The following is a 230686-nucleotide window of genomic DNA, read 5'->3' as shown; positions in this document are numbered from 1 at the left end:
CCCACTCGTACTGCTGGGCCTGGGAGCAGGCGAAGATGAAGTCGTCGTACTCGTCGGCCAGGGACGTGACGTTGGAGAAGGTGCGGGACGTCTTGCGCTTGGTCTCGCGGATCGGCCAGAGCCAGGCGGAGTCGATGTGGGCGTGGCCGACGCCGGAGATCGTGTGCGCGCTGGCGTGCGCGGGCTTGGACAGCACCGGCTTCAGCGCCTCGCGGACGGCGGGCGCGGAGCCGGAGACGTCGTCCAGGTCCAGCAGGTCCATCGCCCGGTCGAGCGCGTGCGCGATCTCGTGCCGGCGCGGGTCGTGCTCGCCGAGCTCCAGCATCAGCTCGCGCAGCACCTGGACGTCGAGGTCGAGGTGCCAGACCTCCTCGTCGAGGATGGCGATGTCGGCGCTGCGGAAGGTGTAGAGCGGCTTGTCCCCGGCGGTGAGAATGTCGCCGAGCGGGGTGGTCCTCGAGAAGTTGTCGGCAAGGATGTCCGGGTTGGAGGCGGCCTCGACCAGGTACTCGACGGTCTCGCCGCCCGTCGCCGGGTCGGCGATCGCCACGTACTGGTTGAGCGGGTTGACGGCCTTCAGCGGGGTGCCGTCCGTGAGGTGCACGAGGGCCTCGGCCTGGTTGCCGGGCCAGTCGCCCACGAAACCGAGGTCGATGACGGCCTCGACGCGGCGGCCCGCCCACGCCTCGGGCACCTGTCCGCGCATGCGGAACCAGGTGGTGCCCCAGGGCGGGCCCCAGGGGGTGCCCATCGCGAAGGGCGCGTACGAGGCGGCGGCGGCCTCCTCGAACGGGACCGGTTCCCCCGGGGCCTGCCAGGCCTCTACCTCGAAGGGGACGGTGGCCGCGTAGACCGCGGTCTTGATGCGCTGGTCGTGAAGGCGCTGCACGCGCTCCTCGATGCGGCGGCTTTCGTCGTGCATGAGATGTCTCCAGGAAGCGGGAAGAGCGAGCAGGCGGGAAGCGACGGGGAAAGCGCTTACCGAGCGGCGTTCACCTAAGGTACGCCAGCCCGGGATGGACGTCGGTGTAGCCCTCGACCAGCCTGCGGGCCACGTTGACGGAGTCGACGAGCGGGTGCAGCGCGAAGGCCTTGACGGCGGTGGCGCGGGAGCCGGAGTCGGCGGCGGCCAGCACCTCGCGCTCGACGGCCTTGACCGCGCAGACCAGCCCGGTGGCGTGGCCGGGCAGCGGGTCGACGGTGACGGGGTGGGCGCCGTTGGCGTCGACGAGGCAGGGGACCTCGATGACGGCGTCCGTGTCCAGGACCGACAGGGTGCGCTGGTTGCGGACGTTGAGGATCAGGGTCGTGCGCTCGTCCCGGGCGATCGCCCGCATCAGGGCGAGGGCCACCTTCTCGTAGCCGCCGGACAGGTCGTCCTCGTCGCGTTCGCCGGCTCCGGCGGTCTCCCGGTTCTCGGCCATGTAGGTGGCCTCGCGCTCGGCGCGGGTCCGCTCCCAGACCTTCCACGCGGGGGCGTCCGGGTTGCTCATCTCGGCGTAGAAGCGGGCCTGCTGGTCGTGCAGGAACGCGCCGCGGGTCTTCTCGGCCTGCTGGTAGGCGCGGACGGCTTCCCGGTTGAAGTAGTAGTAGTGCAGGTATTCGTTGGGGATCGCGCCCAGGGACCGGAGCCAGTCGACGCCGAAGAGCTTGCCCTCCTCGAAGGAGCCGAGCAGGTCCGGGTCGGCGAGCAGGCGCGGGAGCTCGTCGCGGCCGGCGACGCGCAGGCCGCGCACCCAGCCGAGGTGGTTGAGGCCGACGTAGTCGATCCAGGCCTCTTTCGGGTTCGCGCCGAGCACCCGGGCGATGCGGCGGCCGAGGCCGACCGGGGAGTCGCAGATGCCGATGACGCGGTCGCCGAGGTGGCGGGACATGGCCTCGGTGACCAGGCCGGCCGGGTTGGTGAAGTTGATGACCCAGGCGTCCGGCGCCAGGTGGGCGACCCGGCGGGCGATGTCGACGGCGACCGGGACGGTGCGCAGCCCGTAGGCGATGCCGCCCGCGCCGACCGTCTCCTGGCCGAGAACGCCCTCGGCCAGGGCCACCCGCTCGTCGTGCGCGCGGCCCTCCAGGCCGCCGACGCGGATCGCGGAGAACACGAAGTCGGCGCCGCGCAGGGCCTCGTCCAGATCGGTGGTGGCGCTCACCTCGGGCGCGTCCGGGACTCCGGCCGCCTGCTCGGCGAGGACGCGCGTCACCGCGGACAGTCGCGCGGGATCCAGATCATGCAGGACGACGTGCGTCACCCGGCCCTCGGCGTGGTCCTGGAGGAGCGCCCCGTACACCAGCGGCACGCGGAATCCTCCGCCGCCCAGAATCGTCAGCTTCACGTCTGCACCCTTCCCGTCACGACGACCTCGACTCCTGCGTCCTGCAACGAGGACCGCGTCGCCGTGTCGACCGGCTCGTTCGTCACCACCACGTCCAGCTCCTCGGGACCGCAGACCTTCGCCATCCCGTGCCCGGGGAACTTCGCCGCGTCGGCGAGCAGCACGACCTTCTCGCCCGCCTTGATCATGGCGCGCTTGACCGGCACCTCCACGACCGTCGTGTCCATGACCTGCCCGCCGGGCCGCACACCGCTGGTGCCGAGGAAGAGCCAGTCGGCGTGCAGCTGGCGCAGGTTGTCCTCGGTGAGAAAGCCGACCAGGGAGCGGTACTCGCGGCGGACCATGCCGCCGAGCAGGACCAGCTCGATGCCCTCGTCGTCGGCGAGTTCCTCGTAGACCACCAGGTTGCTGGTGATCACGGTGAGCCGGCGGCCGTGCAGCTGCCGGGCCAGGCGGTAGGCCGTCGTCCCGATGTCCAGCAGCACCGACTGGCCGTCCCTGACCATGGCCGCCGCGCGCTCGGCTATGGCGTCCTTCTCGGCCACGCGCACCTCGGCGACCTCGGCGAAGGGCTGGTCGCCCTCCTCGACCACGGCGCCGCCGTGGACGCGCGTGAGCAGCCCGTCTTCTTCCAGTTTGACCAGGTCACGCCTGATGGTGGCGGGACTCACGCCGAGTTGCTCCGAGAGGTCGGTCACGGACGCGGGCCCGCCGGAGCGCAGGGCCCGCAGGATGAGTTGGTGTCGTCGTTCTGCCAGCACGGCGTGAACAGTACTCGTCATCTCCAATCATTTCCATGCTCACTTCTGCTCGGGTATTGACCAATCTCTCCGATCGGCGCACGATTCCGGTCACCGAAATGAAGAGTTTTGACGAGCTCGCGGGGTGGGCTCCTCGAACGCTTCCGAACGAGAGGACCCCTCCGTGGACGACGACCGGCCCGATGTGCTGCTGACCGGGCTGCTCTTCTACGACCTCGTCCTCACGGGACTCGGCAAGCCCCCGACCCCGGGCGAGGAGATCTGGACGACGGGCATGGGCTGCGGCCCGGGCGGCATCGCCAACCTGGCGGTGGCGGCCGCCCGCTTCGGCCTGCGCACCTCGCTGGCCACGGTGTTCGGCGACGACCTCTACGGCGAGTTCTGCCGGGACATCCTGTGCGACCAGGAGGACGTCGACCTCTCCCTCTCCCGTACGGCCGACGGCTGGCCCACCCCGGTCACCGTCGCCCTGGCGCACGGCACGGACCGTGCCCTGGTCACCCACGGCCAGGAGCCCCCGTACTCGCAGGACGCGCTGGTGGGCGACCCGCCCGCGGCGCGTACCGCCCTGGTGCACATCGAGGCGCAGCCCCGCGAGTGGCTCGCCAAGGCCGCCGCGGGCGGCACGCAGATCTACGCAGACGTCGGCTGGGACCCCAGCCAGGAGTGGTCGACGGCCCTCCTGGACCAGCTCGCCCTGTGCCACGCCTTCCTCCCGAACGAGACGGAGGCCATGGCCTACACCCGCACGGACAGCGCGGTGGCCGCGCTCGGCACGCTGTCCGAACTGGTGCCGGTCGCGGTCGTCACCCGGGGCGGGGACGGCGCGGTGGCCGTCGACCAGATGACCGGCGAGTACGCCGACGTGCCCGCCCTCGACGTCGAGGTGCTGGACGCGACGGGCGCCGGGGACGTCTTCGGCGCCGCGTTCGTCACCGCCTCGCTCGGCGGCTGGCCGCTCGCGGAGCGACTGCGGTTCGCGGTGCTCGCCGCCGGGCTGTCCGTCCGGCACCACGGCGGGGCGCTGGCCGCCCCCGGCTGGTACGGCGTCGACCGCTGGTGGCGCTCCCTGACCGACCCCGAACTGAAGCGGACCTACGGCTTCCTGGCGGACCGGCTCCCGGAGAACCCCGGGCCGCCGGTCGCGTACGCCCCCGTCACCCCTCCCGCACGGCAGCAGTGACCTTCACCCACCCCTCAGCACCACGAACAGGAAAATCAGGAGTGACCCGTGGACCTTTCTCGTAGAGGCTTCCTCCAGGCCGCCGCGCTGACCGCGGCCGCCTCCGGCCTGACCGTCGCATGCGGCGGCGGCTCGGGATCGGGCGGTACCAAGAACGGCAAGAGCCTCACCATGTGGTACTGGGGTGGCGCACTGAGCGACAAGGTGGTCGCGGAGGCCAAGGCGCACTTCGGCAGCCAGGTCAAGCTGACCGCTGCCTCCATCGGCGGCGACTTCAAGCAGAAGCTCACCACCACGCTCGCGGCGGGCAGCTCCGTGCCCGACATCACCGGCATCAAGGGCGAGGACATCGCGTCCTTCCTGCCCAACGCCGACCGCTTCCTCGACCTGAACGACCTGGGCTTCAAGAAGATCTCGTCCCAGTACCTGGACTGGAAGACCAAGCTCGCCCAGACCAAGGACGGCAAGCAGATCGGCTTCCCGATCGACATCGGCCCCACCGCGCTCTTCTACCGCGCGGACCTGTTCCGCAAGGCCGGGCTGCCCACCGACCCCGACAAGGTCGCCGCCGAGGCCGGGACCTGGGACGACTACTTCGCGCTCGGCTCCGAGCTGAAGAAGGCCGTGCCCGGCACCTACCTGATCAACAACATGGGCTCGGTGTTCAACATCGCGGTCGGCCAGGGCACCAAGCGGTTCATCGACGAGAGCAACCACTTCATCGGCGACCAGGACCACATCCGCGCCGCGTGGACCACGGCGGTCCGCCCCTACACGCTCGGCATCGACGCCAAAATCAACGACCAGACCTGGAACGCCGCCATCGGCAAGAACCTCGGCACCGAACTCGGCGCGGCCTGGCACGCGCTGGACATCGAGCAGGCCGCCCCTGGCACCAAGGGCAAGTGGCGGGTCTGTGCGACGCCCGGCGGGCCGGCCAACCAGGGCGGCTCCTACCTGGCGCTGCCCAAGCAGTGCCGTAACCCCGAAGAGGCATTCAAGATCCTCAGCTGGATCCTCAGCCCGGCCAACAACGCCCGCGGTTTCACCGACGCCGCCATCTTCCCCGCCTCCCCGGCCTCGTACGCCATGCCCGCCATGACGGGCCCGGACCCCTTCTTCGGCGGGCAGAAGATCATCGAGGTCTTCGGCCCGGCCGCCAAGGCCATCCCGGTCAGCTACGAGGCACCCGCCGACGCCGCGGTCATGGCCCCCTACTTCACCGAGCTGACCAACATCGAGGCCAAGGGCAAGAAGCCCGACGCCGCCTGGAAGGACGCCGTCAGCCAGGCCAAGCAGATCGCCCGGCGACAGGGGGTGAACTGAGGTGTCATCACCTCCGGTCACCGGTCCCGCCACGGTGCCCGAGCACCGCGGCGGGCCGGGCCCGGCCCGGTTCCGCCCGCGGCGCACGCCGCCCGCGGGCACGGTCCGGCCGAGCCGGCGCGGGGTGCTGTCGCACTGGCGGCAGTACCTGGCGATCTCGCCGTTCTACCTGATCTTCATCGGCTTCTCCTTCTTCCCCGTCCTCTACTCGCTGTATCTGGCCTTCCAGCGCTACGACGGCCTCGGCACCAAGCAGTTCGTGGGCCTCCAGCAGTTCGAGTTCCTCTGGAACGACCCGGTCTTCTGGCTGTCGATCCGCAACACCCTGGTGATCTGGGTGCTGTCCACCGTTCCCACGCTCTTCGGCGCCCTGGTCCTGGCGACGCTGCTGCATTCGGTGCGTCGCTTCAAGGGCTTCTACCGCATCGCCCTCTACGTACCGAACGTCACCTCGATCGTGGCCGTGGCGATCTTCTTCGGCGCGGTGTTCAGCAACAACTTCGGCCTGGTCAACGCCATCCTGGGCACGGTCGGCATCTCGCCCGTCCCGTGGCTGAGCAATCCGTGGCTGATCAAGCTGGTCATCGCGCTGCTGATGACCTGGATGTGGACCGGCTACAACATGATCATCTATCTGGCGGGTCTCCAGGCGATCCCGACCTCGATCTACGAGGCGGCGAAGATGGACGGTGCCGGCGCCGTCCGCACGTTCTTCCAGATCACCATTCCGATCATGCGGCCGATCATCCTGTTCACCGTCGTCATCTCGACCATCAACGGCCTGCAGAGCTTCAGCGAACCCCAGGTCCTCTTCGCCAGCAACGCCGCCAACCAGAACCTCGGCGGCCCGGGCCAGGCGGGCCTGACCACGCTGCTGTACTTCTACCAGTCGGCCTTCCTCAACAACGACTACGGCTACGGAGCGGCCATCGTGTGGGCCTTCTTCGTCCTGATCATGGTGCTCGTCGTCATCAACTGGCGCCTCGTGCAGCGCGGGAGGAAGTCATGACGACAGCGGACACGACGCCACCGGTCTCGGGCACGCGGCGGCTGCGCCGCCCCAGGGGCCTGACCGCGCACCTCTTCCTCATCCTGGCCGTCCTGGTCTCGGTCTTCCCGTTCGTGTGGACGATCGTGATGGCGACCAACACCACCGAGGACATCTACAAGAGCCCGCCGAAGCTGACCTTCGGCTCCCACCTGCTGGAGAACATCCGGCATGTGCTGAACACCATCGACTTCTTCGGGTCGATGCTCAACACGATCGTCGTCGCCTGCGTCACCACCGCCCTGGTGCTGTTCATCGACTCGCTGGCGGCCTTCGCCTTCGCCAAGTTCGACTTCCCCGGGCGCAAGCTGCTCTTCGGCACGTTGCTGGTGTTCATGATGCTGCCGCTCCAGCTGGCCGTCCTGCCGCAGTTCATCCTCATGTCCGAGATCGGCTGGGTCGGCATGCTCAAGGCGCTGGCCCTGCCCGCCCTCGCCAACGCCTTCGGCATCTTCTGGCTGCACCAGTACATACAGAACGGCGTGCCCGACGAACTGCTCGACGCCGCGCGCATCGACGGCGCCGGGTTCTTCCGCCAGTACTGGAACATCGCGCTGCCGATGATCAAGCCCGCGCTGTCCTTCCTCGCCATCTACGCCTTCGTCAACGCCTGGAACGACTACGTCTGGCCGCTCATCGTGCTCACCGACCCCAGCCACGTCACGCTCCAGGTCGAGCTCGCCCAGCTCCATGTAGGCCACACCACCGACTACAGCATGGTCATGGCCGGTGTCCTCATGGCGGCCCTGCCGCTGGTCGTGGTCTTCGCCGTCTTCGCGCGCGGCTTCATCGCGGGGGCGACGGAGGGAGCGGTGCAGGGCAGCTGACGCCCCCCGCAGGGGGGCGCCCCAAAGGGACGCGGGCTGTGTCGATGTGCGGCTCCGCCGCGTGGGCGCGACAAGCCCGACGGACGCGCGGTCGACAACCGGCAGGAGGCCCCGAGCTCGTGGTCGTCGGGCCGCAAGCGCGAGCGACGAGGGAGGCAAGCAGTGGCGGACAGCAGCGCACGCGCCAAGGTGCTCGTCGTCGGCATGGACGGGCTCCGCCACGACCGGCTGATCCGGTCCCACGCCACCGCACCCGTGCTGCACGGCCTGATGGCCGCCGGCGCCCACGGCAGCAGCCTGCTGCCCTACGGCGAGGCGGACGGCCAGGCCGAGCACGGGCCGTCGACCAGCATGGCCTACACCGACTCCGGCCCCGGCTGGTCGAGCGTGCTGACCGGGGTGTGGCCCGACCGTCACGGGGTGACCGGCAACGACTTCACCGGCGCCGACTACACCCGCTACCCCGACTTCCTCAGCCGCGCCGTCGCCGCGCGGCCCGCGCTGCGCACCGCGGCCGTGGTGTCCTGGCCGGAACTGGTCCACCGCGGCACCCTCGGCCCGGCCATCGGCCGGCGCGTGCATTACGACGGCGAGTCCGACGGTTACGGGACCGCGGACCGCCTCGTCGCCCGCACCGCCGCACAGTGGCTCACCGAGGACGACCCGGACGTCGTGTTCGTGTACTTCGGCGCCACCGACGAGGCCGGCCACGCCACGGGCCCCCTCAGCCCCGCCTACGACCGGGCCCTCCTCGCCCAGGACACCCACGTCGGGCGGCTGCTGGACGCGATCGGCTCCCGGCGCTCCGACCCCGCCCGTGCGGACGAGCAGTGGACGGTGCTGGTCACCACGGACCACGGACATCTGGACGCCGGCGGCCACGGCGGCGACACCCGGGCCGAGCGAGAGGTGTTCGTCGTCCTCGCCGGGCCGGGCGTGCCCGGCGGCACCCGGCTGGACACGCCCCGCCTCATCGACATCGCCCCCACCGTCCTGGACCGTCTCGGTATCCCCGTCGACCCCGCCTGGGGCCTGCGGGGCCGTGCCCTGCCCCGGCCCACCCCACCGACTTCGGAATGGTCATGAGCGACGCACTCCCCGATCCCCTGATCGCCCTGCGCCCCTGGGAGGCACCCGAGGTGACCTCCTGGCGGCGGCTTCCGATGAACGCCGTCGACCGGAGGGCCGGTGCCCTCTCCCTGGACGGCGACTGGCGTTTCCAGCTGCTGCCCGCGCCGGACGCCCCGCTCGGGGAGGTGTGGTCGTCGGCGTACGTCCCCGGTGTCTGGACCCTGCAGGGCACGGTCGACCTTCCGCAGTACCTGAACGTCCGCATGCCGTTCCCGGAGTTCCCGCCGGAGGTACCCGCCGCCAACCCGACGGGCGTGTACGAGCGGGCGGTGGACGTGCCGGCCGAGTGGGCCGGGCGGCGGATCGTGCTCCAGGTCGGGGCAGCGGAGAGCGTGCTGCTGGTGCACGTGGACGGGCGGCCCGTCGGCGTCTCCAAGGACTCCCACCTGGCCGCCGAGTTCGATCTGACTCCGGTGGTGCGCCCCGGGGAGCGGGCCACCCTGCGCCTGACCGTCGTGAAGTGGTCGGACGCCTCGCACATCGAGGACCAGGACCAGTGGTGGCACGGCGGCCTCACGCGCTCGGTGCTGCTGTACGCCACCGACCCGCTGTATCTGGCGGACGTGACCGTGCGGGCCCGGCACGACGGTGACCTGCGCGTCGACTGCCTGGTGCGGGACGCGGGCGGTGCCCTGCCCGAGGGCTGGTACGTCAGCGGGGAGCTGGACGGGCAGCTGCTCACGCAGGACGCGGAGTTCGACCGGGCCAACGCCGAGGACGAGCGCGTCTCCGCCTTCCTCGGCGAGGCCCGGCTGCGGGCCGCCGTGCCGGACGTGCGCACCTGGACCGCCGAGACGCCCGAGCTGTACGGCCTGACCGTCCGTCTGCACCGCGCCGACGGCACGGTCACCGACAGCTCGCACCACCGGACCGGCTTCCGTGACGTCGAGATCACCGGCCGGGACCTGCTGGTCAACGGCGAGCGCGTGTTCATCCGGGGCGTCAACCGGCACGACTTCCATCCGCTGACCGGCCGGACGGTGTCGTACGACGACATGCGCGCCGACCTCGTCCTGCTGAAGCGGTTCGGCTTCAACGCGATCCGCACCGCGCACTACCCGAACGACCCGGCCCTGTACGACCTGGCCGACGAGCTCGGCTTCTACGTCGTGGACGAGGCCGACATCGAGTCCCACGACCACGCGCACGAGATCGCCGACGACCCGTGCTATCTGGGGGCCTTCGTCGACCGGGTCGCGCGGATGGTGCTGCGGGACAAGAACCACCCGTCCGTCATCATCTGGTCGCTGGGCAACGAGTCCGACTACGGCGCGAACCACGACGCGGCCGCGGGCTGGGTACGCCGGCACGACCCGACCCGGCCGGTGCAGTACGAGGGCGCGGCCAGGCGCGGCTGGGCCGATCCGGGCCTGGCCTCCGACATCGCCTGCCCGATGTACACGCCGCTGGAGGAGTGCCTGGCGCACGCCATGTCCGGGAGGCAGACCAAGCCGCTCATCCAGTGCGAGTACTCGCACGCCATGGGCAACAGCAACGGCACGCTGGCGGACCATTGGGCGGCCATCGAGGCCACCCCGGGGCTTCAGGGCGGGTTCATCTGGGAGTTCTGGGACCACGGCATCCTCCAGCGTGTGAACGACGGCAGACCGGCCGGGCGTGGGGGCGCCGGGCTCCATGACAACGGTGTCGCCGCGCCCGGGCACCGCTGGGCGTACGGCGGCGACTTCGGGGAGACCGACCACGACGGCGCCTTCATCGCCGACGGGGTCGTCTTCCCCGACCGCACGCCCAAGCCCGTGATGTCCGAGCACCGGGAGATCGCCGCGCCGGTGCGCATCGAGTGCTTCCGGCACGAGGGTGTCGTCCTGGGCAACCACCAGCACTTCCGGGGCCTGGACTGGCTGTCCGGCGAGTGGGAGCTGTCCCTCGCCGACGGCGGCACCCGGACCGCCCCCGCCCGGCTGCCCGAGCTGCGGCCGGGCGAGACGGCCGCCGTACCGGTGCCGTTCGAACTGCCGGAGGACGGCGGCGAGGCGTGGCTGACGCTGCGCGTCACGACGGCCCGGGACGAGCCGTGGGCGCCGCGCGGCACGGTCGTGTGCCTGCCGCAGGTGCGGCTGCGGGCGGCACAGCCGGTGCGGCACGCCCCCGTCACGAACCGACCGGTCGAGGTCGACGAGGACGGGCTGCTGGTCCATCCGCTGCTGACGGCCGGGCCGACGCTGTCGCTGTGGCGGGCGCCCACCGACAACGACGAACTGGGCGGCATGGCGGCCCGCTGGCGGGGCTGGGGTCTCGACGCGCTCACCCGCGAGGTCGTCGCCGTTCGGCGTGACCCCGGGCGGGTGGGGGTGATCTGCGACTACCTCGGCCCGGGCGGGACCGTCCGGCACGAGCAGGTCTTCACGGCGGTCGAGGGCGGGCTGCTCGTGGAGGAGTGCGCCGAGCTGCCCGAGCCGCTGGACGACGTGGCCCGGGTAGGGTCGGTCTTCGAGACGGCCGCCGGGCTGAACCTGCTGGAGTGGTTCGGGCAGGGCCCCTGGGAGTCGTATCCGGACCGGGGCGCGGGGGCGCCCGTCGGTCACCACTCGCTGCCGGTGGACGAGCTGTTCACGCCGTATCTGCGGCCCCAGGAGAGCGGCGGGCGGCACGGCGTGCGGCGGTTCACGCTGTCCGCGCCGGACGCGACCGGGCTCGCGGTGCGGCTGGACCGGCCCCGCCAGGTCTGCGTGACCCGGCATCGCGCGGCCGACCTCGCCTCGTCCGCGCATCACGACGAACTGGTGCCGCGGGCGGGGTGCGTGGTGCACATCGACGCGGCGCACCGCGGTCTCGGCACGGCCTCCTGCGGGCCCGACACCTTCGCCACCTATCTCGTCCCGGCCGGCGTTCATCGCTGGAGCTGGACACTGCGCGTTCTCTGAGTTCTCCCCCTCTCACGTCACCTGGAGCACCCGTGTGCACTTCGCATGATCACGACCTGGGCGAGGCCCCCCAGGCCGGTGCCGGCAGACGCAGTTTCCTTCGCGCCACCGCGCTGCTCGGCGCGACCGCCACGGCGGTGGCCGCGCTGCCGGCCGTCACCGCCCGGGCGGCACCGTCGAGTTGGCGCCCCGACACCCGCAGCCGCCGCTTCACGCTCGCGGTGATGCCGGACACGCAGTACCTCTTCGACGGTCCGAGTATCGACAAGGCCCCGGTCGAGGCGTCGCTGCGCTATCTGCTGGAGCACGGCGAGGAGGAGAACCTCGTCTTCCTGTCCCACCTCGGCGACCTCACGCAGAACGGCGCGAAGGAGGAGTTCGCGGCGATCGGTGAGGCGTTCTCGCTGCTGGACCGGCGGGGCGTCGGCTACAGCGTCCTGGCCGGCAACCACGACGTGAAGTCGTCGACGACCGACCAGCGCGGTGCGACTCCGTATCTGGACGCCTTCGGGCCCGAGCGGTTCAAGGGGCAGCGGACGTTCGGCGGGGCCTCCCCGGACGGCTACAACACCTTCCACCTGTTCACCGCGGGCGGCCGGGAGTGGCTGGTGCTCGCGCTGGACTGGCGGCTGTCGCCGCAGGGCTACGCGTGGGCGAAGGAGGTCATGGCGCGGCACCCGAAGACGCCCGTGATCCTCACGACGCACGAACTGGTCGTCGAGGACGACTCGTTGTCGGACTACGGCCGGCAGCTGTGGGACCAGCTGGTCGAGGACCACGACCAGATCTTCCTCACCCTCAACGGGCACTACTGGCCCGCCGCCCGCGCTACCCGCAAGAACGCGGCCGGGCACGAGGTCCATCTGCATCTGACGAACTACCAGAACCGCTATTTCGGCGGCGCGGCGATGATCCGCCTCTACCGGTTCGACCTGGACCGGAACGTCATCGACGTGGAGACGGTCTCCCCGTGGATCCTGGGCCGGGCCGGGAAGGGGCTCAACGAGCTGGAGCGGCAGGAGATGGAGCTGAGCGGCGACGCCGACCGGTTCTCCGTCGAGATCGACTTCGAGAAGCGCTTCTCCGGCTTCGCGCCCGTGCCCGCCCGTCCGGCGCGGCCCGCCCCGACGATGCTGATCCAGGGCACCGCGGCGTACTGGCGATTCGAGAAACCCGTCGACGGCACGGCCGGCACGGTCCGGGACCTGTCCGGGCGCGGCAACGACCTCTCGCTCGTCACGGTGGGCGGCGGTGCGCTGGGCTGGTCGGCGGACCACCACCCCGACCAGCCGGGCCACGGCAGCCTGGAGTTCCAGGGCTTCAAGTCCCCGCTGAAGGGCGCCTACCTGCGCACGGTCGACGGCGCCCCGCTCAACTCGGCCACGTTCGCGGACGGTTACACCATCGAGGCGTTCTACCGGCTGCCCGCCGACTGGGACCCGGACCACAACGCCTGGTCGGGCCTGGTCGGCCGCACGGGCACGGGCGGTGCCGCCGGGAAGACCGCCGACGACCCCGACGAGCCGCTGGCCACACTGTCCCTGTCCAACGACCGCGAACCCCAGTGGGCGATGCGGCCGCTCAACCAGCAGGGCATCGCCACCAACTGGGGCCAGGAGACCCCGCTTCAGACCTGGTGGCACCTCGCGGTCGTCAACGACGGCAGGCACACCACGCTGTACGTCGAGGGCTGCCCGGTCGTCCGCAACCCCAAGGCACCCTCGGTCGGCATCACCTCCGTCGGCCTGCCGTGGCTGCTCGGCGGCTACGAGTACGCCGGCACGATCGACCAGATCTTCCACGGCCGGCTCGGCGACGTCCGGATCGTCGCCCGGGCGCTGCCGGTCACCTCCTTCATGAACCACTGACATCCCAGGGAACTCTCATGACAGAGCAGCAGCTGCCCGCCTGGGCCGACCCGTCCGTCTCCCCCGCCGCCCTCGACGCGCAGGGCGTCTCCCGCCGCGGACTCCTGCGCCGCGCGGGCCTGTTCGGCGCCGCGTTCGCACTGGGCTCAGCGGCGACCCCGGCCCTGGCCGCCGACGGCGACAGCGAACGGCTGGGCGGCGAGGACCCCCGCGTCGCCTACCTCGTCGGCGACCACCACATCCACTCCGTCTACAGCCACGACGCCAAGTACACCTTCTCCCAGCTGGCCGCCGCGGGCGCGAAGTACGGCCTGGACTGGATGGTGTTCACCGAGCACTCCAACTTCGGGCACGCCGACTTCGGGGCCGCGCTGGAGCACCAGGAGATCCTGGACGCCCGAGCGGACAACCCGCGTCAGCTGATCTTCCAGGGCCTGGAGTGGTACATCCCGGCGGCCGAGCACTGCACGGTCTTCAGTCCGCCCGGCGGGAACGAGGTGGATCTGCTCACCCGCTTCGAGCGCGCCTACGACGGCAAGCTCCTCGGCTACGACAAGGGCGGCCCGGCCGACGCGGACACCGCCCGCAACGAGGCGCACGCCGTCAAGGCCGTCAAGTGGCTGGCCGAGCAGCGCCGTTCGGGCTACGTCGACGACGTGCTGGTCATCGCCAACCACCCCATGCGGCTGGGCATCGACTCCCCGCACGAGATGCGCGCCTGGCGGGACGCGGCGCCCGGGATCGTGATCGGCATGGAGGGCGCGCCGGGCGCCCAGGGCGCCGCCCTCCCCGGCTGGCGGGGAGCCACCTCGATCCGCGGGGAGTACGAGAACAAGCCGTCCGCGCAGTCCTGGCCCGGCTACCCGGCGGACGCCTATGTGACGTACGGCGGCTTCGACTGGGCGACCGCCACGGTCGGCGGGCTGTGGGACTCGATGCTCGCCGAGGGGCGGCTGTTCTCGGTCACCACCAACTCCGACGCCCACCGGATCGTCTTCGACACCTGGCGGAACGGCGACTGGCAGCCCGGCCAGACCTTCGACTCCACCGGGAAGCTGCCCGACCCCATGAACACGGACACCCCGCAGCCGGGCAGCGACTTCTGGCCCGGCGAGTTCAGCCGTACGCACGTGGGCGTGACCCGCTACGGCTACCGCGCGGTCATGGCGGGCCTGCGGGCGGGCCGGGTCTGGCTCGACCACGGGCATCTGCTCGACGGGCTCGACGTCCGGCTGAAGCGGGACGTCGACCGGGGCCGGGGCGTGACGCTGGGCGGCCGGCTGCGGGTCCGCAAGGGCGAGAAGCTCACCCTGGACGTCACCGTGACGACCGCCTCCCGGCCCAACCCGCAGGGCATCCTGCCGGAGTTGGCGCACGTGGACGTCATCCGCGGCGCGGTGCGCGGCCCGGTCGCCGACCGCGACACCTGGAAGGCGCCCGACACCCGCGTCGTCCGCTCGCAGGACGTCACCGGCCGCACGGGCACCTACACCCTGCGCATCCCGCTGACCGCGGGCGAGGAGTCCTTCTACATCCGGCTGCGCGGCAGCGACGGCAACCGGAACGGCACCGGCTACCTCGGCGCCTCGGTCGACCCGCACGGGCCGGTTCCGCACGCGCCCGGGGACGGTGACCCGTGGACGGATACGTGGTTCTATGCGAACCCGGTATTCGTCGACGTGGAAGGTGCCTGACCTGATGAGACGTCAACTACTCGCCGCCACCGCGTTATTAGGTGCCTTCGCGCTGGGCACCGGCACGGCCTCGGCCGCCGGTGCCCCACGGTGGGCCGAGACCGGCACGGCGTACACCGACAGCCTCGGCGGCGGACAGGGCCTGGCCGCCCGCGCGGACGGCACCCTGCTCTACCGCGGGCTGGCCTCCATCCCGCTGGACCTGCGGGTCAAGGGCTGGAACCACATAGGCGACCCGGACATCGCGCGCGGCCATGTCTTCGACGCCTACCAGGGATCGGACACGGCCACGTCGAAGATGTTCGCGGTCACCACCCCGGCCGGGAAGCGCTACGAGTACGTCCACCCGCTGAACCCGGGCGAGAAGCTGAACAACTCCTTCGCCGCCGTCTCACCCGACGGTCAGTGGCTGGTCTCGGGCGAGTGGGGCACACAGAACCGGCTCCAGGTCTTCCCGGCCCCCCTGCTCAACCCATCGACCCCGCCCACCGGTGGCGAGCTGAAGGAGGCCGGGCAGATCACCCTGGACAAGCCGGTGCGCGACATCCAGGGCTGCGACTTCGTCACCGAGACCCGCCTGCTGTGCACCTCGAACGACGCCTCGGGCACCCTCTTCCCGGAGATCCGGCCGCTGCTCCGGGTCGACCTGCCCCGCAAGCCGGACGGGCAGCCGGTCACCGGCACGGTGACCAGCCTCTTCGCGCTGCCGCAGCGCAGCGTGTGCACGGGCACCTTCGAGACGGAGGGCGTCGACTACGACGCCAGCAGCGGCACCCTGCGGGCGCAGGTGATCCCGCCCGGCGTGTGCGCGGTGACGACGGCCGTCCACGCGTACCAGCAGGTCACGGACTGATCGAGCGGAGGTACGGTGGGCCGCGTGACCGGTGAAGAGTCGCTGCGGCCCCAGTCCCTCATGCTGACGTTCCTGGGCGACCAGGTGCTCGGGCGCGACGTGTGCGTGTACTCGGGCAGCGTCATCGACGTGTTCGCCCGCGCCGGGATCGGCGAGCAGGCGACCCGCTCGACGCTGACCCGGATGGTCAACCGTGACCTGCTGCGCCGCCAGCGGGAGGGCCGCCGGATGTACTTCGGGCTGACCGAGCGCTCGGAGGCCGTGCTGCGCGACGGCGAGCGGCGCATCTGGCAGACCGGCGCCGTCAACCGGCACTGGGACGGCACCTGGACCCTGCTCGGTTTCTCCCTGCCCGAGTCCTGGCAGCGCCAGCGCCACGACCTGCGCTCCCAGCTGACCTGGAGCGGCTTCGGCCCGCTGTTCAACGGCCTGTGGATCGCCCCGGGCGAGGTCGACGTGTCGGCGCTGGTCGCCGAGCTCGGCCTGTCCGCCCATGTGAAGGTCTTCCGGGCGCACGCCGACGCCGGGATGAACATCGGGCAGATGATCGAGGAGACGTGGGAGCTGTCCGACCTGGCCGGCCGCTACGAGGCGTTCGCGGGGCGCTGGCAGTCCTGGGAGGACCGGCTGCCGGACGCCGACGACGCTCTCGTGCTGCGGCTGCGGCTGCAGACCGAGTGGCTGCGGATCGTCCGGCGCGATCCGCGCCTGCCCGTCAAGCATCTGCCGGACGACTGGCCTGCGGAACAGGCCGAGAAGACGTTCCGGGCCGTGCACGACCGGCTCTCACCGCTCGCGCGCGATGCCTCGCAGCGCCTTCTCGACCTGGTGCCCGCGCGGCCTCAGGACTGAGGGGTGTCCTCAGGCGTAGAACCGCGACAGGCTCTGGAGCACCGCGGCCGGTTTGCCGCCGCCCTCGATCTCGATGGCGCCGTCGACCGTGATCTGCACGCCGCCCGGCACCTCCTCGACCTCGGCGAGCTTCGCCGTCAGCCGGATGCGGGAGCCGACCTTCACCGGCGAGGGGAAACGCACCTTGTTGAGGCCGTAGTTGACCTTCGTCGTCACGCCCTGGACGTCCAGCAGCTCGGTGAACAGCGGGATGAAGAGGGAGAGGGTCAGGTAGCCGTGCGCGATGGGGGCGCCGAACGGGCCCTCCTTGGCCTTCTCGGGGTCCACGTGGATCCACTGGTGGTCCCCGGTCGCGTCGGCGAAGGTGTCGATCCGCTCCTGCGTGACCTCGATCCACTCGCTGGTGCCGAGGTCGCTGCCCGCGAGCTTCTTCAGTTCGTCGAGGCCGTTGACGGTGATGCTCATGGAGCCGTCCTTCACTGGGAGTCGGTGCCGTAGCGCTTGCGCACACGGGATTTCAGGAGCTTCCCGGAGGCGGTGCGGGGCAGTTCGTCCGCCACCACGACCGACTTCGGGATCTTGTACTTGGCGAGGCGGCCGGCGAGCGACGCCAGCACCTCGTCGGGGTCGAGTGCGGCGCCTTCGCGGGGTACGACGACCGCGCGGGGCACCTCGCCCCACTTGTCGTCCGGCACCCCGATCACCGCGCACTCGACGATGTCCGGGTGGGCGAGGAGCTGGTCCTCGATCTCGGCGGGGTAGATGTTCTCGCCGCCGGAGATGATCATGTCCTTGATGCGGTCGACGATGTAGACGTAGCCGTCCTCGTCGACCTGGGCGGCGTCGCCGCTGCGGAACCAGCCGTCCGCGAAGGACGCGGCCGTCTCCTCGGGCAGCCCCCAGTAGCCGGGCATGACGTGCGGCCCGCGCACCACGACCTCGCCGACCTCGCCGACGCCGACCGGCGCGAGGTCCGGCCGTACGACGCGTACGTCGCTGAAGAAGTGCGGCACGCCCGCCGACCCCGCCTTGGTGACGGCGTGCTCGGCGTCCAGGAACAGCGTGCCGGGGGCGGCCTCGGTCATGCCGTAGCCCTGGAGGAAGGTCAGGCCGCGCCGCTGGTACGCCGCGATCAGCGGGGTCGGGACGGGGGAGCCGCCGCAGGTCAGGATGCGCAGCGACGACAGGTCGGCGTCCGGCCAGCGCCGGTGCCGGGCCACCTGGTCGAACATCGTGGGCACGCCGAACATGAAGGTGATCCGGTGCTGTTCGATCAGGTCGAAGGTGGCGTCCGGGTCGAAGGCCTCGACCAGGACACAGGTGCCGCCCTTGAGCAGGACCGGGAGGGTCAGCATGTTCAGCCCTGCGGTGTGGAACAGCGGGGCGGAGACCAGGGCGCGTTCGTCGGCGACCAGGTCGTGGTCGATGAGGACGTTGACCGCGTTCCAGGTGAGGTTGCCGTGGGTGAGCATCGCGCCCTTGGGACGGCCGGTCGTGCCCGAGGTGTACATGATGATGCAGGTGTCGTCCGGAGCGACCGGCGTGTCGATGGGCTCCCGGGCGGCCGAGGCCAGTTCCTCCTCGTACTCGGCGCCCACTTCGACGTACGTACGGACGTCCGTGCTGCCCGGCAGTCCCGCGACCAGGCCGGCGTGCGAGGGACCGTAGACGAGTGCCTTGGCGCCGGAGTCGGCGAGCTGGTAGGCGATCTCGGGGCCGGCCAGGCGGGTGTTGAGGGGGACGAAGACCGCGCCGAGCGTGCCGGCCGCGAACAGGGTCTCCAGGTAGGAGGGGTGGTTCGGGCCGAGGTAGGCGATCCGGTCGCCGCGGCGCACGCCCCGCTCGCGCAGGGCGTGCGCGAGGCGGGTGGTGCGGTCGTACAGGCCGGCGTAGGTGCGGGTGGTGTCGCCGTGGATCAGGGCGGTGCGGTGCGGGGTCTTGCGGGCCCGGCGTGCGGGCCATGACCCCAGTCCCTCGTTGCGCATGTCACGCCCCTTACGGTTTCGTCAGCCCGAGCAGACGGGCGGCGTTCTCCTTGAGGATCTTCGGCCGGACCTCTTCCTTGATCGTCAGCTTGTCGAAGTCGGCGAGCCAGCGGTCGGGGGTGAGGACGGGGAAGTCGGAGCCGAAGAGCACCTTGTCCTTCAGCAGCGTGTTGGCGTACTGCACGAGCTGCGGCGGGAAGTACTTCGGCGACCAGCCGGACAGGTCGATGTGCACGCCCGGCTTGTGCGTGGCGACGGCCAGGGCCTCGTCCTGCCAGGGGAACGACGGGTGCGCCAGGATGATCTTCAGGTGCGGGAAGTCGGCGGCGACGTCGTCGACGTGCAGCGGGTTGGAGTACTTGAGCCTGATGCCTCCCCCGCCGGGCACGCCGGCGCCGATGCCGGTCTGGCCGGTGTGGAACAGGGCGATCGTGCCGGTCTCCTCGATCACCTCGTAGAGGTCGTACGCCACCGACCGGTCGTTGGGGAAGAAGCCCTGGATGCTCGGGTGGAACTTGAAGCCCCGCACCCCGTACTCCTCGACCAGGCGGCGGGCCTGCTTGACCCCCGCCTTTCCCCGGAAGGGGTCGATGGAGGCGAAGGGGATGAGGACGTCGGCGTTGGCGGCGGCGGCCTCGGCGACCTCCTCGTTGGGGACGGGCGCCGTGCCGGTGGCGGACTCGGCGTCGACCGTGAAGATCACGGCGGCCATCTTCCGCTCGCGGTAGTACGCGGCGGTCTCCTCCAGGGTCGGCTTCCGCTTGCCCTCGACCTTGAAGTAGGCGGAGGAGGCGTCGTGCAGGTCGTCGTCCAGGGAGGAGTGGCCCTTGGAGGACACCTCCGCGTGGGTGTGGACGTCGATCGCGACGAGGTCGTTCAGGTCCATCACGCCTCCGGGAACTTCGGTGCCGGGATGCCGACCGACTGCGGTTCGGCACCGACCGAGGTGGGCCAGGCGTCCGCCAGGGCGCCGGGGGTCCAGCCGCCGTCGGCGTAGGCCGCCCTGATCTCCTGCGGATGCGACCAGAGTGCCACCTTGTCACCGCCGATGCCGATGCACTGGCCGGTCACGCCGCGCGCGGCCTCGGAGGCCAGGAACGGGACCAGCGCGGCGCAGTCCTCCGGGGTGCCGAAGCCCTCGCCCTTGCGCAGGAAGTCCGGCAGCGGCTCGCCGTTCCTCATCGCCTCGATGTAGGGGGCGAAGGCCGGGATCGTCTCGGTCATCGCGGTCGCGGCGACCGGCACGATCGCGTTGACGGTGATGTTCGCGCGGCCCAGCTCCATCGACCAGGTGCGGGCCATCGCCGCGATGCCGGCCTTGGCGGCGGCGTAGTTCGTCTGGCCGAAGTTGCCCCGCTGGCCGGCCGGGGAGCCGACCAGGATCAGCGAGCCGCCCTCGCCCTGCTCGCGCATCCGGACGGCGGCGGCGCGGGCGCAGGTGAAGGTGCCCTTGAGGTGGGTGGTGATCACCGCGTCGAAGTCGTCGTCGGTCATCTTCCACAGCACCTTGTCGCGGAGGATTCCGGCGTTGGTGACCAGGATGTCCAGCCGGCCGAACTCCTCGACCGCGCGGGCGACCAGCCGGTCCGCCGCCTCGGCCGTGCCGACCGGGACCACCTCCGCCACGGCCTTGCCGCCCGCCTCGGTGATGGACTTCACGGCCGCCTCGGCCACCGCCTCGTCGACGTCGTTGACGACCACGGACGCGCCGTGGGCGGCCAGGGCGTGGGCATAGGCGAGGCCGAGGCCCCGGCCGCTTCCGGTGACGACGGCGGCCTTGCCGGTGAGATCGATGCTGGGCACGGATGGGTCCCTTCACATGGAGTGCGATCACATGAGATGCGGCTACGAGATCGAAGCTAAGAGCAATAATTGTTGACGTCAATAGTTGTTGAGGACCTGCGGATGCGGGATGCTGGAATCTCCAGGACGCATCGAGCACAGGGAGCCCGCCATCGCACGCCAGCACGCCACCCCGAAGCCCATCGACGCGCACGAGCCGTGGATGCGCGGGCTGCACGCCGACACGGGCTACCTGCTGTACCGCCTGGGCCTGCGCTCGGGACAGCTCTTCAACGCCTGCCTCCAGGAGTCGGGCCTGCGCCTGCGCCACTACGCGGTGCTGCGCTTCCTCGCCACCTCCGAGGGCGCCCTCCAGCGCGAGCTGAGCACCCGGCTCGGCTACGACCCGAGCGCGATCGTCGGCCTGGTCGACGACCTGGAGAAGCAGGACTTCGCCGAGCGCCGCCCCTCCCCCGACGACCGCCGCAGCCGGATCGTCGCGCTGACCGAGAAGGGCCGCGCGTTCCTGCGCGACACCGACGAGGCCGGCCAGCGGGTGACGAACGAGCTCCTGGGCCCGCTGGACCCGGCCGAGCGGGACGCGCTGCACGCGCTGCTGCTGCGGATCGCCGAGGACGGACTCAACTGATGTTGTGCAAATGATTGACGGCTGCACGAGAGATGCATAACTTCATCGGCCAACCGAGACCCGTCCCCAGGGAGCTCCCGTGCAGCCATCCCCTTCTGCCGCTCAACCCGCCCCTGATTCCCGGCAGTTGCGCCGCGTGGCCGTCTCCGGCCTGCTCGGTACGGCCGTCGAGTTCTACGACTTCCTCGTCTACGGCACGGTCGCCGCGCTCGTCTTCGGCGAGCTGTTCTTCCCCCGGGCCGACCCGGCGGTCGGCACCATCGCCGCGTTCGGCACCTTCGCCGCGGGCTATCTCGCCCGCCCGCTCGGCGGCATCGTCTTCGGCCACTTCGGCGACCGGATCGGCCGCAAGTCGATGATGCTGCTGACCATGGTCCTGATGGGCTCGGGCAGCTTCCTCATCGGCCTGCTGCCCACGTACGACGCGATCGGCGTCTGGGCCCCGGTCCTGCTGGTCGCCCTGCGCGTGGTGCAGGGCATCGCGATCGGCGGCGAGTGGGGCGGCGCGATGCTGATGGTCGTCGAGCACGCCGAGCACGCGCAGGGTTCCCGGCGCGGCCTGTGGTCCAGCTTCACCCAGCTCGGCGCCCCGCTCGGTTCCGTGCTGTCGGCCGGTGTGGTCACGCTCGTCGCCGGCCTGCCCGACGACGAGTTCCGCTCCTGGGGCTGGCGGGTGCCGTTCCTGCTGAGCATCCTGCTGCTGGCCGTCGGACTGTTCGTGCGCCTCAAGGTCGCCGAGAGCCCGCTGTTCGCCCAGGTCAAGCGGCACCCGGTGGACAAGCCGCCGATCGTGGAGGTGCTGCGCCGCCCGAAGCCCGTACTGCTGGCCGCGTGCGTCGGCATCGGCGCCTTCACCGCGCAGTCACTGCTGACGAGCTTCATGATCTCCTACGCCGTCGACGAGGGGTACACCCGCCCGCAGGTGCTGACCGCGGTGACCGTCGCCTCCTGCGTGGCCCTCGTCGTCCTGCCCGCCGCGTCCGCGCTGTCGGACCGGGTCGGCCGCCGGCCCGTCGTGCTCGCCGGAGCGGTCGCCTCGGCAGCGCTCGCCTTCCCCGTGCTGGCGCTGGTCGACTCCGGCTCGCCCGGACTGCTGATCCTCGCCCTCGCCCTCGGTCATGGCGTCGCCCAGTCCACGATGTACGGGCCGCTGGGCGCCCTGCTCACCGAGATGTTCGGCACCCGCGTCCGCTACACCGGCGCCTCCCTCGGCTACCAGGCGGCCACCCTGGTCGGCGCCGGGTTCTCCCCGCTCATCGCCGGCAGCCTCCTCGCCTCGTACGGGGGCGGGAGCACGCCCGTCTCGCTGCTGCTGTGCGCGGGTGCGGCGATCACCGCCGTCACCGTGTGGCGGCTGCGCGAGACGCACACCGACGCCCTCGACTCCCCCGCCACCACCACCCCCACCCTGGAAGGGACCCCGCGTTGAGGATCCGCCTCGCTTTACTGACCGCCTGCCTGTCCCTCGCGACCGCGCTGCCGGCGCAGGCCGCCGGCAGCGCCGACGCCCACCTGGAGGGCGAGCTGTCTTCCGGCGCCGTGTACGTGATGGACGTGCCCGCGTCCTGGAACGGCACGGTGCTGCTGTACAGCCACGGCTACGCCCCGGCCGGATCCCCCAAGCGGGCCCAGAACACGCCGAGTGCTGCCGCCCGGGACAAGCTGCTGGCCGAGGGTTACGCCCTGATCGGCTCCTCGTACGCGACGAACGGCTGGGCCGTCACCGAGGCGGTGCCCGACCAGCTCGCCACGCTGGACCTGTTCACCGAGAAGTTCGGGGCGGCCCGGCGGACCCTGGCCTGGGGCACCTCGTACGGCGGTTTCGTCACCACGATGCTCGCCGAGCGGCACGCCGGCCGGTTCGACGGTTCGCTGTCGATGTGCGGGCTGGTGCAGGGCGGCGTCGCCAACTGGAACAGCACCCTGGACCCGGTGTTCGCGCTGCGCACGCTCCTCGCGCCGGACTCCGGGATCCGGCTCACGGGCTTCGCCGGCCAGACGGAGGCGGTCGCCGCCGGAAAAGCGCTCACGACGAAGGTCGACGCCGCCCAGAAGACCCCCGAGGGAAGGGCCCGGATCGCGCTCGCCGCCGCCCTGCACAACATCCCCGGCTACAACGACACGTCGCAGACCGAGCCGGGCCCCACAGACTGGCAGGCACAGCAGGCCAACCAGTACGGCGCCGTCCGGGGCCTGCTCCAGATGCCCGCGTTCAGCTGGCGGCAGGAGGCCGAGAGCCGGGCGGGCGGCAACCCGTCGTGGAACACCGGTGTCGACTACACCGCCATGCTCGCCCGCTCCCCGCTGTACAAAGAGGTGACGGAGCTCTACAAGGAGGCGGGAGTGTCCTTGCGTACCGACCTCTCGGCCCTGGGCCGGGCACCCCGGATCTCCGCCGATCAGCCGGCCGTGCGGTGGATGCGGAACACCAGCGTGCTCTCCGGCCGGCTCGCCGACCCGCAGCTGAACATCCACACGACCGGTGACGCGCTGATACCGGTGCAGTCGGAGAGCGCCTACCGGCGGGCGGCGACCGCGACCGGCTCCGCACCGCTGTTCCGCCAGGCCTACGTCGACGCCCCCGGCCACTGCACGTTCACCCCCGGCGAGACCCTGGCCGCCCTGCACACCCTGGAACACCGCCTGGACGCGGGCCGCTGGGACACCTCACCCGCCGCCCTCAATTCCCGTGCTACTACGGCAGATCCGGCAACGGCCCCCCGCTACGTCGGGTACCGGCCGACCGCCTACCCCCGCCCCTACGACCTCGCCCATCCGGGAGACACCCGGCCATGACCGCACTGCCCCGAGTCCTGGACTCCGCTCGTACCGGGGGCGCCCCCACCGCGACCGACCGGCTGCTGTCCGTCCTCGCGGCCTTCGACCACGAGCACCCGGCCCTGTGCCTGACGGACATCAGCCGGCGGGCCGGGCTGAGCCTGACCACCGCGCACCGGCTGGTGGGCGCGCTCACCGAGTGGGGAGCCCTGGAACGGGACGAGTCCGGCGTCTACCACGTCGGGCTCCGGCTGTGGGAGATCGCCGCACTGGCGCCGCGCGGCCTCGCCCTGCGGCAGATCGCGCTGCCGTACCTGGAGGACCTGTACGAGGCGACGCACGAGAACGTGCAGCTGGCGGTGCGGGACGGCTCGGACGTCGTCTACATCGAGTGGCTGTCGGGGCGTTCGGCGGTCGGCGTGCACATCCGCGTGGGCGCGCGCTGGCCGCTGCACGCCACCGGGGTCGGGCTCGCCCTGCTGGCCCACGGGGACCCGGAGTTCCAGGAGGAGTACTGCGCGGGCACGCTCGCGTCCTTCACGCCGTACACGATCACCGACCCGGCGCGGCTGCGGCGGGAGCTCGCCGGAGTGCGCCGGACCGGCGTGGCGGTGAGCGACCGTCAGGTCACGGAGGACGCCCTGTCGGTGGCCGCTCCGGTGCGCACGGCGGACGGCTCGGTGGCCGCCGCCGTGTCCATCGTGGTGCCGCACGCCGACGCCCAGGTACCGGTGCTGGTCCCGGCGGTCCGGGTGGCGGCACGCGGGATCTCCCGGGCTCTGGGGTGGCGGCCGGAGCGGGCCTGAACGGGTGGGTGCAGCACTTGCCGGGCATCGGCTCTCCGGCAGAGCGATCGGTGGCACTCAGCCCACGCAGAACTCATTGCCCTCCGGATCCCGCAGCACGACGCCGTAGTAGTCCATGTCCGGTTCGTCCATGACCCGCAGCACGGTCGCTCCGGCCGCGGTCAGCCGGTCCACCTTCGCCGTGACCCTCCGGGTGCGCTCCGGCAGGGGAACGCCTCTGCCGCCGCCGGCCTTCAGGTCGAGATGCACCCGGTTCTTGACGGTCTTGCCCTCCGGCACCTGCTGGAACCAGACGCGGGGCCCCTGCCCCTCCGGGTCGACGATCGACTCGGGGGTCTCCCCCGAACCCTCGGGCAGTTCCTCCGCGGGCACCCCCATGTCCTCCCAGTAGGCCCGCCAGGTGGGGTGCCCACCGGGGGGCGGTTCCGGCACGTATCCGAGGGCCTCGGCCCAGAAGGGCACGAGCTTCGCCGGGTCGGCGCAGTCGATGGTCAGCTGCAAGGTGACATCCATGCGGTGAGCATCGCAGCAGGGTCTGACAACGGCCCCCGACAACCTGGTCGGCAAAGCCCGTTCAGGACGTGCACTCATCGACCGCCCCGCACTTTTCCCGGCTTCACCTCTTGACGACCCGGGTGACGTGGAGCACATTGACGACACTCTGAGAGCGCTCTCACGTTCCCGCACCCGTACCCGTATCCGAGAGGCATCCCCACATGAGTGACACCTCCGGCAGACCCCGCGCACGGCGCCCGTTCCGGCGGGCGCTCGTCGCCGTCGTCAGTACGCTCGGCCTCGCCGCCGTCGCCGCCACCGCCGCGACGCCCTCCGCGAGCGCCTCCGCCCCGCCGCCCCCGTCGGGCTGGAACCAGGTCTTCCTCGACGACTTCAACGGCCCGGCCGGCAGCGGCGTCAACACCTCCAACTGGCAGTACGCCACCGGCAAGGGCTACCCGGGCGGCCCCGCCAACTGGGGCACCGGCGAGATCGAGACGATGACGAGCAGCACCGACAACGTCGCGCTCGACGGCAACGGCAACCTCCGCATCACCCCACGGCGGGACAGTGGCGGCAACTGGACCTCCGGCCGCATCGAGACCAACCGCACCGACTTCCAGCCCCCGGCCGGCGGCAAGCTCCGCGTGGAGTCGCGCATCCAGGTGCCGAACGTCACCGGGGCCGCGGCCAAGGGCTACTGGCCCGCGTTCTGGATGCTGGGCTCCCCCTACCGCGGCAACTACTGGAACTGGCCGGCCGTCGGCGAGCTGGACATCATGGAGAACACCCAGGGCCAGAACACGGTGTTCGCGACGATGCACTGCGGCACCTCGCCGGGCGGCCCCTGCAACGAGACCAGCGGCATCGGCAGTTCGACCACCTGCCAGGGCACCACCTGCCAGGCCGGCTTCCACACCTACCGGATGGAGTGGGACCGCTCGACGAGCGTCGAGGAGATCCGCTTCTACCTCGACGGCGTCAACTACCACACCGTGCGCGCCAACCAGGTCGACGCGACGACCTGGCGGAACGCCACGGACCACGGCTTCTTCATCATCCTGAACGTCGCGATGGGCGGCGGCTTCCCGGACGCGTTCGGCGGCGGCCCGGACGCGGGGACGCAGCCCGGTCACGCGATGGTCGTCGACTATGTCCAGGTCCTGTCGTCCGGCGGCGGCACCACGCCTCCTCCGACCGGCAACCGCGACGCCTACTCCACCATCCAGGCCGAGTCCTACGACGGCCAGTCCGGTGTGATGACCGAGACGACGTCCGACTCCGGCGGCGGTCAGAACGTCGGCGCGCTGGCCAATGGCGACTGGCTGCACTTCAAGGGCGTGAACTTCGGCTCCACCGCGGCCCGGCAGTTCAGCGCCCGGGTCGCGAGCGGTGCGGCCGGCGGCGTCAGCGGACTGGTCGAGGTGCGGCTGGACAGCCGGAGCAACGCGCCCGTCGGGAGCTTCGCCGTGGGCAACACCGGCGGCTGGCAGTCATGGCGGACCGTTCCGGCGAACATCGCCTCCGTGACGGGCACGCACGACGTGTATCTGACCTTCACGAGCGGGCAGCCGGCGGACTTCGTGAACGTCAACTGGTTCACCTTCGGGCACTGACGATCCCCGGCAGGGGGCTCCACGCGCGCGTGGAGCCCCTTTTCGCTGCCCGGCCTCCGTGTCCTCAGCTGTGTCCTCAGCGCAGTTCCGCCCGGAACGCCGCCGGCGTCTGGTCCGTGTGCTGATGGAAGAACTTGGAGAAGTTCGCGGCGTCGGGGAAGCCGACCGCCGCCCCGACCCGCCCGATCGGCAGGTCGGTGTGGGCCAGGAGCCGTTTGGCCTCCAGGACCACGCGCTTGTCGATGAAGGCCTTGGGGGTGTCCCCGGTCGCGCCGCGGACCGCGCGGACCAGGGTGCGGCGGGAGTAGCCGAGCGCGTCGGCGTAGGCGCTGACGCTGTGGTTGGTGGCGAAGTCCCGCTCCACCGCGTCCCGGAAGAGGGTGAACGTGGAGTCGGACGTCTGCCGTACCGACTCCGCCGTACTGGCGGCGAGATGGGCGAGCCGCAGCAGGAACGCCGTCAGCGTGTGGCGCAGGACGGCGGTGTGCAGGCTCAGCGGCAGCGTCTCCGTGTCCTCGTACTCGCGTCGCAGCTGCCCGAGCGCGTCGCGCAGACCGGCGAGTTGGGCCGCGTCGGGGCGCAGCAGCGGCGGCAGGTCGTAGCGGTACAGGCCGGTGGCCTCGACGGTCGCGCGGGGCAGGAAGCCCGGCTGCATGGTCAGCACGGTTCCGCGGTACTCGCTCGTGCGGGAGAAGCGGTGGACCTGCCCCGGGCGGATCCACAGCAGGTCCCCGGCCGTGGCCTCGTACTCGGTGAAGTCGACCATGTGCCGGACCGGGCCTTCGCCGAACAGCAGCACGACGTGGAAGTCGATGCGGTGCACGCGCTCCAGCGGCGCGTCGGCGTGCCAGGTGCGGCCGGTGCCCATCGGGCCGACCTGCATGCCGACGCCGCCGACACTCAGCTCGACCGGGAAGGGGAACGTTCTGATCCCGTCGCCGCCTTGGATGGTTCTGTCTGCCATATCCGCCATATCCGCCATGTCCGCCTCGTGCCGCCCCGTTCGCGCGCCGCGCTGCCTTCGGGTGTCCCACTTTCACCACAGGCTGGCACACGGCGACCTTCCGTCGAAAAAGTCAGACTTTTAGTTTTGAAGACGTCAGACCAGCCACTTCGCTCCTATCGAGGACTTCTTGAAGATGAGCACGCAGACAGCGGACAGCTTCGAATGGACCGAACTCGACCGGCGTGCCGTCGACACCGCCCGTGTGCTGGCGGCCGATGCCGTCCAGCGGGTCGGAAACGGCCATCCCGGCACCGCGATGAGCCTGGCGCCGGCCGCCTACACGATCTTTCAGAAGGTGATGCGGCACGACCCGGCCGATCCGGAGTGGACCGGCCGTGACCGCTTCGTCCTCTCCCCGGGTCACACGTCGCTGACCCTCTACACGCAGCTGTACCTGGCGGGCTACGAGCTGGAGCTGGACGACCTGAAGGCGTTCCGCACGCACGGCTCGAAGACGCCCGGCCACCCCGAGTACGGGCACACCGCGGGCGTGGAGACCACCACCGGCCCGCTCGGCCAGGGCGTCGCGAACGCGGTCGGCATGGCGATGGCCGCCCGCTACGAGCGCGGTCTGTTCGACCCCGAGGCGCCGGAGGGCGAGTCCCCCTTCGACCACACCGTCTGGGCCATCGTCTCCGACGGCGACCTCCAGGAGGGCGTCTCCGCCGAGGCCTCCTCGCTGGCCGGCCACCAGAAGCTCGGCAACCTGGTCTTCCTCTACGACGACAACCACATCTCCATCGAGGGCGACACCGCGACCGCGTTCTCCGAGGACGTGCTGAAGCGGTACGAGGCGTACGGCTGGCACGTCCAGCGGATCGAGCCGCGGGAGGACGGCGACGTCGACGTGCGCGCGCTGTACGCGGCGCTGAAGGAAGCTCAGGCCGAGACCGGGCGCCCCTCGATCATCGCGATGCGCACCGTCATCGCCTGGCCCGCCCCGAACGCGCGGAACACCGAGGCCTCCCACGGCTCGGCGCTCGGCGAGGACGAGGTCGCCGCCACGAAGCGTCTCCTCGGCTTCGACCCGGAGCAGAGCTTCGAGGTCGCCGACGAGGTGCTGGCGCACACCCGTGGGGCCCTGGACCGGGGCGCCGAGGCGCACGCCGCCTGGGACAAGCGGATCGCCGCCTGGCGCGGTGAGAACCCGGAGCGCGCCGCCACGTTCGACCGGGTCAGCAAGGGCGAGCTGCCCGCCGGCTGGGAGGACGCCCTGCCGGTGTTCGAGCCGGGCAAGGCGGTCGCCACCCGTGCCGCGTCCGGCAAGGTGCTCCAGTCCCTCGGCGCCGTCCTCCCCGAGCTGTGGGGCGGCTCGGCCGACCTGGCCGGTTCGAACAACACCACGATCGACAAGACGTCGTCCTTCCTGCCGGAGGGCAACCCGCTGCCGGAGGCCGACCCGTACGGCCGGACGATCCACTTCGGCATCCGCGAGTTCTCCATGGCCGCGGAGATGAACGGCATCGCGCTGCACGGCAACACGCGGATCTACGGCGGCACCTTCCTGGTGTTCTCCGACTACATGCGCAACGCCGTCCGGATGTCGGCCCTGATGCAGCTGCCGGTGACGTACGTGTGGACGCACGACTCCATCGGCCTGGGCGAGGACGGCCCGACCCACCAGCCGGTCGAGCACCTGGCCGCGCTGCGTGCCATCCCGGGCCTGAACGTCGTACGCCCGGCCGACGCCAACGAGACCGCGCTGGCCTGGGCCGAGATCCTGAAGCGGCACACCACCGACCCGGCCCCGCACGGCCTCGCGCTCACCCGCCAGGGCGTGCCCACCTACGAGCCGGACCCGGACGTGGCACGCGGCGGTTATGTGCGCGCCGAGGCGGAAGGCGGCGAGCCGCAGGTGATCCTGATCGCCACCGGTTCCGAGGTGCACCTCGCCGTCGAGGCCCGTGAGCGGCTCCAGGCGGCGGGCGTGCCCACGCGGGTCGTGTCCATGCCGTCCGTGGAGTGGTTCGAGGAGCAGCCCCGCGCGTACCGGGACAGCGTCCTGCCGCCGTCCGTGAAGGCCCGGGTCGCGGTCGAGGCCGGTATCGGCCTGACCTGGCACCGGTTCGTGGGGGACGCGGGACGCATCGTCTCCCTGGAGCACTTCGGTGCCTCCGCCGACGCGAAGACCCTGTTCGCCGAGTACGGCTTCACCCCCGAGAACGTCGTCGCCGCAGCCCGGGAATCCCTCGCCGCTGCGCGCGGTTGATCCGACCGCCCGAAAGAAGATGATCACTGTGACCGAAGCGACCGCGAGCGCGGGAGCACTCCAGCGCCTGTCCGACGAGGGCGTGTCGATCTGGCTGGACGACCTGTCCCGCCGACGGATCGAGTCCGGCAACCTGGCCGGGCTCGTGGCGACGAGGAACGTCGTCGGCGTCACCACCAACCCGTCCATCTTCCAGGCCGCGATCGGCTCCGGCGAAGGCTACGAGGAGCAGCTCGCCGACCTGGCGGTGCGGGGCGTCACCGTCGACGAGGCCGTACGGATGATGACGACGGCCGATGTCCGGGCCGCCGCCGACGTCCTGCGGCCGGTGTACGACGCGACCGGCGGCCGGGACGGCCGGGTGTCCATCGAGGTCGACCCGCGGCTGGCCCACGACACGGCGGCCACCGTCGCCGAGGCCCGGCAGCTCGCCTGGCTGGTGGACCGCCCCAACGTGATGATCAAGATCCCGGCGACGAAGGCCGGCCTGCCGGCGATCACCGAGGTGATCGGCGCGGGCATCAGCGTGAACGTGACGCTGATCTTCTCGCTGGAGCGCTACCGCGAGGTGATGGACGCCTACCTCGCCGGCCTGGAGAGGGCACAGGCGGCCGGTCTCGACCTGGCGGCCATCCACTCGGTCGCGTCCTTCTTCGTCTCCCGCGTCGACGCCGAGATCGACAAGCGGCTGACGCTGCTGGGCACGGACGAGGCCCTCGCCCTGAAGGGCAGGGCGGCCCTGGCCAACGCGCGGCTCGCCTACGAGGCGTACGAACAGGTCTTCGCCGGGCCGCGCTGGCAGGCCCTGGGCGGTGTCCGCGCGAACCGGCAGCGCCCCCTTTGGGCCTCCACCGGTGTGAAGGACCCCGCTTACAAGGACACCCTGTACGTGGACGAGCTGGTCGCCCCCGGCACGGTCAACACCATGCCGGAGGCCACGCTGAACGCCGTCGCCGACCACGGTGACGTCCAGGGCGACACCGTCAGCGGCGGTTACGCCCAGGCGCGTGCCGACCTGGCGGCCGTCGAGCGGCTCGGCATTTCCTACGACGAGGTGGTGCGGCAACTGGAGGACGAAGGCGTCGCCAAGTTCGAGGTGGCCTGGCAGGACCTGCTGGATGCGGTCACCAAGTCCTTGAACAGCAAGGGAGTTGACGCGGAATGACTGAGGGCATCCCCCAGACGGCCGAGCAGGAGACCATCGGAACCAAGGAGGACAAGGAGGCCCGGGCGGCGCAGGAGGCCGCCGGGGTCGAGCAGACCGGGGTGAGCGGCCGGGCCGCACCGCGCTCGGAGTACGGCGGCACCGACTTCGCCAATCCCCTGCGCGACCCGCGCGACCGCCGTCTGCCCAGGATCGCGGGCCCGTCCGGGCTCGTCATCTTCGGTGTGACCGGCGACCTGTCCCGCAAGAAGCTGATGCCGGCCGTGTACGACCTGGCCAACCGCGGCCTGCTGCCGCCTGGCTTCTCCCTGGTGGGTTTCGCCCGCCGGGACTGGGAGGACCAGGACTTCGCGCAGGTGGTGCACGACGCGGTCCGTGAGCACGCGCGGACCCCGTTCCGCGAGGAGGTCTGGCAGCAGCTCGCCGAGGGCATGCGCTTCATCCCGGGCGACTTCGACGACGACACGGCGTTCAAGCAGCTGCGCTCCGCCGTCGAGGAGCTGGACGCCTCACGGGGCACCAGCGGCAACTACGCCTTCTACCTCTCGGTGCCGCCGAAGTTCTTCCCGAAGGTCGTCCAGCAGCTGAAGAAGCACGGGCTGGCGAACGCCCCCGACGGCGCCTGGCGGCGCGCGGTCATCGAAAAGCCGTTCGGACACGATCTGAGGTCGGCCGAGGAGCTCAACTCGATCGTGCACGACGTGTTCGACCCGGAGCAGGTCTTCCGTATCGACCACTACCTGGGCAAGGAGACCGTCCAGAACATCCTGGCCCTGCGCTTCGCCAACCAGATGTTCGAACCGATCTGGAACCGGTCGTACGTCGACCATGTGCAGATCACCATGGCCGAGGACATCGGCATCGGCGGCCGGGCCGGGTACTACGACGGCATCGGCGCCGCCCGTGACGTCATCCAGAACCACCTCCTGCAGCTGATGGCGCTCACCGCGATGGAGGAGCCCGCCGCCTTCGACGCGGCGTCGCTGCTCACCGAGAAGCTGAAGGTGCTGCGGGCCGTGCGGCTGCCGGAGGACCTGGGCAGGCACACCGTGCGCGGGCAGTACGCGGCGGCCTGGCAGGGCGGTACGAAGGTCCGCGGCTATCTGGAGGAGGAGGGCATCGACCAGGCCTCCTCGACCGACACCTACGCCGCGATCAAGCTCCAGGTGGACAACCGCCGCTGGGCGGGCGTGCCGTTCTACCTGCGCACCGGCAAGCGGCTGGGCCGCCGGGTGACGGAGATCGCGGTGGTGTTCCAGCGGGCCCCGCACTCCCCCTTCGACTCCACGGCGACCGAGGAGCTGGGCTCCAACGCGATCGTCATCCGCGTCCAGCCGGACGAGGGCATGACGGTGCGGTTCGGCTCCAAGGTGCCGGGTACGTCGATGGAGATCCGGGACGTGACGATGGACTTCGCCTACGGCGAGTCGTTCACCGAATCGAGCCCCGAGGCGTACGAACGGCTGATCCTGGACGTCCTCCTGGGCGACGCCAACCTGTTCCCCCGTCACCAGGAAGTGGAAGAGTCCTGGAAGATCCTCGACCCGATCGAGCAGTACTGGGCCACGCACGGCCGGCCCGCGCAGTACGTCTCGGGCAGTTGGGGACCCGCGGAAGCCGACGAGATGCTCGCACGAGACGGACGGAGCTGGCGCAGGCCATGAAGATCGACCTGACCGACACCACGGCAAGCAAGATCAACAAGGCGCTGGTGCAGGGCCGCCGCGCCATCGGCACCCCCGCCGTGGGCATGGTCCTGACGATGGTGATCGTCACGGACGAGGAGAACGCCTACGACGCGATCAAGGCGGCCGAGGAGGCCTCGCACGAGCACCCCTCGCGCACCCTGGTCGTCATCAAGCGGCACGCCCGCACCCCGCGCGACCGCACCCAGTCCCGGCTGGACGCCGAGGTCCGGGTCGGCGCCGACGCGGGCACCGGCGAGACCGTGGTGCTGCGGACCTACGGCGAGGTGTCCGACCACGCCGACTCGGTGGTGCTGCCGCTGCTGCTGCCGGACGCGCCGGTGGTGGTGTGGTGGCCGATGGAGGCGCCGGAGGTGCCCTCGAAGGACCCGCTCGGGGCGCTGGCCCAGCGGCGCATCACCGACCTGTACGCGGTGGAGAACCCCCTGGAGATGCTGGAGACCCGGGTCCGCTCCTACGCGCCCGGCGACACCGACCTCGCCTGGACCCGGCTGACGCCCTGGCGTTCGATGCTGGCGGCGGCGCTGGACCAGGCCCGCGCGAAGGTGATCTCGGCGGCCGTCGAGGCCGAGGCCGAGAACCCGGCCGCCGAGCTGCTGGCCCGCTGGCTGGAGGCGCGGCTGCACGTCCGGGTCGACCGGGTGGTCACCGCCGGGCCGGTCGTGACGGCGGTCCGGCTGGGCACGGAGCACGGCGAGATCGTCATCGACCGCCCCGAGGGACCGCTGGCCACGCTGACCCTGCCGGGCCAGCCCTCCCGCACCCTCGCGCTGAAGGTCCGTGCCACCTCCGAACTCATCGCCGAGGAGCTGCGGCGCCTCGACGCGGACGAGATGTACGCCATCGCCCTGAACGGCGAGGCAACCGAGGAGACCCCTGCTCATGTCTGACACCCCCTCCGGCTCCCCCAAGCTCACGCGGCGGCCCGAGTGGACCGCCCTGGAGGACCACCGCAAGGACGCCCTGCCGCAGCCGGACCTGCGTGAGCTGTTCGCGGCGGACCCGGGGCGCGCCGAGCGCTACGTCGTGCACGTGGGCGACCTGCGCATCGACTACTCCAAGCACCTGATCACCGACGAGACACTGGCCCTGCTCCAGGAGCTGGCCACCGCCACCGACGTGTCCGGGCTGCGGGACGCCATGTTCCGCGGCGAGAAGATCAACGTCACCGAGAACCGGGCCGTGCTGCACACCGCGCTGCGCGCCCCGCGTGACGCGGTGATCGAGGTCGACGGCGAGAACGTCGTCCCGGGTGTGCACGCCGTGCTCGACAAGATGGCCGCCTTCGCGAACCGGGTGCGCTCGGGCGAGTGGACCGGACACACCGGCAAGCGGATCCGCAACGTCGTCAACATCGGCATCGGCGGCTCCGACCTGGGCCCGGCGATGGCCTACGAGGCGCTGCGGCCGTTCACCGCCCGGGAACTGACGTTCCGCTTCGTGTCGAACGTGGACGGCGCCGACCTGCACGAGGCCACCCGCGACCTGGACCCGGCGGAGACACTGTTCATCGTCGCGTCCAAGACCTTCACCACGATCGAGACGATCACGAACGCGACCTCGGCGCGCTCCTGGCTGCTGGACGGCCTCGGGGGCGACGACAAGGCGGTCGCCAAGCACTTCGTGGCGCTGTCCACGAACGCCGAGAAGGTCGCGGACTTCGGCATCGACGTCGACAACATGTTCGAGTTCTGGGACTGGGTCGGCGGCCGCTACTCGTACGACTCCGCGATCGGCCTGTCCCTGATGATCGCGATCGGGCCGGACCGCTTCCGGGAGATGCTCGACGGGTTCCGCATCGTCGACGAGCACTTCCGCAACGCCCCCGCGGAGGCCAACGCCCCGCTCATCATGGGCCTGCTCGGCATCTGGTACGGCAACTTCCACGACGCCCAGTCGCACGCCGTCCTGCCGTACAGCCACTACCTGTCGAAGTTCACCGCCTACCTCCAGCAGCTCGACATGGAGTCCAACGGCAAGTCGGTGGACCGTGACGGGAACCCCGTGGAGTGGCAGACGGGGCCGGTCGTGTGGGGCACGCCCGGCACCAACGGGCAGCACGCCTACTACCAGTTGATCCACCAGGGCACCAAGCTGATCCCGGCCGACCTGATCGGCTTCGCGCGGCCCGTGGCCGAGCTCGGCGACGAACTGAAGGCGCAGCACGACCTGCTGATGGCCAACCTGTTCGCGCAGGGGCAGGCGCTCGCCTTCGGCAAGACCGCCGAGGAGGTGCGGGCCGAGGGCGTGCCCGAGGAGCAGGTGCCGCACCGCACGTTCCAGGGGAACCACCCCACCACGACGATCCTGGCCACCGAACTGACCCCGTCGGTCCTCGGCCAGCTGGTCGCCCTCTACGAGCACAAGGTGTTCGTGCAGGGCGCCGTCTGGAACATCGACTCCTTCGACCAGTGGGGCGTCGAGCTCGGCAAGGTGCTCGCCAAGCGCGTCGAGCCCGCCCTGACCGAGACGTTTGCATCAGCCGCTGACGCGGCGGGCTCCGTCCCCGGTCTCGACCCGTCCACGGCCGCGCTGGTGGCCGCCTACCGCAATCTTCGGGAAGTGAACTGACATGCAGATCGGTCTTGTGGGTCTCGGCAAGATGGGCGGCAACATGCGCGAGCGCCTGCGCAACGCCGGCCACACCGTCATCGGCTACGACACCAACCCGGACAAGTCCGACGTAACGAGTCTGGCCGACCTCGTCGACCAGCTGGAGGCGCCGCGCACGGTCTGGGTCATGGTCCCGGCCGGCGACCCCACCCAGCACGTCATCGACCGTCTGGCGGACCTCCTCAAGCCGTACGACACGGTGGTCGACGGCGGCAACTCCCGCTGGACGGACGACGAGAAGCACGCCGAGGAGCTGAGCAAGCGCGGCATCGGCTTCGTCGACGCGGGTGTCTCGGGCGGCGTGTGGGGCCTGAAGAACGGCTACGCCCTGATGGTCGGCGGCGAGAAGGAGTACGTCGACCGGCTGCGGCCGATCTTCGAGGCGCTCAAGCCGGAGGGCCCGTACGGCTTCGTCCACGCGGGCAGCGTGGGCGCCGGGCACTTCGCGAAGATGGTCCACAACGGCATCGAGTACGCGATGATGCAGGCCTACGCCGAGGGCTGGGAGCTGCTGGAGGCCGTGAACTCCGTGGACAACGTCCGCGAGGTGTTCCGCTCCTGGCAGGACGGCACGGTCATCCGCTCCTGGCTGCTGGACCTCGCGGTCAACGCGCTCGACGAGGACGAGCACCTGGAGGGCCTGCGGGGCTACGCCCAGGACTCCGGCGAGGGACGCTGGACCGTGGAGGCCGCGATCGACAACTCCGTGCCGCTGCCCGCGATCACCGCCTCCCTCTTCTCCCGGTTCGCCTCCCGGCAGGACGACTCCCCGCAGATGAAGATGATCGCGGCGCTGCGCAACCAGTTCGGCGGGCATGCCGTCGAGTCCGCGAAGAAGGCGTAGCACTGTGGGAGATCTGCTGCTGGTCCGCCACGGCGAGACGGAGTGGAGCCGGAGCGGACAGCACACCAGCTTCACGGACCTGCCCCTCACCCCGAACGGTGAGGAGCAGGCCAAGTCGCTGGCTCCGCTCCTGGCGGGCCGTTCCTTCGCACTGGTCCTCACCAGCCCGCTCGGCCGTGCGGTGCGCACCGCCGAACTCGCGGGCCTGACGGGGGCCGTGCGGGACGCGGACCTGCACGAGTGGTACTACGGCGCCTACGAGGGCGTCACCAGCGAGGAGATACACCGCACCCGCCCCGACTGGGACCTGTGGACCGACGGGGGCCCGCCCGGCCCCGACGGCAAGCCGGGCGAGTCCCCCGAGGAGGTCGGCGAGCGCGCCGACCGGGTGCTGTCCCGGGTGGCCGACGCGCTGCCCCAGGGCGATGTGCTGCTGGTGGCGCACGGCCACTTCCTCCGCGTCCTGACGGCTCGCCGGCTGGGCCTGCCGCCGTCGGAGGGGCGGCTGTTCCGGCTGGAGACGGGCACGGTCAGCCGGCTGTCGACCGAGCACGGGCGGCCCGTGATCGCGGAGTGGAACGTCAGGGCGTAACCGGCCCCGGCCGGAGGTGAGTTGACAGCCTCCGGCCGGGCGCGTCAGAGTCCCCGTCGATGCAGATCGACGACATGACGCCTGCCGAGGAGCGGGTGTGGCGGGCCTTTCCGCGCGGGGACGACGTGGACTTCCGGGGGCCGACGGACGAGGACCCGGCGCGGGGCGCGGACTGGGGACCCGAACGGACCGTACGGGCGGCCGTGGTGCGGGCCCTGCTGCTGAGCGCCCCGCAGGAGGACGGGGAGACGGCCGCCCTCCGGCTGGCGGGCGCGCGGATCACGGGCGTGCTGGACCTCAAGTACTCAGAGGTCGACCACGCCGTGCGCCTCAGCGACTGCTACTTCGAGGACGTCCCCGTCCTGTACGGGGCGCGGCTGCGGCAGCTGAACCTGCGCGACTCCGTCCTGCCCGGGCTGGACGCCGCCACCCTCCGCGTGGACGGCGTGCTGCGCATGTCGGACTGCCTGTTCGAGGGGCCTGTCCGGCTCGGCGGGGCGCAGATCTCCGGCGCGCTTTTCATGGACAGGGCCGAGATCGACGAACGGCCCACCGATCAGCCGGCGCTCCAGCTCAACCACGTGACCATCGGCGACGGTCTGTCGGCGCAGGACCTGCGCACCCGCGGCGAGGTGCGCCTGACGGGTGCCTCGATCGCCGGGACGATCGTCCTCAACCAGGCGCGGCTGGAAGCCGGTACCGGTGAGGCCGCCCTCGACGCGGAGACGCTCACGGTGGAGGGCGACGTCCTGCTGCGCGACGTGGACGTCCTCGGCTGGATCGGCCTGCGCGGCGCCCGGATCGCGGGCCGCCTCGACCTCTCCCACGCGCGGCTGGCGAACCCCGGTGACACGGCGCTGCGCGCCAGCAGCTGCACGGTGGGAGAACTCTGGCTGCGCAGGAGCCCGCCCATGACGGGCACCCTCAACCTGCGCCGCGCCCAGCTGGACGTCCTGTTCCTCGAACCGGACGTGGTCCCCGGGGAGGTCCTGCTCAACAGTCTCGTCTACACCTCCCTCACCCCGCACGAGCCCGCCGAGCGGCGCCTGGCGATGCTGGAGCGGGACCGGGAGGGCTATGTCCCGCACGCCTACGAGCAGTTGACCGCGGCCTACCGCCGGATCGGTGACGACGACGCCGCCCGCGTCGTCCAGCTCGCCAAGCAGCGCCGCCGCCGCGGCACCCTGCCGTGGTACGGCCGGTTGTGGGGCTACGTCCAGGACGCGGCCGTCGGCTACGGCTTCCGGCCCCTGCGCGCCGCCGGCTGGCTGGTGTCGCTGCTGGTGATCGGCTCTCTGGCCTACGCACTGCACCACCCTGAGCCGCTGAAGGCGGACGAGGCCCCGCAGTTCAACCCGGTGTTCTACACGCTCGACCTGCTTCTGCCGGTGATCTCCTTCGGGCAGGAGGGCGCGTTCGCCCCCACCGACGGGTACCAGTGGCTCTCCTACGCCCTGGTGCTCACGGGCTGGATCCTCGCCACGACGGTCGTCACCGGCATCACCCGGTCGGTCAGCCGCCAGTGAGCGCCCGAGCCGTGTGCTGTGCCGCCAGCCGGACGGGGGCGTTCGGGGCACCGTAGCCCCGGTAGCCGTCGTCGCGCTGGACCAGTTCGAAGAAGACGCGGCCGACGGTGCGCGTGTAGCAGTGGCGGAAGACGCCGTGGGCGTCGCGGTCGTAGAGGATGCCCAGGTCGCGGTAGGTCTCCAGCTCGCCGTCGGCGAACTCGAAGCGGGCGGCGAGATCGTCGTAGTAGTTCGCCGGGACGGGCAGCAGAGCGCCGCCGGCCTCCCGGAAGCGGCGGGCCGAGGCGACCACGTCGTCGGTGGCCAGGGCGATGTGCTGGGCGTGGACGGTGTCGTCCGTGGGCGCGGCGCCGACGGTGAGGGCGATCCGAACGCTGCCGTCGGCGTTGGTCACGGCACGGCTGCGCAGCAGGCCGTAGGGGTCGGCGACGTCCACGCTCTCCTGGGCGTGCAGGCCGAGCACCCCGTGGTGGAAGAGGGCCGCCTCGTCGAAGTGGTGCCAGGGCTGGGTGAGGGCGAGATGGTCGATTCCCCGGACATTCGCGGACGTGGGTGCCGGGGCGGTGTCCTCGAAGTCGGCCCGCCAGTCGGGCAGGCCCGGACGGCCCGTGGCGCAGAAGAAGAGCTCCGTGCCGTCGGGGGCGGCGACCGCGTCGAGCGGGGCGTCCTCGGGTGCCCGGCGGCGCGGCAGGACGGGAGCCAGCAGCGCCTCGGCCCGCCGGGCCGCCGCGGCCGGATCCGGTGACTCCAGCCCGATCGCGGCGAGCTGGGCGCCGTCGCGGCGGACCGCCGGCCCGGTGTTGACGAGGATCCGGGCGTCCCCCTGCTCCCACAGGGCGACGGGCTTGCCGCGATGACGGGCGGTGCGGGCGAAGCCCAGGGCTCCGAGCAGGACGGTGAGGGGTTCGGCGTCGGGCGTGACCAGCTCGGCGAAGGCGACGCCGGTGGGGACGACGGGCTCGGGCAGGGCGGCCCGGCCCACCGTCTCCTGGAGGACCAGCAGGGAACGCCGGGCGTCGACGGCGGTCGGACCGGCCTCGGCCTGGCGGAAGACGTCGTTGAAGACCTCCAGGGAGAGCGGCCCGTCGTAGCCGGCGCGCAGCACGTGCCGCACCAGACCGGCGATGTCGAAGCCGCCCTGGCCGGGGAAGCAGCGGTAGTGGCGGCTCCACTGGAGGACGTCCATGGCGAGCAGCGGGGCGTCGGCGAGCTGGAGGAAGAAGATCTTCTCGCCGGGGATGTCCTCGATGCCCTTGGGGTCCGAGCCGCGCGAGAGGATGTGAAAGCTGTCCAGGCAGGTGCCGAGGGCGGGATGCCCGGCCGACTCGACGATGCGCCAGGCGTGGTCGTACGTGCTGACGTGCCGCCCCCAGGCGAGCGCCTCGTAGGCCACCCGGATGCCGAACTCCTGGGCCATGCCGGCGAGCCGGCTCAGCTGCTCGGCGGCGAGGGCGTCGTCGTCCAGGGCCCGCGGGGAGACGCTGGAGCAGACGAGGACCGTGTCGGCGCCGAGCCTGCGCATCAGCTCGAACTTGTGCCGGGCCCGCCGCAGGTTCCGGGCGAACTCGTCCTCGGGGACGGCCTCGATGTCCCGCATCGGCTGGTACAGGTCGACGGTGAGGCCGAGGTCGGCACAGCGGGCGCGGATCTCCTCGGGGGTGAGGGGACTGGCCAGCAGGTCGTTCTCGAAGATCTCCACCCCGTCGAAACCGGCCCGGGCGGCGGCCGTGAGCTTCTCGGTGAGGGACCCGCTGAGGGAGACGGTGGCGATGGACGTACGCACGTCGGTACCTCTTTCTAGTTGCGTGCCCCGACGGCTCCGGCCAGTTCGGTCAGGTCCGCCAGCATCCGCGCGGCGTCGGGTTCCCGGCCGGTGAACAGGCGGAACGCGTCGGCGGCCTGGAAGGCGGCCATGCCGCCGCCGTCGAGCGTGGCGCAGCCCAGCGCGCGGGCGGTGCGCAGCAGTTCGGTCTCCAGCGGGCGGTAGACCACCTCGGCGACCCACAGCCCGGGGTGGAGCAGTTCGGCGGGCAGGGGCAGGCCGGGGTGGGCCGCCATGCCGGTGGGCGTGGCGTGGACGATGCCGTCGGCGTGCGCGAGGAGCCGCGCCTGCCGGTCCGGGGGCGCGGCGGCCGCACGGCCCGGGCCGAAGGCGCGGTTCAGGGAGTCGGCCAGGGTGGCGGCCCGTTCGGGCAGGGCGTCGACGACGGTGACCCGCTCGGCGCCGAGGGTGAGCGTGGCGTGCGCGACGGCCGCGCCCGCGCCGCCGGCGCCCAGCTGCACGACCCGCTCCAGCCGCGCGTCGGGCAGCCCGCGTGCGAAGGACGCGGCGAAACCGGTGACGTCCGTGTTGTGGCCGACCGCGCGGCCGTCCTCGAAGACCACGGTGTTGACCGCGCCCAGCGCCTCGGCCTGCGGGGCGAGTGCGTCCAGGTGCTCGATGACGAGCTGCTTGCAGGGGTGCGTGATGTTGAGCCCGTCGAACCCGAGGTCGCGGGCGGCCCGCACCAGATCGCCCACCGCCTCGGGCGGCACCCCGAGCGGGTCGATGTCGATCAGCCGGTACAGCAGGCGCAGGCCCTGCCGGTCGCCCTCCCGCTCGTGCAGCGCCGGGCTGAGTGACGGGCCGATGCCGGAACCGATCAGTCCGACCAGATACGAGTCCTTGGGCACACGGGCCTCCCGAGCGGCTCACTAATGTACGAACTAGTACGTTAGCTATATCAGCCGAGCTCGACCACGGGAAGCCCCCGGCGGGACGAGGCCCCTGCTCCTAGAATCACCGGCACCGGCCCCTCCGCCCGAAGGAACCTGATGACCAGCGTCGAAGAACCGGCACGCCCTGGCGAGCGCGAGCGCGTCCGTGACGCCGCCCGCACCCAGGCCGAGATCCTCGACGTCGCCACGCAGGAGTTCGCCCGGGCCGGCTATGACGGGGCCCGCGTGGACGAGATCGCCGCCCGCACCCGCACCACGAAGCGGATGATCTACTACTACTTCGGTGGCAAGGAACAGCTGTTCACGGCCGTGCTGGAACGGGCCTACGGTGTGATCCGGGAGGCCGAGCAGCAACTCGACGTCGAGCACCTGGACCCGGTGGCGGCCATCCGGCGGCTGGCCGAGGTGACCTTCGACCACCACGAGCAGCACCCGGACTTCATCCGCCTGGTCAGCATCGAGAACATCCACGAGGCGCAGCACATCGCCGCCTCGGAGAAGCTGGGGCGGATCGGCTCCCCCGCCCTGGACGTGATCCGCCGCATCCTGGAGGAAGGCCGCAGGTCAGGGCTGTTCACGGCGGACGTCGACGCCGTCGACCTGCACGCGATGATCTCCTCCTTCTGCTTCTTCCGGGTCTCCAACCGGCACACCTTCGGCGCGCTGTTCGGCCGCGACCTGGTCGCCCCGGCGCAGCGCGCGCACTACCGCACGATGCTGGGCGACATGGTGATCGCCTATCTGACGGCGGAGCGCGCGGCGGATTGAACGCCCGGCACCGAAGGCCCGGCGCACGACCCCTTGACACCGACGGCACACGGGCGCAGCATCCCTAGCCACCGCCTACTAACTACCCAGTGGGTTAATTAGAGCCGCGATCCGGCACTTCCCCTTCCCCCCTTCGCTCGTCCCTCTGTTCACTCCGCCTAGGGTGGAGCCCCCCAAAGGAGCCGCCGTGTCCGTCCCCGCCATGCCCCGAGGGGCCGCAGCCCCGCCCGGTCAGCCCAGGAAAGCCGCGACCGCCGCCTGGATCGGCAGCGCGCTGGAGTACTACGACTTCTTCATCTACGGCAGCGCCGCCGCGCTGATCTTCCCCGAGGTGTTCTTCGACGAGTCCGACCCGGCCACCGCGACCCTGCTGTCGCTGGCCACGTTCGGTGTCGCGTACGCCGCCCGCCCGGTCGGCGCCCTGGTGCTCGGGCACTTCGGCGACAAGCTCGGCCGCAAGAAGATCATGGTCTTCACGCTGATGCTGATGGGCCTGTCGACGTTCCTCATCGGCTGTCTGCCGACCCGGGACCAGGTCGGCACGCTCGCCCCGGTGCTGCTCGTGCTGTGCCGGGTGCTCCAGGGCATCTCGGCGGCGGGCGAACAGGCCAGCGCCAACTCCATGACGCTGGAGCACGCGCCGCCGGACCGGCGCGGCTTCTTCACCAGCTTCACCCTCAGCGGCACGCAGGGCGGCCAGCTGCTGGCCACGCTGGTCTTCATCCCGGTCGCCGCGCTGCCCGAGGACCAGCTGCTGTCCTGGGGCTGGCGGCTGCCGTTCTGGCTGAGCGTCGTGGTCGCCGTCGTCGGCTGGGTCATCCGGCGCAGGCTGGACGAGACCCCGGCCTTCTCCCAGCAGGCCGCCGAGGAGGGCGTCGTCAAGCTGCCGCTGGTCGTGCTGCTGCGCGAGCACTGGGCGGACGTGCTGCGGGTGATCGCGGGCGCGCTCATCGCCTCGGTCAGCACCATCTTCACGGTGTGGGCATTGGCGTACGCCACGAGCGACGCGGTCGGCATGTCACGTACCGCCATGCTGTGGGTGGGGGCCCTGGCCAACGTCGTGGCGCTCGCGGCGATCCCGCTGTGGGCCACGCTGTCCGACCGGATCGGCCGCCGCCCGGTGTACCTGATCGGCGCGGCCGGCAGCGCGGTGACGATGTTCCTGTACCTGTGGGCCGTCTCCACGGGCTCGTACCTGCTGACGTTCCTGCTGGGCATCCTCTGCTTCGGCGTGGTCTACAGCGCCGCGAACGGTGTGTGGCCCGCCTTCTACGGCGAGATGTTCACGACCCGGGTCCGGCTGTCCGGCGTGGCCATCGGCACGCAGATCGGCTTCGCCGCGGCCGGCTTCGCGGTGACGTTCGCCGCGCGGATCGCTGGACCGGGCGGTGACGACTGGTCGGCGGTGGCCCTGTTCACGGCGGCCCTGTGCGTGCCGCCGGTCATCGCCGCGCTGTCGGCCCGCGAGACGCACCGGGTTCCGACGGAGGCACTGGGGGAACGCCCGGCGCGGGCGACCGCGGAGCCGGAGAAGGTGACGGCCTGAGCCCGCAAGCCACTCCCCGCCGGGTCCTCGCGGGCCCGGCGGGGTCTCGTCAGCTGTTGGACCAGGCCCGGCGGCACAGCACCAGGCGATAGCCGTCGGGGTCCTCGATGGTGACGCCCCATTCGTTCCAGTAGGGGTTGGGGGAGGTGACCCGCTTGCCGCCGTGTCGCTCCAGGCGGGCGATCAGGTCGTCCGGGACCGGGTCGTCGGCGTAGACGACCAGCAGATCCTCCTCGGTCGGGCGGGGCTCCACCGGCCGGGCGGCCTCGTGCACGAGCTCCAGATGCCAGTCGGCGTCGGGCCAGCCGAGCATCAGCAGGTCGTGGTGGCCCGGTTGGGAGCCGCCCTCGGACCGCCACACGACACTCAGCCCGAGTCCCTCGCGCCAGAACCGCTCGGCCGCCGCGAGATCGCGGGAGGGACGGGCGATCCGGATGTGGCTGCGACCGTTCACGGGCATGGCGACCTCTTCTCGTGGCAGTCCTGGTCCGCGGCGGCGGTCCGCCTCGCAGCCTAGGGAGCCGGCCCCCGCCTGGCATCGGCCATCGGTCCTGGGCCCCGGAACCCAGGCCTTGGTGTGCACGAAACGGATCAGGTCGCCGTTCCCGGCGTGATCACGCATGGTTCCTGCACGAGGATGGGGTCTGAGGCGGTCCGGTCGGGGTATGCCGGATCTCACCTCGACGAGCGCGACGGAGGACGATCGATGGCACAGCTGCGACAAGATGTCGACCCGGGTGAGGCCGGACTGGATCCGGAGGCGCTGGGCCGCCTGGACCGGCACTTCGCGGGTCTCGTCGAGGAGGGCCGGCTGCCGGGCTTCCTCGTGTCCGTCGCGCGCGGCGGACGCGTCGCCCACCTCACGACGCACGGCCTGCGCGACATCGCGGCCCGGCAGCCCGTCGAGCCGGACACGCTGTGGCGGGTCTACTCCATGACGAAACCGGTCACCGCGGTCGCCGCGCTGCTGCTGGTCGAGGAGGGCCGGCTGTCGCTGGACGACCCGGTCGCCGACCATCTGCCGGCCTTCGCCGACCCCCGGGTCTACGTCGAGGGCTCCGGGGCCGACGTCAGAACCCGCCCGGCCACCGGCCCGATACTCGTCCGGCACCTGATGACCCACACCTCGGGCCTGACCTTCGCCTTCTACCACACCCACCCGGTGGACGCCCTGTACCGCGAGGCCGGTCTGGAGTCGTCGGTACGGCCGGGCGCGGACCTGGCCGAGACCATCGAGGAGTACGCGCGCCTGCCGTTGCAGTTCGAGCCGGGCACGCAGTGGAACTACTCGGTGGCGAGCAACGTCCTGGGCCGGATCATCGAGGTCGTGTCTGGGCAGCCGCTCGACGTGTTCTGCGCCGAGCGGATCTTCCGTCCGCTCGGCATGACGGACGCGGGGTTCCACGTCTCGGACGAACAGGCGCCCCGGCTGTCCGAGATGTACGGGGAGAAGGAGGGCGGCGGCATCGAGCGGATCGCCGGGCTGCCGCTGCGGGGCGGCCGGCCGCGGTTCCTGTCCGGCAGCGGCGGCATGGTGGCCTCCGCCCACGACTACCACCGCTTCATGGAGGTGCTGCGCCGCCGGGGCGAGCTCGACGGCGTCCGGCTGCTCGCCCCTGGGACGGTCGACCTGATGACCCGCAACCACCTGCCCGGCGGCGCCGATCTGCGTGCCTTCGGCAGCCGCCCGGCCCACGACGAGCCCGGCAACGAGGGGGTCGGCTTCGGGCTCAACGTCTCCGTGGTGATCGACCCGTCCCGCACCCAGGCGCCCTCCGGGCTCGGCGCCTACGGCTGGAGCGGCGTGGCCACGACGACGTTCTGGGTCGACCCGGGCCGCGACCTGACGGTGCAGTTCATGACGCAGGTGCGGCCCAGGACGTCCCACACGGTGTTCCGCGACCTCAAGAGGTTCGTCCACGAGGCCGTGTCGGGCTGACCTGCTCTACTGGTCGACGCGGAGTGCGAACTCGACGCCGTCCCGGGCGAGTTCGCTCAGCCACTGCTCGGACCGGGCCGCCGTCCCGGCGGCCCGGTTCAGGCCCGGCGGCAGCGAGCCGTCCAGGACGTGGCGCACTCCCAGGGCAAGGGTGCGCGAGACGCAGCGGGCCATCGCACTCTCCCGCGCGTCGCCCACCAGGTCCAGGAGGTAGCCGCCCGCCCAGGTCCGTCCGGCCCCGGCCCGGACGTCCAGCGACACGGCGAGGACGACCCGGTCGCGGTCGTCGTCCGTGGTGGGGTAGGCGGCGGCCAACTCGTGGGCCAGGGCGGTGATCCGGGCGTCGTCGCCCCTCTTCAGCTCCTCGAAGACGCCGTCCCAGGCGCGCAGCCAGCCCTCCAGGCGCAGGGTGCCGCGTACGAACGTGCGCGGTGTCCAGGCCTGAGGCAGTCCGTACTGCGCGACGAACGGGACGCTGTCGCGGTTGGGGTAGACCTCGAAGGTCTCCCCGTCGACGACGTGCCGCCGGGTCGCCTCCCACGGGCGGTCGGCGACCGTCTCGGCGCCGCCCTCGATGTAACGGGCCGGGGAGCGCAGGGCGCCCAGGACCCCCGCCGGTGCCCAGCTGAAGCAGTACGTGAAGTCGTTCGGGACGGCCGGGACGCCGCCGCAGTACGACGTGAGGGTGTACGAGGCGGGCGTCTCGTCGCCGATGGTCTCCCGGGCCCGTGCGACGAGGGCGTGGGCGAAGAGGTGGTCGATGCCCGGGTCGAGCCCGGCCTCGGTGAGGACGACGACCCCGGCCTTCTCCGCGGCGGGCACCTGGTCGAGGACCGCCGGGGACACATAGCTGGAGCAGGCGAAGTGCGCGCCGAGCCGGACGCACGCGGCGAGCAGCGGCGCGTGCTCCGGCGCGGGCAGCATGGACACCACGACGTCCCCGGGCGCCAGTTCGGCGGCGAGGGCGGGCAGAGTGTAGGCGCGGGGCTCGGCCCGTCCGGCGAGGCCCAGCCGGCCGAGGGCGTCGGCCGCGCGGCTCTCGGTGCGGTGCCAGAGCCGTACGCGCTCGGCGGTGTCGCACAGCGCGGCCAGGCCGCTGCCCGTGGACAGACCGGCGCCGATCCAGTGGACGGTGCCGCTCGCGCACAACAGGTCAGTGGTCAAGGATCTCCCCCTGGTCGAGGCCGTGTTCACGGCAGGCCTGACGGAACCGCTCCAGACAGCGTCCCCAGGGCCCGGTGACGCCGAAGTCGAGCAGGTGGGGCAGGAGGGCGGCGGAGAAGTCGGCGCTGGACTCCAGCGGCAGCAGGGAGGGCAGGTTGTCGATGGCGATCAGGTCGAGCGGGGGCTGCGCGCGCAGCCGGCGGACGGGCTCGTCCCAGTCGGTGGTCTCGTCGTACACCGGGAGGACGTTGAGCGGGGAGCCGACGTCGCACGTCACGTCGCACAGGGTGCGCAGGCGGCGCTCGGGGGTGTCGAGGTCCTGCTCGCGGAGGAAGGGCGGGACCGGGCTGGTGGCGAGCACCGCGTTCACCATCACGTCGTGCTCCAGCAGGGCGCGGCGGTCCAGGTCGCGGGTCTCGGCGAGGTCCCAGCACGTCGGATCCGTACCGGCGGTGGCGAAGGCCGTGCGGGCACCGCGGCCGCTGCGTCCCAGGGCACCGATGACCAGGCCGGTGAACTCGGCGTCGTCCGCGGCGGGCTTCAGCGTCTCGTCCAGTGCCGCCTTCGTCGTGGGCGTGAGCGGTGCCCGCAGCCGGCCGCGGTGCTGGAGCACCGCGAGGGCCGCGCCCAGGTAGCCGGCCCAGAACCCGAACGCGGCCAGGCGCCGCCCGGTGTCGTCGACCAGGTACTCCAGGTCGAACAACGCCCCGCCCCCGGCGGCGAACCGGCGCAGCAGGCCGGCCGCCCCGGGCTGTCCCTTGTAGGCGTGGCCGAAGAAGATGTGCCGGTGGGTCAGTTCGGCCGGCTGGTCGGGCAGTTCCTTCAGGCCGAGCACGACGGCGTCCGGCGGGGCCGACACCCAGGAGCCCGCGGGCGCGACACGGCAGCCGGCCGCCTCGTACTCCTCGACCGGGAAGACCCGCTGCGGAGAGTCTTCGACGGTCAGTGCCACTCCGTTCTCGACGAGCCGCCGGGCGTCGTCGGGCACGACCGGCGTGCGTCGCTCGGTCGTTCGGGCCTCGTGGCGCAGCCACAGATGGAGCTCGGTCATACCGGGTGGGCCTCCGGACGTGCGGCGCCGGCCGCCGACAGCCGACGCTCAAGGGCGGACGTCCACGAAGCGTACGCGGCCCATCGGCAGGTCGCGTACGCATGCGCCCAGGTCACGTCCAGGGGCACCCGAACCTGCCCCCGCGTCTCAGGAGGAGCTGACCACCGCGTCGAGGTGGGGCAGGTGGTGGTCGAGACGCTCCCGCTTGGTCCGCAGATAGGTGATGTTGTTCTCGCACGGCGGTATCAGCAGGGGCACCTGCTCGGCGACCTCGATGCCGTGGTTCACCAGCGCCTCGCGCTTGCGCGGGTTGTTGGACATCAGGCGGACGGACCTGACGCCCAGGTCCTCCAGGATCCGGGCGGCCACGCCGTAGTCCCGGGCGTCCACCGGCAGGCCGAGGGCGAGGTTGGCCTCGACGGTGTCCAGACCCTCCGCCTGGAGGGCCATCGCGCGCAGCTTCGCGAGCAGGCCGATGCCGCGGCCTTCATGCCCTCTGAGGTAGACCACGACACCGGCGCCCTCGGCGACGACCGCGCGCAGGGCGGCGTCGAGCTGGTCGCCGCACTCGCAGTGCTGGGAGCCGAAGGCGTCGCCGGTCAGGCACTCCGAGTGCAGCCGGATGAGCACGTCGTCCGTGCCGAGGTCGCCGTAGACCAGCGCCACTTGTTCGTCGCCGCGGTCGTGGTCCAGGTAGCCGACCGCCTGGAATTTCCCGTACACGGTGGGCAAGGGCGCATTCACGACGCGTTCCACGCCGGTCCGCTGCGGTGACTTCTTGCCGAGTACGCCAATTTTTTCTGTCATGATTCTCGAGTTCCTAAGCAGAGACGAAAGGCCGTGACGTTATGAGTGACTTGGTGCCGGCGGACACCACGGAAGACGTACGGACGCGGGGCGCCGGTGTCTCACGGCAGGTCGCGGTGCTTCCCGTGGGGAGCTTCGAGCAGCACGGTCCGTATCTCCCGCTGGCGACCGACACGCTCGTCGCCTGTGCCGTCGCGCGGGAGATAGCCGGCGCGTACCCGGTGCACCTCCTTCCTCCGGTGACGATCTCGTGCTCGCACGAGCACGCGGCCTGGCCGGGGACCGTGAGCATCTCCTCGGTGACCCTTCATGCGGTGGTACGGGACATAGCGGCTTCGCTGAGCCGGTCCGGCGTCGACGCCCTGGTGGTGGTCAACGGGCACGGCGGAAACTACGTACTGGGCAACGTCGTTCAGGAATCCTCCGCCCGCGGCGAGCGGATGGCGCTGTTCCCGGCCGCGGAGGACTGGGAGGCGGCGCGGGAGCGGGCGGGTGTGGTCGCCTCGCTGCTCACCGACATGCACGCGGGGGAAATAGAGACCTCCATCCTTCTGCACGCTCATCCCGAAATGCTCCGACCCGGTTATGAGACATCCGATTTTGTCGCTGACGACCGGCGTCATCTGCTCACCCTCGGCATGTCCGGCTACACCGATTCCGGTGTCATCGGCCGTCCTTCGCTGGGTTCGGCGGAAAAGGGGAAGGAACTCCTGGCGAGCCTGGCGGATTCCTTCGGGGCGTATTTCTCGCTGCTGACCTCCGACGGGTAGCCGGGCACGGTCGCGGGACCGGGTCCAGGGTCCGGTGAGGCGGACCGGGACCCGGCACGCAGGCCCGCGTACCAGCGGGCGACCAGCACGATCAGGCCGGGCAGGCTCGCCACGAGGCTGAGCACGCCGTAGACGACCGCGACGGCGAGTCCCCGGCCGGCGCCCAGGCCCGCGGCGCCGAACGCCCAGGCGGTGACGCCCTCCCTCGGTCCCCAGCCGCCGACGTTCAGCGGCAGGCCCATGGCCAGCAGCGCGAGGACCGCCAGCGGCACCAGTACGGCCACGGAGGCGGCGGCTCCGGCGACGCGGGCGGCGAGGACGAACATGGCGACGTAGCCTGCCAGGACGACCGCGGAGGAGACGACGACTCCGGGCCCGTTGCGGCGGGACAGCAGCCCCTCACGGGCCTCGGCGAGCACGGCGCGCAGCGCCCGGCCCCGGCGGGAGGGTGCCGCGCGGTTCATCCGCAGGGCGAGGACGACGGCGACCGCGCCGAGTGCGGCCAGGACCGCGAGCGGGGCGATGTGCCGGGCCCGGTCCAGCACCGGGGACGGCATGGTCAGCAGGACCACGGCACCGACGGCGAACAACGCGATCTGTCCGGCGGCCCGTTCGAGGACGACGGCCTTCACGCCCCGCCGCACGTCCCCCTCGCTCTGGCCGTGCCGTACCGCCCGGTGCACGTCGCCGAGCACACCGCCGGGCAGCGCGGCGTTCAGGAACAACGCCCGGTAGTAGTCGGCGACGGCCGGCCCGAACGGCAGCCGGATCATGAGGCTCCGGGCCACGAGCGCCCAGCGCCACGCGCTGAACACGGTGGTGACGAGGCCGATCCCGAGCGCGAGCAGCACCGACACGGCGTCGATCCGGCCCAGCCCGTCCAGGAAGACGCCGGTGCCCAGCCGCCACAGCAGCACGCCGAGGATGACGACGCCGGCGACGGTGCCGAGATGCGTACGGACCTTGGGGGAGCCGAGGCGGGCGAGGGCGGTACGGACCGGGCGACGGGGAGACGAAACGGCGTCGGTGTCGGCCGTGTCGCCGCAGGGGGTGGCCGGCTCAGTGGACGGACCCGGGGCACCGCCGGTTTCCGGCGGCCACTGCGCGTCGACGGGCGCCGGCCGCTCGCACACGGCCGTCGGCGCACCCCGCGGCACCGCCGTCGTTCCCGTCGCCTGCGGGCTCATGACGCTCCGCCCGCCGGGCGGTTCAGAGCCAGGAGATCGGTGTGGTGGACGGTGACGCGCAACCGGCCTGCGGCGCAGGCGGCCAGGCGTTCGGCCAGGTACGCGTCGGCGCGGGCGCGCAGGTCGGGGCGCTGCTCGACGGCGGCGCCGACCCAGCCGCGCAGCCACTGCTCGGTGAGCGCGGCCTGCGCGGGGCCGAGCCGCCAGGGACTCGGATGCAGCCGGACCGTCGCGCCGTGCTCGGAGAACGCCTCGGTCGCCGCCGTCACCGCGTCGGGGCCGAGCAGACCGTCCCGGCGCTGGTGGTCGTTGAACGCCTGGGCGATCTCGGAGTCCAGCGGGTGGGACGGCGTCAGCTCCACGCGGCCGGCGACGGACAGCGTCAGCAGGGCGGGGCAGCCGGCTCCGGCGCAGGCGGCGGCGAGGGCGTCGATCTCCTCGCGGGTGAGGACGTCCAGCAGTGCGGACGCCGTCACCAGGGACGCGCCGTGCAGGGCGTCCGCGGTGAGGCGGGCGACGTCACCGCGCCGCGTCTCCACGGTGACCCGGCTGCCGTCGGCGGCGGAGCGCGGGGAGGCGACGGCGGCGAAGTGCAGCAGATAGGGGTCGCGGTCGTGCAGGATCCAGTGCTGCGCGCCGTCCAGGCAGGGGGCGAGCCAGCGGCCCATCGAGCCGGTACCGCACCCGAGGTCGTGGATGACGACCCCGCCGGACTTGCCCGGCAGGTTGGCGAGCCGGATGCGCAGGGGGTCGAGCAGATCGTGCGCCCGCGCGGCGGCATCGGCCGGCTCCCGCAACTCCAGCCACTCGGGCGCGTAACGGGGCGGATCGTCCGGGCCCGCCTCACGCAGTTTCACGGTGGGCCGCGCACCGGGATTCCCACTGGGGCCGGCCCCCGGGATGACCGCGTCCGCGGCCTGCCCCGGCCCGGGCCGGCCACTGCGGGTCGAGCCGGCGACCACGGCGTCCACCGCCCCGGCAGACTGCCCACCGGGGCCCACCCCCGGAGCCACGGCGTCCGCCGACCGGACGGCCTGCCCGCCGGGGCCCACGCCCGGCACCACCGTGCCCGCCGTCCGGGCCGACTGCCCACCGGAACCCATACCCGGTACCACCGCGCCCGCCGACCAGGCAGACGGCACGCCGGGGCCCACGCCCGGAGCAACGGCGTCCGCCGGCCGGGCCGACAGGGCAGGCTCGGGCTTCCCGTCCGGGCCCTCGCCCGGAATCATGCCGTTCATCGACTCGGCGGCCTCCCTCGGTCCGGGCTGGGCCGGGATCGTCCCGTTCTGCTGGGTCGTCACCGGGTTCGTCATGCGGCCCTCCGGGGGTCGGTCGGGAGCCGGCGCAGTACCGCCGCCAGGCTCTGTGCGGTCGCCGCCCAGCCGCCGAGGGCGGCGCGGCGGCTGCGGGCGGCGCCCTTGAGGCGACGCCGTACGTCCGCCTCGCCGAACCAGCAGCGCAGCTCCGCGGCGATGGCGGCCGGGTTCTCCGGCGGGACGAGGATGCCGGGCACCCCGCCGTCGGGGGCGCGGCCGACCGCCTCGGGCAGTCCGCCGACGTCCGTGGCCATGACCGGGATGCCGCGCGCCAGGGCCTCGGTCACGGCCATGCCGTACGTCTCGGCGTAGGAGGTGAGGACCATCAGGTCGGCGGTGGCGTAACTGGCGTCCAGCGCGGCGCCCGTCTGCGCTCCCGCCAGCTCCAGCCGGTCCTGAAGGCCGTGCTCGGCGATGAGGGACCGCAGATGGGCGACGTACTCCGGGTCCTGGGTGAGGCTGCCGACGCACACGCAGCTCCACGGCAGCTCGGCTACCGTGGCCAGCGCTTCGACCAGCCGGTGCTGTCCCTTGCGCGGGGTCACGGCGGCCACGCACAGCAGCCGTGAGACACCGTCGGTGCCGGGCGCGAGCGGCGCGATGTCGGCGCCGGGGGCGGCGACGTGCACCCGCTCGGGGGGAAGGCCGTGGTGGGCGACCAGACGGCGGACCGCCCAGTCGCTGGTAGCGACCACCGCCGGCACCGCCCGCAGCACCGCCCGCTCCTTGGCGTCGAGTTCCGCGGCCACGGCCGGGTCGAGCCCGGTCTCGTCGCCGAGCGGGAGATGGACGAGGACGACCATGCGCAACCGTTCCGCCTCCGGCACGACGATCTCCGGGACGCCGCAGGCGACCAGCCCGTCGAGCAGGACGACGGCACCGTCGGGCAAGCCGCTCAGGGCGCGGGCGAGTTCCGTACGGGCCGCCGCCCCGGGCCGTGGCCAGTCACCGGCCACGGCGTGCTTGGTCACCTGCCAGCCGAAGCCGGGCAGGTCCAGGCACACACGCCGGTCGTAGGCGTTGCCGCCGCTCGGCGTCGCCGGATCGTCGACGCCACCCGGCAGCACGAAGTGCACGGTGCGCAGGGACATGGGGATGATCTCGGCGTTCTTCAGGGTGGCGTGCTGCACGGGAACATAATTCAGCCGCGCGGGCACCGGTCCGGTCTGCCCGGGCCGTTCGATCGTCGTGTCGGTCACAGCGCACGCTCGTAACTCGCCCAGGCGATGTGCGACTCGTGCAGGGTGACGGTCAGACCCGCGATGCCCTTGGCGCCCTCGCCCAGCGCGCCCTTGTGGATGCGCTCGGCGAGCCGGTCGGCGATGACCTTGGCGAGGAACTCCGTGGAGGTGTTGACCCCGGCGAAGTCGGGCTCGTTGTCGAGGTTGCGGTAGTTCAGCTCGCTGACCACCGCCCCGAGTTCCTGGGTCGCCAGGCCGATGTCGACGACGATGTTGTCGTCATCCAGCTGTTCGCGCCGGAACGTGGCGTCCACGAGGAACGTGGCCCCGTGCAGGCGCTGCGCCGGTCCGAAGACCTCGCCACGGAAGCTGTGGGCGATCATGATGTGATCGCGGACGGTGATGCTGAACAACGGACGACCCTCCAGGTGCGGCGCGTCTGCTCCCCCGCTCCAGGTGCCGGGGATACCGTGTATTACGGCTCCTTCCCTTCCCCTGTTCAGCCTCCGGTACGTCTTTTCTCAGGTCAGGCGCTCTCGTCTTCTCTCAGGTCAGGCGCTTTCGTCGTAGCGGACGCGGTGGCACAGGGCGGGGATCTCGCCGGAGGCGAGCTTCGGCAGCACGTCCGGCAGGTCCTCGAAGGCGGACTCGCCGGTGACGAGGGCGTCGAGGGCCGGGTCGGCGAGCAGGTCGAGGGCGAGGGCGAGCCGGTCGGCGTAGGTGCGGTTCGGCCGGGCCGGGGAGACGGTGCCGACCTGGCTGGAGCGGATGACGAGGCGCCGGGAGTGGAAGGCCTCGCCGAGCGGCACGCTCACCTGCCGGTCGCCGTACCAGCTCAGTTCGAGCACGGTCCCTTCGGCGCTGAGGAGTTCCAGGGACCGGGCGAGGCCCTGCTCGGTGGCGCTGGCGTGGACGACCAGGTCGCACTCACCGAGGGCGTCCTGCGGGGAGGCGAAGCCGACGCCCAGGGCCTTGGCGATGTCCGCCCGGCCCGGGTCGGCGTCGACCAACTGGACCCGGACGCCGGGGAACCGGGCGAGCAGCGCGGCCACCGAGGAGCCGACCATGCCCCCGCCGACCACGGCGATCCGGTCGCCGACCAGGGGCGCGGCGTCCCACAGGGCGTTGACGGCGGTCTCCACGGTCCCCGCGAGCACGGCCCGTTCGGCCGGCACGGTGTCCGGTACGGGTGTGACGGCGCTCGCCGGGACGACGTAGCGGGTCTGGTGCGGGTAGAGGCAGAACACCGTACGGCCGACGAGGGTCTCGGGCCCCTCCTCCACCACGCCGACGTTGAGGTAGCCGTACTTCACCGGGCCCGGGAAGTCGCCCTCCTGGAACGGCGCCCGCATGGCCTTGTGCTGACTCGCGGGAACGCCGCCGCGGAACACCAGCGTCTCCGTGCCCCGGCTCACGCCGGAGAACAGCGTGCGGACCAGCACCTCGCCCTCACCGGGGTCCGGCAGACTGACGTCCCGGATGCCGCCTCGCCCGGGCGAGTCGATCCAGAACGCGCGTCCGGTGTTCTTCATCGAAGTCCTCCTGAACGATCGGGAAGCGGCTTGCGTACCGAGGGGTGCACAGGCCGCGCACAAGGTAGCGGCGTTGATCGACTCTGTCACACGGCCGGAGGGTGTTCGGTGGCCCTGAACAACACTTACGACGCGAGGCTCGTACAGCAGGAGACCGCCGTGGGGGCGGGAGCGCAGATCCTTCTGCTGGCCCTGATCGGTACGGCGATCGGGATGGGCCCGGCGGGCTGGCTGACCGGCCTCGCGTTCGCGATCGCCACCTGGGCGGTGCTCTCCCGGGCCCTGCACCGCTCCCGGTTGCGGTCCTTCGGCGCGGCGAACCGGGTCACCCTCGGCCGGGCCACCCTCGTCGGCGGGGTCACCGCGCTGGTCGCGGACTCCTTCCAGAGCTCGCCGCCCGTCTCGCTGTTCATCGGCCTGACGGCGGTGGCCCTGATCCTCGACGGCGTCGACGGCAAGGTCGCCCGCCGCACCGGCACCTCGACGCCGCTGGGCGCGCGCTTCGACATGGAGGTCGACGCGTTCCTGATCCTGGTGCTGAGCGTGTACGTGTCGATGCAACTGGGCCCGTGGGTGCTGCTCATCGGCGGGATGCGGTACGTCTTCGTCGCCGCCGCCCGGGTCTGGCCCTGGCTGACCGCCGCCCTCCCGCCGAGCACCGCCCGCAAGACGGTCGCGGCGCTCCAGGGCGTGCTGCTCCTGCTGTCGGGCGCCGACCTGCTGCCGTACGCGGCCAACTTCGGGGTCGCGGCCCTGGCCCTGGGCCTGCTGGTGTGGTCGTTCGGACGGGACGTGCTGTGGCTGTACCGGGCCTCGCGGGTCGAGAAGGTGCCGGCCCCTCGGCAGGTGCGGGAGCTGGTCGCGGGCTGACGCCCCGGCCGGTCAGGCGTCGAACCGGCCGCGCGCCGACTCGATGTGCCCGAGGTACTGGTGGGTCCAGCCGCAGATCAGGTCGACCGTGGCGCGCAGGGCCCGGCCCGGTTCGGTGAGCGTGTACTCGACCTTCGGCGGCACGGTGGGGTGCACCTTTCGGTCGACCAGGCCGTTGCGCTCCAGCATCCGCAGGTTCTGCGTGAGCATCTTGTGGCTGACGCCCTCGACCTCGTTACGCAACTCGCTGAAGCGCAGGGTGCGTTCACCGAGGGCCTCGATGATCAGCAGCGCCCACTTGTTGGCCACGTCCGAGAAGATCTCCCGTGCCAGGGAGTCGGCCCGCCGCAGGTCCGCGTTCTCCGGCAGGTCGTCCCTCACCTGCTTGGTCACCATCTGGTTCCCCAGTCACTGAAAAGTGCGTTCTTCCAGGTCGGCACAGACTCTCCTACGGTTTCCGAGTAACCGCAAGAGAGCGTGGCCGCACGCTCGACAGAAGGAACGGAAGGACGACAACCATGACCGCGATCGATGTCTACGACCACGCCATCCCGGCCGAGAGCCACTTCGGCTACGCGCAGGCGATCAGGTCCGGTGATCTCATCCACGTCTCCGGACAGCTCTCGTTCGACGAGGCGGGCGGCTTCCGCCCCGAGGACGACATCGCCGCTCAGCTGGCGGGTACCTACGCCAACATCGACAAGGTGCTGGCCCACTACGGCGTCACGCGCAACCAGATCGTCTCCCAGACGCTGTACGTGGTGGACCTGGTGAAGAACGCCGACGCGGTGGCGGAGGGCAACCGGGCCTACTTCGGCGCCCACCGCCCGGTCAGCACGGCACTGGGCGTCACGGAACTCACGTTTCCGGGGCAGGCGGTCGAGATCAGCTGTGTGATCGACACGAAGCTGCCCGCCTGATCGGTTCCGGCGGGCAGCGCTGGTCAGGCAGGTGGACAGTGATCAATCCAATGGTGCCGCGAGCAGTTCCCCGAGCTTGCCGAGGCTCTGACTCCAGCCTTCCTCGTGGAGAGCCCGCCGCCGCTCCGTGGTGAAGTCACCCTGGTCCAGGACCAGTTCGGACCGCGCGGTGTCGATGTCGTGAAGTGACAGCGTCACCACCGTCTCCCGGTCCTCGGGGTCGGGATCCTCCCAGCGGAAGGTGTACGACAGGCCCACCGGGGGCTCGACCTCGATGTACTCGCCCACCAGGTGGAACAGCGCACCTTCCGGGGGCTGCATCGCGATCCGGTAGGCACCACCCGGACGGAGGTCACTCTCCACACTCGGGATGGTGAACCCGTCCGGGCCCCACCAGCGGGCCAGTTCCCGGGGGTCGGTCAGCTCTCGGAACACGACCGGGCACAATCCGTCCAGGGTGCGCTGCAGATGCAGTCTCAGGCAGCCGTCCTGTGCCATCGCGCATCACCTCCCACCGAAGGTGCCGGGCATGACCACCATGTCCAGTTTACGTTTCCCGACCGCAGACCACGATCTCAGCGACGCGTCCCGGCCCCCACCAGGGTCCGCTCGTACGGGTCGAGGAGCACGCCCCGGACCTTCGGGGAGACACCGAGGACGATCCGCTGGTGGGCCAGCGGCACGACCGCGTCCGTACCGAGGACCGCGGCCTCGGCTGCCATGGCCGCGTCCTGCCGCTCGCCCGTGCCGTCGGTCCCGTCGGCCTTCCGCACGGCCCGGTCGACCTTCTCGTCGCACAGCAGGGCCAGGTTGTAGCCGCCGTCGCAGGTGTAGTCACTGGCGAGGATGCCGACGGGGTCGCCGGTGTCCAGGAGGCTGTTGCGGGCGCCGATGAAGGCGTCGAACTTCCCCTCCAGCGCGTCGCTCTCCAGCCGTGAGTACTCGCGCACCTGCAGCTTCACCTCGAATCCGGCCTTTTCGAGCTGCTGTTGCACCACCTGGGCGACCTCGGGGAGTTCGGGCCGGTTGTCGTAGGTGGCGAGGGTGATCCGTGTGCCGTCGGGCCGGGCGGCGTCCGCGCGCCCCGTCGGCTTCACCCGCTTGCTCTCGGCCCAGGTGACGGCGGGCCCGTAGATGCCCGCGCCCGAGTCGGCGTACCCCTCGAAGACGCCCTTGACGATGACGGAGGAGTCGACCGCCGTGCGCGCGGCGGCCCGCACCTTCGGGTCCTTGAAGGGGCCGGTCCTGGTGTTGAGCTGGAGGCTGGTCGTCCGGGTGGTGCCGGCTTCCTTCAGGGTCGCCTTGTCGAGGGTGGCGGCCTGGGCGACCGGGATCGCCTCGGCGATGTCGACGTCACCGGTGCGCACCGCGTTGGCGCGCGCGGTGCCGTCCTTGACGAACCGTGCGTCGATGCCGGAGGCGTGGGCGAGGCCGCCCCAGTAGTCGTCGAAGCGGTCGAGGGTGGCGGAGCCCCCGCTGTCGACCTTGGTCATCTCGAAGGGCCCGGTGGCGGTCCCGACGGGCGTGGGGGCGCCCTTCTTCCCGTACGCCTTCGGGGAGAGGACCGCCAGGGTCGGGCTGGACAGGCGCATGGGCAGGACGGGGTCGGCCGCGCCGGTGGTGATCCGTACGCCGCGGCTGCCGTCGGCCTCGGCGTCGAGAGTGACACCGGCGAGGGCGGCGGGCACGGGCTTCGCCTCCGTGGCGCGGGTGAGCGCTGCGGCCACGGCGGACGGGGTGACGTCCGTGCCGTCCTGGAAGGTGGCCTCGCGCAGGGTGAACCGCCAGGTGCGGTCGTTCTCACGGCGCCAGGACTCGGCGAGCGCGGGGGTCGCGGCACCGTTGGCGTCCAGGGCGGTCAGGCCCTCGGTGACGCCGAGCCGGCTGAGGAGCGTGGCGTCGGCTCCGTACGGCGAGAAGTTCTCGGCGGGCGGGAAGGCGAGTGCGACGCGCAGCCGCGAGCCCGACGGCCCGCCGTCCGACGACGACTCCCCCGGCGGGGAGACGAAGCAGCCGGCCAGACCCGGGAGGAGGACGAGGGCGGCGAGGAAACGGACGGGACGCTTGATGCTCTTGACACGCACTTGCACAGCATATGCATCAAGGTGATCCCGAACGGCCCAAGCGATTTGACAGTGGTGCCGATCACTCCCTAAACCTAACCACATGACATCCATTTTCAAAAAGGTGGGACGGTCATGAGGGTCGCGTTCGTCGGCAAGGGCGGCAGCGGCAAGACCACGCTGTCGGCGCTCTTCTCCCGCCACCTGGCGTACTCCGGCGCCCCGGTCCTCGCCATCGACGGCGACATCAACCAGCACTTGGCCGAGGCGCTCGGTCCCGCGGAGGTGTCCGCCCCTCCCCTGGGCGAGCACCTGGACTCGATCAAGGACTACCTGCGCGGCACGAACCCGCGCATCACCTCCCCCGCGGCCATGATCAAGACGACCCCGCCGGGACGCGGTTCCCGCCTCCTCCGCCCGCTCGGCGACGACGAACTCCACACCCGGCACGTCGGCCGCGCGGGCGGCGTACCGCTCATGGTGACGGGCGAGTTCGACGAGTCCGACCTGGGTGTGGCCTGCTACCACTCCAAGCTGGGCGCGGTCGAGCTGTACCTCGGCCACCTAGCCGACGGCCCCGGCGAATACGTCGTGGTCGACATGACGGCGGGCGCGGACGCCTTCGCCTCGGGCCTGTTCACCCGCTTCGACCTCACCTTCCTGGTGGCGGAACCCACCCGCAAGGGCGTCTCCGTCTACCGCCAGTACCGCGACCACGCGGAACAGTTCGGCATCCGCATCGCGGTCATCGGCAACAAGGTGACCGGCGAGGACGACCTCCTCTTCCTCAAGGACCAGGTGGGGGACGACCTCCTGACCTACCTGGTCCACTCCCCCTGGGTCCGCGCGGCCGAGCAGGGCCGCACCGAGGCCGGCCTGGACGCGCTGGACTCCCTGGAGCCGCACAACCGCCACGCACTCACGATCCTCCGCGAGGCCGTCGACTCCCACCCCCGCGACTGGGACCGGCTCCACCGCCACGCCGTCGAGTTCCACCTGCGTAACGCCCGAGCGTGGGCGGACGCCCGCACGGGTGAGGACCTGGCCGCCCAGATCGACCCGGACTACGTCCCGGGCACCGGGCCCACCCCGTAACGAGATAGGACGACACTCCCCATGTCTCTCGACGTCTCCCCGAAGCTCCTCGCCGAAGCCGAGCAGGGCGACATACGCGAGGAGGACTTCGTGGACACGGTCCGCACGTCCCTCCCCTACGCCTACGACCTGATCGCCTCCCTCGCCACCGAACTCCACGACGCCCGGTCCGAGTTCACCGACAACCAGACCCCTCCCCCGTCGGAACAGGAGCGCGGCCAACTCCTGCGCGCCCTCGCCGGCGACGCGATCCGCACCAGTCTGGAACGCCACTTCGGCATCACCCTGGCCTTCCAGAACTGCCACCGCGTGGCGGCGTTCCGCCCGGGGGCCCGGGACGGCGAGACGTACGCGCGCTTCACGTCCACCCGCTCCCAGGTCCTGAACCAGTCACCGGAGTTCAGGGACTGCTGACACCGCCGCCATCGCCCAGGAAGGTCATCACGGCCGTCACGAACCGCCCCCGATCGTCCAGCCACGGAAAGTGCCCCGCCCCGCTCTGCACGACCAGTTCGGCACCCGGGAACAGCCCCGCGTACTCCTTCATCACGCGCGCAGGCCCGGCCACGTCGTACTCGCCGGCGAGGACGAGCACCGGTGAGGGAAAGGCGGCAAGGGCACTCCGGGTGTCGTCGGGGTCGAAGGCGCCGTCTGAGGCGTACAAGGCGGCGGCTTCGTCGTTGCGCTGTCGCTGCTCCGCCGCGCGGAAGGCCCGGGCCTCGTCGTCCCACCGGCCATACCAGAACGGGGCGACGGCGTCCCAGTCGCCGGCCGTCGCCCGGCCGGCCGTGATGGCTTCCAGGGACGCGTACGCCGGGGCGAACCACGGTTCGCTCCGGCGCAGGCGTGCCGTCTCCAGGCGGTCCTCGACGGTGATGCCGAGGCCGACGGCGAACACGCTGGGCGTGATCAGGGCGAGCCGGCCCACCCGGTCGGGATGGCGGGCGGTGTACAGCGCGGCGAGATTCGCACCGGCGGAGTGCGCGAGCAGGTCCAGCCGCTCCAACCTCAGTTCCTCACGCAGCGCCTCGACATCGGCGACCTGCCGGTCACAGCGGTACGACGCCGGGTCCCGCGGCACAGCCGAACTGCCGGTACCCCGGAGGTCCAGCCGGATCAGGGTGCGGTGGGCGGTCAGGCCGCCCAGGTCCCCCAGGTAGACCGAGTCCTGCATCGGGCCACCGGGAAGACAGACCAGGGGCGGCCCGCCCCCCGTCACGTGGTAGGCGAGAGTGGTGCCGTCGGGGGCGGTGAAGGTGGGCATGGGCGTGAGGTTGGCAGGAGGGGGAGGCTGGGGCAACCGGTTATCCGCCGAGGCGTCCGCCGCCCACCGTGCCGTCGTACCCGTGAGGGACAGGCCCCTCCCCGGTCCAGGGGAGGGGCCGCCCTCCGTGCTACCGCGCCGGTGTCGCGACCGGTGCCGGTGCGTAGCCCGTGGGCCGGGACGTGAAGGTGCCACGGCCCTGGGTACGGCTGCGCAACCGGGTCGCGTAGCCGAAGAGTTCGGCCAGCGGCACGGTGGCCGTGACGACCGCCGCGCCCGCGCGGGTGACCGAGCCGGTCACCCGGCCGCGCCGGGCGGCGAGGTCGCCGAGCACGCCGCCCACCGCGTCCCCGGGCACGGTCACCGTGACCTCGACGACCGGCTCCAGCAAGGCCATCGCGCAGGCGCGCAGGGCCTCGCGGAGGCCGAGGCGGCCGGCCGTGCGGAACGCCGTGTCCGAGGAGTCCTTCACATGGGTCGCCCCGTCGGTGAGCGTGACGCGCAGCCCGGTCACCGGGTGCCCGCCGAGCGGCCCCTCGGTGAGGGCGTCCCGGCAGCCGGCCTCGACCGCCCGGACGTACTCCTGCGGCACGCGTCCGCCGACGACGGCCGAGCGGAACGCGAACCCGCCCTCCTCGTACGGCTCCACGTCGAGGACGACATGGGCGAACTGGCCCGCCCCGCCGTCCTGCTTGACGTGCCGGTAGACCAGACCGGACACGCCCCGGGCGACGGTCTCGCGGTAACTGACCCGGGGGCGGCCGACGTTGACCTCCAGCCCCAGCTCGCGCCGGAGCTTCTCCACCGCCACCTCCAGGTGCAGTTCACCCATGCCCGACAGCACGGTCTGCCCGGTCTCCGGGTCGGTCCGCACGACCAGCGAGGGATCCTCCTCGGTCAGCCGGGCCAGCCCCGACGCCAGCCGGTCGGTGTCGCCGGCCCTGCGAGACTCGACCGCGACCGACACCACCGGCTCGGGCACGCCCGGCGGTTCCAGCACGAGCGGGGCGTCCGGCGCGCACAGGGTCGAGCCGGCACGGGCCGACTTGAGCCCGACGACGGCGACGATGTCCCCGGCGACCGCCCGGTCCAGCGGTGCGTGCCGGTCGGCCCGGACGCGCAGGATACGGCCGACGCGCTCGGTGCGCCGCGCGCTCGCGTCCCACAGGGTGTCTCCCTTCTCGATCGTCCCGGAGTAGATCCGCAGGTAGGTCAGCCGTCCTGTCGGGGTGGCGTGCACCTTGAAGGCGAGAGCGGCCGGTGGTGCCGCCGGATCGGCGGGCCGCTCCTGTTCGTCACCGTCGTACGTGCCTCTGACCGGCGGCACGTCCAGTGGCGACGGCAGATAGGCCACCACCGCGTCGAGCAGCGGCTCCACACCCCGGTTGCGGTACGCGGATCCGCACAGCACGACCACGCCGTCGCCGTCCCGGGTCAGGTCCCGCAGCGCCGAGGACAGGGTCCGCTCGCCGAGCGTGCCCGTGTCGCAGAACTCCTCCAGGGCGCCCGGATGGAGTTCCGCCACGGCCTCCTCCAGCGCCCGGCGGCGCGCGAGGGCCTCGTGCCGGAGGTCGTCCGGCACCGGCGCTTCCTCGACGGCGTCGCCGTCGGCCCACACCAGGGCGCGCAGTCGTACGAGGTCGACGACGCCGGTGAAGGCGTCCTGCGAGCCGATCGGCAGCTGCACGACCAGCGGGGCCGGGTGCAGCCGGTCCCTGATCGACGCGACGGCCGCGTCGAGGTCGGCACCGGCGCGGTCCATCTTGTTGACGAACGCGATCCTCGGTACGCCGTGCCGGTCGGCCTGCCGCCACACCGACTCGCTCTGCGGCTCCACCCCGGCCACCGCGTCGAACACGGCCACCGCGCCGTCGAGGACGCGCAGCGCACGCTCCACCTCGTCGGCGAAGTCGACGTGCCCCGGGGTGTCGATCAGGTTGATCCGGTGACCGTCCCAGGCGCAGCTCACCGCCGCGGCGAAGATGGTGATGCCCCGGTCCCGCTCCTGCGGATCGAAGTCGGTGACGGTCGTGCCGTCGTGGACCTCGCCGCGCTTGTGCGTGGTTCCGGTGGCGAACAGGATCCGTTCGGTGACGGTGGTCTTGCCGGCGTCGACGTGGGCGAGGATGCCGAGGTTACGGACGACGGCGAGCGGGTTGTGGTTGATGCGCACGGCCCAGGGCCTTTCGAAGCGTTCAGGAAAGGGGCAGCGCGATTACCGGGCGAGGCGGGTGTGGCGGCAAGCGCGCACAGCTCGCCGACTTCACGTCAGCAAGCTGTGCGCCATGCCCTTCAGACGTTCGTCCCGGCCATCCGGCGCCGGCCGCGCAGCGGGCACCGGAGCGACGAGGACACGAGGATCACCTCGTAGCGCGGCAGGGAGACGGTGGCAGCGGTGCGGTCACGCATGGCCGTCTCCCTTCGTCCGTCACGTCGGTGCGCCGCTCGGTCGTGGGCGGCGCCGGGTACGTGCGTGAGTGTAGGGAGGGCGGAGGGAACCGTGCCAGGGATTATTCCGGCGGGGTCGGGGTGTCGTGGGTCCGGTACATCGCCTGGACGTCCAGCTCCAGTTGGACCGTCGGACCGACCACCGCGATGCCCCGGGCCAGCATGGAACGCCAGTTGAGCGTGAAGTCCTCCCGGTGCAGTTCCGCCGTCGCCAGGGCCGCGCAGCGCAACTCCTGGCCGTAGCCGCCGTTCACGGTGCCGAGGTATGTCGTGTCCAGGGCCACCGAGCGACTGACGCCGTGCATCGTGAGGGACCCCTGCAGCGTCCACTTGCTGCCGCCCCGGTAGGCGAAGCGGGCGCTCGTGAAGTCGATGTACGGGAAGCGTTCGACGTCCAGGAAGTCGGCGGACCGCAGGTGGTTGTCGCGGGTGGTGTTGCCGGTGGTGATGCTGGAGGCGTCGATGCGGACGTGCACCCGGGAGTCGGTCATGTCCTGGGCGATCCGGATTCCGCCCTCGAAGCGTTCGAAACGGCCGTGGACATGGGCCATGCCGACGTGCTTGGCGATGAACCGGATCGCGGTGTGCGGCGGGTCGAAGAGCCAGGTACCGGGCGTCGGCAGTTGGAGGGCCTCGGCCGGCTGCAGCCAGACCCGCTCGGTGGGCGTCGGGGTGCCCGGGGTGACCTCGATCGTCTCGCGGTGCGGCCGCAGCCCCTGCGCCGAGATCAGCAGGCTGTAACGACCGGGCGGCAGCGCCGCGAGGTAGTAGCCGTACGGGTCGGTCGTCCCGCGGGCGGCCGTCCGGTGGGTGTCCAGGGCGGTGACGGTGACGTCCGCGGCCGCCAGGGGCGTGCCCATCGGGTCGACGACCTCGCGGGCCACGGCGCCGGCGCCGTCGGGAAGGGGGAGGGCGAGGCCCGCCGCTGCGGCGGGGTTGCTCTTGAGCCACCGGCGCCGGAGCAGTGCGAGGGCCATGGTGGTCACCTTTCTTCGGGTGTGCGGCCACACGGGCAGCGATTCAGCGCACGCCGACGGCCGCACCTTGCTGCGGTCACACCCCCTTGTCGATCTTGACATGCCCGGCTTCGGTACAGGTGTCTCAATACGAGACAGTCGGGACTGTCCCGTGAAGCCCTTGAATACGTCCGCGTGCTGGGCGGCCCACGGAGTGCCTGTGTCGCCGGCGATGACTTTCGCGGTCACGGTGTCAGCCCGCCGCTGCCAGCAGGGGGGCGCGGCCCAGGGCAGTCGAGAACTGGTCGAGAACCTGGGTGAGGGCCCGGATCGCGGTCGGGGCGACGGTGAGGGTGCCGTCATCGTGGGCGGTGATGTCCTTGTCGAGGGTGAACCAGCCCTGCACGATGTGGGCCGCGCCCATCGAGCTGAGCACCGGGCGCAGGCGTAGTCGATGGCCAGCACGTGGGCCGTCGTACCGCCGGTCGCCAGCGGCAGGACGGTCTTTCCGGCGAGGGCGTACTGCGGGAGCAGGTCGAGGAGCGCCTTGAGGACGCCGGAGTAGGCCGCCTTGTAGACGGGGGTGGCGATAACGACGCCGTCGGCGCGCTCGAAGAGCTCGGTGGCCTCGATGATCGCGGGGTGCCGGAAGTCGGCGCCGAGCAGCGCCTCGGCGGGGATGGTGCGGACGTCGAGGGGGATCACCGGTGGCCATGGGGCCTTTTTCGGGGAGGCCCGGGGCGCCCGCGGATGACGGGCCCCCGGGGCGGGTGGTCAGGAGTACCAGGTGGGCTGGGGCAGTTCCCCTTCGAGGACCCAGCGGCCGACCTCGCGTCGCTTGTAGGCGACCGGGTCGTGCAGGGTGTGGGTGCGCACGTTGCGCCAGAAGCGGTCCAGGCCTTCGGCGGCGGTGGTGGAGCGGGCGCCGGTCACCTCGAAGATCTTGTTGGAGATCTCCAGGGCGACGTCGGTGGCGCGGGCCTTCACGGCGGCCACCCGTACCTCGAAGTCGCCGCGGATCTGCTCGGTGACCGCGTCGGGATCGTCGTGCAGCTTCTGCCCCTCGGCGGCGACGGCGTCGGCGAGGGCCTCCACCGCCCAGAGCTTCGCGGTGAGGTCGCCGTAGATGTCGATGACGTACGGCTCGTCGACCGCGCGGTCGTGGCCGCCGTGCAGCCAGGGGCGCGTCCTGGACCGGGTGTAGGTGGCGGCCGTCTCCAGAGCGCCGCCCGCGATGCCGAGGTAGAAGTTGACGAAGACCAGCTGGATGGTGGGGACGTTGAGCGTGTTGTAGGTGCGGGGCTGGAACTGCTTGTCGACGTATCCGGCCGCCGAGGACCAGGGCGTACGGACGCCGTCGATCGTGACGCTGCCGCTCTCGGTGAGCCGCTGGCCGATGTTGTCCCAGTCGTCGTGGAAGGTCAGGCCCTCGCTGTCGGACGGCACGATGGCGAAGACGTGCTGGTCGGTGCCCTCCAGGACGCCTTCCAGGACGGTGACGTCGGAGACCTTGCTGCCGGTGGAGAAGGTTTTGCGACCGGTGAAGACCAGGTCGTCGCCGTCCTCGGTGACGACCACGTCCTTGTCGCGGGGGTTGACGGCCCCGCCGAAGAACCAGCGGTTGCGGGCGGCCTCCGCCTCGACGTGCTCCCACTGCTCGCGGGTGCCGACCAGACGAGCGGCCCAGTTCCACAGGTAGTGGTAGCCGAGGAGCTGGCCGATGGAACCGTCGGCCTTGGCGACCTCGCGGACCACCCGGTAGGCGGTCGGCCAGTCCTGACCCGCGCCGCCGTGCTCCGTGGGGCCGAGCAGAGTGACCAGACCGGAGTCCTTCAGGAGCTGGACCTCGGCGTACGGGGTGGCGCCCGCTCGGTCGCGGGCGGCGGCGTCGGTGGCGAGGACGGCGGCCACCTCGGCGGCACGCGCGATCCAGTCCTCGGCGGTCTTCGGGGCGGGACGGGTCTGCCAGTCGGCGGGGGTGACGGTGCTCATGGGTGTCGGACCTTTCGTGGTGCGGCGCGGACGGTCAGGCGTGGGATGCGGCGAACTCGGGCTCTGCTTCGGGGAGTTGTGCCTCAAGCTCGCGTACGAGCGGCAGCACCCGCTTGCCGAAGTACTCGACCTCCTCGTGGTAGTGCAGGAAGCCGAGGAGCAGGAGGTCGACGCCGAGCTTCTTGTAGGCGACGATCCGCTCGGCGATCTGCTCCGGGGTGCCGATCAGGCCGGTGCGGAAGCCGTCGTTGTACTGGACCAGGTCCTCGAAGCCGGAGTCCTGCCACATGCCCTTGCCGTCGCCGGTGGACTGGCCGGCCTGTTTGACGGCGGCGCCGAAGCCCTCGACGGCCTCGGAGTCGGCCCGGGCGACGATCTCGCGGAGGGTCTCGCGGGCCTCGGCCTCGCTGTCGCGGGCGATGAGGAAGCCGTTGAGGCCGAACTTCGGGGGTGTACGGCCCGCTTCTGCCGCGGACCTGCGGACGTCCGCGATCTGCTCGGTCACCCCCTCGAAGTCCTTACCGTTGGAGAAGTACCAGTCGGAGACCCGGCCCGCCATGGCGCGGGCGGCGGTGGAGTTGCCGCCCTGGAAGATCTCCGGATGCGGGCGCTCGGGGGTGTTGAGGGGCTTGGGCTTGAGGGAGAAGTCACGCAACCGGTAGAAGTCACCGGCGAGTTCGGTGTGGTCCTCGGTCCAGATCTGGCGCAGGGCTCGGATGAACTCCTCGGAGCGGCGGTAGCGCTCGTCGTGCTCCAGCCAGGGCTCACCGAGGGCGGTGAACTCGCCCTTGAACCAGCCGGAGACGACGTTGACGGCGAAGCGGCCCTTCGACAGATGGTCGGCGGTGGCGCCCAGCTTCGCGAGCACGCCCGGGTGCCACAGACCGGGGTGGACGGCGGCGATGACCTTCAGCCGCTCGGTGGCGAGCAGCAGGGCGAGGCTGAAGCTGGTCGACTCATGCTGGTACTCGGCACCGTAGCTGGCCATGTAGCGGACCTGGCTGAGGGCGTAGTCAAAGCCGTTGTTCTCGGCGAGGACGGCCAGTTCACGGTTGTAGTCGTATCCCCAGTCGGTGCGCTGCTCGATCCTGCTGGTGACCAGGCCGCCGCTGACGTTGGGGACCCAATAGGCGAATTTCAGGGGGGCTGCGGGCATGCGGAACTCCTGTTGCGGAATGCGCGCTTTCGGGAACGCCGAATGGAATGGGCGGGAAATACCGCGGGACACAGGGGGCGGTCGCTGGATTCCGGCCTGGATTCAGGCGGCGTAACGGGACACGCGCAGGCTGCTGCCCCGGTCAGGGGGACAGCGCGGGTGCGCGGGAAGGGGGCGGATCAGACCGCGCGGCAACAAGAGGCGCTGGAGACACGCGCGAGGTCGACATGGCGTCGCCGCGTGAGGTCCAGTGGCATCTTCATGTCGTCGATGGTGGCGGCCGGCGGTGAGGGCCGTCAAGGAATACCCGACCGGTCTCGTATCCCGGACCATTGAATTTCACGAACGTGCGACAGGGAAACCCTTGAACGGGCTCTGGAATCACCCGCATTCTGCCGAGTGGCGCTCGAGAGCTGCCGTGCGCATCGAACAGCTGGAACACATCGCCGCGGTCACCCGCGCCCCGTCCGGCTCGGACAACCCCTGCACTGGCACCGCCACGCCCGGGAAGCACCAGGCTGTTCGCCACACAACGATCCAGGACACTCTCGTCCTCACTTCCGCAGGCACCCCTGGGAACAGATCATCTAGTACTCCAGCCGTAGTTCGTGATCTCGATCGTGAGGGGCGCCGAGGAGGCAGGTGGCAGCGTCGATCATCTGGACGAGACCGACCACGCCGTCGCGGGCGTCCGTTCCTTCTCCGCCTACGCGAGTCCACCGAGACGGAGGGCGTTCCTTATCTCGCTGAGCTTCGCGGTCGTCGCCGGGGTCCACTCCTTCGCCTGCTCACCGAGACGGAGGGCGTTCTCAATCTCGCTGAGTTTCGCGGAGGACAGAACGCCCGCTCGCTCGATCAGGTCGTCCCGGGACACTGTGGTCAGCCACGTGCAAGGGGTAAAGCCCGGACGCGGGAACGCGAACCGCAGCACCCCTTCAAAGGGCAGTCCTTCCACGGCGCCTACTGCCACTTCGACGCCCAGGCCGGTGATGTCGACACCCGCTGGAGCAACGACCTGCATTACCCGGATCCCGGACGCGTCGTCTCCCGACAGCAGTACGACCGGCCGCCGCTCGTCGAACTCCACCCACCAGACTTCGCCACGTTGCACATGTCCTCCTGACACAAGAACGGCGGGCGGCCGCTGCGCGACCCTGACGCGCTGTGGAGACGGGTGCGGCCACCCGTTGATCATCGGTGTGTGAAGACAAACGATCACGCGGTGGCCGCAGGTCACAGCGTAGACCCTGCCCGCTGGCAGGAGGCGTTCGAGGGCCTGATGAGCCGGATAGCTGGACGGTTCACGCGGGTCGAACCCCGGCGCCGGGCACGGCAGTTGGTGCTCGGGCTGCTGTCGGACCTGCCGCGCAAGAACTGCTGGACCATCGCCGAATGGGCCGGGGAGAGGACCCCGGACGGCATGCAGCATCTGCTGGGGCGGGCCAAGTGGGACGCCGACCGGGTCCGCGACGATGTGTGTGACTACGTGGTGGACCACCTGCACGACGACCAGGCGGGACTGGTGGTTGACGAGACCGGGGACGTGAAGAAGGGCACCGACACGGTCGGCGTCCAGCGCCAGTACACCGGCACCCGCGGGCAGGATCGAAAATGCCCAGGTCGCCGTCTACCTGGTCTACGCCGGCCGGCGCGTCACGCGGCAGTGGACGGGGAACTGTACGTCCCGCGTTCATGGACCTCCGACCCTGACCGCTGCCGGGATGCCGGACTCGACCAGGACACCGCCTTCGCCACCAAGCCGGTACTGGCCACTCGTATGGTTGCCCGGTTCCCGGACGCCGGCCACCAGGCCGCATGGGTTGCCGGCGACGAGATCTACGGCGGCAACCTCAAGCTGCGAACCGCACTGGAGGAACGCGGCACCGGCTACGTCCTCGCGGTGGCCCGCTCGCACGAAGTCACCACCGGAGCGGGGAAGTTCCGTGCGGACATCTTAGCCAAGAAGGTGCCCAAGCGGGCCTGGCAGAAGCTCTCCGCAGGGGCCGGGGCCAAGGGCCACCGCTTCTACAACTGGGCAGTCATCGACCTCGCCGACCCCTGCCCCGGGAGTCGTCAGCTACTGATCCGCCGTAACCGCAGCACCGGCGAACTCGCCTACTACCGCTGCTACTCGCCCGCGTCCGTGCCGCTGACCGTACTGGTCCAAGTCGCTGGATCAAGATGGCGGGTGGAGGAGTTCTTCCAGTCGGGCAAGGGCCTGGCCGCACTCGACGAGCACCAGGTCCGCCGCTATACCTCCTGGTCCCGCTGGGCCACCCTCGCCATGCTCGCGCACGCCTTCCTCGCCGTCGTACGCGCAGACGAGCACACCCGCCCCGCACCCGATGCCCTCATTCCGCTCACCTGCAACGAGATCCAGCGCCTGTTCATCACCCTCGTCGTCCGACCCGTCCACGACACAGCCCACCGGCTCGGTTGGTCCGACTGGCCCGCCGCCACCAGGCCCGATCCCAGGTCAGCCACTACCGGCAACAAGCCACTCAGCATGAAGATCACGATCTACGGCTTGGAGTACTAGGCGGGCGTGTGGTCACCTTCTGTCCGCAGGCCTGGCTCAGGCGGGCCTCCTTCGTAGGCCGCGCGCAGTACGCCCCGAACCCCCTGCGGCGTCACCTCGCGCGGGTTGGCGTACGGCTCGCCCGCGGCCCGGTCCGCCGCCGGTGTCACGTCGCCTTCCGCGAGGCCCAGTTCGGCGAGGGAGCGCGGTGCTCCGAGGCTCCCGGCCAGTTCCCACAGGGCGCGGGGCGGGTCGTCGGCGCCGAGGGCCCGGCGCAGTACGGCCAGCGCCTGCGGGGCGGCGGGGGCGTTGTGGGCGAGGACGTACGGCAGGACGACGGTGTGCGTCTCGGCGTGCGGCAGTCCGAACGTGCCGCCCAGTACGTGGCACACCTTGTGGTGCAACCCCATCGTGGTCGAGCCGAGGCACGAGCCGCACAGCCAGGCCGCGTACAGCGCCCGGCTGCGCGCGTCCAGGTCCTTCGGGTCGGCGGCCAGCCGCGGCAGTGCCTCGGCCATGGCGCGCACTCCCTCCTCGGCCATGACCGTGACCAGGGGCGACCTGTCCGGGGCGTACAGCGCCTCGACGGCGTGCGCGAGCGCGTTGACGCCGCTGGTCACGGTGAGCGGCACGGGCAGGGAGAGGGTGAGCCGGGGGTCGTAGACGACGCTGCGGGGCTGGACGACCGGGTCGCGGCCGGTGCGCTTGGCGCCGCGCTCGGTCAGGCCCCACACGGGGGTCATCTCGGAACCCGAGTAGGTCGAGGGCACGGCGATCAGCGGCAGTCCGGTGCGCAGGGCGATCGCCTTGCCGAGCCCGATCGCGGAGCCGCCGCCGACCGCGACGCAGCCGTCCGCCCCGGCCGCCCGCACCGCCGCGACGGCCCGGTCGGCGTCCTCGACGGGTACGTGCATCCGGGCCTCGTCGTGCACTCCCACGCAGGTGTCGCCGAGCGCGTCCGCGACCGTCCGGGCGACGGTTTCACCCCGGCTGCCGCAGACCACGAGCAGCCGCCGCAGGCCCAGGCGTGCGGCCTCGCCCGGGGTCGCGGTGACGGCCGCGCCGGGCCGGAAGACGACCCTCACGGGCCGGGTCTCGTACGAGAAGTCGCTTTGGAACGTCATGACGCACGCTCCAGTACGAGGTCGAAGCGGGCATGCCGCAAGGGGTTCGGCACGCCGAACTCCCGGGCGAGGGACGGGTCGTCGGTCTCCGCGAAGTCCTGGACCAGGCTCTCCTTCACGGCGAACACCGCGTCGGAGTCGAGGTAGTCGCCGCCGGCCACGAAGATGTGCGTGGTGACGGGCGTGTGTCCCTCGGCCGTGGCGATGAAGTGGATGTGCGCGGGGCGATAGGGGTGCCGCCCGGTCGCCCGCAGCAGCCCGCCCACGGGGCCGTCGGTGGGGATCGGATACGGCGCCGGGACACAGGTGCGGAACCAGAAGCGGCCCTCGGTGCCGGCGGTGAACAGCCCGCGTCCGTTGCCGGCCGGCTGGGCGCCGGGCTGCTGGACGTCGTAGAAGCCCTTGTCGTCGGCCTGCCAGACGTCGACGAGGGCGCCGGGCAGCGGGGTGCCGTCCTCGGACAGCACCCGGCCGCTGACCACGCACGGTTCGCCGCCGCCCACGAGGTCGATGTCGTCGCCGAGGGCGCGGACCGGCGACTCGGTCATGTGGAAGGGGCCGAGCACGGTCGACTCGGTGGCGCCGGGCGCGCGGTGGCCGTTGACGGTCTCCACGAGCATCGACAGCCCGAGCACGTCCGACAGCAGAATGAACTCCTGCCGGGTATCGGTGCAGGCCTGCCCGGTCGCCGTCAGAAAGGCGATCGCCCGCTCCCATTCCTCCTGGGTCAGCCGGGTCTCGCGCGCGAAGTCGTGCAGATGGCGGACGAGGCCGGTGAGCAGCTCGCGCAGCCGTGGGTCGGTGGTCCCACGGAGACTGGTGAGGGCCTGCTCGGTGACGCCGGCCCCGGTCGCTTCGGTGGTCATCCCGGCTCCTCGTCGTCGACGTCCGTCGCTTCCAGTGGTTCCGTCGCTTCCAGCGGTTCCGTTGCTTCCAGCGGTTCCGTTGCTTCCATGATTGCGCGCTCAGGCGTGGCCGAGGATGGTCCGCAACGCGTCCGCGAGCAGTTCGCCGGCGTCCGGTGCGGCGGACGCGTGCCGGAAGGCGACGAAACCGTCGGGGCGCACGAGCAGGGCACCCCCGTCGGAGATCTCGCTCAGGCGCGCCCAGTCCCCGTACGGGTCCTCGTACTCCCGCCCGGGCCCGATCACCACGGTGGCGATCTCCACCTCCTGGGCCCCGGCCGCCCGCACCCAGTCCTCTCCCCCGATGCCGGTCAGCAGGGTGAAGCGGCCCCGGCCGACCGTGTCGAGGGTGGAGAGCATGCGGGAGCCGGAGGTGATCCAGGCGTGCGGGAGCCGGGCGCCTGGGCGGGAGGACGGCTGGTGGTGCAGCTCGGGGTCGCGGGGGAAGCCGGGGTCGGGCGTGCCGTCCGGGACGATCGCGGCTGAGCTTTCGGCGGGATAGCGCTGGTTGAGGTCGACGCCGTGCGCGTTGAACTCGTACGCCTTGAAGGCGATCGCCTCCCGCAGCTCGGCGCGCTGTTTCTCGGCGGCCGCGGTGGCGTCCTTGCGGGCGGCGATGTTCGCCCAGAGCTGCTCGGGGGTCTGCGGGGCGAGCCCGTCGAGGGCCTCGAAGACCGGGGCGGTCTCGCGGATGGACCGGTTGGCGCGGGTGACGATCTGCCGGCCGATGGGCGCGCGCTCGGCGGTGTAGCTGTCGAGCAGCCTGGGGTGGGCGGTGCCGTCGAGGACGAGCTTGAGCTTCCAGGCCAGGTTGTAGGCGTCCTGGATGGAGGTGTTGGAGCCGAGGCCGTTGGACGGGGGGTGCCGGTGCACGGCGTCGCCGGCGCAGAAGACGCGGCCGTTCGCGTAGCTCTCCGCGTACATCTCGTTGACGGTCCAGGCGGAGGACGACTTGACGGTCACGGGGATGTCGTCGTCGCCGACGAGCTTGCGTACGACGGATTCGGCGTACTCGGTGGTCAGGTCCGGGGCGCCCGCGGTGACGTCGTAGCCCCACACGATCAGCCACTCGGTCCAGGGGCGGACACAGCGCACCAGGCCGGCGCCGATGCCGCCGACCGTCGCGCCGGGTGCGAGGACCCAGTACAGCGTGGCCGGGCGGTGGGCGGTGTACTGGGTCAGGTCCGCCTCGAAGACGATGTTGATGCTGCCGGCCACGCCCATCTGGCCGCCCATCGGCAGCCCGGCGTCCGCGGCGACCCTGGAGCGTCCGCCGTCGGCGCCGATCAGGTACTTGGCGCGGATCTCGTACGTGTCCCCGCGCAGCCGGTCGCGGACGGTGGCCGTGACGCCGTCGGCGTCCTGGGTGTGGGAGAGGTACTCGTTCTGGAAGCGGAGCCGGGTGCCGCGGGCGACGGCCGCGTTCACGAGGACCGGCTCCATGAGGTGCTGTGGCATGTCGCACATGCGGGTGGGGCTGGCGAGTTCGTGTTCCGCCTGTACGAGCGGGTCGTTGCCCCAGGAGCGCACCCGGCCCAGTTCCTCGCCCGCCAGGCTGGTGCAGAACGTGGTGTTGCCCATCAGGTGCTGCGGGGTGGCCTGCGCGACGACCTCCTGTTCCACGCCGAGGTCGCGCAGCACCTCCATGGTGCGCTGGTTGGTGATGTGCGCGCGGGGCGTGTCGGCGAGGCTCGCGTAGCGGGTCACGACGATGTTCGGCACGCCGTAGGTGCTCAGGGCGAGCGCGGCCGAGGCACCGGCGGGGCCGCTGCCCACGATCAGGACGTCGGTCTCGACGACGGTGGACACGGGGCGCTCCTGCGGGGGTACGGGGCGGACATCGAGCGTCCATGATCATGGAGCGGTTCGGGTGGGCGCGGGTGTCTCATTACGAGACACCCGTTGTTGCCCGTCGTCTCCCGTTGTTGCCCGTTCAACCGCACCCGCTACGGTGTTGCATGCCGTGACCACGACCGAGCCTTCTCCCGCAGCCACCGCCCGGCCCTCGCTGCGTCTCGCCCGCAAGCGGTTCCTGTCGGGGGGTCCGCTGCCCGGCGGTGTTCCGGAGGAGGTCGTCGCGGCGTGGCGGCGAGCGCGGTTCTTCGGTGTGCCGCACGACTTGAAGGAGCCGGCCGTCGCTCCCTCCCGGCCGGTGGACTCGGCGCTGCTCGGTGCCGCCCGGCCGGTGCTCGACCGGATCGTCCCGGCCCTGGACACGGACCGGTCCCTCCTCGTCCTGACCGACGAGCGGCTGCGTGTGCTGTGGAGCGCGGGGGGCGTACCCGGGCTCGATCCGTGCCCCGTGCTGTCGGAGCAGGAGGTCGGCAACAACAGTGCGGCTCTCGCCCTGCGCACCCGGCGCCGGGCCGAGGTGCACGGGCCCGAGCACTACCTCGACCGGTGGCAGGAGGTGTCCGCCGTGAGCGTCCCGGTTTTCGACCCGGAGGGCGGCCGGGTCGTCGGCACGCTGACCGTCGCGTCGCGGTTGTGCGCCGTACGTTCGCCGCATCCGCAGGCGGCCCTGGCCGAGGCGGCGGCCACTGCCGTCGACACGGAGCTGCGGGCGCGGGCGGGGCGGGTCGAGCGGGTGTTGCTGGACGCGTATCTGCGGGCCGGGCAGGATCGGGCCGTGGCCGCCCTCGACGGTCGCAACCGGCTGATCAGCGCTGCGGCGCAACGATTGCTGACGCCGGAGGTGCTGGCGGCGCTGGAGCGTACGGCGGTCAGCGCGCGGCACGCGGACGGTACGGATCCAGCGGCGTCGCCCGAGGCGGCGGTGGTGTCCGGGCCCGTGGAGTTGCCGGAGGGGGCCGGGTGCACCGCACGGATCACCCCGGTGCGTCTGGACGGCACGGTCGTGGGAGTCGTCGCCGTCCTGGAACCGCTCGACGCTGCGCCGCTCCCGGTGCCGGGCTCGCCCGCGCCATCGGTCGCTCTGACCGGCTCCTCGGTCCCGTGGCGCCACGTCGTCGCGCGTGCGGCCGAGCTGGCGCGCTCCCGCCGGCCGCTGCTGCTGATCGGCGAGCGGGGCGCGGGAAAGTCCGCCCTGGCCCGGGAACTGCTGGGGCCGGGCCCCGTCCAGGAGGCGGACGCCGCTCGGGACGCCGGGCTGGCACAGGCCCTGCCCACCCCCTGGCCGGCCGATCGCCCGCTGCTGCTCCGGCACGCCGAGCGTCTCGCGCAGCCCGGCGTGGCCGCGCTCAACTCCCTGCTCGACACCCACCCGGACACCCGGCTGCTGGTCACCTACACGCCCGGCGCGCCGGTCGGCCCCTGTCTCCAGCGTCTGCTGGACAAACTGTCCGCCCGCTCGGTGACCCTGCCCCCGCTGCGGGAACGCACCGAGGACATACGGGAGCTGCTGCCCGCCCTGGCGCCCCGGCCGGCCCCCGGGCAGCCGCCGCTGACCTGGACACTGGACGCCCTGCGTGCGCTGGAGCGGTACCCGTGGCCCGGGAACGTCACCGAGCTGGCCCACGTCGTCCGGGCCCTCGCGGAGCACCGCCGGATGTCGGGGCCGGTCCGCCGGGCGGAGCTGCCGGACGCCGTGCGGGAAGGCCCGGCCGTGCGCCCTCTCAGCCCGATGGAGCACGCCGAGCGCGCCGCGATCCTCGAAGCTCTGCGCCTGCACGGTGGCAACAAGGCCCGGGCGGCGGCCGCGCTGGGGATCGGCCGGGCGACGCTGTACCGCAAACTGCGGGGCTACCGGGTCTGAGGGGGCCGCCCCACCCAGCGCCCGCGGAGAGTCGCGGCACCCCAGGAACACAGAAAAGGTGCCGACCAGAACTGGCCGGCACCTCTCGTGCACCGAAGTCGTGCACCGAAGCAAGTGTCCGAGGGGGGACTTGAACCCCCACGCCCGATAAAGGGCACTAGCACCTCAAGCTAGCGCGTCTGCCATTCCGCCACCCGGACCAGGTGTCTGCCGCCTTGCCAGGGCTCTGCCCGGCGGCGACATGGACAACCATACCAAGGTTTCGCAGTGCCTTTCACCTGCGTTTCCTTCCCCAGGGCGGGGGTCCGGGACCTCGCGCCCCGATGCGCCTAGGGTCACACCATGAGTGACTGGATGGTTACGCGGAGCTCCACCGTGCGGCGTCGCTCCCGTGCGCTGTCGCCGCTCAGGGAGCACCTGCGGGACACGTTCTGGTTCGCCCCGACCGCGGCGATGGTGGGCGTCTTCGTGGTCTGGGCGGGGGCCCAGGCGCTGGACACGGCCATCGTCGACGCGCTCCAGGACGACCGCGACTACGACACGCTCGACGAACTGCTGCGGTTCGCTCAGGACGCGAAGGCCGTGGTGAGCGCGGTCGGCTCGGCGATGATGACCTTCATCGGCGTGGTCTTCAGCATCTCGCTGGTGGCCGTGCAGATGGCGAGCGGGCAGTTCACGCCGCGCGTGGTGCGGCTCTTCGTCCGGAGCCGGATCACCAAGGCGACCTTCGCCGTCTTCCTGGCGACCTTCGTGCTGACCCTGCTCGTCCTGACCTCCTTCGACACCGCCGACGATCCGCGTGCCGTCACCACGGTGCCCCTGGTGCAGTCGGTCCTCACCCTCGGCATGGTCGCGCTGAGCCTGCTGCTGTTCGTGCTCTACGTGAACACCACCCTGCGGCTGATGAGAATCAGCCATGTGATCGCGCGGATCGCCACGGAATCGTTCCGGGTGGCCGCCTCGATGCCCGTGCCGACGGGCGGACAACCCGGGGCGGACGCCGCCCGCCTGGGTTCCGCGACCGCGTGGGTGCCGCACGAGGGCCGGGCGGGGGTGCTGCGGGACGTGCACATCACGCGGCTGGTGCGGGTGGCACGCAAACACGGGGTCGTGCTGCGGCTGATCCCGCGGATCGGCGACTTCGTGGTGCCCGGCACGCCCGTGCTGGCGGTCCACGGCGGGCCGGCCCCGTCCCGCAGGGCGCTGCGCTACACGATCTCGGTGGGGGTGGAGCGGACCTACCACCAGGATCTCGGCTTCGGCCTGCGCCAGTTGTCCGACATCGCGCTGCGCGCCCTGTCGTCCGCGATCAACGATCCGACGACCGCCGTCCAGGCGCTGGACCGGATCGTCCAGTTCCTGGCCGCGCTCAGCCGGCGACCGCTCGACGCCGCCCTGCACCGGGACCGGGGCGGGACGGTGCGGCTGGTGCAGCCCGTGCCGGGGTGGACCGAGCTGGTGGATCTGGGGTTCACCGAGGTACGGGGGTGCGCCGTGGGAAGCCCGCAGGTTTCGCGGCGCATGCTGGCCGGGCTGGACGACCTGCTCCTGCTCGTGCCGCCGGAGCGGCGGGAGCCGCTGCTCCGCCACCGCGCGCTGCTCCGGCAGGCGGTGGACCGGTCCGGGCCGGCCCCCGCGGACCGCGCGTTCGCCCTGCGCCCGGACCGGCAGGGCATCGGCTGACCGGCGCCTCGGCGACGTCCGCCGCCGATACGGATTTCAGGACGCGCCAGTTTCACCGCCCGTCGTCGACCGACGCCGAAACCCCGCGCGGCACCCGCGTGGCGACCCGGCGTCGGCCGCGACGGCCCGCCCTCAGGGCAGCAGCTGGTACTCCGGGAAGTTGCCCGGCAGCCGCTCCCCCGCCGGTCCCCGTGTCACCGCGCGCACCAGCAGTTCGCCGCCGACGAACGCGCCGTGCCAGGACGCGCCGAGCCCGCCGAACAGTTCGTCACGGTCGCCGCGGGAACGGGGCCGGCCGTGGCCGGTCTTGAACGCGCGGATCTGCGGGGCGAGTCGCTCGTAGGTCGCCCGGTCGTCCGTGGACAGCGTGGCCACGAGCGCGCCGTTCGAGGCGTTCATCGCGGCCAGCAGCTCCGCCTCCGTGTCGACCAGGACGATGGTGTCGACCGGGCCGAACGGCTCCGCGTGGTGCAGCGGAGAGGACGGGGGCGGGTTGAGGAGCGTGACCGGCTGGACGTAGGCCGAGGTGTCCTGGCCGGGCAGGAAACGGGCGTCGGACGGACTGCCGCGGTGCAGCGGTACCGCGCCGCGCTCGATCGCCTCGGCGACCTGGTCCTGGAGTTCCTTGGCCTTGGCCGCGTTGATGACCGGCCCGAAGTCCAGCTCGGGGTACGGGTCGTCCGGCTGCTCCACGGCGAGCGGGTGTCCGACCCTGAGCATGCGGACCGCCGGGAGGTACGCCGCCAGGAACGCGTCGAACAGGTGCCGCTGGACGACGAAGCGCGGGTACGCCGTGCAGCGCTGCTTGCCGTAGTCGAAGAGCTTGGGGATGACCGCCGTGAGCGCGTCCCAGTCCGAGTAGTTCCAGATGCCCCAGGTGTTGAGTCCCTCCTGTTCGAGTACGTGTCGTTTGCCCAGGTCGGCGACGGCCGTGGCCACCGCGGCGCCGGTGTCGCGGCCGCCGACGAAGGAGACGCAGCCGATCTCGGGCGCCCGCACCAGCGCCTGGGACAGCTCGCCTCCGCTGCCGCTGACGAGGGTCACGGGGATCCCCTCACGGGCGGCGAGGGCGCAGGCCAGGGTCAGGCAGGCGACACCGCCGTCGGTCGGGGTCTTGGCGATGACCGCGTTGCCTGCCAGTGCCTGGACCAGCACTGCGTGAACGAGCACGCTCATCGGGTAGTTCCAGCTGGCGATGTTGGACACCGGGCCGTCCAGCGGGGTCCGGTCGGCGAGCATCTCCTCGATGCCGTCGACGTACCAGCGGACCCCGTCGATGGCGCGGTCGACGTCCGCCAGGGCGAGCCGCCAGGGCTTGCCGATCTCCCAGACGAGGAGGAGGGCGAGCAGCCGGCGGTGTTCGGCGAGGGCGTCGAGGGTGGCCGCGACGCGGGCGCGGCGCTCCGGCAGGGGGACGTGACGCCAGGCGCGGTGCTGGTCGAGGGCGGCGCGCACGGCCCGGCGGGCGGTGGCCCCGTCCAGGCGCGGCGGACCGGCGATCGGGCTGCCGTCGACGGGGCTGACGGCGGGCAGGACCCGGCCGTCCGCCTGCCAGGCGGCGTTCCAGAGGTTGAGGATCCGCTCGTCGCGGAAGGCCTCCGGCGCGGCGGCTTGGCAGCGCTGCCACGCGTCGGGCCAGGTCGTGCCGGATTTGAGAGTGAGGGTGGGTGCCATCGGGTTGCTCCGCTCTCGCTGCACGGTCGGGGGCGGGACCTGGCTCACTGCCGTTGTTCTCCGAGGCGCGCTTCGAGGCGTGCGAGCACGAGCTTCGCCGTCTCGGTCGGGGTGCTGCCCACGCTCACCCCGGCCGCCTCCAGCGCCTCCTTCTTCGCCTGCGCGGTGCCGGAGGAGCCGGAGACGATGGCGCCCGCGTGCCCCATGGTCTTGCCCTCGGGTGCGGTGAACCCGGCGATGTAGCCGACGACCGGCTTGGTGACGTGCTCGCGGACGTACGCCGCCGCCCGTTCCTCGGCGTCACCGCCGATCTCGCCGATGAGGACGATGAGTTCGGTGTCGGGGTCGTCCTGGAAGGCGGCGAGGCAGTCGATGTGCGTGGTGCCGACGACCGGGTCGCCGCCGATGCCGACGCAGGTCGAGAAGCCGATGTCGCGGAGCTCGTACATGAGCTGGTACGTCAGCGTGCCCGATTTGGAGACCAGGCCGATGCGGCCCGGTTTGGTGATGTCGGCCGGGATGATGCCCGCGTTGGACTGGCCGGGGGTGATCAGGCCCGGGCAGTTGGGGCCGACGACCCGGGTGCCCTTCTGGCCGGCGTACGTGGTGAAGGCGACGGAGTCGTGGACGGGGATGCCCTCGGTGATGACGACCGCGAGGCCGATGCCGGCGTCGGCGGCTTCGAGGACGGCCGCCTTGGCGAAGGCGGGCGGCACGAAGACGACGGTGACGTCCGCCCCGGTCGCGCGCATTCCGTCGGCGACCGTGCCGAAGACGGGCACGGCTCGGTCGTCGAAGTCGACGGTGCGGCCAGCCTTGCGCGGGTTGACGCCGCCGACGACGTTCGTGCCGGCCGCCAGCATGCGCCGGGTGTGCTTCATGCCCTCGCTGCCGGTCATGCCCTGGACGAGGACCTTGCTCTCCTTGGTGAGGTAAATGGCCATGACGTCCCCTCAGGCTGTGGTGGCGAGTTCGGCGGCACGGCGGGCGGCGCCGTCCATGGTGGTGACCTGCTGGACCAGCGGATGCGCGTGCTCGTCGAGGATGGCGCGGCCCCGGGGCGCGTTGTTGCCGTCGAGGCGCACGACGAGCGGCTTGGTCAGACGGACGGTGTCCAGGGCCTGGACGATGCCGTCGGCGACGGCGTCGCAGGCGGTGATCCCGCCGAAGACGTTGACGAAGACGGACTTCACGGCCGGGTCGGAGAGGATGACCGACAGTCCGTCCGCCATGATCCGGGCGCTCGCTCCGCCGCCGATGTCGAGGAAGTTGGCGGGGCGCGCGCCGCAGCCCGCGACCACGTCCAGGGTCGACATGACGAGTCCGGCTCCGTTTCCGATGATGCCGACCTCGCCGTCGAGCTTGACGTAGTTGAGGCCCTTGGCGGCAGCCGCCGCCTCCAGCGCGTCGTCGTGGCCGGTGTCGTCCGCGCCCCAGCGCGCCTGCCGGAAGCGGGCGTTGTCGTCGAGGGTGACCTTGCCGTCGAGGGCGAGGATCTGTCCCTGCCGGGTGCGGACGAGGGGATTCACCTCGACGAGGAGGGCGTCCTCGCGGACGAGGACCTGCCAGAGCCGCACGAGGACGTCGACGGTCTGCGGCGGCAGTCCGGCCGCCTCGGCGATCTCGCCCGCCTTCGCGGAGGTGACGCCCTCGGCGGGGTCGACGGGGACGCGGGCCACGGCGTCGGGGCGGGTGGCGGCGACCTCCTCGATCTCCATGCCGCCTTCGGCCGAGGCGATCGCGAGGAAGCGGCCCGCCGCGCGGTCGAGTACATAGGACACGTAGAACTCGGTCTCGATGTCCACGGGCTGGGCCAGCATCACCGTGCCGACCCGGTGGCCCTTGATGTCCATACCGAGGATCTGACGGGCGGTGAGCTCCGCGGCGGCCGGGTCGGCGGCGAGCTTCACACCGCCTGCCTTGCCCCGGCCACCGGTCTTCACCTGAGCCTTCACCACGACCCGGCCGCCGAGCCGGCGTGCGATCTCACGGGCCTCCTTGGGCGAGTCCGTCACCTCGGCCCGCGGCACCAAGATGCCGTGTTCCTCGAAGAGTTCCCTTGCCTGGTGTTCGTACAGGTCCATTTTCGGCTCCTGACTGAAAGTGCCGCACGCCCCCTGGACACCACCCCATCGGATGCGGGATAACAAGCTTCATACAGTATTCGTCGACTGTATGCAATGTACCGCGAGACGTTCCAACCCCCTACGAAGGGACAGGACTTCGCCATGCCCGACGACACCCAGGACATGATCTCCGGTGGTCATCTCGTAGCCAAGGCGCTGAAGGCCGAGGGGGTCGAGCGCATCTACACCCTGTGCGGCGGCCACATCATCGACATCTACGACGGCTGCGTCGACGAGGGCATCGAGGTCGTCGACGTCCGTCACGAGCAGGTCGCCGCCCACGCCGCCGACGGTTACGCGCGCATCACCGGCAAGCCAGGCTGTGCGGTGGTCACCGCGGGACCGGGGACGACCGACGCCGTCACCGGTGTCGCCAACGCCTTCCGCGCGGAGTCGCCGATGCTGCTGATCGGCGGTCAGGGGGCCCTCACCCAGCACAAGATGGGGTCCCTCCAGGACCTGCCGCACGTCGACATGATGAACCCCATCACCAAGTTCGCGGCGGCCGTGCCGGACACGGCGCGCGCGGCGGACATGGTGTCCATGGCGTTCCGCGAGTGCTACCACGGTGCGCCCGGGCCCTCCTTCCTGGAGATCCCGCGCGATGTGCTGGACGCCAAGGTGCCCGCGTCCAAGGCCCGCGTGCCGCAGGCCGGCGCCTACCGCGCCTCGACCCGCTCGGCCGGCGATCCGGAGGCGATCGAGAAGCTCGCCGACCTGCTGGTGCACGCCGAGAAACCGGCCATCCTGCTCGGCAGCCAGGTGTGGACGACCCGGGGCACCGCATCGGCCATCGAGCTGGTGCGCACGCTGAACATCCCGGCGTACATGAACGGCGCCGGCCGTGGCACCCTCCCGCCCGGCGACCCGCACCACTTCCAGCTGTCGCGCCGGTACGCCTTCTCCGGCGCCGATGTCATCGTCATCGTCGGCACACCCTTCGACTTCCGCATGGGCTACGGCAAGCGGCTGTCACCGGACGCGACCGTCGTGCAGATCGACCTCGACTACCGCACGGTCGGCAAGAACCGCGACATCGACCTCGGCATCGTGGGCGACGCGGGGCTGGTGCTGAAGTCGGTGACCGAGGCGGCCTCCGGACGTATCAACGGCGGGGCGTCGAAGCGCAAGGAGTGGCTGGACGAGCTGCGGGCGGCCGAACAGACCGCTCTGGAGAAGCGGCTGCCGAGCCTGAGGTCGGACGCCTCGCCCATCCACCCGTACCGGCTGGTCAGCGAGATCAACGACTTCCTCACCGAGGACTCGATCTACATCGGCGACGGCGGCGACATCGTCACCTTCTCCGGGCAGGTCGTGCAGCCCAAGTCGCCCGGGCACTGGATGGACCCCGGCCCCCTGGGCACGCTCGGCGTCGGCGTCCCCTTCGTGCTCGCGGCCAAGCAGGCGCGGCCCGACAAGGAGGTCGTCGCGCTCTTCGGCGACGGCGCGTTCTCCCTCACCGGCTGGGACTTCGAGACGCTCGTCCGCTACGACCTCCCCTTCGTCGGCATCGTCGGCAACAACTCCTCCATGAACCAGATCCGCTACGGCCAGGCCGCCAAGTACGGCAAGGACCGCGAGCGGGTCGGCAACACCCTCGGCGACGTCCACTACGACAAGTTCGCCCAGATGCTGGGCGGTTACGGCGAGGAGGTCCGCGACCCCGCCGACATCGGCCCGGCCCTCAGGCGCGCCCGCGAGTCCGGCAAGCCGTCCCTGATCAACGTCTGGGTCGACCCCGACGCGTACGCCCCCGGAACCATGAACCAGACCATGTACAAGTGAGGTGCCCCCGATGACAGGAACCAAGGCCCTCGAAGGCATCCGCGTCCTGGACATGACCCACGTCCAGTCCGGGCCCTCCGCGACCCAGCTGCTCGCCTGGCTCGGCGCGGACGTCGTCAAGCTGGAGGCGCCGACCGGCGACATCACGCGCAAGCAGCTGCGTGACCTGCCGGACGTCGACTCCCTCTACTTCACGATGCTCAACTGCAACAAGCGGAGCATCACCCTCAACACCAAGACCGAGCGCGGCAAGGAGATCCTCACCGAGCTGATCCGGCGCTCCGACGTCATGGTCGAGAACTTCGGACCAGGCGCGGTCGACCGGATGGGCTTCACCTGGGACCGCATCCAGGAGATCAATCCACGGATCGTCTATGCCTCCATCAAGGGGTTCGGCGAGGGCCCGTACACCAACTTCAAGGCGTACGAGGTCGTCGCACAGGCCATGGGCGGGTCGATGGCGACCACCGGTTTCGAGGACGGGCCGCCGCTGGCGACGGGGGCCCAGATCGGGGACTCGGGGACGGGCGTGCACGCCGTGGCGGGCATCCTCGCCGCGCTCTACCAACGGGAGCGCACCGGTCGCGGGCAGCGGGTCAACGTGGCCATGCAGCACGCTGTACTGAACCTGTGCCGGGTGAAGCTGCGGGACCAGCAGCGTCTGGCACACGGGCCGCTCGCTGAATATCCCAACGAGGACTTCGGCGACGAGGTTCCCAGGTCCGGGAACGCGTCCGGCGGCGGCCAGCCCGGCTGGGCGGTCAAGTGCGCGCCGGGCGGCCCGAACGACTACGTGTACGTCATCGTGCAGCCCGTGGGCTGGCGGCCGATCAGCGAACTCATCGGCCGGCCGGAGCTGGCGGACGACCCCGAGTGGGCGACGCCCGAGGCGCGGCTTCCCAAGCTCAACAAGATGTTCCAGCTGATCGAGGAGTGGTCCTCGACGCTGCCCAAGTGGGAGGTGCTGGAGCGGCTCAACGCGCACAACATCCCGTGCGGCCCGATCCTGTCCACGAAGGAGATCATCGAGGACCGGTCGCTGGTCGCCAACGAGATGGTCGTCACCGTCCCGCACCCCGAGCGCGGCGAGTTCGTCACCGTCGGCAGCCCGCTGAAGCTGTCCGACTCCCCCGTCGAGGTGACCAGTTCGCCACTCCTCGGCGAGCACAACGAAGAGGTCTACGTCGGCGAACTCGGCCTCGGCGACGAGGAAGTGCGCCTGCTCAAGTCGAACGGAGTGATCTGACGTGATGGCCGAAGACCGGGTCCTGCGGGTGCGGGGCGTCCTGGACTCCGTGCGGGCCGAGGGGCGGACCGCGCTGACCGCGCCCGAGGGCAAGGTGATCGCCGACGCGTACGGGATCGCCGTACCGGGCGAGGAGCTGGCGACCGACGTCGACGAGGCCGTGGCGTTCGCGGCGCGCTTCGGCGGGCCCGTCGTGATGAAGATCGTCTCGCCGGACATCCTGCACAAGACCGACGCCGGCGGGGTGATCGTCGGGGTCGAGGGCGCGGCGGACGTACGGGCGGCGTTCCACACCATCATCGACAACGCCCGTGCGTACGACCCCAAGGCCCGTATCTCGGGTGTGCAGGTGCAGGAGCTGCTGCCGAAGGGGCAGGAGGTCATCGTCGGCGCGGTCACGGACCCGACGTTCGGGAAGGTGGTGGCGTTCGGGCTCGGCGGGGTGCTCGTCGAGGTCCTGAAGGACGTGACGTTCCGGCTCGCTCCGGTGGACGCCGACGAGGCGCTGTCCATGCTGGACTCGATCCGCTCGGCGGAGATCCTTCGCGGGGTGCGCGGCCAGGCGGGCGTGGACCGGTGGGCCGTCGCCGAGCAGATCCGCCGGGTGTCGGAACTCGTCGCGGACTTCCCGGAGATCGCGGAGGTCGACCTCAACCCGGTGATCGCCACCGCGGAGGGGGCGGTGGCGGCCGACATCCGGGTGATCCTCGCCGAGTCGCAGCCCGCGCCGCGCCGGAAGTACTCGAGGGAGGAGATCCTCACGTCGATGCGCCGGCTGATGCAGCCGAGGTCGGTCGCCGTCATCGGTGCCTCCAACGAGCAGGGCAAGATCGGCAACTCGGTGATGCGCAACCTCGTCGACGGCGGGTTCGCGGGCGACATCCACCCGGTGAATCCCAAGGCCGATGACATTCTGGGCCGCAAGGCGTACAAGAGTGTCACGGACGTTCCCGGTGAGGTGGATGTGGCGGTGTTCGCGATCCCCGCCAAGTTCGTGGCCGCCGCCTTGGAGGAGGTGGGACGCAAGGGCATCCCGAACGCCGTGCTGATTCCCTCCGGGTTCGCCGAGACCGGCGAGCACGAACTCCAGGCGGAGATCGTGAAGATCGCCGAGCGGCACGGCGTACGCCTGCTGGGGCCGAACATCTACGGCTACTACTCGACCTGGCAGGACCTGTGCGCCACGTTCTGCACGCCGTACGACGTCAAGGGCGGGGTGGCGCTGACCTCGCAGTCCGGCGGCATCGGGATGGCCATTCTCGGCTTCGCCCGCACCACCAAGACGGGCGTGTCGGCGATCGTCGGGCTCGGCAACAAGTCGGACCTGGACGAGGACGACCTGCTGACCTGGTTCGGGGAGGACCCGCACACCGAGTGCATCGCGATGCACCTGGAGGACCTCAAGGACGGGCGCGCCTTCGTGGAGGCCGCGCGGGCGACCGTGCCGAAGAAGCCCGTGGTCGTACTGAAGGCCGGGCGTACGGCGGCGGGTGCGAAGGCGGCCGGCTCGCACACCGGCGCCCTGGCGGGCGACGACGCCGTGTACGACGACATCCTGCGGCAGGCCGGGGTGATCAGGGCGCCGGGGCTGAACGACATGCTGGAGTACGCGCGCGCGTTGCCCGTGCTGCCCGCCCCCAAGGGCGACAACGTCGTGATCATCACGGGAGCCGGCGGCAGCGGTGTGCTGCTCTCGGACGCGGTCACGGACAACGGCCTGTCGCTGATGGAGATCCCGCCGGACCTGGACGAGGCGTTCCGCAAGTTCATCCCGCCCTTCGGGGCCGCGGGCAACCCGGTGGACATCACCGGGGGCGAGCCGCCGTCGACGTACGAGGCGACGATCCGGCTGGGGCTCGAGGATCCGCGCATCCACGCGCTCGTCCTCGGCTACTGGCACACCATCGTCACTCCTCCCATGGTCTTCGCGGAGCTCACCGCGCGCGTGGTGGCCGAGTTCCGGGAGCGGGGGATCGAGAAGCCGGTCGTGGCGTCGCTCGCGGGTGACGTGGAGGTCGAGGAGGCCTGCCAGTACCTCTTCGAGCGCGGGGTCGTGGCGTACCCGTACACGACCGAGAAACCGGTGGCCGTGCTCGGCGCGAAGTACCGCTGGGCGCGGGCGGCGCAGCTGCTGGGGGGCGGTACATGAGGTGAGGGAGCGGGGGGGCCGGCCGACGGTGCGCGTCGGCCGGCCCCGGGACCCGCACGCGCACGAAAGGCATGGGACAGGGGGCGCTGGCCAGATCTTTCGACGCAAGGGGTGCGACACGACATGACAACGACCGATCTGCCCACCACGGTTCCCTACCGAGAGGTCACGGACGCGAACGGACGCGTCTACCGCATCGGTGAGACCGACATCGACATCATGGGCCGCAAACGCAAGTGGATGGTCATCCTGCCGTGGATCGGCATGATGGGCATCTCCTCCGCCGAGTACGCGTTCGCGTCCGCCGAGGACACCCTGCACACCGCGCACCACTGGGACAGCATGCACATCTTCTGGATGATGACCGTGTGGGTCTTCTTCCAGGCCGCGGTGGCCTTCCCCGCGGGCAAACTGCGTGAGAGCGGAAAACTTCCGGCCCGCTGGGCGATGATGCTCGGCGCGACGGGCACGCTGCTGGGCTACCTGTCGCTGGCCTTCGCGCCGCACGTCGTCTTCGCCTACATCGGCTTCAGCATGTTCAGCGGCATGGGCGCGGGCATGGTGTACGCCACCTGCGTCAACATGGTCGGCAAGTGGTATCCGGAACGCAAGGGCGGCAAGACGGGTTTCGTCAACGGCGGCTTCGCCTACGGCTCGGTGCCCTTCGTCTTCCTCTTCAACGGCTACATGGACCTGACCAACTTCCGCTGGGTGCTGGTCTCGGTGGGTCTGTTCCTGGCCGGACTGGTCGCGTGCTCCGGCTACTTCTTCAAGGACCCGCCGAAGAACTGGTGGCCCGCCACGATCGACCCGCTGAACCCGCCCGACGACCCGCGCGCGGCCCGCTCGCTGCGGATGAACCCGCCCGCGGTGCGCCAGTACTCCCCCAAGGAGGCGTGGAAGACCGGCCGGGTGGCCCTGATGTGGTTCTGTCTGGCGTGCACGTCCGGCGTGAACATCTTCGGGATCGCCTTCCAGGTGGACATCGGCGAGGAAGCCGGGTTCGCGGGCGGCATCGTGGCCACGGCCATGTCCCTGAAGGCCGTCGTCAACGGCACCGGCCGCGGCGTCATCGGCTGGCTCTCCGACCTCTACGGCCGCAAGCGGTGCCTGCTGGTCGTCTGCCTCATCCTGGGCCTCGCCCAGTACGGCATCCTCTGGGCGGCCGAGAGCAAGAACCTCACGCTGTTCCTGATCTTCTCCGCGATCTCCGGCTTCGGCGGCGGCGCCATCTTCCCGATGTTCGCGGCCCTCACCGCCGACTACTTCGGCGAGAACAACAACGCGTCCAACTACGGCATGGTCTACAGCGCCAAACTCGTCTCCGGTCTGGGCGCGGGCATGGGCGCCGTGGTCGTGGGCGCCTGGGGACATTCCGGTGCGTTCATCCTGGCCGGCTCCATCTCCCTCTTCGCCGGCTGCATGGCACTGTTCCTGACCCCGCCGGGACGCGACAAGGAAAGGCGCCGCATCGCTCCCAACCCGCAACCGCTCGGCGAGGACACGGCCTGACATGACGGCAGATCCGTACGCAGCAAACAGTTCGTCCACACCCTCCGACGCCGCACACCGTCCCTACCGCGAGGTCACCGACTCACACGGCCGCGTCTACCGCGTCGGCGAGACCGACCGGGACATCCTCGGCCACTCCCGCAAGCTCATGGTGTATCTGCCGTGGATCGCCATGATGGCCATCAGCGTCTTCGAGTACGCGTACGGCTCCGCGGAGGACACCCTGTCCCACGCGCACGGCTGGACGCAGAGCAACACCTTCTGGATCCTCAGCGTCTGGGTGTTCTTCCAGGCCGGCGTCGCCTTCCCCGCGGGCTGGCTGCGGGAGAAGGGCCGTCTGACGGCGCGCACGGCCATGTACCTCGGGTCGGGCATGTGCCTGCTGGGGTTCCTCGCCCTGTCGCACCTGAGCAACGTGCTGCTGGCGATCCTCGGTTTCGGCGTGGTCGGCGGGATCGGCGCCGGGCTCGTCTACGCCACCTGCATCAACATGGTCGGCAAGTGGTTCCCGGAACGACGCGGCGCCCGCACGGGCTTCGTCAACGGCGGGTTCGCGTACGGGTCGCTGCCGTTCATCTTCATCTTCAACTACGGCTTCGACACGGCGAACTACCACCGCGTCCTGGACCTCATCGGCTGCTACGTCATGATCGTGGTGCTGGCCTGCGCCTTCTTCTTCAAGGACCCGCCGAAGAACTGGTGGCCGGCCGACATCGATCCGCTGACCCACTCCGGCGACCGGAAGAACGCCACGAGCCTCGCCAAGAACCCCCCGGCGGTACGCCAGTACACCCCGAAGGAGGCCATCAGGACGGGCATGCTGCCGCTGATGTGGCTCTCCGTGGTGATGACCGCCGGCGTGTCCATCTTCGGTATCTCCTTCCAGGTCGACTTCGCCAAGGAGGTGGGCTTCGGCCCACTGGTGGCGGCGTCGTCCATGGGCCTGATGGCGGTCGTCAACGGCGTCGGCCGCGGCGTGGTGGGCTGGCTGTCCGACCGGTGGGGCCGCAAGTCCACCCTGGTGTTCGTCATCGTCGTCCTGGGCCTCGCCCAGTTCGGCGTCATCTGGGCGGGCGACCTGAAGAGCGAGTGGCTGTTCCTGTTCTTCGCGTTCCTCTCCGGCTTCGGCGGCGGCGCGTTCTATCCGCTGTTCGCGGCGCTCACGCCGGACTACTTCGGGGAGAACTACAACGCCACCAACTACGGGCTGGTCTACAGCGGCAAGCTGATCAGCGGCCTGTTCGGCGGCGGGCTGGGTTCCATGGTGGTCGCGGCCTGGGGCTACAACGGCGCGTATGCGCTCGCCGGGGGCGTGTCGATGCTCGCGGCGGCGGTCGCGCTGCTGCTGCGCCAGCCGGGACGTGCCCAGGCACGGCCAGGACGCGCTCAGGCACAGCCGGTGAGCTGACCGTCCCCCACATGAGGAGGCCCCTCCCCGGCCGGGGAGGGGCCTCCTCATGTGTGCAGGGCCCTCAGCACTTCTCCCGCAGCGAGTGCAGGTGCGCGCTGGAGCGGCGCGCGAACGTGAAGGACTCGGCCGGGTTGTCGTGCTCGGCCTGCCAGTGGTGGGCCATGCGGTGGCCGCGCAACCGGGTCACGGCGGAGATGAACCGCTGGTAGTCGATGTCGCCGTCGCCGACATCGGTCATGCGGTAGCCGTACGGGTTCGACGGGTCGCTCTCCCCGTCCTTCACGTGGAACAGCGGGTAGCGGTCGGGCTGCCTGAGGACGTAGTTGAGCGGCTCGAACGGGGCGGGTGTGCCGTCGGGCCGCTTGGAGAAGCGGAACTGGCCGACGTACGCCCAGTAGATGTCCATCTCCAGGTGGACGAGGTCCGGGTCGGTCTCCTTGAGCAGGACGTCGTAGAGGCGGACCTTCGGGTTGTCGGTGGCGAAGCCGAACTCCTCGGAGTGGTTGTGCTGGTAGAACTTCATGCCCCGGGCCTTCGCCGCCGCGCCGTAGGTGTTGAAGTCCTCGGCGGCGCGCTTCCAGGCGTCGACGGTCGAACCGTAGCGGAACGGGCCGGCGGCCGTGCCGATGTGTTTGAGGCCGAGGGCCTGGGCGTCGTCGAGGACCTTGGTGAGGTTCTGGGCGAAGGTGTAGGCGTTCGGGTCGTCGGAGTAGTAGCCGACGTGGCTGCCGATCGGGTTCAGACCGTGGTTCCGGGCCAGCCGCTTGAGCTGGGCGAGTGTGATGGGGCCGGCCGAGCCCTGGGTGTAGCCGGCGAACTCGACCTCGTCGTAGCCGTACTTCTCCAGTTCGGCGAAGACGGGGCCGAAGCCCAGGGTGGAGACCTTGTCGCGGAGGCTGTAGAGCTGGATGCCGAGGCGGCCGGGCGGCAGGACGGGACGGCCGCGGCCCTTGGCGCCGGAGGCCGTGCCCGTGGCTCCGGACGTGCTGCCGGTGGCGGCCGTCGCGGGGGCGGCGGCGCCGAGCAGGGCGGCGGCGGTGGCGCCTGCGGCCACGCCGAGCATGCCGCGTCTGCTGAGGCGGTGGGTGAGCTCGGGGTCGGGCTGGGAGAAGCGGCTCATGCGTGGAACTCCTCGTGATCGCGGGGCGTTGTCAGTGGTGAGTGCTTCACTTGTGACCAGTCGGGACTGACGGTTACGGCCTCAGTCGAGACCGGCGAGTCGGAGCAGCAGTGACTTCACATCGGTGGCCGCGACGCGGTCGCCGACAGCGCGGGGGGTGGAGCAGATGAGGAGCGGACCGTCGTCGTCGCTCGCCGGGAGGCGGCCGTGGCTGCCGCGAATAGGTGAGGGGTCCAGGGGCACGACCGCCATGCGGTAGCGCATGCCGAGTTTCTTGCGCGCCAGCGCGGTGGCCGCCTTGACCTTGACGTAGGGGTCGAGGGGATCCATGAAGAGCTCGACCGGGTCGTAGCCGGGTTTGCGGTGGATCTCGACGAGCTGTGCGAAGTCGGGCGCGCGGGCGTCGTCGAGCCAGTAGTAGTACGTGAACCAGGCGTCGGGTTCCGCCACGGCGACGAGTTCGCCGGCGCGCGGATGGTCGAGGTGGTGGGCCTTCTTGCCCTCGTCGTCGAGGAGTTGCTCGATGCCGGGCAGGCCGTCGAGGGCGGCCCGGGCGGCGTCGAGGTCCTCGGGGCGGCGCACATAGACGTGGGCGATCTGGTGGTCGGCGACGGCGAAGGCACGGGAGACCATCGGGTCGAGGTACTCCATGCCGTCCTGGGTGTGCACTTCCAGCAGGCCGGCGCGGCGCAGGGCGCGGTTGATGTCGACGGGCCGGTTCACACGGGTGATGCCGTACTCGGACAGCGCGACGACCGTGCGGCCCTCGGCGCGGGCGTCGTCCAGGAGCGGTGCCATGGCGGCGTCCAGGTCGGCGGCCGCCTTCAGGGAGCGCGGGTCGTCGGGGCCGAAGCGCTGGAGGTCGTAGTCGAGGTGAGGGAGGTAGCAGAGCGTCAGGTCGGGGTGCCGGGTGCGGATGATGTGGCGGGTCGCGTCGATGATCCACCGGCTGGAGACGAGGTCCGCTCCGGGTCCCCAGAAGTGGAAGAGGGGGAACGTGCCGAGTTTGTCGGTGAGTTCGTCGTGCAGCGCGGCCGGCCTGGTGTAGCAGTCGGGTTCCTTGCGGCCGTCGGCGTAGTAGACCGGACGGGGGGTGACGGTGATGTCGGTGTCGGCGCCCATGGCGTACCACCAGCAGATGTTCGCGACGGTGTAGCCGGGGTGGGCGCGGCGGGCGGCGTCCCAGAGTTTGTCACCGGCGACGAGGCCGTTGTGCTGGCGCCACAGGAGGACGTCGCCGAGATCGCGGAAGTACCAGCCGTTGCCGACGATGCCGTGCTCCGAGGGCATGGTGCCGGTGAGGAACGTGGACTGGGCGGCGCAGGTGACGGCGGGCAGGACGGTGCCCAGTGAGGCGCGGGAGCCGGACCGGCCGAGCGCCTTGAGGTGGGGCATGTGGTCGAGGAGACGGGGGGTGAGGCCTACGACGTCGAGGACGAGGAGCGGGGTGGGGCGGTCCGCGGCGGCCGGGTCGGGGTGCTCATGGGCGCCGTTGCTCATGGCAGCTCCTTCAGGCCGAGGTCCGTCAACAAATCGCGGGCGAGGGCGAGCTCGGCGGCGATGCCCTCGGCGAGCTGGCTGCGGCCGCGGGGGCGCAGCTCGGGCGGGAGGGCCTGCCAGGTGTAGGTCTCGACCTCCAGGTGGCGGGTGAGCGGGGCCGGGCCGCCGACGAGCCGGGTGAGTGCGGTCTTCAGGACCGGGAGTGTGGAGGTGAGGGGTGCGGCGGGGGCCGCGTGCAGGGGGACGTGGAAGTGGGCGCGCCAGGGTGAGCCGTCGGGCAGGGCGTGGCCGGCGACGGCCTCGTCCAGGTCGTCGGTGGCGCGCAGGCCGGCGGCGGTGGCCGTGCGGGTCTGGTGCAGGAAGCGGGGTTCGGCGAAGGCGGCGAGGGCCTCGCGGACCTCGGGCAGATGGGGGTGTTCGGCGTGCAGGGCGGCGGAGAGCTGGGATTTGACGACGGGGACGCGGGCCTCGGTGAGGGCGTCCAGAGCGGTGTGCGGGTCTTCGAAGGAGGTGGCGAGGTGGCAGGTGTCGACACAGATGCCGATGCGGTCGTGGGCGATCGCGGTGAGCGGGGCGATGGCGTCGTGAGTGGTCTCGACGACGCAGCCGGGTTCCGGTTCCAGCCCGACGCGGATGGAGCGGCCGGTCAGCTCCTCGATGGCGTCGAGGCGTTCGGCGAGGGTGCGCAGGGCGGCGCGGGCGGTCTGCGCGCGCTCGTCGTCGTACGCGGTGCGCCAGGCGAGGGGCAGGGTGGAGATGGTGCCGTCGCCGACGTCGTCGGGGAGGAGCCCGGCGAGGACACGGGCCAGGGCGGTGGTGTGGTCGAGGCGTTCCGGGTCGGCCCAGTCCGGCTTGTAGACCCGGTACTTGACCTCTTCGGCGCCGAAGCCCTCGTACGGGAAGCCGTTGAGGGTGACGACCTCCAGGCCGCGCCGGTCCAGCTCGGTGCGCAGGCCGCGCAGGGCGGACGGGTCGGTGTCGAGGGCGTGGGCGGCGTCCTTGGCGAGCCACAGTCCGATGCCGAGCCGGTCGCGGCCCAGGCGGCGGCGGACGGGTTCGCAGTGGTCGCGGAGCTGCGCGAGGACGCCGTCGAGGGTCTCGGCGGGGTGGACGTTGGTGCAGTAGGCGAGGTGGACGGTGGAGCCGTCGGGGTGGCGGAAGCGCATGGTTCACGCCCCCGCGGCGGAGACGCGGGCCGGTTCGTCGCCGTCTCCCGGGCCGGGGTCCGGCTCCCGCGGCTCCAACGGGGCGCCGCGGAGGATGGAGTTGCCCTCGTGGGTGGCCTCGGTGCCGGTGACGTCGAGGTTCAGGCGGCCGCTGAGCCCGTAGAAGGCGACGGGGTTGCGCCACAGCACCTGGTCGACGTCGTCCTCGCCGAAGCCCTCGGCCAGCATCAGGTCGCCGACCTTGCGGGTCTTCAGGGGGTCGCTCTTTCCCCAGTCGGCGGCGGAGTTGACCAGGACCTGCTCGGGGCCGAAGGCGCGCAGGATCGCGATCATCCGCTCCTCGTCCATCTTGGTGTCCGGATAGACGGAGAAGCCCAGCCAGCAGCCGCTGTCCTTGGCCTCCTTGACGGTCGTCTCGTTGAGGTGGTCGACCAGGACGCGTTCGGGGGGCAGTGCGGACTCCCGGACGACGTCGAGGGTGCGGCGCAGACCGGCGAGCTTGTCGCGGTGCGGGGTGTGCACGAGGGCGGGCAGTCCGTGGTCGGCGGCGAGCTGGAGCTGGGCGGCGAGGGCGGTGTCCTCGGCGGGGGTCATGGAGTCGTAGCCGATCTCGCCGACGGCCACGACGTTGTCCTTGACGAGATACCGGGGCAGTGCGTCGAGGACGGGCACACAGCGCGGGTCGTTCGCCTCCTTGGGGTTGAGCGCCAGTGTGCAGTGGTGGGCGATGCCGTACTGGGCGGCGCGGAACGGCTCCCAGCCCAGGAGGGCGTCGAAGTAGTCGAGGAAGGAGGCGGGCGAGGTGCGGGGCTGGCCGAGCCAGAAGGAGGGCTCGACGACGGCGCGGACACCGGCGGCGTGCATGGCCTCGTAGTCGTCCGTGGTGCGGGACGTCATGTGGATGTGGGGGTCGAAGATGCGCATCAGGACTCCTTGCCGTGGGGGTGGTCCGTGCCGGGGGCGGGGGTCACGGACTCGGTCAGGTCCAGGACGCGGTACAGGTCCTCGGGGACGGTGCGGCCGGCGGCGGTGCGTTCGGCGGCGTAGTCGCCCAGCATGCGGGCGAGTTCACCGTCGCCCCGGGCACGCCGGGGCAGATCCGCCACGTGGTCGACGGGGACGCCGGTGAACAGGCACTTCAGCACGGCGTGGCGCCAGTCGTGCGCGGCCAGGTGCCGGGCGGCGTACGGGCCGACGGCGGCGGTGAGGAGCCGCGTGTCGTTGGTGCGCAGGGCGTCCTCGACGAGCGGGAGGGCGCCGGGGCCGGACACGAGGTGGGGCAGGGCGTGCAGGACGGCGCGGCGCTCGTCGGCGGTGCCCTGGAAGTACACCCGGGTCAGGGCGTCGGTACCGGCACGGGCCGCGTCGAGGATGAGGACGCGTGCGGCGTCGGCGTAGGCGGCACCGCAGCGCCGGCCGGCCTCGGCGAGGCGCAGTTCCCACGCGGAGATGGGCCCGTGGATGCCGGGGTGGGCGGCTGCCTCGTCGAGGGCGTGCTCGAGCCAGGTGCGCGCGGCGGGGTCGAGGTGGGCGGTGAGGTGGCGGCGGAGGTCGTCCAGGGAGGAAGTGAGGGCGGTGTCAAGGGTGGGATGGGCGGTGTGGGTGTTGTGGGCCTGGGTGTCCTGGGCGTCCTGGGAGCCGTCGGTTCTCGCTGCTGGTGTGGTGCGGGGGCGGGTCATGGGGTGCTGCTCCCTTCAGGGGCGGTGGAGGGAGCGCCGTGGGGTGGCGCGGTTTGCCGGCGGGCCGGAGCGGGGTGCGGCGAGGCGGTGGCCGCGGTCCGCTCGGCGTGGCGGAGGAACGGGAGGGAGTGGCCGGCGTAGTGAGGGCCGGCGTGGGAGTGGCGGGGCAGTTCGACGACGGCCAGACCCTGGTAGCCGGTGGCGGCGAGGGCCGCCAGGACCGGCGGGAAGTCGATCTCCCCGTCCCCGAAGGGGAGGTGCTCGTGGACGCCGCGCCGCATGTCCTCGATCTGGACGTGCCGCAGCCAGGGTGCGGCGGCGCGCACGCAGTCGGCGGGAGAGAGGGGTTCCAGGCACTGGCAGTGGCCGATGTCGAGGGTGAGACCGAGCGGTTCGGGGTCGCCGAGGATGCGGCGGAGGTGGTGGAAGTCGTCCAGGGTGGCGAGGAGGTGACCCGGTTCGGGCTCGACGGCGAGCGGAACGCCGGCGGACGCGGCGGCGTCCAGGACGGGCGTGAGGCTCTCGGCCAGGCGCTTCCATGCGGTGTCCGTGTCGGTGCCGTCCGGGACGATCCCGCTGAAGCAGTGGACCGCGTGGGCGCCGAGGTCGGTCGCGACCCGCACGGCACGCAGGAGGAGGTCGGCGCGGCGGGCCCGGTCGCCGGGGTCCGGGTCCAGCAGGGAGGGGCCGTGCTTGCGGCGCGGGTCGAGCACATACCGGGCGCCCGTCTCCACGGTGACACCCAGCCCGAGGGCGTCCAGCCGGTGCGCGACCCGGCGGGTGCGGGCGGCGAGGTCGGGGGCGAGCGGGTCGAGGTGCATGTGGTCGAGGGTCAGCCCGACGCCGTCGTATCCGAGGTCGGCGAGGAGGGAGAGCGCGTCGTCCAGCCGGAGGTCGGCAAGGCCGTTGGTGCCGTAGCCGAAGCGGAGGGACCGGCGGGCGTCGAGGGGAGAGGTCCCTGGATTCACGTCACACTCACCTTCTTCGCGAACCGCGCTCCCAGCGGGGTCAGGGCCGCGATGAGGAGGGCCGTGGCCGTGCCCTTGGAGCGGGCGGTCAGGGTGGCCTGGAGGGGGATCGTGGCGCGGATGCCGGCACCGACGGCTCGTTGGGTGAGCGGAGGTGAGGGGTTGAGCGTGGCGTGGAAGTAGGGGCGGGCGGTGGCCGCGACGTAAGCGGCCGCGAGGGCGGTGGTGAGGTGTGCCGTGGGTTTCCGGCCGAGCACAGCTCCTGGAGGCGGAGTCGCTCGTGGCCCGAGAAGGCCATGAGCGGCTGCCCCCCGGTGGTCCGACGGGCGGTGCGTCACCACACGGGCCAGCAGGGCGGTCGTCGCGAGGGCCGCCAGGGGGGCCAGGGGTGAGCCGCCCTGGGCCTCCTGGCGGGAGACCGTCGTGACGGCCAGGGTGTGAGTGCCGAGGAGGGCGGCGGAGGGCAGGGCCTGGCGGGTACGGCCGGTGGTGGCCGCGGCTCCCAGGAGCAGGTCCAGTCCGCGGGCCGCGCCCATGGCCACGGGTCCGGCGGGCGTGTGCTTCAGGCCCAGGTCGTACGCCCAGACGGTCGCCGCCAGGGGTGCGGCGACGGCCAGGGCCGGGCGGCCGGCGCGGGCGGCCAGGGTCAAGCCGGCCGCGGTGAGGGCGCAGGCCGCGGTCAGTGCGGCGGACGGTCGGATGCGGCCGGAGGGCAGGGGGCGGTGCGGGCGTTCGACGGCGTCGACGTCGCGGTCCGCCCAGTCGTTGAGGGCCATGCCGGCCTCGTACAGGCAGAGGGAGGAAGCAATGGCGAGCACGGTTCGGAGGTTGGGCGGTGCGCCGGTCGCGGCCGTGCCGGCGAGGGCGTCGCCTGGCACACTGAACAGGGCGGGCAGGCGCAGGAGTTCGGCCCAGGCGCGTCGTCGGTGCGCACGGCCGGCAGCTCCGCAGGACGCCGTGCGGCAGGAGTTCTTTTCCGTGGCGGCGTCCCCCGCACCGTCCCGGTCTGCCGGATGCTGCTCGCGACGTCCCGTCACGGCCGGTCCCCCGTCCCGCGCGCCTCCCGCGCCGGATGGGCGGCCCCGTGTGCGGCGTCCTCCCGTTCGGCTGCTCCCTCCCCCGCCTCTCCCTCCCGGAGCCTCCCCGCGAACCGGATCAGTGCCTCGTACTGCTCGGCCAGGCCCGAGGGCGCGTCCCCGACCGGGTCCTTGAAGTAGAAGGCGAGGGCGTCGAGGGGACCGGACAGGCCCGCCTCGTGGGCCCGGGCGGTCAGGCGGGCGAGGTCGAGGACGAGGGGGGCCGCCAGGGCGGAGTCGCAGCCCTGCCAGGTGGTCTGGAGGACCATGCGGGTGCCGAGGAAGCCGTCGAAGGCGATGTGGTCCCAGGCGGTCTTCCAGTCGCCGAGGGCGGGGACGTCGTCGATGTGGGTCTCGCCCTCGGGGGTGGTGCCGAGGGTGTCGGTGAGGACGCGTTCCTTGCCGGCGTTCTTGGCCGCCGCGGCGGCCGGGTCGGCCAGGGCGGCGCCGTCGCCGCCGCCGAGCAGGTTCGTACCGGACCAGGCGCGGACGGTCAGGGCCCGCTGGGCGAACATCGGGCCGAGAACCGAGCGCAGCAGGGTCTGGCCGGTCTTGCCGTCGCGCCCTGCGTACGGCAGGCCGCTCCGTTCGGCCTCGCGGGCGGCGACAGGGTGGTGCATGCCCTCGGAGGGGGTGAAATTGACGTAGGGGCAGCCCGCGCGCAGGGCCGCCAGCGCGTAGAGGGTGCTGGGCGGCAGCGAGGCGTCGGGACCCTGGGACGCGGGTTCGGTGGAGGCGACGTTCACCACCACGGCCCGCTCCAGTTCATGCCGGTGTACGAAGTCGCGTATGTCGTCGGCGAAGGCCGTGATCAGTTCGGCCTCGCTCCTGGTGTCCCCCGGAGTGGGGCCACCCGGCCTGATCTCCCGGTCGGCGGCGGTGAGTTCGGCGGCGACCGCGGTGGCGACGCCCGGCGGGAGGACGCCGCCGGCGGTCAGGGTCTCGGCGTGTTTGGGCAGGGGGCAGTCGACGGTGTCGTGGCCGCCGAAGACGAGGTCGGACAGCGCGGGCAGACCGCTGTCGGTGAACGCCGGTGTCTCGGTCACCATGCCGGTGGGCGGGTGCAGCCCCGCGGCGACGGCGGCGCACCCCGTGACGACGGTGGTGGCGACGGAGCCGCGGGCTCCGATCAGCCACACCCCCACACGCGGTCGGGAGAGGGACGCGGACATGGGCAGCCTCCTGATCGTGCGCGAACCCGGGGGGGGGGGGGGAGGGACGGGAGACGGCGGGCGGAGGTCCGGCGTCCCCCGCCCGCCGCCGTTCAGTCGCCCGTGACGGGCAGTTCCTTCAACTGGATGTTGCGGAAGGAGACCTGGTCGTCGGCGCCATGGTTCTGGAGGCCGATGTAGCCGTCGGTCAGGCTCCGCTGGGGGTCCTTGTTGGTGAAGTCGTTGATCCTGACTCCGTTGAGGAACACCTGGAGGCGTTCGCCCTGGACCTTGATCTCGTAGGAGTTCCACTGGCCGGGCGGCCGCAGAACCTGGTCACGGGCCTTGATGTTCGCCGACTTGAACGAGTAGACGGAGCCCGTGGTGCGGTCGGCCGCGTCCGTGGCGTCGATCTGGATCTCGTAGCCCTTGTTCACCGCGGACCAGGGGTCGTCGGAGGCCGGGAAGCCCACGAAGATCCCGGAGTTGTCGTCGCCCCTCATCTTCCAGTCGAGCTTGAGCGAGTACGACTTCAACTCCTTGGCCTGGTACCAGAGCAGGCCCATGCCGCCCTCGGACTCCAGGGTGCCGTCCTTGACGTTGAACGTGCCGGGGCCGGCCTGCTTCCAGCCGTCCAGGGTCTGGCCGTTGAAGATCTTCCGGTAGTCCTTGCCGGGCTTGCAGTCCGCCTTCACCTGGCCGGTGGCGTACTGCAGACCGCCGAGCAGATGGGCGCGGAAGGCCTCGTCGGCGTAGGACTCCTTGGTGTGGCCGCCGCCGGTGTAGAAGGACCGGCCGCCGCCGTAGGTCTGGCACCAGGCGATCGGGTGGTCGCCCTTCATGGTGCCGCCCTGGTAGGTGGTCTCGTCCAGGGTGGCGAGGACCTTGGCCTGCTCGCGCGGGTTGGTGCGGTAGTTGTACCACTCGTCCGTGCGCTCCCAGGCGTCGCCCAGGTGCGCGGTCGACGGGTGGTCGTGGTCCTCGACGCGGACCGTGGCCTTCTGGATGGCCGGGTGCGAGTCGAACCAGGCGCCGACGAGGCCGCCGTAGAACTCCCAGTCGTACTCGGTGTCGGCGGCGGCGTGGATGCCCATGTAGCCGCCGCCGTTCTTGACGTAGTTCTCGAACGCCTTCTGCTGCTCGGCGTTGAGCACGTCACCGGTGGTGGACAGGAAGGCCACCGCGTCGTACTTGGCGAGGTTGGCGGTGGTGAACTGCTTGGCCTCCTCGGTGGCGTCGACCGTGATGCCGGCGGGGCCGCCGAGCTCCTTCAGCGCGGTGATGCCGGCCGGGATGGAGTCGTGGCGGAATCCGGCGGTCTTGGAGAAGACCAGGACCTTCTTGCCGCCCTTGAACGGCTCCTTGGAGAACTCGAAGTCGTCCAGGTCGAACAGGGCGCCCTCGCCGCCCTTGAAGACCAGGTAGATGTCCGTGGTCTTCTTGGGGAGCGACCGCAGCGGCACGTCGACGTTCTGGAAGGTCTCCCAGCCGCCGGTCGGCGGGATGTACGCCGATCCGTGCAGCGGACCGTCGGGCGAGCCGGTGCGCAGTTCGATGAAGCCGCCCTCGCCGCCGGAGGAGGCCCGCACGGTCATCTTCTTCTGCCCGTCGAACCGGTAGGGGGAGAAGGAGATCCAGTCGCCGTCGTTGATGTCGCCGACGGTCTTGCCGCCGTTGGCGCCGGTCTTCTCGATCACCGACACGCCCGACTGGGTGGTGAAGTGCTCGCCCTGGCGGTGCAGCGGCTGGAGCACGGTGCGGGCGGTGCCGGTCAGGGCTTCCTGGCCGTTCGCCCCGCCGTCGGTGTAGCTGGCGCCGACGACGCCGTAGATGTCGGCGTTGGGGTCGTGGCCGCCGTCACCGGCGGGCGGCTTCAGGGTGCCCTCGCAGCCCATCTCGCTGGTCAGCTCGTGGGCGTGGGAGTCGTGGCCGAGGCTGTAGACGACCTTGACCTTGGAGCAGTCGATCGTCTCCTCGGGGTCCGTGACGGTCACCTTGAACGGGACGGGCTTGCCGAATTCGGCCAGGGTGCCGTTGCCGGGGACGTCGATCCTCACCTTGGGCTCGGTGTTGCCGACCACGATCCGGACGCTGGCGTTGCCCGTGTTGCCCTCGGGGTCCTTGGCGGTGAAGGTGGCGCTGTAGGTGCCGACCTTCTTGTACTTGTGGGTGGGGTTGAGGCCCTCGCCCTTGGTGCCGTCACCGAAGTCCCAGCTGTAGGTGAGGTCCGGGGAGTCGGCGTCCTTGGCGGAACCGGTGAACGTGACCTTCAGGCCGGCCGCCCCGGACGTCTTGTCGGCGCTCACCTCGGCGATCGGCGAGAAGCCGTCCTCGGCGTTCTCGATCCGGTACAGCGCGGAGTCCTTGTCGCCCTGGAACCAGGACAGGCCGTAGTCGAGGACGTAGAGCGCGCCGTCGGGGCCGAACTCCATGTCCATGATCTGGGTGCCGGTCCACGGGAAGTCGTTGATCTTCGCGACGGAGCCGTCGTCGTTCTGCTCGATCCGTTTGATCCAGCGGCGGCCGAACTCACCGGCGAAGAAGTCGCCGTCGTACGCCTCGGGGAACTTCACGCTGGAGTCGAGCTCGGGGTCGTAGCGGTAGACCGGGCCGGCCATCGGGGACTCGGAGCCGGTGCCGAACTCGGGCACGGAGCCGTCGTCGTAGGGGATCCAGGCGGCCTGCGCGGGCGGCAGGTCGACCAGGCCCGTGTTGTACGGCGAGGTGTTCTTCGGGGCGTTGCAGTCGAACTTCTCGCCGGACTCCTTGGTGGCGAAGTCGTAGTCGACGTAGGCGTCGTTGTCACCGGTGCAGAAGGGCCAGCCGAAGTTGGCCGCCTTGGTCACCTTGGCGAACTCGACCTGTCCTGCCGGGCCGCGCTTGGGGTCGGCGGCGCCCGCGTCGGGGCCGTAGTCGCCGACGTACACGATGCCGGTCTTGTCGTCGACGCTCATCCGGAACGGGTTGCGGAAGCCCATCGCGTAGATCTCGGGACGGGTCTTCTCCGTGCCCGGGGCGAAGAGGTTGCCCGCCGGGACCGTGTACGAGCCGTCCTCGGCGACCTTGATGCGGAGGATCTTGCCGCGCAGGTCGTTGGTGTTGCCGGCGCTGCGGCGGGCGTCGAAGGCCGGGTTGCGGCCCTCGCGGTCGTCGATCGGCGTGTAGCCCTCGGAGGCGAAGGGGTTGGTGTCGTCGCCGGTCGACAGGTAGAGGTTGCCGTCCGCGTCGAAGTCGATGTCGCCGCCGACGTGGCAGCAGGTGCCGCGGGAGGCCGCGACATCGAGGACCTTCTTCTCACTGGCCATGTCCAGCGTGCCGTTGGCCTTGAGGACGAAGCGGGAGAGGCGGTTGACGCCGTCGAACTTCTTGAAGTCCTCGGCGGTGCCGGTCTCCGGGGCATCGCCCGCGGGGGTGTCGAGCGGCGGGGCGTAGTAGAGGTAGATCGCCCGGTTGTTCTTGAAGTCCGGGTCGATGCCGACGCCTTGGAGGCCTTCCTCGTCGTGGCTGTAGACGGGGATCTTGCCGGCGACCTTGGTGACACCGCCCTGGTCGGTGAGGCGCAGCGTGCCGTCGCGGGATGTGTGCAGGACGCTGCGGTCCGGGAGCACGGCGAGCGACATCGGCTCGCCCGTCTCGGGTTCGCCCTTGGCGAGCGGCACCTGCTGGAACTGGCCCTCCGCGGCAGCGGGTTCGTCCTGTTCCGCTTGGACGGGCTGGGCGCCGGCGACGGTCGCCGGGGTGCCCACGGCCAGCAGCAGGCCGGTGAACAGGGCGGCGGCGGTGCGAAGCCCGGGACGCCTGGGGATGCGGGTGCTTCTTGGTCTGGTTCTGTGCACGAAGTCCCTCCGGGAACGGGGGTGGGCCGTACGGAATGGGTGCGATGACGTGCGGTGCGGGCGCCGGGGTGCGCCGTCACCCCGGAGGTACGTGTGTCCTGAACGCTTCAAGGAAGGTAACCGCGTCCGTCCGGGGCGAACACCCCTTGGATCAGGATCGGTTGGTCTTTCCCCGAGCCCAGGACAAAGCAGGATCCGGGCAGGTCGGAGGGGGGACCGGCGGTGGAACCGGTCCCCGTCGCCGACCAGCGCCGAGTGCGGTGGTTCAGCGGTTGAACGCGGCGTCGAAGGACGCGCTGGGCGGCTCGAAGTCGTAGGCCTTGAGGCGGGTCAGCGCCTCGGGCGCCCCCTGGAGCCGGTCCATGCCGGCGTCCTCCCACTCGACCGAGACCGGGCCCTGGTAGCCGATGGAGCGCAGCATCCGGAAGACGTCCTCCCAGGGGACGTCACCGTGCCCGGCGGAGACGAAGTCCCAGCCGCGCCGGGGGTCGCCCCAGGGCAGGTGGGAGCCGAGCCGGCCGTTGCGTCCGTCGAGGCGCTTGCGGGCCTCCTTGCAGTCGACGTGGTAGATGCGGTCGCGGAAGTCCCAGAGGAAGCCGACCGGGTCGAGGTCCTGCCACACGAAGTGGCTGGGGTCGAAGTTGAGGCCGAAGGCGGGGCGCCGGTCGACGGCTTCGAGGGCCCGCTGCGTGGTCCAGTAGTCGTAGGCGATCTCGCTGGGGTGGACCTCGTGGGCGAACCGCACGCCCTCCGCGTCGAAGACGTCCAGGATCGGGTTCCAGCGGTCGGCGAAGTCCTGGTAGCCGCGTTCGATCATCGCCTCGGGGGCGGGCGGGAACATGGCGACCAGGTGCCAGATGGCGGATCCGGTGAAGCCGATGACGGTGTCGACGCCGAAGGCGGCCGCGGCGCGCGCGGTGTCCTTCATACGGGCCGCGGCCCGCTGCCGGACCCCTTCCGGGTCGCCGTCGCCCCACACCTGTCCCGGCAGGATCGCCTGGTGGCGTTCGTCGATGATGGCGTCGCAGACCGCCTGGCCGGCCAGGTGGTTGGAGACGGCCCAGCACTTGAGGCCGTACTTGTCGAGCAAGGCCCGACGGCCGTCGAGATACCCAGGGTCGGAGAGTGCCTTGTCGACTTCGAAGTGATCGCCCCAGCAGGCGAGTTCGAGCCCGTCGTAACCGAAGTCGCGGGCGAGCCGGCAGACCTCCTCCAGCGGCAGGTCGGCCCACTGGCCGGTGAACAGCGTGAACGTACGCGGCATGCGCGTCAGCCTCCTCAGACCGCGATCGGGGTGTAGACGGAGTTCTTCTCGGCGCTCTCCTCCACGGCCGCGAGCACGCGCTGCACCTGGAGCCCGTCGGCGAAGGAGGGTTCGGGGCGGCGGCCCTCGGCGATGGCGTGGACGAGGTCGCGGGCCTGGTGGACGAAGGTGTGCTCGTAGCCGAGGCCGTGGCCGGGCGGCCACCAGGCGTCCAGGTAGGGGTGGTCGGGTTCGGTGACGAGGATGCGGCGGAAGCCGGCCTCCGCCCCGGGTTCGGTGCCGTCGTGGAAGGACAGCTCGTTGAGCCGCTCCAGGTCGAAGGCGAGCGAGCCGCGCTCCCCGTTGAGTTCGATGCGCAGGGCGTTCTTGCGGCCGGTGGCGTAGCGGGTGGCCTCGAAGGAGGCGAGGGCGCCGGAGGGGAAACGGGCCGTGAACAGGGCGGCGTCGTCCACCGTGACCTCCCCCGTGCCGGCGGACGAGACGGCGGACAGGCCGCTGGTGGCGCCGGTGGGCAGGGGCCGCCGGCGTACGAAGGTCTCCGTCAGCGCGGAGACGCCGGCCAGCCGCTCCCCCACGAGGTACTGCGCGAGGTCGATGATGTGCGCGCCCAGGTCGCCGAGCGAGCCCGAGCCGGCCTGCTCCTTGCGCAGCCGCCAGGTCAGCGGGAACTGCGGGTCGACCAGCCAGTCCTGGAGGTACGTCACGCGCACGTGCCGCAGTGCGCCCAGGCGGCCCTCGGCGACCATGCGGCGGGCCTGGGCGGTGGCCGGGACCCGGCGGTAGTTGAAGCCGACCATTGCGATCTGTCCGCGCCGGTACGCCTCTTCGGCGGCCCGCACCATCGAGGTGGCTTCCTCGACGGTGTTGGCGAGGGGTTTCTCGCACAGGACGTGCTTGCCGGCGGCGAGGGCGGCGAGGGCGATCTCGGCGTGGCTGTCGCCAGGGGTGCAGATGTCGACGAGGTCGATGTCGTCGCGTTCGACGAGGGCGCGCCAGTCGGTCTCGGTGGACGCCCAGCCGTGGCGGTCGGCCGCCGCCCGGACGGCGGTGGCGTCCCGGCCGCAGATCACGGCCTGCACGGGGTTCAGCGGCAGGTCGAAGACACGGCCGGCGGTGCGCCAGCCCTGGGAGTGGGCGGCGCCCATGAAGGCGTAGCCCACCATCCCCACGCGCAGGGGTGGCTTGCCTGCCTCGGTCCCATCTGACTGCGCTTGCGGCTGTCCCATACGGGTGTCCTCCTCGTCCTGGTCGGGGTGGCGCACGTGGGGGGTGCGGGCGGAACCGGTCACCGGAAGCCGGTGGGCATGTACTGGTCGACGTTGGTCTTGTCGACGACGGCCGAGTAGAGCGTGATCGACGACGGGATCTCGAACTCGGCCAGGCCGCCGATGCCCTTGCCCTGGCCGAGGGCGCGGGCGAGGTCGATCGCGGAGGCGGCCATGGTGGGCGGGTAGAGGACGGTCGCCTTCAGCACGCCGTCGTCCTGCTTGATGGCCTGGAAGGCGGACAGGGCGCCCGCGCCGCCGACCATCAGGAAGTCGTCGCGCCCGGCCTGCTCGATGGCGCGCAGCGCGCCCACGCCCTGGTCGTCGTCGTGGTTCCACAGGGCGTCGAACTTCGACTGGGCCTGGAGCAGTTGGGCCATCTTGGCCTGCCCGGACTCGACCGTGAACTCGGCGGCCTGGCGGGCGACCTTCTTGATGTTGGGGTAGTTCTTGAGGGCGTCGTCGAATCCCTGGGTGCGCTGCTTGGTCAGCTCCAGGTTGTCCAGGCCGGCCAGCTCGATGACGCGGGCGTCGGACTTCCCCTTGAGCTTCTCGCCGATGTAGTGCCCGGCGTTGAGGCCCATGCCGTAGTTGTCGCCACCGATCCAGCAGCGGTAGGCCTGCGGGGTGTTGAAGATCCGGTCGAGGTTGACGACCGGGATGCCCGCGCGCATCGCCTTCAGGCCGACCTGGGTGAGGGCCTTTCCGTCGGCGGGGAGCACGACCAGGACGTCGACCTTCTTGTTGATGAGGGTCTCGATCTGGCCGATCTGCTGGGCGGTGTCGTTGGAGCCCTCGGTGATCTCCAGGGTGACGTCGGAGTACTTCTCGGCGCGGCTCTTGGCGTTGTCGTTGATGGCGTTGAGCCAGCCGTGGTCGGCCTGCGGTCCGGCGAAGCCGATGGTGACCTGCTTGCCGGGCTTGTCGTCGGCGGCGGGCTGGTCGTTCCCGGCCGGCTCGTCCTTGGAGTCGGAGGGCTCGTTGCTCGTGCAGCCCGTGAGGAGGGCACCGGCGGAGACGGCGGCGGCCCCGAAGAGCAGTCCTCTGCGGCTCGTGATCTCGGTCATGGCGGTGAACCCTTTCCTCAGGTCGTGCTCGCGGTACGGCGCTGGACCAGCACGGCGGCGACGATGATCGCGCCCTTGGCGATCTGCTGGACGTCGCTCTGCAGGTTGTTCAGGGCGAAGATGTTGGTGATCGTGGTGAAGATCAGGACGCCGAGCACGGAGCCGGTGATGGTGCCCCGGCCGCCGGTCAGCAGGGTGCCGCCGATGATCGCGGCCGCGATGGCGTCGAGTTCGTAGAGGTTGCCGTTGGTGTTCTGGCCGGAGCCGGACAGGACGATCAGCAGGAAGGCGGCGATGCCGCAGCACAGTCCGGACAGCAGGTAGAGGTAGAGCCGCTGGCGGCGGACGTCGATGCCGGCGAGCCGGGCGGCCTCCGGGTTGCCGCCGACGGCGACCGTGCGGCGTCCGAAGGTGGTGCGGTTGAGCACCAGCCAGCCGATGACCGTCACGACCGCGAAGACCAGCACCAGGGGCGGGACGCCGAGGATGTACGCGTCGCGTTCGCCCAGGTCGAGGACGGACGGCACGGTCACGATCTGTGTCTTGCCATCGGTGATCTGCAGGGCGAGGCCGCGGGCGGAGGCCAGCATGGCGAGGGTGGCGATGAACGGCACCATCGCGCCGTAGGCGATGAGCACCCCGTTGACCAGGCCGCAGCCGACTCCGACGACGACCGCCGTGAACAGGATGCCGGCGAAGCCGTACTCCTGGGTGGCCACCGTGGTCGCCCATACGGAGGCGAGGGCGACGATCGCGCCGACCGACAGGTCGATGCCGCCGGAGACGATGACGAAGGTCATGCCGACGGTGACGACGCCGATCACGGACGCCTGGGTGAGGACGAGTTGCAGGTTGCGGGTGTCGAGGAACTCGTCGGGCTTGGTGATGCCGCCGATGATGACCAGCACGGCGAGCACGCCGAGCAGGGAGAGGGTGCGGACGTCGCTGCGGGCCAGCAGGCCGCGCCAGGCGGTGGGCCGGTCCTGGGGCACCTTGTCGGTGATGCTGTCCCGCGGCGGGGAGACGGGCTGCGTCATGACGCCGGACTTCCTTCCATGACCAGGTCGAGTACGCGGTGTTCGTCGAGTTCGCGCGCGGGTGCCGTGTGGACGACACGGCCCTCGCGCAGCACCAGGACGCGGTCGGCGAGGCCGAGCACCTCGGGCACCTCGCTGGAGACCAGCAGCACGGCCAGGCCCTCGTCGGCCAGCCGGCGGACGACCGCGTAGAGCTCGGCGCGGGCGCCGACGTCGACGCCGCGGGTGGGTTCGTCGAGCAGCAGCACCTTGCAGCCGCGCAGCAGCCAGCGGGCGAGGACGGCTTTCTGCTGGTTGCCGCCGGACAGGGTGCGCACGGGCACCGACGGGTTGTCGGGCCGGAGCGACAGCTCGCGGGTCGCGGCCCGGGCGGCACCGAGTTCGGCGCCCCGGTCGATCCAGCCGCCGCGCGAGAAGCGGGACATGGAGGAGACCGACACATTGCGGGTGACGGACTCCAGCATCAGCAGTGCCTGCGCCTTGCGTTCCTCGGGGGCGAGCCCGAGTCCGGCCCGGACGGCGGCCCGGACGCTGCCCGGCTTCAAGGGCCGCCCGTCCACCAGCACCTGACCGGACGTCGGCTTCCTGGCGCCGTAGACGGTCTCCAGGATCTCGGAGCGGCCCGAGCCGACGAGTCCGGCGAGGCCGACGATCTCGCCCGGCCGTACCTCAAGGTCCAGAGGCTCGAACTCCCCTTGCCGCGACAGTCCTTGGACCTTCAGCACGGGTTCGCCGGGCGGCGGGGAGACGGGCCGGTCGGGGAAGACGTACTCGACGTTGCGGCCCGTCATCAGCGCGACGACCTCGCGGGTCGGTGTGGTCTTCGCGGGCAGTCCGTTCGCCACGGCCCGCCCGTCCTTCAGCACGGTCACCCGGTCGCCGATGCGCCGGATCTCCTCCAGGCGGTGCGAGATGTAGACGACGGCGACACCGGCGGCGGTGAGGGCGCCGACGATACGGAAGAGGTTGTCGACCTCGTCCGGGTCGAGGGCGGCGGACGGTTCGTCCATCACGATGAGCCGCACGTCGTGGGAGAGCGCCCGGGCCATGGACACGATCTGCTGCTGCGCCGCCGACAACTCCCCGACCAGGCGGGACGGGTCGATCTCCGGATGACCGAGTCGCCCCAGCAGAGCGGTTGCCGACTCCTTCGCGGCCTTCCCCCGGACGACGAACCCGGCGGTGGTCGGCTCGTGGCCCAGGTGGACGTTCTCGGCGACCGACAGGTGTTCCACCAGGTCGAGTTCCTGGTAGATGGTGGCGATGCCGAGGCGCATGGCGGCGATCGGCGAGCGGAGCGTGACGGCCTCGCCGCGCCAGCGGATCTCGCCGGTGTCGGGCTGGTGGGCGCCGGCCAGGACCTTGATGAGGGTCGACTTCCCGGCGCCGTTCTGGCCGAGCAGGCAGTGCACCTCACCGGCCTGGACGTCGAGGTCGACGCCGTCGAGGGCCCGGACTCCGGGGAACGACTTGGTGATGCCGGACATACTGAGCAGCGGTGGTTCTGGTGCCATGAGGTCCCCTTGGCGGGCGTGCGGGCCGGTTTCAGGGCAGGGCGAAGCAGGGCGCTGTGCTGGTACGCCGTACGGAACTGGGTGCTTACGCGGGTGAGAAACTGAGTGCTTAAGCGGGTGAGAACAGGTGGTCGCTGATGAGCCGGGCCGCGCCGATGACTCCGGCGGCGGGTCCCAACTCGCCCAGGACGATGGGCAGATTGCCGGTCGCGAGGGGCAGGGACTGGCGGTAGACCTGGGTGCGGATCGCGGCGAGCAGGGTGTGGCCGAGGCCGGTCACACCGCCGCCGATCACCACCAGGCCCGGGTTGAAGAAGCTGACCAGGCCGGCGATGACCTGGCCGGTGCGGTTGCCGCCCTCGCGGATCAGGTCGAGTGCGGTGGCGTCGCCGGCGGCGGCCGCGGCGGCGACGTCGACGGCGGTGAGGCCGCCGTTGGTCTCCAGCCGCGAGGCCAGTTCGGCGGAGAGCCCCTGCTGGGCGGCCTCCGTGGCGTCGCGGGCGAGGGCCGCCCCGCTGAAGTGGGCCTCCAGGCAGCCCCGGTTGCCGCAGGCGCAGGGGCGGCCGTCGGGCACGGCCTGGATGTGCCCGATGTCACCGGCGCTGCCCGTCGTACCGCGGTAGACCTCACCGCCGACGACGATGCCGCAGCCGATGCCCGTGCCGATCTTGACGCAGAGGAAGTCGGCGACGGTGCGGGCGACGCCCGCGTGCTGCTCCCCCATCGCCATGAGGTTCACGTCGTTGTCGACCATGACCGGACAGCCGAGTTCCTGGCTGAGCGCCTCCCGCACGGGGAAGCCGTCCCAGCCCGGCATGATCGGCGGGGCCACCGGGACGCCCTCGGGGAAGCGGACCGGGCCCGGGACGCCGATGCCGGCGCCGTCGAACCCCTCCGCGAGCCCCGAGGCCTTCAGCTTGGCGGCCATGGCCAGGACCTGCTCGAAGACCGCGACCGGGCCCTCGCGCACGTCCATGGGGTGGTTGATGTGCCCGAGGGTCTCCAGTTCGGCGTTGGTTACGGCGACGTCGACCGAGGTCGCGCCGATGTCGACGCCGAGGAAGCGCAGCCCGGGGTTGAGCCGGATGTTGTGGGAGCGGCGGCCGCCGCGCGAGGCGGCGAGTCCGTCGGCCACGACCAGCCCCGTCTCCAGCAGCCGGTCCACCTCCACGGCGAGCTTGGACCGCGAGAGGTCGACCTGGTCGCCCAGCTGGGCCCGGGAGTTGGGGCCGCCGTCGCGCAACAGCTTGAGCAGTCGGGCCTGGTGGGCGTTTCCGGGTCGTGCGGTCATACGTCTCACGAGCCCCTCCCCGCCTCAATCGGCCTGTGCGCGCCGGTTTTCCGCCACATCAGTGGCTTGCTTTCGGAGGGAACGTAGCAGCGGCCGCCGAAGGTGGGAAGAAGTCGCGCAGGAATTGCCCTCCACTTTTTCCACTCACAGGACAAAGGGAGGGATGCACACGGAGACGGGACCGGCCGTCGGCTGAGGCCTACGAACCCGCTCGCGCGTGGTACGACCGCCTCGTGTGTTCGGTGTGTTCGCGCATCAGGTGGGTGGCCCGCTGTTCGTCGCGGTCGGTGATCGCGGCGATGAGCGCGCGGTGTTCGATCCAGGACTGGTGGCCTCGTTGGCGGGCGACCGGCGTGTAGTACCAGCGGACGCGGCGGTCGACCTGGGCGGCCAGTTCGGCGAGGACGGCGTTGCCGGCGAGCTCCATGATCTTCGCGTGGAACCGGGCGTTCATGGCGACGGCCCCGTCCACGTCGTCGGCCTCGACGGCCTTCTCGCCCTCCGCGCACAGCGCTTCCAGCGCGGCGATGCCGGCCTTGTCCGCGCCCGCCGCGGCGAGCCGGGCCGCCTCGGCCTCCAGGAGCGTACGGACCGTGAGGAGCTGGTCGGCCTCCTCCTCCGTCGGCTCGTGGACGAACGCGCCCTGGGCGGGCCGCAGATCGACCCATCCCTCGGTGTTGAGCCGCTGCAACGCCTCGCGCACCGGCTGCCGGGAGACCCCCAGATGCCCGGCGAGTTCGCTCTCCACGAGATGCTGACCGGGCTGGAGGGCGCGGGTGGTGATGAGTTCGAGCAGTGCCTCGTAGACACGGTCGCGCAGCGGACCCGGGCGTTCCAGCTTGGGTACCGCCCCTTGGGGCAGGCCTGTCGACAGCATCGCGGTCCCCCTCCTCGGCAGGGCCGTGCACAGCGCGGCGGACGCCGGTGTCGCCGTAGCGTCAGTATCGATTGTCTTTCGTCTACAGTCTACGGCGCACAAGAGCCAGGACTTCGGCGAGTTGACCGCGTCACACCGCGGCGCGGCCTCACGGGCAGCGGACGACCTGCCCCGCGTACGACAGGTTCCCGCCGAAGCCGAACAGCAGGACCGGGTCGCCCGTGGTGATCGCGCCCTGTTCGACCAGCTTGGACAGGGCGAGCGGGATGCTCGCGGCCGAGGTGTTGCCGGACTCCGTGACGTCGCGCGCGACGACCGCGTTCACGGCGCCGATCTTCTCCGCGAGCGGTTCGATGATGCGCAGATTGGCCTGATGCAGTACGACGGCGGCGAGGTCCGCCGGCGTCAGCCCGGCCCGCTCGCACGCCCGCCGCGCGATGGGCGGCAGCTGCGTCGTGGCCCAGCGGTAGACGCTCTGCCCCTCCTGCGCGAAACGCGGCGGCGTGCCCTCGATCCGCACGGCGTTGCCCATCTCGGGCACCGAACCCCACAGCACCGGTCCGATGGCGGGCTCGTCGGCGGCCTCCACGACCGCGGCTCCGGCCCCGTCACCGACGAGCACGCAGGTCGTGCGGTCGCTCCAGTCGGTCACGTCGGACATCTTGTCGGCCCCGATGACCAGGGCCCGGCTCGCGCCCCCCGCGCGGACGGCGTGGTCGGCGGTGGCCAGGGCGTGGGTGAAGCCGGCGCACACCACGTTGAGGTCCATCGTGGCGGCCTGCGGGACGGCCAGCCGGGCCGCGACCCGGGCGGCCGTGTTGGGCGAGCGGTCGACGGCGGTGGAGGTGGCGACCAGCACCAGGTCGATGTCGGCGGGGGTCAGCCCGGCCGCCGCGAGGGCCTTGGCGGCGGCGTGGGCGGCCAGCTCGTCGACGGGTTCGTCGGGGCCGGCGATGTGGCGGGTACGGATGCCCACCCGGCTCCTGATCCACTCGTCACTGGTGTCCACCAGGCCCGCCAGGTCCTCGTTCGTGAGCACCTTGGCGGGCTGGTAGTGGCCGACGGCGGCGATGCGCGAGCCGTTCATGTGGGCGGTCCCCCTCGTTGGAACGTGGGCAGCGGGATCCACCAGTCTGATCAGTGACTCGCGGGTACGACGGCAGGCAAGGCGACAGGAAACAGGTGCCCGCGTTGTCAGCTTCGGTCAGGACCTCGGACGACCGAGCACCTGACGCCTGACGCCTGACGCCTAGCCGGTGAACAGCTGGGTCGCCTTGCGGACCAGCTCGTACAGCCCGTAGGCGAGCGGCAGGCCCACCCACACCCAGGCGAAGGCGATCAGCCACCGCCGGTCCGGGCTAGGCGGACTCTGACTGCTGTCGCTGGACATGCGCGGCCTCCTTCGGTGCCGGGACGTGATGACGCGGGTGGACGGGCCGGACGAGTTCGTTGGCGACGAAGCCGACGACGAGCAGCCCGATCATGATGACGAACGACAGCCCGTACAGGGACGCGCCGTGCCGGCCCGCTTCCTCCTGGCGGTCGGCGATCCAGTTGACGATGAGCGGCCCGAGCACGCCCGCCGTGGACCAGGCGGTGAGCAGCCGCCCGTGGATGGCGCCGACCTGGTAGGTGCCGAACAGGTCCTTCAGATACGCCGGTACGGTCGCGAAGCCGCCGCCGTAGAAGGACAGGATCACCAGCGCGCACAGGACGAACAGCGGCTTGGAGGAGTCGCCGAACAGGGCGATGAGCGCGTACATCAGCGCGCCGACGCCCAGATAGACGCGGTAGATGTTCTTGCGGCCGATCAGGTCGGACGTCGACGACCAGCCGATGCGGCCCGCCATGTTCGCCGCCGACAGCAGCGCGACGAAGCCGGCGGCGGCCGTGACCGAGACCGGCGTGGAGGATTCCGCGAAGAAATCCGTGATCATCGGGGCGGCCTTCTCCAGGATGCCGATGCCGGCGGTGACGTTCATGCAGAGCACGATCCACAGGCACCAGAACTGCGGAGTGCGCACCGCGCTGCGGGCCGACACCTGCGGCCCGGCGAGCACGCTCGGCCCGCTCTCCACCGGCTTCTCCGTGCGCGGAACCCGGACCAGGAGCACACCCAGCAGCATGAAGACCGCGTACGTCAGCCCGTGCACGAGGAAGGCCAGGGCGATCCCGGAGCTGTCGCCGCCGAACGACTCCAGCATCTGCGCGGACCACGGCGAGGCGATCAGCGCACCGCCGCCGAAGCCCATGATGGCGATGCCGGTGGCCATGCCGGGCCGGTCCGGGAACCACTTGATCAGGGTGGAGACGGGTGAGATGTAGCCGATGCCGAGGCCGATGCCGCCGACGAAGCCGTAACCGAAAACGATCAGCCAGTACTGCTCCAGGGACGCGCCCAGCGCGGAGAGCAGGAAGCCGGACGAGAAGCAGACCAGGGCGACGGTCATCGCCCAGCGCGGGCCGTTGCGCTCGACGAGCGTGCCGCCGAACGCGGCGGACAGGCCCAGCATGACGATGCCCAGCTGGAAGGGCAGCGCGCTCTGGGTGCCGCTGAGGCCGAGCGCGGACTCCAGGGGCGGCTTGAACACGCTCCAGGCGTAGGCCTGGCCGATGGAGAGATGTACGGAGAGAGCGGCGGGCGGGACGAGCCAGCGGCTCCAGCCCGGGGGCGCGACTGGGGGACTCATGAATCCGGAACCGTAGGCATTCGCACGGGTGTTGAGAAGGCGGCGCGTCGACCGTATGCGGTGAGCGGTATCCGGCATGCGCCGAACGGTCACTGCACGGACCCTTGCTGACCCCCCGTCCATACTGTAGACAATATTCCGTCGACACAAGCCGGACGGCGCTCACTCGCCTGACGGCACTCACTCGCCCGACGGCAGTCACCTCCGCGGTATCCCTCAAACCGAACGGAGTGTTCCCGTGAAAGTCGCAGTTCTCGGCGCCGGTGCCATCGGCGCCTACGTCGGCGCCGCGCTCCACCGCGCGGGCGCCGATGTGCATCTCATCGCCCGTGGACCGCATCTGGCGGCCATGAGGCAGCACGGAGTCCGGGTGCGCAGCCCGCGCGGCGACTTCACCGCGCACCCCCACGCGACCGACGACCCGGCCGGGGTCGGCCCGGTCGACTACGTCTTCCTGGGCCTGAAGGCCAACGCGTACGCGGCGTGCGGGCCGCTCATCGCACCCTTGCTGGGCGACACGACGGCGATCGTGGCCGCCCAGAACGGCATCCCCTGGTGGTACTTCCACCGGCACGGCGGCCCCTACGACGGCCACCGCGTCGAGAGCGTGGACCCGGACGGCGCGGTCAGTGCGGTGCTCGCGCCCGAACGGGCCGTGGGATGCGTCGTCTACGCGGCGACCGAGCTCGAAGGGCCGGGTGTCGTGCGGCACCTGGAGGGCACGCGGTTCTCGATCGGCGAGCCCGACCGCAGCGTGTCCGCGCGGTGCCTGGCGCTCAGCGAGGCCATGCAGACGGGCGGCCTGAAGTGCCCGGTCGAACCGGAGCTGCGGGGCGACATCTGGCTCAAGCTGCTCGGCAACATCTCCTTCAACCCGATCAGCGCGCTGGCCCGCGCGACCATGCGGCAGATGTGCCTGCACGGCGGCACCCGCAGGGTCATCGAGATCATGATGACCGAGACGCTCGCGGTCGCGAACGCCCTCGGCTGCCAGGTCGGCGTCTCCATCGAGCGCCGGCTCGCGGGCGCCGAGCGGGTCGGCGACCACCGGACCTCCACGCTCCAGGACCTGGAGCGCGGCAAACCGCTCGAACTCGACGTACTCCTCGCGGCGGTCGTCGAGTTGGCGGACATCACCGGCGTGGAGGTGCCCACCCTGCGCACCGTGCACGCCATCTCGGACCTGCTCGCGCTGAGGAGCGCCGCATGAGCAAACGCGATCGAACCCCGAAGACCTACACGCGGCTCACCCATCCGCTGGTGAGGGACGCGCGCGACGAGCCCTTCCGCCGGGCGAGCTGGGAGGAGGCCCTGGACCGTGCGGCCCGGGGACTGGCCCGCAACCGCGGCGCGTTCGGCATGTTCTCCTGCGCCCGGGCCACGAACGAGATGAACTACGTCGCCCAGAAGTTCGCCCGGGTCGTCATGGGCACCAACAACGTCGACTCCTGCAACCGCACCTGTCACGCCCCGAGCGTGGCGGGCCTGTCGGCGGCGTTCGGCTCGGGCGGCGGGACGTCGTCGTACGAGGAGATCGAGCACACCGACGTCATCGTGATGTGGGGCTCCAACGCCCGTTTCGCGCATCCGATCTTCTTCCAGCACGTGCTGAAGGGGATCAGGAACGGCGCCCGGATGTACGCGGTCGATCCGCGCCGGACGTCGACCGCCGAGTGGGCGGAGAGCTGGCTGGGCCTCAACGTCGGTACGGACATCCCGATGGCACACGCGATCGGCCGCGAGATCATCCACGCGGGTCTCGCCAACGAGGCGTTCATCCAGCGGGCGACCACCGGCTTCGAGGAGTACAAGGCGCTGGTCGAGCCGTGGACGCTGTCGCTCGCCGAGAAGGTGACGGGCGTTCCGGCCGCCGCCATCCGCGAGCTGGCGCACGCCTACGCCCGCGCCGAGCGCGCCCAGTTGTGCTGGACGCTCGGCATCACCGAACACCACAACGGCACCGACAACGTCCGCGCCCTGATCAACCTGTCCCTGCTCACCGGGCACGTCGGCCGCTACGGCTCCGGCCTGCAACCCCTGCGCGGGCAGAACAACGTGCAGGGCGGCGGCGACATGGGCGCGATCCCCAACCGCCTGCCCGGCTTCCAGGACATCCTCGACCCGGACGTCCGGCTGAAGTTCGAGTCGGCCTGGGACACCGTCATCCAGCCGCACTACGGCCTGAACCTCACCGAGATGTTCGAGGCCATGGAGGACGGCACCCTCAAGGCCGTCTACTGCGTCGGCGAGAACCCCGCCCAGTCGGAGGCGGACAGCGAACAGGCCGTACGGCGGCTGAAGGCCCTCGACTTCCTGGTCGTCCAGGACATCTTCCTCACGAAGACGGCCGAGCTCGCGGACGTCGTCCTGCCGGCCACCGCCGGCTGGGCGGAGACCGACGGCACGACCACCAACAGCGAGCGGCGCGTGCAGCGCGTCCGCAAGGCCGTCACCCCGCCCGGGGAGGCCCGCGAGGACATCGACATCATCTGCGACCTCGCGGCCCGCCTCGGCCACGACTGGAAGTACGCCGACGCCGAGACCGTGTGGAACGAGCTCCGGTCCATCTCCCCCGACCACTACGGCATGACGTACGCGCGCCTGGAGGAGCACCAGGGCATCCAGTGGCCGTGTCCCAGCACCGACGGGCTCGAACCGACCTACCTGCACGGCCGGTTGTGGGAGCCCGACCCCGCCGAACGCGGTCCGCTCGCCCCCTTCGGGATCGTGCAGCACGACCCGCCCGTGGACCTCACCGACGAGGAGTACCCGATCCGGCTCACCACCGGGCGGCGCCTGGACTCGTACAACACCGGGGTGCAGAGCGGCGGTTACGCCTCGCCGCTGAGGCGCGGCGAGTACATCGAGCTGAGCCCGGAGGACGCCGAGCGCTACGGGGTGGTGGTCGGCGAGCAGGTGCAGGTCACCTCGCGGCGCGGGTCGGTGACCGCACCCGTGTGGGTGGACCCCGCGCTGCGGTCCGGGCTCGCCTTCATGACCATGCACTTCCCCGACGAGGTGGACACCAACGCGCTGACGATCGAGGCGAACTGCCCGATCGCGGGGACGGCGGAGTTCAAGGCGTCGGCGATCCGGATCGAGAAGCTGCCCATCGCGACCATCGTGGGGTGACGCACTGTGGACCTGCACTTCGGTGACAGCAAACCGACGGACGAGGAACGGGCGGCCGTCGACGCCCTGCTCGGGCCTCCGCAGTCCTCCTGGGAGGGCGCCGACCGTTCCGACGCCGATCTCAGGTGGGCCCGCGGCGGACGTGAGGCCCGGGACCGCCGCGACCTGCTGTTGCCGGGGCTGCACGCGATCAACGACCGGGTCGGCTGGATCAGCGACGGCGCCCTCGACTACCTGTGCCGACGGCTGACGGTGCCGCCGGCGGAGGCCTACGGGGTCGCCACCTTCTACGCCATGTTCTCCGTCAAGCCGCGTCCGGCGACCGTGCTCCACGTGTGCACGGACCTGGCGTGCGCGGCGGCCGGGGCACCGGAGCTGTGCGCGGGGATCGAGGAGCGGCTGGGCCTCGGCAGCGGGGTCGCGGTCGAGCGCAGCGCCTGCCTGGGCCTGTGCGAACGGGCCCCGGCCGCACTCGCGATCAGGGCCGGGGACCCGGTCCGTACGGCGGTGTCTGCGCCGGCGACCGTGCACGACGCGGTCCTCGCCGCGAGCGCCCCCGACTCGGCACCGGAAGAGCCGCCGGCCGGGCTGGCGGTGCCCCAGGCCGGGCAGGACGGCCTGATGCTGCTGCACCGGGTCGGCGTGGTCGACCCGGCGTCCCTCGACGACTACCGCGCCCACGGCGGCTACACGGCCCTGCGCCGGGCCTTCGAGCTGGGTCCGGCCGGGGTCATCCGCGAGGTCACCGACTCGGGCCTGGTCGGGCGCGGCGGCGCCGCCTTCCCGACCGGCCGCAAGTGGCAGGCCACGGCGTCCCAGCCGGACCGTCCGCACTACCTCGTCTGCAACGCCGACGAGTCCGAGCCGGGCACCTTCAAGGACCGCGTGCTCATGGAGGGCGACCCGTACGCGCTGGTCGAGGCGATGACGATCGCCGGGTACGCGACCGGTGCCCACCAGGGCTACCTCTACCTGCGCGGCGAGTACCCGCGCGCCCTGCACCGGCTTGAGCACGCGATCGCGCAGGCCCGGGCGCGCGGCCTGCTCGGCGACGACGTCCTCGGCCAGGGCTACGCCTTCGACATCGAGATCCGGCGCGGCGCGGGCGCCTACATCTGCGGTGAGGAGACGGCCCTGTTCAACTCCATCGAGGGCTACCGGGGCGAGCCCCGCTCGAAGCCGCCGTTCCCCGTGGAGAAGGGCCTGTTCGGCAAGCCGACGGTCGAGAACAACGTGGAGACGCTGGTCAACGTCCTGCCGATCCTCACCCTGGGCGCCCCGGCCTACGCGGCGATCGGCACCGAGAGGTCCACCGGGCCCAAGCTGTTCTGCGTGTCCGGGACCGTGGAGCGGCCCGGTGTGTACGAGCTGCCGTTCGGCGCGACGCTGGGCGAGCTGCTCACCCTCGCCGGGGTGCGGGACGGGCTGCGGGCGGTGCTGCTCGGCGGGGCGGCGGGCGGTTTCGTCCGGGCCGACGAGCTGGACATCCCGCTCACCTTCGAAGGGACGCGGGAGGCGGGCACGACGCTCGGCTCGGGGGTCGTGATGGCCTTCGACGACAGCGTGCCCCTCCCCCGGCTGCTGCTGCGCATCGCGGAGTTCTTCCGCGACGAGTCGTGCGGCCAGTGCGTGCCGTGCCGGGTCGGGACCGTGCGGCAGGAGGAGGCGCTGCACCGGATCGCGGAGCGCACCGGCGCCGCCGCCGCGGACGACATCGCCCTGCTCAGGGAGGTCGGCCGCGCGATGCGGGACGCCTCGATCTGCGGTCTCGGGCAGACCGCCTGGAACGCCGTGGAATCCGCCATCGACCGTCTGGGGGCGTACGAATGACCGTCACACCGCTGGGGATCCCCCGCCGCATGCTGGAGTTCACGATCGACGGCGAACAGGCCCGGGTCCCCGAGGGCTCGACGATCCTGGACGCCTGCCGGGCGGCGGGCAAGGACATCCCGACCCTGTGCGAGGGCGACACCCTGCGCCCGAAGAACGCCTGCCGGGTCTGCGTCGTCGAGGTCGAGGGGGCCCGCACCCTCGTCCCGGCCTGCTCCCGCAAGGCCGAGCCGGGCATGGAGGTGCGCACCGGCACCGAGCGCGCCCGGCACAGCCGCAAGGTCGTCCTCGAACTGCTCGCGTCCTCCGTCGACCTGTCGACCACGCCCAGGGTCGCGGAGTGGCTCAAGGAGTACGAGGCGAAGCCGGACCGCTTCGGCCCGGACGCGGCCCGGCTCAACGAGGAACCGAAGGTCGACAACGACCTGTACGTACGCGACTACGACAAGTGCATCCTCTGCTACAAGTGCGTGGACGCCTGCGGCGACCAGTGGCAGAACACCTTCGCGATCTCGGTCGCCGGGCGAGGTTTCGACGCCCGGATCGCCGTGGAGCACGACGCCCCGCTGACCGACTCGGCGTGCGTGTACTGCGGGAACTGCATCGAGGTGTGCCCGACGGGCGCGCTGTCCTTCAAGTCCGAGTTCGACATGCGCGCGGCGGGTACGTGGGACGAGTCGCGGCAGACGGAGACGACCACGGTGTGCGCGTACTGCGGAGTGGGCTGCAACCTGACGCTGCACGTGCAGGACAATGAGATCGTGAAGGTCACGTCACCGCACGACAACCCGGTGACCCACGGCAACCTCTGCATCAAGGGCCGCTTCGGCTACCAGCACGTACAGAACCGGGGCTGATCAGGACATGGGACGAGTCACGGAACGACGCAAGGTGCTCCGCATCCGGGACGGGGCGGTCTCCAGCCGTCCCGACACACTCGTCGCCGAGGAACCCCTGGAGATCCGGCTGAACGGCAAGCCCCTGGCGATCACCATGCGCACCCCGGGCGACGACTTCGCGCTGGCGGCGGGCTTCCTGGTCAGCGAGGGGGTGCTGGGCGGGCAGCAGGACCTCAGGAACATCGTCTACTGCGCCGGGGCGACGGCAGACGGCTCGAACACGTACAACGTGGTCGACGTGCAGACGGCCCCGGGGGTGGCCATACCCGACATCACCCTGGAGCGGAACGTCTACACGACCTCCTCCTGCGGGCTGTGCGGCAAGGCGTCGCTGGACGCCGTACGGACGACGGCCCGCTGGCCCATAGCCGACACTCCCCCGGTCCGGGTCACTCCCGAGCTGCTGGCGAGCCTGCCCGACCGGCTGCGTGCCGCCCAGCGGGTCTTCGACCGGACCGGCGGCCTGCACGCGGCGGCCCTCTTCTCGGAGGACGGCGAGCTGCTGGACGTCCGGGAGGACGTGGGCCGGCACAACGCGGTCGACAAGCTGGTCGGCCGCGCCCTGCAGAACGGGGAGCTGCCGCTGTCGCGGACGGTCCTGCTCGTCTCGGGCCGGGCCTCCTTCGAGCTGGCGCAGAAGGCCGTGATGGCCGGGATCCCGGTCCTGGCGGCGGTGTCGGCGCCGTCCTCGCTGGCGGTGGACCTGGCCGCCGAGACGGGCCTGACACTGGTGGGCTTCCTGCGGGGCGCCTCCATGAACGTGTACGCGGGTGAGGACCGGATCGCCCTGCGGGCCGCGGCCGCCCAGGGCTGAGCGGTTCTCCCGCGACACGGTGGCGGGGCCCCGACCGGCGGGGAGCGCCCCCTGCGCCGCAGGGGCCCCGTCTCGGCCTGCGCGGCACAAGGGGAGTCTTCAGTCGGCTGTGCCGGATATCCGGAGCAGCATCCCCGTGAACTGCTCGCGTTCGGCCTCCGACAGCGGGGCGAGCAGTTCGTCGTTGGCCGCGCGGGCCGCCTTCTCGCAGCGCGTCAGCAGCCGGGCTCCCCGGGCGGTGAGGGACACCGCGTTCTTCCGCCGGTCCTTCGGGTCCGGCTCGCGCACGACGAGGCCCGCCGCCTGGAGGTCGTTCAGGATGCCGACCAGGTCCTTGGGGTCCAGTCCGACCCCGCGGCCGAGGTCGGCCTGGGCGACGGGGCCGAGGTCGCGGACGGCGGACAGCACCACGTGGTGCCACATCCGCATGTCCTGCTCGGCCAGCGCCGCCGCCACCAGGGCCCGGCCACGGGCGGCGGCCCGGCCGAGCAGCCAGCTGGGCAGGGAGCGGATCGCGGGGAGGGGGGCTTCCGACATGGCCGCAGCCTAACCAAGAAATCATTGGTTCTCCCTATGATCCTCCTATACCGTTGGGCACCCCAATGAATTCGTTGGGATCACCAACGACATCCGGAGGTGCGATGCGTCGCGTCCGCTACGAGTCCCGAGGCGGCCCCCTGTTCATGGAGGAGGCACCGGTGCCCGAGCCGGGCCCCGGAGAGCTGCTCGTGCGCGCGGAGGCCATCGGCGTCACGCTCCCGGTCGTACGCAAGGTCGGCGAGGCGGCGGAGCCGGTCCCGCTCGGCGGCGAGATCGCCGGGGAGATCACGGCCGTCGGCGAGGGCGTCACCCGCTTCGGCACCGGCGACCGCGTGACGGGGCTCTGCTTCGGCCACGGCTACGCCGACTTCGCGCTCCTGCACGAGGCCATGGCCTCCCCGATCCCCGCAGAGGCCGGCGCCGTCGACGCGGTCGCCCTGGTCCGCAGCGGCCTGGTCGCCCTCGGCGCGCTGGAGGCGGCACGGCCCGAGCCGGGCGAGACGGCCCTGGTCACGGCTGCGGCGAGCGGCGTCGGCCACCTGGCCGTGCAGCTGGCCAGGACGCGGGGCGCCGGGCGGGTCGTGGGGGCCGTCTCCGGCCCGGCCAAGGCCGGTTTCGTCCGCGGCCTCGGCGCCGACCACGTCGTCACCTACGGCGACGACACCTGGGGCGCCCCGGTCGACTACGCCCTGGACGCGGTCGGCGGCGAGCTGCTCACCCCGGCCCTCGCCGCACTCGCCCCGGAGGGACGGCTGGTGGCGTACAGCTCGGGCGGCGGCATCATCCAGGCGTACGACCTGCTCGTGGGCGCCAAGTCGGTGATCGGGTTCCAGATGGCCCGCATCGCGCGCGGGAAGCCGGAGTTGTACGAACAGTGGCGGGAGGAGCTGTGGCGACTGTTCGCCGCCGGAGAGCTGAGGCCCGTCGTCCACGGGGAGTTCGCCCTGCAGGACGCGGCGAAGGCGCACGGGGAGATCGAGGCCAGGGCCAACCTCGGCAAGGTCGTCCTGATCCCCTGACGCAGGCTCCTTGTGGGGGGTCTGTGAGCCAAGTACCGTCTGTGGCCCACACATGGGACGTGGGATGTCCGGTTGGTTCGCGTGTAAGCCCGCATATCGGCTCCCCGGATTCCGTTCCCATGCCTCGGTGGTCCAGCCGACAGACGCATGAAGGGCAGGTCGCACCATGCCGTCGAGTCTTCGCGCACGTCTGAGATCCACCCTGACAGCCGTTCTCACCGCCGCGGCGCTGCTCGCGCCCGTCGGCCCGGCCCGTACCCAACCCGCCACGGCCTTACCGGAGTTCGAACAACAGGTCCTCTTCAAGGCCTCCCAGGACCCCGGTTACGCGTGCTTCCGGATCCCCGCGATCGTGCGGACCACGGCCGGCACACTGCTCGCGTTCGCCGAGGGCCGCGTCCTCAACTGCGGTGACGCGGCCGACATCGACATCGTCCTCAAGCGCTCCACCGACGGCGGCCGCACCTGGGGCCCGCTCCAGGTCGTCAACGAGGGCGCGGGCGACACGCACGGCAACCCGGCGCCCCTCGTGGACCGCAGGACCGGCCGGATCCTGCTGGCCGAGACGTACAACACGGGCCGTACGGACGCCGGCAACTGCACCGTCCCCTGCGACCGCACCCCGCACCTCCAGTACAGCGACGACGACGGCCGGACCTGGTCCGAGCCGCGCGACCTGAGCGACCGGATCCTGCCCGGGCACTGGAACTCCTGGTACGCCACCGGGCCCGTGCACGGCATCCAGCTCACCCGCGGGAAGCACGCCGGGCGGCTGGTCTTCGGCGTCAACACCGAGACGTGGGACGGCAACAGGGTCACCGCGAACCACGCCGCGCTCATCGTCAGCGACGACGGCGGCGACGAGTGGCGGATCGGCGCCACGGACTCCTGGCCGATAGCACAGGACGGCATGTTCCGGCAGAAGCCCTCGGAGGTGACGCTCACCGAACGCGCCGACGGGGCCGTCCTCGTCAGCGGCCGAGAACAGGACGGCACGGATCTCGGCCACCGCTCCCAGACCGTCAGCCTGGACGGCGGCGACAGCTTCGCCGCGCCCTTCCGCGCCCTCCCGGACCTCTACACCCCGCAGGTCCAGGGGGCGATCCTGCGCCTGGGCGACCGGATGCTGCTGTCCGCCCCGGCCGATCCGGACCGCCGCCGGACGATGATGGTCCGCTCCTCCTACGACGGCGGGCGCACCTGGGACAGCGTGGACCGGGGCACGGTCGTGACCACGGACTGGTCCGGCTACTCCGACATGGCGGCGGTCGGCGCCTCGACGGTGGGCCTGCTGTACGAGGGCGGCGCGGTCGACGCCCGGGACGAGATCCGCTTCGCCCGCTTCACCGAGGACTGGCTGACACCGCGCCGTGGCGCCGACCCGACCACCCGCGACGTCGCGTGGGGCGCGCGGCCCGCGGCCGTGCTCGGCGGTGCCGGGCGGACGGCCGGCGTCCGCGGCGGTGCGCTGACCTTCGACGGCACCGACGACGCCGTACGCCTTCCGTACCGGTCCCGGCCGGCGCTCGGCGAGGGCGACTTCACGGCCTCGCTGTTCTTCCGCTACACGGCCACGACCGGCGAACAGCCCTTCCTGTGGATGGGCGGCATCGGCAACAGCCAGCCGCAGATCTGGCTGCGCGGGGAGCCGGCGAGCGACCGGGTCCGGGCGCTCATCACCACCCGCTCGGGCGCGACGACCGTCAGGACGGCCTCCGTGTGGACCGGCGGGGCCCACAACGACGGCCGCTGGCACCACCTGGTCCTGCGCCGGGGCGGCGGGCAACTGACCCTCTTCCTCGATGGCACACCGGTCAGCACCCCGGGACGTGCCGGGGTCGGTCAGCCGTAACTCCCCGTTCGGCGTGCACATCGGCCAGCGCATGGACAGCCGGGCGTTCCTGACGGGGGCGATCGACGACGTCCGCGTCTGGAACCGGGCCCTCACCGACGGGGAGTTGGTCGTCGGCGCCAGGGCCGCCGCCGACAGGGACACGGTGCTGTGGCTCCCCATGGACCGGGTGAGCGGCAGCAACTAACGTCACGGCACGTGCCCGACGACGTAAGCGCAGCACGAGCACGACAGCGCGCGGGAACCGGGATCGGCCTGCTGCTGGTCCTGGTTCTCGGGGCCGCGCTGCTCATCGCCCTCCCCGAGGACGAGAGCCCGGACGACGACACCGCCTGCCGGGCGCGCACGATCCGCTCCTGGCAGCCGGACGGCGGCCTCACCGCCGAGTTCGCCCGCTACGGCGACGACGCGAGCCGCACCGACGACTGGACCGGCGGCGACGGCACCCACTCGGTGCGGCTGCCGGACGGCCGGGTGCTGTGGCTCTTCTCGGACACCTACCTGGGCCGGGTGTACGGCCCGCCCAACCCGCACGGCGAGTCCTACGCCTGGCGGGACACCACCGCGCCGCTGGTGCGCAACTCGGCCGTGCTGATGCGCGACGGCCGGCTGGAGACCACCCTTGCCGCCCCGCTCTTCGCCGACCCGGCGCCGAACCAGTGGCGCTGGCCGGTGGCGGCCCGTGTCGAACCCCGCTCCCCCGGCTCCTCCGAGCAGGTCGTCCGGGTGCTGCTGTGGGTGCGCACGGCCGGCCAGGCGCCGTGGATCTACGGCGTGCCCACCGCGACCGAGGTGGCCACGCTGTCGCTGCCCGATCTGCGCCTGGAGTCGGTCGTCAAGGTGCTCGACCAGCAGCTGGTCCCCGACCCGTCCCGGCGGGTGCTGTTCGGCACGACGCTGGTCGAGGAGGACGGCTGGACGTACGTCTTCGGCGGGGACGACGGCCGGGCCGCCTCCCGCCCGGCCTCGCACGCGTACGTGGCGCGGGTGCCGGAGGGCAGGCTCGGGGATCCGGCGGCCTGGCGGTACTGGACCGGCTCGGCGTGGGCGGCCGGCGCCCGCCCCCGGCCGGTGCTCGGGGACGGGCGGCGCAGGGGCGTGGGCAGCGCGTTCTCGGTCGTCCGGGACGGCGGGACGTACGTGCTGTTCACGATGGCCGCGGGGCCGAAGGGCCTGACCACCGTCGCCTCGTACTGGGCGTGCTCCCCGGCCGGGCCGTGGCACGGGCCCGCGAAGGAGTTCAGCCCGTCGCTGCCGCAGGGCCAGGTGGCCGCCTACAACCCGCAGGCGCACCCGGTGCTGAGCGGCGAGGGGCGTCTGGTGCTGAGCTACGACGTCAACTGGCTGGACACGACGGGCGCCGCCGCCCAGCTCAGCCGGAACGTGTCCCTGTACCGACCGCGGTTCGTGGCGCTGCGGCTTGCTCCGGCGCGGTGACCTCCGGGCGGGGGTCGTGCGAGCGGCGCTTGGCGATCACCGCGCAGACCATCAGCTGCATCTGGTGGAAGAGCATCAGCGGCAGCACGGCCAGCGAGGCCTGAGCGCCGAACAGGACGCTCGCCATGGGCAGTCCGGAGGCCAGGGACTTCTTCGAACCGGCGAACTGCAGGGTGATCCGGTCCTCCCGGGCAAAGCCCAGCGCCTTGCCGCCGTACCAGGTCAGCAGCAGCATCACGGCGAGGATCACGGCCTCGACGACGAGCAGCCCGGCCAGCCGGAGGGGGCTGACCTGGTGCCAGATGCCCTGGACCATGCCCTGGCTGAACGCGGTGTAGACGACGAGCAGGATCGAGCCGCGGTCCACGAGGCCGAGGACCTTCTTGTGGCGGGTGACGAAACCGCCGATCCAGCGGCGCAGCAGCTGTCCGGCGAGGAACGGCACGAGCAGTTGCAGCACGATCTTCAGCAGCGAGTCGGCGGAGAACCCGCCGCCGCTGCCGCCGAGCAGCGAGGCCGCGAGCAGCGGCGTGGCGACGATGCCGACGAGGGAGGAGAAGGAGCCCGCGCAGATCGCGGCGGGCACGTTGCCGCGGGCCATCGAGGTGAAGGCGATCGAGGACTGCACGGTCGACGGGACGAGCGTGAGGAAGAGCAGGCCCTGGTACAGCGGGTGCGTCAGGATCACCGGCACCAGGCCGCGGGCCGCCAGGCCGAGCAGCGGGAAGGCGACGAACGTGCAGGCCAGGACCGTGACGTGGAGCCGCCAGTGGCGCAGCCCGTCCAGGGCCTCACGGGTGGACAGCCGGGCGCCGTAGAGGAAGAACAGCAGGGCGATCGCCGCCGTGGAGGCACCGGACGCGACATCGGCGGCCGACCCGCGGGCCGGGAACAGCGCGGCGACACCCACCGTCGCCAGGAGGAGAAGGATGTACGGGTCGATCGGCATCCGGCGCGGCCGGCGCAGGCTTTTCACGGTGCTCCACTTGCTCGGTTCTTACGGGCGGTACTTACGTGGTGCGGGGCCGATACGGCCCCCTTCCATCCTGCTCCTCGGCCCGGCGATCGGGAATCCCGCATACCACTCTCACTGTCATCACGTTCCGCGATAGCCTGGCGGGCATGTACGACCCCGCCCATCTGCGCACCTTCCTGTCGGTGGCGCAGACGCTGAGCTTCACCCAGGCCGCCCGCCGGCTCGGGCTGCGGCAGTCCACCGTCAGCCAGCACGTGCGGCGACTGGAGGACGCCACCGGGCGGACGCTGTTCACTCGGGACACGCACTCGGTGGAGCTCACGGAGGACGGCGAGGCCATGCTCGGGTTCGCGCGCCGGATCCTGGAGGTGCACGAGCAGGCGACGGCGTTCTTCACGGGCACCCGGCTGCGCGGCCGGCTGCGCTTCGGCGCGTCGGAGGACTTCGTGCTGACCCGGCTGCCGGAGATCCTGGAGGGCTTCCGGCACGACCACCCGGAGGTCGACCTGGAGCTGACGGTCGAGCTGTCGGGCACGCTGCACGAGCAGCTCGCCGCCGGGAAGCTGGACCTCGTCCTGGCCAAGCGGCGGCCCGAGGACCCGCGCGGCGAGCTGGTCCGGCACGACAGGCTGGTGTGGATCGGCGCGGAGCGCCTCCGGCTCGACCCGGACCGTCCCGTGCCGCTGATCGTCTATCCGCCGCCGGGCATCACCCGAGCGCTCGCCCTGGAGGCGCTGGAGCGGCAGGGCCGCGAGTGGCGTGTGGTGTGCACGAGCGGCTCTCTCAACGGCCTCGTCGCGGCGGCCCGGGCGGGGCTCGGCGTGATGGCGCACTCCCGCGGCCTCATCCCGCCGGGCCTGGTCCGGGTCCCGGACCGGGCGGGGCTGCCGGAGCTGGGGCAGGTCGACTTCGTCGTGGTCCACGGCCGGCGGCGCCCCTCGGCCCAGGGAGCGGCGGACGCCCTGGCCGCGGCGATCCTGGCGGGCGGCGACCGACTGAACCGGAGTGACGAAATCCGCCTCAGGGGCGCTGACAGGAGAGGCGGCCGGACACCGCGCACCAGCAGCGTCGGGCCGTGACCGGGTCGTACAGATTCGGTGGAGATTACGGCTCCGAAACTTACTCAACCGTCAGGACTCTGTCCGACCCTTCCCCATGTGAGCGCATTTTCCCCCCTGGCCAGCGCGGACAAGAGCGCTGCTCGCCTTCGCCGCCCCTCCCGCCTTCTGCCCGGTTGGGGTAGCTTTCACGGCGCTGTGCGGAGCGTCACTCAACCGAAGCGCTGAGGAGCGGGGAGCGGGGTTTGCGCGAGTTCACCAACCCTCCGTTGGCGTTGGCACCTCCGGTGGGCGGTCTGGCCGACGTGGTCTTCCAGCATGCCCAGGAGGACCCGCTGCGCATCGCGCTGGGCCGCAAGGACGAGTCCGGGCAGTGGCGCGACGTCACCAGCGCCGAGTTCCGCGACGAGGTGCTCGCCCTGGCCAAGGGCCTGCTGGCGAGCGGCATCCGGTTCGGCGACCGGGTCGCGATCATCTCCCGTACGCGCTACGAGTGGACGCTGTTCGACTACGCGCTGTGGACGATCGGCGCCCAGGTCGTGCCCGTCTACCCGACGTCCTCGGCCGAGCAGTGCTTCTGGATGCTGTACGACGCCGAGGTGACGGCCGCGGTCGTGGAGCACGAGGACCACGCCATGACGATCGCCACCGTCATCGACCGGCTGCCGCAGCTGCGCCGCCTGTGGCAGCTCGACTCGGGCGCCGTGCACGAGCTGTACGACGCCGGCGCGCACCTCGACGACGAGGTGGTGCACCGCCACCGGCAGGCCGTCACCCCCGACTCGGTCGCCACGATCATCTACACGTCGGGCACCACCGGCCGCCCCAAGGGCTGTGTCATCACGCACGGCAACTTCATGTACGAGGCGGACACCGTCATCGAGCGCTGGGAGCCGGTGTTCCACTCCAAGCGGGGCGACGAGGCCGCCACCCTGCTGTTCCTGCCGCTCGCGCACGTCTTCGGGCGGATGGTCCAGGTCGCGGGGATCCGCGGCAAGGTGAAGTTCGGCCATCAGCCGCAGCTGAACGCGGCGGCCCTGCTGCCGGACCTGGCCGCGTTCAAGCCGACGTTCTTCCTGGCCGTGCCGTACATCTTCGAGAAGGTGTTCAACGCGGCCCGCCGCAAGGCCGAGAAGGAGGGGCGCTCCGGCCCGTTCGAGAAGGCCGTCGACATCGCCATCAAGTACGCGGACGCGATGGAGGCGAAGGCCTGGGGAAGCGGCCCCGGCCCCTCCGCGGGCCTGCGCATGCAGCACCAGCTGTTCGACAAGCTCGTCTACGCCAAGATCCGCGCCGCGATGGGCGGCCGGATCAAGCACGCCATGTCGGGCGGCTCGGCGATGGACCGGCGGCTCGGCCTGTTCTTCGCCGGGGCGGGCGTGCACATCTACGAGGGCTACGGCCTGACCGAGTCCACGGCCGCCGCGACGGCCAACCCGCCCGGCCGCACCCGGTTCGGCACGGTCGGGCAGCCCATCCCCGGCATGACCGTGCACATCGCGGACGACGGCGAGATCTGGCTGCACGGCCAGAACGTCTTCCAGGGGTACCTCAACAACCCCAAGGCGACCGACGAGACCCTGCACGACGGCTGGCTGGCCACCGGCGACCTCGGCGCGCTCGACGAGGACGGCTACCTCACCATCACCGGCCGCAAGAAGGAGATCCTGGTCACATCGGGCGGCAAGAGTGTTTCGCCCCACGTGCTGGAGGAACGCGTCCGTGACCATCCCCTGGTCAACCAGTGCATCCTCGTCGGCAACGACCGCCCGTACATCGCCGCCCTCGTGACCCTCGACCAGGAGGCCGTGGAGCACTGGCTGACGATGCGGGGCAAGCCGCGGATGTCCGCGGCGGAGCTGGTGCGCGACGCGGACCTGGAGACGGAGGTGCGGCGCGCGGTGGTCGCGGCCAACACCCTGGTCTCGCAGGCCGAGTCGATCCGCACCTTCCGCATCCTGGCCCAGCCGTTCACCGAGGAGCACGGGCTGCTGACCCCGTCCCTGAAGCTGAAGCGGAAGGCGATCGAGAAGGCGTACGAGAACGAGGTCGAGGCGCTGTACCGGGCGTGAATGTCCAGGCAACAGGTCAGTCCCACGCCGGAATTCTCCCGTCAGGAATGCATCACGGCTCGTGATCGTTGACGATGGGAGGTACACCTGACCACAAACCGAAGGATCGAGAGCTCGTGAGCAAGGTCCCCCCGATCATCCTGAACAACGGCGTCGAGATGCCCCAGCTGGGCTTCGGCGTCTGGCAGGTGCCGGACGACGAGGCCGAGTCGGCCGTCGCGACGGCGCTGGAGGCCGGGTACCGCAGCATCGACACAGCGGCGATCTACGGCAACGAGGAGGGCACCGGCAAGGCCATCGCCGCGTCCGGTCTCCCCCGCGAGGAGCTGTTCGTCACCACGAAGCTCTGGAACGCCGACCAGGGGTACGACTCCACGCTGCGCGCCTTCGACACGTCGCTGGAGAAGCTCGGCCTGGACTTCGTCGACCTGTACCTGATCCACTGGCCGCTGCCGGCCCGGGATACCTACGTCGACACGTACAAGGCGTTCGAGAAGCTGCACGCCGACGGCCGGATCCGGGCCATCGGTGTCTCCAACTTCCTTCCCGAGCACCTGGAGCGGCTGATCGGCGAGACGTCGGTCATCCCGGCCGTGAACCAGATCGAGCTGCACCCGCACCTCCAGCAGAGCGCCGCCCGCGAGTACCACGCGGAGCAGGGCATCGCCACGGAGGCCTGGTCGCCGCTCGGCCAGGGCAAGGGCCTGCTGGAGGTCCCGGCGATCGTGGCCATCGCCCGGAAGCACAACCGGACTCCGGCCCAGGTCGTCCTGCGCTGGCACATCCAGCTGGGCAACGTGGTCATCCCCAAGTCCGTGACGCCGGCGCGGATCAAGGAGAACATCGAGGTCTTCGACTTCAGCCTGGACACGGAGGACCTGGCGGCCATCAGCGCCCTCAACGAGGACCGCCGCCTGGGCCCGAACCCGGCAACGTTCGACGGCGCCTGATCTGTCCGACTGCCCGCAGCTCACCCAGCTGCGGGCAGTCGTGCCTCCCCCAGTGCCTTAAGGGCCTGGGAGGTACCCCCAGGGGCGGCACGGGTGGGCGCAGCGGCACCCCGCACCGCCGGGCTGCGCACCCGCCCGCCCCCAGCACCAACGCCGGGCACCCCGGGTCAGACCAGGCCCTAACCAGCCCGTACCGCTGTGTGCACAGTATGGGCTTCCAGGACGAACACGTCCTGGCGACGGTGCAGACTCGCCTCGTCGTCAGGATCGAGCAGCCGGTCAAGCGTCGCGAGATCTCCCGCGTCGAGCCAGTCCGTCATCCGCTCCCGCTTGTGCGACAGGGACGCCACGACATAGGCACGGGCCCGCTCCGAGGCAGGCGCGGGCAGATCGAGCAGGAACGTGTGCGTCCTGGTGTGCTTCAGCCCCGCGGCGGCCAGCAGCCCCGGCCAGTCCTCCGTCTCCGCGACATGACCCGGCAGCTCCGCGCGCATCCGCGTGAACCACTCCGCCTCCACCGCGTCGATCCGCGCCTGGAGCCCGGGGCGGCCGATGCCGATGTCGCGCGGCAGGAACCGCGGAGGCAGTCCGCCCTCCATGAGCGCGAGCGTGCCCCCGGGCGCCAGCCGGGCGGCGAAGGCGGTGAGCGCGGCCCGCTGGTCACCCAGGTGGTGCAGGCTGCGGCTCGCCCAGAGCAGGTCGGCGGGGTAGTCCAACTGGTCGAGCACATCCGGGAGTTCACCGGCGATCGTGCCGAAGCGGTCGGCGACCCCCAGCCGCTCGGCCCGTGCCCGCGCCCGCTCCAGCAGCGGCTCGGAGCCGTCCACCGCGACGATCCGCGCGCCCGGGAACGTCTCGGCGAACAGACACGACACGACGCCCGGCCCGCTGCCCGCGTCGACGATCAGGCCCGGCTCGGTCACCTCCTGCGCCAGCCAGGCCATGGCCCGCTCGTACAGGGACGCGAACAGCTCCGCCGAGGACTCCAGCATCGGGCCCATCTCGGCCCAGTCGACGTCCGCCTGGCCGTGGTGATGTCCGTGGCCGTGCCCGGACTCGTGGTCGTGGTCGTGGTCGTGCGCCATGGTGGTCAGCCTCTCCCTCGGATGCCGTCAGCCTGCGCCGACGCACCGGGGGAAGGCCACCGCTCTTGCCGCTCCCGCAAAAATGATCCGCCGGGACCGGAGCCCCGGCGGATCCGTGGGGACGGGGTCAGCGCGTCAGGACAGCGGCGGGTACGCGTTCTGCATCAGCTGCCGGAACTGGGCGGAGAACCACTGCCCGGACAGCGGGGCGTCCGGCAGCGCACCGGACGGGTTGTTGCCGTTGCGCGGGTTGCCCTTGTACGCCGGGTCGCACATCTGGTCGAAGCCCTTGCCCTCGTTGTTCGGGATCTCCTTGCTCGCCCCGTCGGACTCGCCCGGCGGCTTCATCCACACGTAGGCGTCGATCCCGGCGGCCGGGCTGGCCTTCGGGCGCTCACCGAGGCCGGCTCCGGACTGGTTGCACCAGTTGCCGGGGTTGATCCGGCGGTCGTAGCGGCCGCCGTCGACGTAGGCGTCGACGGAGGTCTGGGCGCCGGGGCCGGTGGGCCGGGCGGTGCCGCCCCAGCCGTTGCGGGAGGTGTCGATCAGCATGCCGATGCCGGAGTTGAAGCCGACCGAGACCAGCTGGGTGCGGAAGGCCTGGGCGAAGGACAGCTCGTCGACGTAGCGGTTCCAGTCGACCCACTTCGACTCGCGGACGGACTTGCCGGCCACGTTGTCGCTGATGGAGAAGTGATCCTCCTTCAGGGCGCTGTAGTTCGCCGTGTTGGTGATGAAGCCGTGGACGTCGTTGACGGTGGCGCCCTCGGCGGTCGCCGCCTCCTTGAACAGGGTCGCGGAGGGACCGAAGTTGTCGTCCCAGCCGATCCAGCCGTGGTGGCCGGCGTCGACGTAGTTGTAGACGTTCGGCACGTCGCCGAGCTTGTTCAGCGCGTAGCCGACGCCCTTGATGTAGTTGCCGTTGGCCTTCATCACGTCACACTGCGGAGTGGCCGTGGGGCGGCTGCCGGTGTTGGTGACGAGGTTCGGCAGCGAGTCGATCTCGACGGTGGTGACGATCCGCAGCGAGGAGTACTTCGAGTCGGCGAGGATCGCCTTGATCGGGTCGATGTACTCCGTCTTGTACCGGTCGATCTCCGTCGGGCCGAGCTCGCCGTTGGAGGCGAGGGCGGCACAGTCACGGCCGGGCAGGTTGTAGATGACGAGCTGGACGACGAGCTCGCCGGAACCCTTCTGGCGCAGCGCCTCGTCGAGGTGGGCGCGCAGGCCCATCTTGCCGCCGGCACCGTTGATCGCGGCGATCCGGTCCAGCCACACACCGGTCGGCTGGTTGGAGACCCGGCTGCCGCCCGGCTCGGCGGCGGCGTTCGCGGACCACTCCGGGTTCACGTACACCTTGGCGCCGGCGTAGGGGTTGTCCACCCGGTTGGCGGGGCCGCCCGGGTCCGGGGGATCCGTCGGGCCGCCGGGGCCGCCGCCGTCGACGTTGCAGGTCACGCCGTCGAGGGTGAAGGTGGCCGGTATGGCGTTGCTGCCGCTGTAGGAACCCTGGAAGCCGAAGCTGACCGAACCGCCCGTCGCGAGCTGAGCGTTGTAGCTCTCGTTGGCCGCGGTGACCTCGGCACCGCTCTGGCTGATCTTGGCGTTCCAGCCGCTGGTGACCTTCTGGTTGCCGGCGTACGACCACTTCAGCGACCAGGAGGACTTCGCGGCGCTGTTGTTGGTGACGGTCACGGCGGCGGTGAAGCCGGTGCTCCACTGGTTCTGCACCTTGTAGTCGACGGTGCAGGGGACGGCGGCGGTGCCGGTGCCGCCCGGGTCGACGGCGAACGCCGTGCCGGTGGCTCCGGCCACCAGGGCCATGGCGGCCAGTAACGCTGTTCTCGTACGGCTCATGAGTGCGGGTTTCCCTTTCGGTGGTGGGGGTGTCAGCCGTTCAGGGCGCTCCGACAAGGACATGAGGAACCCGGCGCCGGCACTCGCGCAGCCGGGGACGACCGCGAAGGCGGCGGCTCAAAGTACTGAACGCGAGGGGTGTCGCTTGAGCGACTCCTTGCAGGCCGGGCCCGTCGTGACGGACGCGTCGACTGATGGAATCGCTCCCACTGGTGTCAAGGAAGGTAGCGCCAAGTGTCAGCAAAGAACAGGGGAGTCACTGACTTTCGCTCAACACGGGGTGTCGAATCTTTTCGACTCTTCAAGGACCTTGACCGGTACCACACCCGTCCTCACTATGGGAGCGCTCCCACTGGTTCAAGCCTTGACTTCTCCGAGCCGCAAGGAGGAACCAGCACCATGCATCCCCCACCCCGGAGGCGGAGAGCCGTGCGGCGTCTGTGGACCGCCGCGCTCGCAGCTCTCGCGCTTCCGTTGACGATGCTCTCCTCAGGGTCGACCACTGCGCAGGCGGCCGCACTTCAGTGCAGTGTCGATTACAAGACGAACGACTGGGGCTCCGGCTTCACCGCGGACCTGACCCTCACCAACCGCGGCACGGACGCCATCGACGGCTGGACGCTGACCTACGCCTACTCCGGCAACCAGAAGCTGGGCAACGGCTGGAACGGCACCTGGTCGCAGTCCGGCCAGAACATCACCGTCAAGAACGCCGCCCACAACGCGCGGGTCGCCGCGGGCGCCGCCGTCTCCACCGGCGCCCAGTTCTCCTACAGCGGCACCAACACCGCGCCCACGTCCTTCACGGTCAACGGCACCCCCTGCACGGGCGCGCACCAGCCGCCGATCGCCGTGCTGACCAGCCCGGCCGCCGGCGCGGTCTACACCCAGGGCCAGGCGGTCCCGCTGGCCGCCACCGCGGCCGCCGCGGACAACGCCACGATCAGCAAGGTGGAGTTCTACGACGACACCAAGCTGCTGGGCACGGACACCAGCGCGCCCTACGCGCTGTCCGTCTCGGATTTGACCGTGGGCAGTCATTCCCTGGTGGCGAAGGCCTACGACAGCATGGGCGCCTCCGCCGACTCCACCCCGGTCGGCATCACGGTCGCCTCCGGCCCCACCGTCGTCGCCTCGCCGCTCCAACTGGGCGTGCAGTCCGGCAAGTCGGGCACGTACGAGGTGAAGCTGTCCAAGCAGCCGGCGTCCAACGTGACGGTGACGTCGGCCCGTGCGAGCGGCAACTCGGGCCTGTCGGTCACGGGCGGCGCCTCGCTCACCTTCACCCCGCAGAACTGGAACACCGCGCAGAAGGTGACCGTCACGGCCGCCGACTCCGGTACCGGTTCCGCCGTGTTCGAGTCGACGGCCGCGGGCCACGCCAAGGCCTCGGTCACCGTCACCCAGCTGGCGGCGACCAAGGCGTACGACGCCCGCTTCCTGGAGCTCTACGGGAAGATCACCAACCCGGCGAACGGCTACTTCTCCCCCGAGGGCATCCCGTACCACTCGGTCGAGACGCTGATCGTCGAGGCGCCGGACCACGGTCACGAGACCACCTCGGAGGCGTACAGCTACCTCCTGTGGCTCCAGGCCATGTACGGCAAGGTGACGGGCGACTGGTCCAAGTTCAACGGGGCGTGGGAGCTCATGGAGAAATACATGATCCCCACGCACGCCGACCAGCCGACCAACTCCTTCTACAACGCCTCGAAGCCGGCGACCTACGCGCCCGAGCTGGACACCCCGGGCGAGTACCCGGCCAAGCTCGACACCGGCGTCTCGGTCGGCCGGGACCCGATCGCGGCCGAGCTGAAGAGCGCGTACGGCACGGACGACGTCTACGGCATGCACTGGCTGCAGGACGTCGACAACGTCTACGGCTACGGCAACTCGCCCGGCAAGTGCGAGGCGGGACCGTCGGACACCGGCCCGTCGTACATCAACACCTTCCAGCGCGGCGCGCAGGAGTCGGTGTGGGAGACGGTGCCGCAGCCGACCTGTGACGCCTTCAAGTACGGCGGCAAGAACGGCTATCTGGACCTGTTCACCGGTGACGCCTCCTACGCCAAGCAGTGGAAGTTCACCAACGCGCCGGACGCCGACGCGCGGGCCGTACAGGCCGCGTACTGGGCGGACGTCTGGGCGAAGGAGCAGGGCAAGGGCAGTGCCGTGTCCGCGACCGTCGGCAAGGCCGCCAAGATGGGCGACTACCTGCGCTACTCCATGTTCGACAAGTACTTCAAGAAGATCGGCAACTGCGTCGGTCCGTCGACCTGTGCGGCCGGCACCGGCAAGGACGCCTCGATGTACCTGATGTCCTGGTACTACGCCTGGGGCGGTGCCACCGACACCTCGGCAGGCTGGGCCTGGCGCATCGGCTCCAGCCACGCCCACGGCGGCTACCAGAACCCGCTCGCCGCTTACGCGCTGAGCAACTACGCCCCGCTGAAGCCCAAGTCTGCGACGGGCGCGGCGGACTGGGCCAAGTCCATGGACCGGCAGCTGGAGTTCTACCGCTGGCTGCAGTCGGACGAGGGCGCCATCGCCGGCGGCGCGACCAACAGCTGGGCGGGCCGGTACGCGACCCCGCCCGCCGGGAAGTCGACGTTCTACGGCATGTACTACGACGAGAAGCCGGTGTACCACGACCCGCCGTCCAACCAGTGGTTCGGCTTCCAGGCGTGGTCCATGGAGCGGGTCGCCGAGCTGTACCAGCAGACGGGGAACGCGCAGGCCAAGACGGTCCTCGACAAGTGGGTCGACTGGGCGCTGTCCAAGACCACGTTCAACCCGGACGGCACGTTCCGTATCCCGTCGACGCTCCAGTGGTCGGGCCAGCCCGACACCTGGAACGCCTCCAGCCCCGGCTCCAACAGCGGGCTGCACGTCACGGTCGCCGACTACACCAACGACGTCGGTGTGGCGGCCTCGTACGCCAAGACCCTGACGTACTACGCCGACCGCTCCGGTGACACGGAGGCCGCGGCGGCGGCGAAGAAGCTGCTGGACGGTATGTGGGCGAACAACCAGGACGATCTCGGGGTCGCCGTTCCCGAGAACCGGGCGGACTACAACCGGTTCGACGACTCGGTGTCCATTCCGAGTGGCTGGACGGGCACGATGCCGAACGGTGACGCGATCAACTCGTCGTCGACGTTCGACTCGATCCGGTCCTTCTACGAGGACGACCCGGCCTGGTCGAAGATCGAGAGTTATCTCGCGGGCGGTGCGGTGCCGTCGTTCACGTATCACCGGTTCTGGGCTCAGGCGGACATCGCCCTGGCCATGGGCTCGTACGCGGAGCTTCTCGAATAGTCCCCGCCGGGCGCTCCACGGGTTGGGCGGTTGTTGTCTGCGGGCCGTGTGTGGCTGGTCGCGCACACGCGGCGGAGCCGCATATCGAGGCAGCCCCGCGCCCCCGAACAGCGTCCGAAGCTCTGCGTACGTGGCCCTGCACCTGACGCGGGGCCACGGCCGGGCGGCTCCACCCGCACTGGGGCCGCCCGGCTCTCGCACGTTCCCCCTCACGGAAGGAACCCCACCGTGCGAAGAACCCGTATTCTCACGGCCGTGCTCGCGCTGGCGGCCGGGTTGTTGTCGGGTGCGCCCGGCGCCCTGGCCGCTGATCCGCCGTCGGTGAAGATCGCTGCCGATACCTACTCCTGGAAGAACGCCCGGATCGACGGGGGCGGATTTGTCCCCGGGATCGTCTTCAACCGGAGCGAGAAGAACCTCGCCTACGCCCGGACCGACATCGGCGGTGCCTATCGGTGGCAGGAGGCGTCGAAGACCTGGACGCCGCTGCTGGACTCGGTCGGCTGGGACGACTGGGGGCACACGGGGGTCGTCAGCATCGCCTCCGACTCCGTCGATCCGGACAAGGTGTACGCGGCGGTCGGGACGTACACCAACAGCTGGGATCCGAAGAACGGTGCGGTCATGCGCTCCTCCAACCGGGGGGCGAGCTGGCAGAAGGCGCATCTGCCGTTCAAGCTGGGCGGCAACATGCCGGGGCGGGGCATGGGCGAGCGGCTGGCCGTCGACCCGAACCGCAACAGCGTGCTGTATCTGGGCGCGCCCAGCGGCAAGGGGCTGTGGCGGTCGACGGACTCGGGTGTGACCTGGTCGCAGGTGGCGAACTTCCCCAACGTCGGCAACTACGCGCAGGACCCGAGCGACACGAGCGGCTACGCCTCCGACAACCAGGGCATCGTCTGGGTCACCTTCGACGAGTCCACGGGCACCTCGGGCAGCGCCACCAAGACGATCTACGTGGGGGTCGCCGACAAGGACAACGCGGTGTACCGCTCGACGGACGCGGGCGCGACCTGGCAGCGGCTGGCCGGGCAGCCCACCGGTCATCTCGCCCACAAGGGCGTCCTGGACGCGAAGAACGGCTATCTGTACCTCGCCTACAGCGACAAGGGCGGCCCGTACGACGGCGGCAAGGGCCGGCTGTGGCGGTACGCGACCGGGACCGGGACCTGGAAGGACATCAGCCCGGTGGCGGAGGCCGACACGTTCTACGGCTTCAGCGGTCTGACGGTGGACCGCCAGAAGCCGGGCACAGTGATGGCGACCGCGTACAGCGCCTGGTGGCCGGACACGCAGATCTTCCGCTCCACGGACAGCGGCGCCACCTGGACCAAGGCGTGGGACTACACGTCGTACCCCAACCGCGAGAACCGCTACACGATGGACGTGTCGTCCTCGCCGTGGCTGACCTGGGGCGCGAACCCGCAGCCGCCGGAGCAGACCCCGAAGCTCGGGTGGATGACGGAGGCCCTGGAGATCGACCCGTTCAACTCCAACCGCATGATGTACGGGACGGGCGCGACGATCTACGGCACCGAGAATCTCACGAACTGGGACAGCGGCGGGAAGTTCGCCGTCAAACCGATGGTGCAGGGGCTGGAGGAGACGGCGGTCAACGACCTCGCCTCTCCACCGTCCGGGGCCCCGCTGCTCAGCGCGCTCGGTGATGTCGGCGGCTTCCGGCACACGGACCTGGCCAAGGTGCCGTCGATGATGTTCACCCAGCCGAACTTCACGACGACCACGAGCCTGGACTTCGCCGAGTCGAACCCGGGCACGGTCGTCCGGGTCGGCAACCTCGACTCGGGTCCGCACATCTCGTTCTCGACGGACAACGGCGCCAACTGGTTCGCGGGGACCGACCCCTCGGGTGTGAGCGGCGGCGGCACGGTCGCGGCGGCGGCCGACGGCAGCCGGTTCGTGTGGAGCCCGCAGGGTGCCGGCGTGCACTACGCGACGGGCTTCGGCACGTCGTGGCAGGCGTCCGGCGGGATCCCCTCCGGGGCGATCGTCGAGTCGGACCGCGTCGACCCGAAGACCTTCTACGGCTTCAAGTCCGGGAAGTTCTACGTCAGTACGGACGGCGGGGCCACGTTCAAGGAGTCACCGGCGACGGGGCTGCCCGGTGGTGACAGCGTCCGCTTCAAGGCGCTGCCCGGCGGGAAGGGCGACGTCTGGCTGGCGGGCGGCGCGAGCGACGGGGCGTACGGCCTGTGGCACTCGACGGACGGCGGCACGAGCTTCACGAAGCTGTCGAACGTCGAGCAGGCCGACACCATCGGCTTCGGCAAGGCGGCCCCCGGCGCCTCGTACCAGACGCTCTACACCAGCGCGAAGATCGGCGGGGTGCGCGGCATCTTCCGCTCCACGGACAAGGGGGCGAGCTGGACCCGCATCAACGACGACGCCCACCAGTGGGGCTGGACGGGTGGAGCGATCACCGGTGATCCGAGGGTGTACGGCCGGGTGTACGTGTCGACGAACGGCCGTGGCGTCATCTACGGCGACAGCTCCGACGGCGGCACCACGGGTCCCGGGCCCGGCCCCGGGCCCGGGCCGACCGGTGCCTGCAAGGTGACGTACAAGGTGACGAGCCAGTGGTCGGGCGGCTTCCAGGCGGATGTGCAGCTCACCAACACCGGTGCCGGCGCCTGGAACGGCTGGTCGCTCGGCTGGTCCTTCGCCGACGGCCAGAAGCTGACCCAGGCGTGGAACGCCGAGGCCAAGCAGTCGGGTACGGCGGTGACGGCGAAGAACGTCGGCTGGAACGCCGGCGTGGCGGCGGGCTCGTCCGTGAGCTTCGGCTTCACGGCCGACTCGTCGGGGACGAACACGAAACCGACGGAGTTCAAGCTGGGTGACCAGAGCTGCACGGTGGCCTGACCGTGCTTGTGAGGGCGTATGCCGGAGACGGCATACGCCCTCTCGGCTTTCTCAGGGGGTGTAGACCGTCGGCCTGGGAGCCGTCGGCATGGCGTTGCCGATGAAGAAGCTCGGGTGCGGGGGCTGGTTGTAGGCCGTGTTCTGCCAGGCCAGGGCCGTGCGGTACTGCGTGTCGTGGAGCAGGGTCGTGATCTTCGTGCTGGTCTCGTGCGGGGTCGAGTAGATGCGCAGCGCGGTGTTGTCGCTGGTGCGCCAGACGACCTCCTCGCGCCAGTCGCCCAGGATGTCGCCGGACAGGACGGGCGTGGACTTGGTGCCGTTGTTGGAGGAGACGCCGGATCCGGTCAGCAGGCGGGTGTCGCCCGAGGTGCCGTACTTGTCGATGCGGGTGCCGTCGAGGAGTTCGCGGACGGGGTCGCCGTCCCACCAGGACAGGAAGTTCATGCTGGACGGTTCCCGGCCGAGCGCGGCGCCGGTGGCCGAGCGCAGGGTGGTGTCGGATGCCGACCAGGCCTCGGCGCCCGGGCTGCCGGCGTAGATGTCGGCGGCGACGCCCCGGCCGTTGTCCGAGCCGGAGGCCGTCTGCCACAGCACCTGGCCGGTGCGGGCGTCGGCCATCCAGGAGCCCGGTGAGCTGGAGTTCTCGGAGACCTTGAAATACTCCAGGCCCGCGCGGGAGGGGTTCAGGTCCCCCAGATGGGCCGCGTCGCCGTGACCCAGCTTGGTCGTCCACAGCCCGTTGCCGTTGTCGTCGACGGTCATGGCGCCGTAGACGATCTCGTCCTTGCCGTCGGCGTCGACGTCCGCGACGGACAGACTGTGGTTGCCCTGGCCGTCGTAGCCCTTGCCGCTGTTGGTCGAGGAGCTGGTGTCGAAGGTCCAGCGACGCGTGAACTGGCCGCCACGCCAGTCCCAGGCCGCGATGACCGTGCGGGTGTAGTAGCCGCGCGCCATGATCAGCGACGGGCGGGAGCCGTCCAGGTAGGCCGTGCCCGCGAGGAAGCGGTCGACGCGGTTGCCGTAGTTGTCGCCCCAGGAGGAGACGGTGCCGCGGGCCGGGACGTAGTCGACGCTCTGCATCGCCTTGCCCGTCTGGCCGTTGAACATCGTCAAGAACTCCGGACCGGACAGCACATAGCCGCTGGAGTTGCGGTGGTCGGCCGACGCGTTGCCGATCACCGCGCCGGTGCCGTCCCTGGTGCCGTCGGCGGTCTTCATGGCGACCTCGGCCTTGCCGTCACCGTCGTAGTCGTACACCTGGAACTGCGTGTAGTGCGCCCCGGAGCGGATGTTGCGGCCCAGGTCGATACGCCACAGCCGGGTACCGTCCAGCTTGATGCCGTCGACGATCGTGTTGCCCGTGTAGCCGGACTGGGAGTTGTCCTTGGCGTTGGTCGGCTGCCACTTCAGGACGATGTCCAGGGCACCGTCCCCGTCCAGATCGCCGAGGGAGGCGTCGTTGGCCTCGTAGGTGTACGCCGAGTTGCCCGGGGCGGTGCCACCAGCGGGCGGGGAGATCGGGACGTCCTTGTAGCCGGTGCGGAACTGGATCGCGTGCACCGAGTCGCCCTGCTCCACGCCGTTCACGATCGCGCGGACGGTGTAGTCGGCTTGCGAGGGGGCGCCGGAGTGGAAGTAGTTCGTCGAGCCGGTGATCGGGGTCGAGTTGACCTTGGTACCGGCCCGGTACACGTTGAACGACACGTCGTTCGGGTCGGTGCCCAGCCAGCGCCAGCTGACCAGGTTGCCGCTGCCGGTGTGGACGCTGACCACGCCCCGGTCCAGCTTCTCGACCTGCCGGGCGGTTGCCGCCTCGGCAGTGTCGCCGGTGGCGAACGTGGTCAGGCCGGCGCCGGTGAGCGCGGCCGTGACGGCGGCGACGGGCAGGAGCAGGCGGCGTCTGCGGTGCCTGTGGGGGTGCTTCACGGGACGGACCTCCTGGAGGGACGGGCGGGTTCCGCCTCTCAGTCGCCGCCGGGCGGGCGGGAGTTGCCGTACCGCTCCGCCAGTTCGGCCACGGTCCGGGCGATCCTCGACCGCAGTTCCTCCGGGGCCAGCACCTCGATGCCCGTGCCGAGGCGCAGGAACTCGGCGTGGGCGTGGTCGACGGACTCGATGGGGACCGTGGCGCGGGTCCAGCCGTCGTCGTCCGTACGTCCGCCGCGCCGTAGGGCCTCCCCCGCCGGGCCCGTGAGCGTCGTCCCCGGGGCCAGTCGCACCACCGCCTCCCCGTGGTGCAGCCGGTCGTGGAAGCCTCGCTGGTACGCCGTCCAGTACGCGGCCAGGTCGAAGCCGTCGGGTCGGGTGAACTCCTCGTCGCGGGTGGTGATTTCGAGGATCTGGTCGACCCGGTAGGTCCGCGGTCCGGGCCCGGCGACGACGTACCAGCGGCCCGCCTTCAGCACCAGCCCGTAGGGCTCCAGGCGGCGCTCCACGTCGGTGGGCTCGCGCCAGCGGCGGTACAGGACGTGCAGCACGCGGCTGCTCCAGACGGCGTCCGCGACGGCCGGGAGGTGAGGGGCGTCGTCGGCGTTCGCGTACCAGCCGGGGGCGTCCAGGTGGAAGCGGCCGCTGATCCGGTCGGCGTGCGCACGCAGCTCCGCCGGCAGGGCGGCGCGCACCTTGAGCTGGGCGGCGGCGAGCACGGAGCCCAGACCGAGCTGCGCGGCGGGGCCGGGGGCGCCCGCGAGGAAGAGGGCCTCGGCCTCGTCGGCGGTGAGACCCGTCAGACGGGTGCGGTAGCCGTCGAGCAGGCGGTAGCCGCCGGCGTGGCCCGCGTCGCCGTACAGCGGGACCCCGGCGGCACCGAGGGCCTCGACGTCCCGGTAGACGGTACGGACCGAGACCTCCAGCTCCTCGGCGAGCTGCGCGGCGGTCATCCGGCCGCGGGTCTGGAGCAGCAGGAGGATCGAGACGAGTCTGCTGGACTTCACTGACACAGGATGTCAGGGAAGCGGCTCTAGCGTCCCGCCATGCCCTTCACGGAGAAACTCCTGACCGTGCCGCCGCCGATCGAGGTGGCCGGCCGGTGGATCAAGCGCTACCACGTCACCGCCGACCCGGAGGGCTTCGCGCCCGAGGTGGAGAAGGCGGCGTACGCGGTCCTGCCCGAGCTGCTGCCGGAGCCGGACGGGACCCCGCCGGCGACGTTCGTCGTGCTGCACCGGGGCGGCGACGACGGCGCCTATCTGAACGCGTACAGCTGGGTGTGGGACAACGTGCTGCACTTCGGCGGCGCGGCGGCGGGCCAGCCGGTGCTCGGCTGCCCGGACCGCGACCCCACGCACTTCGTCAGGCCCGGCCCGCCGTGGATCGGCTGCGTCTGGGAGCTGCCGCCGATCCTGCACGAACGCGACGCCTGGGTACGGCACATGCTCGCCCCGGACGCCCCCGACCTCGACGCCTATCTGGCCGACCGTCTGCCCGAGGGAACCACTGGAGACCGCTCATGAGCAGCCCGCACGACTTCGACTTCTTCCACGGCACCTGGAACGTCCTGCACCGCCGCCGCACCGACTTCCTCGACCCCGGCAGCGGCTGGGAGGAGTTCCCGGGACGGAGCGAGTGCCGGCCGCTGTTCGACGGGGCCGCCAACATCGACGAGATCGACATGCCGCACCTGGGCGCGAAGGGGCTGACGCTGCGGCTGTTCGACCCGGTCCGCGAGGAGTGGTCGCTGAACTGGGCGTCCAGCCGCAGCGGCACACTGTTCCCGCCTGTCTTCGGCCGCTTCGAGGGCGAGAAGGGCGAGACGGGCGCGTTCCACGGCGACGACACCTACGACGGCAAGGACGTGCGCGTGCGGTTCGTCTGGTCGGGGATCTCCCCTGCCACCGCCCGCTGGGAACAGGCGTTCTCCGTGGACGGCGGGGAAACCTGGCTGACCAACTGGGTCATGGAGTTCACCCGGGCCTGAGGCCCGTCACCGCTTCCGGAACGCGCGGAGCGTGAAGTGCGGGTCGGGGCGGGGTCTGTCCTGGTCGGGGAGTTCCGCCAGCCGGGTGGCGAAGCCGTCGGCGAGCGGGTGGCCGGGCGGCAGGGTGACGAACCAGCCGCGGCGCAGGTCGGCGACCGTGCGGCGCGGGCTGCGGCCCTGCCCGTGGCCGCGGAAGCGGGCCTGCCCGGCCCGGACCAGGCCGTGCGCGGCGGCGCAGGCCTCGACGTCCGCCGCCGCGTCCCGGACCGGGCTGGGCGGGCGGGAGGACAGGACGACATCGATGTCACTGCCCACGTTGTGGGAGGCGGCCTTGTCGACCGTGGTGACATAGACGCCGCCGGGCCGCAGCACCCGGGCACACTCGCCGACGATGGTCCGGACGTCGGCGGACCCGGCGGCCAGGTGCAGCAGCCACACGCTGGACACGGCGTCGAACTCGCCGTCCCGGAAGGGCAGCCGGCGGCTGTCGGCGAGCACCACGGCGCCGGGCAGCCGGATGGCGGCCTGCCGGGCCATCGCCGGGGCGAGGTCCACGCCGGTCACCCGCATGCCGTCGCGCCCGGCCGCGACCCGGCGGGTCACGATGCCGGTGCCGCAGGCGACGTCGAGCAGGCTGCGCGCGTCCGGCGGCACGAGGCTCAGCACCGCTGCCGCGGCGGCGGCCGCCCTGGGCTCACCGCCGCGCGAGGCGTCGTACCGCTCCGCTTCCTTGTCGTAGTCCAGCACGCAGTCAGTGTGCCCCGTGCCCGGGGGCCAGGTCCTCCACCCTCCGGGCGAGCTCGACGTCCTTCTCGGTGACGGCGCCGCCCGCACTGTGCGTGTGCACGGACAGGGACACCGTGTTGTAGCCGAGCGTGAGGTCGGAGTGGTGGTCGAGCTCCTCCTGGACCTGGGCGATGTGCACGACCATCGCCGTCGCCGCGAAGTGCGAGCCGAGCCGGTAGGAGCGGGTGAGGCGGTCACCGTCGAGCGACCAGCCCGGCAGTTCGGCCAGCCGGTCCTCGACCTCCTTCTGCGACAGCGGTTCGACGGGCATGGGCAGCGCTCCCTTCCTGACGCCGGAGTCTCTTCTCCCTTCTCAGCCTGCCACAGCGGGACGTCAAGGGCCCTGGTCGCAGGCGGTGTGCCTGTCCGGCGCGACCGGTTCTCGGCTACGGTCCCGGCATGACCACTCATCCGTCCACCCCCGGCCAGGGCGTGGGCCCGCTGCTGCGGGCCTGGCGGGAACAGCGCCGGGTCAGCCAGCTGGAGCTGGCCCTGCGCGCGGACTCGTCGGCCCGGCACATCAGCTTCATCGAGACGGGCCGCTCCCGGCCCAGCGAGGAGATGGTGCTGCGGCTGGCCGAGCACCTGGACGTCCCCGTGCGGGAGCGCAACGCGCTGCTGCTGGCGGCCGGCTACGCCCCGCGCTACCCCGAGACGCCGCTGGACGACCCGGCGCTGGGCGCGCTGCGCGAGGGCATCGAACGGCTGATCGGGGGCTACGAGCCGTATCCGGCGCTGGTGGTGGACGCGCTGTACGACGTCGTGGCGGCCAACCGGGGGATCATGACGCTGGTCGACGGCGTCTGCGAGTCGCTGCTCGAACCGCCGCTGAACGCGATGCGGCTCGCCCTGCATCCGCGGGGCCTGGCGCCGCGCATCCGCAACCTGCGCGCCTGGCGCGGACACCTGCTGGAGCAGATGGAGCGGCAGATCGCGCTGCACCGCTCGCAGCCGCTGCGGGCGCTGTACGAGGAGGTGGCGGCGTATCCGGTGCCCGCCGCGGATCCGGCTCAGGAGCCCGCGGAACCGGTGCCGCACTTCGCGCTGCCGCTGCGGATCGAGCACGAGGGGCGGACGCTGTCGTTCATCTCCTCGATCTCCACGTTCAACACACCGATGGACGTGACCGTCGCCGAGCTGGCCATCGAGACGCTCCTCCCGGCCGACCCGGCGACGGTCAAGTACCTTCAGGAGTTCATCCCCTGACGGGCCTTCAGCGCCGTGTGCTGGAGCGCGGCGAACCCGGCCACGACCAGGGCCTGCAGCACCGTCCACACGGCACCCGCCGTGCTCGGCGTGAGCCACAGCGCCAGGGCCGCGAGGCTCACCGCCGTCCAGGCGAGGTTGGCTTCGACGACGGCCCGCACACCGAACACCGGCGGCTGCCGGCGGGAGGCCAGCAGGCCCACGCCCGCCGCGTAGACGGTGAGGAACGCGCCCAGGGCGAGCAGCAGCGTGGAGTCCACGCCGAGGAAACGGCCGAGCGGGCCGGAGAACGCGAGGTAGGCGAGCGCGTTGGCGCCGGTCACCACCGCGTCCAGGGCGAGGAAGCGGCGCAGCACAGACTGCGGCGCACTGGTGCGGGCGAGCGTGGCGAGCTTGGTCGCGGACATGGGGGCATCACCCTCCGTCGGGTCGTGGTGCGGCGGCCGGTGCCGGGTCCCGGGCCGGAGTGCGCCGGCCCGGGACCCGGTGCGTTCACGATCCCGTGCCGTGTGCGGCCGGTCGATTACCCCCGGGGTAATGCCCGGCGACGCGTCCGTTTCCCGCGATCTCCTCGTCGGCGCCCCTGTGAGACTGCCGCCGGAACGTGACAGACTGATCACAGGCTTGGGCGCGTTGGGGAGGCGTGGCGTGAGTGAACGGCGGGCCGCACCCACCGTGGGCCAGGTGGTGCTGGGCAAGCGGCTCCAGGAGCTGCGCGAGGCGACGGGCCTCAGTCGTGACGAGGCCGCCCGGGTGCTGCGCGTCGCCCCCGCGACGCTCCGGCGCATGGAGACCGCCGACGTCGCGCTCAAGATCCCGTACGTGCAGATCCTGCTGACGGCGTACGGCGTGCCCGAGGACGAGGTGACCGCGTTCGTCGAGCTCGCCGAGGAGGCGAACCGGCCGGGCTGGTGGCAGCGGTTCCACGACGTGCTGCCGGAGTGGTTCAGCCTGTACGTGAGCCTGGAGGGCGCCGCCCGGATCATCCGGTCCTACGAGCCCCACTTCGTGCCGGGGCTGTTGCAGACCGAGGGGTACGCGCGTGCGGTTCTGCAGGCCGGCACCATCGGGAACTCCGGGCCTCAGGCCGTGGAGCGGCACGTCTCGCTGCGCATGGAGCGGCAGCGGCTGCTGGACCGCCCGAACCCGCCGCACCTGTGGGTGATCATGGACGAGACGGTGCTGCGGCGGCCGGTGAGCGTCGACGGCCAGGTGATGCGGGACCAGCTGGACAAGCTGCTGGAGTACTCCGAGCGGGACCGCGTCACGCTCCAGATCGCCGAGTTCAAGGACGGCCCGCACCCGGGGACGTACGCGCCGTTCTCCCTGTTCCGCTTCGCCGAGCCCGAACTGCCCGACATGGTCTTCACCGAGTACCTGACCGGCGCGCTCTACCTCGACTCCCGCAAGGAGGTCTCCGCGCACCTGGAAGTCCTCGACCACATGACCGCGGGCGCGGCCTCCACCCAGCGCACCGAGCGGCTGCTGCGGGAGTACCGCGAGAGCTTCTGAGTCACGCGCCGGCGGTGGTTCAGCGCCGGGCCGGACGGGACAGCCACCGTGCGACCGCCTCCGAGATCGGCTGCTCGGTCTCCAGTCCCACGAAGCCGAACTGGCCGCCCTGGTTGCACTCGACGGGCCATGTCGACGTAGTCGTGCACCGACTTGCAGATGCGGTCGGGCACCGGCACCGGCTCCCAGGCGTGCTCAGTGTCGCCGAAGCGTCCATCGACCTGGTGCAGCAGCGCGGCCTGGCCGTGACACCCGAGAAGTCCGAGTCGGGTCCGATCAGGGTGGTGGGCAGGGCCAGCGAGGCCCCGGGTGGGCCGGAAACAGGCTGAGCAACGCCCCGAGGCGGGGGGTGTGACACTCGGCGCCGCCGGTGCGCTCGACTGAGGGGTGCGGCGAAGTCCGTCTTCACGTTCAGCGCCTTCCGCAACGGGCCCTCCGGGTGCCGCGACTCGCTCCAGCGGCGGTTTCAGCCACAGTGACCCGTACGGACCCCGCCGACGGGTGTGCCCCCCTGCCGACCCCTACCGTCGGGATCGCGGGGCGCACGGGAAGGAGGTCCGATGCCTGGATTCGAGGTGCTGTACCAGGCGGCCGCGCTGTGCCTGATGTTCCCGGACGACGCCTTCCGCGCCCGGCTGCCGCTGCTGCGCGAAGCCGCACCCCAACTGCGGGAGTTCGCCGACCACGCGGCGCTCAGCCCACCGCGTGAGCTGGCGGCGCACTACGTCGAGGTCTTCGAGGCGGAGCCGGATCACAGCCTGTATCTCAGCGCCTGGCGCGAGGCGGCGCCGACGCCCTCCGAGGAGCTGTACCGCGCGCACGGACTGGAGACGACCGGCGAGGAACCGCCGGACTTCCTCCCCGCGGTCCTCGAGTGCGCGGCCCGCACCGGCGACACCCTGCTCCTGACGGACCACCGCGACGGTCTGGACCGGCTCCGCTCCAGGCTCACCCGCTTCGGTACGCCGTACGCGACCGTCCTGGACGCGGTGTGCGTGACCCTGCCGCCCGACGCGTCGGGACGCCAGGACCCGTCGTAGACCTGGCGGGCCCGCTCGACCTCGCCCAGGTGGGTGTCCGCCCACTCGGTGAGGTGCGCGAAGAGCGGCGCGAGGCTGCGGCCGAGCCCGCTGATCTCGTACTCGACCCTCGGGGGGACCTCCGGGTGGTACGTCCGCCTTCTGGAGGACGCCGTCAGACAGTCGGGGACGCCCGCGGAGCAGCGCGTCAGCCCCGACGCCGAACGGATCCTCGGCCGCGCGCCCCGCCCGTTCGCCGAGTGGGCCCGGCGTCACGTCGCCGCGTTCCGCTGACGGGGAACGAGGCGATGGGACCGGTCCCGTCCGCGCAGGTACTAGGCGGCGCCGCCCTTGTCGTCCCGCCGGTCCTTCTCCTCGTCCACGATCTCCGCGTCGACGACGCCCTCCTCGTCCCGCGGGGCGCCGGAGGGCTCCTCGGTGGGTGTCTGCTGGGCCTGGGCGTACATCGCCTGGCCCATCTTCTGGCTGACCGAGGCGAGCTTCTCCACGCCGGCGCGCAGCGTGGCGGTGTCCGCCTGCTGCTCCAGCTGTCCCTTCACCTCGGTGATGGCGGACTCGACCTCGGTCTTCGTGTCGGCGGGGATCTTGTCGCCGTTGTCGCGGAGGAACTTCTCGGTCTGGTAGACGAGTTGCTCGGCCTGGTTGCGGGTCTCGGCGGCCTCGCGGCGCTTGCGGTCCTCCTCCGCGTACTGCTCGGCCTCGCGCATCATGCGGTCGATGTCGTCCTTGGGCAGGGCCGAGCCGCCGGTGACGGTCATCTTCTGCTCGCGGCCGGTCGCCAGGTCCTTGGCGGAGACGTGCATGATGCCGTTGGCGTCGATGTCGAAGGCCACCTCGATCTGCGGCACGCCGCGCGGCGCCGGCGGCAGGCCCGTCAGGTCGAAGACGCCGAGCTTCTTGTTGTACGTGGCGATCTCCCGTTCGCCCTGGTAGACCTGGATGCCGACCGAGGGCTGGTTGTCGGCGGCGGTGGTGAAGATCTCCGAACGCCGGGTGGGGATCGTCGTGTTGCGTTCGATGAGCTTCGTCATGATGCCGCCCTTGGTCTCGATGCCCAGGGACAGCGGGGTGACGTCGAGCAGCAGCACGTCCTTGACGTCGCCGCGGATGACGCCGGCCTGGAGCGCGGCGCCCACGGCCACGACCTCGTCGGGGTTGACGCCCTTGTGCGGTTCCTTGCCGGTGAGTTCCTTGACCAGGTCGGTCACCGCGGGCATCCGGGTCGAGCCGCCGACCAGGATCACGTGGTCGATCGCCGAGAGCTTCACCCCGGCGTCCTGGACCGCCTGGTGGAAGGGCGCCTTGCAGCGGTCCAGCAGGTCGGAGGTGAGTTCCTGGAACTGGGCGCGGGTCAGCTTCTCGTCGAGGTGCAGCGGCCCCTCGGCGGAGGCCGTGATGTAGGGCAGGTTGATCGTCGTCTCGGTGGAGCTGGACAGCTCGATCTTGGCCTTCTCGGCGCCCTCGCGCAGCCGCTGCACCGCCATCTTGTCGCTCGCCAGGTCGACGCCGTACTGCCCCTTGAAGCGCTTGACCAGGTACTCGACGACCCGCTGGTCCCAGTCGTCGCCGCCGAGGTGCGTGTCGCCGTTGGTGGCCTTCACCTCGATGACGCCCTCCCCCATCTCCAGCAGCGACACGTCGAAGGTGCCGCCGCCGAGGTCGAAGACGAGCACCGTCTGGTCGTTCTCCTTGTCCAGGCCGTAGGCGAGGGCAGCGGCCGTCGGCTCGTTGATGATCCGCAGCACCTTCAGGCCCGCGATCTCCCCGGCCTCCTTCGTGGCCTGCCGCTGGCTGTCGTCGAAGTAGGCCGGGACGGTGATCACCGCGTCGGTGACGTCCTCGCCGAGGTAGGACTCCGCGTCCCGCTTCAGCTTCTGCAGCACCCGAGCGGACAGCTCCTGCGCCCGGTAGCGGGTGCCGTCGATGTCGCCGTCGCCGGGGAAGCGCCAGTGCGCGTCGCCCATGTGCCGCTTGACCGAGCGGGCGGTGCGGTCCACGTTCGTCACGGCCTGCCGCTTGGCCACCTCCCCGACCAGCACCTCGCCGTTCTTGGCGAACGCCACGACCGAGGGTGTGGTCCTGGCCCCCTCCGCGTTGGCGATGACGGTGGGCTCGCCGCCCTCCAGCACGGCGACCACCGAGTTCGTGGTTCCGAGGTCGATCCCGACCGCACGTCCCATCGCTGTCCCCTTCCGCCAGGGCGCTCTCACTTCCAGCACAAAACCTGAGTGCGCTGTTGTCAATGGCGCGAGGGGGTGACCGGCCCGCGGAGCGCCACGGCCCGCCGGGGCCGGTCGGTGACGAGCACGTCCACGCGCGGGTGGGCGAGGAAGGCCCGCATCAGGGTGTCGTCGTTGACCGTCCACACCATGGTGAACAGGCCGCGCCGGGTCGCCTCGCGCAGCACGGTGGTCCTGGCCAGCCGCTGGTGCACGGCGACGCCGTGGGCCCCGCAGGCCCGGATGCGGCGGGCCGGGAACAGCTCGCTCAGCCGGGTCCCGGGCAGCCGGGCCAGGGCCAGCTCCCGGCGGTCGCGCCCCAGGGACAGCGCGGTACGCACCCCGGGGAAGCCCTGTGCGACGGCGGCCACGGAGCAGTCCTCCAGCGACGTCACGACGAGCCCGTCCACGCCGAGCAGCGCCACCGCCCGGTCGATCACCTCCCGCTCGTAGCCGGCCTCCTTCAGGTCCAGGTGCGCCACGAGCTTCCCGGCGATCAGCGCCATGACCTCGTCCACCACCGGCACGTCGTAGCCGGCCCGCTCGCTCAGCTCGGCGTGCGTGAGCGTGGCCAGCGGCGGCCCGGCGGGCCCGACCCGGGGGTCGTGGTAGACGGCGAGGACGCCGTCCTTCGTGCGGCGGATGTCGAACTCGGCGTACTCCGCGCCGGACTCCAGCGCGTCCTCGTACGCCTGCCAGGTGGCGGGTCCGGCGCGCTCGGAGCCGCCGCGGTGGGCGGAGACGGCGGGGCGGGGCGTCATGGTCGTCGGCTCCCGGAGGGCGAGCGCGGAGGCGGAACGGGGACGGCGGCGTCGTCGGGGGCCGGCAGCAGCGAGCCGGAGCGGGTGCTGATCCGTCTGAGCAGGACGTAGCCGATCAGGACCAGGATCACGAAGGGGAGCCAGGCCAGCGCGTAGGCCGGGGCGTAGGCGCGCAGGTCGAGGATGGAGCGGTGCTCGTCGACGTTCGTACCGTTCACGCCGAAGAAGGCCAGCAGCAGGGTGGGCGGCAGGGCGATCAGCGTGGCGGCGGCGACCAGGCCGGAGACGGTGCGGTCCCGGCGGTCGTCGCGCTCGGCGAGTTCGGCGTCCAGGGCGGCGGAGCGGGCGCTGATCACCGAGGTCAGGCGCTCGACCATGCGGGCCGAGTTCTCCAGGCTGTCGCGGATGCCGAGCGCGTCGCGCAGCGAGGACTGGAACGCCTCGATGACCATCTCGGGGATCAGCAGGCTGTCGACGTAGGCCTCGACGCCGAAGGCGAGGTCCAGCTGGAGTTCGTTGACACCCGCGGAGAGGCGGGAGATCAGGGAGCGGATCTCGGTGGGCGAGTCGGTCAGGGCCTGCTCGTTGGCCTTCATCGTCGCGAAGGCGGCGAGCCGGGTGCGCTGGAGCGCGGCCAGGGCGGAGATCATGCCGATCGCGACGAGCATCAGGCCGTTCTCGACGTGCGGGGCCCAGCCGGCCTGGACGGAGACGCCCCGGCCGAGCGCGGACAGGGTGACGCCGTGGTTCCTGAGGTGTGGCGCGAGGCTCGCGTCATAGGGCGTGGCGGGGTTCCAGGGCATCCGGCCGCGGTAGACGATCTCGTTCAGCAGGATCGCCTTGCGGGCCTCGTCGGCGCTGAGCAGCTCGCGCTGTAACCGGCCGCCGGGGAAGACCAGTTGGTGCACGTTCTGGCCGAGGGCGAGCGGCCGGCCGAGCTGGTCGGTCAGTGCTGTCAGGAGCGGACGGTCGTCGAGTTCGATCCGCTCCCGGTCGAAGCAGGTGGTGGCCAGCCAGGCGGCGAGGTCGCCGGCCGTGGTCTCGCCCGCGAAGGCGCAGTCGACGACGAGGGTGGCGTCGCCGCGCGGGGTGGTGACGACGAGGATCCGCAGGGACGCGAGGCCCAGGCCGTGGTCGCCGTGCGGCAGCCGCAGCCGGCGGGGCGCGATCTGTTCGTCCAGCATCGGGACGGGCAGGACGTCCTGGCTGGTCATCAGGTGGGAGGCGAAGCGACCGTAGTCGTAGCGGTCGACGAGGGCGCCGAGGGCGGTGTCGCGGGGGCGGAGCCGGCCGGAGAGGCTGAACAGCAGCAGGACGCGGGTCCGGTCACGGGTGGCGGAGTCGAGCGCCGTCGCGCTGGTGGACGTTCCCGGCAGCATCGCGTTCCTTCCGGACCGTCGGCGGCAGAGCGTCTGGTTCATACCCCGGGCATGGACGGCGAACCGGCGACGTCGCGCGGGCCCGGCCCTGGTGGGCGGGCCCGCGCGAGGTGGGTGGGGCAGGTCAGGCGAGCTTGGCGGTCAGGGTGATGGGCGTGGCCTTGAGGGCCTGGCTGACCGGGCAGCCGACCTTGGCCTCCTCGGCGGCGGCGAGGAAGGCCGCCTCGTCCATGCCGGGGACGGTGCCCTCGACGGTGAGGTGGATGCCGGTGATGCCCTCGCCGGGCTGGAAGGTGACGTCGGCGGAGGTCACCAGCTTGGTCGGCGGGGTGCCGGCCTTGTCGAGGATGTTGGAGAAGGCCATCGAGAAGCAGCTGGAGTGGGCGGCGGCGATCAGCTCCTCCGGGCTGGTCTTCCCGCCCGGCTCCTCGGTGCGGGCCGCCCAGCTGACCGGCTGCTCGGCGAGGATGCCGGAGGAGTCGAAGGTGACGACGCCGTTGCCCTTGAACAGGTTGCCTTCCCACACGGTGTGTGCGGAGCGCGTGGCTGCCATGACGCATCCTTTCGATGAGTATCCGGAACCGCGACCGGGTTCCTGGCCCCCATCCGATCACACTCCCGCTCGGAGCACGCGGAAGACCGGCCCTCGGACGCCGAGCGGCAGCCGCGCTGTCAGGCGGCGCGCTCCTCGCTGGTCTCCAACGGCACCTGCGGGCCGTCCGACTCGCGCATCCAGCGGCGCAGGACGCGGTGGACGTGTTCGGCGCCGACGAGTTCCTCCCCCTCGGCGACCGGCGCGGAGAAGCCGAGCGGCGACAGCAGGAAGGGCTTGCCCTGTTCGCCGCCGAGGCCGCCGTGCGAGCCGATCTGCTCCTCGAAGGCGAGGACTTCGCCGTCGGCGGGGTCGTGGAAGGAGTTGACCATGATGTCGGCGGTGTGCGGGAAGGAGTGCGTACGGCGTACCGCGTCGGCGGCGCCCGGGCCGAACGCGGCGAGGGGGCCCGGGTTGTCGTCGAGGTCGGCCAGCGGTATCTCGGCGCCGTAGGCGCCGAGGACGACCCCGCCGTGCTCGTCGCTGCGGACCAGCAGGAAGCCGATGCCGGGGTGGTTGGCGAGGGTCGGCAGCAGCGCGGGGTGGCGGGCGTCGATCTCCTCCTTGCTCATGCGGTGCGTGACGTCCGGGAAGGAGACCAGGCCGAGGTTGCCGGAGGCCAGCACGATCGGCTCCGAGCGGCGTGTGGGGCGGTGCCGCTCGCCGCCCTCCTCGACCGGTATGCGCAGGGCGGCGCGCACGGCGGCGCGGGCTTCCGCCCCGCTGCGGGTGCGCTCCGCGCGGCGCGGCACGGGCAGTCCGCAGCCCGCCCGCACCAGGTCGCCGAGGGTGAGGCCGTAGCGGGAGCGGAACGTCTCGCCGGGGCTCTGGCCGTGGTCGGACAGCACGACGATCCGGTACGGGCGCGGGGCGTGCTCGGTGACGTTCTCGATGAGGGCGAGGGAGCGGTCGAGGCGTTCGAGGACCTTCCGCGCGTCGCGGCTCGCCGGGCCGGAGTGGTGGGCGACCTCGTCGTAGGCCACGAGGTCGGCGTAGACGGCGGTGCGGCCGGCGAGCATGTCGCCCGTCACGGCGGCCACGACGACGTCCCGCTCGACGACGGTCGCGAAGGCCCTCACGAGCGGGTAGAGGCCGCCGCGGGAGACGCGCGGGCGCTGCTTGCCGAGGCGGGCCCGGGTGGACTGGCCGATCTCCCGGCCCACCTCGGCGACGAAGGACAGGGCCGTGCGCACGGCGTTGGCCGGGTCGGAGAAGTAGGCGAAGTAGCCCGCGCGGGAGCGGTTCTCCCGGCTGCGGCGGGCGGCGACGGACAGCACGAGGGCCTGCTGCTCGGCGCCTCCGCTGAACAGGTTGCCGCGGCTGGCGCCGTCGACGGCGAGCAGGCCGCCGTGCCCCGCGTATCCGACGGCGCGGCGCTGGAGATCGGCGGCGCTGGTCGGGCGGTTGCAGACGACGACCTCGCGGGTGTCCTTCTCGTACCAGCGGAACGCGGGGACGTCGTGGTTGCTGCCGTGCAGGATGCCGAGCTGGCTGGCGCCGGTCTGGCTGGACCAGTCGGTGCGCCAGGGGGTGAGCCGGTGGGTGGGGCGGCCGCCGTCGCCGATGTCGAGCCAGCGGGCGACGGTGGGCATCAGGCCCTTGCCGACCGCGTCCAGCAGGACGTCGTGGCCGACGCCGTCGAGTTGCAGGAAGACGGTGCCCGGGCTGGACGGGCTGGGCGGTCCGGACCTGCGGCGGCGGTCGGAGAGGCGGTACAGCCTGCGGCGGTAGGCGTCGTCGTCGCGCACGGCCAGGGCGGCGCCGGTCGCGGACGCCACGGCGGACATCACGGCGGCGACCACGACGGCGGTCTCCGGGGCGACGGTGCCGCGCTCCCCGGGGTCCAGGCGCAGGGCGAGCAGCAGCAGCGCGCCGTTGAGGAAGAACACCAGCAGCCCGAGCACGAGCGCCGGTACGAGGAGCAGGAGCCGGACGAGCAAGGGCCAGACCACGGCCGACAGCAGACCGAAGGCGCCGGCGCCGAAGGCCGCCTTGACGGCGATGTCGGTCGCGCTGTCGCCGTCGGCCGAGCGGAGCCGGAAGTCGGGCAGGATCCCGGCGAGCACGAGCATGGTGAGGGTGGAGACCGCCCATACGGCGACGCTCCGCCCCACCTGACTGGCGACCCGCCGCCACCGCACGCCCCGCACGCCCCGCCACCTCACGTCCCGGCCCGTCCCGACCACGGGCTCTCACCCACAGTGCCACAACGGTCCGGCGACGCCCGGTGTCCCCCGGAACCGTCGCGTCAGCGCCCGTCGTAACCGGCGGTCGGCATCGACAGCCGGCGGTGCACGCACGCCTTCATCGCCGCGTCGTACGCCGGCTCCGCGCGCCCCACCGTCTCGACGCGTACCCCGCGCCGCGCGCACTCCGCGGTGAACTCCTCGACGGAGGCGAGCGCGCTCTCCAGCACTCTGCGGCTGGGTGCCACGAACAGGTCGAGGCCGGGGCGGACGCCGTCCCACAGCGCGCAGTGGTCGGGGCGCAGCCCCCGGACCAGTAACTCCCGGCTGATCACATAGCCCCGCTCGGCGGCCCAGCGGGCGCACATCGCGTGCTGGCTGCGGGAGTCGACCAGGAACGGATCGTCGTCGAGCTCCTCCAGCGGCGTCAGACTCGCGATCGCCGTGACCCGGACCGGCATCATGGCGTCCCCCCCTCACCTCCGGTTTCGCCGCCGACCCTACTCCTGCACGTAGGCTTCGGGGAGTCGCGCGAAGGGGGCAAAGAAGTGCCGGTGGAGATCACCTGGTGGGGTCACGCCACTTGCACGGTCGAGGACTCGAACGTACGCGTGCTCACCGATCCGCTGTTCGCACGCCGGCTCGCACACCTGCGCCGCCGGCGCGGGGATCTGCCGCCTCCCGGCGCCCACCGGGCGGATGTCGCGCTGGTCTCGCATCTGCACGCCGACCATCTGCATGTGCCGTCGCTGATGCGGCTCGATCCGGGCACGCGCCTGCTCGTGCCCCGGGGCGCGCGCCGTGCGGTGCCGGGTCTGCGCCGGCTCACGCACCTGCGGGTCAGCGAGGTGGCGCCCGGGGACGAGATCCCGGTCGGCGACATCGTCGTACGGGCCGTGCCCGCGCGCCACGACGGACGCCGGCTGCCCCTCGGACCCCACCGCTCCCCCGCGCTCGGCTACGTCGTGGCCGGCGAGGCCCGGACGTACTTCGCCGGGGACACGGGGCTGTTCGACGAGATGGCCGAGGAGGTCGGGCCGGTCGAGGTGGCGCTGCTGCCGGTGGGCGGCTGGGGGCCGTACCTGGGCGAGGGCCATCTGGACGCGGGCCGGGCGGCTCAGGCACTGGCCCGGCTGGCGCCGCGCAGTGCGGTGCCGGTGCACTACGGCACGTACTGGCCGATCGGGATGGACGCCGTGCGCCCCCACGAGTTCCATGCGCCGGGTGACGAGTTCGTACGGCTCGCGGCGCGGCACGCGCCCGGCGTGGCGGTGCACCGGCTCGGGCACGGGGAGAGCGTGCGCCTGGAGGTCGCGCGGTGATCTGGACCGCGCCGGTGGCGCAGGCCGCCGTGCCTCTGCTCGCGGTGTCGGCCGTCACCCCGGCGTCCGTCGTGCCGGAGTCGACGCAGCAGGCGATCGGTTATCCGACGCTTTTTCTGCTGGTACTGGTCGGGGCGCTGGTGCCGGTGATCCCGACGGGCGCGCTGGTGAGTTCGGCGGCCGTGGTCGCCTTCCACCAGACGGCGCCGTTCTCGCTGGCGATGGTGTTCGTGACGGCGTCGCTGGCGGCGTTCCTGGGCGACGCGGCGCTGTACTGGCTGGGGCGGCGCGGGATGAAGTCGAAGAACGGCTCGCGCTGGCTGGAGGCGATCCGGGCGCGGGCGCCGGAGGAGCGGCTGGAGCAGGCGCAGACGAAACTCGCCGAGCACGGGGTGGCCGTGCTGGTGCTGTCGCGGCTGGTGCCGGCGGGGCGGATTCCGGTGATGCTGGCGTGTCTTCTGGCGACGTGGCCGCTGCGGAGGTTTTCCCGGGGGAACCTGCCGGCCTGTCTGGCCTGGGCCGTGACGTACCAGCTGATCGGGATTCTCGGGGGGTCGTTGTTCGATGAGCCGTGGGAGGGTGTGGTGGCGGCGATCGGGCTGACGCTGGTGATCAGTGCGGTGCCGAGTTTGGTGCGGCGGGTTCGGTAGCGCCACAGGGGTAATGTCCGTCGTCGGAGCGCGGGTTGTGTGTGGCTGGTCGCGTAGTTCCCCGCGCCCCTGACATACCTAAAGGACCCTTGAAGCGCCTACCGGCATGTCCCAGAGGTTTTCTCGGGGGAGGCCTGTCTTTTCCCAGGCCTCGCGGACGCGGGTGAGGGGTTCCAGGACCGGCTCTGCCGACAGGACGAAGGTGGCCCAGTGCATGGGGGCCATTCTGGTCGCTCCCAGGTCCTGGGCCGCGCGGACCGCCTCCTCCGGGTCGCAGTGGACGTCGCTGAGCCACCAGCGGGGGTCGTAGGCGCCGATGGGGAGGAGGGCGAGGTCGATGCCGGGGTAGCGGCGGCCGATGCGGGAGAACCAGTGGCCGTAGCCCGTGTCGCCCGCGAAGTAGACGCGCTGCCCCTCCTGGTCGGTCAGGACCCAGCCGCCCCACAGGCTGCGGCAGGTGTCGGTGAGGGTGCGCTTGGACCAGTGGTGGGACGGGACGAAGTCGAAGCGGACGCCGTCCAGTTCGGCCGCCTCCCACCAGTCGAGCTCCGTGACACGGGTGAAGCGGCGGCGGTGGAACCAGCGGGCCAGGCCGGCCGGGACGAACACGGGGGTGTCACGCGGGAGTCTGCGCAGCGTGGGGGCGTCCAGGTGGTCGTAGTGGTTGTGGCTGATGACGACGGCGTCGACGCGCGGCAGCGCCTCCCAGGGGACGCCCACGGGGGTGATGCGGGCCGGGGTGCCGAGGATCCGGCGGGACCAGACCGGGTCGGTGAGGACCGTGAGCCCGCCGATGCGCAGGACCCAGCTGGCGTGTCCCGCCCAGGTCACGGCCACCGTGCGGGCGTCGACGCGGGGCAGCGGGCCGGGGGCGTAGGGAAGCCGGGGGATGTCGGCGAGGCCTTCCGGGCCCGGTCGCACGGCGCCCTCGCGGGCGAAGCGGGCCATGGCCCTCAGGCCGGGGAGCGGGGCGGTGAGCCGGTCGTGGAACGTGCGCGGCCACACCCGGCGTTCGGCCAGTGGTCTCGGCTCGGCCGGCGGCGGGTACGGGGGCGCGAGGGGGGACGGGAGGGCCGCGTCGCCGGCTTCCCGAGTGGTGGTGCTCGTGGTCGACTCGGACTGCTGCGTCATCGAGGAGGCTCCCATCGCTGAGCGTCGTCGCGGAGATCGTCGAAGGCCGATTTCAGTTGGATCAACGCGCGCTGCACGTGTGGCAGTTCCAACGGCGTGGGTGAGGTGAGGCCTTCCGCGCGTTCCGTGTCGGAGCCGGCCAGCAGTGCGCCGGTCGAGAGCCGCACGCGCGGGGCTTCGAGCTCGTCGCCGAAGCGGTGGCCGCCGGGGGCGGGCATGCCGAGGCGGGCGGCGAGGAAGTCCTCCAACTCCTGGGCGTCGCCGATGCCGTGCGCGCTCAGCGCGGGGCCCAGCGGAGCTAGGTCGACGTACAGATGGCGGCCGGCCTGCGGGGGCCGGGCGAGGGCGCCGGCCGCGATGACGGCGGCGTGCGCCTCGGCGGCCAAGCGCGCGTGCAGGCGCACGGCGGTGGCGACGCGCGCGGTGACGGGTTCGGGTTCCCCCAGCGCGTAGGCGGCCGCCGCGGCGACGGGGGCGGCGACCCGGGCGTCGAGCGCGGTGAGGACGTCGAGCACGCGCGCGTGGAGGCCGTCGGCGTCCTCGCCGGCCGGGAAGCGGGCCACCGCGGCCGGCCAGCCGGGCGGGAGGAGGGCACCGGCCAGGTCGGTGACGACGGTGACCCGGTCGGGCAGCATCTCGGCGGGGCTGAGCAGCACGGTGTCGTGCGGATCGTGCAGGGTGTCCCGCCAGGTCTCGTCGCTGACCAGGTGCAGGCCCTCCCCCTGGGCGGCCTCGACGGTCTCGTGCAGCAGCTCGGGAGGGGCGACGGTGGCCGTGGGGTCGTCGGCGACGGACAGCACGAGCAGGCGCGGGTCGCCCCCCTCGGCGCGGACCCGGCGCACGGTCTCCAGCAGGGCGTACGGGTCGGGCACCCCGCCGCTCTCCGGCGGGACCGGCACGTGGAAGGCGGGGCGCCCCAGCAGCCGGGCGTACGGCGCCCACCAGGCGGCGCAGGGTCTCGGTACGAGGACGTCACCGCCGAGGGCGGCGGTCAGGGCGAGCAGCAGCGCGGGCGCTCCGGGCCCGGCGGCCACCCGGCCGGGGGCGCAGTGCAGGCCGCGCCGGTCCCAGTAGCCGCAGGCGGCCTCCCGCAGGGTCTCTCCCCCGCCGACCGGCTCGTGGTCGCCCCGGGACGCCGCCGCCGCGAGCACGGCGGACAGCTCCGGCAGCACGGGCAGCCCGTCCTCGGGCAGCGGCGGCCCGAACCGGACGGGGCCGTGGCCTTGCGGGTCCGTCCGCCGCATCCGTACCTCCGCAGTGCCTGCTGCCGTGTCCTGTCGACCTCGCCCGTGCCCCGTCGCCCGTGCCCTCGGCCACTGAGTACCCATGGCGCGGTCGCCCCATGGGAGCCCGGCCGGGTTGTGACGGTCACAGCATGAGCGGGCCGGGCCGGGGAAGCGGGGGGCTTCCGGGACGGTGGTGCGCGCCGGGGCTCAGCGGTACAGCTCGCTCTCCCGGTTGCGCAGCCGGTGCACGGCGGCACCGAACGCGCCGGCGATCAGCACCCCGCCCGCGACCAGGGCGGGCACGGAGTCGGAGAAGGCACCGCCGTCGCCGGCGCGCACCCCGCGCTGGACGACCGCTCTCGCGCACTCGGTGGAGTGCTGCCACGGTTCGTCCCCCGGTTCGCCACCCGGTTCGTCGGGACAGGGCTTGTGGGCGGGCTCGTGCGTCGGCTGGTGGGACGGCTCATAGTGGCCACCGCCCCGGGCCACGGTGAACGTCGCGCTCCACGGCGTGCCCTCCCCGCCGGGAGCGGCCGGGCAGGTGCCGTCGACGGTCCACGCCGAGTCCTCGCCGAGGGCGTCGGGATCACCCTCGAAGTTCTCCGCGGGAGCGATGCGGGCCGTGCCCCGGTAGGCCGGGCCGGACACCTCGTCGTCGTTGCCGGTCACCTTGTTCAACGGGACCGTGCCCTCGTCGAAGGCCTGCGAGGTCGCGTCGATGCTGTCGGGCGGCGGCCCCCCGGTCGGATCACAGCTGACCGAGACGGTGACCGTGCCGCCGGGCTCCACGGTGGCCGGACTGACCTCCGCGGCGGGTTCGGCGGCGGGTTCGGCGGACACGACCGGAGCGAAACCGGCCAGGGCCGAGCCGGCCAGGACGGCGACGGAGAGTGCGTGGCGGGTGCGGCGCATGGCGGGGGCTCCTTCGGGCGACGACGGGATGGCCCTCTGCCATCACAGCCCGCCCGCTGGAACGCCGCGCGCGCCCGGACCCCATTAGCGGGACAGCACCCTCCAACCGGGTGAATCGATACGTCCCTCTCAGGGGCGCTACGCCACATCCCGCATGACCTGCTCCCGAACCCGACCGCAGCACCGGCTGATGAGCCGGGACACATGCATCTGCGAGATCCCCAGCTCCTCCGCGATCCGGCTCTGCGTCATGTCCCCGAAGAACCGCATGTACAGAATCGCCCGCTCCCGCTCCGGCAGCGCCGCCAGCCGCGACTTCACCGCCTCACGGTCCACGACCGTGTCCAGCGCCGGATCGGGCGACCCGAGCGCGTCGCTCAGGGAGTACCCGTCCTCGCTGCCGGGCAGCTCCGCGTCCAGGGACAGGGCCGTGAAGCTCTCCAGGGCCTCCAGGCCGGTCTTGACCTCCTCCTCGCTCAGCTTCGCGTGCTCGGCGATCTCCGCCACGGTGGGCCGCCGGCCTGAGATGGTCTGGGACAGGTCCTGGGAGGCGAACCGGACGCGATTGCGCAGGTCCTGGACCCGGCGAGGTACGTGCAGGGTCCACATGTGGTCCCGGAAGTGCCGCTTGATCTCGCCGGTGACGGTGGGCACGGCGTAACTCTCGAAGGCGTTGCCGAGCTCGGGATCGTACCGGTCGACGGCCTTGACCAGGCCGAGGGCCGCGACCTGGCGCAGGTCCTCGAAGCTCTCGCCGCGGCTGCGGAAGCGTCCGGCGAGCCGGTCGGCCATGGGCAGCCAGGCCTCGACGATCTCGTCGCGGAGCGCGTCGCGCTCGGGTCCTGCGGGCAGTGTGGCGAGCCTGCGGAAGGCGTCGGCGGTGTCGGGGGCGTCGTCGTGGGGGTGCTGCTTCGCGCTGGTGTGGATCGGCATGATGCGTCGCAATTCCCTTGCAGGTGCTCTGGGTTGGACGGTCACCGTGGGAGCGCATCGACTGGGTGCGGACCAGGAGCACCGGTGGCGGCGCGATTCGCCGCTCCCACGGACGTGCCTCCTGTCCGAAGCACTGAGGTGCGCCTGCCCCCGGCCCCCGCCCGCAAACCCGGAGAGGTTTTCCGCCGTCGCGCAGGGTGACTCGTACAGCTGGCTCTGTCCCCATACGTCCGGGAGGTCGTACATGAGCACCAAGGTCTCCGACCACGTCCTTGAGCGGCTGCGCGAGTGGGGGGTCGAGCAGGTCTTCGGCTACCCGGGCGACGGCATCAACGGCCTGCTCGCCGCATGGGGCCGGGCCGAGAACCAGCCCCGTTTCGTGCAGTCGCGGCACGAGGAGATGTCCGCGTTCCAGGCGGTCGGATACGCCAAGTTCAGCGGCCGTCTCGGAGTGTGCACGGCCACGTCCGGGCCGGGCGCGATCCATCTCCTGAACGGCCTGTACGACGCCAAGCTGGACCATGTCCCGGTGCTGGCGATCGTCGGCCAGACGCACCGCACCGCGATGGGCGGCTCCTACCAGCAGGAAGTGGATCTGCACACGCTGTACAAGGACGTCGCCTCCGATTTCGTGGAGACGGTGACCGTGCCGGAGCAGCTGCCGAACGTGCTGGACCGGGCGATCCGTACCGCGTACGCGCGCCGCTGCCCGACCGCGATCATCATCCCCGGCGATGTGCAGGAGCTCGACTACTCGCCGCCGACGCACGAGTTCAAGATGGTGCCCTCCAGCCTGGACCGCAGCTCGTGGACGGCCGTGCCGTCCGACGACTCGGTGCGGCGGGCCGCCGAGATCCTCAACTCCGGTGACAAGGTGGCGATCCTGGTCGGCCAGGGTGCGGCCGGCGCGCGGGCCGAGGTGGAGCGGATCGCCGAGCTGCTCGGCGCCGGTGTCGCCAAGGCGCTGCTCGGCAAGGACGTCCTCAGCGACGAACTGCCGTACGTCACCGGCTCGATCGGCCTGCTGGGCACGCGTCCGTCGTACGAGCTGATGCGGGACTGCGACACGCTGCTGACCATCGGGTCGTCGTTCCCGTACACCCAGTTCATGCCGGAGTTCGGCAAGGCGCGCGGCGTGCAGATCGACATCGACCCGCACATGGTCGGGATGCGCTACCCGTACGAGGTGAACCTGGTCGGCGACGCGAAGGCCACGCTGGAGCGGCTGATCCCGCTGATCGAGGAGGGCCGCGGGCGCGAGTGGTACGACACGGTGTGCGCGAACGTGACGCGCTGGCGTGAGGTCATGGAGCGCCGGGCGGGACTCGACGCCGACCCGATCAACCCGGAGTACGTGGCCCGCGCCCTGGACCCGCTGCTGCCGGACAACGCGATCGTCGCCTCCGACTCGGGTTCGACGGCCAACTGGTACGCGCGGCACCTGACCATGCGGCCGGGCATGCGGGGCTCGCTCTCCGGCACGCTGGCGACGATGGGCTGCGGGGTGCCGTACGTGATCGGCGCGAAGTTCGCGCACCCGGACCGGCCCGCGATCGCGCTGGTGGGTGACGGGGCGATGCAGATGAACGGGATGGCGGAGCTGATCACGGCGGCGAAGTACCGCCACCAGTGGGAGGACCCGCGGCTGGTGATCGCGGTCTGGAACAACCAGGATCTGAATCAGGTCACGTGGGAGATGCGGGCCATGGAGGGCGCGCCGCAGTTCCTGCCGTCGCAAGCGATCCCGGACGTGCAGTACGCGGCGTTCGCGCGTTCCCTGGGGCTGACCGGCATCCGGGTGGAGAAGCCGGAGGACGTCGAGGCGGGCTGGCGTGCCGCGCTGGAGGCGGACGGTCCCGCGGTGGTCGAGTTCCTGACCGATCCGGCCGTTCCACCGATCCCGCCGCACGCCACCTGGGAGCAGATGGAGGCGACCGCCGCGTCCATCCTGAAGGGCGACTCGGACCGGGGATCGGTGGTCAAGCAGGGCTTCAAGGCGAAGATGCAGGAGTTCCTGCCGGGGCGCGAGAAGAAGTAGCGGTCGCCGCCGCCGGGGACACGCCGGCCGGTTCGCGCCGGCCGGTGTCGTCCTGTGGCAGCAGCAGTTCCTCGTAACGGCCCAGCAGCACCACCACTCCGAGCATGAGCAGCGGAAGCAGCACAGCGAGCATCGCCATGGCGTGTCCTTCCCCAGAGAGGTGTGGGGGGTGTGATCCGGGTCTCCCGCAGGCGGTGGCGCAAACCCGTGCGGAGGGCACCGATCCGGGGTGGCGAACCCGTGTCGGCCCGCGGTGTTCGGGTACGCGGTGCGGACCCCCGACCGTCTGGAGGGAGAAATGCAGCGAGGCAGTGACCGGCTGAGCGTCCATCGTGACGACGAGATGAAGCATGAACTCCAGGGGCTGCTCAGGTCAGGGCACCCCACCCGCAGCGAGGAGTGGCACGACCCGGAGCCGGCTGCCGAGGACGACCCCGAGGTCGCGCGCGGGCCGGTGACGCCGAGCCGTGCGCCGACGTCCCTGGAGTCGGTACGCCTGGAGCTGGCCCGGATCCTGGGCCGCAGGGCGTTCCCGGCGAGCGCGCGCGACCTGGCCCGCGAACTGCGCGGCCACCAGGCGCCCGACGCCCTCGTCGAGTCCCTGGAGCGGCTGCCGCGCCAGGAGCGCTACGGCAATGTCCAGGAGCTGGCCCAGGCTCTGGTCCGGGCCCGGGAGACGGGACCGGAGGAGTACGCGTAGGGACCGCGCCGGGGGCACCGCGGGCGGGCCGGCCCGCCCGCGGTGCCCCCGCCGGCCGGGGAACGGAGGGAGGGCCCTCAGTGATGGCCGAGTTGGTGAAGGACGTGATGACCCCGGGTGTGGTCGCCGTACGCCCGGACGCCTCGCTCGTCGAGGCGGCGCAGTTGATGCGCACCCAGAACATCGGCGACGTGGTGGTGGCCGACGGGCAGGACGTGATCGGCGTGCTCACCGACCGTGACATCACGGTCCGGGCGGTGGCCGACGGTGCCGACCCGATGACGGTGAGCGCGCAGTCGGTGTGCACCCCGGATCCGGTGACGGTGACGCCGGACGAGCGGGTGACGACGGCGGCCGCGCTGATGCGCGAGCACGCGGTGCGCCGCCTGCCGGTGGTGGAGAACGGGCTGCCGGTCGGAATGGTGAGCCTCGGCGACCTGGCCGAGGCCGAGGACCCCGCGTCGGCGCTCGCCGACATCAGCCGCGCCGAGCCGGACGCCCGGGGTGATGTGTGAGCACCGACCAGGCGAAGGAGATCAGTGCCAGTGGCGATGGGGGTCCCCCCGCGCGAGCGAAGCCGAGCGTGGGGGAGGTGGACGTCGGTGACGCCACGACCCGTTATCTGCTGTACGGGCTGCTGCCCAGCTGGTTCGTGCCGGGGGTGGCCGACTGGGTGATGCACCGGCGGACCCGTATCGAGGAGACCGCGGGCACCAAGGAGTCATTGATCCTCCCCCACTGCCTTAAGGGCGTGGGAGGTGCCCCCACGCTGATGATGGCCGAGGTCGGCCTCCCGATCGCGCTGACGCTGCGCTACGAGGTCAACCCGCTGCTGCTGAGCGTGCAGCTGGGCGGCGCCGCCGTGCACGAGGCGACGGCGCTGTGGGACGTCCGTACGGCCGTCGAGAGCGAGCGGGAGGTCAAGCCGGTCGAGCAGCACATCCACAGCTTTCTGGAGTCGCTGCCGTTCGCGGCGCTGGCCTCCCTGATGTGCCTGCACGCCGACCAGGTGAAGTCGCTGTTGCGCGGCGGCCGCGGGGATCCCGACGCGTGGCGGCTGGTGCCGCGCCGCAGGCCGCTGTCGCGCGGCTATCTGGCGGGCATCGCCGCGGCGATCGGCACCTGCGTGCTGCTGCCGTACGGCGAGGAGTTGCTGCGGTGCGTGCGTACGGGCCGCAGGAACCGCAAGAACGACAAGAACGCGAGGAGCGACGCGGCGCGCTGGAGCCCCGCACGCTCCGGGAAAGGACGTTGAACATCATGCGTATCGCATTTCTGATCGCACCCGAGGGCGTCGAGCAGGTCGAGCTGACCGATCCGTGGCAGGCCGCGAAGGACGCCGGCCACGAGCCCGTGCTGGTGTCGACGAAGCAGGGTGAGATCCAGGCGTTCAACCACCTCGACAAGGCGGACACCTTCCCCGTGGACGAGGTCGTGGGCGAGGCCGCGCCGGGCTCGTTCGGTGCTCTGGTGCTGCCGGGCGGCGTGGCCAACCCGGACTTCCTGCGGATGGACGACAAGGCCGTCGCGTTCGTCCGGGACTTCTTCGAGCAGGGCAGGCCCGTGGCCGCGATCTGCCACGCGCCGTGGACGCTGGTCGAGGCGGACGTCGTACGCGGCCGGGTGCTGACCTCGTGGCCGAGCCTGCAGACCGACATCCGCAACGCGGGCGGCACCTGGGTCGACGAGCAGGTGAAGGTGTGTGATCACGGTGCCAACAAGCTGGTCACCAGCCGTAAGCCGGACGACCTGAAGGCGTTCTGCGAGACCTTCCTCGACGTCTTCGCCGAGGAGGCCGCCTGATGGCCTCGCCCGCCGACCGGAAACAGGAACAGCGCGAGGCCTCCAAGGCGGACGATCCGGCCGGCGGGCCGCTCACCACCGACCAGGGAGTCGAGGTCGATCACACCGACGACTCCCTGGCGGCGGGCGAGCGCGGTCCGACCCTGATGGAGGACTTCCACTTCCGCGAGAAGCTCACCCGCTTCGACCACGAGCGGATCCCGGAACGGGTGGTGCACGCCCGGGGCGCGGGCGCGTACGGCTATTTCGAACCGTACGAGTCCTGCGCGGAGTTCACCCGTGCGGCGTTCCTCCAGGACCCGGCCGTGCGGACGCCCGTGTTCGTACGGTTCTCGACCGTGCAGGGCCCCAAGGGCTCGGCGGACACCGTGCGGGACGTGCGCGGCTTCGCGACCAAGTTCTACACATCGGAGGGCAACTACGACCTGGTCGGGAACAACTTCCCGGTCTTCTTCATCCAGGACGGCGTCAAGTTCCCCGACTTCGTGCACGCGGTGAAGCCCGAGCCGCACAACGACATCCCGACGGGCGCGTCCGCGCACGACACCCTGTGGGACTTCGTGTCGCTCCAGCCCGAGACGCTGCACGCGATCATGTGGCTGATGTCCGACCGGGCGATCCCGCGCAGCTACCGCATGATGCAGGGCTTCGGCGTGCACACCTTCCGGTTCGTGAACGCGGACGGCAAGGGCACGTTCGTGAAGTTCCACTGGAAGCCGCGGCTCGGCGTGCACTCGCTGGTGTGGGACGAGGCGCAGGAGTGCCAGGGCCGCGACCCGGACTTCAACCGGCGTGACCTGTGGGACGCGATCGAGGCGGGCGAGTACCCCGAGTGGGAGCTGGGCGTGCAACTCGTGCCGGAGGAGGACGAGTTCGCGTTCGACTTCGATCTCCTCGACCCGACGAAGATCATCCCGGAGGAGCAGGTGCCGGTGCGGCCGATCGGCCGGATGGTGCTGGACCGCAACCCGGAGAACTTCTTCGCGGAGACCGAGCAGGTCGCCTTCCACACGGCGAACGTCGTCCCCGGGATCGACTTCACCAACGACCCGCTGCTCCAGGCGCGGAACTTCTCCTACCTGGACACCCAGCTGATCCGGCTCGGGGGGCCCAACTTCTCGCAGCTGCCGGTGAACCGGCCGGTCGCGCCGGTGCGCAACAACCAGCGCGACGGCTACCACCAGAGCGCGATCCACTCCGGCACGAACTACTTCCCGAACTCGCTCGGCGGGGGCTGCCCGGCCCACGCGGGCGCCGGGGGAAGTGCGTACACGCATCACGCCGAACGGGTGGACGGCCACAAGATCCGGCGCCGCAGCCCCAGCTTCCAGGACCACTACAGCCAGCCGGCGATGTTCTGGAACAGCATGGCGGACTGGGAGAAGCAGCACATCGTCGAGGCGTTCCGGTTCGAACTCGGCAAGGTGGGCGCGATGACCGTGCGGGCGCGTACGGTCGAGCACCTGGCCAAGGTCGACGGGGAGCTGGCGGTGCAGGTGGCGCGGGGCGTCGGGGTGCCGGAGCCGTCCGCAGCCGAGGCCGCGTCCAAGTCGGCCTCGCCCGCGCTCAGCCTGGAGTCGCTGCGCGGGGACGGTTCGATCCGGACCCGGCAGATCGCGGTGCTCGTCACCGACGGGGTGGACGCCGAGCAGATCACCTCCGTGCGGGAGCGGCTGGCCGCCGAGGGGGCGATCGTCGAGGCCCTGGCCGCGACGGACGGGACGATCAAGGGGTCCGACGGTGAGACGTACGCGGTCGACCGTGCGCTGCCGACCGTGGCGTCCGTGCTGTACGACGCCGTGCTGCTGCCCGGCGGGCCCGTCGGCACCCCGCCGACGGCGGCCGACCCTGACGCGGTGCGGTTCGTGCGGGACGCCTACCGGCACGGCAAGCCGGTGGGCGCGCTCGGCTCGGGCGTGGGCGTCCTGTCGGCGCTGGAGCCCGAGGGGCTGAGGCTGTCGACGGAGTTCCACCGCGTGGTCACGGACCAGGGGGTGGTGACGGACACGTCGCCGGGTCCGGCGAGCGAGGAGTTCCTGAATGCGCTCTGCGCCGCGATCGCGGCGCACCGGCATTGGGGACGGGCGCCGGTGCGGCACTGAGCCGGGGGCCGGGACTGGGCCGGGCCGCGCTTGTGGGGGCGCGGTCCGGCTCGCTTTGTGCGCGCTTGGTGCTGCGCGGAGCGTCTCGTGTTGTGCCGGTGCCTGCCGAGGCGTGTGTAACCGTGCCGGCCGGGTTGCGTCGGTGCGGGCCGGGGCGTGTGGGTGCCAGGGGTTCAGGTGCCGGGGGTCGTGGGGGTCGTCGACTCCCCGCTTCCCCGCTCCCGGGCCCCTTCGCGGGTGCGGCCCGCGGCCACCGGGCGGCGCGGGTTGCGGCGCAGGAACTCGCCCTCCAGCTGCGCCATGCGCTCGTTGTGGGCCCGCAGCGCGTCGTTCGAGCCGTAGAGCAGCGTGTCGTGGCGCGTGCGGTGGATGGTCTCCAGCTCCTTCATGAGCTGCTGGTCGTCCAGCCGGTCAGGGTCCACTCCGGTCATGGTGTTGCCCCGCTCGTCGTGTTCGTTCATGTGGTCCGGGTACCCGCCCCGGGAGCAACTGAGCACTACCCCCGAGCGGCATCCGGGAGGGAGCCATGGATCTCGCCTTTCTGCACCCACTGTACGAACACCCCGGGCCTTGGGCCTCGGTGTACGTCGACACCTCCCGGCATACGGAGGCCACCCCCCACGAGCGGCAGCTCACGGCCCAGGCGATGGCCAGGCAGCTGGCCGACCAGGGCGCGGACGAGGCGACCTGCCGGGCCGTGCAGAGCGCGATCGAGGACCTGCGGCACTCTTCGGAACCGCACGGCCGGGCCCTGTTCGCCCGCGCCGGCGAGGTGGTCCTCGACCCGCCGCTGGCCCGTCCCCCGCAGGGCGGCGACTGGGCCGAATGGGCCCCGCTGCCGCGTGTGACGCCGCTGCTGGAGCTGGCCGGCGAGGACCCCGTGTGCGTGGTCGCGTACGTCGACCGCAAGGGCGCCGACTTCGAGCTGCGCAGCGCACTGGGCCGCGAGGGCGCCGGAAGCGTCACCGGGCGCCAGTGGCCGGTGCACCGGACGAGCTCCGTGGACTGGTCCGAGCGGCATTTCCAGCTGCGGGTGGAGAACACCTGGGAGCACAACGCCGCGGAGATCGCCGACGCGCTCGCCGTGTGCCAGGAGGAGACCCGCGCCGACCTGCTGATTCTCGTCGGCGACGACCGTGAGCGGCGGTCCGTGCACGAGCGGCTGCCCAAGCGGCTGCACGGCCTCGTCGTCGAGGCGCCGCACGGCAGCGGCAGCCGGCTCCTCGACGAGGACGTGGAGCGGGCCCGCGCCGAACATGTGGCGCGGCAGGCCGAGGCGGAGCTGGAGCGGTTCCGGGCCGCCCGGAACCCGGACGACGAGGGCCGCGCCGGAGCCGTGGAGGGCGTGCCCGCGCTGATCGAGGCGGCGCGCGAGCGCCGTATCGACGAGCTGCTGATCAGGCCGGACGGGCCGGACGCGCACCGTGAGGTGTGGATCGGCGAGGACCCGGACCAGGTCGCGGTGCGGCGTACGGACCTGAAGATCCTCGGCGAGCAGCACTCCTGGCCGGCCCGGGCGGACGACGCGCTGATCCGGTCGGCCGTGGCCACGGACGCGGCGGCACTGGCCGTGGCGGAGCAGGAGGTACCCGCCGGCGGACTCGGGGCGCTGCTCCGCTGGAAGTGAGCGGGGCGCTGGGCCCCCGACGAGCCGGGCCCTAGCGGGCCCGTTCCACCCTGCGTTCGTCCCAGACCGGGTCCGGGGTCTCCCGGACCCGGCCGTCGCTGCCGAAGACCAGGTAACGGTCGAAGGAGCGGGCGAACCAGCGGTCGTGCGTGACCGCGAGGACCGTGCCCTCGAAGGCTTCCAGGCCTTCCTGGAGTGCCTCCGCGGACTCCAGGTCCAGGTTGTCGGTCGGCTCGTCGAGCAGCAGCGCCGTCACGCCCTGGAGTTCCAGCAGGAGGATCTGGAAGCGGGCCTGCTGGCCGCCGGACAGGCGGTCGAACGTCTGCTCGGCCTGGTTCGTCAGCTCGTAGCGGCGCAGCCGGGACATCGCCGCACCGCGGTCCTGTGCGTGTTCCTTCCACAGGATGTCGAGCAGTGTGCGGCCCTCCAGCTCCGGGTGCGCGTGGGTCTGCGCGAAGTGGCCGGGGACGACCCGGGCGCCCAGTTTCCAGGTGCCGGTGTGCGCCACGTCGCCGCCGGCGAGCAGGCGCAGGAAGTGGGACTTGCCGGAGCCGTTGGAGCCGAGGACGGCGACGCGTTCGCCGTAGAAGACCTCCAGGTCGAAGGGCTTCATCAGACCGGTGAGTTCGAGTCCTTCACAGGTGACGGCCCGGACGCCGGTGCGGCCGCCCTTGAGCCGCATCCTGATGTCCTGCTCGCGCGGCGGCTCGGGCGGCGGGCCGGCCTCCTCGAACTTGCGCAGCCGGGTCTGTGCGGCGGCGTATCGAGAGGCCATCTCATGGCTGACAGCGGCGGCTTGACGGAGCGTCAGCACCAGCTTCTTCAGCTGGGCGTGTTTCTCGTCCCAGCGCCTGCGCAGTTCCTCGAAGCGCTCGAACCGCTGTCGGCGGGCCTCGTGGTACGTGCCGAAGCCCCCGCCGTGCACCCACGCGTCGGCGCCCGCGGGGCCGGGTTCCAGGGAGATGATCCGCTGGGCGGCGCGGGCGAGGAGTTCGCGGTCGTGGGAGACGAAGAGGACGGTCTTGCGGGTCTCGGCGAGCCGTTCCTCCAGCCAGCGTTTGCCGGGGACGTCGAGGTAGTTGTCGGGCTCGTCGAGGAGGAGCACCTCGTCGGTGCCGCGCAGGAGGGCCTCCAGGACGAGCCGCTTCTGCTCGCCGCCGGAGAGGGTGCGGACCTGGCGCCACTGTGCCTTCTCGTAGGGAATGCCGAGCGCGGCCGTGGTGCACATGTCCCACAGCGTCTCCGCCTCGTAGCCGCGGGCCTCCGCCCAGTCGGAGAGGGCCTGGGCGTACGTCAGCTGGGCGGCCTCGTCGTCGACGGTCATGATGGCGTGCTCGGCTGTGTCCACGGCGTGGGCCGCCTCGCGGATGCGGGGGGTGGCGACGGACACGAGCAGGTCCCGTACGGTGCTCTCGTCGCGTACGGATCCGACGAACTGCCGCATCACGCCGAGTCCGCCGCCCACGGTGACGGTTCCGCCGTGCGGCTTGATCTCACCGGCGAGCATGCGGAGCAGGGTGGTCTTCCCGGCCCCGTTGGGCCCGACGAGGGCGACGACGGCCCCCTCCCCGACCCGGAACGACACATCACCCAGCAGCGCCCTTCCGTCGGGCAGGTAGTACTCCAGATGCGCTGCTTCCAGGTGACCCATGGTCGCGATTCTGCGCGGCGACCGACGCGCCGGGCAAACGCATTTCCGGTGGGGGTGCGCGTAGCGCCTACCGGAGGGCGGTGGGTCGGGGCCGCGCCGGGGGGTGTCCGTCCTCGGAACGGCGCGATGGGGTCGGACACCGACTGACCGTCCGTTGACGCGCCAACCGCTGCGGGCGGACACCCCCCGACACGTCCCCTTCCGTGCGTACGCGGGTGCGGGCGCGCTCAACTGCGGGCAGTCGTGCCGCTGGGGCGGCACGGGTGGGCATAGCGGCACCTCGTCGCGCCGGGCTGCGCACCCACCCGGCCCGGGCTACAACGGGTCAGACCCGCTCAAGAGGCCGGTGCGGCTCCGCTGGAAGTTCGACCGCTATCGCGTCGCCGGGGCGCACCACGCCTCCTTCCCGCACCACGCTCATGATCCCGGCCTTGCGGACGACGTTCCCCGCCTCGTCGCGCCCCACGACCCGCTTCAGCAAGCCGTCCTGGAAGTTGTCGATCTGGATACAAGGATTGCGCAGGCCGGTCACCTCCACGACCGCGCTGTCGCCGATGCGCAGCAGCGTGCCGGCCGGCAGACCGAGCAGATCGATGCCCCGCGTGGTGATGTTCTCGCCGAGTTCGCCGGGCGCCACCTTGAACCCTTCCTCACCGACCTCGGCGAAGAGTTCCTCGTGGATGAGGTGCACCTGGCGCAGATTCGGCTGGGTAGGATCCTGCGCGATGCGCGACCGGTGCTTGACCGTCACGCCGGCGTGCACGTCCCCCTCCACACCCAGCCCGGCGAGCAGCATGATGCTGTCCCGGTTCGGCTTGGTGAACGAGTACTCCCCGTTGCTGCTGACCGCTGTCACTCGCCCGCTCATACCTCGGTTCCCCCTCTTCGGTCGTGATGATCACCGCTGAGCCTGCCCGGGGACGGCCGGTGTGTCCACCCCCCTCCGGGTACCCGCACGGCATGACGCCCCCCGTCCTGCCCCGCCTGAGCCGCGGCGCTGACCACGGTGCCCTGTGGTTCGCGGCCGCCGCCGCCCTCGCGGCGACCCGCACCCCCCGTGCCCGCCGCGCGGCGACCCGCGGACTGGCCTCCCTCGGCCTCGCCTCCGCCACCGTCGGCGCCCTCGGGCTGAAGCGGCGGCCGGTCTCCCCCGCGTTCCCCTCCGGGCCCGCCGCGTCCGCCGCCGCCTTCGCGACCGGTGTCGCCCTGGAGTCCCCCGCCTGGGGCGCGGTCGTCGCCCCGGTGGCCGCCTCCGTCGCCCTCGCTCGCGTCGACAGCGGCCGGCGCGTCCCGAGCGACGTCCTGGCGGGTGCCGCCCTGGGCGCGGGTGCCGCGTTCGCCGTACGGGCCATGGTGCCCACGCGCGGCCAGGTCGCCCCGCCGGCCCGGCCCCGCGCCGACGTCCCGGCGCTGCCGGACGGCGAGGGGCTCGTGCTGGTGGCGAACACCGCCGCGGGGAGCGCCGAGCGGGTCCGTGCCCTGCGGGACGCCCTCCCCCGGGCCGAGGTCGTCGAGTGCGAGCCGGGAGACGTGCCCGCCGAGTTGGAGAAGGCGGCCACCCGTGCCCGGGTGCTCGGCGTGTGCGGCGGCGACGGCACCGTGAACGCCGCCGCCCGTGTCGCGCTCCGGGCCCGCCTGCCCCTCGCGGTGCTGCCGGGCGGGACCCTCAACCACTTCGCCTACGACCTGGGCATCGAGGACGTGCGCGATCTCGCCCGAGCCTTGCGTGCGGGCGACGCCGTGCGCGTGGACGTGGGCCGGTACGCCTGCGGCGGCAAGCGCGGCGTCTTCCTCAACACGTGCAGTGTCGGCGTCTACCCGGAGCTCGTGCGCGAGCGGGAGCGCTGGTCGCCCCGGATCGGCGGCTGGCCCGCCGGCGTGCTCGCGGCCCTGCGGGTGCTGCGGGCCGACCGGCACCCGCTGGAGGCCGAGGTCCAGGGCGGTACGCATCCGTTGTGGCTGCTGTTCGCCGGGAACGGCACCTATCACCGCATGGGGCTGGCGCCCGGGCGCCGGAAGGACCTGGCGGACGGGCAGCTCGACGTGCGGGTCGTGCACGGCGGTCGCCGGCCCGCGGTCCGGCTGCTCGCCGCCGCCCTCGCCGGGCCCCTGACCCGCTCCCCCGCCCACGCCGCCGTCCAGGTGGGACGGCTGCAGCTGGACCACGTGGCGCCCGGCACGCTCCTCGCATACGACGGTGAAGTCACCGAGGTGGAGGGCCGCGTGATCCTGGAGAAGCTGCCCGAGGCGCTGACCGTCTACCGGCCGATCCCGACTGGCTGACTCACTGTCAGTCCATATAGCGGGAATGCGGTCTCAATATGCGGCCGCACTGCGTACGGTGATCCCATGCCGACCCGACACGAAGGGGTGGGATCCGCCATGCCGGAACCACGGGAGACCGCCGTCTACACGCACGGGCACCACGAATCGGTGCTCCGTTCGCACACCTGGCGGACCGCCGCCAACTCGGCCGCGTATCTGGTGCCGTCGCTCCGCCCCCACATGAGGATCCTGGACGTCGGGTGCGGGCCGGGAACCATCACCGCCGACCTGGCCGCGCTCGTGCCCGACGGGCATGTCACCGGCGTCGACCGGGAGCCGGAGATCCTGGAGCGGGCGCGTGCCACGGCTGCCGGGCGGGGGCTGGCCAACGTCGACTTCGCGGTCGCCGACGTGCACGCCCTGGACTACCCGGACGCCACGTTCTGCGTGGTGCACGCCCACCAGGTGCTGCAGCACGTCGGGGATCCGGTGGGGGCGCTGCGTGAGATGCGGCGGGTGCTGAAACCCGGCGGCCTCGTCGCCGTGCGGGACGCCGACTACGAGGCGATGACGTGGTATCCGGCCTCCGAGGGGCTCGACCGCTGGCTGGACCTCTACCGCCGGGTCGCCCGGGCCAACGGCGGCGAGCCGGACGCCGGGCGCCGGCTGAAGGCGTGGGCGATGCGAGCCGGGTTCACGGACGTCACGGCGACCTCCGGCACCTGGACCTTCGCCACCCGCGAGGAGCGGGCGTGGTGGAGCGGGCTGTGGGCCGACCGGACGCTGGCGTCGGCATACGCGGACCGGGCCCGGCAGGGCGGCCACGCGAGCGAGGCGGAGCTGCGGGCCGTGGCCGACGCCTGGCGGGAGTGGGGACAGCGGGAGGACGGCTGGTTCAGCGTCCTGCACGGAGAAATTCTCTGTCGAAAGGACGCCTGAAACGCGGATTCGGGGACACCCTAAAAGCAGGAGGTTCGAATTATGGTTCCCATCCTGCTGGTGCTGCTTCTGGCGTTGATTCTGTTCGGCGCCGGATTTGCAGTAAAGGTTCTCTGGTGGATCGCGCTCGCGGTTCTCGTTGTGTGGCTGCTGGGATTCTTCGTCCGCGGTACGTCGGCGGCCGGAGGCAGGGGCCGCTGGTACAGGTGGTGAATTAGCCCCCGTCGCGGGGCAGCAGCGGCCCGAGCGGCCCGAGGTCCAGATTGAGGTCCTCGGGCCGCAGTCCGTAGCGGTCGCGCAGTTCCGCCATCCGCTCCTCCAGCAGCATGAGCGTGAGGCCGATCCGCTCCTCCTGATCCTCGCTCAGATCCCCCACGTCGAAGCGGCGCAGCGCCTGGCGCTCCATGAGCTGGCGCAGCAACTCCACCACCGTGAGCACGAGTTTGACCAGGTCACGCTCGACGGTGTCGGGTTCCAGGTCCAGCCGGTTGCGGCGCGGCCGCGGGTTGTGCGCGGGCTGGTCGGACGACGTCACAGCAACTCCTCGAACGGGGAGGGCACCTGGGCGTTCACCGAGCTGATGAGCGCGTTGAGGTCGATACGGACGAGGTCGACATCCGCGATGCGCAGCGTGATGTCCCCCGTGATCACGACACCGCCGGCGAGCAGCCGGTCGAGCAGGTCCACGAGGGCGACCTCACGGCGTTCCACTACGGTCACGGATTCTTCCCGTCGGTCATGTGGCCTCCCCGGCGAACGAATAGGCCGCCCAGGGGCCGGTGAGTTCGATGCGCATTCCGGGCACCTCGCCCTTCGTGCGGTCCACCATTTCCACGAATTCCTCGGAATGCGAGCGCGGCACGAGGTAGGCGGCGTTCAGTACGTTCCGGCCGGTCGCCTTGGAAAGCGCGGGATTCTGCGGAGGATGCAGCCGGGAATCCTCCGCGAATGCGGAAAGCTTTTCGTGCAGTCGGGTCGAAAAGCTTTCCGCCTTCTGCCACATCTCCTCGTGCGACCGGGTCTGCATGCGCCGCTGCCGCAGGTAGTCGCGGCCCGAGGTGGCTTTCTGCGCGGGCTGGGCGCTCTCCTGCGGTTCGGACTCGGCGTACACCTTCACGCCCCACTCGACCCGGCCCTCCAGCCGGTCGAGGGTGCGCCGGAAGTCCTCTTCGCGGGCCTCGATCATCGTCCGTACACCGCTGTCGTCCCGGAAGACGGTGCCCAGCCGCAGCGGCAGCGGGGTCGTGACCGTGGTGAGCGCGTCGATCACGCCCTGGTGGGCGCGGGCGGTCTCGGTGAGCCAGTCCAGGTCCTCCAGATGGGCGCGGAGCGGTTCCTCCGCGAAGTCCCGCTCCGGCACGTGGCTGACCACGGCCACGAGGCCGTGGTGGGTCAGCCCTCTGGGCGGATCACCCGCCACCCCCGACAGCTGTGACTGGAGCGGCGTACCGAAGGGGCGGCAGACGGCGTAGACGTACCGCAGTCCGGTCACGGTGCCTCCTTCTTCTGCGCACGGCCGGGCTCCAGTTCCTCCAGCCGGGCCAGCCTCTCGCGCAACTCGGCGTTCTCACGGGTCAGTTCATCACGGCGGGCCCGCGAGCTCAGTGCCGGGTCGGTCTCCCACCAGTCGATGCCCATCTCCTTCGCCTTGTCCACGGAGGCGACGATCAAACGCAGCTTGATCGTGAGGAGTTCGATGTCGAGCAGGTTGATGCGGATGTCGCCCGCGATGACGATGCCCTTGTCCAGCACCCGTTCCAGGATGTCGGCGAGATTGGCGCCGCTCCCCTGGCCGTAGCCGTACGGTTCGGGCATCCTCCTGCTGGGCGTCGTCATCGCCGGCTCCCGCCTTCGGCGTACGCGTCCTCGTCCGCCTCGTCCTCCTCGTACTCCCCTTCAGCCTCTTCCTCGGGCTCTTCCTCGTCTTCGGCCTCTTCCTCGTCGTACTCGGCCTCGGCTTCGTCCTCGTACTCGCCCTCGGGTTCCTCCTCGCCTTCCTCTTCCGGCTCCTCCTCGTCGTACTCGTCCTCGGGCTCCTCGCCCTCGGGGCGCTCCTCCTCGGACTCCTCCTCGGCCAGCGCGTCCTCGTGGCTGCGGACGACCTCGCCGTCGCGGATCTCGCCGCGCCAGCCGTCCTCCGCCTCGCCCTTGAGCGTGATGAAGCCGGCGAAGCTCTTCAGGTCGAGCCGGGCGCGGCGGCCCTGGGCGCGCCAGAGGTTGCCGGTCTTCTCGAAGAGGCCCGACGGGTGGTACTCGATGACCAGCATGACCCGCGTGAGGTCGTCGGCGAGCCGGTGGAAGGAGACGACACCCTTCGTCGTGCCCTTGGAGCCCTCCGACGTCCACACGATGCGGTTGTCGGGCACCTGCTCGGTCGTCTTCGCCTTCCAGCTGCGGTTGGACCAGAAGACCTTCATCTGCCAGTCGGAGGTGGTGTCGTCCTCGCGGTCGGCGTTCGTGACGCCCTTCGCGAAGGTGCTGAAGTCCTGGTACTGCGTCCACTGGTCGTAGGCGGTGCGCACGGGCACGCCGACGTCGATGTGCTCGATGATGACGGTCGACTTGTTGCCCGAATTCTTGCCCTTGCCCTTGCCCTTGCCACCGCCCAGGTTCTTCAGGGCACCGGTCACTTTGTCCTTGGCGCGCGAGGTGCCGGTCTCCAGGGCGGCCCGCACTGGGCCCTTGCCCTCGGCGAGCTTGCGCCCGCCTTCGAGGGCGAGCTGGGCGAAGCCGGGACTCTTGCCTTCGGCGATGTCGTTCAGTCTGAGGGTGGTCTCGCCGAGCTTGCGGCCCACGCCGGTCAGCATGCGGGTGGCCTGAGCGGTGAGGTACTCCTGCAACTCGGCCTTCAGCCGGTCGGCGGCCTCGCTGTGGGCCATGTCGGTGAGCGGGTTCTTCGTCGCCCCGCTTGCGGCTGAGGTCGCTGATCCGAGGGTCTCGGTCATCCCTCACCGCCTCCCTTCGGCAGCCGGGTCCGGGAGTTGCCGCCCCTGTTCCCGGCCGTGGTCTTCTTCGCCGCCGTCTTCTTGCCTGCGGTCTTCTTCGCGGGAGCCTTCTTCGCCGGGGCCTTGCGCGCCGTCTTCTTCGCGGGTGCCTTCTTGGCGGGGGCCTTCTTCGCCGCCGCCTTCGGGGCCGGCTCCGGCTCCTCGTCCTCCTCCGGCCCGGAGTTCTCGGCCTCCTCGGCCTCGCCCTCGGGCTCCTCGTCCTCGGCGTCGCCCGCGCCGGGCACCGCGCCCGACAGCTGTTCGCGCACCTGCGTCGTACGGCCGTGCAGCCGGTCGGCCAAGGCGTCGAGCTGCCGTTCGACCATGGCACCGGAGGCCGCCTTGCCGACACCGCGCAGGTCCTGCCGCAGCTGGTCGCCGATCTCCTTGAACTGCGGGTTGTTCCGCAGCTGCTGCTGGACCAGGTCCGCGACCATGCGGGGGCTCAGGTTCAGCTTCTTCCCGGCCACCAGGCCGCCGACGGCCGCCGCCATCTTCAGTTTCTTGGTCCGCCCAAGGAGGTATCCGGCCCCCACGGCGAGCCCCAGTCCCACTCGGTTCATGGTGTCGTCCCGTTGCCCGTTCCCGCGCTCCCGCGCGAAGCGATCTCCAACCGGTCGAGGAGTTCGTCCTCGAGGCGGTCGAACTCCTCCTCGGTGATCTCACCGGCCTCCAGCTGCTCCTCCAGACGGGACAGTTCGGCCCGGACCGTGGCGGGGTCGTAGTAGATCCGCTCGGCCTCCTGGAGCACCTGTCTGATGGCCCAGGCGCTGCCGCGCGCGGGTGCGAACGGCAGCAGCAGTACCTCCGAGATCAGGCCCACGTCGTCACCCCGCTCCGGTGTCCGTGCCGCTCGCCACGGTGCCCGCCGGCTCGGTCGGACCGGGCTCGACGAAGCTGTACGGCGGCAGCGGCCCGTTGACCCGCACCTCCAGGTGCGGCAGTTCCTTGCGGGCCTCTTCCACGGCCGCCAGGAAGGTGTCGGCCGACTTCCGGTCCACCAGGAACGACACGTTGGCCAGCCAGCCGGTGGACTCGGGGCCCACGCTCACGGCTTCGGCGGCCGGTTCCAGGGCGCGCTGGACCGCGGCGGCGTCCTCGGCCTCCCGGGCCTTGACGGCGGCCGCGACCATCTCGCCGAGCCGGATCTTGTCGTCGTAACTGCCGCCGCTCGCCTGGCGGTTGGCCTCGGCGAGACCGCGGATCTCCGGGTTCTCGGCCATCACCTGGTGGAGTACGGCCTCTTCGACGTGGTTGGCCTTGACGTTGTACTCGACCCGGCCGTCGAGGGTCCGCAGCCGTTCCTTGTAGTGCTCGGCGCGCTCGGCGAGGACCGAGGTGATCGAGTTGTCGTCCGGGGCGACGCTGCCGAACCGCATGGGCAGCACGCAGCCGGCCGCGCCCGCCTCGCTGAGCACGTTCTGGTGGGCGAGCAGGTCCTTGCGCTTGGGCCGCAGCCCTTCGGGCGCCTCGCTGACGACGGCCGCCAGGTCGCCCTCGCGCAGGATGCGCACGGGGCGTGGCGGGTCGCCGACGCCGCCCATGCCCTCGGGGAGCCCGGGGTGCGAGCTCGCCGCGATGCCGTAGACGTAGGTGCTCACTCCTGCTCCTCCTTCCGGCGGGCGGACGTGCTCTTACGGGCTCGCGGACGGGACTCGGTCTCCTGCTCGGAGCCTTCGGAGCGCGCCTGCTTGAAGGCGTCGGAGATGGTCTCGGCGGCGCCGGACAGCGCCCCCTTGGACTTGCCGCGCGCGCCGGACTCGGTCATCTCCCCGACCAGGTCGGGCAGGCCCGGGTCCTTGCGCGGCCCGGCTTCGAGGTCGAGCCGGTTGCACGCTTCGGCGAAGCGCAGATAGGTGTCGACGCTGGCGACGACGACACGAACGTCGATCTTGAGGATCTCGATACCGACCAGGGAGACTCGCACGAATGCGTCGATGACGAGCCCCCTGTCCAGAACAAGTTCGAGCACGTCGTAAAGACCGCTGCTGCCGCCTCCGCCGCCGGTCTGCTGTGCCGGTACGACTGTCATGCCGGATGTCCTCCTCTGTCTGTGGGTTCGGGTCCGGTCGGGCGTCCTAGTGACCGCCGCTCCTTCGCGGGTCGGACCGCCCCCGCTCGTAACGGCGGACGCGGCGATAACCCGTGAGTTGCCCATTGCCGTCGAGCTCCACCTGATAGCTCGCCATCAGGCTCATCGTGTCCGGCACGCGCTCGAGTTCGAGGACCTCGACCTCCAGAGCCCAGCCGTGCTCTGTCTGCTCGAAGGACGACACGGACTCGGCGGTCATGCCGGTGAGCTCCTCGAGCTGGCCGCGCGCCTGGCGCAGCACCTCCATGGGGCTCGGCCGGTCGTCGACCGTGTTGTCAGTTGGTTGGCGCGAATTCTGAGAGTTCTGAGACTTCTGTGAACTCTGTGACTCTTGCGTGTTTCTTGTGTTCGACATGGCCACCTCCCCCTCCGTGTGGCCGCAAGAGTGTTCGCCAAACCTCTATGGGCGCATGCATCTGCCACCCGCCGCGGGACGCGGGCGTGGCTCAGCCGCGCAGGGCGTCCAGCCGCCGCCGGGCCGGTCCCAGTGCCCGGCCGCGGGTCAGCAGACCCGACCAGGGGTTGGTGCGGGCCTGCTCGACGGCGTCCGCGATGGTCCAGCGGCGGGCATGGAGCTCGGGGTCGTCCAGCTGGTCCCAGGTGATCGGGGTGGCCACCGGCGCGCCCGGCCGGGGCCGGACCGTGAACGGCGCGACAGCGGTCTGCGCGTAGGCGTTGCGCTGCACGTCGAGGTAGAGCCGCCCACCGCGGTCCTTCTTGCGGGCGGCGGTGGTCAGCCGGTCGGGGTGGGCGCCGGCGAGGGTGCCGGCGACGTCATGAGCGAAGGAGCGCACCTCGTCGAAGTCGTGCCGGCCGTTCAGCGGCACGATCAGGTGCAGCCCGCGCGATCCGGTGGTCATCAGCGCCGAGGGCAGCTCCAGCTCGTCCAGCAGCTCCCCCAGCAGCCGGGCGGCCTCGCGTACGGCGTCGAAGTCGTCTCCCGCCGGGTCCAGGTCGAAGACCAGCCGGTCGGGATGGTCGACGCTGTCGGTGCGGGACAGCCAGCGGTGCAGGGTGATGCCGGCCTGGTCGGCCAGGTAGACGAGGGTGGCGGTGTCGTCGCAGACGACGTGCCGGACGGTGCCGCCCTCCTTGGCCACCTCGGCGCGGGTGATCCACTCCGGGTAGTGGCCCGGGGTGTTCTTCTGCATGAACGTGGGCCCGTCCAGCCCGTCCGGATGCCGCTCCAGCATCAGCGGACGGCCGCGCAGGTGCGGCAGCATGAAGGGCGCGACGGCCCGGTGGTAGTCCACCAGGTCGCCCTTGGTGTACTCCTTGGCGTCCCCGCCGCCGGGGAAGAGCACCTTGTCCGGCCGGTGGACCTCCACGGTGCGGCGGCCGGCCCGCACCCTGCGCGTGCCGTCGCCGCCGCTCACGGCACGACCGCCTCCTCCACCAGCAGCCGCCCGGCCGCCGCGATCGACTCGGCGTCGATGCCCGCGGCGTGCAGCTGTTCGTCCGGGGAGGCCGAGCCGGGCATGCTCCGCACGGCGAGCCGTGCCAGGCGCGGTACGGGGCGTCCGTCGGCGAACGCCTCCAGCACCGCGTCGCCGATACCGCCCTCCGGGTGGTGGTCCTCCACGGTCACCAGACAGCCGGTCTCCTCGGCGGCCCGGCGCAGGGCGGCCCGGTCGACGGGCTTCACCGAGTACAGGTCGATCACCCGCGCCCGGATGCCCTCCCGCTCCAGGGCGTCGGCGGCTGCCAGCGCCTCGTGCACGGTGACGCCCGCCGCGACGAGGGTCAGCCGGTCGCTGTCGGAGGAGCGCAGCACCTTGCTGCCGCCGACCGGGAACTCCTCGTCCGGGCCGTAGATCACCGGGCTCTCGCCGCGCGAGGTGCGCAGGTAGCGGACGCCCTCCAGGCCGGCCATCGCGCCGACGAGCCGTGCGGTCTGGTTGGCGTCGCAGGGGTACAGCACGGTCGAGCCGTGCACCGCCCGCATCATCGCCAGGTCCTCCAGGCCCATCTGGCTGGGTCCGTCCTGGCCGATGGCGACGCCGGCGTGCGAGCCGACGAGGTTGATGCCGGAGCCGCTGACGGACGCCATCCGGATGAAGTCGTAGGCCCGGGTCAGGAAGGCGGCGAAGGTGGCGGCGTACGGCACCCAGCCGCGGGCCGCGAGTCCGACGGCCGAGGCGACCAGCTGCTGCTCGGCGATGTAGCACTCGAAGTAGCGGTCGGGGTGCTCCTTGGCGAAGAACTCGGCGCGGGTGGAGTCGCCGACCTCGCCGTCCAGGGCGACGATGTCGCCGCGGCCGGTCCCGAGGGCGGCCAGGGCCTCGCCGAAGGCGTTGCGGGTGGCGACCTCCTCGCCCTTGTCCCAGGTCGGCAGGTCGAAGTTCCCGGTGTGGACGGAGTGCAGCATGCGGGCGGCGGGCGGCTCCTGCACCCGGACGCGGATGTCGCGCGGCCCGCCGAGTTCGGCGATGGCCTCGTCGGCCTCGGGGAGCGGCTTGCCGTGCAGGCCCTCGCGGTCCTGGACGCCTTCGACGCCCTTGCCCTTGAGGGTGCGGGCGAGGATCGCGGTGGGCTGGCCCTTGGTCGACAGGGCCTCTCCGCAAGCGCGGTCGATGGCGTCCACGTCGTGCCCGTCGACCTCGATGGTGTGCCAGTCGAAGGCCTGGAAGCGGCGGGCGTAGGCGTCCAGGTCGTGGCCGTGCCGGGTCGGGCCGCGCTGGCCGAGCCGGTTGACGTCGACGATGACGGTGAGGTTGTCCAGGTGCTCGTACCCGGCGTGCTCGGCGGCCTCCCACACGGATCCCTCGGCCAGTTCGCTGTCGCCGCACAGCACCCAGGTGCGGTAGCCGGTGCGGTCGAGCCGCTTGCCGGCCAGCGCGATGCCGACCCCGACGGGCAGGCCCTGCCCGAGCGAGCCGGTGGCCGTCTCGACCCAGGGCAGTCGCTGCGGGGTGGGGTGCCCTTCCAGGCGGCTGCCCAGCTTGCGGAAGGTGAGCAGCTCCTCGTCGTCGATGGCGCCGGCCGCCTTGTACGCGGAGTACAGCAGCGGGGAGGCGTGCCCCTTGGAGAGGACGAAGCGGTCGTTGCCGGGGTGGGCCGGGCGGTCGAAGTCGTAGCGGAAGTGATGCGCGAGCAGCACGGCCATCAGGTCGGCCGCGGACATGGAGGACGTCGGGTGCCCGGAGCCCGCGGCGGCGGCAGCGCGGACACTGTCCACGCGCAGCTGCTGTCCGAGGTCGGTGAGTTCACCGGTGTTCATGAGTCTCCTTTCGCGGAGTCGTCCGGGACGTCGGATCGCTTGACGGGACCGGGGGCGGTGTCGGGGCCGGGGGGTGGCTGATCGGGCGGGGGCTGGGGGGTGGACCCGGGCTGATTCCCGGCGGGCTCGGGGCCGGGCTGAGTCTTGGCGGCTTCGCGCCCGGGCTGGTTCCTGGCGGGCTCGCCACCGGGCTGCCCCTTCGCGGGCTCACCGCCGGGCTGGTTCCTGGCAGGCTCGCCGCCGGGCTGCCCCTTCGCGGGCTCACCGCCGGGCTGATTCCTGGCAGGCTCACCGCCGGGCTGCCCCTTCGCGGGCTCACCGCCGGGCTGATTCCTGGCAGGCTCACCGCCGGGCTGCCCCTTCGCGGGCTCACCGCCGGGCTGATTCCTGGCAGGCTCACCGCCGGGCCGCCGCTTCGCCGGATCGGCCCCCAGCTGCCCCTTCGCGGAACCGCTCCCGACCGGCCCCTTCGCCGGCTCGTCCGTCGGCCAGTTCCTGGTCGGTTCGGTGCTGGGGCGGCCCTTGGCCAGTTGGTCCTCCGAGCGACGCTGCGCGGGCCCGGATCCGGGCTGGTTCTGCGTCGCCCTGGATCCGGGGTGCCCCTTCGCGGGTTCGTCTCCGGCACCGCCCTGCAGGGATCCGGCGCCGGTCCCCCCGTCGTGCGTGTCGGCCTCGATCGCCGCCCCCGGCCCCGACCGGGCGCTCGCCTCCTGCCGCTGCTCCGGCCCGCCCGGCACCCGGGCCAGCTCCGGCGAGGACGTGTCCAGCGGCACGGACCAGGACCGGACGAGCCCCAGCTGCACGGCCTGGCGCGGCAGAACCGCGTCCAGCAGCCAGTCGGCGGCGACCCGGACGCGGTTGCCGGGCATCGCGGCGAGGTGGTAGCCCCGCGCCACCGCACCGGCCGGCACCCCGGACAGGGGCACGCCGAGCGGATTGGCGGCGGCCTTCGCACCGCCCAGGTCGACGACGAAGCCCAGGTCGCGATGGCGGTACGGCTTGCGCGCGCCGCCCAGGCCGAGCGAGGCGGCGACGTTCTGAGCCGCGACCTTGCCGTGCCGCCAGGCGTGCTGCGCGGTCATCGTCGTGTAGCTTCCCGGCTTCTCCAGATCCGGCACCGCCGCCACGTCACCGCAGGCGAACAGCTCGGGCCGGCCCGGCACCTGGAGGTGCGGGTCGACGAGCAGCCGCCCCTTCTCCAACGGCAGCCCGAGGGACTCCACCAGCGGGTCGGGCCGTACGCCCACGCACCACACGAGCGTCCGGGTCTCGACGAACTCGCCGTCGGTCAGCACGACCCCCTCGTGCGTGGCCTCCTTCACGGAGGTGCCCATCCGCACGTCCACGCCCCGCTGCCGCAGCACCCGGTCGGCGGTGGCGGACAGCTTCTCGTCCATCTCGGGCAGCACTCGCGGCGCCACGTCCAGCAGCATCCAGCGCGGCCGCATGCCCTGCCGCAGCGGGTGCTTGCGTACCTGCGCGTCGGTGAACATCTGCCCGTGCGCGGCGACCTCCGTACCGGTGTATCCGGCGCCGACCACGACGAAGGTGCACCGGGCGGCACACGTCTTCGGATCGTCGTCGGCGGCTGCCAGCTCCACCTGCCGCGTCACGTGGTCCCGCAGGTACAGCGCCTCCGGCAGCCCCCGGAAGCCGTGCGCGTGCTCGGCGACACCGGGGATCGGCAGCAGCTTGTTGACGCTACCGGCGGCGAGCACCAGCCGGTCGTAGACGAGCGTGCCTTCGTCGCCCTCGGGCCCGGTGTAGTGCAGAGTCCGTCCGTCGAGGTCGACCCGGTCGGCCTCGCCCAGCACCAGCCGCACGTCCGGCAGCGTGTCCGAGAGGGAGACCGTGACCCGGCGCGGCTCCAGGACACCGGCCGCGACCTGGGGAAGCAGGGGCAGATAAAGGAAGTAGTCGGTCGGGTTCAGCAGGGTGATGTGCGCCCGGCCCCGGGTCTCCCGGGACAGGGTGCGGGCCGTGCGGTACCCGGCGAAACCGGCACCGACGATCACGATGCGGGGTCGACTCACGGTTCGCTCGCCTCCGGCGCTGTCGCGTGGCTCGGGAGCCTTCCGCGTCCCCCTGGCCAGGGCCCCCAAACGTCCGCCGGGTTCGACACCCCCGGTTTCCGGACCCGCGCCCGGGTACCCGGTGCGGGATACGGACCGCCGACGTCGCGGAGGCACTCCCCCATGCCCGAGTACGGATATTTCCTCTCGTGCGAGCAGTACGGACCCGCCGAGCTGATCGAGCAGGCGCGGATGGCCGAGCAGGCCGGATTCCAGGCGCTGTGGATCTCGGACCACTACCACCCGTGGAACGACGAGCAGGGCCAGAGCCCGTTCGTGTGGTCGGTGATCGGCGCGCTGTCCGAGGCGGTGTCCCTGCCGGTCGAGACGGCGGTGACCTGCCCGACCGTGCGGATGCACCCGGCGGTGGTGGCGCAGGCCGCGGCGACCAGCGCGGTGATGACGGAGAACCGCTTCCGGCTGGGTGTCGGCTCCGGCGAGGCGCTCAACGAGCACATCCTGGGTGACCACTGGCCACCGGCCCACGTCCGGCTGGACATGCTGGAGGAGGCCATCCAGGTGATGCGCCGGCTGTTCACCGGCGAGGAGGTCAATCACCACGGCCCGCACTACACGGTGGAGAACGCCCGCCTGTACACGGTCCCGGACGAGCCGATCCCGATCGACATCTCCGGCTTCGGCCCGGCGGCCACGCAGCTCGCCTCCCGCGTCGGCGACGGCTACATCACCATCGAGCCGGACGAGGCGATGGTGGAGCAGTACCGCAAGGGCGGGGGCGGCGGAAAGCTCGTCAGCGGCGGCACCAAGGTCTGCTACGACACCGACAAGGACGAGGCCGTGCGGACCGTCCACCGGCTCTGGGCGAACGAGCAGCTGCCCGGCGAGCTGGGCCAGGTCCTGCCCTCCCCGAAGCACTTCGAGCAGGCGCAGCAGCTGGTCACCGAGGACATGGTGCGGGAGAACCGGGTGTGCGGCGACGACGTGGACGAGCACGTGGCCGAGCTGAAGAAGTTCGCCGACGCGGGCTTCGACCGGGTCTACGTCAACCAGATCGGCCCGGACCTGCGCGGTTTCTTCGACTTCTACCGCACGAAGGTGCTGCCGCAGCTCCAGCAGGCCGTCTGAGGCCGGCGGGGCGATCCGATGGAACTCCACCGTCCCGCCGTGTCCGTGTACACGGTGCCGACCGACGCTCCCGAGGCGGACGGCACGCTGGCCTGGGACTCCACGACGGTGGTGATCTGCGAGGTGTCGGCGGGCGACGCGACCGGCACGGGCTGGACGTACGGCCCGGCGGCGGTCGGTGACTTCCTCACCGCCGAACTCGCCCCGCTGGTCGAGGGCAGGAGCGCCCTGGACATCCCCGCGGTGCACGACGCGATGTGCCGGTCGGTGCGCAACGCGGGCCGCCCGGGCATCGCGTCCTGCGCGATCTCGGCCCTGGACATCGCCCTGTGGGACCTCAAGGCCCGGCTGCTGGAACTCCCCCTGGCCCGGCTGCTGGGGGTGCGGCGCGAGCAGGTGCCGGTGTACGGCAGCGGGGGCTTCACGACCTACCACGACACGCATCTGGCCGCGCAGCTGAACGGCTGGGTGCACGGGCAGCGCATCCCGCGCGTGAAGATCAAGATCGGTGAGGGGTGGGGCCGCGAGGTGGCCCGCGACCTGCACCGCGTCCGGGCGGCACGCCAGGTCATCGGCCCGGACGCGGAGTTGTACGTCGACGCCAACGGTGCCTACACCCGCAAGCAGGCGGTGCGCGTCGGCCACGCCCTCGCCGAGCACGGCGTGGGCTGGTTCGAGGAGCCGGTGTCCTCGGACGACCTGACGGGCCTGAGGCTGGTCCGGGACGCGGTGGTGTGCGACGTGACGGCCGGGGAGTACGGCTTCGACCTGCCCTACTTCGCCCGGATGATCTCGGCCGGGGCGGTCGACTGCCTCCAGGTCGACGCGACCCGCTGCGGCGGTCTGACCGAGTTCCTGCGCGCGGCCGCCCTGGCCCACGCCCACGGCCTGGAGGTCTCCGCGCACTGCGCCCCGCACGTCCACGCGGCGGCGGCCGCCTCGCTCCCCAACTTCCGGCACATCGAGTGGTTCCACGACCACGTCCGCATCGAGGACATGTTCTTCGACGGCGCCCTGGACCCCACGGGCGGCACGGTCCGCCCGTGGGGTCCAGGGCGTGGGCCACGGACTCACCCTGCGGCCGCAGGAGGTCGCGGAGTACCGGGTCGCCTGAAGCCGGTAGGCCGACCGAGGTGCGTCTACCGGCCGGCGTGCCCCGTCAGTTTGCGTGCGGCCAGGACACCCGCCGCCCCCACGGTCAGGGCCGCGCCCATCCGCCGCCGGTTCCGGGAGACCCACTGCTGCGGGCTGTCGTGCACGGCCTCGTCGTCGAACCGCCCGTGCGCGCCGAAGTCGTGGCCCTGCCGCCCGTCCGCCGGGGCCCACAGGTTGGCCGGCCCGTCGTGCCGGTCCTCCTCCTGCTGTGACGCGAAGCCCGTGCGCGCCAGATAGCGGTCGAGCAGCCCGGGGACGACGGCGTTGGCGAGGAGCGTGGCGGCCGTGGAGGCGCCCACCCAGTACTCCCGGCGCCCCGCGTGCGAGGCCGCGTACACGATCGCCCGGGCCGCGACCTCCGGCTGGTACACGGGCGCGACCGGCCGGGCCCGGCCCCGCATACGGTTCAGCACCCAGTCGAACTGCGGGGTGTTGACGCCGGGCAGCTGCACCATCGTCGTCCGCACCCCACTGCGCTCGTGGAGCAGCTCGCAGCGCAGGGACTCGTTGAACCCCTGGATCGCGTGCTTGGCCCCGCAGTACGCCGACTGGAGCGGGATGCCCCGGTAGGCGAGTGCGGAGCCGACCTGCACGATCGTTCCGCGGTCGCGCGGCAGCATATGGCGCAGGGCTGCCCGGGTGCCGAACACATAGCCCAGATAGGTCACTTCGGTCACGCGGCGGAACTCGTCGGGGCTGATCTCCGTGAACGGGGCGAAGACCCCGGTGAAGGCGTTGTTGACCCAGACGTCGATGGGGCCGAACGTGTCGACGACCTGCTGGGCGGCGTCGTCGACGGCCTTGGCGTCGGAGACGTCCACGCTGATGACGAGGGCCTCGCCCCCGGCGCGCCGCACGTCGTCGGCCGCGCCGGCGAGCCCTTCCGTGCCCCGGGCCAGCAGGGCGACCCGGTCGCCCCCGGCGGCGAAGGCGCGGGCCGTGGCCCGTCCCACGCCGCCGCTGGCTCCGGTCACCACGACGACGCGGCCGTTCGATGTCTGTGTCGTGCGCATGTCGTATCACGCCCTGCGAGGAGGCACATCGGGGTCGTCCGCCGGCCGCGGGGGCACCACGCCCGGGGCGGGCCCGCCGGCGGCGCCGGCGACGGGTCCGGCGGCGGGCGGGGCCGGCGGCACGGGCGGCACACCGCCCGGCATCCCGGCGCCCGGGCCGGTGCTCTCGTGTCCCGGCGTCATGCCGGCCGCGTGCGCGGGGCCCGGGCGGGACGCGGACGGGCGGGCCATGCCGCGCAACACGTACGCCAGGGCGCCCAGGATCACGGCGGTGATCAGCGCGGCGGCCCAGTCGGGCAGCCCGAGGGCGAGGGCCAGTCCCACGGCGAGCGCGAGGGCCGCGCCCGCGTACAGGGCGAGGGCGCCGGACGCGGCGTACAGCATCGCCTTGCGGCGCTGCCTGCGCGTCTGCTCCCGCAGTTCGTCCCGGACGGTCTCGCGCGCCACCTGTGCCAGCTCGTCGACCAGATGCTTGTCCAGATGCTCCAGGTGATCCAGCGGCTTCATGCCCGGCCGGGTACCCTCGCCCCCTGGTGCGTAACTAGGCTCGTCGTCATGGAGATTCTGGGTGCCACACTGCGCGTCTGCGTCGACGACCTCGAGACGGCGATTCCCTTCTACGAGCGGCTGGCGGGCGGCAGAGCCCAGCGCTTCGAACGGGGCGGTGTCCAGGTGGCGGCGATCGGCTGCTTCCTGCTGATGAGCGCTCCCCCGGCCGAACTGGAGCTGCTGCGCAAGGTGGCCGCGACGATCGCCGTGACGGACGTCGAGGAGACGCACAAGGTGCTGACCGAGCTGGGCGCCCACATCATCGCGGGCCCCCATCGCCTCACCGGCGGGCCGCAACCTGATCGCCCTGCATCCGGACGGGTCGGTCTACGAGTACGTGGACCGCCAGGCGTGATCCCGGCCGGGGCCCGGTTCAGCGCCGCCCCGGCTCCTGGAGCATCTCGGCGGTGATCGCCCAGCGCTGGTGGTCGCGCCAGGCGCCGTCGACGAAGAGCATGTTCGGCGAGAAGCCCTCCAAGCGGAATCCGCTGCCGCGGGCCAGGGCGATCGACGCGGCGTTCGCGGGCTGGACGTTGATCTCCAGCCGGTGCAGCCGCATGGCCCCGAACGCGTACCGCACCACGAGGTCCAGCCCTTCGCGCATCAGCCCCCGCCCGGCGGCGTGCGCGAAGGCGCCGTAGCCCAGCGCCCCGGACTGGAAGCCGCCCTCGACGATGTTGTTGATGTTGATGAACCCGGCGATGGACCCGTCGCCCTTCTCGCAGACCAGGAAGCCTGCCTTCGACGGGTCCTCGATCAGCCGGGCCGCGTACGCGCGGTACGCCGGTGCGCTGTCGGGCGGGAAGAGCCACGGCTGGTGCAGGTCCTTGCTCTGACGGGCCCGGGCGGTGAACTCGGCACCGTCCTCGTGGGTGAAGGGGCGTATGCCCACCCGGGGGCCTTCGGCGAGGTAGTGGGATGCGTTGTGCGGCACCCCGCCACAGTAACCGCGTCGGCGGTGTCCCTTCAGAACCCGGCGACCTCAGGACCCGGTGACCGGCAGCTGGAGCACGCCGGGCTCGCGGGGTCCGCTGACCACGGTCACCGGCTTGATCCCCCGGTTGCCGAAGTAGGCGTCGTCGCTCGCCGCGATCACGAACCGCAGCCGGTGCCCGGCCTCGTACCGATGCACGACACCGGGGAGGGTGACGGTGAAGCTCTTCGTCACGTCCGGTACCCGGACCGGTGCGACCAGGCGGCGCACCAGGGTGCGGGTGCCGTCGGGGGCGACGTCGTAGATCTTGGCGAAGAGGACGAGCTTGTCGGCCGCGTCGCCGGAGTGCTGCGTGCGCTCGGCCTTCGGGGAGTGCACCCTGAGCGTGGCCCGGGGCGCGCCGACGACGTCGAGGGGGCGTTCCAGCGGCTTGCTGGTCCAGTCGAGGTAGGTGCCGTTCGTATCGTGCGGGGGTGGGTCCTGCAGCCCGATGAGTCCGGCCAGCGAGCTCTCCGAATGGCTCGTGGGGATCAGCCGGTTGGTGTAACCGCGAGTGCCGCGGGCCACCTTGTTGCGGTTGTCGACGAGCTTGCCGTCCCCGGAGAGGTACAGCGTGCGGTTGAGGGTGGGGAGGCGGTCGGCGGTGGCGTAGGTGCGGTGCGGGTCGGTCACCCAGTCGCGGTAGTAGGCGAAGGCCGGTCCCGTGTCGACGTGCGTCTGCTTCCTCAGGTGGCGGTCGAACCAGGCGAGGACGCGGCGGCCGACGTAGCTGGTCTCCAGGTTGCCCCGGGACAGGTCGAGTTCCCCGGTGGCCGGGCCGGTGAGGCCGGCGCTGTGGCCCCAGGACTGCCAGATCATCTTCACGGGGGTGCCCTGGGCCCGGAGCGTCCGGTAAGTCGCCGTGGCCTCGTTGAGGTTGAAGAGGGTGTCGGCCTGCCCCTGGACCAGCAGGGTGGGCGCCTTGACGCGGTGCAGGTACGACACCGGGGAGACGCGGCGGGCGAAGGCGAGCAGCTCGGCGGTCCGGTCGGCGGGGTAGCTGCCGGAGTTGAGGGTGTGGATGGTCCGGCAGGCCTGGGTGACGAAGTGCAGGCAGGCCAGGGAGTTGACGCGGGAGGGGTCGAAGCTGGGCTGGAGCAGCGGCTGGCCCTCGCCGATGAGGTAGAAGCCGTTGGTCCACTGCCATTTGAAGACGCCGGGGACGTCTGTGCCGCCGGCGGCGTTGTTGGGGTCCAGCGAGTAGGCCAGGTCGTGCCAGGTGATCATGGGGACGAGTGCGTCGAGGCGGTGGTCGACGGCGGCCGTGGCGAGCTGGACGGCGCCGCCGTAGGAGCCGCCGATCATGCCGACGCTCGGGTCGCCGGGGGCGTCGAGAGCGACGAAGTCGGCGGTGGTGCCGTCGTCGGCGGCGCGTTTGCCGCCCAGGAAGTCGACGAGCCGTGAGGCGGCGGCGCCGTCGATGTCCGGGTCGTCGAGGGAGACGAGGCAGCCGCTGCGGCCGAAGCCGAGCCCGGAGTAGACGAGGGAGACGTAGCCGCGCCGGGCGAAGGCCTTGCCGACGGTGTCCGTCGAACCGTCCGACTTGCTGCCGCCGAAGCCGTTCGTGGCGAGCACGGCGGGCGCCGGGTGGTCCCGGTCCACGCCCGCGGGGCGGTACAGGTCGGCGTCGACGGTGCAGGAGCGGCCGCCGGCCTGGACGGTGAACTTCAGCGGGGTGACGGTGTAGGGGTCGGCCGCGAAAGCCGGTGGGGTGAGGAGGAGGGGGGCGGCCAGGGCGGCGCCCAGAGCGAGAGCGAGGGGTGCGCGGGATCTGGGCACGCGTCGGGACACACGGACCTCCACGGTGAGGGGCGACGGCAACGACGACAACATGGGCAACCCGGATACCGACCAGTAGGTACTGGTCGGTAGTCATGGTGTGACACGTGTCAGGAGGCGTCAATCACCGAAACGAGGGTTCTTGACAGGGTTTCAGCGCGGCACGCTCAGCTCAGGGCCGGGGCGTCGAACGTCAACGTGCCCGTGGTGGCGTCCAGTTCGGCCGGGACGCCGAGCGGCATCGTCAGCGCGCCCTCGCCGTGCCCGAACCCGAACTCCTCCACGACCGGGACACCGAGGCCGCCGAGCCGGTCGGCGAGCACCGCGCGTAGCTCCTCGTACGGACCACACGCCGCCCAGGAGCCGAGCACGATCCCGGCGACCCCGCCCAGCCAGCCGGTGCGCAGGAGTTGGGTCAGATACCGGTCGACGCGGTACGGGCTCTCGCCCACGTCCTCGATGAGCAGCAGCCCGCCCCGGGCGCCGGGGAGGGCGTGCGGGGTGCCGAGGTCGCTCGCGAGCAGGCTGAGGCAGCCGCCCAGGGTGACACCCCGGGCCCGCCCGGGCACCAGCGCGGTGCCGCCCGGGGGCACGGCGGTGACGGTCCGCACGGACCCGGGGTCGAAGAGGGTGGCCCGCAGATGCTCCTGCGCGCGGGCGTGCTTGAGGAAGTCGACGCCGGCCGCCGCCGGGCCGTACAGGGTGACCAGTCCGAGGCGGGTGGCGAACGCCTGGTGCAGGACGGTGATGTCGCTGAACCCGGCGAACACCTTCGGGCCCGCCGCCCGCATCGCCTCCCAGTCGAGCAGGTCCACCATGCGCTGCGCCCCGTATCCGCCCCGGGCGCACAGCACGGCGGCGACGGCCGGGTCGCACCAGGCGTTCTGGAGGTCGGCGGCCCGCTGGGCATCCGTGCCGGCGAGGTAGTCGAACTCCCGGTGGCGGCCGAGCACGTGCGGTGCCACCACGGGGTCGAGGTCCCAGCCGCGCAGGACGTCGAGCCCGGCCTGGAGCCGCTCCTCGGGCACGGGCCCGCTGGGCGCGACGACGGCCACGCGGGCGCCGGGGGCGAGTCGGGGCGGTCGCAGCAGGGGTCTCACTTTTTGAGCTCCAGGGTCGGGACGCCGGGCGGGTTGAGTCCGAACGCCTGGGCGTACAGGGAGAGTTCGGCCTCCAGGGCGCGCACCATGGTCTCCGCCCGCCGGAACCCGTGTCCCTCCCCCTCGAAGGCGAGGTAGGCGTGCGGCACCGGCCGGTCCCCCAGCCGGGCCAGGAACCGCTCGCACTGGACGGGCGGGCAGATCACATCGTCCAGGCCCTGGAGCAGCAGGAACGGCACGAGGAGGCGGTCGGCGTGGGTGGCGGGCGAGCGCTCCGTGTAGCGCGCGGGCACGTCGGCGAGCGGCCCGATCAGGCTCTCCAGGTACCGCGACTCGAAGTCATGGGTCTCGCCCGTGCCCCAGCCGGTGAGGTCCAGGATGGGGTACTTGATCGTGCCGCAGGCGTAGACGTCGGTCGTGGTGAGCGAGGCCGCCGCGGTCCAGCCGCCCGCGCTGCCGCCCCGGACGGCGAGCCGGTCGCGGTCGGCGGTGCCCTCGTCGGCGAGAGCCAGGGCGACGGCGGCGCAGTCCTCGACGTCGACCACGCCCCATTGCTCGCGCAGCCGTTCGCGGTACGCGCGGCCGTATCCGGTGGAGCCGCCGTAGTCGACCTCGGCGACGCCGATGCCGCGCGAGGTGAAGTAGGCGATCTCCAGGTCGAGCACGAGCGGCGCGCGGGCGGTGGGCCCGCCGTGCGCCCAGACGACGTACGGCGGCAGCTCGTCGCCGGGCGCGACGCAGCCGGGGTGGTGCGGCGGGTAGATGTGGGCGTGGATGTCGCGTCCGTCGGGTCCGGTGAAGGTGCGGATCTGCGGCTCGGGGTAGTACGCGGGGTCGACTGCGTCGTCGTGCTCGGCGCCGATGACGCGGGCGTGGCCGGTGCGGGCGTCCAGCTCGACCACCTCGTAGGCGCTGTGCGGGCCGGCCCCGACGGCGACGACCCGCTCGCCGTGCGCCGCGAGGGTGGGCGCGAACTCGGTCCAGGGACCGGCCGCGTCGACGACCTCGCCGGTCTCCGGGTCCAGGATCCCGAGGGCGGTGGCGCCCCGGCCGTGCACGACGGCGATCAGGCCGCTGTCGAGCGGCGCGAACCATCGCATGCCCAGTTTCCACAGTGCTCCGGCGAACTCCTCCTCGCGCGGGCACAGCGGCTCCCCGTCGAGGCAGAGGTTCCACCAGCCGCTGCGGTCGCTCGCGTACAGCAGGCGCCCGTCGTGGGTGAAGTCGGCCTGCGCGATGGACTCGCCTGGCCCGCCGGCGACGGTCCGGGCGCCGTGCAGGGTGCCATCGGGGCCGACGTCGGCGAGGAGCAGTTCGGTGCCGTCCCACGGCATGCGCGGATGGTCCCAGGCGAGCCAGGCCGCCCGCCGCCCGTCGGGCGACAGCTTCGGCCCGGTGACGAAACGGTGCCGGTCGTCGGTGAGTTCGCGTACGGCGTCCCGGTCCCCGGCGGCGGAGCCGTCCAGCGGTACGGCGGCCAGGACGCGGCGCACATCGGCGGGCCCGGGCCCGGTGAACTCCTCCAGCACGCACCACACCTCGCCCCGCTCGGGCCGCAGGAGCGGCTCGGCCCAGCGCAGGCCCGCGCCCACGTCGGACAGGGGCGTGAGCGGACGCGGCTCGCCACCCGGCTCGTACCGGTACAGCCGCTGGTCGGCGAAGTGCACGAACACCACCAGCGGGCCGTGCTCCCCCGGGAGGGCGGCCCAGGGATGTCCGCCGTACTCGATGACCCGGCTGCGCACGTTCCACGGGGCGGGCAGCAGCGACTCCTCCGTGCCCTCGGCGAGCCGCCGCACCAGGGTGCGCCTTCCGCCCTCGGCGGGGCGCGGCTCGGTCCACCACACCTCGTCGCCGACGAACCCCACGTACTCCGGGTGCCCGTCGTGCGCGGCGGCCAGGGCCGCGTCGATGGGCGAGGGCCACGCCCCGTACGGCAGTGTCCGCACCGTCTCCCCCACCCCCCTAGGCCGTGCGCAGGAACCGGTCGAGCACGCGGACGCCGAAGTGCAGTGCCTCGACGGGGACGCGTTCGTCGACGCCGTGGAACATGGCGTTGTAGTCGTAGCCCTCCGGCAGCTTCAGCGGTGTGAAGCCGTAGCCGGTGATGCCGAGGCGGGAGAACTGCTTGGCGTCCGTGCCGCCGGACATGCAGTACGGCACGACGTGCCCCTCCGGGGCGAACTCCTCGACGGCTGCCCGCATCCGGGCGAACGTCGCCGAGTCCACCGGCGCCTGGAGTGCCACCTCGTGGTGGTGGAACTCCCAGTCCACGTCCGGCCCGGTGAGCAGGTCGAGGGTGTCGCGGAACTCGTCCTCACCGCCGGGCAGATACCGGCCGTCCACGTGCGCCACGGCCTCCCCGGGAATCACGTTGATCTTGTAACCGGCGTCCAGCATGGTCGGATTGGCGCTGCTGCGGATGGTCGACTCGACGAGCCGGGCGGCCGGTCCGAGCTTGTCGAGCAGCCGGTCCACGTCGGTCAGGTCGGGCTCGATGCCGTACAGCTCGGCGAGTTCGGTGAGCGCGGCGCGCACGGTCGGGGTCAGCCGCAGCGGCCACTCGTGCTCGCCGATCCGGGTGATCGCGGCGGCGAGGCGGGTGACCGCGTTGTCCTTGTTCACCTTGGAGCCGTGCCCGGCCCGGCCGCGGGCGGTGAGCTTCAGCCAGGCGGTGCCCCGCTCACCGGCCGAGAGGGGGTAGATCTGCCGTCCGGCGCCGTCGTGGAAGGTGAAGGCCCCCGACTCGCTGATGCCCTCGGTGCAGCCCTCGAACAGCGCGGCGTGTTCGTCGGCGAGGAACCCGGAGCCGTCCTCGGCGCTGGCCTCCTCGTCGGCGGTGAATGCGACGACGATGTCCCGCCGGGGGCGGACGCCCTGGCGTGCCCAGGCGCGGAGCACGGCGAGGATCATCGCGTCCATGTTCTTCATGTCGACGGCGCCGCGTCCCCAGACGACCCCGTCGCGGATCTCCCCGGAGAACGGGTGCACGCCCCAGTCGGCGGCCTCGGCGGGTACGACGTCCAGATGGCCGTGGAGCAGCAGCGCGTCGGCCGAGGGGTCGGTGCCCTCGATCCGGGCGACGACGTTGGTGCGGCCCTTGGTGCGTTCCAGGAGCGTCGGCTCGATGCCGGCCTCGGCGAGCCGCGCGGCGGCGTACTCGGCGGCGGGCCGCTCCTGGCAGTCGCCCCCGCCCCGGTTGGTGGTGTCGATCCGGATCAGGTCGGACGTGAACGTCACGACCTCGTCCAGCGCCTGCCCGTCCGCCTGCTCAGCCATACTGCTCCTCCACCGCGGCCGAGACGATCGTGGTGACCGCCTTGAAGGCGCGGATGCCCTCGTACATGGTCTCGCTCGTGTACGCCACCTTCCGCTGCCCGATCCGCTCCACACCCGGCACGACGGTGGCGGCCATGGTCAGGTGCTCGGCGTCGAACTCGACGGCGACGGTGAACGGCCCGTCGGCCACGGGTTCGTGACGCACCGCCAGTGAAGCCGCCTCCTTGGCCGCCGCCCGGATGTCGGCCGCGGTCCTGGCCGGCGTACGGCACACGGCCGCGTACCGCGAGACGTGGTCCTTCACGGCGACCTTCAGCGCCTCGGGCGCGTATCCGAGCGCGTCCTCGCAGGTGACGTCGTCCCCGGTGACCAGCACCACCGGCACCCCGAACTCGGCGACGACCCGGGCGTTGAGCAGCCCCTCGCTCGCCGGTACGTCGTTCAGCCACACCCCGGTGATCTGGTTCGCGAGGTAGGTGTGCGCGAGGACGCCCTCCATGCCGGCGCCCGCGTGGTAGCCGACGAACGCGATGCCGTCCACGTCGCCGTGCTGCACGCCCTCCACCATGGACAGCGCCTTGTGCCGCCCGGTGAGCAGCTGGGCCCGCTCGTCCAGCTGCTCCAGCAGCAGATTGCGCATGGTCCAGTGCGCCTCGTTGACGATCACCTCGTCGGCGCCGCCGTCGTAGAAACCGCGTACGGCGGCGTTGACGTCGGAGGTGAAGAGCGAGCGGCAGCGTTCCCACTGCGAGGCGCCCGGCAGCACGTCGTCGGGCCAGGTGACGCCGGTGGCGCCCTCCATGTCGGCGCTGATGAGGATTCTCATGACGAGCCGTCCCCCCGGATGGAGATCTTCATGGTTCGTCACGTTACGCGCTACGGGCGGAACCGGCTACGACATGTCACCACCGTATGGGCAGGTCGGTGATGAACGAGGTGAGCCGGTCGGCGAGCAGGCGGTCGTCATGGGCCGAGTAGTGCCAGTGGCAGCCCGTGTAGTCCAGGCCGGTGTCGTCGAGGCGCCAGTAGCGGACCCGGCGGTCGCCCGCGCCCGTGCGTTCCTCGACCACCTGCTGGACGTGTCCGGCGAACGGGCCGGCGCCGACGGCCAGGATGGTCGTCCCCGGCCCGTAGCGCGTGCGCAGCTTCCGGAGGAAGCCGCTGTAGGCGCTCCGGTAGGCGGCGGCGAGGCTCTCCTCGGTCCACGGCTCGCCCGGGTTGACGGGGGTCGAGAAGTCGTTGGTGCCGAGGTGGACCACCACCAGCTGCGGCCGCCAGGTGCCCGGGTTCTGCCAGACGTCGCCGGGCACGTTCAGCAGCGCACGGTCGTAGAAGGTGCGGTAGTTCACCTCCGGCGTGCCGCCGTTGTAGTTGCGGACCATGCCCAGGCCCGAGTACGCGTTGATCTGGTAGTCGGCGCGCAGCCGCCGGGCGGTGAGGGCGCCGTAGCTCACGTCGGCGTTCGTGGTGCGCGCGACCTGCTCGCCGGTGCAGTCGCGGGAGGTCGAGAGGTTGCCGTAGCCCACCGTGAGGGAGTCGCCGACGAACTCGATCTGGCGGCTGCGCGCGGCCGGCCGGGTGAGGACGGCGCCGCCGGGCGCGGCGACGAAGCCGCCGAACGAGCTGGTGCTCCAGGGGGTGTCGTTGCGCTTGACGAGCCGGACGGTGTGCACGCCGCCGCGCAGGCCGTTGATCCAGTGGGTGGTCCTGCCCGGCGTGACGAGGGTGGCGACGGTGGTTCCGTCGATCTGGACGTCGTAGTCGGCGGCCGGGTCGTCGAGCACGACACCGACGCCGGTGCCGCGGAACCGGCCCTCGAAGTACACGCCGGGCCAGCTGTACTGGAGCACGTCCCCGGCGTCCTTGACCCGCCCGGCGGTGTGCACGCTCGCGCGCACGCCGTCCTTGTCCGGGGCGGCGGCGGTGGCGACCGCGGGCGGGCCGGCCAGCACCAGCGCGGCCGTCGACGCGAGAAGCATCCGTAACCAGGGCATCGGCATGACTGTCCTCCGGGGGACGAGGCAGGGGCACGGACCGGGGCGACATGACCGTACACCGACAAAAACCCCGCTCACCAGACCGCGTCGGACTCAGCTCCGCAGCCGGTCGAAGCCGAAGGGCACGAGGGCCTCGGGCCGCCGCCCGGTGACGACGTACTCGGCGAGCCGGTGCCCGGCGACCGGGCCCAGGGTGACGCCGAGCATGCCGTGGCCGGTCGCCGCGAAGGCGTTGTCGTGCCCCGGGACGCGGTCGATCACCGGCAGCCCGTCGGGGAGGAACGGCCGCCCGCCGACCCAGGGGTCCCGGATCAGGCCCACCAGGTCGTCCGGGTCGTCGAACCAGCGGCCCAGATAGTGCCGGCTCGCGAGGGCGACCGCGACGATACGGCGCCAGTCGAGGCGGTTGTTGTTGCCGCTGAGCTCCATCGTGCCGCCGATCCGCGTGGTGCCGCCGATCGGCGAGGCGACGGCCCGGCGCTCGCCGAAGTACAGCGTGTGCCGGGGCGCCGGATCCAGGTCCACGGAGAAGCTGTAGCCCTTGCCGGCCTGGAGCGGCAGGCGGTGCCCCAGGAGCCCGAGCAGATCCGGCGAGCGCATGCCGGCGGCGACGACGACCGCCGCGCAGGGCAGTTCGCTGTCGGCGGTGCGCAGGGCGGTGATCCGGCCGCCCGCCGACCGGAACCCGGTGACCTCGGCGTTCTCGTGGATCTTCACACTCGCGGCGGCCAGGGCCTCGCCCAGGGCGCGCGCGAACGCCTCCGGGTCGACCACCCCCTCCCCCGCCACGAGGTAGGCCGCGCGCACGGCCGGGGACAGCGCCTCGTCCAGCAGGTGGGCCTCGGCACCCGTGACGACGTCGTCGGGCACGGGGTAGTGCCCGTGCGCCATCTCCCGCTGGATCGCGAGGTGGTGCCGGGCCTCGGCCGGCGACAGGAAGGCGTGCACCACTGCGCGAGCACCGGACGGCCATGGCCCTGTATCTGGCGTGCCTGGCCGACCGGCTGGGCGGCCCGGACCGCTGACCGTCCGCCTCAGGCCGCACGCCCCGCCACCGGCCACCTCGACGGCAGCTCGACGGCAGCGCACCGGCGTGCGACCCCGCGCGCCGGTGCGGGTTCAGTCCTCGTGTCCGAGCTGGAGGTCCCGTTCGGTGCGGCCGCCTCCGGCCACCTGGAGCACGGTGGCGACGGGCGGGTAACCGGCGGCGATGACGGTGTACTCGCCGGAGGACAGGTCGATGAACCGGAACATGCCGTCGGGGCCGGTGGTGAGGGTGTCGACGACGTTGCCGGCGACGTCCAGCAGGGTCACGCGCGCGTCCTCCACGGGCCGGCCGCCGCCCGCCCGGACGGTGCCGCGCAGGACGGCGCCGCCGGCCAGCTCGATGTCCCGGCGGGTCTCGCGGGCGGCCTGCACGATGACGGGCAGCGCGGCCGGGCGGAAGGCGGGGGCGCTGGCGGCGAGGGTGTACTCACCGGCCACCAGACCGGTGATGACGTAGCCGCCGTCGCGGCCGCTGCGGGTGGTCGCCACGACCTCGCCGTGCACATTGGTGAGGGTGACGCCGGCGTCCCGTACGGGGGTGCCGTCGGCCGTGACCACGCTGCCGACGAGGTTCCCCGCGCCACCGAGAACGATGTCCAGTTCGACGGGGCGCTCGCCGACGGTCACGGAGACCGCCTGCGGCTGGTGGCCGCCCGCGGTGGCGATCAGCACGTACGAGCCGGGCCCCGGGGTGGCCAGCGCGTAGCGCCCGTCCTCGCCGCTCGCGCCGCGTCCGGTCTGCTGCCCGGTGACGTCGATGAGCGTGAGGGCCGCGCGGGGCACGACGGTCCCGTCGTGGTGCTGCACCGAGCCGCAGACGGGGACCCCGGCGGTGTGCGGAGCGCGGGCCTGCGGAATGGAGGTGCTCCCCGGCTCCGTGTCCGGGTCGGTGACGGATACGTGGTGGGACACCAGGGGTTTCTCCTTGAGGAAGAGGGCGATGACCAGCCCGAGGGCCAGCACCGGCACCAGGTGGAGGAAGATCCGCGGCATGGCGTCGGCGTACGCCCCGATGTAGCCGTCGCGCAGCCCCGGGGGCAGGGCGTGCACGAGCTGCGGGGTGAGGGACTCGGGGTCGGGGAGCCGGTCGTCCGCGCGCCTGGGCAGGTGGTGGGCCAGGGCGTCGGAGAGCCGGCCGGCGAGGAACGTGCCGAAGACGGCGGCCGAGACGCTGCCGCCGATCTGCCGGAAGTAGTTGTTGGCGCTGGTGGCGGTGCCCAGGTCGGCGGGACGGACGGAGTTCTGCACGGCGAGGATCAGCACCGGCATCACCATGCCGATGCCGGCGCCGAGGACGGCCGTCCAGATGCCGTAGTGCAGCCGGGGCGTCTCGGCGTCGAGGCGGGACAGCAGCCACATGCCGGTGGCGGAGAGGGCGCAGCCGAGGATCGGGTAGGCCTTGTAGCGGCCGGTGTGGCTGATGAGCTGTCCGGCGATGACCGAGGCGCCGACGATGCCGGCCGTCATGGGCAGCATGAGCAGGCCCGACTCGGTGGCGGAGACCCCGTCGACCATCTGGAGGTAGGTCGGCAGATAGCTGGCGGCACCGAACAGCCCGGCTCCGATCACCATCCCGACCAGGCCGGTGACGTTGAAGAACGGAGTCCCTGAACAGCCGCAGCGGGATGAGGGGTTCGGCGGCGAAGTGCTCGGCGACGAGAAAGAGGACGGTCGCCACGGCCGCTCCCGCACCGAGGCCGAGGATCATGCGCGAGTCCCAGGCGTACTCCGTGCCGCCCCAACTGGTCAGCAGGACCAGGCAGGTGGAGGCGGCGGTCAGCAGCAGCGCGCCGAGGAGGTCCAGCCGGGCCTTGCCCGCCGGTTTCGGCAGCTTCAGCGCGACGGCGACGACGGCCAGGGTGACCAGGCCGAAGGGCACGTTGACGTAGAAGCACCAGCGCCAGGAGAGATGGTCGGTGAAGTAGCCGCCGAGCAGGGGCCCGGCCACGGAGGCGAGTCCGAAGGCGGCGCCGATCAGGCCCAGGTAACGGCCCCGCCGCCGGGCGGGCACGATGTCCGCGATGATCGCCTGGACACCGATCATGAGGCCGCCCGCACCGGCGCCCTGGAGGGCGCGGAACGCGATCAGCTGGTCCATGGTCTGCGCCCGGCCCGCGAGCGCGGAGCCGGCGACGAAGACGACGATCGCGAACTGGAAGACGCCCTTGCGGCCGAGCAGATCACCGAGCTTGCCGTAGACCGGCAGTCCGACGGTCGCGGTGAGCAGGTAGGCGGTGATCGCCCAGGACATCCGGTCCAGGCCGTGCAGCTCACCGACGATCTTCGGGAGCGCGGTGGCGACGATCATCTGCTCCAGGGCGGCGAGGAGCAGGGCCGGCATGAGCGCGAGGAAGACCAACCGCACTCTGCGCGGGCTCAGTTCGGCGGCCGGTGCCGGTGGCGGGGAGGGGGGTTCGGGAGGTGCCACCGCCGGTTCGTCCTGCGCCAGAGTGATCCCGCCCACCTACCGCTCCCCTCGTCGCGCTGCCGCACCAATCCCGCGTAAAAGCGACAACTACGAGCAAGCGCGACGAGTTACGGCACAGGAGCGAACCGTACGGAGATCACCCGAACCGGTGAGGGGCACAACGGCCCCTTGGCGTTTGGGCCTTGGGGAGGCTACTTCTCGACCTCGGCGGCGAGCCGGGCGAGCAGCGCGTCGTAGATCCGGCCGAGACCCTTGGGCGCGAACGTCTTCTCGAAGAAGCCGCCGATACCGCCGGCGCCGGTCCAGGTGGTGGTCACGACGACCCGGGACTTGCCGTCGCCGGCCGGAGTGACCCGCCAGGTGGTGACCATGGAGGAGTTGCGGTCCTTCTCGACCAGCTCGCCGTCGGTGGGCTCGCTGACCTCCAGGAGGCAGTCGCGCACGCGCTTGCTGGTGGCCTGGAGCTTCCAGTGGACGAGGGTGCCCTCGCCGTCACCGCCCTCGCGGACCTCGTACTCGCTGAACTGCTCGGGCAGCAGCTTCGCGCGCGTGCCGCTGTAGTCGGCGAGGGCGTCGAACACCGTCTCCGCGTCCGCCGCGACGATCCGCTCCGTAGTGGCCTCGACCTGCGCCATCGCTTTCCTCCAGGACATGGTTTCTCGGGGGTCGGGGGCAAGCCAACCACCCCGCTGCCCGGCCCCCCAAATCGGGGTCGCCCAACCCGGTCGCAGCCGTTCGGAAAACACCCCCGCACGATCAAGGGAACATGTGTTCTATTCTGTGGCCAGTGCTACCGAGGAGGCGTCATGCGCTGGGACAACCTCACAGAGGACTCCGAACACGGCCGGGCCGACACCGCGCTGTTCGGCGCGGACGCCGTGACCACCCGTACCTTCGACACGCCGGAGTTCCGCGGGATCACCTTCCACGAGATCCGGGCCCGCTCGATCATCAACCGGGTGCCGGCGGTCTCCCGGATGTCGTTCCAGTGGACGGTCAACCCCTATCGCGGCTGCTCACACGCGTGTGTGTACTGCTTCGCGCGCAAGACGCACAGCTACCTCGACCTCGACACGGGCCTCGGCTTCGACTCCCAGATCGTCGTCAAGACCAACGCGCCGGAGCTGCTGCGCCGGCAGCTCGGCTCGCGCCGCTGGCAGGGCGAGCACATCGCGATGGGCACGAACGTCGACTGCTACCAGCGCGCCGAGGGCCGCTACCGCCTGATGCCGGGCATCATCTCGGCCCTGCGGGATCACGCGAACCCCTTCTCGATCCTGACCAAGGGCACCCTCGTCCTGCGCGACCTGGACCTGATCAAGCAGGCCGCGGAGGTGACCGACGTCGGCATCTCCGTCTCGGTCGGCTTCACCGACCAGGAGCTGTGGCGCACCGTCGAACCGGGCACGCCCGCGCCCGAGCGGCGCCTGGAGGTCGTACGGACCTTCGGCGAGCACGGCATCGGCTGCGGGGTGCTGATGGCGCCGGTGATCCCGTTCCTGAGTGACCAGCCGGACCGACTGCGGGCCACCGTGCGGGCGATCGCGGCCTCCGGCGCCACGTCCGTCACCCCGCTGGTGCTGCATCTGCGGCCCGGCGCCCGCGAGTGGTTCATGGCCTGGCTGGAGCAGCACCACCCGCACCTGGTGCCCCGCTACCGGCGGCTGTACGCGGAGGGCTCCTACGCTCCGAAGTGGTACCAGCGCCGGATCACCCGTCAGGTGCACGAACTGGCCGAGGAGTACGGCATCGGGCCCACGCGCGCACAGACGCCGCGCCGGATCCGGCCGCCCGAACCGACCGAGCCGCCGGCGTCCGAACCGACCCAACTGTCGCTCATATAGGAGCGTTCGAGCGCATCCAGCGGCCCAATCGGGTCAAGTCTTGACGGAACACGTTCTTCCAGAGCCGCTTGCCGGGACGAATCGGCGAGGACCGTGAACCCCGCGGCCCCGCCCTCCGTCCTGGAAGGACTCCATGAGAACACGCGCAGCCGTGCTGTGCGGCGCCGCCGTCGCGCTGGCCGGAAGCCTTACGGCCGTGCCCGCCGAGGCGAGCGCACCGCACTCCGCAGAAACCTTTCGCGCTGTGAAGCCCAGCTGGAAGAAGTGCGGCACCACCGACTATCCGATGCTCCAGTGCGCATCCCTCAAGGTGCCGCTGGACCACGCGAACCCGCACGGTCGGCAGATCACCCTCGCGCTGTCCCGCGTCCCGCACACCGCCGCGACGTTCCAGGGCCCGCTGCTGGTCAACCCCGGCGGTCCCGGCGGCGACGGTCTGACGCTCGCCGGTTTTGTCGCGAACTCGCTGCCCAAGGAGGTCGCGGCCCAGTACGACATCGTCGGCTTCGACCCGCGCGGAGTGGGCGCGAGCAAGCCGGCCCTCGACTGCAAGCCCGGCCACTTCGGCCCGGTGCGCCCGGACTCCGTACCGGTCACGCCCGAGGTCGAGCGGGCCAACCTCGCCCGCGCCAAGTCCTTCGCCGCCGCCTGCAACAGGAAGTACGGGCATCTGCTGCCGTACGTCAACACGGTCAGCGCCGCGCACGACATCGAATCGATCCGGCAGGCACTGGGCGCGGGGAAGATCAATTACTTCGGTTACTCGTACGGCACCTACCTGGGCGCGGTCTACGCCAAGCTGTACCCGCAGCGGGTCCGGCGCCTGGTCCTGGACTCGATCGCCGACCCCACCGACGTGTGGTACACCGCCAACCTCAACCAGGACCACGCCTTCAACGACCGCCACCGCGCCTTCATGGCCTGGGTCGCCAAGTACGACGCGAGGTACAGGCTCGGCACCGATCCGGAGAAGATCGAAGCCGCGTGGTACGCGATGCGGGCGGCCCTCGCCAAGGATCCGGCGGGCGGCAAGGTGGGTGCCGCGGAGCTGGAGGACACCTTCGTCCCGGGCAGTTACTACAACGGCTACTGGCCCTACCTGGCGGAGGCGTTCGCGGCGTACGTGAACCACAAGAACACCGGCCCGCTGGTCGAGGTGTACAAGCACTTCGGCGCGGCCGACGCCGCCGACGACAACAGCTACAGCATCTACACCTCGGTGCAGTGCCGGGACGCCTTCTGGCCGCGCGACTGGCACCAGTGGCGCAAGGACAACTGGGCGGCGTACGAGAAGGCGCCGTTCATGACCTGGAACAACGCCTGGTACAACGCACCGTGCGCGTTCTGGCCGACCGACTCGGCGCAGCCGGTGAGCATCACCAACGCCGAGCTGCCGCCGGCACTGCTGTTCCAGGCGACGAACGACGCGGCCACTCCGTACGAGGGCGGCGTCACCGTCCACGACCTGCTGGCGCGCTCCAGCCTGGTGGTCGAGCAGGGCGGCGGCAACCACGGCATCACGCTGAGCGGGAACGCCTGCCTGGACAAGTACCTGGCGACCTACCTGTCCGACGGCACCGTGCCGCGCGGCGTCGGCACGCGGGATGCGGTGTGCGACGCCCTGCCCGACCCCAAGCCGCTGACCTCGAAGGCGGCGTCGATGTCCGCCCGCGGCTCGACCCTGCACCGCCTGCTCGGCTTCCGCGGCTGAGAGCCGCAGGCCCGGCACGTCGTACCGGCACTCCCCCACCCGGGAGGCGCTCCTGGCGGCCGTGCCGCCGGCGCGACCTTGCGTGCGAAAACTGATCGGTTTACGGTAGGTGAAACCGATCAGTTTCTCCACGAGCCCCTGGAATCCACATGACGACGAATCGGCCGGTGGCACTCGTGACGGGTGCGTCATCCGGCATCGGCAGGGAAACCGCGCTCGCGCTGGTCGCAGCAGGTTTCGACGTGGTCGGCACAAGCCGCGACACCTCGCGCGTCGCGCCGCTCGGCGGTGTGACGTTCCTCGACCTCGACGTGGCCGGTGACGCCTCGGTCGCCGCCGCGGTCCAGCAGGTGATCAAGCGGTTCGGGCGGATCGACGTCCTGGTCAACAACGCCGGCGTCGGCTCGATGGGCGCGGCCGAGGAAACCTCCGTCGCGCAGGCCCAGGGCGTCTTCGACACCAACGTCTTCGGGGTCATGCGCATGGTGAAGGAGGTCCTGCCGCACATGCGCACGCAGGGACGCGGGCGCATCATCAACCTCTCGTCCGTGGTCGGGCTCATCCCCTCGCCCTACATGGCCGTCTACGCCGCCTCCAAGCATGCGATCGAGGGCTACACCGAGTCCCTGGACCACGAGGTCCGTGAGTACGGCGTCCGGGCGCTTCTCGTCGAACCCGCCTACACCAGGACCGGATTCGAGGCCAACAGCGCGCGGCCCGACACGCCCTTGCAGGTCTATGCGAAGCAGCGGCACACCTTCGACCGCATGATGGCGGAGGCGATCAAGGACGGCGACGCGCCCGCCCTCGTCGCCAAGGTGATCGTCGCGGCAGCGACCGACGCACGGCCGAAACTGCGCTACACCGCCGGCACCGTGGCCGGACGCGCGAGCACACTGCGCCGCTTCGTTCCCGCCCGGGCCTTCGACAAGCAGATCCGCAAGCTCAACAAGCTGGCCGGCTGAGACCCGCCCTACGCGGGCCCGCAGACAAAAACCCCGCAGGGAGCGGCACACGGGCTCAGTATCGCGGAGGACGCCGAGCGCCGCCGCGGGCAGCCGGCCCGGGCCGACGGGAGCAGGGTGAACCTGGTCGCCGAGGACACCGGCGGCGAGGTCGTCGGCTGGGCCTGCCACGGCCCGTACCGGGACGGTGAACTCCTCGCCTCCGACACCGAGTTGTATGCCCTCCTACGTCCACCCGACCAAGTGGGACACGGCGCGGGGCAGGCCCAGGACAACGGCCGGGCCCGCCGCTTCTACGAACGGGCCGGGTTCCAGGCGGACGGCGCCGAGGAGCCCTTCGAGGTGGAGGGCGTCAGGGTCCCCGAGGTGCGGTACGCGCGCGCACTCCCCCGTTGATCTCACCTCTGCTTCGGGATCCGCCCCAGCGCCCGCACCGCCGCCTCCGCCAGCACCGGATGCGCGAGGGCCTCGTTCAGCACGGGTCTGGCCCGGGCGTCGCCCAGCGTGCCGAGCCCGTCCACGCAGGCGAGGGCCACCCGGCGGTGCGGGTCGTGCGGGCGCAGCCGTCGCTGGAGGGTAGTGATCAGGGCGGGCACGGCCTCCGGGGCGCGCAGGTCTACCAGGAGCCGGACCGGCTGCAGGGCGTAGGCGACCCGCAGTTCGTTGGTGGCGAGGGCGGCGGCCGCGCGGGCGGTGCGCGGGTCGCCGAGACGGGCGAGGGCGTAGGCGGCACAGGCGCAGCGCGGCGGGTCGCGGTGGTTGAGCAGCAGCACCAGGGACTCGAAGGCCCGCCGGTCCCCGGCGAGTCCCAGCCGGAAGGCGGCCAGCTCCCGCGCCCACAGGGGCTGCCCGGGTTCGGTCAGCACCGCGGCCAGGGCGTCGAGGTCGTCGGTCGCCACGAGCCGCTCGAAGGCGGGCGACGCCCCCGACTCCTGCCGTAAGCGCTCCGTGAGTGATCGCAACTCTTCGTCCATGACTGAGAGATTAGAGGTGCCGTGAGCTGCGCGGGACGCACATCACAAACACGAGGGCTGGCGCGCTCGTTACCCGCCAGTTAAGCTCAGACGAGCGAGTTACCCACTCGTATCTCCTCGCGGCGGTCTGGTGACGCGGCCACCGTGAGAGCAGTCGGTTCGGTACCTCGGTACCGCAGTACGGCTCGGCCCCGGGACAGGGCCGGTCGGAACCGCCGTTCACCGGGCGTGTGCACGCCCGGCCCGACGGCACCGGGCGTGTGCGCTCGCAGCCCGGCCAACACCCGCACTTCGCACGCACCCGGTGCGCCCTGAACCCGGCCCTGCCGGGCCGTAGTCGGCGCACCCGGGCGTGTTCCCCGTCGTCACCCTCATTCCTGGAGTCCCGCGATGGCCACTCCCCTGTCCGACCCGTCCCTGTCCCCCCTGCGCACCATCGCCGTCGTCGGCCTCGGCACGATGGGCACCGGCATCGCCGAGGTCCTCGCCCAGGCCGGCCGCGAGGTCGTCGGCATCGACATCAGCGAGGCCCAGGCCGCGAAGTGCGTCGCCGCCCTGGAGTCCTCCACCGCCCGTGGCGTCGAGCGCGGCCGGCTGACCGAGCAGGACCGCGCGGCGATCCTCGACCGCGTCCGCACCTCCACCGACCTGCGGGCCGCGGCCGACGCCGACCTGGTCATCGAGGTGGTTCCGGAGTCGTACGAGATCAAGCAGCAGATCTTCCGGGAACTGGACGGGATCGTGCGCCCCGAGACGATCGTGGCGACGGGCACCAACGCCCTGTCGGTCACCCGGCTCGCCGCCGACTCGGCCCGTCCGGAGCGGGTGCTGGGCCTGCACTTCTTCAACCCGGCCCCGGCGATGCGGCTGGTCGAGGTCGTCTCCTCGGTGCTGACCGCGCCGGCCGCCGTCACGGCGGTCACCGATCTCGCCCTCGACCTGGGCAAGGAGCCCGTCGCGGTGGGCGACCGGCCCGGGTTCGTCGCCGACGGCCTGCTGTTCGGCTACCTCAACCAGGCCGCCGCGATGTACGAGGCGAAGTACGCCTCCCGTGAGGACATCGACGCCGCGATGCGGCTGGGCTGCGGCCTGCCGATGGGCCCGCTGGCGCTGCTCGACCTGATCGGTGTCGACACCGCGCGCACGGTCCTGGAGGCGATGTACGCCGCGTCCCGCGACCGGCTGCACGCCCCGGCGCCGATCCTCAAGCAGCTGAGCGAGGCCGGCCTGACCGGCCGCAAGGCGGGGCGCGGGTTCTACACGTACGAGGCGCCGGGCAGCGGCACCGTGGTGCGGGACGCGCTGACCCCGCTGGAGGGCGGGAACCTGGTCCCGGGCCGGGAGGTCCGCTCGGTCGGTGTCGCGGGCTCGGGCACCATGGCCTCCGGTATCGCCGAGGTGTTCGCCAAGGCCGGGTACGAGGTGGTCCTCGCCGCCCGCAGCGAGGAGAAGGCCCAGGCCGCGAAGGCCCGCATCGGCAAGTCCCTGTCCCGCTCGGTCGACAAGGGCCGGATGACCGCCGAGGCCGCCGCGCGGACCCTGGGCCTCATCACACCGACGGGCACCTACGACGACTTCGCCGGCGTCGACCTGGCCGTGGAGGCGGTCGCCGAGGACCTGGAGGTCAAGCGGCAGCTGTTCGCCGCTCTGGACAAGGTCTGCAAGCCGGGCGCGGTCCTGGCCACCACCACCTCGTCCCTGCCGGTCGTGGCCTGCGCCCGGGCCACGTCGCGCCCGCAGGACGTGATCGGCATGCACTTCTTCAACCCGGCGCCGGCCATGAAGCTGGTCGAGGTCGTCCGTACGGTGCTCACGGCCGACGACGTCCACGCCACGGTCCGCGAGGTCTGCGGCCGGATCAGGAAGCACCCGGTCGACTGCGGGGACCGCGCGGGCTTCATCGTGAACGCGCTGCTCTTCCCGTACCTGAACAACGCGATCAAGATGGTGCAGGAGCACTACGCGTCGCTCGACGACATCGACGCGGCGATGAAGCTGGGCGGCGGCTACCCGATGGGCCCGTTCGAGCTGCTGGACGTCGTCGGGCTCGACGTCTCGCTCGCCATCGAGAAGGTCCTGCACCGCGAGTTCCGCGACCCGGGGCTCGCCCCGGCACCACTCCTGGAGCACCTGGTGGCCGCGGGCTGCCTCGGCCGCAAGACCGGCCGTGGCTTCCGCGAATATGCCAAGCGCTGAGGGTCCCGGCGACTGGTTCCGGTCCGGCGCGGAGTGGGGCGGCCTGCTCGGCCCGGACCGGTTCCACGAACCAGGCCATGCGCAGCGAGCTGCGCACATGCAGTACGTTCAGGGCATGTCCCAGCCCGCCAAGTCCGCACGTACACCAGCTACGACCGACGCGCCGGAAAGTGCCGCAGGCTCTCGCGCGGCCGCCCAGCGGCTCAAGATGCGCCGGGAACTGGCGGCCGCCGCGATGGAGCTGTTCGCGACCAAGGGGTACGAGGCGACCACCGTCGACGAGATCGCGGCCCAGGCCGGCGTCGCCCGCCGCACCTTCTTCCGCCACTTCCGCTCCAAGGAAGAGGCGATCTTCCCCGACCACGACGACACCCTGGTCCGGGCCGAGGCGGTGCTCAACGCCGCGCCCTCGCACGAGCATCCGCTCGACACGGTGTGCCGCGGCATCAAGGAAGTCATGAAGATGTACGCGGCCCGGCCGGAGATCTCGGTCGCCCGCTACAAGCTGACGCGCGAGGTGCCGACCCTGCGCGAGGCGGAGATCGCGTCGGTGGCCCGCTACGAGCGACTGTTCACCCGCTATCTCCTCGGCCACTTCGACGAGCGCGCGCACGCCGACGACGCCAACGACGACCCGCTGCTCGCGGAGGTCGCCGCGTCCGCCGTGGTCACCGCCCACAACCACGTCCTGCGGCGCTGGCTGCGGGCGGGCGGCCAGGGGGACGTGGAGGCGCAGCTGGACCACGCCTTCGCGATCGTGCGCAAGACGTTCGGCACGGGGATCGGGGCCGGGCGCTCCACGGAGGCGCAGCCGGCCGCGGCCACGGCCTCGGCGCAGGGCGAGGTGCTGGTCACGGTCGCGCGCACCGACGCCCCGCTCGACGAGGTCATGCGGACGATCGAGCAGGCGCTCAAGGAGCGCTGAGCGACTCCCGCTCCTGTGACGACGGCCACCCCACGGGGTGGCCGTTTTGGCATGTCAGGGGCCGTTTTGCAGGCCCTTGGCGAGGCCGTTCGATCGATCATCGCTCATGTGTTACGTAAAGATTTCATCTGAGAGCAAGTTCTGGCACTCAGTGCCTTGCGAGGTGACACGCGGTGTCATACGTTGAAGAGGTCCGGGCGACGTCCCAGCAAGCCCAGCGCCTGCCCGCCCGGACGCCTGCGTCACAGGCAACCTCCCGCGCCACCAGCGCTGCCGAACAGCACCACCGCCGAACCGACGGCACACCCTCAACCCTCAGCAGCACCGACGTAACCATCGGCGCCCCTCCCTCAGGGCGCTCACCGCCGGAGGCAACACCGTGACCGTTAAGGACATCCTGGCCGCGATCCAGTCGACCGACTCCACGTCGGAGGACTTCGCCGCCCTCCCGCTCCCCGAGTCGTACCGCGCGATCACCGTGCACAAGGACGAGACGGAGATGTTCGCCGGGCTCGCCACGCGCGACAAGGACCCCCGCAAGTCGATCCACCTGGACGAGGTGCCGCTGCCCGAGCTCGGCCCGGGCGAGGCACTGGTGGCCGTCATGGCCTCCTCGGTCAACTACAACTCGGTGTGGACGTCGATCTTCGAGCCGCTGTCGACCTTCGGCTTCCTGGAGCGCTACGGCCGCACCAGCGAGCTGGCCAAGCGCCACGACCTGCCGTACCACATCATCGGCTCCGACCTCGCCGGCGTCGTCCTGCGCACCGGGCCCGGCGTCAACGCCTGGCACCCCGGCGACGAGGTCGTCGCGCACTGCCTCTCCGTCGAGCTGGAGTCCAGCGACGGCCACAACGACACCATGCTCGATCCCGAGCAGCGCATCTGGGGCTTCGAGACCAACTTCGGCGGCCTCGCCGAGATCGCGCTGGTCAAGTCCAACCAGCTGATGCCCAAGCCGGACCACCTCAGCTGGGAGGAGGCCGCCGCCCCGGGCCTGGTCAACTCCACCGCCTACCGGCAGCTGGTCTCCCGCAACGGCGCCGGCATGAAGCAGGGCGACAACGTGCTCATCTGGGGCGCGAGCGGCGGACTCGGCAGTTACGCCACGCAGTTCGCGCTCGCCGGCGGCGCCAACCCCATCTGCGTCGTCAGCAGCGAGCAGAAGGCGCAGATCTGCCGGTCCATGGGCGCCGAGGCGATCATCGACCGCAACGCCGAGGACTACAAGTTCTGGAAGGACGAGCACACCCAGGACCCGAAGGAGTGGAAGCGCTTCGGCAAGCGCATCCGCGAGCTCACCGGCGGGGAGGACATCGACATCGTCTTCGAGCACCCCGGCCGGGAAACCTTCGGCGCCTCCGTCTACGTCACCCGCAAGGGCGGCACCATCACCACCTGCGCCTCGACCTCGGGCTACATGCACGAGTACGACAACCGCTACCTGTGGATGTCGCTGAAGCGCATCATCGGCTCGCACTTCGCCAACTACCGCGAGGCCTGGGAGGCCAACCGGCTCATCGCGAAGGGCAAGATCCACCCGACCCTGTCGAAGGTGTACTCCCTTCAGGACACCGGACAGGCCGCCTACGACGTCCACCGCAACCTCCACCAGGGCAAGGTCGGTGTGCTGTGCATGGCCCCCGAGGAGGGCCTGGGCGTGCGCGACCAGGAGAAGCGCGCCAAGCACATCGACGCCATCAACCGCTTCCGGAACATCTGAGGGCTGCTGGATGACAGAGCGTCAGAAGGACCGTCCGTGGCTCATGCGGACCTACGCCGGTCACTCCACGGCCGAGGCGTCCAACGAGCTGTACCGGCGCAACCTCGCCAAGGGCCAGACGGGTCTGTCGGTGGCGTTCGACCTGCCGACACAGACCGGCTACGACTCCGACCACATCCTCGCCCGCGGCGAGGTCGGCCGGGTCGGCGTGCCGATCGCCCACGTCGGTGACATGCGCCGGCTGTTCCAGGACATCCCCCTGGAGCAGATGAACACCTCGATGACCATCAACGCCACGGCCATGTGGCTGCTGGCGCTCTACCAGGTCGTCGCCGAGGAGCAGGGCGCGGACATCACCAAGCTCCAGGGCACGACCCAGAACGACATCGTCAAGGAGTACCTGTCCCGGGGGACGCACGTCTTCCCCCCGGGCCCCTCCCTCCGCCTGACGACGGACATGATCGCGTACACGGTCTCCCACATCCCGAAGTGGAACCCGATCAACATCTGCAGCTACCACCTGCAGGAGGCGGGCGCCACGCCGGTCCAGGAGATCGCGTACGCGATGTCCACCGCGATCGCCGTGCTGGACGCGGTGCGCGACAGCGGCCAGGTGCCGCAGGAGCGCATGGGCGACGTCGTCGGCCGGATCTCCTTCTTCGTGAACGCGGGCGTTCGCTTCATCGAGGAGATGTGCAAGATGCGGGCGTTCGGCCGCATCTGGGACCGGATCACCCGCGAGCGCTACGGCATCGAGAACCCCAAGCACCGCCGCTTCCGCTACGGCGTCCAGGTCAACTCCCTGGGCCTGACGGAGGCACAGCCGGAGAACAACGTCCAGCGGATCGTGCTCGAGATGCTGGCCGTGACCCTCTCCAAGGACGCCCGCGCTCGTGCCGTGCAGCTCCCCGCCTGGAACGAGGCGCTCGGCCTGCCCCGCCCCTGGGATCAGCAGTGGTCGCTGCGCATCCAGCAGGTGCTGGCGTACGAGAGCGATCTGCTGGAGTACGAGGACATCTTCGAGGGCTCGAAGGTCATCGAGGCGAAGGTGGACGAACTGGTCGAGGCCTCGCTCGCGGAGATCGACCGCATCCAGGAGATGGGCGGCGCGATGGCGGCCGTCGAGTCCGGCTACCTCAAGTCGCAGCTGGTCGCCTCGCACGCGGAGCGCCGGGGCCGGATCGAGTCCGGCCAGGAGAAGATCATCGGTGTCAACGCCTTCGAGGGCACCGAGCCGAACCCGCTGACCGCCGACCTGGACACCGCGATCCAGACGGTCGACCCGGAGGTCGAGGCCCGTGTCATCGCCTCGCTCCAGAAGTGGCGCGACAGCCGCTACCAGCCGCCCTTCAACCACCCGCGGCCCTGCAAGGCCCTGGAGCGGCTGAAGGAGGCCGCCCGGGGGACCGAGAACCTCATGGAGGCCACCCTGGAGTGCGCCCGCGCCGGGGTCACGACCGGCGAGTGGGCGGGGGCCCTGCGCGAGGTGTTCGGCGAGTTCAGGGCGCCCACGGGCGTCTCCTCGGCGCCGGTGGCCGTCCCCGCCGAGGAGGGCAGCACGCTGGCCCTGGTCCGCCGCAAGGTGGATCTGACAGCCAAGGACCTGGGCGTGGGCAAGCTGCGCTTCCTGGTCGGCAAGCCGGGCCTGGACGGCCACTCCAACGGCGCCGAGCAGATCGCCGTGCGCGCGCGGGACGCCGGCTTCGAGGTGGTCTACCAGGGCATCCGGCTCACCCCCGAGCAGATCGTGGACGCGGCCCTCGCCGAGGACGTGCACGCGGTCGGCCTGTCCATCCTGTCCGGCTCGCACGCCCAGCTGGTGCCGGACGTGCTCGAACGGCTGCGTGTGGCCGGTGCCACAGACATCCCGGTGATCGCCGGTGGCATCATCCCGAACGGGGATGCCGAGCAGCTCAGGGCAGCCGGAGTGGCCGCGGTCTTCACCCCGAAGGACTTCGACATCACCGGAATCATCGGCCGCATCGTCGACGAGATCCGGAAAGCGAACAAGCTCGACCCCCTGGAGGTCTCCGCATGACCACGGTCAACCGCCTTCGCCCCCGGCGTTCCTGCCTGGCGGTACCGGGCTCGAACCCGCGCTTCCTGGAGAAGGCGCAGGGCCTCCCCGCCGACCAGGTCTTCCTCGACCTGGAGGACGCGTGCGCCCCGCTCGCCAAGCCCGAGGCGCGGCACACCATCGTCAAGTTCCTCAACGAGGGCGACTGGACGGGCAAGACGCGCGTCGTGCGCGTCAACGACTGGACGACCGAATGGACGTACCGGGACGTCGTCACGGTCGTCGAGGGCGCCGGCCAGAACCTCGACTGCATCATGCTGCCGAAGGTGCAGGACGCCCAGCAGATCGTCGCCCTCGACCTGCTGCTGACGCAGATCGAGAAGACCATGGGCTTCGAGGTCGGCAAGATCGGCATCGAGGCACAGATCGAGAACGCCCAGGGCCTGAACAACGTCAACGAGATCGCGCAGGCCTCCCAGCGCGTCGAGACGATCATCTTCGGCCCGGCCGACTTCATGGCGTCCATCAACATGAAGTCGCTGGTCGTGGGCGAGCAGCCGCCCGGCTACCCGGCGGACGCCTACCACTACATCCTGATGAAGATCCTGATGGCCGCCCGTGCCAACAACCTCCAGGCGATCGACGGCCCCTACCTGCAGATCCGCAACATCGACGGTTACCGCGAGGTCGCCCAGCGCGCCGCCGCCCTCGGCTTCGACGGCAAGTGGGTGCTGCACCCGGGCCAGGTCGAGGCGTCCAACGAGATCTTCTCGCCGTCCCAGGAGGACTACGACCACGCCGAGCTGATCCTGGACGCCTACGACTACTACACGTCCGAGGCGGGCGGCAAGAAGGGCTCCGCGATGCTCGGCGACGAGATGATCGACGAGGCCAGCCGCAAGATGGCCCTGGTCATCTCCGGCAAGGGACGCGCCGCCGGCATGCAGCGCACCAGCAAGTTCGAGATCCCGGAGGCGTGACGGCGATGCAGTTCGGACGCACGTACGAGGAGTTCGAGGTCGGCGCGACGTACAAGCACTGGCCGGGAAAGACGGTCACGGAGTACGACGACCACCTGTTCTGTCTCCTCACCATGAACCACCACCCCCTCCACATGGACACGAACTATGCGGAGAAGACGACGGACTTCGGCAAGAACGTCGTCGTGGGGAACTACATCTACTCGCTGCTGCTCGGCATGTCCGTGCCGGACATCTCCGGCAAGGCGATCGCCAACCTGGAGATCGAGTCGCTCAAGCATGTGGCGCCGACCTTCCACGGCGACACGATCTACGGCCAGACGACCGTGCTCGACAAGTGGCCGTCGAAGTCGAAGAACGACCGCGGCATCGTGCACGTCGAGACCAAGGGCTACAAGCAGGACGGCACGCTGGTCTGCGTGTTCCGCCGCAAGGTCATGGTGCCGACCGAGACGTACATCAAGGAGCGCGGCGGCGAGCAGCCGGGCCGCCCCGAGCTCAGGGAGCAGGAGAAGTAGCCATGGCGCGACTCGCCCAGACCGCCGGTCTGACGGACATCCAGCAGGAGATCCTGTCCACCGTCCGTGACTTCGTGGACAAGGAGATCATCCCGGTCGCGACCGAGCTGGAGCACCGCGACGAGTATCCGCAGCAGATCGTCGACGGGCTGAAGGAGTTGGGCCTGTTCGGCCTGATGATCCCCGAGGAGTACGGGGGGCTGGGCGAGTCGCTCCTGACGTACGCGCTGTGCGTGGAGGAGATCGCCCGCGGGTGGATGTCGGTGTCCGGCATCATCAACACGCACTTCATCGTGGCGTACATGCTCAAGCAGCACGGCACGCAGGAGCAGAAGGACCACTTCCTGCCGAGGATGGCGGCCGGTGACATCCGCGGCGCGTTCTCGATGTCGGAGCCGGCCCTCGGCTCGGACGTGTCGGCGATCACGTCGAAGGCGGTGAAGGACGGCGACGAGTACGTCCTGAACGGCCAGAAGATGTGGCTGACCAACGGCGGGACGTCGTCTCTCGTGGCCGTTCTGGTGCGAAGTGACGAAGGTCACCCCGAGGGCACCGCGCCCCACAAGTCGATGACGACCTTCCTGGTCGAGAAGGAGCCGGGCTTCGGCGAGGTCCGGCCCGGCCTCACCATCCCCGGCAAGATCGACAAGATGGGGTACAAGGGCGTCGACACCACCGAACTCATCATGGATGGCCTGCGGATTCCTGCGGATCGTGTGCTCGGCGGGGTCACCGGCCGTGGTTTCTACCAGATGATGGACGGCGTCGAGGTCGGCCGCGTCAACGTGGCGGCGCGTGGCTGCGGCGTCGCTCAGCGTGCGTTCGAACTGGGCGTCCAGTACGCGCAGCAGCGTCACACGTTCGGGAAGCCGATCGCCCAGCATCAGGCCATCCAGTTCAAGCTGGCGGAGATGGCTACCAAGGTCGAGGCCGCGCATGCGATGATGGTGAACGCGGCACGCAAAAAGGACTCCGGTGAGCGAAACGACCTTGAGGCTGGGATGGCGAAGTACCTCGCCTCCGAGTACTGCAAAGAGGTCGTGGAAGACGCCTTCCGGATCCACGGCGGCTACGGCTTCTCCAAGGAGTACGAGATCGAGCGCCTCTACCGTGAGGCCCCGATGCTGCTCATCGGTGAAGGTACCGCCGAGATCCAGAAAATGATCATCGGCAGGCGGCTGCTCGAGGAGTATCGATTCCAGGGCTAGATGTCCGGATACGGGGTGTTTTCTTGGAGAAGAAGATCACACCCCGTCAGCACTCTTCGGCCGCCGACTCGGCTGCCTGGCTTACCCAGTTAGGGCCCCGAGCCGCTACGATCGCCGGAAAGCCGCCGTCCCCCGTCAGAGTGCGGCATCATCCGCTACGAAGGTCATCCATGCCCCACAGCCAAACCTCTGCACCTCGCGACAGCCGGGCCGGCGTACGCCTCGCGCGCGGAGCATCGCCGTGGCTCCTTCCTACCGTCGCCACCGCAGCCCTCAGCCTGGCCCGCGCTCGCCGCTCCGGCGCCGCGAAGGCCGTCGCCGTTCCCGCCACCGCGCTCGCGGCGGGGATGCTGTGGTTCTTCCGCGACCCCGAGCGCGAGATCACCCAGGGCCGGGTCATTTCGCCCGCAGACGGTGTGGTGCAGAGCATCATGCCGTGGAAGGACGGCCGCACCCGCGTCGCGATCTTCATGAGCCCGCTCAACGTCCACGTCAACCGCGCGCCGCTGGCCGGCACGGTGACGTCGGTCGAGCACGTGCCCGGTGGCTTTGTTCCCGCCTTCAACAAGGAGAGCGAGAACAACGAGCGTGTCGTCTGGCACTTCGACACCGAGCTCGGCGACATCGAGATGATCCAGATCGCCGGCGCGGTCGCCCGCCGCATCGTTCCCTACGTGCCCCAGGGCACCAAGGTCGAGCAGGGCGAGCGGATCGGCCTGATCCGCTTCGGCTCGCGGGTCGACCTCTACCTGCCCGAGGGTGTGGAGGTCGCGGTCGAGGTGGGACAGAAGACCGTGGCTGGGGTGACTCGCATTGACCGTGATTGATCCTGACACCAAGGCCGGCTGGGTCCCGGAGGCCGACGAGGTCGACGAGGAAGAGGAGATGCCCCTCTCTCTCCGCCTCTCGATAGCGGACACCCTGACGCTCGGCAACGCCACGTGCGGCTTCATGGCGGTGTACTTCACCACCACCGGCATCCTGATCCCGGACCTCATGGGCAGCCAGGAGTCCGGCATGGCGCGCAACAGCGCGGCCACGGCGGTCATCCTGATGCTGTGCGCGGCGGTCTTCGACCTGTTCGACGGCCTGGTGGCGCGCAAGCTGCGCTCCTCCCCCATGGGCGCCGAGCTGGACAACCTCTCCGACCTGATCAGCTTCGGCCTGGCGCCGGCGTACTTCGTCCTCGTCTACGGCATGGTGGCGGAGGGCGCGTACCAGCGGGTCGCGGCGGTCGGGGCGATCGTGGTGCTGCTGGCGGTGGTGCTGCGGCTTGCGCGGTTCTCGTGCGTCACGGTGAAGGACGGCACGTTCCAGGGCATGCCCTCACCGTTCGGCGCGCTGACGGTCGTGTCGATCGTGCTGCTGGAGCTGCCGTTCGTGGCGACGCTGCTGGCGATCCTGGGCACCGCGTGGCTCATGGTGAGCCGGGTCGAGTACCCGAAGCCGCGGGGGCGGCTCGCGGTGGCGATGCTGTCGTGGATCGTGCTGGGCATGGGCCTGATGGCGGCCTGGGCCTTCGACGCGCCGAGCGGGCAGCTGCTGCTGCAGACGGGATGCGCGCTGCAGCTGGTCATGGGGGCGGTGATCCCGCTGTTCGCGACGGCCCGGCGGGTGAACAACTTCCGTGGCAACCGGCGGGAAGCGCGAGCGGCGCAGCTGCCCTGACCTTCTCCCACCACTGACGGGTGTGGCCCGAGCCTCGAAAGGCTCGGGCCACACCCGTTTTCGCGTTCAAGGGCATTTCCCTTTTGCCCTTGACCGGTCAACTACCTCTGTTCAAGGCCGATTTGCGGGACATATACAGGAAGAGGAGGGTGGGTGAGGGGGTTGTCAGAGAGTTCCTCCCCCCTTCCCGCCACCGGGAGACGGCCATGCCCGCACCCACCCTGAGAGAACACCACGTCACGCTCCAGTCCCAGATCCCCGCGAATCTCAATATCACGGTGACCCTGCCCGTACGGGAGTACGACGGCACCAAGCCGAACCAAGCGCACAAGCCGGTGCTGATGCTGCACGGCAGAAGCGTGCCGGCGCTGGCGGCGTTCGACCTCGCCCCGGTGCCCGGCGGCTCCGCCACCCGGTACAGCTGGGCACAGGAGCTCGCGGACGACGGCTACGACGTCTTCCTCATGGACCTGCAGGGCTCCGGCCGGTCGCCACGCCCCAGGATGGACGAGCCGTGCAACGCCAACCCGGCCCAGCAGCAGGTCCTCGTCACCAACCCCCTCCAGCAGCCCTGCCCTCCCCCGCCCCCGTACCCGCACCAGCTGGGGAATTCGGAGAGTGAGTGGGCGGAGCTGGACACGGTGGTCAAGTTCATCAGGGGCCTGCCCGGCAGGAACAAGCCGATCCGCTGCATCGGCTATTCCCTGGGCGCGGCCATCATGGGCTCCTACGTCCTCCAGCACCCCGACAACGTCGAGAGCCTGCTCCTGCTCGCCCCCGTCTTCCCTCCCAAGGGACGGTGGTCGGGCAACCCCGCCGCCCCCTTCGGACGCCCGGCCGAGGCCCAGACGCTGCCCGTGTCCACGCCGGCCCTCACCTGGGGCTTCCCGATGCTCGTCGGCACCAAGACAGGGTTCAGTACGGGGCTGGACGGCAACCCCGCGCTGCGGGAGCCCGACATCGTGGACCTCGCCTGGGAGGCCTGCATGGAGAACGATCCCCTCGGCAGCAAGTGGGGCCCCGAGGTGGCACCGGGTGAGTACGAGGGCATCCTGCGGTACCGGAACACCTACTGGTGGGGCTGGAACAACCAGACGGTGCCGCACGAGAACCCGGTCGGCACACGCATCCTCGGCGAACAGGTGCCCGTGCTCATCATCTACGGGGAGCAGGACCGGGCCGCCAACAGCCCCGCGACCTTCCCCGACCCCATCCGCTTCTCCGTACCGGCCCTCTACACGGCCGTCAAGGGAACCCGGAAGCTGATGTTCTGCCTCGCCGGGGCGGGCCACTCCCTGGTGTGGGAGCGCACCGCCAAGACCGTGCACCACATGTCGAAGCAGTGGTTCAAGAACGGCAAGGTGGAGGGCCTCAGCAGCGGCAGCTACTTCAGGGACCCGGACGGTGAGCTGATACCCCTGCCGTGACGGCTCACGTCAGGAAGTCCCGCCCGATCCGCTCCGCCACCCGCTCCAGGATCGGCCCGGCCTCGGCGATGCACTTCGCCACGTCCGGCTCCGCGTCCGTCAGGGGGTAGACCCGGCGGAAACCGGCCCGGCCCAGCGTTTCCGGAGGCAGGGCGAGGCGGCCGCAGACCGCGACGACCTCCTTGTCCGCCGCCCGGGCCGCCGCGGCGACGCCCGCCGGGGCCTTGCCGTGGAGGGTCTGTTCGTCGAGGGAGCCCTCGCCGGTGATCACCAGATCGGCACGGTCCAGGGCGGGGGCGAAGCCCAGGACGTCGAGCATGACCTCGATGCCGGCGCGGAAACGGGCGCCGAGCAGCAGGGCGCCGTAGCCGATGCCGCCCGCCGCGCCCGCGCCCGGCGAGGCGGCGTACGCGGCGGCCTTCGGTCCGGCCGATTCCTCCAGCACCTTCGCGAAGTGCGCGAGGGCGGCGTCCAGGGCCGCCACGTCGTCCGGCGAGGCGCCCTTCTGCGGGCCGTAGACCGCGGGCGCGCCCTTCGGTCCGGTCAGCGGGTTGTCCACGTCGCTCGCGAGGACCAGTTCGATCTCCGACAGGCGCGGGTCGAGGGCCGAGAGGTCGGCGGTGGCCAGGTCGGCGAGTCCGCCGCCGCCCGGGGGTACCGGCTCGCCGTGCCCGTCCAGGAAGCGCGCGCCCAGCGCGGACAGCATTCCGGCGCCGCCGTCCGTGGTGGCGCTGCCGCCGACCCCGAAGACGATCGTGCGGGCGCCCGCGTCCAGCGCGGCCCGCAGCAGCTCGCCGGAGCCGTACGTGGAGGCCGTGAGCGGGGCGAAGACCCCGGCGGGCAGCCGCTGGAGTCCGCTCGCCTCGGCCATCTCCACGACCGCGGTGCCCTCGCGCAGCGCGAACGCCGCCGTCACCTCGTCGCCGAGCGGACCGGCGACCCGTACCTCCCGGCGCTCGAACCCGGCCGCGACCGCCGCGGCCACGGTTCCGTCACCGCCGTCGGCCACGGGCAGCGCCTCGACCTCCAGGTCCGGTACGGCCCGGCGCAGCCCGGCCGTCACCCGCTCGGCGACCTCCACGGCCGTCAGCGACCCCTTGAACTTGTCCGCGGCGACGAGCACCCGCCGTGCCTTCCGGGTATCGCTCACTGCAGCGTCCGCCACTTGCACTCCCCTTGCTCTCCGGGCCCTCACACACGTCAAGGCCAGTCGCGCCGCAGCGACCTTAACCGCAGGAGGTCCCGCCCGTCAGCTTCTGCCCACCCCGTGGACCGATGCCTCACGGGGCGCGGGGCTGTGTCATATATGCGGCTGCCGCCGCGCGGGCGCGACCGACCACGACGCACCGGCAGCCGCGCGCAGACCGCAGCACCCGCCCCTTAGGCGTTCTGCTGAAACGGGGTAGACCATCACCATGGCCCTTGCGCGTACGCAGACAGACCTCACCGACCGCATCCTCGGCGGCTGGCAGGGCCGCATCGCGGGCAACATGCTCGGCAAGCCGGTCGAGCAGGGCGAGGTCTGGACCCGCGACCGCATCGACCGCTACCTCCGCCAGGCCGCCGCCCTGCCGCTGACCGACTACCTCCCCGAACCGATCACCGAACACGACGGCTTCGAGCTGCGCCCCGAATGGCGCCAGTGCGTACGCGGCCGCATCCACGGCAGTTGCCGTGACGACGACGTCGACTACGCGATCCTCGGCCTGGACCTGCTGGAGACCCACGGCTTCGGCTTCAGCACCGAGCAGGTCGGCGACCTGTGGCTGCTGCGTCTGCCGTACCTGCAGACGTTCACCGCCGAGCGGGCCGCGTACCGCAACCTCGCGAACGGGCTCAAGCCGCCGCTGACGGCGACGTACGACAATCCGTACCAGGAGTGGATCGGGGCGCTGATCAGGGCCGACATCCACGGCTGGACCTGCCCGGGCCTGCCGCGCCGGGCCGCCTCGCTGGCGCGCAGGGACGCGGTGCTGTCGCACACCGGCAACGGGGTCTACGGGGCGATGTGGGCGGCGGCGCTGATCGCCGCTGCGTTCACGGCGCCCACCGTGCGGCACGCGATCGAGGAGGCCCTGGCCGTGATCCCGGCGAGCAGCCGGCTGGCCCGCACGGTGCGCCGGGTCGTCTCCCTGCACGACACCCGGATGTCCTGGGAGGACACGCTCACCACGCTCACCGAGGAGACGGCCGGGATGGGCTGGATCCACACCGTCCCGAACGCCGCCGTCCTCACCGCCGGCCTGCTCTACGGCGACGGCGACTTCACCCGCACCATCGCCCTGACCGTGCGCGGCGGCCTGGACACCGACTCCAACGGTGCGACGGCGGGGTCGGTGGCCGGGGTGTTCGGCGGGGCGGCTGCCATTCCGGAGCAGTGGACGGTCCCGCTGGAGGACACGGTCCGCAGCGCGGTGTTCGGCTTCGACGGGGTGCGGATCAGCGAGCTGGCGGAGCGGACCCTGCGGTTGGCGGAGCACCAGGGCTGAAGGGATCGAACCGGCCATTCCCCGGCCGAGCGTGGTGCCGGACCTGTTCTTCCGCTTCGCGCCCAGGGCACTGCAAGGGCTCAGTAGCCGTCGCTGTCGCTGATGACACACGGCCGTTCCGCTTGAAAGCGGTTCCTTGCGGCTGTTTCCGGCCACGTGTCCATGATCCGACTTTGTCGATCAAAACCGATCGTAAAGTGATCTGGCCATTGGCCCGCCCGATCATTTCCAGTCATCTGATTCTCGGCCTCACGCCCGACAGAAAGCGCCTGATTGTCATGTCTCGTCTCAGAACCGCTCTTCGCGCCACCGCCACCGCCACCGTCCTGACCGCCGCCGTGCTCACCGCGCCGGGGGCCGTGGCCGCCGAGCAGTCCCCGGCCTCGGCCTCGGCCACCGTGTGCGGCACCGGCTACACGCTGCGCAAGGCGATCCCGCTGCCCCTCGGTGTCGACCCCGACCTGCGCAAGGCGATGCTCTTCGCCTACGAGAACGGCAGCAAGGGCTGCGTCATCCTCGACAACAACGTCGGCCGGGCGCAGTACATGTCCGTGCAGATCTGCAAGGTGGACGGCACGGCCTGCGACCCCGACACGGGCACCTTCAGCGAGTACGCGGGCCCGGTGTACGTCTCCAGCTTCGCCTGCGCCCCGGTGACCGCCAAGATGGGATCGTCCTCCGGCAGCCTCTACATCAACTACAAGTCCAGCTACGTCTTCCCCTGCGGCTGAGCCGTCATCGGGTGGCTACCCTGCCCCCATGACCACCTCTTCTGACTTCGCCGCCTACATCGCGTCCCTGCCCCGCGTCCTGGCCGGTGCCGCCGCGCTGTTCCGGGACGGCGAGGGCCGGGTGCTGCTCGTCGAGCCCAACTACCGCGAGGGCTGGGCGCTGCCCGGCGGCACGATCGAGTCCGACGACGGCGAGACGCCGCGGCAGGGCGCGAGGCGCGAGACGGCGGAGGAGATCGGGCTGGACCGCGAGCTCGGCCGGCTGCTGGCGGTGGACTGGGTGCACGGCCCGGGGCGTCCGCCGCTGGTGGCGTATCTGTACGACGGCGGGGTGCTCGGCGAGGACGAGTTCAAGGCGATCCGCCTCCAGGAGGAGGAACTGCTCTCCTGGCGGCTGGTCCCGCGCGAGGAGCTGACCGAGTATCTGCCGGGCGCCCTCGGCCGCCGTGTCCTGGCCGGCCTGGACGTGCTGGCGGACGGCTCGGGCACGGCGGAGCTGGAGAACGGGCACCGGGTGTCCTGACCGGCCCCGCCCGTTCACCCGCCGGGATCCCGTTCGATAACCGCTCGCAGGCGTCGTACGGCCCGGCCTACCCTCGGGGACATGGCCAAGCCCCTCGTCGCGCTCCTCACCGGTGCCGGTATCAGCACGGACTCCGGGATCCCGGACTACCGCGGGCCGAACGGGCTCTGGCGGCGGGATCCGGAGGCCGAGAAGCTCGTCACGTACGAGTACTACATGGGCGACCCGGAGATCCGCCGCCGCTCCTGGCAGATGCGGCGCGAGAACCGGGCCCTTCAGGCGGAGCCCAACGCCGCGCACCGGGCGGTGGCCGAACTGGAGCGGTCCGGGGTACCCGTCCGGGTGATCACGCAGAACGTGGACGGGCTGCACCAGCTCGCCGGGATGCCCGACCGCAAGGTCCTCGAACTGCACGGCACCGCCCGGAGTGTCGTCTGCACCGGCTGCCACGCCCGCGGCCCGATGGAGGACGTGCTCGCCCGGGTCGAGGCCGGCGAGGACGACCCGCCGTGCCTGGAGTGCGGCGGCGTCCTGAAGTCGGCGACGGTGATGTTCGGCGAGCGGCTCGACCCCGTCGTCCTCGGCGAGGCGGCCGCCATCAGCAAAGCCTGCCAGGTGTTCGTCGCCGTCGGCACGAGCCTCCAGGTCCAGCCCGCCGCCGGTCTCGCCGGTGTCGCCGCCGATCACGGCGCCCGCCTGATCATCGTGAACGCCGAGCCGACGCCGTACGACGACCGTGCCGACGAGATCGTCCGCGAGCCCATCGGCACGGCGCTGCCGGAGCTGCTGCGCGGCCTCACGGACGACGGGCCGCCCGCAGGTCCTCCAGGCGCGTGAGTGCGTCTTGGCCCAGGTCGCGCTCGGCGTCGGTGAGGCGGAGCGCGGTGGCCCGGGCAAGGGCGGTCGCCGCCGTCTCCTCGTCGCCGAGTCGTCCCGCGATGTCCGCGCGCAGGACGAGGAGCTGAAGCAGCTGTACGGGCGTCGGCGTCTCGTCCGTCAGGCGCAGGACGCGGTCGACGACCTTGGCGGCGCCCGCCGCGTCCCCCTTGGAGTCCGCCAGGAGCGACGCGTGGTGCAGGGCCCGCGCGAAGGTCTCCCGGGGAGCGGGCTCATGGTGTCCGGTCGAGTCCGTGCGCTGCCCGACCCGGATGCAGTTGCCGCCCGGGTCGGTCATGAGGAACTGCCGCACGCCGTACGACATGTCCTTCAGCGGCCCGACGCGCGGCAGTCCACGCGTCGGGATCCTGCCGTACGCCGCCTTGAGCCCGGTGCGGAACGCCTCGTAGAGGCCGTCGACGTCGTCGGTCATGACGTAGCAGGTGCTGATCGAGTCGGTCGGTTCGTAGTGCTTCATCGCGAAGAACTGGAGCTCGACGCCGCCGCGTTCCACGACCGCGTACGGGTTGGGGCTGCGCTGTTCGTACGTCACCTCGAAGCCGAGGGCCGTGTAGAAGTCGAGGACGGGCGGGAGGGTGCGGCACGGCAGGATCGGGATGGTCTTCTCCGACATCGCTCCAGTCTAGTCAAATTTGACCAACTGTCGGGTCTAGAAGAGCGCGGCTCCCCGCTCGGAGTCCAGCAGGCGCTGTTTGCGCTCCAGGCCGCCGCCGTAGCCGGTGAGGCCGCCGTTCGCGCCGATGACGCGGTGGCAGGGGACGATGATGCCGACGGGGTTGCGGCCGTTGGCGAGGCCGACCGCGCGGGAGGCCGTGGGGGTGCCGAGGGCGTCGGCGAGTTGGCCGTAGGTGCGGGTCTCGCCGTAGGGGATGCGCCGGAGCTGGTCCCAGACGGCGCGCTGGAACGGCGTGCCGGTCAGGCGGAGTTCGACGGTGAACTCCTTGAGCTCCCCCGCGAAGTAGGCCTTCAGTTGTTCCTCCGCCTGCGCGAACAGGGTGTCGTCGCGGGTGCCGAAGGTCTCCTCCGGGGGGCGGTGGCGCTGGCCGGTCATGTAGAGGCCGCACAGGGCACCGTCGTCGGCGACGAGGGTGAGGGGGCCGTAGGGGCTGTCGGTCACGGTGTGGTGCTTCATGGAACGTCCCTATACCGGTAGGAAGTTGATCGGGTGGCTGTCGGTCGCCCAGAGGTACTGGACGGCGTAGGCCCGCCAAGGGCGCCAGGCCGCCGCGCGGGCGGTGAGGGCGGCGGGGGTGAAGGGCAGGCCGAGTTCCCGGGCGGCGCGGCGGATGCCGAGGTCGGTGGGGAGGAAGGCGTCGGGGTCGCCGAGGGCGCGCATGGCGATGACGTCGGCCGTCCAGGGGCCGAATCCGGGCAGGGCGAGGAGCTGGGCGCGGGCCTGCGGCCAGTCGGTCTCCACGCCCAGGTGGAGGTCGCCGTCGGCGAGCCGGCGGACCAGGGTGGTGAAGGTGGCGCGGCGGGTGCGGGGCATCGCCAGGGTCTCCGGGTCCAGCGCCGCGAGGGCCTCGGGGGCCGGGAAGAGGTGGGTGAGGCCGCCCTCGGGGTCGTCGACCGGTTCGCCGTGCGCGGTGACCAGCCGGGCGGCGTGGGTGCGGGCGGCGGCGGTGGAGACCTGCTGGCCGAGCACGGCCCGGACGGCGAACTCCGCCTCGTCCACCGTGCGCGGGACGCGCCGGCCGGGCGCCTTGTCGACCAGCGGTGCCAGGACCGGGTCCGTGCGCAGCTGCTCGTCGATCGCCACCGGGTCGGCGTCCAGGTCGAGCAGACGGCGGCAGCGGCTGATGGCGACGGTCAGGTCGCGCAGGTCGCTGAGGGTGAGGCGGCAGGCGATGTGGTCGGGGGCGGGAGTGAGGGACATGATGCCGTGGCCGTAGGGCAGCCGGAGGGTGCGCCGGTAGGAGCCGTCCCGCCACTCCTCCACGCCGGGTACGGCCGTGGCGGCGAGGTGGCCGAAGAGGTTGTCGGGGTTGAGCGGGGTGCGGAACGGCAGCCGCAGGGACAGCGCGCCGGGGGTGCTCGCGCCCTGCCGCTTCGGGGCTCGGGCGCGCAGCTCGCTCGGGGAGAGGGCGAAGACCTCGCGGACGGTGTCGTTGAAGGTGCGGATCGAGGCGAAGCCGGCGGCGAAGGCGACCCGGGCCATCGGCAGGGCCGTCGTCTCGATGAGCAGCCGGGCCGTCTGGGCGCGCTGCGCGCGGGCGAGCGCGAGCGGGCCCGCGCCCAGCTCGGCGAAGAGCTGACGCTCGACCTGCCGGGTGCTGTAGCCGAGGCGCGCGGCGAGGCCGGGCACGCCCTCGCGGTCCACGACACCGTCGGCGATCAGCCGCATGGCCCGGGCCACGAGGTCGGCGCGCTGGTTCCACTCCGGGGAGCCGGGGCTGGTGTCGGGCCGGCAGCGCTTGCAGGCCCGGAACCCGGCCTGCTGGCAGGCCGCCGCGCTCGGGTGGAAGACCATGTTCTCCGGCTTGGGCGGCACGACCGGGCAACTGGGACGGCAGTAGATGCCGGTCGTCAGGACAGCCGTGAAGAACCATCCGTCGAACCGGGCGTCCTTGGACTGGACGGCGCGCACGCAGCGCTCGGTGTCGGTGTGCATCCCCATCTGCATGCGTCCAGCATCGAGCACCGGACGAGACGAGGCTGGCGAGAATCCGACATCGACGTGCCAGGTAGGCGCCGCGCGGAGACCACAGAAACCGAGACAGATGAATATTCATTCATGTGTTCGTGGGTGACCGGTACGATGAGGTCATGGGTCATGGAGCCGTCATCCCCGCGCAGGACGCCGCCGAGCGCGTACGCCTGGACGCGGACAACGTCGCGAAGGTCGCCACCACGCTCCAGGCCCTGTCCACACCCTCCCGGCTGCTGATCCTGGCGCGGCTGCGGGAAGGCCCGCTGCCGGCCACCGAATTGGCCGCCGAGGTGGGCATGGAGCAGTCGGCCTGCTCGCACCAGCTGCGGCTGCTGCGCAATCTGGGCCTGGTCGTCGGCGAGCGGCAGGGCCGTTCGGTCGTCTACGCGCTGCACGACCACCATGTCGCCGAACTGCTCGACCAGGCCGTCTACCACGTGGAGCATCTGCGCCTGGGCATCAGCGACGCCGCCGACTGAGGCGGCGCCCCCTTGAGGCGGCGCCGCCGTCCCGCCGTGCGTTCTAGTCGGTGGCCGTCGGCCGTCGCGAGGCCGCCATCGCCTCGCTCACGCGCGTCAGCGGACGCAGCCGGTAGGTGTACGCGTAGTCGCGGTTGGCGAGGAGCTTGAACTCGTCGTGGGTGTGGGCACCCCAGCTGTTGTCGCCGCCCACGCCCATCTGACGGTGGTTGACCCGGAGGACCACCGCGTCCCTGGGGTCGAGCTGGTAGTCGTGGCGGGCGCCGACCGACAGGTCCTCGGGGGTGAAGCGCGAGGCGTTGACCTCCAGCAGCGGCTCACCGCAGACGAGCAGGCCGCGTCCGCCGCCGTCCGTCAGCGCGGCCCAGCGGACGTCGGTCTTGTTGCCGTTCTCCTGGGGGCGCAGGTAGGAGGTCCACTGCCCGGAGACGGTGCCGGAGTACAGGCCGACGTCGGTGGCGTTGTTGCGGTCCCACATGTTCTCCTCCGGGCCCCGGCCGTAGTAGTGCAGCCGGTCCAGGCGGCGGGGCAGGAACAGCAGGGTGCCGACCTCGGGGATGTACGGCAGGGTCGACGCACCCGGGTGCAGGGTGTTGTCGACCTTGATCTCGCCGTTGCCGAAGACCGTGTACGTCGTGCTGTACGTGGACTGCTCGCTGGTGGGCAGCGTGCCGGTGACCGTGATCTCGACGGCCCGGTCGTCCAGCGGGCGGACCCGTACGTCCGCGACCTTCCGCTTGGCTCCCGCGTCGCGCCACGTCTGGTTGCGGGTGTGGTGGCCGTTGCCCCGGTCGTTGTCGGTGGGCGCCCGCCAGAAGTTCGGGACGGGGCCGGAGGTGATGAGCCGGGTGCCGCCCGCCTCGTACGACGTGATGGTGCCGGTGCCCTTGTCGACGGTGACCGAGAAGCCCTTGCCCTTGACGGTGACGTCCTCGTCCCGGTCGGTGTATCGCAGGGCGGGGACGCTGCGCAGCGGCAGGGGCGTCACGGCCGGGCTGTCGGTGTCGAGGGCGAGCTGCTGCTTGGCCACCTCGAAGCCGGCCTTCGCCCACTTGGTGGACTCTTTGGTGGTGAAGGAGAGCTGGAGGAAGTACTCCGTGCCCGGTTCGGGCTTCGCCGGCAGCCGCACCGGCACCTTGATGTCCTTGCTGGAAAGCGGCGCGACGTTCAGCTGGTCGCGGGTCAGTCGGCCGCGCTGGACGACCTTGCCGTCGGCGAGCAGGGACCAACGGCCGTCGAACTCGCGGAGGTTGGTGAAGAGGTACTCGTTGGTGAGGGTGACGGCGCCGGGGCCGCCGGAGGCCGGGGCGGCGTTGATCGCCTGGTAGATCTGCTTGACCTCGGCGGACTTGCCCGTGAGGCCGCGGTCGGCGGTGATGATGCCGTCACCGGCGAAGGCGCCGTCGTTGGGGTTGTCGCCCCAGTCGCCGCCGTAGGCGTAGAACGTCCTGTCGCGGGGGCGCTGCTCGGCGAAGCGGGCGGTGGCGGCGTCGAACCAGAAGCGCACGCCCTCGTCGTCGGGGCCGCGGCTGTCGGAGGCCAGTTCGGTGGCGCTGAGCGCGCGGGCGTAGACGCGGGCCCGCCGGATGGTTCCGCTGAACTCCCGGGTCGGGTTGTCGATGTCGGTGGCGAGCGACAGGGACGCCGTGTTGTCGGCGGGGCGCCGGGTGGTGGTCTTGGTGCCGCGCACTTGGCCGTCGACGTACAGGGTGAGCGTCCCCGCGTCGGCGTCGAAGACACCGGCGATGTGGTGCTCCTTGCCCGTCCAGCCGTCGGGCAGCGCCCAGCTCGCGGTGACCCACTGACCGCCGCCGTGGATGAAGAACTCCAGGTTCTTGTCGGTCTGTTTGAGGGCGTACTGGGTGTCGCCCTTGGCGAGGATGGGCTGGTGGCCGTAGGGCACGTCCGGGGTGACCCAGGCCTCCAGCGTGAGGGAGCCGGTGAGGTCCAGGCGGGGGTCGCGCGGGAAGACGGTGCCGCCGGAGACGCCCTTGGCGCGGTCGAAGGTGCCGGCGGGCGCCATGATCTCGCCGCGCAGTGCGCCCGGTCCTGACTCGGTCAGCAGCTTGCGGGTGGGGGTCGGCCAGCTCAGGGCCTGGTCGACGAAGTCCCAGATCCAGCCGCCCTGGAGGACGTCGTAGCGGCGGACGATGTCCCAGTACTTCTTGAAGTTGCCGTTGGAGTTCCCCATCCCGTGCGAGTACTCGATCATCACGTACGGGCGGGTGTCGTTCGTGTCCTTGGCGCGCTGCTCGACCCGCTGCGGGCTGTCGTACATCTCGGAGCGGATGTCGCTGATGCCCGGGCGGTCGTCGCCCTCGTACTGGATGACACGGGTGGGGTCGTAGGAGCGGATCCAGTCGTGCATGGCGTTGAAGGTGGTGCCGCCGCCCGCCTCGTTGCCGAGGGACCAGATGACCACCGAGGCGTGGTTCTTGTCGCGGTGGACCATGTTCTGGGCGCGGACCACGCACGCCTCGGTCCACTCGGGGTGGCCGCTGCCGGGGAACCTGTCGCGGATGCCGTGGGTCTCGAGGTTGGTCTCGCCCACGAGGTACAGGCCGTACTCGTCGGCGAGTTCCAGCCACAGCGGGTTGTTGGGGTAGTGCGAGGTGCGGACGCTGTTGATGTTGAGCCGCTTGATGATCTCGATGTCCTCGATCATCTGCGCACGGGTGAGCGCCGAGCCGGTTTCGGGGTGCATCTCGTGGCGGTTGGTGCCGCGGAAGGAGACCGGCTTGCCGTTGATGCGCATCAGGCCGTCCTTGAGCGCGAACTCGCGGAAGCCGACCCGGTGCGAGAGGGTCTCGACCACCTTGCCGGCCGGGTCGCGCAGCCTGAGCACGGCGGTGTAGAGGTTCGGGTGCTCGGCCGACCAGAGCTTCGGCGCGGGGACGGCTCTGGACGCCTCGGCGGTGGCCTCGTCGCCGTCGGGGACGTCGACCGGCTGGTTCAGGGGCCGCGGCCAGACGGCGTGGCCGCGCGCGTCGTACAGCTGGGTCTCGACCGTGTAGCGGCCCGCGCCCTTGCCGCCGTAGTCGCGGACGTGCGCGGTGACCTTCAGCTCGGCGGAGGTGTAGTCGTCGCCGAGCGGGGTGTCCAGCTTGAAGTCGCGCAGGTGCACGGAGGGCGTGGAGTACAGGTGGACCGAGCGGAAGATGCCGCTCAGCCGGATCATGTCCTGGTCCTCCAGCCACTCCGCGTCGGAGTAGCGGTACACCTCGACGGCGATCTGGTTGGTGCCCGGCTTGAGGTGGCGGGTGATGTCGTACTCGGCGGAGGTGTAGGAGTCCTCGTGGTAGCCCACCAGTTCGCCGTTGATCCACACGTAGTGGGCGGACTTGACGCCCTCGAAGTGCAGGAAGGTGCGCCGGCCCGACCAGTTCCGGGGGACGGTGAACGTACGGCGGTACTGGCCGACGGGGTTGTAGCGGGTCGGGGCGGCCGGCGGCTGGGCGTCCTCGCCGCCGCCGTTGGGCCCCCACCAGGGGTAGGTGATGTTGACGTAGATCGGGAAGTCGTAGCCGTGCAGCTGCCAGGCCGAGGGCACGGGGATGGTGTCCCAGCCGGAGTCGTCGACGTCGGTGCGGTAGAAGTCGGCGTCCCGGTCGTCGGGGCGGTCGGCGTAGGCGAACTTCCACCTGCCGTCGAGGCTCAGCCGGTACGGCGAGCGGGTGCGGTCGCCGTCCAGTGCCTGCTCCAGGTCCGCGTACGGCATGAGCGTGGTGTGCGGCGGCTCGGTGCCCACGCGGTACACGGCCAGGCCGTCGTTCCACTCCGGCGGGCCGTCCGCCGCCGGTCGCCGGCCGGCCGCGTGCGCGACGGCGGGCGACGCGGACAGGGCGAGCGCGCCGAGCACGGCGGCGCCCCCTTCGAGCAGACGGCGACGGCTGACGACGGGCCGGTCAGCGGGGGACGGGAGCGGGTGCGGCATGACCGTGGCCTTCCTCGGTTCGACAGGGTGCTGCACGGACTGAGGGCACGTCAGATGCAGCCCCCAACTCCCTTGCTGGGTTTTTCTGTTGGGACGCGTGCAACTGACGTTGACGGAGCAACTGCTGAGCAGGCACACCCTAGGACTCGAACACAACCGAAGCAATGACCCCGTCGGACTTTGTGCGGTCCTGATGGTTCTCCCGCGTCAGGTGCCCTCAGGCTCCGAGGAAGGCGAGCAGCTCGCTCGTCAGCCGGGCGGGGGCGTCCAGCGGGACGAGGTGGCCTGACTCCGGGACGGGCACCAGCCGCGCGCCCGGGATCAGGGCGGCCAGCTCCTGCCCCTTGGCGAAGGGGATCCAGGTGTCCTCGGTGCCCCAGCAGACCGTCACCGGCAGGTCGAGTGTGGGATACAGGGGCTGGATGTCGTCGGTGTAGCGCTGGTCGGCCTGCGCGATCTGGCGGTAGAAGGCGGCCTGTCCCCGCTCGCCCGTCCAGGGCCGCACGAGCGCGTCCAGCGCGGCGGGCCGCAGACCGAGGTGGCTCGCGGACGTGACGTACTCGCGCACCAGCGCCTCGTGCAGCGCTGCCGGCAACTGCTCGAAGACGTGGCTGTGCTCCCCGACCAGACGGAAGAAGGGGGAACCCCAGGGTGCCAGGGCCACCGGGTCGACCAGCGCGAGCCGCCGGTAGCGGGCCCCGTGCAGCAGACGGGCGCGCAGTGCCACGCAGCCGCCGAAGTCGTGCGCGACGACGGACGGCTCCTCAAGCCCCCAGTGCGCGAGCAGCTCGGTGAAGATCCGGCCCTGGG

195 protein-coding genes, 1 tRNA gene and 9 pseudogenes (2 of these 205 running past the window's edge) are annotated in these 230686 nt (G+C 71.5%); 92 read left to right on the top strand and 113 right to left on the bottom strand.

Going from position 1 to position 230686, the window contains the following annotated elements; genetic code table 11:
- From QF034_RS34715 to QF034_RS34705, 3 genes are all read right to left on the bottom strand, one after another.
- Positions 1–922 carry the start of an alpha-mannosidase gene (locus QF034_RS34715; RefSeq protein WP_307178632.1) on the bottom strand. Its footprint begins 2123 nt before the window's first position, so the window shows 922 of its 3045 coding nt (coding positions 1–922); its start codon is at positions 920–922; the stop codon falls past the left edge of the window.
- A 70-nt stretch (positions 923–992) separates the two neighbouring features.
- A complete protein-coding gene (locus QF034_RS34710) occupies positions 993–2330 on the bottom strand; it encodes a 6-phospho-beta-glucosidase (RefSeq protein ID WP_307178631.1) in 1338 nt (445 codons plus the stop codon).
- Positions 2327–3091: a DeoR/GlpR family DNA-binding transcription regulator gene (locus QF034_RS34705; RefSeq protein WP_307180047.1), complete on the bottom strand. Its 765-nt coding sequence runs from the start codon at positions 3089–3091 to the stop codon at positions 2327–2329. Before QF034_RS34705 ends, QF034_RS34710 begins: the two co-directional genes overlap by 4 nt.
- Before the next feature lie 163 nt (positions 3092–3254).
- Here QF034_RS34705 and QF034_RS34700 point away from each other — a divergent pair, with 163 nt between their 5' ends.
- From QF034_RS34700 to QF034_RS34655, 10 genes are all read left to right on the top strand, one after another.
- A complete protein-coding gene (locus QF034_RS34700) occupies positions 3255–4274 on the top strand; it encodes a carbohydrate kinase family protein (RefSeq protein WP_086565759.1) in 1020 nt (339 codons plus the stop codon).
- 48 nt (positions 4275–4322) lie between these two features.
- A complete protein-coding gene (locus QF034_RS34695; RefSeq protein WP_307178630.1) occupies positions 4323–5600 on the top strand; it encodes an extracellular solute-binding protein in 1278 nt (425 codons plus the stop codon).
- A gap of 124 nt (positions 5601–5724) precedes the next feature.
- Positions 5725–6609, top strand: coding sequence for a carbohydrate ABC transporter permease (locus QF034_RS34690; RefSeq protein ID WP_307180046.1), 885 nt, complete (start codon positions 5725–5727; stop codon positions 6607–6609).
- Entirely contained in the window at positions 6606–7475 is an 870-nt protein-coding gene (locus tag QF034_RS34685; RefSeq protein ID WP_307178629.1) for a carbohydrate ABC transporter permease, read from the top strand. The genes QF034_RS34690 and QF034_RS34685 overlap by 4 nt, the downstream gene beginning before the upstream one ends.
- 162 nt (positions 7476–7637) lie before the next feature.
- Positions 7638–8561 (top strand): alkaline phosphatase family protein, encoded by a 924-nt coding sequence (locus QF034_RS34680; RefSeq protein WP_370880905.1) that lies wholly within the window; start codon positions 7638–7640, stop codon positions 8559–8561.
- On the top strand, positions 8558–11491 hold the full coding sequence (locus QF034_RS34675; RefSeq protein WP_307178628.1) for a glycoside hydrolase family 2 TIM barrel-domain containing protein: 2934 nt from the start codon (positions 8558–8560) through the stop codon (positions 11489–11491). The genes QF034_RS34680 and QF034_RS34675 overlap by 4 nt, the downstream gene beginning before the upstream one ends.
- Positions 11492–11523: 32 nt before the next feature.
- Entirely contained in the window at positions 11524–13359 is a 1836-nt protein-coding gene (locus QF034_RS34670) for a LamG-like jellyroll fold domain-containing protein (protein WP_307178627.1), read from the top strand.
- Between the two features lie 17 nt (positions 13360–13376).
- Complete coding sequence (locus QF034_RS34665; protein ID WP_307178626.1) at positions 13377–15053, top strand: PHP domain-containing protein; 1677 nt, start codon at positions 13377–13379, stop codon at positions 15051–15053.
- 4 nt (positions 15054–15057) lie between these two features.
- Complete coding sequence (locus QF034_RS34660) at positions 15058–15906, top strand: hypothetical protein (protein ID WP_307178625.1); 849 nt, start codon at positions 15058–15060, stop codon at positions 15904–15906.
- 24 nt (positions 15907–15930) lie between these two features.
- Entirely contained in the window at positions 15931–16758 is an 828-nt protein-coding gene (locus QF034_RS34655; protein WP_307178624.1) for a PaaX family transcriptional regulator, read from the top strand.
- 9 nt (positions 16759–16767) lie between these two features.
- On the opposite strand, the gene QF034_RS34650 is transcribed toward QF034_RS34655, so the two are convergent.
- The 4 genes from QF034_RS34650 to QF034_RS34635 are packed head-to-tail and all read right to left on the bottom strand — an operon-like array spanning position 16768 to position 20546.
- Complete coding sequence (locus tag QF034_RS34650) at positions 16768–17223, bottom strand: MaoC family dehydratase (RefSeq protein WP_010043036.1); 456 nt, start codon at positions 17221–17223, stop codon at positions 16768–16770.
- A gap of 11 nt (positions 17224–17234) precedes the next feature.
- Positions 17235–18743: an o-succinylbenzoate--CoA ligase gene (gene menE, locus QF034_RS34645; protein ID WP_307178623.1), complete on the bottom strand. Its 1509-nt coding sequence runs from the start codon at positions 18741–18743 to the stop codon at positions 17235–17237.
- Positions 18744–18753: 10 nt separating this feature from the next.
- Positions 18754–19629: an amidohydrolase family protein gene (locus QF034_RS34640; RefSeq protein WP_306961402.1), complete on the bottom strand. Its 876-nt coding sequence runs from the start codon at positions 19627–19629 to the stop codon at positions 18754–18756.
- Positions 19629–20546: an SDR family NAD(P)-dependent oxidoreductase gene (locus QF034_RS34635; RefSeq protein WP_307178622.1), complete on the bottom strand. Its 918-nt coding sequence runs from the start codon at positions 20544–20546 to the stop codon at positions 19629–19631. The genes QF034_RS34640 and QF034_RS34635 overlap by 1 nt, the downstream gene beginning before the upstream one ends.
- A gap of 202 nt (positions 20547–20748) precedes the next feature.
- On the opposite strand from QF034_RS34635, the gene QF034_RS34630 reads away from it, so the two are divergent.
- The 4 genes from QF034_RS34630 to QF034_RS34615 all read left to right on the top strand — a co-directional run bounded on the left by QF034_RS34630 (position 20749) and on the right by QF034_RS34615 (position 24758).
- Positions 20749–21174, top strand: a complete 426-nt coding sequence (locus QF034_RS34630; protein WP_307180044.1) for a MarR family winged helix-turn-helix transcriptional regulator — start codon at positions 20749–20751, stop codon at positions 21172–21174.
- 79 nt (positions 21175–21253) lie between these two features.
- Entirely contained in the window at positions 21254–22603 is a 1350-nt protein-coding gene (locus tag QF034_RS34625; protein ID WP_307178621.1) for an MFS transporter, read from the top strand.
- The gene (locus QF034_RS34620) at positions 22600–23970 is read left to right on the top strand and encodes an alpha/beta hydrolase family protein (RefSeq protein ID WP_307178620.1); all 1371 of its coding nucleotides are present in this window, start codon (positions 22600–22602) and stop codon (positions 23968–23970) included. The genes QF034_RS34625 and QF034_RS34620 overlap by 4 nt, the downstream gene beginning before the upstream one ends.
- Positions 23967–24758 carry an IclR family transcriptional regulator gene (locus tag QF034_RS34615; RefSeq protein WP_307178619.1) on the top strand — a complete coding sequence of 264 codons (792 nt, stop codon included), beginning with the start codon at positions 23967–23969 and terminating at the stop codon, positions 24756–24758. The genes QF034_RS34620 and QF034_RS34615 overlap by 4 nt, the downstream gene beginning before the upstream one ends.
- Before the next feature lie 57 nt (positions 24759–24815).
- Here QF034_RS34615 and QF034_RS34610 read toward each other — a convergent pair whose 3' ends face one another.
- Positions 24816–25271: a VOC family protein gene (locus QF034_RS34610; protein WP_307178618.1), complete on the bottom strand. Its 456-nt coding sequence runs from the start codon at positions 25269–25271 to the stop codon at positions 24816–24818.
- 203 nt (positions 25272–25474) lie between these two features.
- On the opposite strand from QF034_RS34610, the gene QF034_RS34605 reads away from it, so the two are divergent.
- Entirely contained in the window at positions 25475–26869 is a 1395-nt protein-coding gene (locus QF034_RS34605) for a glycoside hydrolase family 16 protein (RefSeq protein WP_307178617.1), read from the top strand.
- Between the two features lie 76 nt (positions 26870–26945).
- Here QF034_RS34605 and QF034_RS34600 read toward each other — a convergent pair whose 3' ends face one another.
- Positions 26946–27833: a helix-turn-helix domain-containing protein gene (locus QF034_RS34600; RefSeq protein WP_307178616.1), complete on the bottom strand. Its 888-nt coding sequence runs from the start codon at positions 27831–27833 to the stop codon at positions 26946–26948.
- A gap of 175 nt (positions 27834–28008) precedes the next feature.
- On the opposite strand from QF034_RS34600, the gene tkt reads away from it, so the two are divergent.
- Genes tkt through QF034_RS34560 form a run of 8 tightly spaced genes read left to right on the top strand, consistent with a single transcriptional unit; the run spans position 28009 to position 38530 of the window.
- Positions 28009–30084 (top strand): transketolase, encoded by a 2076-nt coding sequence (gene tkt, locus QF034_RS34595; protein WP_307178615.1) that lies wholly within the window; start codon positions 28009–28011, stop codon positions 30082–30084.
- Positions 30085–30103: 19 nt separating this feature from the next.
- A complete protein-coding gene (tal, locus tag QF034_RS34590) occupies positions 30104–31249 on the top strand; it encodes a transaldolase (protein ID WP_307178614.1) in 1146 nt (381 codons plus the stop codon).
- Positions 31246–32913, top strand: coding sequence for a glucose-6-phosphate dehydrogenase (zwf, locus tag QF034_RS34585; protein ID WP_307178612.1), 1668 nt, complete (start codon positions 31246–31248; stop codon positions 32911–32913). Before tal ends, zwf begins: the two co-directional genes overlap by 4 nt.
- A complete protein-coding gene (gene opcA / locus QF034_RS34580; RefSeq protein WP_307178611.1) occupies positions 32910–33845 on the top strand; it encodes a glucose-6-phosphate dehydrogenase assembly protein OpcA in 936 nt (311 codons plus the stop codon). The genes zwf and opcA overlap by 4 nt, the downstream gene beginning before the upstream one ends.
- On the top strand, positions 33838–35526 hold the full coding sequence (gene pgi, locus QF034_RS34575; RefSeq protein WP_307178610.1) for a glucose-6-phosphate isomerase: 1689 nt from the start codon (positions 33838–33840) through the stop codon (positions 35524–35526). Before opcA ends, pgi begins: the two co-directional genes overlap by 8 nt.
- 1 nt (position 35527) lies before the next feature.
- Positions 35528–36412: a phosphogluconate dehydrogenase (NAD(+)-dependent, decarboxylating) gene (gene gnd / locus QF034_RS34570; protein WP_307178609.1), complete on the top strand. Its 885-nt coding sequence runs from the start codon at positions 35528–35530 to the stop codon at positions 36410–36412.
- Positions 36413–36416: 4 nt separating this feature from the next.
- Entirely contained in the window at positions 36417–37004 is a 588-nt protein-coding gene (locus QF034_RS34565) for a histidine phosphatase family protein (protein WP_307178608.1), read from the top strand.
- Between the two features lie 59 nt (positions 37005–37063).
- The gene (locus tag QF034_RS34560; RefSeq protein WP_307178607.1) at positions 37064–38530 is read left to right on the top strand and encodes a membrane-associated oxidoreductase; all 1467 of its coding nucleotides are present in this window, start codon (positions 37064–37066) and stop codon (positions 38528–38530) included.
- Here QF034_RS34560 and QF034_RS34555 read toward each other — a convergent pair.
- Complete coding sequence (locus tag QF034_RS34555) at positions 38517–40313, bottom strand: bifunctional sugar phosphate isomerase/epimerase/4-hydroxyphenylpyruvate dioxygenase family protein (protein ID WP_307178606.1); 1797 nt, start codon at positions 40311–40313, stop codon at positions 38517–38519. The two genes, QF034_RS34560 and QF034_RS34555, sit on opposite strands and share 14 nt — an antisense overlap.
- A 14-nt stretch (positions 40314–40327) precedes the next feature.
- Positions 40328–41203, bottom strand: coding sequence for a shikimate dehydrogenase (locus QF034_RS34550; protein ID WP_307178605.1), 876 nt, complete (start codon positions 41201–41203; stop codon positions 40328–40330).
- Between the two features lie 141 nt (positions 41204–41344).
- On the opposite strand from QF034_RS34550, the gene QF034_RS34545 reads away from it, so the two are divergent.
- Positions 41345–42016 (top strand): TetR/AcrR family transcriptional regulator, encoded by a 672-nt coding sequence (locus tag QF034_RS34545; protein ID WP_086560197.1) that lies wholly within the window; start codon positions 41345–41347, stop codon positions 42014–42016.
- 187 nt (positions 42017–42203) lie between these two features.
- The gene (locus QF034_RS34540; RefSeq protein WP_307178604.1) at positions 42204–43562 is read left to right on the top strand and encodes an MFS transporter; all 1359 of its coding nucleotides are present in this window, start codon (positions 42204–42206) and stop codon (positions 43560–43562) included.
- 49 nt (positions 43563–43611) lie between these two features.
- Here QF034_RS34540 and QF034_RS34535 read toward each other — a convergent pair whose 3' ends face one another.
- On the bottom strand, positions 43612–44022 hold the full coding sequence (locus QF034_RS34535; protein WP_307178603.1) for a VOC family protein: 411 nt from the start codon (positions 44020–44022) through the stop codon (positions 43612–43614).
- A gap of 246 nt (positions 44023–44268) precedes the next feature.
- On the opposite strand from QF034_RS34535, the gene QF034_RS34530 reads away from it, so the two are divergent.
- On the top strand, positions 44269–45501 hold the full coding sequence (locus QF034_RS34530; RefSeq protein WP_307178602.1) for a serine hydrolase domain-containing protein: 1233 nt from the start codon (positions 44269–44271) through the stop codon (positions 45499–45501).
- A 6-nt stretch (positions 45502–45507) separates the two neighbouring features.
- Here the strand turns inward: QF034_RS34530 and QF034_RS34525 are convergent, their stop codons facing one another.
- From QF034_RS34525 to ribA, 3 genes are all read right to left on the bottom strand, one after another.
- The gene (locus QF034_RS34525; RefSeq protein WP_307178601.1) at positions 45508–46665 is read right to left on the bottom strand and encodes a saccharopine dehydrogenase family protein; all 1158 of its coding nucleotides are present in this window, start codon (positions 46663–46665) and stop codon (positions 45508–45510) included.
- Positions 46655–47716: a saccharopine dehydrogenase gene (locus QF034_RS34520; RefSeq protein ID WP_307178600.1), complete on the bottom strand. Its 1062-nt coding sequence runs from the start codon at positions 47714–47716 to the stop codon at positions 46655–46657. The genes QF034_RS34525 and QF034_RS34520 overlap by 11 nt, the downstream gene beginning before the upstream one ends.
- A 147-nt stretch (positions 47717–47863) precedes the next feature.
- Positions 47864–48523 (bottom strand): GTP cyclohydrolase II, encoded by a 660-nt coding sequence (gene ribA, locus QF034_RS34515; RefSeq protein ID WP_307178599.1) that lies wholly within the window; start codon positions 48521–48523, stop codon positions 47864–47866.
- A 41-nt stretch (positions 48524–48564) separates the two neighbouring features.
- On the opposite strand from ribA, the pseudogene QF034_RS34510 reads away from it, so the two are divergent.
- Positions 48565–49287, top strand: a pseudogene (locus QF034_RS34510) (creatininase family protein); the annotation flags it as partial.
- On the opposite strand, the gene QF034_RS34505 reads toward QF034_RS34510, so the two are convergent.
- The 5 genes from QF034_RS34505 to QF034_RS34485 form a co-directional block, all read right to left on the bottom strand.
- Positions 49170–50480: a lysylphosphatidylglycerol synthase transmembrane domain-containing protein gene (locus tag QF034_RS34505; protein ID WP_307178598.1), complete on the bottom strand. Its 1311-nt coding sequence runs from the start codon at positions 50478–50480 to the stop codon at positions 49170–49172. The pseudogene QF034_RS34510 and the gene QF034_RS34505 sit on opposite strands and share 118 nt — an antisense overlap.
- Positions 50477–51583, bottom strand: a complete 1107-nt coding sequence (locus tag QF034_RS34500) for a class I SAM-dependent methyltransferase (protein WP_370880978.1) — start codon at positions 51581–51583, stop codon at positions 50477–50479. The genes QF034_RS34505 and QF034_RS34500 overlap by 4 nt, the downstream gene beginning before the upstream one ends.
- 209 nt (positions 51584–51792) lie before the next feature.
- Positions 51793–52998, bottom strand: coding sequence for a glycosyltransferase family 4 protein (locus tag QF034_RS34495; RefSeq protein WP_307178597.1), 1206 nt, complete (start codon positions 52996–52998; stop codon positions 51793–51795).
- On the bottom strand, positions 52995–53393 hold the full coding sequence (locus QF034_RS34490; RefSeq protein WP_243378660.1) for a 6-pyruvoyl trahydropterin synthase family protein: 399 nt from the start codon (positions 53391–53393) through the stop codon (positions 52995–52997). Before QF034_RS34490 ends, QF034_RS34495 begins: the two co-directional genes overlap by 4 nt.
- A gap of 138 nt (positions 53394–53531) precedes the next feature.
- Entirely contained in the window at positions 53532–54512 is a 981-nt protein-coding gene (locus tag QF034_RS34485) for a zinc-dependent alcohol dehydrogenase (RefSeq protein ID WP_307178596.1), read from the bottom strand.
- Between the two features lie 108 nt (positions 54513–54620).
- Between QF034_RS34485 and QF034_RS34480 the strand changes: the two genes are divergently transcribed.
- On the top strand, positions 54621–55382 hold the full coding sequence (locus QF034_RS34480; protein ID WP_307178595.1) for a CDP-alcohol phosphatidyltransferase family protein: 762 nt from the start codon (positions 54621–54623) through the stop codon (positions 55380–55382).
- Positions 55383–55394: 12 nt separating this feature from the next.
- Here the strand turns inward: QF034_RS34480 and QF034_RS34475 are convergent, their stop codons facing one another.
- Positions 55395–55778: a winged helix-turn-helix transcriptional regulator gene (locus QF034_RS34475; RefSeq protein ID WP_307178594.1), complete on the bottom strand. Its 384-nt coding sequence runs from the start codon at positions 55776–55778 to the stop codon at positions 55395–55397.
- Positions 55779–55900: 122 nt separating this feature from the next.
- Between QF034_RS34475 and QF034_RS34470 the strand changes: the two genes are divergently transcribed.
- Positions 55901–56302, top strand: coding sequence for a RidA family protein (locus QF034_RS34470; protein WP_307178593.1), 402 nt, complete (start codon positions 55901–55903; stop codon positions 56300–56302).
- A 42-nt stretch (positions 56303–56344) separates the two neighbouring features.
- On the opposite strand, the gene QF034_RS34465 is transcribed toward QF034_RS34470, so the two are convergent.
- Together QF034_RS34465 and QF034_RS34460 are read right to left on the bottom strand one after the other, a co-directional pair.
- Positions 56345–56800, bottom strand: coding sequence for an SRPBCC family protein (locus QF034_RS34465; RefSeq protein WP_307178592.1), 456 nt, complete (start codon positions 56798–56800; stop codon positions 56345–56347).
- A 77-nt stretch (positions 56801–56877) separates the two neighbouring features.
- Positions 56878–58392, bottom strand: coding sequence for an ABC transporter substrate-binding protein (locus QF034_RS34460; protein ID WP_307178591.1), 1515 nt, complete (start codon positions 58390–58392; stop codon positions 56878–56880).
- A gap of 108 nt (positions 58393–58500) precedes the next feature.
- Here QF034_RS34460 and QF034_RS34455 point away from each other — a divergent pair, with 108 nt between their 5' ends.
- Positions 58501–59460 (top strand): ATP-binding protein, encoded by a 960-nt coding sequence (locus QF034_RS34455; RefSeq protein ID WP_307178590.1) that lies wholly within the window; start codon positions 58501–58503, stop codon positions 59458–59460.
- A 21-nt stretch (positions 59461–59481) separates the two neighbouring features.
- Entirely contained in the window at positions 59482–59874 is a 393-nt protein-coding gene (locus QF034_RS34450) for an SCO5389 family protein (protein WP_307178589.1), read from the top strand.
- On the opposite strand, the gene QF034_RS34445 is transcribed toward QF034_RS34450, so the two are convergent.
- From QF034_RS34445 to QF034_RS34415, 8 genes and pseudogenes are all read right to left on the bottom strand, one after another.
- Entirely contained in the window at positions 59861–60724 is an 864-nt protein-coding gene (locus tag QF034_RS34445; protein ID WP_307178587.1) for an alpha/beta fold hydrolase, read from the bottom strand. The genes QF034_RS34450 and QF034_RS34445 overlap by 14 nt on opposite strands.
- 130 nt (positions 60725–60854) lie before the next feature.
- A complete protein-coding gene (gene fusA, locus QF034_RS34440) occupies positions 60855–62897 on the bottom strand; it encodes an elongation factor G (RefSeq protein ID WP_307178586.1) in 2043 nt (680 codons plus the stop codon).
- Positions 62898–63234: 337 nt separating this feature from the next.
- A complete protein-coding gene (locus QF034_RS34435) occupies positions 63235–64149 on the bottom strand; it encodes a YceI family protein (protein WP_307178585.1) in 915 nt (304 codons plus the stop codon).
- Between the two features lie 232 nt (positions 64150–64381).
- A pseudogene (gene ssuE, locus QF034_RS34430) lies at positions 64382–64833 on the bottom strand (NADPH-dependent FMN reductase); the annotation flags it as partial.
- A gap of 69 nt (positions 64834–64902) precedes the next feature.
- Positions 64903–66120: an acyl-CoA dehydrogenase family protein gene (locus QF034_RS34425; protein WP_307178584.1), complete on the bottom strand. Its 1218-nt coding sequence runs from the start codon at positions 66118–66120 to the stop codon at positions 64903–64905.
- 34 nt (positions 66121–66154) lie between these two features.
- The gene (gene sfnG, locus QF034_RS34420; protein ID WP_307178583.1) at positions 66155–67276 is read right to left on the bottom strand and encodes a dimethylsulfone monooxygenase SfnG; all 1122 of its coding nucleotides are present in this window, start codon (positions 67274–67276) and stop codon (positions 66155–66157) included.
- Positions 67277–67455: 179 nt separating this feature from the next.
- Positions 67456–67533 carry a putative leader peptide gene (locus QF034_RS41620; RefSeq protein WP_370880977.1) on the bottom strand — a complete coding sequence of 26 codons (78 nt, stop codon included), beginning with the start codon at positions 67531–67533 and terminating at the stop codon, positions 67456–67458.
- A gap of 449 nt (positions 67534–67982) precedes the next feature.
- Positions 67983–68387: a type II toxin-antitoxin system PemK/MazF family toxin gene (locus tag QF034_RS34415; RefSeq protein ID WP_307178582.1), complete on the bottom strand. Its 405-nt coding sequence runs from the start codon at positions 68385–68387 to the stop codon at positions 67983–67985.
- Positions 68388–68477: 90 nt separating this feature from the next.
- Here QF034_RS34415 and QF034_RS34410 point away from each other — a divergent pair, with 90 nt between their 5' ends.
- On the top strand, positions 68478–69815 hold the full coding sequence (locus tag QF034_RS34410; protein ID WP_307178581.1) for an IS701 family transposase: 1338 nt from the start codon (positions 68478–68480) through the stop codon (positions 69813–69815).
- On the opposite strand, the gene QF034_RS34405 is transcribed toward QF034_RS34410, so the two are convergent.
- From QF034_RS34405 to QF034_RS34395, 3 genes are all read right to left on the bottom strand, one after another.
- Positions 69812–70918 (bottom strand): maleylacetate reductase, encoded by a 1107-nt coding sequence (locus QF034_RS34405; RefSeq protein ID WP_307178580.1) that lies wholly within the window; start codon positions 70916–70918, stop codon positions 69812–69814. The genes QF034_RS34410 and QF034_RS34405 overlap by 4 nt on opposite strands.
- On the bottom strand, positions 70915–71784 hold the full coding sequence (locus QF034_RS34400; protein WP_307178579.1) for an intradiol ring-cleavage dioxygenase: 870 nt from the start codon (positions 71782–71784) through the stop codon (positions 70915–70917). Before QF034_RS34400 ends, QF034_RS34405 begins: the two co-directional genes overlap by 4 nt.
- 99 nt (positions 71785–71883) lie before the next feature.
- Entirely contained in the window at positions 71884–73632 is a 1749-nt protein-coding gene (locus QF034_RS34395; RefSeq protein WP_307178578.1) for an FAD-dependent oxidoreductase, read from the bottom strand.
- A 154-nt stretch (positions 73633–73786) separates the two neighbouring features.
- Between QF034_RS34395 and QF034_RS34390 the strand changes: the two genes are divergently transcribed.
- Positions 73787–75538, top strand: coding sequence for a sigma-54-dependent Fis family transcriptional regulator (locus QF034_RS34390; protein WP_307178577.1), 1752 nt, complete (start codon positions 73787–73789; stop codon positions 75536–75538).
- Between the two features lie 115 nt (positions 75539–75653).
- Here QF034_RS34390 and QF034_RS34385 read toward each other — a convergent pair.
- Positions 75654–75738, bottom strand: a tRNA-Leu gene (locus tag QF034_RS34385).
- A 142-nt stretch (positions 75739–75880) separates the two neighbouring features.
- Between QF034_RS34385 and QF034_RS34380 the strand changes: the two genes are divergently transcribed.
- Positions 75881–77221, top strand: coding sequence for a DUF2254 domain-containing protein (locus QF034_RS34380; protein WP_307178576.1), 1341 nt, complete (start codon positions 75881–75883; stop codon positions 77219–77221).
- A gap of 132 nt (positions 77222–77353) precedes the next feature.
- On the opposite strand, the gene QF034_RS34375 is transcribed toward QF034_RS34380, so the two are convergent.
- From QF034_RS34375 to sucC, 3 genes are read right to left on the bottom strand one after another with little or no spacing between them, the layout of a single operon-like run.
- On the bottom strand, positions 77354–78895 hold the full coding sequence (locus QF034_RS34375) for an aldehyde dehydrogenase family protein (RefSeq protein WP_307178575.1): 1542 nt from the start codon (positions 78893–78895) through the stop codon (positions 77354–77356).
- A gap of 44 nt (positions 78896–78939) precedes the next feature.
- A complete protein-coding gene (sucD, locus tag QF034_RS34370) occupies positions 78940–79839 on the bottom strand; it encodes a succinate--CoA ligase subunit alpha (RefSeq protein ID WP_307178574.1) in 900 nt (299 codons plus the stop codon).
- 9 nt (positions 79840–79848) lie between these two features.
- Positions 79849–80979, bottom strand: a complete 1131-nt coding sequence (gene sucC, locus QF034_RS34365) for an ADP-forming succinate--CoA ligase subunit beta (RefSeq protein ID WP_307178573.1) — start codon at positions 80977–80979, stop codon at positions 79849–79851.
- A gap of 144 nt (positions 80980–81123) precedes the next feature.
- On the opposite strand from sucC, the gene QF034_RS34360 reads away from it, so the two are divergent.
- The 5 genes from QF034_RS34360 (at position 81124) to QF034_RS34340 (ending at position 89121) form a co-directional block, all read left to right on the top strand.
- Entirely contained in the window at positions 81124–82806 is a 1683-nt protein-coding gene (locus tag QF034_RS34360) for a thiamine pyrophosphate-binding protein (protein WP_307178572.1), read from the top strand.
- A 10-nt stretch (positions 82807–82816) separates the two neighbouring features.
- A complete protein-coding gene (gene frc / locus QF034_RS34355) occupies positions 82817–84052 on the top strand; it encodes a formyl-CoA transferase (protein ID WP_114256408.1) in 1236 nt (411 codons plus the stop codon).
- Between the two features lie 4 nt (positions 84053–84056).
- Positions 84057–86201, top strand: a complete 2145-nt coding sequence (locus QF034_RS34350) for an acetate--CoA ligase family protein (RefSeq protein ID WP_307178571.1) — start codon at positions 84057–84059, stop codon at positions 86199–86201.
- Between the two features lie 123 nt (positions 86202–86324).
- Entirely contained in the window at positions 86325–87713 is a 1389-nt protein-coding gene (locus QF034_RS34345) for an OFA family MFS transporter (RefSeq protein WP_307178570.1), read from the top strand.
- Between the two features lies 1 nt (position 87714).
- Positions 87715–89121, top strand: coding sequence for an OFA family MFS transporter (locus tag QF034_RS34340; protein ID WP_307178569.1), 1407 nt, complete (start codon positions 87715–87717; stop codon positions 89119–89121).
- A 64-nt stretch (positions 89122–89185) separates the two neighbouring features.
- Here the strand turns inward: QF034_RS34340 and QF034_RS34335 are convergent, their stop codons facing one another.
- The 19 genes from QF034_RS34335 to QF034_RS34245 form a co-directional block, all read right to left on the bottom strand.
- Positions 89186–90244, bottom strand: a complete 1059-nt coding sequence (locus QF034_RS34335) for a sugar phosphate isomerase/epimerase family protein (RefSeq protein ID WP_307178568.1) — start codon at positions 90242–90244, stop codon at positions 89186–89188.
- An 81-nt stretch (positions 90245–90325) separates the two neighbouring features.
- Complete coding sequence (locus QF034_RS34330) at positions 90326–91744, bottom strand: alkaline phosphatase family protein (protein WP_307178567.1); 1419 nt, start codon at positions 91742–91744, stop codon at positions 90326–90328.
- Positions 91741–92910, bottom strand: a complete 1170-nt coding sequence (eboE, locus tag QF034_RS34325) for a metabolite traffic protein EboE (RefSeq protein ID WP_307178566.1) — start codon at positions 92908–92910, stop codon at positions 91741–91743. The genes QF034_RS34330 and eboE overlap by 4 nt, the downstream gene beginning before the upstream one ends.
- A gap of 3 nt (positions 92911–92913) precedes the next feature.
- Positions 92914–93834 (bottom strand): TatD family hydrolase, encoded by a 921-nt coding sequence (locus QF034_RS34320; protein ID WP_307178565.1) that lies wholly within the window; start codon positions 93832–93834, stop codon positions 92914–92916.
- On the bottom strand, positions 93834–94589 hold the full coding sequence (locus QF034_RS34315) for an EboA domain-containing protein (protein ID WP_307178564.1): 756 nt from the start codon (positions 94587–94589) through the stop codon (positions 93834–93836). Before QF034_RS34315 ends, QF034_RS34320 begins: the two co-directional genes overlap by 1 nt.
- The gene (locus QF034_RS34310; protein ID WP_307178563.1) at positions 94586–95557 is read right to left on the bottom strand and encodes a sugar phosphate isomerase/epimerase family protein; all 972 of its coding nucleotides are present in this window, start codon (positions 95555–95557) and stop codon (positions 94586–94588) included. The genes QF034_RS34315 and QF034_RS34310 overlap by 4 nt, the downstream gene beginning before the upstream one ends.
- Positions 95554–96459 (bottom strand): SCO3242 family prenyltransferase, encoded by a 906-nt coding sequence (locus tag QF034_RS34305; RefSeq protein WP_307180042.1) that lies wholly within the window; start codon positions 96457–96459, stop codon positions 95554–95556. The genes QF034_RS34310 and QF034_RS34305 overlap by 4 nt, the downstream gene beginning before the upstream one ends.
- A 131-nt stretch (positions 96460–96590) precedes the next feature.
- Positions 96591–97805 carry an inositol-3-phosphate synthase gene (locus QF034_RS34300; protein ID WP_307178562.1) on the bottom strand — a complete coding sequence of 405 codons (1215 nt, stop codon included), beginning with the start codon at positions 97803–97805 and terminating at the stop codon, positions 96591–96593.
- A gap of 92 nt (positions 97806–97897) precedes the next feature.
- Positions 97898–101620, bottom strand: a complete 3723-nt coding sequence (locus QF034_RS34295; protein WP_307178561.1) for a ThuA domain-containing protein — start codon at positions 101618–101620, stop codon at positions 97898–97900.
- 265 nt (positions 101621–101885) lie between these two features.
- The gene (locus QF034_RS34290; protein ID WP_307178560.1) at positions 101886–102884 is read right to left on the bottom strand and encodes a sugar phosphate isomerase/epimerase family protein; all 999 of its coding nucleotides are present in this window, start codon (positions 102882–102884) and stop codon (positions 101886–101888) included.
- Positions 102885–102898: 14 nt separating this feature from the next.
- Complete coding sequence (locus tag QF034_RS34285) at positions 102899–104110, bottom strand: Gfo/Idh/MocA family protein (RefSeq protein WP_307178559.1); 1212 nt, start codon at positions 104108–104110, stop codon at positions 102899–102901.
- Positions 104111–104169: 59 nt separating this feature from the next.
- Positions 104170–105216, bottom strand: coding sequence for a substrate-binding domain-containing protein (locus QF034_RS34280; protein ID WP_307178558.1), 1047 nt, complete (start codon positions 105214–105216; stop codon positions 104170–104172).
- Positions 105217–105233: 17 nt separating this feature from the next.
- On the bottom strand, positions 105234–106253 hold the full coding sequence (locus QF034_RS34275; protein WP_307178557.1) for an ABC transporter permease: 1020 nt from the start codon (positions 106251–106253) through the stop codon (positions 105234–105236).
- On the bottom strand, positions 106250–107767 hold the full coding sequence (locus QF034_RS34270; RefSeq protein WP_307178556.1) for a sugar ABC transporter ATP-binding protein: 1518 nt from the start codon (positions 107765–107767) through the stop codon (positions 106250–106252). Before QF034_RS34270 ends, QF034_RS34275 begins: the two co-directional genes overlap by 4 nt.
- A 109-nt stretch (positions 107768–107876) precedes the next feature.
- Positions 107877–109058: an ROK family transcriptional regulator gene (locus QF034_RS34265; protein ID WP_307178555.1), complete on the bottom strand. Its 1182-nt coding sequence runs from the start codon at positions 109056–109058 to the stop codon at positions 107877–107879.
- Between the two features lie 199 nt (positions 109059–109257).
- Complete coding sequence (locus QF034_RS34260) at positions 109258–109935, bottom strand: GntR family transcriptional regulator (protein ID WP_306961516.1); 678 nt, start codon at positions 109933–109935, stop codon at positions 109258–109260.
- A 148-nt stretch (positions 109936–110083) separates the two neighbouring features.
- The gene (locus QF034_RS34255; protein ID WP_086563328.1) at positions 110084–111022 is read right to left on the bottom strand and encodes a beta-ketoacyl-ACP synthase III; all 939 of its coding nucleotides are present in this window, start codon (positions 111020–111022) and stop codon (positions 110084–110086) included.
- Between the two features lie 162 nt (positions 111023–111184).
- Entirely contained in the window at positions 111185–111325 is a 141-nt protein-coding gene (locus QF034_RS34250; RefSeq protein WP_020276538.1) for an MFS transporter small subunit, read from the bottom strand.
- Complete coding sequence (locus tag QF034_RS34245) at positions 111294–112625, bottom strand: OFA family MFS transporter (protein ID WP_307178554.1); 1332 nt, start codon at positions 112623–112625, stop codon at positions 111294–111296. Before QF034_RS34245 ends, QF034_RS34250 begins: the two co-directional genes overlap by 32 nt.
- Positions 112626–112863: 238 nt before the next feature.
- Between QF034_RS34245 and QF034_RS34240 the strand changes: the two genes are divergently transcribed.
- From QF034_RS34240 to fdhD, 5 genes are read left to right on the top strand one after another with little or no spacing between them, the layout of a single operon-like run.
- Positions 112864–113835, top strand: coding sequence for a 2-dehydropantoate 2-reductase (locus QF034_RS34240; RefSeq protein ID WP_307178553.1), 972 nt, complete (start codon positions 112864–112866; stop codon positions 113833–113835).
- Positions 113832–115757: a molybdopterin oxidoreductase family protein gene (locus tag QF034_RS34235; RefSeq protein WP_307178552.1), complete on the top strand. Its 1926-nt coding sequence runs from the start codon at positions 113832–113834 to the stop codon at positions 115755–115757. The genes QF034_RS34240 and QF034_RS34235 overlap by 4 nt, the downstream gene beginning before the upstream one ends.
- Positions 115758–115763: 6 nt before the next feature.
- Positions 115764–117587 (top strand): NAD(P)H-dependent oxidoreductase subunit E, encoded by a 1824-nt coding sequence (locus QF034_RS34230; protein WP_307178551.1) that lies wholly within the window; start codon positions 115764–115766, stop codon positions 117585–117587.
- A complete protein-coding gene (locus QF034_RS34225; protein WP_307178550.1) occupies positions 117584–118444 on the top strand; it encodes a 2Fe-2S iron-sulfur cluster-binding protein in 861 nt (286 codons plus the stop codon). Before QF034_RS34230 ends, QF034_RS34225 begins: the two co-directional genes overlap by 4 nt.
- Positions 118445–118451: 7 nt before the next feature.
- On the top strand, positions 118452–119300 hold the full coding sequence (fdhD, locus tag QF034_RS34220) for a formate dehydrogenase accessory sulfurtransferase FdhD (protein ID WP_307178549.1): 849 nt from the start codon (positions 118452–118454) through the stop codon (positions 119298–119300).
- Between the two features lie 99 nt (positions 119301–119399).
- On the opposite strand, the gene QF034_RS34215 is transcribed toward fdhD, so the two are convergent.
- Positions 119400–119837 (bottom strand): MarR family winged helix-turn-helix transcriptional regulator, encoded by a 438-nt coding sequence (locus QF034_RS34215; protein WP_307178548.1) that lies wholly within the window; start codon positions 119835–119837, stop codon positions 119400–119402.
- A gap of 104 nt (positions 119838–119941) precedes the next feature.
- On the opposite strand from QF034_RS34215, the gene QF034_RS34210 reads away from it, so the two are divergent.
- From QF034_RS34210 to QF034_RS34200, 3 genes and pseudogenes are all read left to right on the top strand, one after another.
- Positions 119942–120859 carry a quinone oxidoreductase family protein gene (locus QF034_RS34210; protein WP_307178547.1) on the top strand — a complete coding sequence of 306 codons (918 nt, stop codon included), beginning with the start codon at positions 119942–119944 and terminating at the stop codon, positions 120857–120859.
- 166 nt (positions 120860–121025) lie between these two features.
- Positions 121026–122898: pseudogene (locus tag QF034_RS34205) on the top strand (exo-alpha-sialidase).
- 11 nt (positions 122899–122909) lie between these two features.
- Positions 122910–124148, top strand: coding sequence for a DUF5005 domain-containing protein (locus QF034_RS34200; protein ID WP_307178546.1), 1239 nt, complete (start codon positions 122910–122912; stop codon positions 124146–124148).
- Here QF034_RS34200 and QF034_RS34195 read toward each other — a convergent pair.
- Complete coding sequence (locus tag QF034_RS34195) at positions 124084–125097, bottom strand: bile acid:sodium symporter family protein (protein WP_307180041.1); 1014 nt, start codon at positions 125095–125097, stop codon at positions 124084–124086. The genes QF034_RS34200 and QF034_RS34195 overlap by 65 nt on opposite strands.
- 173 nt (positions 125098–125270) lie before the next feature.
- Between QF034_RS34195 and QF034_RS34190 the strand changes: the two genes are divergently transcribed.
- From QF034_RS34190 to QF034_RS34180, 3 genes are all read left to right on the top strand, one after another.
- Positions 125271–126203, top strand: a complete 933-nt coding sequence (locus tag QF034_RS34190) for a LysR substrate-binding domain-containing protein (RefSeq protein WP_307178545.1) — start codon at positions 125271–125273, stop codon at positions 126201–126203.
- A 224-nt stretch (positions 126204–126427) separates the two neighbouring features.
- Positions 126428–128254 carry an AMP-dependent synthetase/ligase gene (locus QF034_RS34185; RefSeq protein WP_307178544.1) on the top strand — a complete coding sequence of 609 codons (1827 nt, stop codon included), beginning with the start codon at positions 126428–126430 and terminating at the stop codon, positions 128252–128254.
- A gap of 158 nt (positions 128255–128412) precedes the next feature.
- A complete protein-coding gene (locus QF034_RS34180; protein ID WP_370880976.1) occupies positions 128413–129204 on the top strand; it encodes an aldo/keto reductase in 792 nt (263 codons plus the stop codon).
- Between the two features lie 179 nt (positions 129205–129383).
- Here the strand turns inward: QF034_RS34180 and QF034_RS34175 are convergent, their stop codons facing one another.
- Both QF034_RS34175 and QF034_RS34170 read right to left on the bottom strand, forming a co-directional pair.
- The gene (locus tag QF034_RS34175; RefSeq protein WP_307178542.1) at positions 129384–130289 is read right to left on the bottom strand and encodes a class I SAM-dependent methyltransferase; all 906 of its coding nucleotides are present in this window, start codon (positions 130287–130289) and stop codon (positions 129384–129386) included.
- Between the two features lie 135 nt (positions 130290–130424).
- Positions 130425–132146: a glycoside hydrolase family 6 protein gene (locus tag QF034_RS34170; protein WP_307178541.1), complete on the bottom strand. Its 1722-nt coding sequence runs from the start codon at positions 132144–132146 to the stop codon at positions 130425–130427.
- 399 nt (positions 132147–132545) lie between these two features.
- Between QF034_RS34170 and QF034_RS34165 the strand changes: the two genes are divergently transcribed.
- Together QF034_RS34165 and QF034_RS34160 are read left to right on the top strand one after the other, a co-directional pair.
- Positions 132546–135464: a glycoside hydrolase family 48 protein gene (locus QF034_RS34165; RefSeq protein ID WP_307178540.1), complete on the top strand. Its 2919-nt coding sequence runs from the start codon at positions 132546–132548 to the stop codon at positions 135462–135464.
- A 228-nt stretch (positions 135465–135692) separates the two neighbouring features.
- Positions 135693–138347, top strand: coding sequence for a cellulose binding domain-containing protein (locus QF034_RS34160; RefSeq protein ID WP_307178539.1), 2655 nt, complete (start codon positions 135693–135695; stop codon positions 138345–138347).
- Between the two features lie 51 nt (positions 138348–138398).
- On the opposite strand, the gene QF034_RS34155 is transcribed toward QF034_RS34160, so the two are convergent.
- Both QF034_RS34155 and QF034_RS34150 read right to left on the bottom strand, forming a co-directional pair.
- On the bottom strand, positions 138399–140273 hold the full coding sequence (locus tag QF034_RS34155; RefSeq protein ID WP_307178538.1) for a rhamnogalacturonan lyase: 1875 nt from the start codon (positions 140271–140273) through the stop codon (positions 138399–138401).
- A 38-nt stretch (positions 140274–140311) separates the two neighbouring features.
- Positions 140312–141280: a helix-turn-helix transcriptional regulator gene (locus QF034_RS34150; protein ID WP_307178537.1), complete on the bottom strand. Its 969-nt coding sequence runs from the start codon at positions 141278–141280 to the stop codon at positions 140312–140314.
- Between the two features lie 39 nt (positions 141281–141319).
- Between QF034_RS34150 and QF034_RS34145 the strand changes: the two genes are divergently transcribed.
- Both QF034_RS34145 and QF034_RS34140 read left to right on the top strand, forming a co-directional pair.
- Entirely contained in the window at positions 141320–141799 is a 480-nt protein-coding gene (locus QF034_RS34145; protein ID WP_307178536.1) for a hypothetical protein, read from the top strand.
- Positions 141796–142263 carry a hypothetical protein gene (locus tag QF034_RS34140; protein WP_307178535.1) on the top strand — a complete coding sequence of 156 codons (468 nt, stop codon included), beginning with the start codon at positions 141796–141798 and terminating at the stop codon, positions 142261–142263. The genes QF034_RS34145 and QF034_RS34140 overlap by 4 nt, the downstream gene beginning before the upstream one ends.
- A 6-nt stretch (positions 142264–142269) precedes the next feature.
- Here the strand turns inward: QF034_RS34140 and QF034_RS34135 are convergent, their stop codons facing one another.
- Together QF034_RS34135 and QF034_RS34130 are read right to left on the bottom strand one after the other, a co-directional pair.
- The gene (locus QF034_RS34135; RefSeq protein WP_307178534.1) at positions 142270–143010 is read right to left on the bottom strand and encodes a class I SAM-dependent methyltransferase; all 741 of its coding nucleotides are present in this window, start codon (positions 143008–143010) and stop codon (positions 142270–142272) included.
- Positions 143011–143014: 4 nt separating this feature from the next.
- On the bottom strand, positions 143015–143320 hold the full coding sequence (locus QF034_RS34130; protein ID WP_086563618.1) for a 4a-hydroxytetrahydrobiopterin dehydratase: 306 nt from the start codon (positions 143318–143320) through the stop codon (positions 143015–143017).
- A gap of 128 nt (positions 143321–143448) precedes the next feature.
- Between QF034_RS34130 and QF034_RS34125 the strand changes: the two genes are divergently transcribed.
- The gene (locus QF034_RS34125; protein WP_307178533.1) at positions 143449–144255 is read left to right on the top strand and encodes a helix-turn-helix domain-containing protein; all 807 of its coding nucleotides are present in this window, start codon (positions 143449–143451) and stop codon (positions 144253–144255) included.
- Here QF034_RS34125 and QF034_RS34120 read toward each other — a convergent pair.
- Positions 144237–144662: a hypothetical protein gene (locus QF034_RS34120; RefSeq protein WP_307178532.1), complete on the bottom strand. Its 426-nt coding sequence runs from the start codon at positions 144660–144662 to the stop codon at positions 144237–144239. The two genes, QF034_RS34125 and QF034_RS34120, sit on opposite strands and share 19 nt — an antisense overlap.
- Positions 144663–144903: 241 nt before the next feature.
- On the opposite strand from QF034_RS34120, the gene QF034_RS34115 reads away from it, so the two are divergent.
- Entirely contained in the window at positions 144904–145767 is an 864-nt protein-coding gene (locus QF034_RS34115; RefSeq protein WP_307178531.1) for a Sco1979 family transcriptional regulator, read from the top strand.
- Positions 145768–146327: 560 nt separating this feature from the next.
- The gene (locus tag QF034_RS34110; protein ID WP_307178530.1) at positions 146328–146807 is read left to right on the top strand and encodes a nitrate reductase molybdenum cofactor assembly chaperone; all 480 of its coding nucleotides are present in this window, start codon (positions 146328–146330) and stop codon (positions 146805–146807) included.
- Here QF034_RS34110 and QF034_RS34105 read toward each other — a convergent pair.
- A pseudogene (locus tag QF034_RS34105) lies at positions 146801–146944 on the bottom strand (winged helix-turn-helix transcriptional regulator); the annotation flags it as partial. The gene QF034_RS34110 and the pseudogene QF034_RS34105 overlap by 7 nt on opposite strands.
- A 31-nt stretch (positions 146945–146975) precedes the next feature.
- On the opposite strand from QF034_RS34105, the pseudogene QF034_RS34100 reads away from it, so the two are divergent.
- Positions 146976–147080: pseudogene (locus QF034_RS34100) on the top strand (NmrA family transcriptional regulator); the annotation flags it as partial.
- A 41-nt stretch (positions 147081–147121) separates the two neighbouring features.
- Here QF034_RS34100 and dnaK read toward each other — a convergent pair.
- From dnaK to QF034_RS34070, 6 genes are all read right to left on the bottom strand, one after another.
- On the bottom strand, positions 147122–148987 hold the full coding sequence (gene dnaK / locus QF034_RS34095) for a molecular chaperone DnaK (protein WP_307178529.1): 1866 nt from the start codon (positions 148985–148987) through the stop codon (positions 147122–147124).
- A gap of 59 nt (positions 148988–149046) precedes the next feature.
- Positions 149047–149787: a glycerophosphodiester phosphodiesterase family protein gene (locus QF034_RS34090; protein WP_307178528.1), complete on the bottom strand. Its 741-nt coding sequence runs from the start codon at positions 149785–149787 to the stop codon at positions 149047–149049.
- Positions 149784–151166, bottom strand: coding sequence for a hypothetical protein (locus QF034_RS34085; protein WP_307178527.1), 1383 nt, complete (start codon positions 151164–151166; stop codon positions 149784–149786). Before QF034_RS34085 ends, QF034_RS34090 begins: the two co-directional genes overlap by 4 nt.
- A gap of 124 nt (positions 151167–151290) precedes the next feature.
- Positions 151291–151719, bottom strand: a complete 429-nt coding sequence (locus QF034_RS34080; RefSeq protein WP_037668927.1) for an OsmC family peroxiredoxin — start codon at positions 151717–151719, stop codon at positions 151291–151293.
- 119 nt (positions 151720–151838) lie between these two features.
- The gene (locus QF034_RS34075; protein ID WP_307178526.1) at positions 151839–153908 is read right to left on the bottom strand and encodes a phage holin family protein; all 2070 of its coding nucleotides are present in this window, start codon (positions 153906–153908) and stop codon (positions 151839–151841) included.
- 98 nt (positions 153909–154006) lie between these two features.
- Positions 154007–154408 carry a hypothetical protein gene (locus QF034_RS34070; protein WP_307178525.1) on the bottom strand — a complete coding sequence of 134 codons (402 nt, stop codon included), beginning with the start codon at positions 154406–154408 and terminating at the stop codon, positions 154007–154009.
- A gap of 84 nt (positions 154409–154492) precedes the next feature.
- On the opposite strand from QF034_RS34070, the gene QF034_RS34065 reads away from it, so the two are divergent.
- Together QF034_RS34065 and QF034_RS34060 are read left to right on the top strand one after the other, a co-directional pair.
- The gene (locus QF034_RS34065) at positions 154493–155266 is read left to right on the top strand and encodes an MBL fold metallo-hydrolase (RefSeq protein WP_307178524.1); all 774 of its coding nucleotides are present in this window, start codon (positions 154493–154495) and stop codon (positions 155264–155266) included.
- Positions 155263–155916 (top strand): DedA family protein, encoded by a 654-nt coding sequence (locus QF034_RS34060; RefSeq protein ID WP_370880904.1) that lies wholly within the window; start codon positions 155263–155265, stop codon positions 155914–155916. The genes QF034_RS34065 and QF034_RS34060 overlap by 4 nt, the downstream gene beginning before the upstream one ends.
- 78 nt (positions 155917–155994) lie before the next feature.
- On the opposite strand, the gene QF034_RS34055 is transcribed toward QF034_RS34060, so the two are convergent.
- The 4 genes from QF034_RS34055 to QF034_RS34040 all read right to left on the bottom strand — a co-directional run bounded on the left by QF034_RS34055 (position 155995) and on the right by QF034_RS34040 (position 160118).
- Entirely contained in the window at positions 155995–157047 is a 1053-nt protein-coding gene (locus QF034_RS34055; RefSeq protein ID WP_307178523.1) for an MBL fold metallo-hydrolase, read from the bottom strand.
- Entirely contained in the window at positions 157044–158291 is a 1248-nt protein-coding gene (locus tag QF034_RS34050) for an aminotransferase class I/II-fold pyridoxal phosphate-dependent enzyme (RefSeq protein ID WP_307178522.1), read from the bottom strand. The genes QF034_RS34055 and QF034_RS34050 overlap by 4 nt, the downstream gene beginning before the upstream one ends.
- A gap of 189 nt (positions 158292–158480) precedes the next feature.
- Positions 158481–159185, bottom strand: coding sequence for a hypothetical protein (locus QF034_RS34045; RefSeq protein WP_307178521.1), 705 nt, complete (start codon positions 159183–159185; stop codon positions 158481–158483).
- A gap of 138 nt (positions 159186–159323) precedes the next feature.
- Positions 159324–160118 (bottom strand): RNA polymerase sigma factor SigF, encoded by a 795-nt coding sequence (locus tag QF034_RS34040; RefSeq protein ID WP_307178520.1) that lies wholly within the window; start codon positions 160116–160118, stop codon positions 159324–159326.
- A 244-nt stretch (positions 160119–160362) separates the two neighbouring features.
- Between QF034_RS34040 and QF034_RS34035 the strand changes: the two genes are divergently transcribed.
- Positions 160363–162156, top strand: coding sequence for a thiamine pyrophosphate-requiring protein (locus QF034_RS34035; RefSeq protein ID WP_307178519.1), 1794 nt, complete (start codon positions 160363–160365; stop codon positions 162154–162156).
- On the opposite strand, the gene QF034_RS34030 is transcribed toward QF034_RS34035, so the two are convergent.
- Positions 162110–162295, bottom strand: a complete 186-nt coding sequence (locus QF034_RS34030; RefSeq protein ID WP_307178518.1) for a hypothetical protein — start codon at positions 162293–162295, stop codon at positions 162110–162112. The two genes, QF034_RS34035 and QF034_RS34030, sit on opposite strands and share 47 nt — an antisense overlap.
- Before the next feature lie 159 nt (positions 162296–162454).
- Here QF034_RS34030 and QF034_RS34025 point away from each other — a divergent pair, with 159 nt between their 5' ends.
- The 5 genes from QF034_RS34025 (at position 162455) to QF034_RS34005 (ending at position 166761) form a co-directional block, all read left to right on the top strand.
- A complete protein-coding gene (locus tag QF034_RS34025) occupies positions 162455–162856 on the top strand; it encodes a DUF2795 domain-containing protein (protein ID WP_307178517.1) in 402 nt (133 codons plus the stop codon).
- An 83-nt stretch (positions 162857–162939) separates the two neighbouring features.
- Positions 162940–163371 carry a CBS domain-containing protein gene (locus QF034_RS34020; protein ID WP_307178516.1) on the top strand — a complete coding sequence of 144 codons (432 nt, stop codon included), beginning with the start codon at positions 162940–162942 and terminating at the stop codon, positions 163369–163371.
- A gap of 20 nt (positions 163372–163391) precedes the next feature.
- Positions 163392–164111 (top strand): diguanylate cyclase, encoded by a 720-nt coding sequence (locus tag QF034_RS34015; protein WP_370880975.1) that lies wholly within the window; start codon positions 163392–163394, stop codon positions 164109–164111.
- A gap of 5 nt (positions 164112–164116) precedes the next feature.
- On the top strand, positions 164117–164659 hold the full coding sequence (locus QF034_RS34010) for a type 1 glutamine amidotransferase domain-containing protein (RefSeq protein WP_307178515.1): 543 nt from the start codon (positions 164117–164119) through the stop codon (positions 164657–164659).
- Entirely contained in the window at positions 164659–166761 is a 2103-nt protein-coding gene (locus QF034_RS34005) for a catalase (protein ID WP_307178514.1), read from the top strand. The genes QF034_RS34010 and QF034_RS34005 overlap by 1 nt, the downstream gene beginning before the upstream one ends.
- Before the next feature lie 173 nt (positions 166762–166934).
- On the opposite strand, the gene QF034_RS34000 is transcribed toward QF034_RS34005, so the two are convergent.
- On the bottom strand, positions 166935–167222 hold the full coding sequence (locus tag QF034_RS34000) for a DUF6158 family protein (RefSeq protein WP_010038687.1): 288 nt from the start codon (positions 167220–167222) through the stop codon (positions 166935–166937).
- 65 nt (positions 167223–167287) lie between these two features.
- Between QF034_RS34000 and QF034_RS33995 the strand changes: the two genes are divergently transcribed.
- Complete coding sequence (locus tag QF034_RS33995; protein WP_307178513.1) at positions 167288–168388, top strand: baeRF2 domain-containing protein; 1101 nt, start codon at positions 167288–167290, stop codon at positions 168386–168388.
- A 31-nt stretch (positions 168389–168419) separates the two neighbouring features.
- Here QF034_RS33995 and QF034_RS33990 read toward each other — a convergent pair whose 3' ends face one another.
- Both QF034_RS33990 and QF034_RS33985 read right to left on the bottom strand, forming a co-directional pair.
- Positions 168420–170039, bottom strand: coding sequence for an ATP-binding cassette domain-containing protein (locus QF034_RS33990; protein ID WP_307178512.1), 1620 nt, complete (start codon positions 170037–170039; stop codon positions 168420–168422).
- Between the two features lie 325 nt (positions 170040–170364).
- Entirely contained in the window at positions 170365–170907 is a 543-nt protein-coding gene (locus QF034_RS33985) for an MOSC domain-containing protein (RefSeq protein WP_307178511.1), read from the bottom strand.
- A 92-nt stretch (positions 170908–170999) separates the two neighbouring features.
- On the opposite strand from QF034_RS33985, the gene QF034_RS33980 reads away from it, so the two are divergent.
- The 3 genes from QF034_RS33980 to QF034_RS33970 all read left to right on the top strand — a co-directional run bounded on the left by QF034_RS33980 (position 171000) and on the right by QF034_RS33970 (position 173456).
- Positions 171000–172322, top strand: coding sequence for a diacylglycerol/lipid kinase family protein (locus tag QF034_RS33980; protein WP_307178510.1), 1323 nt, complete (start codon positions 171000–171002; stop codon positions 172320–172322).
- Between the two features lie 99 nt (positions 172323–172421).
- Complete coding sequence (locus tag QF034_RS33975) at positions 172422–173243, top strand: class I SAM-dependent methyltransferase (RefSeq protein WP_307180038.1); 822 nt, start codon at positions 172422–172424, stop codon at positions 173241–173243.
- Between the two features lie 42 nt (positions 173244–173285).
- Entirely contained in the window at positions 173286–173456 is a 171-nt protein-coding gene (locus QF034_RS33970) for a hydrophobic protein (RefSeq protein ID WP_086560741.1), read from the top strand.
- A gap of 1 nt (position 173457) precedes the next feature.
- Here QF034_RS33970 and QF034_RS33965 read toward each other — a convergent pair whose 3' ends face one another.
- The 13 genes from QF034_RS33965 to QF034_RS33905 form a co-directional block, all read right to left on the bottom strand.
- Positions 173458–173778: a gas vesicle protein K gene (locus QF034_RS33965; protein WP_307178509.1), complete on the bottom strand. Its 321-nt coding sequence runs from the start codon at positions 173776–173778 to the stop codon at positions 173458–173460.
- A complete protein-coding gene (locus tag QF034_RS33960) occupies positions 173775–173963 on the bottom strand; it encodes a gas vesicle protein (protein ID WP_003994122.1) in 189 nt (62 codons plus the stop codon). The genes QF034_RS33965 and QF034_RS33960 overlap by 4 nt, the downstream gene beginning before the upstream one ends.
- Before the next feature lie 16 nt (positions 173964–173979).
- Positions 173980–174735 (bottom strand): GvpL/GvpF family gas vesicle protein, encoded by a 756-nt coding sequence (locus QF034_RS33955; RefSeq protein ID WP_307178508.1) that lies wholly within the window; start codon positions 174733–174735, stop codon positions 173980–173982.
- On the bottom strand, positions 174732–175079 hold the full coding sequence (locus QF034_RS33950; protein ID WP_307178507.1) for a gas vesicle protein: 348 nt from the start codon (positions 175077–175079) through the stop codon (positions 174732–174734). The genes QF034_RS33955 and QF034_RS33950 overlap by 4 nt, the downstream gene beginning before the upstream one ends.
- Positions 175076–176188: an SRPBCC family protein gene (locus tag QF034_RS33945; RefSeq protein ID WP_307178506.1), complete on the bottom strand. Its 1113-nt coding sequence runs from the start codon at positions 176186–176188 to the stop codon at positions 175076–175078. Before QF034_RS33945 ends, QF034_RS33950 begins: the two co-directional genes overlap by 4 nt.
- Positions 176185–176790, bottom strand: coding sequence for a DNA primase (locus QF034_RS33940; RefSeq protein ID WP_307178505.1), 606 nt, complete (start codon positions 176788–176790; stop codon positions 176185–176187). The genes QF034_RS33945 and QF034_RS33940 overlap by 4 nt, the downstream gene beginning before the upstream one ends.
- Positions 176787–177050: a gas vesicle protein GvpG gene (locus QF034_RS33935; protein WP_307178504.1), complete on the bottom strand. Its 264-nt coding sequence runs from the start codon at positions 177048–177050 to the stop codon at positions 176787–176789. Before QF034_RS33935 ends, QF034_RS33940 begins: the two co-directional genes overlap by 4 nt.
- Before the next feature lie 4 nt (positions 177051–177054).
- Positions 177055–177828: a GvpL/GvpF family gas vesicle protein gene (locus QF034_RS33930; RefSeq protein WP_307178503.1), complete on the bottom strand. Its 774-nt coding sequence runs from the start codon at positions 177826–177828 to the stop codon at positions 177055–177057.
- The gene (locus QF034_RS33925) at positions 177825–178259 is read right to left on the bottom strand and encodes a gas vesicle structural protein GvpA (protein ID WP_010038714.1); all 435 of its coding nucleotides are present in this window, start codon (positions 178257–178259) and stop codon (positions 177825–177827) included. Before QF034_RS33925 ends, QF034_RS33930 begins: the two co-directional genes overlap by 4 nt.
- 46 nt (positions 178260–178305) lie before the next feature.
- Positions 178306–178674 (bottom strand): gas vesicle protein GvpO, encoded by a 369-nt coding sequence (locus tag QF034_RS33920; RefSeq protein ID WP_307178502.1) that lies wholly within the window; start codon positions 178672–178674, stop codon positions 178306–178308.
- A gap of 91 nt (positions 178675–178765) precedes the next feature.
- Positions 178766–179695 carry a non-homologous end-joining DNA ligase gene (gene ligD / locus QF034_RS33915; RefSeq protein WP_307178501.1) on the bottom strand — a complete coding sequence of 310 codons (930 nt, stop codon included), beginning with the start codon at positions 179693–179695 and terminating at the stop codon, positions 178766–178768.
- Positions 179692–181539, bottom strand: a complete 1848-nt coding sequence (locus QF034_RS33910; protein ID WP_307178500.1) for a transketolase — start codon at positions 181537–181539, stop codon at positions 179692–179694. Before QF034_RS33910 ends, ligD begins: the two co-directional genes overlap by 4 nt.
- Positions 181536–183572: an FAD-dependent oxidoreductase gene (locus QF034_RS33905; protein ID WP_307178499.1), complete on the bottom strand. Its 2037-nt coding sequence runs from the start codon at positions 183570–183572 to the stop codon at positions 181536–181538. Before QF034_RS33905 ends, QF034_RS33910 begins: the two co-directional genes overlap by 4 nt.
- A gap of 162 nt (positions 183573–183734) precedes the next feature.
- Between QF034_RS33905 and QF034_RS33900 the strand changes: the two genes are divergently transcribed.
- Positions 183735–184697 (top strand): LLM class F420-dependent oxidoreductase, encoded by a 963-nt coding sequence (locus tag QF034_RS33900; RefSeq protein WP_307178498.1) that lies wholly within the window; start codon positions 183735–183737, stop codon positions 184695–184697.
- A gap of 18 nt (positions 184698–184715) precedes the next feature.
- A pseudogene (locus QF034_RS33895) lies at positions 184716–185811 on the top strand (enolase C-terminal domain-like protein).
- Positions 185812–185836: 25 nt separating this feature from the next.
- Here the strand turns inward: QF034_RS33895 and QF034_RS33890 are convergent.
- Complete coding sequence (locus QF034_RS33890) at positions 185837–186865, bottom strand: SDR family oxidoreductase (RefSeq protein ID WP_307178497.1); 1029 nt, start codon at positions 186863–186865, stop codon at positions 185837–185839.
- A gap of 6 nt (positions 186866–186871) precedes the next feature.
- Positions 186872–187372 (bottom strand): phage holin family protein, encoded by a 501-nt coding sequence (locus tag QF034_RS33885; protein WP_086560234.1) that lies wholly within the window; start codon positions 187370–187372, stop codon positions 186872–186874.
- Between the two features lie 48 nt (positions 187373–187420).
- On the opposite strand from QF034_RS33885, the pseudogene QF034_RS33880 reads away from it, so the two are divergent.
- Positions 187421–187769: pseudogene (locus tag QF034_RS33880) on the top strand (VOC family protein).
- A gap of 18 nt (positions 187770–187787) precedes the next feature.
- Here the strand turns inward: QF034_RS33880 and QF034_RS33875 are convergent.
- The 10 genes and pseudogenes from QF034_RS33875 to QF034_RS33830 all read right to left on the bottom strand — a co-directional run bounded on the left by QF034_RS33875 (position 187788) and on the right by QF034_RS33830 (position 200652).
- Positions 187788–188348, bottom strand: coding sequence for a GNAT family N-acetyltransferase (locus tag QF034_RS33875; RefSeq protein WP_307178496.1), 561 nt, complete (start codon positions 188346–188348; stop codon positions 187788–187790).
- Positions 188349–188396: 48 nt separating this feature from the next.
- Positions 188397–190220 carry a CocE/NonD family hydrolase gene (locus QF034_RS33870; RefSeq protein ID WP_307178495.1) on the bottom strand — a complete coding sequence of 608 codons (1824 nt, stop codon included), beginning with the start codon at positions 190218–190220 and terminating at the stop codon, positions 188397–188399.
- A gap of 113 nt (positions 190221–190333) precedes the next feature.
- The gene (locus QF034_RS33865) at positions 190334–191266 is read right to left on the bottom strand and encodes a S66 peptidase family protein (RefSeq protein WP_307178494.1); all 933 of its coding nucleotides are present in this window, start codon (positions 191264–191266) and stop codon (positions 190334–190336) included.
- Positions 191263–193227 carry a prolyl oligopeptidase family serine peptidase gene (locus QF034_RS33860; protein ID WP_307178493.1) on the bottom strand — a complete coding sequence of 655 codons (1965 nt, stop codon included), beginning with the start codon at positions 193225–193227 and terminating at the stop codon, positions 191263–191265. Before QF034_RS33860 ends, QF034_RS33865 begins: the two co-directional genes overlap by 4 nt.
- A 4-nt stretch (positions 193228–193231) precedes the next feature.
- On the bottom strand, positions 193232–194545 hold the full coding sequence (locus tag QF034_RS33855) for a M20/M25/M40 family metallo-hydrolase (RefSeq protein WP_307178492.1): 1314 nt from the start codon (positions 194543–194545) through the stop codon (positions 193232–193234).
- The gene (locus tag QF034_RS33850) at positions 194538–195371 is read right to left on the bottom strand and encodes a M55 family metallopeptidase (protein ID WP_307178491.1); all 834 of its coding nucleotides are present in this window, start codon (positions 195369–195371) and stop codon (positions 194538–194540) included. Before QF034_RS33850 ends, QF034_RS33855 begins: the two co-directional genes overlap by 8 nt.
- Before the next feature lie 76 nt (positions 195372–195447).
- Positions 195448–196539, bottom strand: a complete 1092-nt coding sequence (locus QF034_RS33845) for an SGNH/GDSL hydrolase family protein (RefSeq protein WP_307178490.1) — start codon at positions 196537–196539, stop codon at positions 195448–195450.
- A gap of 96 nt (positions 196540–196635) precedes the next feature.
- Complete coding sequence (locus QF034_RS33840) at positions 196636–197493, bottom strand: NAD(P)/FAD-dependent oxidoreductase (RefSeq protein ID WP_307178489.1); 858 nt, start codon at positions 197491–197493, stop codon at positions 196636–196638.
- Positions 197494–197661: 168 nt separating this feature from the next.
- A pseudogene (locus QF034_RS33835) lies at positions 197662–200053 on the bottom strand (MFS transporter).
- A 155-nt stretch (positions 200054–200208) separates the two neighbouring features.
- Positions 200209–200652, bottom strand: a complete 444-nt coding sequence (locus QF034_RS33830; RefSeq protein ID WP_020276619.1) for an SRPBCC family protein — start codon at positions 200650–200652, stop codon at positions 200209–200211.
- A gap of 171 nt (positions 200653–200823) precedes the next feature.
- On the opposite strand from QF034_RS33830, the gene QF034_RS33825 reads away from it, so the two are divergent.
- From QF034_RS33825 to QF034_RS33810, 4 genes and pseudogenes are all read left to right on the top strand, one after another.
- The gene (locus QF034_RS33825) at positions 200824–201861 is read left to right on the top strand and encodes an Rv2578c family radical SAM protein (protein ID WP_307178488.1); all 1038 of its coding nucleotides are present in this window, start codon (positions 200824–200826) and stop codon (positions 201859–201861) included.
- Positions 201862–201994: 133 nt separating this feature from the next.
- Entirely contained in the window at positions 201995–203572 is a 1578-nt protein-coding gene (locus QF034_RS33820) for an alpha/beta hydrolase (protein WP_307178487.1), read from the top strand.
- 149 nt (positions 203573–203721) lie between these two features.
- Complete coding sequence (locus QF034_RS33815) at positions 203722–204537, top strand: oxidoreductase (RefSeq protein WP_307178486.1); 816 nt, start codon at positions 203722–203724, stop codon at positions 204535–204537.
- Positions 204538–204570: 33 nt separating this feature from the next.
- Positions 204571–204933: pseudogene (locus tag QF034_RS33810) on the top strand (GNAT family N-acetyltransferase); the annotation flags it as partial.
- Between the two features lie 2 nt (positions 204934–204935).
- Here the strand turns inward: QF034_RS33810 and QF034_RS33805 are convergent.
- Positions 204936–205511 (bottom strand): adenylosuccinate lyase, encoded by a 576-nt coding sequence (locus QF034_RS33805; protein WP_307178485.1) that lies wholly within the window; start codon positions 205509–205511, stop codon positions 204936–204938.
- A gap of 390 nt (positions 205512–205901) precedes the next feature.
- Here QF034_RS33805 and QF034_RS33800 point away from each other — a divergent pair, with 390 nt between their 5' ends.
- The 10 genes from QF034_RS33800 to QF034_RS33755 all read left to right on the top strand — a co-directional run bounded on the left by QF034_RS33800 (position 205902) and on the right by QF034_RS33755 (position 218173).
- Entirely contained in the window at positions 205902–207707 is a 1806-nt protein-coding gene (locus QF034_RS33800; protein WP_307178484.1) for a 3-hydroxyacyl-CoA dehydrogenase family protein, read from the top strand.
- Positions 207708–207822: 115 nt separating this feature from the next.
- Positions 207823–208632: a TetR family transcriptional regulator gene (locus QF034_RS33795; RefSeq protein ID WP_307178483.1), complete on the top strand. Its 810-nt coding sequence runs from the start codon at positions 207823–207825 to the stop codon at positions 208630–208632.
- A 379-nt stretch (positions 208633–209011) separates the two neighbouring features.
- Positions 209012–210355: a crotonyl-CoA carboxylase/reductase gene (gene ccrA / locus QF034_RS33790; protein ID WP_307178482.1), complete on the top strand. Its 1344-nt coding sequence runs from the start codon at positions 209012–209014 to the stop codon at positions 210353–210355.
- 10 nt (positions 210356–210365) lie between these two features.
- Positions 210366–212393, top strand: a complete 2028-nt coding sequence (locus QF034_RS33785; RefSeq protein ID WP_307178481.1) for an ethylmalonyl-CoA mutase — start codon at positions 210366–210368, stop codon at positions 212391–212393.
- Positions 212390–213352, top strand: a complete 963-nt coding sequence (locus QF034_RS33780) for an HpcH/HpaI aldolase/citrate lyase family protein (protein ID WP_193503427.1) — start codon at positions 212390–212392, stop codon at positions 213350–213352. The genes QF034_RS33785 and QF034_RS33780 overlap by 4 nt, the downstream gene beginning before the upstream one ends.
- A gap of 5 nt (positions 213353–213357) precedes the next feature.
- Positions 213358–213870 (top strand): MaoC family dehydratase, encoded by a 513-nt coding sequence (locus tag QF034_RS33775; RefSeq protein WP_033309326.1) that lies wholly within the window; start codon positions 213358–213360, stop codon positions 213868–213870.
- 2 nt (positions 213871–213872) lie between these two features.
- Positions 213873–215078 (top strand): acyl-CoA dehydrogenase family protein, encoded by a 1206-nt coding sequence (locus tag QF034_RS33770; RefSeq protein ID WP_030242417.1) that lies wholly within the window; start codon positions 213873–213875, stop codon positions 215076–215078.
- 170 nt (positions 215079–215248) lie between these two features.
- A complete protein-coding gene (locus QF034_RS33765) occupies positions 215249–215905 on the top strand; it encodes a phosphatidylserine decarboxylase (RefSeq protein WP_010038789.1) in 657 nt (218 codons plus the stop codon).
- 58 nt (positions 215906–215963) lie between these two features.
- Positions 215964–216746 carry a CDP-diacylglycerol--serine O-phosphatidyltransferase gene (gene pssA / locus QF034_RS33760; protein ID WP_097223278.1) on the top strand — a complete coding sequence of 261 codons (783 nt, stop codon included), beginning with the start codon at positions 215964–215966 and terminating at the stop codon, positions 216744–216746.
- A gap of 206 nt (positions 216747–216952) precedes the next feature.
- The gene (locus QF034_RS33755; RefSeq protein WP_307178480.1) at positions 216953–218173 is read left to right on the top strand and encodes an alpha/beta fold hydrolase; all 1221 of its coding nucleotides are present in this window, start codon (positions 216953–216955) and stop codon (positions 218171–218173) included.
- Positions 218174–218177: 4 nt separating this feature from the next.
- Here QF034_RS33755 and QF034_RS33750 read toward each other — a convergent pair whose 3' ends face one another.
- Complete coding sequence (locus QF034_RS33750) at positions 218178–219296, bottom strand: glycerate kinase (protein ID WP_307180037.1); 1119 nt, start codon at positions 219294–219296, stop codon at positions 218178–218180.
- 292 nt (positions 219297–219588) lie between these two features.
- Here QF034_RS33750 and QF034_RS33745 point away from each other — a divergent pair, with 292 nt between their 5' ends.
- From QF034_RS33745 to QF034_RS33730, 4 genes are all read left to right on the top strand, one after another.
- Complete coding sequence (locus tag QF034_RS33745) at positions 219589–220662, top strand: ADP-ribosylglycohydrolase family protein (protein ID WP_307178479.1); 1074 nt, start codon at positions 219589–219591, stop codon at positions 220660–220662.
- A 278-nt stretch (positions 220663–220940) separates the two neighbouring features.
- A complete protein-coding gene (locus QF034_RS33740) occupies positions 220941–221393 on the top strand; it encodes a hypothetical protein (protein WP_307178478.1) in 453 nt (150 codons plus the stop codon).
- 28 nt (positions 221394–221421) lie between these two features.
- Positions 221422–221916 (top strand): NUDIX domain-containing protein, encoded by a 495-nt coding sequence (locus QF034_RS33735; RefSeq protein ID WP_307178477.1) that lies wholly within the window; start codon positions 221422–221424, stop codon positions 221914–221916.
- Between the two features lie 81 nt (positions 221917–221997).
- Entirely contained in the window at positions 221998–222753 is a 756-nt protein-coding gene (locus QF034_RS33730; protein ID WP_307178476.1) for an SIR2 family NAD-dependent protein deacylase, read from the top strand.
- Here the strand turns inward: QF034_RS33730 and QF034_RS33725 are convergent.
- The 3 genes from QF034_RS33725 to QF034_RS33715 are packed head-to-tail and all read right to left on the bottom strand — an operon-like array spanning position 222713 to position 225424.
- Positions 222713–223426: a bleomycin resistance protein gene (locus tag QF034_RS33725; protein ID WP_307178475.1), complete on the bottom strand. Its 714-nt coding sequence runs from the start codon at positions 223424–223426 to the stop codon at positions 222713–222715. The genes QF034_RS33730 and QF034_RS33725 overlap by 41 nt on opposite strands.
- Before the next feature lie 36 nt (positions 223427–223462).
- Complete coding sequence (locus QF034_RS33720) at positions 223463–223945, bottom strand: methylated-DNA--[protein]-cysteine S-methyltransferase (RefSeq protein WP_307178474.1); 483 nt, start codon at positions 223943–223945, stop codon at positions 223463–223465.
- A 9-nt stretch (positions 223946–223954) separates the two neighbouring features.
- Positions 223955–225424 (bottom strand): AlkA N-terminal domain-containing protein, encoded by a 1470-nt coding sequence (locus QF034_RS33715; RefSeq protein ID WP_307180036.1) that lies wholly within the window; start codon positions 225422–225424, stop codon positions 223955–223957.
- 155 nt (positions 225425–225579) lie between these two features.
- Between QF034_RS33715 and QF034_RS33710 the strand changes: the two genes are divergently transcribed.
- Complete coding sequence (locus QF034_RS33710; protein ID WP_307178473.1) at positions 225580–225942, top strand: ArsR/SmtB family transcription factor; 363 nt, start codon at positions 225580–225582, stop codon at positions 225940–225942.
- A gap of 43 nt (positions 225943–225985) precedes the next feature.
- Here QF034_RS33710 and QF034_RS33705 read toward each other — a convergent pair whose 3' ends face one another.
- Positions 225986–229876 carry a glycoside hydrolase family 2 TIM barrel-domain containing protein gene (locus QF034_RS33705; RefSeq protein WP_307178472.1) on the bottom strand — a complete coding sequence of 1297 codons (3891 nt, stop codon included), beginning with the start codon at positions 229874–229876 and terminating at the stop codon, positions 225986–225988.
- Between the two features lie 217 nt (positions 229877–230093).
- Positions 230094–230686: the 3' portion of an alpha/beta fold hydrolase gene (locus QF034_RS33700; RefSeq protein ID WP_307178471.1), read on the bottom strand. 238 nt of this gene lie beyond the right edge of the window; the window shows 593 of its 831 coding nt (coding positions 239–831); its start codon lies beyond the right edge, outside the window — the gene reads right to left on this strand; it ends in the stop codon at positions 230094–230096.

It is taken from the genome of Streptomyces africanus (assembly GCF_030816955.1).
Lineage (GTDB): Bacteria > Actinomycetota > Actinomycetes > Streptomycetales > Streptomycetaceae > Streptomyces > Streptomyces africanus.
The sequence above is the reverse complement of the archived record's forward strand: the minus strand, read 5'-3'. Positions and strand labels throughout refer to the sequence as shown.

Excerpts from the sequence above, each read along its gene's own strand:
- QF034_RS34685 (WP_307178629.1), top strand. The coding sequence starts at position 6,606 with ATGACGACAGCGGACACGACGCCACCGGTCTCGGGCACGCGGCGGCTG.
- QF034_RS34675 (WP_307178628.1), top strand. The coding sequence starts at position 8,558 with ATGAGCGACGCACTCCCCGATCCCCTGATCGCCCTGCGCCCCTGGGAG.
- QF034_RS34665 (WP_307178626.1), top strand. The coding sequence starts at position 13,377 with ATGACAGAGCAGCAGCTGCCCGCCTGGGCCGACCCGTCCGTCTCCCCC.
- QF034_RS34660 (WP_307178625.1), top strand. The coding sequence starts at position 15,058 with ATGAGACGTCAACTACTCGCCGCCACCGCGTTATTAGGTGCCTTCGCG.
- QF034_RS34650 (WP_010043036.1), bottom strand. The coding sequence starts at position 17,223 with ATGAGCATCACCGTCAACGGCCTCGACGAACTGAAGAAGCTCGCGGGC.
- menE (WP_307178623.1), bottom strand. The coding sequence starts at position 18,743 with ATGCGCAACGAGGGACTGGGGTCATGGCCCGCACGCCGGGCCCGCAAG.
- QF034_RS34640 (WP_306961402.1), bottom strand. The coding sequence starts at position 19,629 with ATGGACCTGAACGACCTCGTCGCGATCGACGTCCACACCCACGCGGAG.
- QF034_RS34630 (WP_307180044.1), top strand. The coding sequence starts at position 20,749 with ATGCGCGGGCTGCACGCCGACACGGGCTACCTGCTGTACCGCCTGGGC.
- QF034_RS34615 (WP_307178619.1), top strand. The coding sequence starts at position 23,967 with ATGACCGCACTGCCCCGAGTCCTGGACTCCGCTCGTACCGGGGGCGCC.
- QF034_RS34610 (WP_307178618.1), bottom strand. The coding sequence starts at position 25,271 with ATGGATGTCACCTTGCAGCTGACCATCGACTGCGCCGACCCGGCGAAG.
- QF034_RS34605 (WP_307178617.1), top strand. The coding sequence starts at position 25,475 with ATGAGTGACACCTCCGGCAGACCCCGCGCACGGCGCCCGTTCCGGCGG.
- QF034_RS34600 (WP_307178616.1), bottom strand. The coding sequence starts at position 27,833 with ATGGCAGACAGAACCATCCAAGGCGGCGACGGGATCAGAACGTTCCCC.
- tkt (WP_307178615.1), top strand. The coding sequence starts at position 28,009 with ATGAGCACGCAGACAGCGGACAGCTTCGAATGGACCGAACTCGACCGG.
- tal (WP_307178614.1), top strand. The coding sequence starts at position 30,104 with ATGATCACTGTGACCGAAGCGACCGCGAGCGCGGGAGCACTCCAGCGC.
- zwf (WP_307178612.1), top strand. The coding sequence starts at position 31,246 with ATGACTGAGGGCATCCCCCAGACGGCCGAGCAGGAGACCATCGGAACC.
- opcA (WP_307178611.1), top strand. The coding sequence starts at position 32,910 with ATGAAGATCGACCTGACCGACACCACGGCAAGCAAGATCAACAAGGCG.
- pgi (WP_307178610.1), top strand. The coding sequence starts at position 33,838 with ATGTCTGACACCCCCTCCGGCTCCCCCAAGCTCACGCGGCGGCCCGAG.
- gnd (WP_307178609.1), top strand. The coding sequence starts at position 35,528 with ATGCAGATCGGTCTTGTGGGTCTCGGCAAGATGGGCGGCAACATGCGC.
- QF034_RS34560 (WP_307178607.1), top strand. The coding sequence starts at position 37,064 with ATGCAGATCGACGACATGACGCCTGCCGAGGAGCGGGTGTGGCGGGCC.
- QF034_RS34545 (WP_086560197.1), top strand. The coding sequence starts at position 41,345 with ATGACCAGCGTCGAAGAACCGGCACGCCCTGGCGAGCGCGAGCGCGTC.
- QF034_RS34535 (WP_307178603.1), bottom strand. The coding sequence starts at position 44,022 with ATGCCCGTGAACGGTCGCAGCCACATCCGGATCGCCCGTCCCTCCCGC.
- QF034_RS34530 (WP_307178602.1), top strand. The coding sequence starts at position 44,269 with ATGGCACAGCTGCGACAAGATGTCGACCCGGGTGAGGCCGGACTGGAT.
- QF034_RS34520 (WP_307178600.1), bottom strand. The coding sequence starts at position 47,716 with ATGACCGAGCTCCATCTGTGGCTGCGCCACGAGGCCCGAACGACCGAG.
- ribA (WP_307178599.1), bottom strand. The coding sequence starts at position 48,523 with ATGACAGAAAAAATTGGCGTACTCGGCAAGAAGTCACCGCAGCGGACC.
- QF034_RS34505 (WP_307178598.1), bottom strand. The coding sequence starts at position 50,480 with ATGAGCCCGCAGGCGACGGGAACGACGGCGGTGCCGCGGGGTGCGCCG.
- QF034_RS34500 (WP_370880978.1), bottom strand. The coding sequence starts at position 51,583 with ATGGGTTCCGGTGGGCAGTCGGCCCGGACGGCGGGCACGGTGGTGCCG.
- QF034_RS34485 (WP_307178596.1), bottom strand. The coding sequence starts at position 54,512 with ATGAAGAACACCGGACGCGCGTTCTGGATCGACTCGCCCGGGCGAGGC.
- QF034_RS34475 (WP_307178594.1), bottom strand. The coding sequence starts at position 55,778 with ATGGTGACCAAGCAGGTGAGGGACGACCTGCCGGAGAACGCGGACCTG.
- QF034_RS34470 (WP_307178593.1), top strand. The coding sequence starts at position 55,901 with ATGACCGCGATCGATGTCTACGACCACGCCATCCCGGCCGAGAGCCAC.
- QF034_RS34465 (WP_307178592.1), bottom strand. The coding sequence starts at position 56,800 with ATGGCACAGGACGGCTGCCTGAGACTGCATCTGCAGCGCACCCTGGAC.
- QF034_RS34455 (WP_307178590.1), top strand. The coding sequence starts at position 58,501 with ATGAGGGTCGCGTTCGTCGGCAAGGGCGGCAGCGGCAAGACCACGCTG.
- QF034_RS34450 (WP_307178589.1), top strand. The coding sequence starts at position 59,482 with ATGTCTCTCGACGTCTCCCCGAAGCTCCTCGCCGAAGCCGAGCAGGGC.
- QF034_RS34445 (WP_307178587.1), bottom strand. The coding sequence starts at position 60,724 with ATGCCCACCTTCACCGCCCCCGACGGCACCACTCTCGCCTACCACGTG.
- QF034_RS34435 (WP_307178585.1), bottom strand. The coding sequence starts at position 64,149 with ATGGCCCTCGCACTGCTCCGGCGCCGGTGGCTCAAGAGCAACCCCGCC.
- QF034_RS34425 (WP_307178584.1), bottom strand. The coding sequence starts at position 66,120 with ATGAGCACCGTCACCCCCGCCGACTGGCAGACCCGTCCCGCCCCGAAG.
- sfnG (WP_307178583.1), bottom strand. The coding sequence starts at position 67,276 with ATGCCCGCAGCCCCCCTGAAATTCGCCTATTGGGTCCCCAACGTCAGC.
- QF034_RS41620 (WP_370880977.1), bottom strand. The coding sequence starts at position 67,533 with ATGCCACTGGACCTCACGCGGCGACGCCATGTCGACCTCGCGCGTGTC.
- QF034_RS34405 (WP_307178580.1), bottom strand. The coding sequence starts at position 70,918 with ATGACGTTCCAAAGCGACTTCTCGTACGAGACCCGGCCCGTGAGGGTC.
- QF034_RS34400 (WP_307178579.1), bottom strand. The coding sequence starts at position 71,784 with ATGACCACCGAAGCGACCGGGGCCGGCGTCACCGAGCAGGCCCTCACC.
- QF034_RS34380 (WP_307178576.1), top strand. The coding sequence starts at position 75,881 with ATGAGTGACTGGATGGTTACGCGGAGCTCCACCGTGCGGCGTCGCTCC.
- QF034_RS34375 (WP_307178575.1), bottom strand. The coding sequence starts at position 78,895 with ATGGCACCCACCCTCACTCTCAAATCCGGCACGACCTGGCCCGACGCG.
- sucD (WP_307178574.1), bottom strand. The coding sequence starts at position 79,839 with ATGGCCATTTACCTCACCAAGGAGAGCAAGGTCCTCGTCCAGGGCATG.
- sucC (WP_307178573.1), bottom strand. The coding sequence starts at position 80,979 with ATGGACCTGTACGAACACCAGGCAAGGGAACTCTTCGAGGAACACGGC.
- QF034_RS34360 (WP_307178572.1), top strand. The coding sequence starts at position 81,124 with ATGCCCGACGACACCCAGGACATGATCTCCGGTGGTCATCTCGTAGCC.
- frc (WP_114256408.1), top strand. The coding sequence starts at position 82,817 with ATGACAGGAACCAAGGCCCTCGAAGGCATCCGCGTCCTGGACATGACC.
- QF034_RS34350 (WP_307178571.1), top strand. The coding sequence starts at position 84,057 with ATGGCCGAAGACCGGGTCCTGCGGGTGCGGGGCGTCCTGGACTCCGTG.
- QF034_RS34345 (WP_307178570.1), top strand. The coding sequence starts at position 86,325 with ATGACAACGACCGATCTGCCCACCACGGTTCCCTACCGAGAGGTCACG.
- QF034_RS34340 (WP_307178569.1), top strand. The coding sequence starts at position 87,715 with ATGACGGCAGATCCGTACGCAGCAAACAGTTCGTCCACACCCTCCGAC.
- QF034_RS34335 (WP_307178568.1), bottom strand. The coding sequence starts at position 90,244 with ATGAGCCGCTTCTCCCAGCCCGACCCCGAGCTCACCCACCGCCTCAGC.
- QF034_RS34330 (WP_307178567.1), bottom strand. The coding sequence starts at position 91,744 with ATGAGCAACGGCGCCCATGAGCACCCCGACCCGGCCGCCGCGGACCGC.
- eboE (WP_307178566.1), bottom strand. The coding sequence starts at position 92,910 with ATGCGCTTCCGCCACCCCGACGGCTCCACCGTCCACCTCGCCTACTGC.
- QF034_RS34320 (WP_307178565.1), bottom strand. The coding sequence starts at position 93,834 with ATGCGCATCTTCGACCCCCACATCCACATGACGTCCCGCACCACGGAC.
- QF034_RS34315 (WP_307178564.1), bottom strand. The coding sequence starts at position 94,589 with ATGACCCGCCCCCGCACCACACCAGCAGCGAGAACCGACGGCTCCCAG.
- QF034_RS34300 (WP_307178562.1), bottom strand. The coding sequence starts at position 97,805 with ATGTCCGCGTCCCTCTCCCGACCGCGTGTGGGGGTGTGGCTGATCGGA.
- QF034_RS34290 (WP_307178560.1), bottom strand. The coding sequence starts at position 102,884 with ATGCCGCGTACGTTCACGCTGTTCACCGGCCAGTGGGCCGACCTGCCG.
- QF034_RS34285 (WP_307178559.1), bottom strand. The coding sequence starts at position 104,110 with ATGGGACAGCCGCAAGCGCAGTCAGATGGGACCGAGGCAGGCAAGCCA.
- QF034_RS34280 (WP_307178558.1), bottom strand. The coding sequence starts at position 105,216 with ATGACCGAGATCACGAGCCGCAGAGGACTGCTCTTCGGGGCCGCCGCC.
- QF034_RS34275 (WP_307178557.1), bottom strand. The coding sequence starts at position 106,253 with ATGACGCAGCCCGTCTCCCCGCCGCGGGACAGCATCACCGACAAGGTG.
- QF034_RS34270 (WP_307178556.1), bottom strand. The coding sequence starts at position 107,767 with ATGGCACCAGAACCACCGCTGCTCAGTATGTCCGGCATCACCAAGTCG.
- QF034_RS34265 (WP_307178555.1), bottom strand. The coding sequence starts at position 109,058 with ATGACCGCACGACCCGGAAACGCCCACCAGGCCCGACTGCTCAAGCTG.
- QF034_RS34260 (WP_306961516.1), bottom strand. The coding sequence starts at position 109,935 with ATGCTGTCGACAGGCCTGCCCCAAGGGGCGGTACCCAAGCTGGAACGC.
- QF034_RS34255 (WP_086563328.1), bottom strand. The coding sequence starts at position 111,022 with ATGAACGGCTCGCGCATCGCCGCCGTCGGCCACTACCAGCCCGCCAAG.
- QF034_RS34250 (WP_020276538.1), bottom strand. The coding sequence starts at position 111,325 with ATGTCCAGCGACAGCAGTCAGAGTCCGCCTAGCCCGGACCGGCGGTGG.
- QF034_RS34245 (WP_307178554.1), bottom strand. The coding sequence starts at position 112,625 with ATGAGTCCCCCAGTCGCGCCCCCGGGCTGGAGCCGCTGGCTCGTCCCG.
- QF034_RS34235 (WP_307178552.1), top strand. The coding sequence starts at position 113,832 with ATGAGCAAACGCGATCGAACCCCGAAGACCTACACGCGGCTCACCCAT.
- QF034_RS34225 (WP_307178550.1), top strand. The coding sequence starts at position 117,584 with ATGACCGTCACACCGCTGGGGATCCCCCGCCGCATGCTGGAGTTCACG.
- fdhD (WP_307178549.1), top strand. The coding sequence starts at position 118,452 with ATGGGACGAGTCACGGAACGACGCAAGGTGCTCCGCATCCGGGACGGG.
- QF034_RS34215 (WP_307178548.1), bottom strand. The coding sequence starts at position 119,837 with ATGTCGGAAGCCCCCCTCCCCGCGATCCGCTCCCTGCCCAGCTGGCTG.
- QF034_RS34210 (WP_307178547.1), top strand. The coding sequence starts at position 119,942 with ATGCGTCGCGTCCGCTACGAGTCCCGAGGCGGCCCCCTGTTCATGGAG.
- QF034_RS34195 (WP_307180041.1), bottom strand. The coding sequence starts at position 125,097 with ATGCCGATCGACCCGTACATCCTTCTCCTCCTGGCGACGGTGGGTGTC.
- QF034_RS34190 (WP_307178545.1), top strand. The coding sequence starts at position 125,271 with ATGTACGACCCCGCCCATCTGCGCACCTTCCTGTCGGTGGCGCAGACG.
- QF034_RS34180 (WP_370880976.1), top strand. The coding sequence starts at position 128,413 with ATGCCCCAGCTGGGCTTCGGCGTCTGGCAGGTGCCGGACGACGAGGCC.
- QF034_RS34175 (WP_307178542.1), bottom strand. The coding sequence starts at position 130,289 with ATGGCGCACGACCACGACCACGACCACGAGTCCGGGCACGGCCACGGA.
- QF034_RS34170 (WP_307178541.1), bottom strand. The coding sequence starts at position 132,146 with ATGAGCCGTACGAGAACAGCGTTACTGGCCGCCATGGCCCTGGTGGCC.
- QF034_RS34165 (WP_307178540.1), top strand. The coding sequence starts at position 132,546 with ATGCATCCCCCACCCCGGAGGCGGAGAGCCGTGCGGCGTCTGTGGACC.
- QF034_RS34145 (WP_307178536.1), top strand. The coding sequence starts at position 141,320 with ATGCCCTTCACGGAGAAACTCCTGACCGTGCCGCCGCCGATCGAGGTG.
- QF034_RS34140 (WP_307178535.1), top strand. The coding sequence starts at position 141,796 with ATGAGCAGCCCGCACGACTTCGACTTCTTCCACGGCACCTGGAACGTC.
- QF034_RS34130 (WP_086563618.1), bottom strand. The coding sequence starts at position 143,320 with ATGCCCGTCGAACCGCTGTCGCAGAAGGAGGTCGAGGACCGGCTGGCC.
- QF034_RS34125 (WP_307178533.1), top strand. The coding sequence starts at position 143,449 with ATGACCACTCATCCGTCCACCCCCGGCCAGGGCGTGGGCCCGCTGCTG.
- QF034_RS34120 (WP_307178532.1), bottom strand. The coding sequence starts at position 144,662 with ATGTCCGCGACCAAGCTCGCCACGCTCGCCCGCACCAGTGCGCCGCAG.
- QF034_RS34110 (WP_307178530.1), top strand. The coding sequence starts at position 146,328 with ATGCCTGGATTCGAGGTGCTGTACCAGGCGGCCGCGCTGTGCCTGATG.
- dnaK (WP_307178529.1), bottom strand. The coding sequence starts at position 148,987 with ATGGGACGTGCGGTCGGGATCGACCTCGGAACCACGAACTCGGTGGTC.
- QF034_RS34090 (WP_307178528.1), bottom strand. The coding sequence starts at position 149,787 with ATGACGCCCCGCCCCGCCGTCTCCGCCCACCGCGGCGGCTCCGAGCGC.
- QF034_RS34085 (WP_307178527.1), bottom strand. The coding sequence starts at position 151,166 with ATGCTGCCGGGAACGTCCACCAGCGCGACGGCGCTCGACTCCGCCACC.
- QF034_RS34080 (WP_037668927.1), bottom strand. The coding sequence starts at position 151,719 with ATGGCAGCCACGCGCTCCGCACACACCGTGTGGGAAGGCAACCTGTTC.
- QF034_RS34070 (WP_307178525.1), bottom strand. The coding sequence starts at position 154,408 with ATGATGCCGGTCCGGGTCACGGCGATCGCGAGTCTGACGCCGCTGGAG.
- QF034_RS34055 (WP_307178523.1), bottom strand. The coding sequence starts at position 157,047 with ATGACGCAGCAGTCCGAGTCGACCACGAGCACCACCACTCGGGAAGCC.
- QF034_RS34050 (WP_307178522.1), bottom strand. The coding sequence starts at position 158,291 with ATGCGGCGGACGGACCCGCAAGGCCACGGCCCCGTCCGGTTCGGGCCG.
- QF034_RS34045 (WP_307178521.1), bottom strand. The coding sequence starts at position 159,185 with ATGCGCCGCACCCGCCACGCACTCTCCGTCGCCGTCCTGGCCGGCTCG.
- QF034_RS34040 (WP_307178520.1), bottom strand. The coding sequence starts at position 160,118 with ATGCCGATCCACACCAGCGCGAAGCAGCACCCCCACGACGACGCCCCC.
- QF034_RS34035 (WP_307178519.1), top strand. The coding sequence starts at position 160,363 with ATGAGCACCAAGGTCTCCGACCACGTCCTTGAGCGGCTGCGCGAGTGG.
- QF034_RS34030 (WP_307178518.1), bottom strand. The coding sequence starts at position 162,295 with ATGGCGATGCTCGCTGTGCTGCTTCCGCTGCTCATGCTCGGAGTGGTG.
- QF034_RS34025 (WP_307178517.1), top strand. The coding sequence starts at position 162,455 with ATGCAGCGAGGCAGTGACCGGCTGAGCGTCCATCGTGACGACGAGATG.
- QF034_RS34020 (WP_307178516.1), top strand. The coding sequence starts at position 162,940 with ATGGCCGAGTTGGTGAAGGACGTGATGACCCCGGGTGTGGTCGCCGTA.
- QF034_RS34010 (WP_307178515.1), top strand. The coding sequence starts at position 164,117 with ATGCGTATCGCATTTCTGATCGCACCCGAGGGCGTCGAGCAGGTCGAG.
- QF034_RS34005 (WP_307178514.1), top strand. The coding sequence starts at position 164,659 with ATGGCCTCGCCCGCCGACCGGAAACAGGAACAGCGCGAGGCCTCCAAG.
- QF034_RS34000 (WP_010038687.1), bottom strand. The coding sequence starts at position 167,222 with ATGAACGAACACGACGAGCGGGGCAACACCATGACCGGAGTGGACCCT.
- QF034_RS33995 (WP_307178513.1), top strand. The coding sequence starts at position 167,288 with ATGGATCTCGCCTTTCTGCACCCACTGTACGAACACCCCGGGCCTTGG.
- QF034_RS33990 (WP_307178512.1), bottom strand. The coding sequence starts at position 170,039 with ATGGGTCACCTGGAAGCAGCGCATCTGGAGTACTACCTGCCCGACGGA.
- QF034_RS33985 (WP_307178511.1), bottom strand. The coding sequence starts at position 170,907 with ATGAGCGGGCGAGTGACAGCGGTCAGCAGCAACGGGGAGTACTCGTTC.
- QF034_RS33980 (WP_307178510.1), top strand. The coding sequence starts at position 171,000 with ATGACGCCCCCCGTCCTGCCCCGCCTGAGCCGCGGCGCTGACCACGGT.
- QF034_RS33975 (WP_307180038.1), top strand. The coding sequence starts at position 172,422 with ATGCCGGAACCACGGGAGACCGCCGTCTACACGCACGGGCACCACGAA.
- QF034_RS33970 (WP_086560741.1), top strand. The coding sequence starts at position 173,286 with ATGGTTCCCATCCTGCTGGTGCTGCTTCTGGCGTTGATTCTGTTCGGC.
- QF034_RS33950 (WP_307178507.1), bottom strand. The coding sequence starts at position 175,079 with ATGACGACGCCCAGCAGGAGGATGCCCGAACCGTACGGCTACGGCCAG.
- QF034_RS33945 (WP_307178506.1), bottom strand. The coding sequence starts at position 176,188 with ATGACCGAGACCCTCGGATCAGCGACCTCAGCCGCAAGCGGGGCGACG.
- QF034_RS33940 (WP_307178505.1), bottom strand. The coding sequence starts at position 176,790 with ATGAACCGAGTGGGACTGGGGCTCGCCGTGGGGGCCGGATACCTCCTT.
- QF034_RS33925 (WP_010038714.1), bottom strand. The coding sequence starts at position 178,259 with ATGACAGTCGTACCGGCACAGCAGACCGGCGGCGGAGGCGGCAGCAGC.
- QF034_RS33920 (WP_307178502.1), bottom strand. The coding sequence starts at position 178,674 with ATGTCGAACACAAGAAACACGCAAGAGTCACAGAGTTCACAGAAGTCT.
- QF034_RS33910 (WP_307178500.1), bottom strand. The coding sequence starts at position 181,539 with ATGAACACCGGTGAACTCACCGACCTCGGACAGCAGCTGCGCGTGGAC.
- QF034_RS33900 (WP_307178498.1), top strand. The coding sequence starts at position 183,735 with ATGCCCGAGTACGGATATTTCCTCTCGTGCGAGCAGTACGGACCCGCC.
- QF034_RS33890 (WP_307178497.1), bottom strand. The coding sequence starts at position 186,865 with ATGCGCACGACACAGACATCGAACGGCCGCGTCGTCGTGGTGACCGGA.
- QF034_RS33885 (WP_086560234.1), bottom strand. The coding sequence starts at position 187,372 with ATGAAGCCGCTGGATCACCTGGAGCATCTGGACAAGCATCTGGTCGAC.
- QF034_RS33870 (WP_307178495.1), bottom strand. The coding sequence starts at position 190,220 with ATGTTGTCGTCGTTGCCGTCGCCCCTCACCGTGGAGGTCCGTGTGTCC.
- QF034_RS33855 (WP_307178492.1), bottom strand. The coding sequence starts at position 194,545 with ATGGCTGAGCAGGCGGACGGGCAGGCGCTGGACGAGGTCGTGACGTTC.
- QF034_RS33850 (WP_307178491.1), bottom strand. The coding sequence starts at position 195,371 with ATGAGAATCCTCATCAGCGCCGACATGGAGGGCGCCACCGGCGTCACC.
- QF034_RS33845 (WP_307178490.1), bottom strand. The coding sequence starts at position 196,539 with ATGCCCTGGTTACGGATGCTTCTCGCGTCGACGGCCGCGCTGGTGCTG.
- QF034_RS33830 (WP_020276619.1), bottom strand. The coding sequence starts at position 200,652 with ATGGCGCAGGTCGAGGCCACTACGGAGCGGATCGTCGCGGCGGACGCG.
- QF034_RS33825 (WP_307178488.1), top strand. The coding sequence starts at position 200,824 with ATGCGCTGGGACAACCTCACAGAGGACTCCGAACACGGCCGGGCCGAC.
- QF034_RS33820 (WP_307178487.1), top strand. The coding sequence starts at position 201,995 with ATGAGAACACGCGCAGCCGTGCTGTGCGGCGCCGCCGTCGCGCTGGCC.
- QF034_RS33815 (WP_307178486.1), top strand. The coding sequence starts at position 203,722 with ATGACGACGAATCGGCCGGTGGCACTCGTGACGGGTGCGTCATCCGGC.
- QF034_RS33805 (WP_307178485.1), bottom strand. The coding sequence starts at position 205,511 with ATGGACGAAGAGTTGCGATCACTCACGGAGCGCTTACGGCAGGAGTCG.
- QF034_RS33800 (WP_307178484.1), top strand. The coding sequence starts at position 205,902 with ATGGCCACTCCCCTGTCCGACCCGTCCCTGTCCCCCCTGCGCACCATC.
- QF034_RS33795 (WP_307178483.1), top strand. The coding sequence starts at position 207,823 with ATGTCCCAGCCCGCCAAGTCCGCACGTACACCAGCTACGACCGACGCG.
- QF034_RS33785 (WP_307178481.1), top strand. The coding sequence starts at position 210,366 with ATGACAGAGCGTCAGAAGGACCGTCCGTGGCTCATGCGGACCTACGCC.
- QF034_RS33780 (WP_193503427.1), top strand. The coding sequence starts at position 212,390 with ATGACCACGGTCAACCGCCTTCGCCCCCGGCGTTCCTGCCTGGCGGTA.
- QF034_RS33775 (WP_033309326.1), top strand. The coding sequence starts at position 213,358 with ATGCAGTTCGGACGCACGTACGAGGAGTTCGAGGTCGGCGCGACGTAC.
- QF034_RS33770 (WP_030242417.1), top strand. The coding sequence starts at position 213,873 with ATGGCGCGACTCGCCCAGACCGCCGGTCTGACGGACATCCAGCAGGAG.
- QF034_RS33765 (WP_010038789.1), top strand. The coding sequence starts at position 215,249 with ATGCCCCACAGCCAAACCTCTGCACCTCGCGACAGCCGGGCCGGCGTA.
- pssA (WP_097223278.1), top strand. The coding sequence starts at position 215,964 with ATGCCCCTCTCTCTCCGCCTCTCGATAGCGGACACCCTGACGCTCGGC.
- QF034_RS33755 (WP_307178480.1), top strand. The coding sequence starts at position 216,953 with ATGCCCGCACCCACCCTGAGAGAACACCACGTCACGCTCCAGTCCCAG.
- QF034_RS33745 (WP_307178479.1), top strand. The coding sequence starts at position 219,589 with ATGGCCCTTGCGCGTACGCAGACAGACCTCACCGACCGCATCCTCGGC.
- QF034_RS33740 (WP_307178478.1), top strand. The coding sequence starts at position 220,941 with ATGTCTCGTCTCAGAACCGCTCTTCGCGCCACCGCCACCGCCACCGTC.
- QF034_RS33735 (WP_307178477.1), top strand. The coding sequence starts at position 221,422 with ATGACCACCTCTTCTGACTTCGCCGCCTACATCGCGTCCCTGCCCCGC.
- QF034_RS33730 (WP_307178476.1), top strand. The coding sequence starts at position 221,998 with ATGGCCAAGCCCCTCGTCGCGCTCCTCACCGGTGCCGGTATCAGCACG.
- QF034_RS33725 (WP_307178475.1), bottom strand. The coding sequence starts at position 223,426 with ATGTCGGAGAAGACCATCCCGATCCTGCCGTGCCGCACCCTCCCGCCC.
- QF034_RS33720 (WP_307178474.1), bottom strand. The coding sequence starts at position 223,945 with ATGAAGCACCACACCGTGACCGACAGCCCCTACGGCCCCCTCACCCTC.
- QF034_RS33715 (WP_307180036.1), bottom strand. The coding sequence starts at position 225,424 with ATGCACACCGACACCGAGCGCTGCGTGCGCGCCGTCCAGTCCAAGGAC.
- QF034_RS33710 (WP_307178473.1), top strand. The coding sequence starts at position 225,580 with ATGGGTCATGGAGCCGTCATCCCCGCGCAGGACGCCGCCGAGCGCGTA.
- QF034_RS33705 (WP_307178472.1), bottom strand. The coding sequence starts at position 229,876 with ATGCCGCACCCGCTCCCGTCCCCCGCTGACCGGCCCGTCGTCAGCCGT.